Origin of the sequence: Gordonia namibiensis NBRC 108229, assembly GCF_000298235.1 — a bacterium.
Classification (GTDB): Bacteria; Actinomycetota; Actinomycetes; order Mycobacteriales; family Mycobacteriaceae; genus Gordonia; species Gordonia namibiensis.
Genome location: NZ_BAHE01000020.1, coordinates 1 through 179,348 on the forward strand (window position 1 = coordinate 1; position 179,348 = coordinate 179,348).

Genomic DNA, 179,348 nt, shown 5'->3' on the forward strand with positions numbered 1-179,348 from the left:
CCGGGGCACCAGGGATCGGTTGGGTCGACGGCCACGGCATCGTCTCCGACGAGCACGTCCGTGACCTCGCCGACCGGCCCGACGCGACCATCACACCCGTCACCCCGGTCCGCACACCACCGACGCGCGTTGTCGCAGAGCGGCCGACGACAAAGACTTCCGACGGTCCGGATAGCCCCGTCGAGCCGAGATCGGCCGATGCCCCGCCGGCAGGCATGGTGATCGTCTTCCCGGGTGCACAATCCGCCGATCCGTATCGACCCACCGCTGCGTGCTCCGACTTCGTGCGGGTTCGTGACGGCTACTGCACCGAACCCGGTTGCGGATGTTCGGCTTTCGACTCCGATCTCGACCATGTCACCGAGTACGACCGCACCAACCCTGCCCAGGGTGGGTCGACGGCGAGTGAGAATCTGAACGCGAAGTGCCGGTTCGGGCACCTGCACAAGACGTTCGGTGATTGGGTCGATGTTCAGTACCGTGACGACGAGGGTCGCCTGGTCACCGAATACCGGACTCCGGAGGGGTTCGTCATTCCTGGCGACGCCGAGAATCTCGAAGACTCGTTCCCGAACCTGCGGCGCATTCGCTACGAGCAACCACCCCAGGCCCCACCCACACCACGGGTGATCGCGGGCGACGACACCCCGCCCGCCACCAACCGGCTCGCACAAAAACACGCGCGCCGGCGAGCCGAACGTGCCCGCAACCATCGGGAACGCGAGCGACGTCAGCAGATGGACGGACCTCCGCCCTTCTGAAGTCCTACTGACCTGAGTCGGTCCAGGAATCGGAATGCAGTCACTTGACGGAGGCTATGAATCCCTCCCGCGGGCGACGCTTGAGCGGTCATCGACCAACGCCCTCACCGGCACGACCGTCAGGAATCCGCCATGCCATTCGTCACCACGACCGACGAGGTCGAGATCTTCTACAAGGACTGGGGGAGCGGTCAGCCGATCATGTTCCACCACGGTTGGCCCCTCAGCTCCGATGACTGGGACGCCCAGATGCTGTTCTTCGTTCAGCAGGGTTACCGGGTCATCGCCCATGACCGCCGCGGCCACGGACGCTCGACGCAGGTCGGCGACGGCCACGACATGGACCACTACGCTGCTGACGCCGCAGCGGTCGTCGAACATCTCGACCTGCGCGACGTCATCCATGTCGGCCACTCGACGGGCGGTGGTGAGGTGGCCCGCTACATCGCACGCCACGGTGCCGATCGCGTTGCGAAAGCCGTTCTCATAGGGGCGGTTCCGCCGATCATGGTGCAGACCGAAGCCAACCCGGGTGGCCTGCCGGTCGAGGTCTTCGATGGTTTCCGCGACGGGGTCGCCGGCGACCGCTCGCAGTTCTACCTCGACGTCGCGTCGGGACCGTTCTACGGATTCAACCGCCCGGGCGCCGAGGTTTCGCAAGGCGTCATCTGGAATTGGTGGCGCCAGGGCATGGCCGGCAGCGTGAAGGCGCACCACGACGGGATCAAGGCGTTCTCGGAGACCGACTTCACCGAGGATCTGAAGGCCATCGGCGTGCCGACGCTGATCCTCCACGGTGACGACGACCAGGTGGTCCCCATCGCCGACTCCGCCGAACTGTCGGTGGAGCTCGTCCCCGGCGCAACACTGAAGGTGTATCCCGGTCTGTCGCACGGCATGTGCACCGTCAACGCCGCGACCATCAACGCCGACCTTCTCGACTTCTTCAAGAACTGACTCACCACCCCGAACGAAAGGCATGATCGTGAACACTTCTCTCGCACTCCCCGGCGGCACCTGGACTCTCGGCGATACCACCGTGACGCGCTTCGGTTACGGCGCAATGCAACTGGCCGGGCCGTGGGTGATGGGTCCGCCAGCCGACCCCGACGCGGCACGCGCCGTGCTCCGCGAGGTCGTCGAGCAGGGCATCACCCACATCGACACCAGCGACGCCTACGGACCTCGCGTCACCAACGAACTGATCCGAGAGACGCTGCACCCGTATCCCGAGTCGTTGTTCATCGCGACGAAGGTCGGCGCCAACCGGGATGCCGAGGGTGGTTGGCCGCCGGCGCGGACACCCGAGGATCTCCGTAAACAGGTGCACGAGAACCTCCGCGCCCTGGACGTCGAGGTGCTCGACCTCGTCAACATGCGGATGGGCGACACGCTGGGGCTGCAAGAGGGTTCTATCGCCGAGGGGATGGAAACGCTCGCCGACCTGCAGCGCGAAGGGCTGATCCGACACCTCGGGGTCAGCAACGTGACCGTTGAGCAGGTCGCGGAGGCACGCTCCATCGCCCCGATCGTCTGCGTACAGAACATGTACAACCTCGCCCACCGCGGCGACGACGCCCTCATCGACGAGCTCGCTGCCGACGGCATCGCGTACGTCCCGTTCTTCCCGCTCGGTGGATTCTCGCCGCTGCAGTCCGAAGCGCTGTCCGGCGTCGCCACGCGGTTGGGCTCGACGCCGATGTCCGTTGCTCTGGCATGGCTGCTCCAGCGCTCGCCGAACCTCCTGCTCATCCCGGGGACATCGTCGAGCGCCCACCTGCGAGAGAACATCGCCGGTGCAGGACTGCAGCTGACCGACGACGACATCGCCGAACTCGACACCATCAGCGCCTGACGAGGACCGGCAAACAAGCTCGTGACTTCTCGCCGCAACGGGTGTAACACTGTAATCATGTAATACGCCCGCGCGAGGAGGCGGCCATGAGAAACGCACAACAGGGGAACCGAGGGCCGGGCGGTCGTCGAGGAGGTTGGCAGCAAGCCGAACTGCCCGACGCCGGAGACGCCGCCGCCTGGTTCGCCGGCCGCCTACCCGACGCGTGGTTCTCCGGACCGGCCGAGGTCACCGTCGACCGTGACGAGATCACCGTCATCGGAACGTTGGAACCTCCGGAGACCGGCGACGATGCTGACGCACGGGCTGCAGCGCAGGGGCGGGCGGCGAGGTTCCGCGAGGACACCCGCTCCGAACGGATGTCGATCGCCGACGAGGCGCAGGCCCGCTACGCCCGAAAGGTCTCGTGGGGTGTCGCCGTCGGGGACGAGCGAGTCCTCTTCACCCACCTCGCAGTACCGGTCATGACACGGCTCCGTCAGCCGGAACGGCGCGTTCTCGACACCCTCGTCGACGCCGGCGTCGCCCGATCGCGGGCCGACGCACTGGCCTGGTCGGTCAAGCTCGTCGGCGCCCACACCGAGGAGTGGCTGGGCAAATTGCGTGCCGCAATGGACGAGGTGGACAACTTGCGTGCCGAAGGTCCCGGTCTCTGACGGAATTTCTGGCTGAAGCGGGGATACTGATCCGATGCTGATCGGAATCCTCGCCGCCATCTTCGCGGCGCTCGCCTACGGAACGGCCTCGGTGCTGCAAGCACGGGGCGCGCAGAGCGTCGACGACACCGGTGCCGGGCCGGGTGAGGCGCCGTCGTTGCGGTCGACCATCTCGGCCATGCTGACGGTGGCGTTCATCGCGGGAATGGCGCTGGACGGCATCGGATTTCTCGGCAACATGGTGGCGGCGCGGATGATCCCGCTGTTCCTCGCGCAGCCGATCGTCAGCGCCAACCTGGTGGTGACAGTGGTCCTGGCCACGATCGTGCTGAAAGCGAAGCTGTCGCAGCGCGATTGGATCGCGATCGGCGTTGTCGTGGTGGCGCTGGTGCTGCTCGGATTCGCGGCCGGCGACGAGGGACGTAAGCACGAATGGTGGCTGCACTGGGCTGTGCTCGTCGCGGCGGTGATCATCCTCGGGCTCGGGGCGGCGATCCTGCCGCGGATGCAGAGCCGGGTCGCCGTGCTGGCCGGCCTGTCCGGTGGTGTCCTGTTCGGTGTTCTCGCCGTCGCGGTCCGAATTCTCGACGGCCTCGACCCCTTCGATCTCGGCGAACTCTTCACCGACCCGGCCCTGTACGCCATCATCCTGGCCGGGCCGGGCGGGTTCTACATGTTCACGGTCGCCCTGCAGAAGGGGGCGGTGAGCGCGGCGTCGGCGTCGCTGGTGGTCGGCGAGACCGTGGTGCCGGGCGTGATCGGGATCGTCGTCCTCGGTGACACCGTCCGGGACGGGTGGGGACCGGTCGCAGTGATCGCGTTCATCGCCGCCGTCATCGGCGCGGTGGTCGTCGCCATGTCGCCGGTCGTCGAGGAGGTCGAACGGGCGGGGGAGAGCACACCGGTCGGCTGAACTGTGCCAGGTATGCTCCGGAACCCGTCCGATATCCGGCAACAACGGCATCATTACTGCTCATGCGCCTGATGCTGCGGTTCCTGGTGACGTTGACCTCCGTGATCGGCCTGGGGGTCTCCCTGTGCCTGGTGGCCCAACCGGCAACCGCCGCGCCGGTGCCGAACCCCGTTGCGGCGCCGGGTCAACTCCCGTCGCAGGACCCGTTCTACGTCCCGCCCCGCGGTTACGAGAACCGCGCGCCGGGCGCGATACTGCGCACCCGCCAGGTCCAACTCGGTTGGCGCGGAAGGGATGTGCCGATCTTCGCGACGCAGATCCTGTACCGCAGCACCAACAACTTCGGCAACCCGACGTCGACGGTCACCACCGTCGTCTCTCCGCCGGGTGTCGGGCCGGGGGCACCGCGTCGTCTGGTGTCCTACCACTCCTTCTACGACGCGCTCGGCTCCCAGTGCGACCCGTCGTACACCCTCCGCGGCGGCAACATGTCCGAGCGGCCGATCGATATCAGCCTGATCGCCGGTCTGATGGCTGCCGGGTACACGGTGTCGGTACCCGATTACGAGGGACGTGGTCTGCGTTGGACGATCGCGCGCGAATCCGGCTACGCTGCACTCGACGGTCTCCGGGCGACGCTGCGTCAGCTCCGTGCCCCGGCACGAACGCCGATCGGATTGTTCGGCTACTCGGGCGGATCGGTACCGACCGGGTTCGGTGCGGAGCTGGCGCCGAAGTACGCGCCGGAACTCAACATCATCGGGGCAGCCGCCGGTGGAGTGGTCGTCGATCCCATCCACAACCTGGGCTACGTCAACGGCAAGCAGGACTGGACCGGAGTCATCCCGGCGCTGATGGCGGTCTACGACGAGACCTACGGCCTGAACCTGCCCGACTACCTGTCCCCGAAAGGCACCCGCATTCTGCGCCAGGTGGCGGGGCAGTGCATCGAACAGTTCGCCGACGCGTACCCGGGGCTCACCGACCGTCAGCTATTGAAGCCCGGGGTCGGTGGCATCCTCGACGTTCCCGGTGCACGCCGGGCACTATCGAAGAACGTCATGGGGACGCTCGGTACCCCGCGGTCGCCGATGATGCTGGGAGTCGGGAACTCCGACGGCGTCGGTGACGGGGTGATGATCACGGCCGACGTCGCACGTCTGGCCGGAAGTTTCTGTCGACGCGGTGTGCCCACGACTTTCACGGAATACCGCGGTCTGTCACACACGGCGGCGTTCATCCCGTGGAGCGTCGAGGCTCTTGCATTCCTGGACAACCGGTTCGCCGGACGACCGACGGGAGGCTGCTGAGGCAGCCGCCCGCCGGCCTCGGGATCACTCCGCGTCGGCAGAGGGGTGCTTGTTGGTGCCGCCGTCGGACACCTCGAAGTTCTTCCACTCGCCGTTGTCATGGACCTGCATGACGGTGCCGAGGCTGTCCTCGGGTGCGGCGACGGTCTTGAACCAGTCGTATGCACTGGTGGCGTCATCGAAATCCTTCTCCTCGATGACCTTTTCGTCGGAATCCACGACGCGGTACTGAGCCATGTTCTTCTCTCCTCACTGTCGGGTTCGACCGGGGCGCCGCTGATGTGGCGCCTCTCTCGACCGTATTCGTCTGCCTACCCAGGCCCGTCCGACGGCAACCATCGACGTCGGATCGTGCCCGGCCGACAACGCATCCATAACGATCGCCGGCGGCGGGGTTCGAGCCCGATCAGCCGATGACGTCCAACAGCGCGCGGCAGGCCTCCTCGCAGCGTCGGCAGACGTCGGCGCAGATGCGGCAGTGCTGGTGCATGTCGGCGTGTTTGGCGCACTCGTCGGCGCACGCCCGGCACGCGACCGCACACGCCTCCAGCGTCTCCCGCACCACCGCGATGCTGGCCTCGGTGCGTCGGAGCAGCACTCGTTCGGTGATGGAACACAGGTCGGCGCAGTCGAGGTCGGCGCGGATGCACTCGACCAGATGCTCGACGCCGCTCTCGCCGAGGCATGCGTCCGCGCACGAGGTACAGGCCTGCGTACATTCGGCGCACGCCTGGATGCAGGCCGCGAGCACAGCGTCATCGATGTCGTCGCGGACAGGATGTGCCTCGAGTATCTCGGTGACAGTCGTCAATGGTTTCTCCCCGTCGATGTCAGTTGGAAAACGCGTACCCGCGGTACCCCGGAATGAAACTGATAGCGATGGGTACCCGCCCGGATATGTCCGGCAGTGATGCGACAAGCAGAATCCAAGACCCCTGGGGTCGGCGCACTCCGTACGGTCCAGGTGAGGACTGGCCCACCCGCGTCGATCAGCACCTCGCCGACGGCGTCACCACGGAGACGGTCGAGCGGTGGGTCCGGACGGCGTCGGTGTTGCATTCCAACGGCGACGGGCTCGACATCGCGGTGGCCGACAATCGCATCGTGGGGGTGCGCGGGCGTGCTGACGACCGGGTGAACCACGGCCGTGTCGACGTGAAGGACCTGTACGGGTGGCAGGCCAGTTCGTCTCGCGACCGGTTGACACGCCCACGCATCCGGAAGAACGGGCAACTCGTCGAGTGCTCGTGGGACGTGGCGATGGATCGGATCGTCAAGCGCTCTCGTGAACTGCTCGACGACCAGGGACCGTCGGCGATCGGCTTCTACACCTCGGGCCAGCTGTTCCTCGAGGAGTACTACACACTGGGCGTGATCGCCCATGGTGCGATCGGCACCAATCACGTCGACGGCAACACACGGCTGTGCACCGCCACCGCCGCTGAAGCTCTCAAGGAATCGTTTGCCAGCGACGGTCAACCGGGCAGCTACACCGACATCGACCACGCCGACGTGATCGCGCTCTTCGGTCACAACATCGCCGAGACCCAGACGGTCACCTGGATGCGAACCCTCGACCGGCTTGCCGGACCGAACCCTCCGCAGATCGTCTGCGTCGACCCGCGCCCCACGCCGGTCGCACGGCACGCGACCGTCCATCTCGCTCCGCTGCCCGGCACCAACGTGGCCCTGATGAACGGGCTGTTGCACGAGATCATCGCCAACGGATGGATCGACGAGGACTACATCGATTCGCACACAGTGGGTTTCGGTGCACTGCGCGAGATGGTTGCCGAGTACCCGCCCGAACGGGCCGCCGACATCTGCGGCGTCGACGCCGACGAGATTCGCCGTGCTGCCCGCGTTCTCGGGACTGCGAAGAAGCTGGTTTCGACGGTGCTGCAGGGTTTTTACCAGTCCAACCAGGCGACCGCAGCCGCGGTGCAGGTGAACAATCTCCACCTGATCCGCGGAATGCTCGGCCGACCCGGATGTGGCGTCCTGCAGATGAACGGGCAGCCAACTGCCCAGAACACTCGGGAATGCGGTGCGGACGGCGATCTCGCCGGATTCCGGAACTGGGCCAACGAGGACCACGTCGCCGAACTGGCGCGACTGTGGAACGTCGACAAGGACAAGCTCTCGCACGATGGCCCGCCGACGCACGCGATGAAGATCTTCGAACTCGCCGAGGAGCGATCCCTACGAATGTTGTGGATCTCCGCGACCAATCCGGCTGTGTCCCTGCCGGAGCTGTCGCGCATCCGCTCGATCCTGACTCAGGAAGGTCTGTTCGTCGTCGCCCAGGACATGTTCACCAACGAGACGACTGAGCTGGCCGACGTGGTACTCCCGGCCGCGGGGTGGGGCGAGAAGACCGGGACCTTCACCAACGCCGACCGCACCGTCCATCTGTCGGAGAAGGCGGTCGCACCTCCTGGTGAGTCACGCCCTGACCTCGACATCTTCCTCGATTACGCACGGCGAATGGGCTTCCGCGACAAGGACGGTGCCCCGTTGCCCTCCTGGACCGATGCGGCGTCGGCCTTCGACGCATGGCGGGAATGCAGCGCCGGACGCCCCTGCGACTACACGGGGTTGTCCTATGACCTGCTCCGGGAGCGGGGCGGCATCCAATGGCCGTGCACCGACGAAGCCCCCGACGGCACCGAGCGGCTCTACGCGGACGGGGAGTTCTACAGTGCGCCCGACTACTGCGAGTCGTATGGCAAGGACATCGTGACCGGCGACCCGGTGAAACCGGACGAGTACCGCAAGCTCAATCCCGATGCCAAGGCGCTCATCAAGGCGGCTCCCTACCTGCCACCCGGTGAAATCCCCTCCGACGCTTACCCGTTCTCGCTGATAACAGGTCGGACGGTGTATCACTTCCACACTCGCACGAAGACCGCGCGCGCCCCGGAACTGCAGGAAGCGGCGCCGGACGTATGGGTCGAACTCTCGGCCTCCGACGCCGACGCCCGGCACATCCTGGACGGCGACCTGCTCGCGATCACCAGCCCCCGGGGCACCATCACCGCCTCGGCGCGCATCACGGGCATCCGCCCGGGCGTGCTGTTCGTCCCGTTCCACTACGGGTACTGGGATTGCGACGCCAACGGACACGAACGGGCCGCCAACGAACTGACCCCCACCGACTGGGATGTCGCGTCCAAGCAGCCGATCTTCAAGACCGGCATCGCGTCACTCGCCCTGGTGCGGCCGGGTCGCCGGTGATGCGGGGTGCACATCACCGGCGACTCCCCGCCGCGCGGGCCGGAGCCGTGCCCTAGGGCAGGCGCGGAGGATTACCGAGTTCCTGGTTGATGGCCAGGGCCAGGTTGTTGCCGACGAGGTTGACGAATGCCCGCCAGGTCTTCGGGTCGAGGGCCATCGAGCCCTGATCGGCGGTGGTGCAACCGATTCCGGCCGGTCTGCCGTCCAGCCGATCCCGCATCCACACGATCCCCGGCGCGAAACCCTCGATCGCGAGCGAGATGTGCTCACTGAAGTGGTCGCGGACGTATCGGACGCTGGCGTCCGGGTCGGCGCAGTAGGTGCGCACCAATTCGTTCACCGGGCCGACCGGGGCGATCCAGTCGGGATTCGACTGGTAGATGAACATCGGGAACCGCGGGACATGCTTTCCCATCTTCAGCTGCCCCAGCACTTTTCGCGGCGTCGGGTAGCTCAGCGGGTCAGGTAGGTTCACCAGGCCCTTGATGTCCACGAACGGTGCCAGCGCTGCCTGGTAGGTGAGACACAACGGATTCTTGCTCGCGAGCAGCGCCTTTCCGAGCGGATTCAGATTGCGCTGCAGGAACCGGTCGAGTTCGGGGTACTCGCGGCTGACGCCGATGATGCCGGCGAGGATGAGCCCCGACGCGGCGTTCTTGTCGGCCAGGTCCACCATTGCCCGGATGTCCGCGGGGACACCGCCTTCGGCCGCACCGACGATAGGCAGCTCCGGCGCGTACTGCTCGTGGAGCTCCGCGGCCCAACCGGTCGCGATCGCTCCGCCGGAATAACCCATCATCCCGACCCGCAGGTCCTTCTTCAGTCCGAGCGGCGCGAAATCGCGTGCGCCGCGGATGCCGTCGAGGGTGATCCGTCCGGCGAGAGGGCCCGCTGCGAAAGCAGATTCGGGTCCCTGGTGGTCGGGGATGACGACCGACCAACCGGCGCCGACCAGCGAGGTGATCTGCAGGACCTCGTAGGCGGAGTCCACCGACCCGGTCAGCTGACCGGGGATCGATGCCTGCTGCAGCGCATACGACGGTGAGCAGTACAGCGCGGTCGAGTCCTCGGCGGACTGCCATGACACCAGCTTCGACGGTCCGGGCTTCGCCGGACCCTTCGGTTTGAGAACGGTGGCGACCGCGGGGATGGCCTCGCCCCGGGTGTTGGTCGAGCGGTAGGAGATCTGCCAGGCGTCGACGTTGATCGGGATCACCGACAGCGCGGCGAGGTGGACGCGCCGGGCGGCGATCAGCTCGCCGGGCTTCTTGTCCGCGTATGCCGACGCAGGGGGTAGGTAGAAGTCCTTGTCGAACTCGGGGATGGCCGGCGGGACCGGAAACGGGAGGGGCGGTGCAACGGGCACGGCGGCGGCGGTCCCGGCGCCCAGTGCTGTGCTGCTGACGAGCGCGAGAGCCAGCGCTGCGATGAATGTTCGCAGGCCACACCTCGTTCTCCCGACTGATGTTCGACCCATGAAGCCCCCCTCGAGATAGTGAGACGCCTGTGTCTCACACTTCGAGCGAAGATACATCGATGTGTGCCGGCGCACAATCGTCGGGCAGTGAGACGCTAGAGCTCAGCGAACGAGAGCAGGATGTCGGAGAGGACCGAGACGATGTCGTCGAGCGGTGCCGGGTCCGGCGACACGCTCCAGCGGTGGACGAGCCCGGTGAGCGCTCCGACGTAGGCGATCGCGAGGTGGCGTTGCCGTTCGCTCGGTGCGCGCCCGGCGAAGTCGGCCATGGCCGCGACGAAGAACTCGACCCATTCCTCACGCCCGTCGAGGCGGTGCTGCTCGACGCGGGAGCTCACTCCCACGATCTGGACGAACGAGACCTCCGCACGACGCGGGTCGGTGCCGACCGAGGTCATGTAGGCGCTCATCGCCGCCGTTGCCAGCCGCCGCAGATCGCGGGAAGCCATGCCCGCCAATGCTTCTGCGACGGCGTCGCGCGCCGCGTGCTGGATCTCGTCGTACAGCGCGACGAGCAGGTCCTCGCGGTCGCTGAACTCCTCGTAGAACTGCCGGCGCGAGAGTCCGGCGGCCCGGCAGATGGAGGTCACCGAGGAGCCGGCGTATCCGGCGGCACCGGTGAACTCGACGAGGGCGGCGTCGAGGAACCGGCGCCGACGCTCGGCAGCGCGATCGCTGACCGGCCGCCCGGCGTAGGTCCGTTCGGACGCCGTCATCGCGTCAGTCGAGCTTGCTCGCGCGCAGCTCGTGGCCCTTCGACGTCAGGCAGCGGCCCGAGGTCAGATCCCACTGCCAGCCGTGGAGGTTGCATGTCAGCTTCTCGCCCTCGATGACGCCGAACTTGCCGAGGTCAGCCTTCAGATGCGGGCAGCGACGCTGGATCTCCCAGCCGTCCTTGGTGATCGACGCCGAGTCGTCGTGGGCCTCGGCGAACCAGCCGTCGGCGTAGGCGATGCGCTCGTCGGTCAGGCACTTGAAGAACGTGTAGAGGTACTCGTTGTATCCGCCGATGCGCCACGTGGTGAAGCGCGTGGACAGGAAGATGGTGTTCACCCAGTCCGGCTCGTGGTCGCGGAGAACCGTGCGCACGAGTTCGGTGGCGATACGGAAACCGTAGCGGTACTTGCCTTCTCCCTCTTTCGGCTCACGCACGATGCGGTTGGGGAAGTCGAGCACCACGGTCTCGGTGGCGTCGTTCGCCGGACCGCCACCCGGGGTCATCACCAGGCCGACGGGGTAGCCGATGCCGTCGCAGACCAGGTCCGACTGAGCCATGATCGGCTCGAAGAGTTCGCGGAGTGCGCCGATCAGCGGCTCGCCTTCGGCGGGTGCCCAGGTTGCCTTGTCCGCGGCGATGACCGGGGCGAACTTCTCCTTCATCCGCTCGAGGTAGGCGCGCTTGTTCTCGCCGAACACGTCTCCCGGGGCGTACGGGTGGCTGACCTCGTTGAGTGTCGAACCGGTGAAGTCGGCGACCGAACCGGAGACCATCATCAGGCCGCGATGCTTCTCGCCGTCGTCGGTGCCGTGGATGCGCATCTGCTCCAGGAAGGTTTCCTGGTCCGGGAAGATCGAGGTCTTGTCGGCGGTCTCCCCGGAACCGAAGTCGTTGAGGTAGAACAGTTCCTCGTCGAGGAACATCGGCGGACCCGCCGACGGCACGACCCAGGTCGCGCCGACCTGCTCGATGTACGAACGTGCACGGTCCATTCCGCGCTGACGCTTCTGAGATGCGAAGTTGGCCTTCGACTTCCGCGGGATGTCGTAGACCATCGGGTACCAGATGGCGCCCGAGTACTGCAGGAGGTGGACGTCGACGTGACCGAACGCGTCGTCGATGACGTCGAGGTCGATCGGGCGGGCGTCGTTCATGTTGAAGCAGACGGTCTCGCCGTCGGAGACGATCAGGCCGCTGTCGCCGATCGGCCCGTCGGCCGGCGCGCGCAGCGCGATGATCATGACGTCGAGCGAACCCTTGTCGTTCGTGACCGTCGTCTTCACCGAATCCGTGGTCTCGATGAACTTGGTGAAACCGAGCTTCTCGAGTTCACGACGCAGGTCCGGCACCGGGTAGTCGGGGAGCAGGACCGTCGCATCCTTGTTGACGTTCTCGCGCAGGTTCTTCTCGTCGAAGTGATCCCGGTGGAGGTGCGAGACGTAGAGGTAGTCGCAGTTGCCGAGTGTCTTCCAGTCGAGTTCGGAATTGTCCGGGAACGGCACCCACGAGGCGAAGTAGGTGGGGTTGACCCAGGGGTCGCAGAGGATCGATCCGGCGGTGGTCTGGATGTGGAAACCGGCGTGACCGATGCTGGTGATCTGCACGAAGAGGGCCTTTCCTGGTGTGCGCGGGGCTGCGCGTCAAAGCACTACAGTCCTCCAATGTATCGAGCCGCGCGGACCGCCCGCGTGGGCCATGAGTCCCACCCCGCGCAGATGCGACGATGAACACATGAGTTCGGGCAAGCTGTGGCGCGGGCAGACGCTCGAGGACCGGTCCACCGACCGGCGCGAGCAGATGCTCGCCGTCGCCGAGACCCTGCTGGGGACCGGCGGCACCGCCGCGGTCACGATGCGGGCCGTCGTGCGCGAGGCCAATCTCAGTCCCCGCTACTTCTACGAGAGCTTCTCCTCGACCGAAGAGCTGGTCACCGCGGTGTACGACCGTGTCACCGGCCGGCTCCTCACCCGGGTTGCGGGCCTTGAACGGTGTGCCGATCCGCGTGAGAACGTGCGTGCACTGCTGGAGATCTTCCGCGAGTTCTTCCAGGACGAGCCGGGGCAGGCCCGCATCCTGTTACGCGAGCCGCTTGCCGACGACGTCCTCCGCGCACACCGCGCGGCCACCGTCCCCGGATTCGTCCAGGCCGTCCTGGCCATGGTCACCGACCAGGACTCACTCGCCCCCGAACGCGTCGCCGTGATCTCCTCGGCGCTCACCGGGGCACTCGTGGCGCTGTACCTCGACCACATCGACGGTCGGCTCGCCCTCACACCCGAACAGCTCTCCGACGCCGCCGTCGACCTCGTGTTCGCCGTCACCCGCACAGGTGCCGCGGACGCCTGACCTGCCACACCCGATCACTGGTTAAGCTTTCCGGCATGGAACCCGTCTACGACACCGTGATCACCGCCGCCCGCCTGCTCTGGCTGGCCGAAGGTCTCAAGTTCAAGGTGTCGGGCGTCGAGCACGTCCCGGCCGAGGGCCCCGGCGTCGTCGCGATCAACCACACCGGCTACCTCGACTTCACCTACGCCGGCATCCCCGCACATCTGCAGGGGCGTCGCAAGGTGCGGTTCATGGCGAAGAAGGAGGTCTTCGACAACAAGATCTCCGGCCCGATCATGCGCTCGCTCAAGCACATTCCCGTCGACCGCACCGCCGGTGCCGACAGCTACCGGGCTGCTGTCGAGTATCTCAAGCGCGGTGAGCTCGTCGGTGTCTACCCAGAGGCGACGATCAGCCGCAGCTTCGAGCTGAAGGCATTCAAGTCGGGTGCGGCACGCATGGCGATCGAGTCCGGTGCACCGATCATCCCGACCGTCATCTGGGGTGCCCAGCGCGTGTGGACCAAGGGCCACCCGAAGCGGCTCGGCCGCACCGGCTACCCGATCTCGATCGGGGTCTGCGAGGCGCTCGAACCCACCGGCGATCCCGACGCCCTCACCGCCAAGCTGCACGAGGTCATGAGCGCGAAACTGCTCGAGCTGCAGGACGCCTACGGCGAGCACCCCAAGGGTGAGTTCTGGGTTCCGGCACGCCTCGGAGGGTCGGCGCCGACGCTCGAGGAGGCGAACCGTATGGACGCCGAGGAGCAGGCCGAACGCGCCGCCAAGCGCGCTCAGCGTGACAACCCCTGACCGTTAACCTGGGAGGCATGAGCAGCGGGCCGCGTCGAGGACGGGAGCCGGTCTACCGGACCCTGGAGATCATCGCGAACACGCTCGTCCGCGCCCAGGGGCTCGACCTGCACTTCACCGGGATCCAGAACATCCCGGAGACCGGCGGGGCGGTGCTGTGCATCAACCACACCGGTTACGTCGACTTCATCCCGGCCGCGCTGGGAGTGCAACGTGCCGGCCGGCGGACGCGGTTCCTCATCAAGTCCGAGGTGATGGATGTCGCGATCATGCGCTTCCTGGTCAACCACACGAAGACCGTTCCGGTGGACCGGTCCCGCGGCGCCGACGCCTACCGCGCCGCACTCGAACGCCTCCGCGACGGCCACATCGTCGCGGTCTACCCGGAGGCGACGATCAGCCGCAGCTTCGAGCTGAAGGAGTTCAAGAGCGGTGCGGTACGCATGGCCGCCGAGGCCGGGGTCCCGATCGTCCCGGCGATCGTGTGGGGAGCCCACCGGCAATGGACCAAGGGCGGCCCCCGGAACATGGGCCGACGCCGTATCCCGGTGCACGTCCGTTACGGACTGCCGTTCACCGTCGACCCCGGCGAGAAACCCGAGCGCGAGACCCTGCGGTTGCACGAGGTGATGGACTCCATGCTCCACGAGGTCCAGGACGCCTACGGCCCGCACCCGGCCGGCGAGTTCTGGGTACCTGCCCGGCTCGGCGGATCGGCCCCCACACCACAGGAGGCCGCGGTCATCGAGGCCGACGAGGCGCTCCGCAAGGCCGAAGCCCGCGCCCGCAAGGCCGCGGCGAGACAACGCGAGGCCACCCAGGCCCGAGACAGAGGAAACAGATGACATTCGGTCCACCCACCCTCATCGCCAGCGACGTGGACGGAACACTGATCGACGACGAGAACCGGGTGTCGTCGCGAACCGTGTCCGCGTTGTCGGCGGCCCGTGCGGCGGGCGTCGAGTTCGTGCTCGCGACCGGCCGCCCGCCCCGGTGGATCGCCGAGATCACCGACCAGTTCGCCGGCACCGACGCCTTCGTCCGATACGCCGTGTGCGCCAACGGCGCCATCATCTACGACGCCGAGCATGACCGGGTCCTGTGGTCGGCCAACCTCGAATCCGACGCCCTCGTGAAGCTGGGGGAGATCGCCTACCAGCAGATCCCGGGGTGCGGTATCGCCGCCGAACGTGCCGGCCGGTCGGCGCACGACGCCGCGACGCCGCCGTTCGTCGCGAGCGCCGGATACGAACACGCCTGGCTCAACCCGGATCACGTCGAGGTCGGCGACGACGAGGTGTTCAGCGAACCGGCGGTGAAGCTGCTCGTACGCAAACCGGACATGCCCAGCGGCGAGATGGCCGCGCGGTTGCAGCCCTTCGTCGGCGACCTCGCCCAGGTGACCTTCTCCACGGACAACGGCCTCGTCGAACTGTCGGTGCCGGGTACGCACAAGGCCTCTGGACTCGCGCGCCTCTGTGAGGCCACCGGTCTACCCGCCGACGGCCTGATCGCCTTCGGCGACATGCCCAACGACGTCGAGATGCTCACGTGGGCGAGCCACGGCGTCGCCATGGGACACGGCCATCAGGCCGCGCTCGACGCCGCCGACGAGATCACGGTCGGCAACAACGACGACGGCGTCGCGAAGGTGCTCGAGCGCTGGTTCGCCTGAACCGAGCGGCTCGCGCGGCTCACACTGCCGGCGGACCGGACTCCGGCGCGGGGCCGGGCGCCTGCTCGGGTGCTCCGGGCTCGCCCGGCGGTGCTCCTTCCGGAGTCGCCTCGGGCGTCGCCTCCGGGGCCGGCGCCGCGCCACCTGCCAGCGCACGGACCTGCTCCAGCGCCGCGTAACCGTGCACGCCAGGGCAACTGGTGCTGTTGTAGTCGCGGTGGCCGGAGATCATCGGCAGGTTGGACTGCGTCCCGGCCGCGAACTTGGTGCCCGCGAAACCCTCCGACATCAGGGTCGCCGTGCCCGCGGGGTTCAGACCCGCCTTGCCGAGTCGCCAGCGCAGGAAGCGTCCGGCCGCGGCGACCGCCGCCGCGGTGGGCGGCACCTCCTCCAGGTTGCCGATGAACGACAAGCCGACCGTGTCCTTGTTGAACCCGCCGGTGTGGGTGCCCTCCACGTTGCGGTCGAGTCCGCCGAACGCGCCTTCGAAGATCTGTCCGTACTTGTCGACCAGCACGTTGTAGCCGATATCGCACCAGTTCAGGCTTTGTGCGTGATAGGCGTAGATGCCGCGCACGATCTCGACCGACTGCTGCGGGGTGTAGTCGTTGCTACCCGCGGTGTGGTGCACGATCGCGCCCTTGAGCTGCGGCGAGTACACCGGCTGTGAACAGCGGATCCCCTCGTCGGCACCCCACTGCTGACGCGCGACCACCTGCGGTCCGCCGGTCAGCGGGGACAGCAACGACGAACCCAGCGACAGCAGACCCTCCGGGCTGATCAGCGTCGCCTTGAGGGTGTTGAGGGCCGTCTCGGCCAGCTTCGTCACGATCTCGCTTCCGGAGCCGACGGCCAGCTGGGCCAGGTCGCCGCCCTGGGTCTCGGCGGCCGGGATCGCCAGGCCGTCCTTCGACGCGGCGACCTGCACCTCCCGCGCATCGCCGACCCACACCGGTTCGGTGCCCGCCGGTTTCTCGGCACTCGGCGCGCCGCCTTTCGAGATCTGCTCCAGGACCGTCCACGGACTCCACTTCCCGTCGGGCTGCTTGGCGCGCAGCTTCAGGTCGACGTCCACAGGGCGGTCCCAGGTGAAGGCGACCATCTTGATGGGGTCCTCGCGCACGATGTGCGTCACCGCTGCACCCACCTCGCGCCCGTCGCGCATCGTCGTGACGGGAGGGGTCGTGGTGCTCGTCGGAGCGGGAGCCGGATCATCGGTCTCGGTCGTCGACGGCGCAGGCGCCTCGGAGGAGGTGGGCTCGGGTGCGCTCGACTCGGGTGCGCTCGACTCGGGTGCGCTTGACTCGGAAGTGCCCGGTGTGGAGGGGCTTGGCACGATGCCCTTCGGCAGCGGGACCGTCAGATCGGGGAGTGGGAACGCATCGGGATCGATCTCCGGCAGCGCGACGCCCGCGGCGGCGAGGCCCGACGACGCGACGTCGAGGATGGCGGCGGGCAGCTCACGCAGCGGCACCTGCTCGATCTCGGTGTTGGCGATCTTCTGCTTGTTGTCGACGAGCCGGGGGTCGCCGGCCTGCGGGCCGGAGGTGCTCGCGATCACCGCGAACGGACTCGCGACGACCGCCGCGGCGATGGCCGCGAGAGCGATCGAATGCTTCGGTCGGGGGTAACGCACTGGGGGTCTCCTCGCCGGAGGTTGTCCGGTCATCGATGCGATGCGCAGCCTCACACGCCGGGCGGGCGTCGAGGCGTGCTCGGTGTCGGCCGCCATCGTGATGCGGGACGGCCCTCCATCGACACGACACACGCCGACGCCGGACCACTCGTGACTCTCTTGTTACCTATGAGGCCAGTGTTACTGGTGTTATTGGTGAGGTCACAATCGGAGTCACAACTCGTGATCCGGTTGTGATCCGCTCGACTTGGTGAACGCGAATGAGGTTCACTAATGTCACGTAAGTCCCAATCGTCACATCGGCCACGATTGAGTGAAAGTTGTAGCTCTAAGACAACTTCTGAGGCTGGTGTCGTCGCGACCGAAGGATGTGTTCTGCAGTGAACGAACCCCGACCCAGACGGCTCCTGCCGGGGAGGCCGGCGACCGGCTCCCGGCCCGCACGGACTCGCGGAAAGTTGCTGACCTGGGCCGCGGCCGGGCTCGCGCCCGCACTGCTGGCCGGAGGGCTCGTCGCTGCGAGTTCAACGGAATCGACCCTCGGGGTCGAGCTTTCGGTCGGGTCGACGGTGACGCTGATCGGACACGGTCATGGCCACGGCCGCGGAATGGGGCAATGGGGTGCGTACGGCTACGCCCGTAAGGGCTGGTCGGCACAGCAGATCCTGCGTCACTTCTACGGTGGAACCACCGCGGGGAAGGTGGACAGGCCCGAGATCATCGTGGCCCTCACGGGTCAGAACTCGGTGAATGTGCATGCGGACGCCGGAATGCGCGTCGGAGGTCAGACGGTGGCTCCCGGACAGGCGGTCAGCTTGTCCGGGGGCACGGCCACCATCCGCAGCGGCTGCGGCGGCGGTGTGATCCGCTCCGTCCCGGCCACGTTCGTCGAACCGCTGAGTATGGCGCCGAACCGGCCGGCGGCCGAGTTCCTCAAGTTCTGTGGTTCCGAGAAGGCTTACCGAGGCGCACTCGGCCTCGAAGGTGGACGCGTGGTCAACCGCATCCACATCGACGACTACGTCAAGGGCGTCATCCCGCGCGAGAGCCTGCCTGCCTGGGCAGACTCCGGCGGTGCCGCGGCACTGCAGGCGCAAGCCGTCGCCGCCCGCACCTATGCACTCGCCGCGATCGCCGGCGGTAAGAAGATCGACGACACCCAGAACTCCCAGGTGTATGGCGGCGTGTCCGGCGAGGACCGTCGTACCAATGTGGCGGCCGACGCGACCGCAGGTCAGATTCTGCTGCAGAACGGCCAGCCCGCGTTCACCGAGTTCTCCGCCTCGACAGGTGGCTTCTCGGCCGGCGGTCGCTTCCCGGCCGTACCCGACGAAGGTGACACGGTCTCGCCAAACCACAACTGGACCGTGACCATCTCCGCCGGCACCATCGGCTCGGCGTTCGGTGTCGGTGCACTCCGCAGCTTCGAGGTCGTCGAGGCCAACGGCCTCGGCGCGGAGCACGGCCGCGCGATCAAGGTCCGTGCCGTGGGTTCCGGCGGAACCTCCGAGGTCTCCGGCGAGGAAGCCCGCACCAAGCTCAAGTTGAAGTCGTCGTGGTTCACCGTGCAGGGCCAGCCGGCGCCGCGCATCGTCAAGCCGCCCACCGGACCGTCCGGGCCCTCGCTGGGACTCGACTTCGGTAGCTTCGGTCAACTCGTCGACCAGATCATCCCCGGTGGGGCGAAGTTCCTGGAGATCGCCTCGTCGGCCATGGACGGCAAGTTCGCCGATCTCGGCGGCCTGTCCGGTCCGCTCGGAGAGGCGATGGGACTCCCGTCGCTGACCCCCGACGCCGCCGGCGTCACGCAGGTCTACGAGAAGGGGATGATGTTCTTCACCCCGGCCACCGGCCCGCGCGTCCTGGTCGGCAAGAGTCTCGCAGAGTTCCAGGAACGCGGCGGCATCCCGGCGCTGGGGTTCCCGAAGGAAGACGGGCTCGGTTAGGAGCTCTCCGGACCGGCCACGACGATCTGCGCAGCGACATCGACCAGCTTGGTGTTGGTGTCCTGCGACAGTCGGGCGAGCAGCGCGAATGCCTCGGTGGCGTCGAGCTTGTAGCGCTCCATGATCATGCCCTTGGCCTGACCGATGATGTCGCGTGAGCTCAGTGCGGCCCGGAGCTGCTGCTTCTCCTGGATGGCACCGAACGCGGTCGCGGCGTGCGCGGCGAACAGTTCGCCGAGCTGGCGCGCCTCGGTCGGGAACGCGTGGGGACGGGTGCTGTGCAGGTTCAGCGCGCCGAAGTCGTCTCCGTCGATGTACAAGAAGAAGCAGGCCATCGACCGGATGCCGATGTCGGCGGCGGCCGCGGCGAACCGCGGCCAGCGTTCCTCGACGTGCATGTCGTCGATCCACACCGTCACGTCGTTGACCGCGGCACGGATGCACGGCCCTTCGCCGAGTTTGCGCTGCAGCTCGTCGGCCTCGCCGCCCAGGTCGCCGATGACGACGGGGGTCTCGACCACGCCGTCAGACACGAGTGTCACCGACGCGTATTCCGCGCCCGGGATGGCGTCGACCGCGTACTTCGTCATCGAGCGCACGGCGGCCTCGGTGTCATCGCTTTGTTTACGCATCTCGCCGGCGATGCGCGTCATCTGCGCTCCGAAGTCCGACAACTGGGTCACTCCTGCCTCCTTGGGAGACCGCATTTCGCGCGTCTCAGCCGGCACGACAGCTGAGCGCAGGAAACGGAACACTCGTTTGTCGAGAATCTATTATGCCGGATCGTATAACCGCGACGAATCGATGAGTCCCTCTCGTTGCGCAACCGACCGTTCAGGTGACAAATGGAGAACATCGAGCCGGAAATCGGTGTCGGAGTACGACGTCGAGGTCACCATCGGAGTTCCGGCCAGGGCTGCGTGGACGTCGTCGCCGGACTGTGGGTACTCGTCGAAACGGTCCGGTGTTCGGTGACCATCGGCCCGGGGCCGGGCGTCGTCCGTCGAATCCGTCGGGAGTGACGATCCCCACGAAACCGTCGGCCCGGAGTCGGCGGTCGTCGACGTGGGTGAGCAGCCAGTCGGGCGGCACCGCCGAGTCGGCATCGGACGTCGGGAATCAGGTGGTGCCGGCCGTCGTCGGTGATGCAGCGGCGAAGCCCGTCCGAGGCGCGGTGCCGACGCACCTGGCCGTCACGTAGACCCTTGTCTGTGGGCAGGGACGGTGCCGGCGGAGTCGTCGTCGCAGGAGCCGAGGGCCACGATCACCTGCACCGACGGTCGGACGGCGGCGATCGCGGCGTCGAGTGCGGCCAGACACCAGGGGGCAGCGCCTGCTCGTTGTGGGCGGGCACCACGACCGCGATGTCGGTGATGGCGGAGCCACCGCGGGAAGTGGTGTGGCGGCCCTGAGTGCCGACAACTGGAGTCGAGACGTCACGGTGCCCCGAACCACCCGAGAAGCAGAGGAACCGGCCCGATGTCTGCAGACCGACGATCGAACATTGCCCGGCGACCACCGTGGCTCGGAGAATCCTCAGGATGGGTCCGTTACCCTGAGGACCCGTGGCAACCAGTAGCAGCTATGACCTGATCGTCGTCGGCTCCGGATTCTTCGGTCTCACCGTCGCCGAGCGGGCGGCCACCCAGCTGGGCAAGCGGGTCCTCGTGATCGAACGGCGCAACCATCTCGGTGGCAACGCCTACTCCGAGGCCGAGCCGACGACCGGTATCGAGGTCCACAAGTACGGCGCCCACCTGTTCCACACCTCGAACGACCGGGTGTGGGAGTACGTGAACCAGTTCACCGACTTCACCAATTACCAGCACCGCGTGTTCGCGCTGCACAACGGGCAGGCCTACCAGTTCCCGATGGGTCTCGGTCTCATCAGCCAGTTCTTCGGTCGCTACTTCTCGCCGGACGAGGCGCGCAAGCTGATCGCCGAGCAGGCCGGCGAGATCGACACCGCCGACGCCAAGAACCTCGAGGAGAAGGCGATCAGCCTCATCGGGCGGCCGCTCTACGAGGCGTTCATCAAGCACTACACCGCCAAGCAGTGGCAGACCGATCCCACCGAGCTGCCCGCCGGCAACATCACCCGCCTCCCCGTCCGGTACACCTTCGACAACCGGTACTTCAACGACAAGTACGAGGGCCTGCCGGTCGACGGTTACACCGCTTGGCTGGAGAACATGGCCGCCGACGAGCGCATCGAAGTGCGCCTGTCGACCGACTGGTTCGGCGTCCGCGACGAGCTGCGTGAGCAGAATCCCGACGCACCGGTCGTCTACACCGGCCCGCTGGACCGCTACTTCGAGTACTCGGCCGGCCGACTCGGTTGGCGCACACTCGATTTCGAGACCGAGGTGCTGGACACCGGCGACTTCCAGGGCACCCCGGTGATGAACTACAACGACGCCGACGTGCCGTACACGCGCATCCACGAGTTCCGTCACTTCCATCCGGAACGGGACTCCTACCCCGCGGACAAGACCGTCATCATGCGCGAGTTCAGCCGCTTCGCCGATGACGACGACGAGCCGTACTACCCGATCAACACCGCCGACGACCGCGCCAAGCTCTCGGCCTACCGGGAACTCGCCCGCACCGAGACCGCCAGTGCGAACGTGTTGTTCGGTGGTCGCCTCGGCACCTATCAGTACCTCGACATGCACATGGCGATCGCCAGCGCGCTCACCATGTTCGACAACACCCTGGCGCCGCATCTACGTGACGGTGCGCCGCTGGTGTCCGACCCCGCAGGAGCCGAATAGATGACGGTGACCCCCGTGAACCAGTCCGAGATCCCCGACGCGGGCATCGGGCCGTCGAAGGCGAAATCCCTTCTGCAGCGCGTGATCTTCCCGCGCGCGGGTGAGCCGCTCGACGTGCGGTCGCTGTACCTGCTCGAATCGGACTCCAACAACCGGCGGGCACACGCACCGAGCCGTACCTCGGTGCTGCTCGGCGGCGAATCCGAGGTCAGCTTCGAGACCTACTTCAACGCTTTCGCGGCCGCCTACTGGCGTCGCTGGAGCATCCTGGACTCGGTGGTGCTGCGCATCGAGGTGGTCGGCACCGCTCGCGTCGACCTGTACCGCTCCAAGATCGACGGCTCGCGCATCGGTATCGGCGGCGACCTGATCGCCACCGACGAACACGGCCGCGGCGTGGTCGAGTTCGAGCTCGATCTCGGCCCGTTCGAGGACGGCGGCTGGATCTGGTTCGACATCACCACCGACACCGACACCGAGATCGTCTCGGCCGGTTGGTATTCGCCGGTCGACGCACCGACCTCCGACGCCGACACCAAGCGCGTGACCGTCGGCATCCCGACCTTCAACCGTCCCACCGACGCGGTCAACGCACTGGCCGCCCTGACCTCCGACCCGATGGTCGACGAGGTCATCGACGCGGTCATCATGCCCGACCAGGGCACCAAGAAGGTCGTCGACGAACCCGGATACACAGAGGCCGCAACGGCTCTCGGTGATCGGTTGCACATCTTCGACCAGGGCAACCTCGGCGGCTCGGGTGGCTACGCACGCATCATGTACGAGGCGTTGCGACTCACCGATTCGCCCTACATCCTCTACATGGACGACGACATCGCCATCGAGCCGGACTCGATCCTGCGCGCGCTGGCCATGTCGCGATTCGCCAAGTCCCCCATGCTCGTCGGCGGACAGATGCTCAACCTGCAGGACCGCAGCCACCTGCACTGCATGGGTGAGGTCATCCGACGCGACACCTTCATGTGGACCGCGGCGCCATTCGTCGAATACGACCACAACTTCTCCGAGTACCCCCTGCGGGACCGGGAGAACTCGAAGAACCTGCACCGCCGGATCGACGTCGAGGGCAACGGCTGGTGGATGTGCATGATCCCCCGCGAATGTGCCGAGACCATCGGCCTGCCGATGCCACTGTTCATCAAGTGGGACGACTGGGAATTCGCGCTGCGCGCGGCGAAGGCCGGTTACCCGACGGCCACCATCCCGGGCATCGCGATCTGGCACATGGCGTGGAGCGACAAGGACGACGCCATCGACTGGCAGGCGTACTTCCATCTGCGCAACCGGCTCGTCGTCGCATCCATCCACCACGACGGACCGATCAAGGGCATCCTGCGGTCGATGACCAAGGCGACCGCGAAACATCTTCTCTGCCTTGAGTACTCGACGGTGGCCATTCAGAACGAGGCGATCCGGGACTTCCTCGCCGGCCCCGACCACATCCGCAGCCTCCTGCCGACCGCGCTGCCGAAGGTCGCGGCGATCCGCAAGGAGTACCCGGACGCGGTCGTGCTGCCGTCGGCCACCGCGCTGCCCCGGACCTCCGGAGAGGCAACGCATCTGGGCACGTCGATCCCGCTGAACCCGATCAGCAAGATCAAGGCGCTGGCCGCATCCGTGGTCAACAACGCCCGGCCCGCCGACCCCCGTCATCACGAGGTCCCGCAGGCGAACTACCCGCCGATCGAGGCGCGCTGGTTCTCGCTCGGCCGCGTCGACGGTGTCACCGTCACCACGGCCGACGGTCGGGGAGTGGTGTACCGGCAGCGGGATCGCGAGAAGATGATCGCGCTCGCGCGTGAGCATTTCGCGCTGATCAAGGAACTCCAGGACAAGTTCGGCGACATGAAGCAGCAGTACCGCGCCGCACATCGTGAGTTGACCAGTAAGGAGAGCTGGGCGGGTGTCTTCGGAATCGAGTAGTCCCGACGTGCAGGTCGAGGAGTCGGCGAAGCTCCCGGCCGACGACGCACCCAGACCCCTCGCGGGCGAGGAGAAGGTCCTCGTCGCCATCCAGACGGGCATCGGTTCCCGTCCGGGTGTGCGGTCGGCGGCGCGCGGTCTGTCGCACCTCGGCGAACACGCCCTGGGCTGGCTGGCCATCTCCGGTGCCGGCTGGACGCTGGCGCGTGCCCGCGGCGACGTGCGGTCGCAGCAGCTGTGGATCGAAGCCGGTGTGGGCGCCTTCGGTGCGCACGCGGCCTCGGTGATCATCAAGCGCATCGTGCGCCGGCCCCGGCCGGCCCACCCCGCCATCGACATCGGGGTGTCCACGCCGAGCAAGCTGAGCTTCCCGTCGTCGCACGCCACCTCGACCACCGCCGCGGCGATCCTGATCGGCCGTGCGGCCGGCTGGGACGCCAAGGTGCTGCCCGCGGCGCTGGTGCCGCCGATGCTTCTGTCGCGTCTCGTACTCGGCGTTCACTATCCGACAGACGTCACCGCGGGTGCCGCGATCGGTGCCGCGAGCGCAGCGGCCGTCATCGCGGGCGATAAGGTGCTGCTCGAACCCACCCGGAATGCTCCGGCCTCAGGACGTGCCCGCCGCGCGGCGCGCGCCCTGACCCGGCTCGGCCTCACGGCCGCGGTGCCCGGCGGGCCGCTGCGACTCGCCGCGTCCCCCGTCATCGCACGGGTGACACGACACAGGGAGAGTGCATGAGCGAGGAGCCGATCGAGCACGGGAAGGTCGCCGGGCCCCCGAAGAACCTGGCCACCGGGCTGATCAAGGCGATCCGTCCGCGGCAGTGGGTGAAGAACGTGCTGGTGCTCGCCGCGCCGCTGGCCGCCGGCAACATCACCGACGCCTCGGTGCTGGGCTCCGCGGCCATCGCCTTCGTCGCGTTCTGCCTTGCCGCGTCGAGCATCTACCTGGTCAACGACGCGATGGACGTCGAGTCCGACCGCAATCACCCGACCAAGCGGTTCCGTCCCATCGCCGCCGGCGTGGTCCCGGTACCGCTGGCCTACGGGCTCGCCGCCGTGCTGCTGGCCGCGTCCATCGGCATCTCGTTCCTGGCGAACTGGCAGACCGCGGTCGTCATCGCGATCTACCTGGTCATCCAGCTCGGCTACTGCTTCGGCCTCAAGAACCAGGCCGTCATCGACATCTGCATCGTGTCGTCGGGCTTCCTGCTGCGGGCGATCGCCGGTGGTGTCGCCGCCGAGATCGTGCTGTCGCAGTGGTTCCTGCTCGTCATGGCCTTCGGTTCGCTGTTCATGGCCGCCGGCAAGCGGTACGCCGAATTGCAGCTCGCCGAGCGCACCGGCGCCAAGATCCGCAAGGCGCTGCAGTACTACACCACCACCTACCTGCGGTTCGTCTGGACGCTGTCGGCCACGGCCGTGGTGGTCTTCTACGGACTCTGGGCGTTCGACAAGGGCGCCGAGAACCATGACACCAACGTCGCCTACGCGATCTCGATGGTGCCGTTCACGGTCGCGATCCTGCGTTATGCGGTCGATGTCGACGGTGGCGCAGCAGGGGAACCCGAGGAGATCGCCCTCGGCGACCGCATTCTGCAGCTGCTGGCCGTGGCCTGGTTAGTATGCGTGGGTGTCGCGGTCTATGCAGTCAATTGACGGTCTGCAACCCACCGACGGTGTCGGTTCCGATCCCGTCGACGACCCCGAGGTAACGGGCACCCGCACGACGGGCGCGCCCGTGGTCGACAAGGCGCGGCGTCGTCTCGCCGCGGCCAGTTTTCTGATCGGCGCCGTCGCCGTCAGCACGTTGTTCGCCGTCGGCGCCTGGCAGCGCCGGTGGATCGCCGACGACGGCCTGATCGTGCTGCGCACGCTGCGGAACCTCTTCGCAGGCAACGGGCCGGTGTTCAACGCGGGCGAACGCGTCGAGGCCAACACCTCGACCGCCTGGACCTACCTGCTGTGGTTCTGGGCGTGGGTCACCGACGGCCAGCTCGAGTACGTCGCCCTCTGGGTGGCCCTGGTGTGTTCGGTCGCAGCCATCCCGATCGCGATGTACGGCAGCGCACGTCTCTACGGCAACCGCCTCGGCGGGATCACCGGTGACGGTTGGACGCTGCTGCTCCCGTTCGGTGCCATCATCTACATCGCCATCCCGCCGGCCCGCGACTTCGCGACGAGCGGTCTGGAGAACGGGCTCTGCATCTTCTGGGCCGCCGTCCTGTGGTGTCAGCTGGTCGCCTGGGCCCGACGCGGTCCACAGACGACCCGCCGGGCGTCGGCGGCAACGCTCGCGCTCGCGTTCACCGCGGGTCTCGCTCCGCTGGTTCGGCCCGAACTCACCGTGTTCGGCGGACTGGTGCTCCTGCTCGTCTTCTTCGCGCCGCTCGGTTGGAAGATGCGACTCGGCGTGGCCGTCGTCGCCGGTGCCCTGCCGGTGGGCTACCAGATCTTCCGGATGGGCTACTACGCCCTGCTCGTCCCCAACCCGGCGGTCGCCAAGGACGCCAGCGGTGCCAAGTGGGAGCAGGGTTTCGCCTATCTGACCAATCTGTTCGGTCCGTACGTGCTCCTGCTGCCGGTCGTGATGGTCGTCGTCGCCGGCGTGATCCTCGTCGTCGGTGCACGTCTGCGCGCCGATGCCGCCACGAGCACCGCGGACCCGACCACCGTCGACCCCGACCGCTCGCGTCTGGGCGTGCTCTCGGCCCGACTCCAGTCGTCGACCGCCGTGGTGTCCGTGGTCATCGTGGCCGGCCTCATCCTGATCGTCTACTGGATGCGTCAGGGTGGCGATTTCATGCACGGCCGCGTGCTGCTCGTGCCCTTGTTCGTCACGCTGCTGCCGCTCATGGTCGTGCCGCTGACGATTCCCGCGCACCTCGGTGCCGCCCTCGGCCGACGCCGTGCCGCGCAGGAATCCGTCATCGACGACGAGCCCGAACCCGTCGAGGTGTCGCCGGCCGAACGTCGCCGGACCCGCGTCGGATTGGCCGGTGCGGTCGCCATGGCAGGCCTGTGGATCACGGTTCTTGTGTGGGGGATCAGCACCCACGCGAACGTGCTGCCCAACGCCGGGATCGACATCGGACGCAGCGGCATCGTCGACGAGCGTCGCTTCTATGTGACCAACATGGGCAACGAGAACCCAGTGACCGCCGAGGACTACCTCGCCTACCCGCGGATGAGCGCGATGGTCGAGAAGATCGACAAATACCGCGAGGACGGCGGCGTCATCCTGCCGTCGTTCAACTACGACGAGTGGTACGTCGCGCAGCTGCCCGCGGTGATGCCCAAGGGTGCCGAGCGTCAGGTGACGGTCTACTTCCTCAATCTCGGCATGACGAGCATGAACGCGCCGCTCGACGTGCGCGTCATCGACCAGATGGGTCTGGCGTATCCGCTCGCCGCACACACCGAGCGGCTCGAGGACGGCCGCATCGGACACGACAAGATCCTGCCCAGCGAATGGGTCGTCGCCGAGGCCGGGGCCTATCCGCGCAAGCCGGTTCTGCCGGGCTACCTCGACGAGGACCTCGTCCGGCAGGCGCAGGTGGCGCTGCAGTGCCCCGAGACCAAGGATCGGTTCGCGTCCTTCGAGGGCCCGTGGTCGCTCACCCGCTTCAAGCACAATCTGAAGCAGGCGTTCACGTTCAACAGTTACCGCATCCAGCGCGAGCCGGAGTACGAGATCGCCCGGTGCGGACTCGAGATGCCGCCGCCCGTGAACCCGGAGTAGGTGGTGCCCGGGCGGTATTCGGGTGCGCGCGACCCTGGCACACGAACCCAAGTAAATGCACAGAAAACGCGTACTCTGCGCTGAGGACTTGCCCCGGAACATCTCGGATCGGTAACGTCCCGACGTCAGAGGTCGATAAACCTTTCGTGACCGATGTGTCCTGGAAAGTGCCGGGGCACGCACGGTGACGGGGTTGTGATCGCGATCACAAGGTTTGTCACGGTCGGGGGCATCGAATAGGCTCGCCGACGGCGAATCGCATGCGAGATCGGCTCGGAAACCATCGTCGCGCCGCGCTCTGCGCCGGGGGACGAGAGATGTGAGACGCACAAGAACCGGTCGGGTTCCGCGGGAGGTGAGACCTCCGGTGATCCGATCGGCCGAAGAGGGAGATTCTGTACATGCGTGAAGCTGCCACTCAGGCGACCAAGCCTGCGCGCGGCCGGATGGGGAACCGGCTGATCGCCGCACTCGTCGCCGTGCTGACAGTTGTGGGACTGACCGGCGTGGTCGCCGGCCAGGCCAGCGCCCGGATCGGCGGAACGCAGGTCGGCAAGCAGGAGTTCTTTGTCAACGGCTGCGGAATGCCCGATGTGAAGGTCCGCGCCTGGAAGAAGCCCGGCAACTATAAAACCGTCATCTTGCTCGACGGCATGCGCGCCCAGTACGACTACAACGGCTGGGAGATCAACACCAACGTCCAGGAGATGGTGAAGTCCGGCGTCAACGTCGTCGAGCCCATCGGTGGACCGGCCAGCTTCTACACCGACTGGGACGCACCCAGCAACTTCAACGGCCAGAAGTACCGCTACCGCTGGAACTGCGCCATCACCAAGTCGCTGGTCGGTGCCCTCGACAAGCGTGGCTTCCGCGTCGGCGCGTCGAAGCGCTACGCCATCATGGGCCTGTCGATGGGTGGTAACGCCGCCCTCGTCATCGGCGCGCAGAACCGCCAGCACTTCGACCGTGCCGGCTCGCTGTCGGGCTACAACTTCCTGAGCGCCCCGGGTATGCGCACCGCGCTGCGTCTGGCGATGTTCGACGTCGATCCCAAGCCGTGGAACATCGACGCGATGTGGGGCCCGCCGTGGAGCATCCGCTGGTTCCAGAACGATCCCTTCTGGAACATCGGCAACATGCGCGGCATGAAGATCTTCGTGGGCTCGGGCAACGGCCTCTTCGGCAAGTACAACGCACTGCCCAACGTCTTCGACGACCTCTTCAAGGGTTCGACGCTGGAGCTGCTGGCGTTCACCCAGTCGAAGGCCTTCGAGGCCGCCGCGTTCGTCCAGGGCGTGCCGCTCATGACGTACTACGCCAACGGCACCCACGCCTGGGGTTACTGGCAGGACATGGTCTGGAACGCCAAGAACCGCGGTTTCTTCCGCTGATCGGCGAGAGACCGGCCTGACACGGCCTGCACGACGCCCCGTCCGGATTCCCGGACGGGGCGTCGTCGTGTTTCGGGAACTGCCGCCGGATGGTTGGTATCAACTGTCACATAAATCCCACGAGTCACAGCGTGGCGTTCGGACACCGGGGTCGGATTGCGTGTAAGAAACTCCTGAGGCGTTTGGTATTGATGATGCAGTTGTGACTGACGGGGAATCGGTCAGAACGTGCGGACGCCGTTGTACTGGGTCGAAGGAGTTCTGGAGAGTGATGCGGCGAATCAGTGGTACCCGACCGGTCGGTGCCCGAGTGGCCTGGCGAGCGGTGATGGCCGCCGTGGTGGCGATCGTGGCCGTGATGACACTTGTCGTGGGTCAGGGCCTCGCGGGCGCAGAGCCCGCGCCGGCACCAGCCCCGGCCTCGCCGGCGGCTCCTGCGCCGGCGTCCCCGGCTGCGCCCCCGGCTTCTCCGGCTGCGCCCCCGTCGTCGGCGGCCCCCTCGTCGGCGGCCCCGGCAGCCGCACCGGCGGCGGTTCCGCCGGGCAAGGTGACAAACACCTACTGGTACACCGATCGCCGAGTCGCCCTGTGGGTGTACTCGCCGTCGATGAACACCAACATCCAGGTGCAGATCCTCTTGGCGCGCGACTGGCATGCCAAGCCCAAGGAGAAGTTCCCGCAGCTGACGATGCTCGACGGTCTGCGTGCGCAGGACGATCAGAGCGGGTGGGTTCTCAACACCAAGATCGTCGACTTCTACAAGGACAAGAACGTCAACGTCATCCTGCCGATCGGTGGCGAGTCGAGCTTCTACACCGACTGGAAGGAACCCGACCGCGGCAAGAACTACAAGTGGGAGACGTTCCTGATGCGGGAACTGCCGCCCATCCTGGAGAACGACTGGCGCTCCACGGACGTCCGCGGCGTCGAAGGTCTGTCGATGGGTGGCTCGGCCGCGATGATGCTGGCCGCGCGCAACCCCGGCTTCTACAAGTTCGCCGCGTCGTTCTCCGGCATCCTGCAGTTCAGCTCGTTCGGTATGCCCCAGGCCATCCAGTTCGCCGTCCGTGACGGCGGCGGCTACGACTCGATGAAGATGTTCGGTCCGCCCACCGACCCGGCCTGGAAGGAACACGACCCGTACGTCCTGGCCGACAAGCTGCAGGGCACGAGTCTCTACGTCTCCTCCGGCAACGGCATGGTCGGCGAGCACGACAAGCCCTCCGACATCCCGCTGCTCGCGACCAACTACTCGGGCGTGGGCCTGGAGATGCTCAGCCGCGTCACATCCCAGCAGTTCGCGGTCCAGCTGAACCGCAAGGGGATCCCGGGTCAGGCGGTCTACCGCCCGTCCGGAACGCATACCTGGCCGTACTGGGAGTTCGAGATGATGCAGGCGTGGCCGCAGGCCGCCGCGGCCCTCGGGCTCTCACGGGACGCGGTCGCCTGCCGTGTGGACGGCGCCTTCCGCAAGCTCTGGGACGCCAACAAGGGCGACCTGGGGGGTTGCCTGACCCCGGCGTACGGCGTCCCCGGCGGCAAGGCCCAGGACTTCGCGAACGGCCGCATCTTCACCGGCCCGAAGGGTCCGAAGATCGTGACCGGTGCCATCGGCGGTGCCTACGTGGCAGCCGGAGGCCCGGGTGGGCGTCTCGGCAAGCCGGTGAGCAACGAGGAGCCGACCCGCGACGGCAAGGGCCGGGTCAACCACTTCGAGCACGGCCGGATCACCTGGACGGCCAAGGACGGCACGAAGGTCCTCAAGTGAGGCCCAACCTCGACCGCACGTGTGCGGGCGCTGAGACTTCGCTGAGGAATCGAGGTGTTCGTGCAGGTCGCGCCGGTGGGCGGGATCGTCGGGGTATGCGGGGACGGTAGCCTGACGGGGCGTGCGGTGCAGTGTCCGACTGCGCCGCGTCCGGCGGGATAGAGGTTCGACAGGAAGTGGCGATGACAACGAAGTGTGCTCGGCTGGTGCTGCCCCTGGCGGGACTCGCACTCGCGCTCGGTTCGGTCTCGGCGTGCTCCGACGATTCGACGGCCAGTGCGCCGATCACCAACAACCCGGTCACCACCACGTCGCTGTACTCGGCCGCGGGATCGTCCACGCCCGCGTCGGGTTCGGCCTCGGCCGAGCCGACCGCCAAGGTCTCGGACGCGCCGTCGGGAACCACCTCGAAGCTGCCCGAGACCGAGCCCAACCCGAGCACCAAGGTCCCGGACAACTTCCCCGGGCCCAGCGGTGCCCCGCTCGACGCCAAGGCCAAGGCCTACCTCGCGGCGCTGAAGGCCGACAACGTCACCTTCATGGGCGACAGCGACCACTCCGTCTCGCTCACCATGGCGAAGTACGTGTGCGGCGCCAAGCAGAAGGGCACCGACCCGGGCATGGTGAAGGCCTTCGTCACCGCGTCGGTCGGGCCGGGCACCAAGACCGTCGAAGAGGCGAACACCAAGGCCGACAAGGTGATTCGCGCAGCAGAACAGCACTACTGCTGACGTGATGGCCAGACGCACCGCGGGCCGCGCTCGGAAGAGCCCCGTCCGGCGGTTGGGGAAGTTCTCCCTGTTCCTCCTAGCGCTCGCGGTCATCGCGATCGTGCTCATCGTGCTGCTCATCCTGGTGTGGCTGAAGCCCGGGCCGGTCCCGCCGATCGGGCCGCAGGTCCCGTCGACGCCGTCGAAGGAGCGCCCCGAGGCGCAACCCGCGGACTGTCCCGACGTGCTGACCGTGGTGATCCCGGGCACCTGGGAGTCGAGTGCGACCGACGATCCGTACTCGCCCTCGGCGAACCCGAACTCGCTGATGTTGCGGGTCTCACGCGCGTTGTCGAAGGACTTCGACTCGTCGCGGACCGAGATCTACACGGTGCCCTACACCGCACAGTTCCGGAATCCGACGAACCTCGCCGACCGTCAGGCCGACTACAACGTCTCACGCACCCAGGGGTACAAGCGGGCCGCCGGCAAGATCATCAACACCAACAAGCGCTGCCCGCTCACCAGCTACGTGCTGATGGGCTTCAGCCAGGGGGCGGTGATCGCGGGTGATCTCGCCAGCAACATCGGCAACGGCCGGGGTGTGCTCGAAGACGGTGACCAGGATCTCGTTCTCGGGGTCGGGCTCATCGCCGACGGGCGTCGCCAGCCCGGCAAGCAGAACGACGTGGACCCGAGCCCCGACGGCGTCGGGGCGGAGATCGCACTCGGCGGCATGGGCAACATCGTCCCCGGCATCACCATGACCGGCCCGCGCAACGGGGGATTCGGCGACCTCGAGGACCGCGTGCAGTCCATCTGTGCGCCAGGCGATCTCATCTGCGATTCGCCGACGGTCCTCAACCCGCTCGCCGCCGTGTCGAAGCTGGCCAACGCCGCGAGCAACCCGATCCACGCGATGTATGCCACCACCAAGTACTGGGAGGCCGACGGTCGCACCGCGACCCAGTGGATGTACTCGTGGGCCAAGGACCTCATCGACGAGGCCCCCCGTCCCGCGCACGAGTGAGCCCTCGGCGTCCCGCGGTCGACGAACTCGGTGTAACCCTGTCGCCGACACCACCGATTCGTTTTGCGGGGCCGTCACGCTGCATTAACGTGTTGGGCTGGCCCGGGCTTCGTCCGGGCGATCGACACAGGATGCCGTACGGCGTCCCCGACGGCCGGACACGAGGAGAGGACAGCGATGACGCAACCCCCGAATGATGCGGGTGGCAGCTCCTCCGGTCTGCGCAAGTTCCGCTTCGGTGCGGGTGGCGAGGGCAACAAGGACGAGGGTGGCGCCCGCAAGTTCGTCAAGCTGGCCCAGACCGCCGAGGAATACGGCTACGACACCTTCGCGGTGCCCGATCACCTGGGCAACCAGGTCGGTCCGCTGGCCGCGCTCGGTGCGCTGACCCAGGCCACCACCACGATCCGCCTGGCGACGTCGGTACTGGCCAACGGCTGGCGCCACCCGGCGCTGCTGGCCAAGGAGGCCACCACGATCGACGTGCTGAGCAAGGGGCGACTCGAGCTCGGCATCGGCGCAGGCTGGATGAAGGAAGAGTTCGACAAGGCGGGGATCGAGTTCGAGTCCCCTGGCGTCCGCATCCGCCGGCTCGACGAGGCGCTGACCATCCTCGACGGTCTGATGCGCGGCGAGACCGTGGACTTCGACGGCGAGTTCTACAAGATCAACGGCCTCGAGGGCAGCCCGCGACCCCGTCAGGGACCGCGCCCGCCGATCGCGGTCGGCGGTGGCGGGCCCAAGATGCTGGCTCTCGCCGCCAAGCACGCCGACATCATCTCCGTCGCCCCGGGCACCACGCCCGACGGCAAGATGAAGCTGTCGGACATGACCATCGAGAAGACAGCCGAACGCGTCGACCGCATCCGCCAGGCCGCGGGTGATCGTTTCGACGAGATCGAACTGAACTGGACCATCGCCGTCATCGTCATCACCGACGATCGCGTGGCAACCGCCGAGATGGCGCTGAAGGCCCTCGAACAGGGCTACCCGCCGAACATCGCGCACGACACCGAGTTCACCGTCGACGACGTGCTGTCCTCGCCGTACATCGCGATCGGCAGCTTCGAGGAGATCGCGGATCAGATCCGCGAGGTCCGCCGCCGGACGACCATGTCCTACGTCGGGGTCTTCCCCACCCAGATGGACGCCTTTGCGCCCGTGCTGGCCCAGTTGAAGGGGGAGTAGGATGGCCGTCTGTCTCGCGAGTGAACCGCGAGGTGGTGGGTCGTTGAACCGAAGGTGTGCGCCGGATGACCGACGTACGCTCTTTCAAAGCTGACCATGACGATCACAAGCTTTTCGTTGTGTAACTGGACGTGCGCTACCGTATCCCGCGGTCGGCACAGGACGTGGATGGCAGAAGCGCCGGGTGTTGTCGCCGAAGGACGTCACCGGGGAACTGCACTCGCGTGGGGGAGTCCACGAGGGGGCCACAGGAGTAATGAATGCTGAAGACTGAACTCGAAGACTTTCTCGATGAGACCGGAAACATCTCTTTCACCGAGGAAGCGACGCTTGTCGACTATGTCGAGCAGAACGTACGTGAGCAGGCCGACACGCTGGCGTACCGTTTCATCGACTACAGCCGCGAGCGCGACGGCGAAGCCCAGGACCTGACCTGGGCGCAGTTCGGCAAGCGCCTGCGCGCTGTCGCCGCACGCCTGCAGCAGGTGACCAAGCCCGGTGATCGTGTCGCGATCCTCGCGCCGCAGTCTCTCGAGTACGTGATCGGCTTCTTCTCCGCGCTGTACGCCAGCAACGTCGCGGTGCCGCTGTTCTCGCCCGACGAGCCCGGCCACACCGATCGTCTGCACGCCGTCCTCGACGACTGCAAGCCGACCGCGATCCTCACCTCCACCAAGTCCGCCGAGGCGGTCCGCGACTTCTTCGCGCCGCTGCCGGCCAAGGAGCGCCCGCGCGTCATCGCCGTCGACGCGGTGCCCGATTCGGTGGGTTCGAGCTGGGTCGCCCCGGTCGCGGGCAAGGACCACAACAAGGACACCGTCGCGTACCTGCAGTACACGTCCGGTTCGACCCGCGTCCCCGCGGGCGTGGAGATCACCTACCAGGCGGTCGCCGCGAACGTCCTGCAGATCTCCGACACCATCCAGATCGACCGCAATGCGCGCGGCGTCACCTGGCTGCCGATGTTCCATGACATGGGCCTGCTGACCGTGATCCTGCCGGCGCTCGGCGGTCGTTACATCACGATCATGAGCCCGCAGGCGTTCGTCCGCCGGCCCGGCCGCTGGATCAAGGAACTCGCCGCGGCCGCCGACGGCGCGGAGACCTACGCCGCGGCCCCGAACTTCGCCTTCGAGCACGCCGCCGCGCGCGGCCTGCCCAAGGAGGGCGAGGAACTCGACCTGTCGAACGTCATCGGCCTGATCAACGGCTCGGAGCCGGTCACGGTCAGCTCGATGAAGAAGTTCAACGAGGCCTTCGCGCCCTACGGCCTGCCGAAGACGGCCATCAAGCCCTGCTACGGTATGGCCGAGGCCACCCTGTTCGTCTCCGCGACCCAGCGTGAGAACGAGGCCAAGGTCATCTACGTCGACCGCGATGATCTCAACGCCGGCAAGCTGACCGTCGTCGAGGAGGGCACGCCGAACTCGGTGGCCCAGGTGTCCTGCGGCCAGGTCGCGGTGAGCCAGTGGGCGGTCATCGTCGACCCGGAGACGGCCTCCGAGCGGCCCGACGGTCACGTCGGCGAGATCTGGCTGCACGGTCTCAACATCGGCGCCGGCTACTGGAACAAGCCGGCCGAGACCGAGGAGACCTTCCACAACAAGCTCGTCGCCCCGCTCCCGGAGGGCAGCCACTCCGAGGGTGCCCCGGCCGACGGCCTGTGGATGCGTACCGGCGACTACGGCGTCTGGCTCGACGGCGAGCTCTACATCACCGGTCGCGTCAAGGACCTGGTGATCGTCGACGGACGCAACCACTACCCGCAGGACCTCGAGTACAGCGCCCAGGAGGCCAGCACCGCGTTGCGTCCGGGCTTCGTCGCCGCCTTCTCGGTGCCGGCGAACCAGCTGCCCGCCGTGGTCTTCGAGTTCGCCGGCAGCGGTCTGACCCCCGATCCCGACGACGCCTCCGAGCAGCTGGTCATCGTGGCCGAGCGCGGCCCGGGTCGCAAGGCCGACCCGCAGGAGGTCGCCGACACCGTGCGTGCCGCCATCGCGCAGCGCCACGGCGTCATGGCTCGCGACGTCCTGCTGGTTCCCGCCGGTTCGATCCCGCGTACCTCGTCGGGCAAGATCGCCCGCCGGGCCACCCGTGCCGCCTACATCGACGGCAGCCTGCGCGGCGGCTACAAGCAGACGGCGTTCCCGGACGCGGCGGAATAGCGCGTCCGCACCCGTTCACGGCCGCGGTGTCGGTGATCGTCAGCAACAGTCACCCGGCACCCGGTTTCGGGTGTCGACGAGAGCAGTAGTCTGGAAGCGATGTCTGAACTGAATACCGACGAGGCCCGCGGCACCGATCTGCCCGACGCCTCGTCCCTCGAGACCCCCGGTTCGGTAGACGGAGCAACCGCCGACGCGACCGACGCCACGTCGAACGGTGAGGCCACCCCCGGCGAGACCGCCGGTGACCTCACCGTCGACGAACTGCGGGACTGGCTGCGGGAATGGGTGTCGCAGGCGACGGCCGTGCCGGTCGCCCAGATCGACGTCGACCGCCCGATGGAAGAACTCGGACTCTCCTCGCGCGATGCCGTGGCGCTCGCCGCCGACGTCGAGGACAAGACCGGGGTCATCCTGACCGCGACCGTGGTCTACAACCACCCGACGATCTCGTCGCTGGCGCAGCGCATCATCGACGGCGACCCCGACGAAGGCCTCGCCGACACCGTCGACACCTTCTGGCAGCGTGAGCGCAGCGCCGACGACGACATCGCGATCGTCGGCCTGTCGACGCGTTTCCCCAAGTCCGGCACCACCCCGGAGTCGACCTGGGAGGCGCTCGTCGGCGGCGTCGACGGCATCTCCGACCTGCCCGAGGGCCGGTGGACCGAGTTCACCTCCGACCCGCGTTTCGCCGAGATCCTCGAGTCGTCGAACATCAAGGGCGGCTACCTCGACGACGTGCGCTCGTTCGACGCCGACTTCTTCCAGATGAGCCCGCGCGAGGTCGAGATGGTCGACCCGCAGCAGCGGCTCGCGCTGGAACTCACCTGGGAGGCGCTCGAGCACGCCCACATCCCGCCGAGCGACCTCAAGGGTGCGCCGGTCGGTGTGTTCATCGGTACGTCGACCAACGACTACCAGCTGCTCGCGACCCTCGGGCTCGGTGAGGGCGCCGAGGACACCGCGGCCTACGCGCTGACCGGTACCTCGACGGCCATCGTCGCCAACCGCGTCTCCTACTTCTACGACTTCCGCGGACCGTCGATCGCCATCGACACCGCATGCTCGTCGTCGCTGGTCGCGATCCACCAGGCGGTCCGCAGCCTGCGCACCGGCGAATCCGACGTCGCCCTCGCCGGTGGCGTCAACATGCTGATCACCCCCGCCGCGACCCTCGGCTTCGACCGGATCGGCGCGCAGGCCAAGGACGGCCACATCAAGGCCTTCTCCGCCGACGCCGACGGCATGATCCGCGCCGAGGGCGGCGGTCTCGTCGTGCTCAAGCGCATGGCCGACGCCCGCCGCGACGGCGACGACGTGCTCGCGGTCATCGCCGGGTCGGCGGTCAACTCCGACGGTCGTTCCAACGGTCTGCCCGCCCCGAACCCCGAGGCCCAGGTCGAGGTGCTGCGTTCGGCGTACACCGACGCGGCGATCGACCCGCGCACCGTCGACTACGTCGAGGCACATGGCACCGGCACCATCCTCGGCGACCCGATCGAGGCCGACGCCCTCGGGCGCGTCGTCGGGCGCGGCCGCACCCCCGACAAGCCGATGCTGCTCGGTTCGGTGAAGACCAACTACGGACACATGGAATCCGCTGCGGGTGCGGGTGCGATCGCCAAGGTCGTCCTCGCGCTGAAGAACGGCGTCATCCCGGCGTCGCGCAACTACAGCGGCCCCAACCCGTACATCCAGTTCGACGCGACCAACCTGAAGGTCATCCCGGAGGCCACCGAGTGGCCCCGCTACTCGGGCCACGCCGTCGCCGGCATCTCCGGCTTCGGCTTCGGCGGCACCAACGCTCACGTGGTGGTCCGCGAGGTCCTGCCGAGCGACCTGAAGCCGGAGACGGTCGCGGTCGACGCCGGGGCGTCGGAGCTCCCCGCCACCGGATCGCTGCCCGGCGAACCGGATCTCGACGACGAGGACGAGTTCCTGACCGAGGCCGAGCGGGCCGTCCTGGCCGCGCAGGCCAAGAATGTCGAGCCGGTGGTCGCCGAGACCGCGGCCGACCCGGCCGAGGGTTTCGCGCCGTGTGCCGTCGAGGGTTCGGTCGTCCCGCTGGTGATCTCCGGCTTCCTGCCGTCGCGTCGACGCAAGACCGCCGCGGACCTGCTCGAGTGGCTCGAATCCGACGAGGGCCGGGCCACCCCGCTCGCCGACATCGGACGCGCGCTCGCACACCGCAACCACGGCCGTTCGCGTGCCGTGGTGATGGCCCGCACCCATGAGGACGCCATCACCGGCGTCCGCGCGGTCGCCGACGGCAAGGGCAACCCCCTTGTGTACTCGTCGGATTCGCCGGATGCGGCGTCGGCCGTGTGGCTGCTGTCGGGCTTCGGTTCGCAGCATCGCAAGATGGCCAAGCAGCTCTACACCGAGAACCCGATCTTCGCGAAGTACGTCGACCGCGTCGACGCGCTCATCCAGAACGAGCTGGGTTACTCGATCGCCGAGATGTTCCTCGACGACGAGCAGACCTACGGCATCGAGACCAGCCAGGTCGGCATCTACACCATCCAGGTCGCACTCGCCGACACCCTGCGCCACCACGGCGCGGAACCCGGTGTGCTGGTGCCGCATTCGATGGGTGAGGCCTCGGCGTCCTACATCAGCGGCGGCCTGTCGCTGGAGGACGCGACACGCGTCATCTGCCAGCGTTCGCGCCTGATGGGCGAGGGCGAGTCGATGCTGCAGGGCGACGACATCCGCCTGATGGCGTTGGTCGAGTACAGCGCCGAGGACATCAACGACGTCCTCGTCGACTACCCCGACCTCGAGATCTGCGTCTACGCGGCCCCGACGCACACCGTCATCGGTGGGCCGGAGGCGCAGGTCGACGCGATCGTCGCGCGAGCCGAGGCCGAGGGCAAGCTCGGCCGCAAGCTGCAGACCAAGGGCGCGAGCCACACCTCGCAGATGGACCCGATCCTCGGTGAACTCGCCTACGAGCTCACCGGCATCGAGCCGCGGCGTCTCACCACCGGGTTCTACAGCTCGGTCGACCGCGAGGTGTTCTATCGCGCGGGGCACGAGCCGGTCCACACCATCGACTACTTCCTCAAGGGTCTGCGCCACAGCGTGTGGTTCAGCCAGGCCATCTCGAAGTCGGTGGAGAACGGCCACCGCACCTTCCTGGAGCTCTCGCCCAACCCGGCGGTCCTGATCTCCGTTGCCGCCGTGACCTTCTCGGCCGGTCTGCACGACGCCGAGCTCATCGAGACGCTGCGCCGCAAGGAAGACGAGAGCTTCGGTCTGGTCAACGCCCTGATGAAGCTGTACGTGCACGGCCACCCGGTCGACGTCGCGTCGCTGTTCGGCACCGGTGGTTACGCCGCCATCCCGCGGACCCGCTTCGAGCGCAAGGAGTTCTGGCTCAAGGCACAGCTCTCCTCGGGTGGTTCGGCCGGTTCGGTCCCCGGATCGCATGTCGCGCTGCCCGACGGCAGGCACGCCTGGGAGGTCAACGCCGCCGCCGTCACCGATCCGCGCGCGCTGGTGCACGCCGCCGCCGCTCAGGTGCTGAAGAACGCCTCGGTCGGTGCCGCGGTGTCGCACGGTGAGATCCCGAAGGCGGGCACCGTCACCACCACGCTGAGCCCGCACCCGGGCGGCGCATCGGTGAGCTTGCATGTGAAGTCCGACAAGAACTTCCGCCTGCTCTTCGAGGCCGTCGTGACCGGCGACCTCGACGAGACCGCCGGCACGGTGTCCGCGCCGGCGGCGGCGCCGGAGTCCGGTGCCGCGGCGTTCGCCGACGACAAGGTCGTCGTCGAGGACGAGGTCGTCGACGACATCGGCAACAAGTGGAATCCGGAATCCGGTGAGACCGTGGGCGATCGCCTCGCGATCATCGTCGGCGAGTCGATGGGTTACGACCCCGAGGACCTGCCGCGTGAGATCCCGCTCATCGAGTTGGGTCTGGATTCGCTGATGGCCGTACGCATCAAGAACCGCGTCGAGTACGAGTTCGACATCCCGCAGCTGCAGCTGCAGGCGATGCGCCAGGCGAATCTGGCCGACGTCCAGAAGTTCGTCGAGTTCGCGGTGACCCACCGCGATCAGCTCGACGATCTCGCCGAGAACGCCGGCGGCGGAGGCGAACTCGACACCGCAGCGCTCAACGCCTACATCGACGAGCAGAACGCCAAGGACGCATCGTCGGGTGTCCCGGCCGTCGAGGAGTCGCCGGAGCCGAAGCAGGAGGTGGCCCAGGACGTCGTGGACGTCGAGGAGGCCGTCGCGACCTCGCCGGGCACCGACCCGGAACCGGTCACGGCTCCCGCGCCCGCGCCGGAGACCAAGCCGGTCACCGACATCACCTCGCAGAAGGCGGTCGCCGAGGCCGCGGGTTCGGATGTCCCGCCGCGTGACGCGGCCGAGCGCCTGACCTTCGGCACCTACGCGGTCGTGACCAAGAAATCCGCGGGCGGCATCTTCAACAAGCTGCCGGTCCTGTCGGAGGAGTTGGCCCAGCAGCTCACCGATCGCCTCAACGAGCGCACCGGCGGCGACATCGACGTCGAGGACATCCTCGACTCGGAGACCATCGAGGAGATGTCGAATTACGTTCGCGAGCACCTCGATGCCGGGGCGGCGACCGACGGGTTCCTGCGCTACCTGCGTCTGGTTCCCGAGGGCAAGAAGGTCTACGACCCCGCTGCGGGAGACCCGACACCGATCCTGCTGTTCCATCCGGCCGGCGGCAACACCTCGTCCTACGAGGCGCTGCTCAAGCGGCTGCCCGACGACCGACCGGTCATCGGTTTCGACCGCGGCAGCGAGGGAACGATCGAAGACCGTGTCCGCGAGTACATCCCGCGTCTGCGTGAACTGCAGCCGAACGGGCCGTACGTGCTGGTCGGTTGGTCGTTCGGTGGTGCTCTCGCCTACGGTGTCGCCCAGGTTCTCCGCGAAGCCGGTGAAGAGGTCGCCTTCGTCGGCCTGATCGACGTCGTGCGTCCCCGTGAGGACATGACCGAGACCCCGGACACCAAGCGGGCCCGCCTGGAACGGTGGAAAGAGTTCGCGATCCGCAACTACGACCTCGACCCGGATGTGCCGATCCCGATGGAGCGGCTCGTCGAGGCCGACGACGAGGGGCAGTTCGCGATCATCATGGAGATGATGTCGATGTCGGGCACCAAGATCCCCGGCGGCATCATCGAACACCAGCGGACCTCGTTCATCGAGAACCGGGTGCTCAGCAACATCGCGCCGGAGCCGTACGACGGCAAGGTCGTGCTGTACCGCGCCGACAAGATGCATGCCGGTGCCATCGAACTCGAACCGCAGTGGGCCGAGATCGACGAGGACGGCCGGTGGGGCGAGGTCGTCGACGACCTCGAGATCATCCACATCGGTGGCGATCACCTGTCGATCGTCGACGAGCCGTACATCGCCAAGATCGGCGCCGATCTGGCCACGCGTCTCGGCGAGCTTGATAAGAAGTAGCTTCAACGAGACATCGTGGTCGCGTAGAAAGTGAAGGACCGTGACTGACACCACCGCAGGCAAGCTCGCCGACCTCCGGCAAAAGCTGGAGGCCGCTCGCGAACCCGGAGGGGAGAAGGCAGTCGCCAAGCGTGCCGCGAAGGGGATCTGTTCCCCTCGCGAACGTCTGGCCATGCTGTTCGACCCCGGGACGTTCGTCGAGATCGGCGCGCTCGCCAAGATGCCGGGCGCCGCGGAGAGCGGTTACGGCGACGGTGTGGTCACCGGCCACGGCCTCGTCCACGGACGCCCGGTCGCCGCGTTCTCGCACGACCAGACCGTCTTCGGCGGCACCGTCGGTGAGATGTTCGGCCGCAAGGTCGCATCGCTGATGGAGTGGGCAGGCAAGATCGGCTGCCCGATGGTCGGCATCAACGACTCGGCCGGCGCCCGCATCCAGGACGCCGTCACCTCGCTCGCCTGGTACGCCGAGATGGGTCGCCGCAACGACCTGCTCTCCGGTCTCGCACCGCAGATCTCGGTCATCCTCGGCAAGTGCGCCGGCGGCGCCGTCTACACCCCGGCCAACACCGACATCCTCGTCGCCGTCGAAGACAAGTCGTACATGTTCGTCACCGGCCCGGACGTGCTCAAGCAGGTCAACGGCGAGGAGATCTCCGCCGAAGACCTGGGCAGCGCCCACAACCAGGCGCGCTGGGGCAACATCCACCACATCGCGCCCGACGAGAAGGCCGCCTTCGACTGGGTGCGTGAGTACCTGCAGTACATGCCGTCGAGCGCCTACGAGCAGCCGCCGGTGATCAACCCGGGTCTCGAACCCGAGATCACCGAGTCGGATCTGTCGCTCAACGACTTCATGCCGGACAACGACAACGCCGGGTACGACATGAAGGACATCATCATCCGGCTGTTCGACGACGGTGCCTTCCACGAGGTGGGAGAACTGTTCGCGCCCAACATCATCACCGGTTACGCGCGCGTCGACGGCCGGTCGGTGGGCGTCGTCGCCAACCAGCCGAGCGTCATGTCCGGTGTGCTGGACACCGATTCGTCGGAGAAGGCGACGCGGTTCGTCCGCATCTGCAACGCCTACAACATCCCGCTCGTGTTCCTCGTGGACACGCCCGGCATCCTCCCCGGCCTCGCCGAGGAGCAGAAGGGCACCATCCGCCGGTCGGGCCGCTTCCTCTACGCCTACGTGGAGGCCGACGTCCCGAAGGTCACCGTGGTGCTGCGCAAGGCCTACGGCGGTGCCTACGCGGTGATGGGGTCGAAGCACCTCGGTGCCGACATCAACTTCGCCTGGCCGACCGCCAAGATCGCCGTGATGGGCGCCGAATCGGCTGCCGCGGTGCTCACCCGCCGTCAGACCGAGGGACTTTCGGCCGCCGAGGCCGACAAGGTCCGTCGTGACTTCATCGACTTCTACAACACGATGATGGCCACGCCGTACCTCGCGGCCGAACGTGGCTACGTCGACGCGGTGATCGAGCCCGCCGAGACCCGCCTGCAGCTTCGGAAGGCGTTGGCGCAGTTGCGCGACAAGCAGGTCCTCAAGACCCCGCGCAAGCACTTCCTGATGCCGATCTAACCGCGCAAACCCACCCCTTTTCGCCAAACCCAGCACCCCTCGAGGTGCTGGGTTTGGCCATTTCTGGTGGGTCTACGTAATGGGTTGTGAGTCGATGTCGATGTGCAGGGTTGCGCCGGTCGCGGCGGTGATGTGCTCGACGGCCACACCGGGTGCCAGCTCGCGGAGCACCAGGCCGTAGTCCTCCACGTCGATGACGCCGAGATCGGTGATGATCCGGTTCACGACCCCCTGGCCGGTGAGGGGCAAGGTGCACGTGTCGAGGATTTTCGGGTTCCCGGCGCGATCCGTGTGCTCCATCAGGACGATCACGCGCGCCGCGCCGTGGACGAGATCCATGGCGCCGCCCATGCCTTTGACCATCTTGCCCGGGATCATCCAGTTCGCGAGGTCGCCGGTGGACGACACCTGCATGCCGCCGAGAACTGCGGTGCCGATGTGGCCGCCACGGATCATGCCGAAAGAGCGGGCCGAGTCGAAGAACGCGCCCCCGTCCCGCACGGTGACGGTCTCCTTACCCGCGTTGATCAGGTCGGGGTCGACCGCGTCCGCCGCCGGATAACCGCCGGTGCCCAGGATTCCGTTTTCCGAGTGGAGGGTCACCCGGACGTCGGACGGGAGGTAGGACGGGATGAGCGTTGGAAGGCCGATGCCGAGGTTGACGTACTCGCCGTCAGTCATCTCGGCAGCGGCGCGGGCGGCCATCTGGTCGCGGGTCCATCCGACCGGAGCCGATGCGGTGGAGACGCAGCGGCCTTGATCGGACGGGACGCTGACGGTGAGCTTCTCGATCCGCTTGTCCTGCGGTCCGGTGTGGACGATCCGCTGCACGTAGACACCGGGTAAGTGCACTGCGTCCGCGTCGATCTCACCGGGTTCGACGAGACGCTCGACCTGGGCGATGGTGACCTTGCCGGCCATCGCAGCCAGCGGGTTGAAGTTCATCGCGGACTTGTGGAACAGGAGGTTGCCGTCCGTGTCGCCGACCGCCGCGTGCACGAGCGCGAAGTCGGCGGTGATCCCTGCCTCGAAGACGTACGGTTTGCCGTCGAAGTCCCGGGTCTCTTTGGGTGGTGAGGCCAGGGCGACCGATCCGTTGGTTGCGTAGCGCCAGGGCAGTCCGCCGTCGGCGACGGGGGTGCCGACACCGGCAGGTGTGTAGAAGCCGGGGATACCCGCTCCGCCCGCCCGCAGTCGCTCGGCGAGCGTTCCCTGGGGGATGAGTTCCACTTCGAGTTCGCCAGAAAGGTACTGGCGTGCGAACTCCTTGTTCTCGCCCACATAGGACGCGGTGACCCGGCGGATACGTCCCTGGCGCAGAAGCACTCCCAAACCGTGGTCGTCAACGCCGCAGTTGTTGGAGAAGACCTCGAGACCGGTGACGGTCGACTCCGCCAGCGCGGAGATGAGCTCATCCGGAATGCCACACAGGCCGAAACCGCCCACCGCGATACTGGCTCCATCCTGGATGTCGGCAACTGCTTCGGCGACCGACTCGTACACCTTCGACGACACTGACTCTCCTTGGCTCGTTCATTCAGCAGGCACAAACTGTTTTGTGTCGACTAAACAATGACGTTGTGCCGCTACTCAACAGCTGGCCTGAACAACCGTCGAACTGCTCGCATGGTGAGAATGATGATCGAGTACGTTCATAGAATGAACGCATCTGGAGGCGTCCGCCCCCACGTCGTCGGTCGCATCGGGGCTCTCCTCCGTGCGCTCGGTGCGGCAGAACCGGCGGGGGCCTCGACGACCGACCTCGGTCTGGCGACCGGTTTGGCACGCCCGACTGCGCACCGACTGCTGATGTCCCTGGCCGCCGAAGGACTCGTCGATCGTGACCGCGGCACGGGCAGATGGACACTGGGGCCGGAACTCTATCTGCTGGGCGCGGGAGCGGCTGCCCGATATGACATCGGCGAGCAGGCACACGACGTGGTCGCTCGTCTCGCGAGAGAAACGGGGGAGAGCGCGTTCCTGTCCGCCCGCCGGGGTGACGAGACGGTCTGCGTGCTGAGTGAGGAGGGGAGCTTCCCGCTGCGGTCTCACGTGCTTCACGAGGGAGTGCGGTTCCCGCTGGGCGTGGCGTCGGCCGGTCTGGCGATTCTCAGTCATCTCCCGGCGCGCGAAATCGACGAGTACCTGTCCCGAGTCGACCTTCTCGGCAACTGGGGCAGAGCACATTCCGATGTCGACATTCGTTCGCGGATCGAGTCGACCCGCGAGACCGGCTACGCGCTCAACCCCGGGTTGCTCGTCGAGGGAAGTTGGGGTTTGGGTGCGGCGGTCTTCGATCGTGCGGGACGGCCGGCCTGGGCGCTGAGTCTCACCGGCGTCGAGACGAGGTTCCGGCCGGAGCGGGTCCGGGAGATGGGTGTACTTCTGCTCGAACGGGCGCATCTGCTCACCAGTCGATTGCGGTCGTGAGATCTGCGACGATGAGTGTATGTCTGACAACAGCTTCGACAACACCTCTCGGTCCTTTCGGGACGGGCTCGACGTCCGCCGGCAGGTGATGGGTGACGAGTTCGTCGATCGGGCGCTCGCCCGCGCCGAAGGCACGGAATCGGCTGTCCTGCAACAGTTCGTAACTGAACACGTCTGGGACGCCGTATGGAACCGATCTGGTCTCGAACGTCGCGATCGGAGCCTGCTGAACATCGGAATGCTCACTGCCCTGCGAGCGCACGAGGAACTCGCGGGACATGTTCGGGCCGCATTGAACAACGGTCTGACCCGGGACGAGGTCGTCGAGGCGATCGTGCACACCGCGGGGTACTGCGGCGCGCCCGCGGCGTTGTCGGCTATGAAGGTGGCCCAGCAGGTCTTTGACACCGAAGGTCACTCGGTAGCGTGATCGGCGAGCGCCCTCTTGCCGAGGGCGAATGCCCGGTTGCTGTTCGGCACGCCCGCGTACACCGCGGTGTGGAGAAAGACCTCGACGAGCAGATCCGGGTCGACGCCGGCGCGCAGGGCGGCCCGGATGTGCATGTCGAGTTCGTGCTCGTTGCCGACCGCGGTGAGGACCGCCAACGTGAGGAGCCGTCTGGTGTGATGGTCGAGCCCCGGACGGGACCAGATGTCGCCCCACGCCGTTCGGGTGATGAAATCCTGGAAGGGCGCGGTGAATTCGGTGCTCGCCGCGATCGACCGGTCCACGTGCGCTTCACCTAGTACAGCACGCCGGACGGTCATTCCGTTCGTGTAGGCGTCTGTGGACTCCGCGCTGAGGTGCCGGCGCAGGCACTCGGTGACCTGACCCGCCTGCTCGAGGTTGGCGAGTTCGCCGCACGTCCCGACCGCGTGGAACCTGCTGCCGGCGATCTCTCGCGCCCACTGGCGGGCGACGCTCTCCGACCCGGTGTCGTGTGCGGAGGCGCCCAACACCAGCGTGGGGGCCACGATGCGGGCGCGATCATGCGCTCCGCCGTCCCAGGCGGTAAGCGCGTCGCAGCAGGACGCGTACGCCGCCGGCGACATTCGGCACAATGTCTCACGGAGGCGGTCGACGAGTTCGGGGGAGCTCTTGGCCAGGCCTTCGGTGATCCAACCGGTGATCGCTTCGGGAACGATCGCGGCAATCCCGTGTTCGCGGGCAAGTCGGGAACGCTCGCTCCATGTCGCAGATGTTCCCATTGCGTCGACGGCGATCAGGGTGAGAGTGAGGGTGCGGGCCGGATGATGGGCGGCGACGTGCTGACCCACGACACTTCCCAGGCCGACGCCGGCGAAATGAGCACTCTCGATCTGATGGGTGCCCAGCAGGGTCAGGACGTCACCGGCGAGATCGGCGACGGAGTACGGTCCGGCGGGCGCCGACGACCATCCGTGACCCCGGAGGTTGACCGCGACTACGCGGAAATCTGCTGACAGCGCGCTGATCTGCGGTTCCCAGACCGAGAGGTCGGTGCCAAGCGCGCCCAGGAGAACGAGGACGGGAGCATCCGGGTCCCCGAACTGTTCGTGGTCGAGTTCGACTGTCATGACATCTCTCCTCGGCGTGCAGCCAGGGCCCGGTCCACCAGGTCGGTGGCGTGCCCCAGATAGTTGGTGGGGTCAGTGAGTTCGACGATTCGTGCGGTGTCGAGGTGGCGGGTGATCTCGGGCGATTCGCTGAGCCGGCTTCCTGATCGTGCTGCGCGCGTGACGATACCCCTTGCCTCCGAAGTGAGATGGGCGAGCGCCGCGGTGACCCGTTCGGCCAGTATGTGTCCCCCGGTGAGTTGGAGATTCCGGGCCATCGCGTCCGAGTCCACCTCGAGCCCTTGGAGGCTGGTCGCGAGTCGGGACGCCGCTCCGCCCGTGCAGCGGAGAAGACCGGTGAGGGTTTCCCACTCGGCGTGCCATGGTCCGCCGGCCCGGTTGAATTCGTGGTCGGAGTTCGCGAGAACGGTGGCGACCAGACCGGGTGCGCGACGTGCCGAAGCCCGGGCAGTGACGGCCGCCGTCGGATTCCGCTTGTGGGGCATCGCCGACGAGCCGCCGGGGTTCTGTTCGGCGACCTCGGCCACCTCGGTGGATGACATGGCGACGATATCGGTGGCCGGCTTGGACACCGCGGCGGCGGCGACCCCGAGCGCGGTGGCGATCTCGAGGATCGGCGTGCGGTCGGTGTGCCACGGCGCCACCGCACGGGACAGCCCGAGATCGTCGGCGAGGGCGTCGGAAACGCGGAGCCCGTGCGGGTGAGATGCTGCCAGAGTTCCTGCGGCGCCGCCGAATTGAACGGGGGCTGCCGACAGCGCCGCGCCGAGGCGGGTGGCGGCACGATCGAGGGACGTGAACCATGTCGTGGCGAGTAGACCGAAGGTCGACGGCAGGGCCTGCTGTCCGAGGGTGCGTGCCACCATGGGCGTCTCCCGGTGGATGCGTGCCAGGTCGGCGGCGGCGTCAGCCGCGGAATGCAGATCGTCGACGACGATCGAACCGCCGCGACGGAGGATGAGCAGCAGAGCGTTGTCGAGGATGTCCTGGCTGGTCGCGCCCTGATGAACCAGTTCGGGCTCCACGCCGAGGGGCGTCGCCCGCTCGCGCAGGATCTTCACGAGAGGAATGACCGGGTTGCCCCCGTTGACGGCGGCGCGCCCCAGTTCGGCGATGTCGACACCACCGGGAGCGCCGAGTTCGGCCACCGACGTCTCGATTGCGGCACACTGCTCCGCGCTGAGCAACCCGATCGTCGCCTGGGCCCGTCCGAGGGCGACCTCGACGTCGAGCATGGCGCGTACCCAGGCCTCGTCGGACAACTCGGCACCCACACGGTCCGCACCGAACAGGGGATCGAAAAGCTCGCCTCGAGTCGACATCATCGCCTTTCTCAGACCGCGAAGAAGGGTGTTTCCCGACCCAGGGGGTCGGAGTCCTGGACATGAACCGTCCATGAGTAGCCGTCGTCGACACGGGTGGCGATCAGTTTGGGACGGTCGTGCCCGGAGAGCGTGGAGAGAACCGGATCGAGCGCGTGTGCGGTGGTGTCCTCCGGGAAGTACATGCGGGTGACCAGGCGATCGAGCATTCCGCGGGCGAAGATCGAGACGTCGATGTGCGGGGCTTCGACGAGCCCGTTCTCGGCCGGCAGCACAGCGGGTTTGACGGTGTGGATTCTCGCCGTGCCCGTTCCGTCGGCCGGGCTGCGTGCGAAGCCCCGGAACGTCGTCGACCCACCGTGCGCTGACCTGGCCCGCGCCGGGAACCGACCCTCGCCGTCTGCCTGCCACGTCTCGACCATCGCGTCCGCGACGGGCCGCCCGTCTCCGTCGATCACGGTGATGGCGACGGTGATGCGGTCGGCATGGTCACCGGACACGACGTCGGGCCCGTCATCCCAGAGCAGGCCGATGTGCCAGTACGGTCCCACCGTCTGTGACGGCGTGGGGCCGAAGGTCGCTGTTGTGAAATCCCCGCGTGTGACCGCGTACACCGGTGCCACGTGGTCAGTCGTCATGATCGTCCTCGCTCTCGAACACGGAGGCTTCCTGCCCGCGCAGCACGATGTCGAACCGGAAGGCCAGCGCCCAGTTCTCGACGTCGGCGTCATGGTCGGGGATGCTCACCATCCGGTGCCTCACCTCGGCCGGAACGGCGTTGTAGATGGGGTCCTGAAAGAACATCGGGTCGTCGGGGAAGTACATCTGGGTCACCAGGCGTTGTGTGAACGCGGTGCCGAACAACGAGAAGTGGATATGCGCGGGGCGCCAGGCGTTGTCATGGTTCCGCCACGGGTACGGGCCCGGCTTGATCGTCGTGAAGCTGTAGCGGCCCTCGGCGTCGGTTATGCATCGACCCAGACCGTTGAAATGCGGATCCAGCGGCGCCGGCCAGTTGTCGCCGGTGTGCCGGTAACGTCCACCCGCGTTCGCCTGCCAGATCTCGATCAACGCGTGCGGGACGGGCTTTCGGTCTCCGTCCACTACTCGTCCGTGGACGAGGATGCGTTGACCGAGCGCCTCGCCGCCGTTGGCGATCGTGAGGTCGCTGTCACCGGGGCGGAGGCGGTCCTCGCCAAAGACCGGCCCGCTCAGTTCGGTCAGGCGGTGCGGTAGGAGTTTGAGCGGCTGCTTGGGATGACGCAACACGGTGGTGCGGTAGTCGGCGAAGGCGGCCGGAACCTTCGCGCGGTGCGCTTCGTATCCGGGAGGTAAGTGCAACATGGGATCTTGCTGTCGATTCTCTCTGGGCTTGAAACGAGCGGTGGTTCGGCGACCGGGGCCGCCGAACCACGTCAGTCGCCGGGGTTCAGGCGCGCCACCTCGTGCCGCCACGCGGTGTCGAGGTTGAGCGAGCCGCCGAGGTCGGGCAGGTCGGCCAGATCCTCCGGCGGTATGGGGCGGACCGTGCCGCCGGCCGCAGCGACCGACAAGGAGAGCGAGGCGATCGTCGCCACCGAGGCTGCTCGCAGAACCGCCTCCTCGACCGACCCGCCGGTGGCGGTGAGGCCGTGGCCGCGCATGACGACGACCGGACGGTCACCCAGTGCCGTCGCCACCTCGTCACCCAGTCCCTCGGTGTGGATGAGGGCCGACCGCGGGTACTCCGGGACTCCGCCGTATGCCAGGACCGCTCCGGGGATGTCATAGGCGCCGACGATCGGCAGGATGGGCAGCCCGGCGAGGTTGGCGGCCACCACATCCCGGGGATGTGCGTGGACCACGCAGTCGACGTCGGAACGATGGTGCAGCACACGGGTGTGCAGCGGGAGCTCGGCCGGCGGCCGGTGTTCGTCGAGTTCGCCAGGAGCGCCCGGAGAACCGTCCATCGCCACCAGGCGGATGTCGGCGGCGGTGGTGTGGGCGAGACCCCGCTCGCGGGGTCCGCGGCACCGGACGAGCACCCGCGCTTCGTCGATGCGGACACTGATGTGTCCGAGGATTCCGGGAGCGAGTTCCCGTGCGGCGAGAACCCGGCAACCGATCGCGATCTGTTCGCGGAGATCCGCGTGCGAGAGGACGCTCATGCGGTCACCGCTTCGGTCGACGACGCACGGGATGCATTGCGCGCCGCGATCGACTTGCGGAGCCGGACCGATTCACGGGGCCAGTTCACCGCCATCCCGCCGGTGACCTCTCCGCTCCCGTCCTTCCAAACCGCGACCAGCCGGAACGGATCAGCTTCCTCGGTGACCTCGGGATCGACGCCGGCGGGGCGGGTCCCGAAGAGGTGGATGCGCCAGTCGTACTGATCGCTCCACACGTACGCCACCGGGTCGTGTGGTGGTGTGTCGTCCTTGCCGGCCAGTCGCGCAGCGACGGCTGCGGCCTGCTCGATTCCGTTAGTCCAGTGCTCGATTCGGCTGTGCGTCCCGGTACTGGGACGGAGCCATGCCGAGACGTCGCCGATCGCCGAGATGTTCGCGTGGCCGAGCGCCCGACCGTATTCGTCGCACCGAACGCCTTCGGCGTCGGCAAGTCCGGCGGCGGCGAGCCATTCGGTGTTGAGGGATGCGCCGATCCCGACGAGGACGGTGTCGGTGCAGATCTCGGAGCCGTCCGAGAGCAGCGTCCGGATCGAGCCGTCTGCGCGCGTCATGTCCTGAACGGCCACGCCGAACTTCGTTGTCACACCGTGGGCGTGGTGCAGATCGACGAATCTCCTCCCGAGCTCATCGCCCACGACTCGCGCCATCGGGATCGGTGCGCTGTCCACGATCGTCACCTCGACGTCGTTGGCGCGCGCGAGCGCGGCCACCTCGGAGCCGATGAAGCCGGCACCGATGATCAAGAGCCGGCGTGACGTCGTCAGGCGTTCGCGCAGCGTCCGCGCGTCATCGATGCCGCGGAGCACGTAGACGCCGTCGATGGTCCAGGGTGACGGACGTGCCCTTGCGCCGGTGGCGATGACGAGGTGGTCGTATCCGACGACGGCACCGTCGTCGAGGTCGATCTCGTCGTCGCCGGGCCGGACCGCGGCCACGGCGCGACCGAGATGGAGCTCGACCCCGAGGTCCTGGGCCTCCGATCGGGTGATCAGCGGTACGTGGGGATCGGAGTCGACGGCGAGCTTGGACAGCGGGGGCTTGTCGTAAGGAAGCTCGTGCTCGGCTTCGAAGACTTGAACTCTCCCGGTGAAACCGAACTGCCGCAACGCCTTCGCGATGCGTATCCCGGCCACCGAACCGCCGGCGATGATCACGCGGGTGTTCATTCGTCCTCCAACCACAGCGCCGAGACCGGGCAGCTCTTGGCCGCGGCCTCGACACGCGCGCGTTCACCGTCGCCGACCTCGGCCTGCAACAGAACGACCAGGCCGTCGTCGTCGAGGTCGTAGTAATCGTCAGCGCCGACAACACAATTCGCGTACCCCTGGCACGCGCTCAGATCAACTTTCAGTACAGCCATGAGCGTCCTCCTGATATCAAACAGTCACGCGCGGGGCGCGATCTAGACCTTGATTCCCATTCCGCCGTCGGAATGCATGACGCGACCGGTCATTCCACGCGCCCGGTCCGACGCGAGAAAGACATAACTCCACGCGTGATCGGCGCCCGAGAGCGCGACGGCCAGCGGAGTGCGGCCGGCGAGCTCGCTCGCGCGATCGGGCCCGTCGAGTCGTCGTGCGGTGATTCCGAGGGACGACAGGCCCCGCAGATCGGTGTTGAGCGTGCCGCCCGGCGCGACGCCGTTGACTCGGACGTCGGGTGCCATCTCATACGCGAGGGTGGTGACCAGCCCGCGGACCGCGAACTTCGAGGCCACGTAGAGGGTCCCGCCCCGTCCCGGGTAGTAGGACGAGGTGGACTCGGTGAGGATCACGTTCCCCCTCGACCGGGCAAGCTCATCCATGGCGCTCTTCACGCTGAACAGATGGGACTTGACGTTGATGGAGAACATCTCGTCGAAGGCCGAACCCATTGTCTCGGGGTCGAGTTCGGCAAGCTTCCGGTAGAAATCGAATACCCCGACGCAGTTGACGAGGACGTCGAGACCGCCGTCGCGGTCCACCGTCGCGGCGACGGCGGCGTCGTTCGCCGCGAGGGTTGTCGCGTCACCCGCGGTGACGAGTACGTCTGGTCGCTCGGACTCGAGTGCTCGGCACTTGTCCTCGCTGATCTCGAGTACCGACACCCGGGCACCCTCCGCGCAGAACGCGTCGACAACCGCACGCCCGATACCCGAGCCGCCGCCGACGATCAGCGCGCGTTTACCGTCCAGCCAGCCACTCATGCCTGGTCCTCCTCGGTGATCAGCGGGCTGAACGGGCTCCCGACCATTGCGGAGAGCGTTGCGTCGTTCTGCCAGGTGAGAGCTTCGAGCTCGAGGGGGTCGAGCGTGATCCACTGCCCGGACCGCGGTGAGCGGATGAGGATGCGAGCGCCGTTGCGCGTCAGTACCTTCGACACCTCGATCTCGGAGAACTCGTTACCGATCGTCAGTGCGGGCCCGTCCTGGTGTTCCTGGAGTCCGGCGAGCTGCGCTCCGGCAAGCGCGTTGGCGGCGGCGTCTTCTGCTTCCCCCTCCCATGAGAGCTTCACAGGAAGATCGCCAGGTTCTGGGTGCGGAGCACCGACTCGTCAACTGCTATGTGGCGACGGGCAAGTCGCCAGACGGAGTCCTCCCGGCGCAGCAGGTCGGTGCGACCCGCAGAGATCAGCGACGCCTCGCGGACGTCACCGCGACTCCGGAACAGCAGGACCACGGATTCGACGACCAACTCGTCGGGCGTGCCGGTGGCGAAGGTCCGCACATTGCTCAGGTGGTGACGGATTCGCGACGGCGGGTCCTCGGTCCAGGCGTGCTCGGTGTGGAAACGCGCGACGCGCCTGCTCAACGAGTACTTGTCCTCGTCGAAGTGGGCCATGCGCTTAGCCGTGTCATAGCCGGAGTTCAGCGCAGTGGTGACCCGGATGGGCATGAAGTAGTGGATGTCCTCGCTCAGTGAGTCGAGCCAGGTCTCGTAATCCTGGTGGTCGAGAGTGTAGGTCTCGTCCACCAACCATTTGTGCGCCAACAGGTGTCGCGGGTCATCGAAGGACAGTGAAGGGCCGGAAGCCTCGGTACGCGAGGCGTCCTGGCCAAGGGGCGATTGATCGGATCGGATGGGGATGTGAGTGGTCATGCCGAGGTCTCCACAGTGTTCGCGTCACAGGACGTACCGACTTCGGGTGCGCCGACCTGTATCTGGGCGACTTGCGGAGGTTCCATATCTAGGTGGTCGGCCCATGCGTTGAGGAGGTGTCGCTGGTTGTACTCGCCGTAGCCGACGTGGGCGACGCCGGGGCCGGCGAACTCGTCGGCGGTCAACGGCGCCACCACCGGGCTGTCGTCGTGGAGCATGCCCATCCGGCCGTTGAGGAGTAGACGCTGAGCCATCGAACCGGCTGCGGTGTTGGTCAACGAGACCCAGTTCTCGACATCGTCCTGCTCGAACATGCCGCTGCTGCCGAAGCACATGAGATAGGCCTTGTACGAGAGCTTCTTGAACTCCTCGGGCGCCTCCTTGTCCACGACGAACCACGAGAGGACCTCCGTCTCGTCCGCGCTGATCGGTTGCCACTGGCGCAACGAGATGAACGGGAGCACGTCGTCGGACTCGCCGACCTTGGGCCAGTTGTGGACAAGGCTGAGATTGGGGAACAGCGACGCTGCCGAGATCATGAACCCGTCGCGGCCGATGACATCGATCTGCTCCTGCGTCCATTGTTCTTTCATTCGCGTGATCATCTCGTCGGGGTACCCGACGTAACCGACCCGTTCCTCGAATGTTCCGGGCGGCAACTTGTAGGTGGTTCCGCCGCCCTTGCCGGCCCAGTAGGTGTTGCCGTCCTTGCGCTTTTCGGCCTTCGGCTCACGGAACAGCCCGATCTCGACGACACTCGTATGGGTTTGCGGGGTGTGGTACATGTCGCCGGCAAAGTTCTCCGCGCCGATCTTCCAGTTCGCCTTGACCCGCCAGCGTTGCGGGCCGAGCACCTCGACGCCGCTCGCGCTCTGCTTGGTGTAGTAGTCCAGGTAGAAAGCGAAGTCGCCGAGGAATTCTCGCAGTGGAGGCGCCTCGGGATCCATCGAGACGAAGATCAGACCGTTGTAGATCGCGAGACTCGGGGCGGGGAGCAGTCGCTGGCCCTTCTTGGCAAACCCCGCCTCGCCCCCGTATGCCTCTTTGTGGAAGGGCAGTCCGACGATGCGGCCGTCGTTCTTGTATGACCAGCCGTGGTAGGGGCACCGGAAATGAGATGCGTTGCCTTGCTCGGCGCGGCACACCTGCATGCCGCGGTGCAGACACATGTTGAACATCACGTGGACCTCGCCGGATTGGTCGCGGCTCACGATGAAGGAGTTGTCCACCACCCGGCGAACAACGTAGTCGCCGACCTCGGGGATCTCCGACTCGTGCGCCACGAACATCCAGGACCTGCTGAACAGTCGCTCCTTCTCGGCGGCGAACACCTCGGCGTCGTTGTAGATGTGGGCGGGAAGCATGCCCTTTCGGACGTTCCGCAGAACGTCGTCGGCGTCGCGCATGTGACCTCGTTTCGGTGTGATCTGGAATGTCCGAAGTCTGCTGTGAAGAGGAGCGAGTGTCAATGCCTCTGCTGTATGGGCCAGAAATCCGGCGCATAGCTATCTACCTGCGGAAACACTGGAACATGGGCGTCTGTCGAATGACCGCAGCGCTCCCGGGGTGGACGGGACGAGAGAGCTGAAAGTGCAGCTAGCGCTGCGTATATCAGGTGTACCGGGGGTGCTGGCGAGGCCTGGCCGAGAAAAGTTTGAGACCTCTGCACAGCAGAAACCTGCGGTGCGCCGCTTGTGAAAGGTTCAATAAATGTGTTCACTGTGACTCAGCTCATGGTGGCCGAAGGGGAGTGTCGGATGGCACGCCGTGGCCGAGCGCAACTACCTGTAGCGGTTGAGGAGAATCAATGACCGAGCCCTTTGTCGACCTGTACACGCGCAACGGCTTCGCCGGACCGGTGGGAACCATTCTGCGGTCGCACTATGCCCCGCCATACGCGCAGGTGAAGGGAACCTACGCCCCGCGTCGGATGGACGTGCACGTCGTTGCCGATGAGCTGTTCCGCGGTGCCGGCGAGCTCCCGGTTGCCGTCCTCGAGGGCGACGACGTCAGCATCGAGCTGTCCTACCGCCCCGAGGGCTCATCCACCGCCGTGCGCAACGTGCTGGCCGACGAGATCCACTACATCCTCGAGGGCGCCGGCAGGTTAGAGACCGACTTCGGCGTACTCGACGTCGCCGCAGGCGATTTCGTACTCCTGCCGCGAGCGGTGACCTACCGCTTCGCATCGGTGAGCACGCCGATCCGCGAAATCGTCGTGGTCACCGCCTCGGAGATGGTGCTCGACCCGCAGCCGCCGGTGGCCCTCGACGTCACCCAGCATGTCGACATTCCCGAGCCGAATCCACAGGCACGCGAGGACGGCCCGTTCGAGGTCATCATCCGCCATGGCAAAGACACCACGATTTACACCTTCGATGTCGATCCCATGCCGTGCATCGGTACCGGAGAAGGTCCGGTGGTCCGCCGGTTCTCGTTCGAGAATGTGCCGCACCTGACGTTCGAGCAGACCGGGCCCTTCCCTCCGAAGCTGTTCGACGACGCCTCGGGTCGCGTGCTGATGTTCAATCTCAGCGACCGCGAGAGCCCGCGTCCGCCGATCCACCACAACGCCGACTTCGACGAACTCATCTTCTATGTGGCGGGTCCCGGCCGGTACGGCGAGGTCGACGTGCCCGGAACGGTCATGTGGACGCCCAAGGGGATCGTCCACCACGGTCCGGCCGAGGACGTCCCGAACGGGTACCGCGCATTCCTCGTCGAGACGCGCTCGGCGATGCGCCTGACGCCGGCCGGCGAAACGATCGCCACACTGATGGAGACCGGAATGTTCGGTCTCTTCGACGAGAACTGAACGCACTCAACCGAGTCAACGATCGCATCGCACGCCCCGGCTGCGATGTCGACGCTCCGTGCGCCGGTGATCCGCGCGCATGCCTCTTCCGAAAGGACCGTAGATGACCACCACCGAAGAAATCACCTCCGCCCCGTACGACGATTTCACGGGCACCGAACTCGACACCGACAAGTGGATGTTCCTGGAATACCCGATGCCCGACGGGAGTACCCATGTGTGTGCCGAGCCCAATGCGGAGGTCGTGGTGGGCGACGGTACGTTCTCCATCCGCATCGAGCAGTTCGAGAATCACGATCACGTCGTCCAGATCATCGACAATCCGAAGCACCTGGTGTTCACCACCGAGGCTTTCGACGTGCCGGAGACCGGTGAGATCCGGTTCTCGGTGACCATGGCCGCCGAGGGGCTCAATGCCACCGCCTACGACTACCGAGACGGCTTTGCGGCCTTCAACGTTCTCGACCTCCAGGGCGGATGGGTGTTCGACCTCGCGGCGACCTCGGATCGGATCTTCGCCATCCACGAACGTCTGCCGTTCCCCGGTGTCGTCACGCCCTTCACCCACTGCATCGATGCTCCGTTGAGTGGTCTCACCGTCGAACCCGGCGCGGAGCACCGCTACTCGGTGACCCTCGATCGCGAGGCGCGTTCGGTGGTGTGGGAGGTCGACGGCAAGGGCGTGTATTGGGTGGACGACGCCGAGGTGCCCGGACAGGTGCAGGTGGGTTTCGGGGTCTTCACGCTGCATCCGGTACAGGACAGCGGCAGTGTCTCATTGCGCGGCCAGGGGCTCGCCGCACGATGGCGCGACCTGACGATCGAGATGCCCAGTAGTGCATAATGGCAGCACAAATCGGGTGACGGACCGCTGCCGAGCATGGGATCGGGGGATCGTATGACCGAGTTCAGGGCGGCGCCTGCGCGGCAGACCCGTCTGTATCAGGACGTTGCCGATCAGTTGCGTGAGGCGATCCTGACCGAGCAATTCGTCGCCGGCGACCGACTACCCATCGAGTCGGAACTCGCAGCCCAGTTCGGCGTCAGTCGCGCGGTCGTGCGGCAGGCGACGCTCAACCTGGAACACGAGGGCCTGGTGACCGTGCTGGTCGGTGCCGGCGGCGGGACATTCGTCACCCAGCCGGACACCACGCCGGTTCTCCGCGCACTGGAGAACTACTTTCGTCACCGGGGCGTGCCGTTCGAGGACTACCTGCACGCCAAGCGGATCCTCGAACCGACGGTTCTCAACGACATCATGCGGTTCAGTGATCGAGCTCATCGAGATCGCCTACAGGCGAACGTCGATGCGTTCGAGAGCGCGTGTCGCGAAGGTGCCCCGGACGGAGAATTGCTGACGCTGTCGCTCGAGTTCCATGAGATCTTGATCTCCGAGGTCGGGAACCCGGTTCTAGAACTGGTGCTGGGCGCCCTGGTCCGCCTGGGTGATCGGGTGCCGGAGTTCCAGCAGACCCACAACCAGGATTGGCAGCATATTCTCGACGAGCACCGGGAGATCCTGAAGGCGTTGGCGGACAACAATGCCCGCGCCTTCCGTGAGTGCATGCTCGAACACCTCGAGTCGGTCGAGCACATCTACGGTGATGCCCACGTCATCGAGTCGTCGCGTCGTCGGTGAAATGCGAGACCCATGCGCTCGAGGAATGAAAACCTTTGTGGGACAACGATGCCAAGGTGAATTCGCCAGCGATTCCCTGGTCGATGTGTCTGCAGGTCAGGTATGATCGCTGTCATGCAGACGAACCCGCCGGGCCGCCGTTTTCAGGACCCGGCGATCCCGGCGCCGCAGTATCCGATCGAGTCCGTCGACAACGCGCTGAAACTGGTTCTTCTGCTCGGTGAGAAGCCCGAGATCCGGATGACCGATGCAGCCCGCTACCTGGGGGTTGCGACCTCCACGGCCCATCGGCTGCTCGCGATGCTGCAGTACCGGGGCTTCATGCGCCAGGACCCGGTGTCGAAGGTGTACCGGGCCGGACCGGCTCTGACCTGGGTGGCCTTCGCGATTTTCGGCCGACTCGACATTCAGGGCGTGGCCAACCCGGTCCTGCGCGATCTCAGTGAGCGGTTGCGCGAGACGGTCCACGTCGGCATCCTCGACGGCGCGAGTGTCCGGTTTGTCGCCGCGGTGGAGAGCCCGACTGCGGTGCGGGTGGCGTCTCGCCTGGGACGCACGATGCCGGCGCACTGCACCTCGACGGGTAAGGCGTTGCTGGCCCGGATGTCGACCGAGGAACTCCATCAGCTCTACCCGGTGGAAGAGCTCGAGACGATCACACCGCATTCCATCAGCAGCCGTTCGGAACTCGAGGCGGAGTTGGCGACCATCCGGGAACAGGGATTCGCGACCAACCGGGAGGAGAGTGAGGACGACGTCGCATCGGTCGCCGTGCCCATCGTCACTCGCGCTCCCGGCTTGCGGTTGGCCTTGAACGCCTCCGCTCCGCAACATCGACTTCGCCAGTCGCATTACCGATTGCTCGCCTCGATGCTCGTCGAGGCTGCTGCCGAGATCGGTGAGCAGCTGGGCTGAGCTCCCGAAAGGGCCCCATGACCGAACTGGCAAAATTTCCGGTGACGGTCGCCGTCCGGCGCCGCGCCAAACCCGATTCCGTTGACGCGCTAATGAAGTGGGGGCGGGATCTGTGCGCGACCGCGCGCGATCATCCCGGTTTCATCGGCTCGGACCTCAGTGTTCGTGGTCAGGGCGCCACCTCTGAACTCGTGATCGGACTGAGTTTCGACACCTCGGCGAGTCTCGCTTCCTGGGAACGCAGTCAGCGGCGTGTCGAACACCTCGCGAGCAGTCACATGTTGACGGAGGGGCCTGTCATCGGGATGACGGTGGCCGATTTCGACCGAGGTATCTTCGGTGGTCGGCCGGGGCAGGTCGCGGTCGCCCCGCCTCGCTGGCAGACCGCGGTTGCGGTGTGGCTGGCTCTGTTCCCCGCGGCCGTCTTGCTGAACTCGCTCGTCATGCCACGGTTGCCGAACCTACCCGTGGCTCTGAGCACCCTGGTCAGTACTGCCCTGCTGGTTCCGTTCGTGGTGTGGGCCGGGGTGCCGACCGTGCATCGGGTTTGGGAGCGAGTCGCGAGGATCTGCTCTGCAGAGTAGAGAACCGCTGTCGTACTAAGGATTTCGAATCGAAGTTTTCGAAATCCCCTGGCCTTAATGGTTCAAACAATGTAGGTTCAACGACGTGGGGCTGTCTTGCCCCTCCTGATCGAGCTTTCGCCTCCGCACAACTCGATCCTCCACTGCCGGTGCCACCGCACTCGACGCCGCGATTCACGTCACCCGTACATCCACGAGGGAGCTTTCGAATGACCCAACCCGTATCACTGTGGGAGGCCGCTGCCCACGAAATGGAGAACTACGCGTTCGTCTCCGACCCTGAGCTGCAACCGAAGTGGGATGTCCCGGCGAAGATCGCGATCAACGTCGCGGTCGCCGGACGGGCGGGTGTGGGCGATTCGTCTGCCTACCCCGTCGACATCGAGGAGTACATCGATTCCGCGTCGGAGGTCATCGAGGCCGGCGCGGCAGGCGTCCACATCGACTTCACCTGGGTGACCGATTCCAAGGGTCGTCGCCTGGACAAGGATCTCCCCCCGACCGAGGCCTACGGGCTGGTGCTCGATCCGTTGCGTAAGCGATTCGGTGATGACTTCGTGTCGAATCTCAACGTGCTGAACGGAAAGACCTTCGAGGAGTGCATGAGCCCGGCGGTCTCCGGTCTCGCCGAGGTCGCGCCGTGTGCGGCCGGACATCCCGAAGAGTTCGTGATCCCGGCCGTCAAGACGCTGACCGCGAACGGCGTGAGTCCCGAGATCGTCGTGCACAGCTCCGGTGAGATCGAGTTCGCGAAGCGTCGGCTTTTCGACACGGGCATCGTCACCGGTCAGACCAACTGGATCGTGCTGTACGGGCTCCCGGTCGACGTCGGACGAACTCTGATCTCGGGTGCGTGGGTCACCGACACCCGCTCCATGGCCACCCACCTCATGCTGATGGTCGACCAGATCCGGCAGATCGACCCGAATGCGGCGATCACGGTGTGCAATGCCGGGCGCGCGAATCTCTACATCACGACGCTGGCGACGATGATGGGACTCAACATCCGCGTCGGACTGGAGGACAGCGGGTGGAAGCACCCCAACAGTGACGAGACGACCACGAGCAATCTCGAATTATTTACGCGGGCAAAGACAATCGCTGCCGAACTGGGCCGCGTTCCGGCATCGGCCGACGACTACCGAACCCAGATCGGGCTCAGCGCCCGGCGCGCGTAGTCATCCCCGAGCCATCGAATCAACCACGAGAAGGGGTATCGGAGTATGACGAGTAGTGAGTTCGAAGGAAAGGTCGCACTGGTCACCGGTGCGGCATCCGGAATCGGAAGGGCGTCCGCCCTGGCGTTCGCGGCCGCCGGGGCCAAGGTCGTGGTCGTCGACCTCGACCAGGAACAGGGAAACAGGACGGTGGAGCTCGCCGGCGGCGAGGACGCTGCCTGTTTCGTCCGCGCCGACGTCTCCGACCAGCAGGATGCCGAACGGATGGTGGAGACCGCGTTGTCGAAGTTCGGGCGGCTCGACGCGGCGCACAACAACGCGGGGATCGAGATCGCCGGTAAGGCGATCGCCGATCTGCCGCGGGAGGACTGGGACAAGGTCATCAGCGTGAACCTGAGTGGCGTCTTCGCCGGCATGCGCGCTCAGATCCCAGCGATGCTCGAGTCCGGCGGTGGCGCCATCGTGAACACCGCATCGGCGCTGGGCACCGTCGCCCTCCCGAACCAGGCCGCGTACGTGGCGTCCAAGCATGGTGTTGTCGGCCTGACGAAGGCTGCGGCCATGGAGTACTCCGCGCAGGGTATCCGCGTAAATGCGTTGTGTCCCGGGGTGATCCGTACTCCGATGGTCGAGGAGATGGCTGCCCATGACGCCGGGTTCATTCCTCTGATGAACCAGATGCATCCGATCGGTCGTCTGGGAACCACCGAGGAGATGGGCGCGGTGACCCTGTGGCTGTGCTCCTCGGCGGCGTCCTTCGTCACGGGTCAGGCCATTCACGCCGACGGCGGTTACACGACGCACTGAGCTCGACTCGGCGCAGGGCCGACCGTCGGCCAAACGCACCCCCGGGACTCTCCGGGGGTGCGTTTCTCTGTCTGCCGGTGAGTGTTTCCGCTGAGGCGACACGAAACCCTCTCTGCAACACAGAGATACGTTGCATATCCGAGTCGACGCGGCTTAGTGTCGAGACGGGATGTGACTCAAGACACGTTGGGCATTCCCGCGGCGCCGCGCGCCGCGATCTGGCCGGACCCGGCCGAAGTGCTTCTGCGGGAACCTGTCCCGGCACAACTGAAGGAGACGATCGTGAGTACAACTCTGGAACCCGACGCGGCGGCAGCATCGGTGAAGCAACCAGGCGGCCGCCTCGCCGGCAAGCGGGTGCTCATCACCGGAACCGGTGGTGGGCAGGGTGAGGCCGCTCAAGCGATGTTCGTCCGCGAAGGCGCGCGCGTCGCCGGCTGCGACGTCCAGGAAGGCCGTGCGGAGGCGACCGCCGGCGCGCTGGCCGCCGAGGGGCTCGATGTGTCGGGTTCCACCGTCGACCTCACCGACCCCGCAGCCGCGACCGCGTGGGTCGAAGAGAGCGCGGAGCGGCTCGGCGGAATCGACGTGTTGTACAACAACGCGGCGGGCTTCGGCTTCGCGCCGTTCCCGGACATCACCTACGAGATGTGGAAACACGTCATCGACGTCGAATTGAACCTGGTGTTCACCGTGACGAGCCCCGCGTGGAAGCATCTCGTGGCATCCGGCGCTGGATCGATCATCAACGTCGGGTCGATCTCGGGCATCCGCGGTGTGGCTCCGCTGGGCCAGGCTGCCCACTCCGCGGCCAAGGGGGCGATCATCGCGCTGACGAAGTCGTTGGCGGCCGAAGGCGCCGAGCACGGACTCCGTGTGAATGCCATCTCGCCGGGCTTCGTCGCATCACCCGCCACCGACACCGCGGTGGACGCACAGGGACGCGACTACATGCTGGGACTGCACCTGATCCAGCGCGCTGGAACGGGCGCGGACACGGCGGCGCTCGCCACTTATCTCGCGTCGGACGAATCGTCTTGGGTGACCGGGCAGAACATCGTCATCGACGGTGGATGGTCGGCCGGTTTCCGCTGATCCACTCCTGAATCCCGAACGCCGATGGATGAACCCGACACCCCGAGGTGTCGGGTTCATCCATCGGCGCCGGTGCGTCGGTACTAGTTGCCGATCGCCCGCATCGGTCCCGGCGTCCAGAGGCCGTTGTGGGTCTCGGTCGTGACGATCAGCTTCGCGTCCTTCTGCGGCAGGATCGGGGTGAGGCCCTGGAGCGAGCCCCAGTCCTTCGCCCAGTCGTTGCGCAGATACGACGGGTAGACGCGACCGCGCAGTTCGTTCTCGATGATGCCGAGCGGACCACCGGCGTCGCCGGACATCCAGCGCTGCGAGTTCACCCGCTCGCCCTCACGGTCGGGGGAGATCCGCCAGACCGGGGTCTCGAGGACGCCGTTCTTGACCTGAGCGGGCCGCTGGCACGGGAACGCCAGTCCGGCCTCCCAGTCGATGAGCACCGGCTCCTCGCTGCCCACGAGGGAGTTCAGCGACTCCATCGACGACACCCGCGGCGGGGTCACCGCGAGCCACTGATCGCGCAGCGGGGAGGTGTCCTCGGCGAGTACGCGGACCACGGAGGCGCCCGGAGGGGCCTGATCGAGCGGGAAACGCAGGTTGCGCCACTCGGGTGCACCACCGATGTCGAGCGGGATCATCTGACCGGCGGGGGCGACCGTGCCGTCCGGTGCGACGCGGCCGAACTGCAGCCGCACCTTCTGGCCCGGCCGGACCACGGCGAGGTCGTCGATGTACTCGACGTAGCCGGCGACCGACATGGTGATCAGCGGCTGGGCGTCGGAACGGCCCTCGGGCAGCTGGTACCAGTCGGAGGTGAGGCTTCCCGTCCCGGTCGGGGAGTTGTAGGTGCCCAGCACCGGGGTCTTCGACGGCGACAGTCCGAAGGGCAGCTTCACCGTCGAGCCGTTGACGCCGGCCTGTGCGGTGCGTCCGCCGCTGGTGTCGGTCGTCGACGACGTGGTGTCGTCGGAGCTGCTGCCATCCTCGGTCGGATCGGTCTGCGTGCGATCGACCTCGGCGGTCGAGGTGCCCGCGGAGTCGTCGGACTCCTCGGTGTCCTCGGACAGATCCGACGCGACGCCGTTGGGATCGAAGCCCACCAGACCGGCACCCGCGAGAGCTGCGCCCGGCGACGGATTGTTCTGTCCGGCAACACGGGCCGGGGTCAGAAGTCCGGCGGTCGGATCGTTCTCCACGAGCACGGCGTCGGCGAGCGCACACGGTTCGCCCTTGAGAGCGTTCACGTTCGAGCTCAGCCACGACCACGAATTACGTTGTGTCCAGTCGGCTTTCGCGAACGAGACCAGGGTGAACAACAGCATGATCGCCGACACGATGATGATCGACGGGCTCCGCAGGCGGGAGAACAGCGTCTTCGACGACCCGGCACGGACCGCCTCGTCGACGTAGTCGTCCCGGAAGTGCTGCCAGAGGCCGAGCAGGGTCAGGGCGACGGCGACGGCGAGGATGCCGGTCCACAGCGGGATGCCCTTGACGTCGGGAACGGCGTCGCGCCACGGGATTCCGTAGCTGCCGACGTACCACCACTGGTTGCGTCCGGAGAACGCGAGGGCGAGCACGTAGGCGCAGGCGGCCGCGAACAGCGTGCGGTTTCGGCGCCGCCGCATGATCGTGCGGTCGGCACACGCGGTCGCCACCGCGGCGAGCGCACCGCCGATCCCCGCGTACACGCCCATCTGGTGGGTCCACTTGGTCGGCAGGAAGGCCATCAGCACAACCGAACCCGCGACCATGGCGAGCAGGCGCCAGGTGGGCGCGGTCGCGATCCCCGGCAGACGACGCCGGTTGAGCAGCATGATCACCACGAGGATGAAGCATGTGAACACGATCAGGACACCGAAACGTCGGGCGATCCCGCCGTCCGCGGTCGGGTTCATCAGCATGTAGTAGCGCATCGGCTCTTCCCACCACTTGTTGGTGGGACCGACCTGACCGTTCACCGACACCGCTTCCAGGATCGGGGCGAGCGGCTGGTCGGCGAAGATCTCGAACATCACCGCGAGACCCGCGGCCAGGATGGGCAGCAGCAGTGGGAGTGCTCCATCGCGCTTGCGGCGCACCATGAACCGCTTGAGTAGCGGGCGGATACCCGCGACCAGGGCGATCGCCGCGATGACACCGGTCGGGTGGATCGTCAGGGTGAACGCCGCCGAGATGATGGCGACGGCCAGCGGGAAGAACCGGCCGGAGGCGATGGCCCGTTCCACGCAGACCCACGTGAACAGGGTGCCGAGTGCGATCAGCGGTTCGACACGCAGACCGTTGTTGTACGGCATCCACACGGCGAGGAAGACCAGGGCGGCCGCCCAGATCGCGGGCGTCGACTCACGGACCGCGCGACCCAGACGCGGGATCGCGGCACGGGAGATCAGCCACCAGGACGCCATCGCGAACATGAACGGCAGCAGGCGGAGCCACGGGGTGGCCGTGCTGATGTCCATCCACACCGACAGGTACTGGTAGTGCCAGCCGAACGGATCCTGCGGCACACCGAAGTAGCGGTAGTAGTTGTCGAGATAACCGGCCTCGCGGGCGATCCGGCCCACCGTCACCTGGTATCCGTCGTCGGCGGTGTTGCCACCGACGAACAGCCAGATCCCCAGGATCAGCGCGACGAACCCGTCGACCGGGCGTACCCGCCACCAGCCGGCGGGGAAGATCTTGTGGTGTCCGCGGGCGTCACGGGCGTCGAGAACCGCCAGGGCGGCCAGCGACAGGATGGTCGACGCCACGCCCAGGACCAGCAGCCAGAACTTGAGAGTCGTGGGGGTGGAGACGAATCGGGTGTCGATGGTCGATCGGAACGACAGCCCCTCGGTGGACACGTTCGACGGCAGTCCCGAGTAGACGCCGATGATCTGCGGGCGCGCATTCGGATCCCGGAGATCGAACTCGTGGATCGCGCCGTCGGTCTCGGGGACGCCCTGGATCGAGCCGCGGCTGCCGTCGGTGTCGGCGTCGACGACGATCCGGCAGTCGGGCGAGTTCTGCGCGGCTGCTCGAGGAGTGTTGAGCAGCACCACATTTCGCTGGACGACCTGCAGGTTGTCCGCGGTGGCGCGGATGAACAGGCCGACCTTTCCGGCTTCCGCGCCGCCCTCGGGCACCGTCGACAGCAGGACGCCGCCGTTGCGCGGGAGCGATGCACCCAGCGCACACGGAACGGAGACCTCCATCGACACCGGCACGAACGAGACGTTCGGCGCGGCGACGTTGGCGACCGAACCCTGTTGCGGCCAGACGAGTTCGGACTTCGTGTAGTCGACCGGCAGGAACGGGCTCAGCAGCGCGAGCAGGATGCCGAGCGCGCCCGCCGCCATCGCGACGATGCGTGCCCTGCCCGCATTGCGTTCGGAGAAACTCTGCTCCCGTCGTGTGGGCGGCGGGTCGTCGTGCTCCGGGTCGATGGGAGCGTCAACGCGGTCAGTCATCTTCGGGCACCACCCTGATCGGGCCGGGTCGTGACCATCCCCATGTGGTGGCCGACCCGGTCATCACGTCCGCCGGCCGCGCCTGCGGCACCAGCGGGTTGAGTCGCTGCAGGTTGCCCCACTCGCGATACCAGTCGTTGTCGAGATATGTCGCCACCGTCGTCGGCCGGGTCAGTGCCTCGACCGTCGTCAGCAGGCCGCCGTCCTCGGCGGCCATCCAGGTCTTGGACTGCGAATTGGCGATCCAGGACTCCGGCAGGATCCGCCAGTCCGGGACGTCGAAGACACCCTCGTGGGCGGTCATCGGCCGCTGGCACGGGAACCAGGCGCCGGCGGCGAAGTCGATGAGAACCGGATCGGTCGAACCGACCACCTGTTGCAGGGTCTCCAGGACCGGGGCGCGCGGCGGCGTGATCGCGAGCCACTGGTCGGCGTCGAGGTTGTTGTCCTTGGCGACGAGACGCATCACGGTCGCCTCGGTTGGCACACGGTCCATCGGGATGCGGAGGTTGCGCCACGGACGGTTGGTGCGCTCGGCGTCGATCGGGACGGCCGGTGCGCCGACCTCGACGAACTGGCCGTCGACCTCGCGGCCGAACTCGACCTGCAGCTGCTGGCCGAAGATCGGGACACCGTCGCGGTCGTAGGTGAACACGGCGCCCGCGGCGGTGACGACGATCAGCGGCGAGGCGTTCCGGTCCGGGAGGCGGTACCAGCCGGTGGTCAGCGTCGCCTGTCCGTCGCTGGTCTCGTGACTGCCCATGACCGGCGTGGTGGCCGGGTCGAGGCCGTACGGGAGCGCCGCGGTGCTGCCGTTGACCCCGCGCGGGCCCTCGCCGCCGGCGGTGCCGGGGTTGGAGCCGTAGACGATGAAGGTCTTGGACAGGTCCGCGGAGGTGTTCATCGCACCGGGCTTCTGGGCGCCGGCCTGCGGTGTCAGGTCGGGCTTCACGCCGTTCGGGCTGAAGCCGTGCGAGTCACCTTCCAGGGTCTTCGACGCCGATCCGCCGTCCGCCGGGGCGAGCGTGCCCTTGTTGGGGTCTGGCTCGACGAGGACCGCGTCGGCCATCGCGCACGTATTGCCGCGCAGGGAGTCGAGGTTGGCCGAGAGCACGGTGAACGTATCGGCCCGGCTGACGGCGGCCTTGGCGAAGACCGCGAGCTCGCAGACGACGATGAGGACGGCGATGACCGCGATCGGCGCCGAGGCGACACCGATGCGCCACCCGGCCGGGGCGGCACCGCGCTCGTGGGCCAGACCGGTCTCGTCGACGTAGTCCATGCGCAGGTGCTGCCAGACGGCGAACACGAGTGCGACGACGGCCAGCGCGAGCAGCACCGTCGAGACCTGCATCCCGGCGACGACCGGTGCCTTGTCGAACCAGGCGATGCCGAAGTTGTACGGCCACGGCCACGCGTTCTTGCCGGCCGCGGCGGCGGCGCACGCCACGAGCAGTCCGGCGATCAGGATCGACAAATTGCGCAGTGTCCGGCTCGCGGCCTGGCCGATCGCGACACAGGCGACGGCGGCCAGTGCGGCGCCGAGGCCGGCGAAGATGCCGAACTGGATCGTCCACTTGGTCGGCGTGAACGACAGCAGCAGGATCGTCAGCAGTGATGCGCCCAGGACGCGCCACACCGCGCCGGGATCGACCCCGTCGATCCGCTTGCGACGCAACATGATCGCGAGCACGAGGAACATGGACACGGCGAACAGCAGCACCGGGATACGACGTGCGAGTGCACCGTCGGTGTGGTTCACGGCCAGGAAGTAGTAGCGCAGCAGCTCCTGGTACCAGGCCAGGGTGGGCCCGACCGAGTAGCGGATGCGGATCGCCTCGAAGACCGTGGCGAGGGTCTGGTCGCGGAAGACGACGATGACGACGAGCGCACCTGCACCGAGGACGGGCGCGAGGAGCGGCAGCAGACCGTTCTCGCGGCGGCGGCGGACGAGGATGCGCAGCAACGGGCGGGCGCTGGCGATCAGCAGTGCCAGTGCGACGAGACCGTGCGGGGCCAGAGCGAGCGTCAGCAGGGCGGTCAGCGCGGCGAGGGCCGCGGGCAGCATCCGGCGCGTCGAGACCGTGACCTCGACCGCCCACCAGGTGAGGAGCGTGCCGAGCACGATGATGCCCTCACTGCGCAGGCCCGAACACATGGGCAGCCAGAACGCCAGGAACACCGCTGCACCGGTCAGCATGGCCCACTGGGACCGGCGGACGGCGCCGCCCAGTCGGGGCAGCAGGACCCGGCTGAGGATGAACCAGGCCGCCAGCCCGGCGATCAGCGACGGCAGACGCATCCACAGGCCGGTGGTCGAGATCGTCGACCAGTAGGCGAGGAAGTTGTAGTACCAGTCGAACGGCGCCTCGGGGATGCCGTAGAAGCGGTAGTAGTCGGCCAGGTAGCCCGCGTCCGCGGCGTTGCGGCCCATGTTGAGGATGTAACCGTCATCGGGCGACCCGGCACCCAGGAAGTGCCACACGACGAGCGTCAGGGTGACACCGATGTCGGTGGGCGTCGGACGCAGCACCTTTCCCCAGCGGAGCTTGCCGCCCACCCGGCGGTGGTAGCCGTGGATGCGGTCCAGGCGGCCGACCGCGATCAGCGCGACGACCGCCGCGATGACGCCGACGATCATGACCAGCCACTTGATGACCGACGGCGACGAGTCGAAGCGGTCGTCGATCTCGATCTTCACGTCGATGCCCGAAGCGCGGACCTGCTCGGTGGTCAGACCCGTGAAAACACCTGCGATCTGCGGGTTCGACGAAGGCTCGGCCAGACCCACGTCGCCACCGCCGGCGCTCGCGGCACCCGGCGGCAGGCCGACGAACCGGGCGCCGGTCGTGGTGGTGTCGGAGAAGATACGCAGTTCGTCGCATCCCGACAGAGCCGAACGCGGAACCGAGGCCAGGGTCTTGTTGCGGACCGACACCGAGACGTTCGAACCATCGGCAATGACGAAGAGACCGTTCTCACGCGCCTTCGTGGCGCCCGAGGGCATCGTCGACAGCACCGTCGTGGACGCATCACCCGGCGTGGCCGCCAGCGCCCGGCACGGGATGGTGATCTGCACGTCGCGTGCGGTCTGCGCGACCAGCGGTGCGGTGACCGACGCCGACTCCGCGCCCAGCTCCTGGCCTTGCGGCCACGTGATCGTCGCCGTCGACGTGCTGACCGGCAGGAACGGGGTCAACACACCGGCGGCGAGGGCGACCAGTCCGGCGACCGCGGCCACGATCGCCACGGTGCGCGAGGAACGGTCGGAAGACCGGTCTACGGGGGTATCGCCGCCGACGGTGGGCTCGTCTGATTCGGACACTCCAGGCGACTTCGGCACAGGCGCATCGTAGTCAGCGATGCTGTGACAATCCCAAATCCTGCTGCTCCCTGAGGAGGCCCGGAGCTTGCGGAGGGCTGTCGGACTCCTGCTCCCTGAGGAGGCCCGGAGCTTGCGGAGGGCTGTCTCGAAGGGTCAGGCGAACCGGGCCAGGATCGAGTGCACGGCCTGCGTGACGGTCATCCGGTCGTAGGTCTGGACGAACTCGAAGGTGCGCTCCAGGTCGGGGCCGGCGTCGTGCTGGTCGCGCGCGGAGAGCAGAGCGGCGAAGTGCGGGCCGAGCACCGCGACGTTCCACTCGTTGATCAGGTCGTCTTCGGGGGACAGCGGTGCGCGGTGCACGTTGCCGTCCCGAACGTCGGGAAGCCCGACGCCGTAGACGCCGGCCAGGCCGGTCTTGGTCGACATCTCCCGCCACCGCTTGGCGGTGCGGGGGGTGAAGTGTTCGGCGAACTGGAACGTGCCCAGCACGATGGCGGCGCCCCCGATCGCGGCCTGATGCTCCAGGGCCTTGCTCATCTCGATGAGCAGACGCTTGTTGCCCATGCGCGGCTCGATGGAGGTGGACGCGATGCGATACGGCGTCGACTTCTCCGAGTCCGGGGTGGTCCACACCGGCATGTCGGGTAGCGGGACGATGGTCCGCGACGCGAGGGTCGAGGGGTCGGACACCGGCGGGTACAGGTCGCCGATACCGAAGGCCGCTCCCATGGTCTGCGCGGTGACGCGCGCCGACTCGTCGTCGACGCCCTCGGCGATGACCACGGCGTGACTGCGCTCGGTGTGCGCGGCGAGAGCGTGGGCGAGCTGTGCGGCATCGGCGGTCGCCTGCTTGGCGAGGAGCTCGGCGCCGGTGACGATGATGTCGGGTTCGACGAGCGACAGCAGAGTGGCGGCGTGTTCGCTGCGAACCAGGCCGTCGACGCAGATGATCTTGCCCGCGGCTCGGGCTCGCGCCACCCGGGCGAGCGTGCGTTGGGGACTGCGTTCGACGGAGTCGGGCACGATCACCATGACGTGGCGCTCGAGTGTCTGGGTGGTCTCGTCGTCGAGATTGTCGATGAGTTCCAGATCGAGGTTGACCAGGAGCGGGAGGATCTTGGCCAGCGACTGCGCGCGGGGGTGGGTGGCCATCTTCCGCTTGCGCTCGTCCAGCACCGGATGCTCTTCGACGAGCCGCGCGGCCCGTTTGAGGGCGGCGGCGGTGGCGAGGCGGGTCCCGGCGGGACCACGGAGCTGCAGTTCGACGGCGGCCAACGCTCCGTCCGACAGCCGGCAGACCGGCGCGAACTGCATGTGGAGCTCCAGATCGTTGAACAGCGTGAATGATCGTGTTTCGGCCACACGTACCTCCCCGTCAGAGCGAGGGCGCCCCGATCGATCCGGCGGACGCAATTGTCTTCACATCCTGTTCACGGCCTAAGCCTGTGCTCAGAGTAACAGTGCGTCGTCGTCCGGACGTGCGAGCGCACCCGCACCACATCGAGAGGTCAACTCTCGCAGTGTGTCCGGGTGGGAGGAGAAACCGCGGCCGCGAGTTGGTGGTGGGGGCGGTCGCGACCGCGGTTTCGGTGTGAGGCCGGGGGACGGCCCCACACCGGGTCTGACGATCAGCGTGCGGCGTCTGCAGCTTCCTTCTCGCCGCTGGCGCCGGAGTGCTTCAGTTCGCCCGTGTAGCTCTCGAGGTGGGCGCGGACGAACCACTGGAACTTCTCGAGTTCAGCGGTCTGGCCGATCAGGACGTCCTCGGTGATCGGGTCGAGCTCACCGATCTTCTCGATCGCGTTGCGGTGCGAGGTGATGAAACCGTCGTAGACGAGGTCGAGGGCGCCGAGGTGGGCTTGGGCGGTGTCGCGACCGATGGAGTAGTCACTCCACGAGCGGTCGGCCTCGATCGCCTTCGCTGTGCCGTTCGGCGACGAGCCGAGGGTCGCGATGCGCTCGGCGAGGGTGTCGGCGTAACCGCGGACGAGTTCGACCTGCGGATCGATCATCTCGTGGACGCCGATGAAGTTCGCGCCGACCACATTCCAGTGGATGTGCTTGAGGGTGAGATGCAGGTCGTTCAGCGCGCTGAGACGCTCCTGCAGGATCCCGGCCACCTCATCGGCCGATTCCGTGCTCAGTCCTGGTGCCGTGAATTTACTCATGACACGACGCTAGGCTCCCCGTCGCCGCAAGAGCGAGGGTTGCAACCGATGAGTGACGCAACCGAGATCGGACATCACGGTGCCGTAACGAACCGGGGTCGACAGGTTTCGATGGGAGTGCCACGGGTACCACCGCGACACTCCCATCAGCACAGGTCAGAACCGGTCAGTAACCGCTCGATCGCATCGGCGCGGGGTCGTAGAGCCCCGACCGTCGGGCCTCGCCGAGCTCGATCTCGGCGGGCGGCGCCGGGATGATCTCGGTGAACCGCTGCAGGCCGCCCCAGTCCCGCCCCCAGTTGTTGCGCAGGTACGTCGGAAGCAGCGTGGGACGCAGCATCGCCTCGGTGATGCCCAACGGTCCGCCCGCAGTGCCCGACATCCAGGTCTGGCTGTTCTTCCGGGTGGCCTCCGCGTCTGGCATGATCCGCCACTTCGGCACCTCGAGCACACCGTGCCGCACCTTCATCGGCTGCTGGCAGGGGAAGACCAGTCCGGGCAGCCAGTCGATGAACACCGGGTCGGTCCGGCCGACGACCTCGTCGAGCGTCGCCAGCCTGCTGACGCGCGGCGGGGTGATGGCCACCCACTCCGACGACGCCGCCGCGGTGTCCTCGACCAGGATGCGCACCACGGTCGACTGCGCCGGCGAATCGGCCAGCGGGAACCGCAGGTTGCGCCACGTGGGGACCTCACCGATGTCGATGGGGAACATCTGGCCCGTCCGCACCACGCGGCCGTCGGCCCCGACGCGACCGAACTGTGCGACCACCTTCTGGCCCGCATGGACGACACCGATGCCGTCGACGGCCTCGACCGATCCGGCGACCGCCATGGTGAGCAGCGGAGCGTCGTCGGAGCGTTCCGGCAGTTGGTACCAGTCCGTGGTGAGCGAGGCGGTGCCCGACGGCGAGCCGTAGCTGCCGAGAACAGGTGTGGCGGCGGGGTTCAGCCCGAACGGCAGTCGGACCGTCGACCCGTTGATGCCGCGTGCGCCCTGGCCGCCCTCGGTGCCACCCTGCGCCGACGACGAGTCGGCGGACTCGTCCGCACCGGCACCGGTCTGCGCGGTGTTCTGCGCGCTGGTCGTGGCGGAGTCGTTGCTCTCGGTGGCATCCACCGACAGCTTGTCGGGAACCCCGTTGGGGGTGAAGCCGGTCGAGTCCGAGCCCGAGAGTGCTTGGGCCACACCGGGTGCCGGCCGCCCGTTCACCGCTGCCGGTGGGAGCAGGCCCGCCGTCGGATCGGCCTCGACGAGGACGTCGTTGGCCAGACCGCATGAATTACCGGTCAGGGCACGGGCATTGGACTTCATCCAGGACCACGAATCCCGTTGCTCGTAGGCACCCTTCAGGAACGAGGCGACCATGAACAGCACCATCAGGCCGGAGATCACCGGCAACGGCGAGAACTTGAGCTTCGAGTACCACCGGTCACCACCACGGGTCCGGGTCTGCTCGTCGACGAAGTCGTCGCGGAAGTGGAACCACAGGCCGGCCAGAGCCGTGACCACCGCCGCGAGAAGGATGAACCACGCGACGTTGATCCCGCCGACCGCCGGCGGACGGTCCCACCACGGCACCCCGTAGCTGCCGACGAACCACCAGCCGTTGGTGCCGGCGAACGAGATCCCGGTGATCGCGAGCACGGCGGCCGCGAAGAAGGTGCGGTTGCGACGCGACCGCAGCACCGCGGGAGCCATCATCGCGCCCGCCGCGGCGGCGATACCGGCGGCGATGCCCGCGTAGACGCCGAAGTGGTGGGTCCACTTGGTCGGGGTGAACGCGATGAAGAACATGGTGCCGAGAGTGACCGCGATCAGCCGCCAGATCGGGGCCCGCGCAACACCGTTCGGATGCTCACGGCGCAGCAGGCGCAGCAGCACGACGAACAGGCAGAGGATCATCGCCAGCACGCCGAAGCGTCGCGCGAGGGTGCCGTCGGCGGTCGGCAGGATCAGGTAGTAGTACCGGATCGGTTCCTGCCACCACTCCAGTGTCGGCCCCACATCGGAGGCGACCTTGTTACCCGCGATCAGCGGGGCCAGGGGCTGATCGAAGAAGATCTGGTAGAGCACCGCGGTACCCGCGGCCAGGATCGGCGCGAGCATCGGCAGCAGCCCGTCGCGGCGACGCCGGGAAACGAGGGTCTTCACGATCGGCCGGATGCCGGCGAGCAGCGCGGCGACTGCCATCAAGCCGCCGGGGGCGAGAGCGAGGGTGAACGCCGCGGTCACCACCGCGACCGCGTACGGCAACAGGCGCCGCGTCGCGATCGCGCGTTCCACGCAGCACCAGGTGAGCAGTGCGCCCACGGCTTCCGCCGGCTCCGGGCGCAGACCGTTGTTGAAGGGCAACCAGATCGCGAGGAAGACGAACGCCGCCGACCACACCGCGGGCGTGCTGTTGCGGACGGCGCGGCCCAGACGGGGGATCACCTCGCGGCTGATGAGCCACCAGCCGAGCAGGCCCAGCAGGAAGGCGGGCAGGCGCATGAAGGGCGCGGCGACGCTGATGTGCGACATCGCCGAGATGACCTGGAAATGCCAGCCGAACGGGTCCTGCGGGACGCCGAAGTAGCGGAAGTAGTTGTCTGCGTAGCCGGCCTCGCTGGTGATGCGGCCGACGGTGAAGTTGTAACCGTCGTCGGAGGTGTTGGCACCGGCGAACCACCAGAAGGCCAGGATCGCGAACACCGCGACGTCGGGCGGGCGGATGGTCCACCAACCGGTCGGCAGAAAACGCTTGTGGGCCCGCCCGTCCCGACTGTCGAGGACACCGAGAGCGATGAGCGAGAGGATCGTCATCACGATGCCGACCACGATCGCCGCGAGTTTCACCGGCGTCGGCGAGGTGACGTAGCGGGTGTCGATGGTGGCACGCAGCGACAACCCGTCGCGGGACACGTCCGCGGGCAGGTCGCTGTAGACGCCGACGATCTGCGGCCGCATCTCGTGGTCGGGGATGGCGAACTCGTTCAGGCCACCGTCGGCGGACTCGGGTGCGGGCAGTCCCTCGAAACGGCCGTCGACGCCCTCGCCGTCGGCGTGCATCACGATCCGGCAGTTCGGGTTCGCCTGCGCCGCCGCGCGATCGGTGTTGAGGAGCACCACATTGCGGTCGATCATCGTCAGCGTGTCGGCGGTGGCGCGGACGAAGAGGCCGCGGGCGGAATCGTCCTGCCCGCCCTCCGGTGTCGTCGACAGGAGGACCCCACCCTGCGCGGGCAGGCGGGCGGCCAGCGAACACGGCACCGACATGTCCATGTCGATCGGGACGAAGGCCACCAGCGGCGCCGCCACATCCGAGACCGAATCGCCCTGCGGCCACTCGAGTTCGGCGGTGGTCTGGTTCACCGGCAGGATCGGCGTGACGATCGCGAGCAGGAAACCCAGCAGACCCGTGACGACCGCGACGATCTTCGCGGTGCGGTGGTCGCGCCCGGGTCGCTCATCGGCCTTCGGGGTCGTGCTCGTGGGGTTGGGTTCACTCATGGGATTCGGGCTCCACCCTGATCGAGCCGGCGCGTGACCAGCCCCATTGCGTCGTCTGTGCGGTGTCGATCTGTGCGTTCGGTGCGTCGGGTACCAGTGGCGTCAGCTTCTCCAGGGCGCCCCATTCACGAACCCAGTCGTCCTTGAGGTAGGTCGACACGGCCTGGGCCGAGGTCGTCGCCTCCGAGATACCGAGCAGGCCGCCGTCGACCCCGGCCTGCCAGGTCTTGGACTGCGAGTTGGTCAGCGGGTAGTCACCCAGGATCCGCCACTGCGGCACCTGGGCGACGCCGTTCGAGACACCCATCGGCTGTTGGCACGGGAAGTGCGAGGCCACCCCGAAGTCGATCAAGGTCGGCGCCGTCGTCCCGACGACCTCCTGCAGGGTCTGCAGCTGCGGCGCGCGCGGAGGCGTGATCCCGATGAACTGCTTGTCGCCGAGATTGTTGTCCTGCAACGACAGTCGCATCACGGTCGCAGCCGGCGGGGCGGCCGCCATCGGCACCCGCATGTTGCGCCACGGACGGTTGAGGATCACCGGCCCGGGGTCGAAGGGCAGGATGTCCGGGCCGACCTGCTCGAACTCACCATCCGGGCCGGGCCGGCCGAACTGGACGACCATCTTCTGCCCGAAGTTGCGCACCCCGAAGGTGTCGATGGTCGAGACGGCGCCGGCGGTGCTGAACACGAGCAGCGGCGACGCGGCCCGGTCGGCGGGCAGGTCGTACCAACCCGTCGTGAGGCGCGCCTCGCCGTTGTACCCGTAGCTGCCGAGTACGGGCGTCGTGGCGGGGTCGAGTCCGAAGGGAAGCTTGGCGTTGGACCCGTTGACGGTTTCGGGGCCGCGGCCGCCGGTGGTCCCGGAGCCGAGTCCGCCGGTGATGGCGAACGGGCGCGCCATGCTCGCCGACACGTTCATCTGGCCCGGCCGCTGGCTCCCCGGTTCGGGTTGCAGGTCGCCGGGGATGCCGTTGGGGGAGAAGCCGACCGGGTTCTCCCCGCGCAGTGCCTCGGTCGCCGACGCGCCGCCGGCGGGGGTGAGCATGCCCGCGTTCGGATCGACTTCGACGAGCACCTCGTCGGCGAGTCCACAGGGGTTGCCGCGCAGGGTGTTCAGGTTCTCGGTGAGCACCGTCGGCGCCGGATGGCGGGTGACGGCGGCCTTGACGAACAGCAGCATCTCGACGACGACGAGGAGTCCGGCGATCACCGCGATCGGCGAGGACGCGAGGAACAGGCGACGCCGGTCTGCGCGGGTCTCACCGGGGCCCGTGTCGCTGTGCGCGAGACCGCGATTGGTGACGTAATCGAGTCGGAGATGCTGCCAGACCGCCAGGGCGGCAGCCAGGACGGCGAGGATCAGGAACAGCGTGGACGCCCCGTAGCCGGCGATGACGGGCGCACGGTCGAACCAGGAGATGCCGTACTCGTAGGCGAACGGCCACGAGTTGTAACCGGCCATCGCCGCGGCCATCGCGAACAACAGACCCGAGACGAAGACGGTCAGGTTGCGGGCGGACCGTGCCGCCGATTGGGCGACGGCGAGGGTTGCGGCTGCGGAGATCGCCGCCGCGAGGCCGGCGAGGACGCCGAACTGGATCGTCCACTTCGTCGGGGTGAACACGAACAGCAGCAGGGTCACACCCACTGCGCCGACGAGACGCCACACCGGACCGGGGTCCACGCCGCGAATCCGGGTGCGCCGCAGCATCACCGCGACCACGACGAACAGTCCGGCGAGAAGAAGGAGCAGGGGTACGCGGCGGGTCAGCGAACCGTCGTCGGTGACGACCGAGATGAAGTAGTAGCGCAGGAACTCCTGGTGCCAGGAGATCACCGGGCCGACGGTGTAGCGGAGCTTGATGGCCTCGAGCACCGTCGCGAGCGTCTGATCCCGGAACACGATGACCAGCACGACCATCCCGGCGGCGGCGATCGGGGCGACGAGCGCCGCAGTCGAGGTCCATCTCGAACCGCCGAACTCGTTGCGTCGTCGGAGCAGGATGTGCAGCAGCGAACGGGCGGCGACGAGCAGGATCGCGACGCCGACGACGCCGTGCGGAGCCAGCGCGAGGGTGAACCCGGCGAGCGCGGCGGCGAGCGCCGCCGGCAGGAGGCGTCGGGTGGAGATGGCGTATTCGGCTGCCCACCAGGTCAACAGGGAGCCGAGGACGATGATGCCCTCGCTGCGCAGGCCGCTGCAGAACGGCAGCCAGAACGCGGTGAACGTCAGGGCGGCGGCCCAGGTGGCCCAGGAACTGCGACGCACCGCCGGGCCCAGACGCGGAAGCAGCACCCGGCTGAGCACGAACCACGACACGAGGCCGGCGACGAGGGCCGGGATGTGCATCCACAGGATCGACGGCGAGATCGACGACCACGTCGAGAGGAAGCTGTAATACCAGTCGAACGGCGCCTCGGGGATGCCGTAGAAGCGGTAGTAGTTCGCCAGATAGCCGAACCCGTCGGCGGTGCGGCCCATGTTGAGGATGTAGCCGTCGTCGGGCGAACCGGCCCCGAGCAACAGCCAGACCAGCAGGATCGCCGTCACGACCAGGTCGGCGGCGCGCGGCTTCAGGGAGTGCCACCAGACGCGGGTCCGGGCCCCGATCCGGCGGTGATAGCCCTGGATACGGTCGAGGAGGGCCAGGGCGACCAGTGCCACGATCACCGAGATCACGGCGAGGACCATCACGATGATCTTCAGGACCGTCGGCGAGGACTCGTACCGGTTGTCGACGACGATCGAGACCGACATACCGGCGGCGGCCGCGGCGCGGGCCTGCTCGGGACTCAGCTCGCTGAAGATGCCGGCGACCTGCGGGCGCTTCTCGGGCGGTAAGACCGTCGAGTCGCCGAGGCCGACGAACTGGGCGCCGGGTCCGCTCGGGGCGGAGAAGATGTGCAGCTCGCGGCAACGGTCTAGATCGGCGCGGGGCGCGGTGGCCGCGACGCTGTTGCGGAAGGTGACCGTGACGGCCTGATCGGACTTCGTCACCCACAGCGACGAACCCTTCGACTTCGGCGCGCTCACCGGCATCGTCGACAGGACGACGCCGTTGCGAGCACTCGCCAGCGTGGAACACGGGATGCGGGCGTCGAGCGTCTGCGGGGTCTGCGCGATGAGTGGCGCCATCACCGACGACGTCTCGGCGGCGAGCTGCTGACCTGCGGGCCAGGTGATGTCGGCGTCGGTGGCCTTCACCGGCAGCAGCGGCGTCAGAGCGCACAGCACGACGCCGAGAACACCCGCGACGATCGCGATCAGACGAGCGGTATGTGCGGAAACACGGGACGTCGGAGCTGTCACAGGCACGGTGCTTGATCGTATGCGACCGACACCCGGCCACCTAGCGCCCACCCTTCGTGGCTCGCTCCGCTCGCACCTCAGGGAGCAGACACCGGCTTCGCTCCCTGAGTAGCCCGGAGCTTGCGAAGGGCGTATCGAAGGGTCAGTGCCGGAGCGGCGCCGGGCTCCACAGACCGCTGCGGGTCTCCGTGCCGGTGTCGATGTCGGCGAGGCTGTCCACGCCGCCGTACGGCTCGTAGCGCTCCAGCGCGCCCCAGTCGCGGCCGATGTCGGCCATCAGATACGTCGGCAGGGCGGTGGGCTGCTGCGACACGTCGATCCAGCCGAGCGGGCCGCCGCCGTAGTAGTTCTGCCATGCCGAGACCGCGGCCGCCAGATCCGACCCCGGCTTGATCCGCCACTGGGGGATCTCGGCGACGCCCGCATCGTGGGTGAACGGCCGCTGGCACGGGAAGGCCAGACCCGACGTCCAGTCCACGTGCACCGGGTCGGTGCTGCCGACGACGTCCTGCAGCGTCCTCATCTGCGGGACACGCGGCGGGGTCAGGACGATGAAGCGGTCCTCGTTGAGGTTGTCGTCGGTGGCGACGATGCGGACCGCGGTGGTGTCCGCCGGCAGCTCGCTGGTGTTGTAGCGCAGGTTCCGCCAGGCCGGGCGTGGGCCGGGGTCGATGAGTTCGGTCTCGCCGGCGGCGGTGAGGTCGGCGTCCTTGGTGTCCGGTCCGATGGGGTCGGCGGTGTACTCGAGCATCACGTTCGGGTTGTCGTATTCGCCGGCCACCGACATGGTCAGCAGCGGACGGTCGCGCCAGTCCTCCGGGAGGGCGTACCAGCCGGAGGTGAGCCGGGCCGGGACCTGGTCGAGCTTGGAGTAGCTACCCATGACCGGAGTGGTGTTCGGGTCGAGGAAGAACGGCAACGCGGCGCTGCTGCCGTTGACCCCGGGTTCGGCCAGTTCACCGCCACCGGTGCCGCCGGGATTGGAGTTGACGATCTTCGGGTCGGCCCACACGTTGCCGGACAACACACCCAGCGAGCCCTCACTGGCCGTCGACGCCAGGTCCAGCGGCACACCGTCGGGGGAGAAGCCGACCGTCTTCGGCGAGGTCCCGGGTGCAGGGGCCGGTCCGCCCAGCGGGTTGCCCAGCGACCCGTCGACGGGCCGCAGCATGTCGCGGTTGGGGTCTCCTTCGACCCACACCTTGTCGGCCATGCCGCACGGCTTGCCGGCGAGCGCGGCCAGATTGGAGCGCGGCACCGAGTACGACGACGACTGGTGGATGCCGGCGAACACTGCGGTGACGATCTCGAAGACGACGACGGCCATCGCGAGATAGGCGAGCGGTGCGGCGGCCATCGACGCGGACACGCGTCGGTACCAACGCCGGTCGGAGGTGTCCGCCCGCCTGGTGGGATCCCCGTCGGGGGAGTGTGGGTCGGTGCCGGTGAACGGTTCCCGGAAGTGGAACCACAGCGCGAGGAGGAGTAGTGCCAGCGCGGCGTACAGGAACACGCTGCCGAGCATCACCCCGCCGATCTTCACCTGCTCGTAGGCCCAGGGCATGCCCCACGCGGAGTAGTAGTAATAGGAGTTCGGCGCGGTGAACGCCAACCCGCCGATGAACAGGACGAGTGCACAGAACAGAGTGCGGTTGCGTCGTGAGTGCATCGACTGCTGGCTGGCGGCGATCGCGGCGATGGCGGCCAGCGCGGCAGCGATACCGGCGAAGACGCCGAAGTGGTGGGTCCACTTGGTCGGCGTGAACATGAGGAACACCAGTGAGGCGAAGGTGATCGCGACGATGCGGCGGGTGGGTCCGATGGCGGTGCCAGGGATGCGGTTCTTGCGGATCAGAACCGCGGCGGAAACGACGAGTCCGAGGATCATCGCGAGGACGGCGAAGCGCCGGGCGATGTCGCCGTCGGCGGAGAACGCGAACAGCAGCGAGTAGCGGCCCATCTCGTTGTACCAGTTCATCGAAGGCCCGAGTGCCGTCTTCATGCTCGATGCCTCGGAGAACGAGCGCAGGGTCAGGTTCGAGAACACCACGAAGGCGACGAAACTGCCGGCGGCCAGGATCGGGGCGATGAGCGCGACGTAGGACCACCTCAGCGCGCGGCGCGACGTCGAGTCGCCGGTGATGACCCGGGCGCGCTTGATCAGCGCCATGATCATCGGTCGGGCACCGGCGATCAGTGCGGCGACCGCGAGCAGGCCGGTCGGACCGGCGGCGAGGCTGAACGCGCCGACGGTGCAGGCCACCGCGGCGGGGAGCAATCGGCCGGTGGCGATGGCGCGTTCCACCGAGCACCAGGTGAGCAGCGCGCCGAGGCAGATGATCGGCTCGGGACGCAGACCGTTGTTGAACGGGAACCAGCAGGCCAGGAAGGTGAACGCGGCTGTCCAGGCCACCATCGGGCGGGTCACAGCAGCCCGGCCCAGCCGCGGGATCACCTCGTGACTCACGATGAGCCACACCAGGATTCCGCAGGCGAGTGCCGGCAGGCGCATCCAGGGGCTGGCGACCGACACGTGGCTCAGCAGTCCGAAGACCTGGTAATACCAGCCGAACGGGGCCTCGGGCGCGCCGTACCAGCGGAAGTAATTCGCGGTGTAGTCGGTGTCCTGTGCGACCCGCGACATCGTCAGGAGGTAACCGTCGTCGGAGGTGTTGGGGCCGACGATGTGCCACAGGATCAGTGCGCCGATCACCACATAGTCGCGCGAGTTGAGGCGCCACCAGCGGGCGGGGAAGATGCGACGGTGCTTGCGGCCGTCGGTTGCGTCGAGGGTGGCCAGCGCCGCGAGTGAGAGCAGCGTCGCGGCCACTCCGACGATGATGACGAGCCACTTGGAGAGGGTCGGCGCGGTGTTGTAGCGGGAGTCGACGGTAACATGTGCGTCGAGACCGTCGATCTCGGACGCGGGCCCGGACAGGTCGGTGAAGAGGCCGGTGACCTGCGGCCGCTGGTCGGGCGAGTTCTTGAAGGCCTCTTTGTCCTCGGTGGTCCCCTCGAGCGGTTCCCCGGCATCGTCGGTCATGCCGACGAATTCGGCGGTCACCGCGTCGGAATCGGCGTGGACGACGATCTCGCGGCAGTCCTGTGCGCGCATGTCCTGGAGCCTGGCGGAGATCAGCGGGACATTACGGATGACCACCTCGACGCCTTGGCGGTCGGCGGGGGCATCGGCGGCACCCGTCTTACGGATGAAGAGGCCGCGTTCGGCGGATTTCTCCGCCTGCTTCGGCGTGGTCGACAGCACGACCGAACCGCCGGGTGGGAGGTCGTCGATGGCCGTGCACGGGATCGTGACGTCGAGGTCGACGGGCGTGTAGCCGATGAGCGGGGAGGCGACGGAACCGATCTGCCCGTTCTGGGGCCAGTTGATCTCCGCGGTCTTCTGCTCGACCGGCATCAGCGGGGTGGCGAGCGCGAGCAGGAACCCGAGCAGGCCGGTGACTATGGCGACGATCCTCGCTCGTCGAACGGTCTGCGCTGGCACAAAGAGAGATGGTAGCCCTTGCGGTGTCTCGCCCCGGTCGGTGAGGCGACACCCTGCGCGACGCCGCAGGTGCGCCGGGGTCCGGCGACTATGGTGAACCCATGTCCGACTCCACGTCCGATTCGGCCGGTCCCGAGCCGCTGCCGATCCTGCTGCTCAACGGGCCGAACCTGAACACCCTGGGTACCCGTGAGCCGGCGATCTACGGCTCCGAGACGCTCGAGGACGTCGTCGACCTCGCCGAGCGGACGGCGTCGGAACTCGGTTTCGGCCTGCGTGCGGCGCAGACCAATCACGAGGGCCAGATGATCGACTGGATTCACGAGTCGGTCGGGAAGATCAGCGGCATCGTCATCAACCCCGGTGGGTGGACCCACACGTCCGTCGCCCTCGCCGACGCCCTGGTGGTGCCCGGTGTGCCGATCTTCGAGGTCCACATCAGCAACGTGCACAAGCGTGAGGCCTTCCGCCACCACTCCTATGTCTCGCCCCTCGCGGCCGGCGTCATCGCGGGGTACGGCATCCGCGGCTACGAGTTCGCGATCCGGCGACTCGCGGAGATCGCGGCCTGAGCCCCCTTTTGCAACCCAAAGGTTGCAAGTCGCGGATATTGGTGCAACCATTGGGTTGCATCATTCGAAGCGGCCCAGGAGGCGTCATGAGTGCGACCGATCCCGAGACAACCAGTGCGGCAATCGATGAGGACCTCGACCGGATCGAGCGGGAGATCGACATCGAGGCGACCGCCGAGCGCGTCTGGCAGCTCGTCAGCGAACCGGGCTGGTACATCAACGACAACGCGATCACCGAACACCGGATCGACCGCGACGGGGACCTGTCGACGGTGCACGATCCGGTCCACGGCGCCTTCGTCTTTCGCACGGTGGAACTCGACGAGCCGCGCTACGCGGCCTTTCGATGGCTTGCCGACGCCACCGATCCCGACTCGGAGTCGACGTTGGTCGAGTTCTGGATCACCGATTCCGGTTCCGGGGTGACCCTCAGGGTCGTCGAGTCGGGTTTCGCCTCGCTGTCCGGTTCGGACGCGGAACGACGCGCCAGATTCGACGGCAACGTCGAAGGCTGGAAGATCGAGCTCGAACTCGCACGTACTCACCTGACGAGCGGCTCCGATGCCTGAGGTCGCTCCGGTCGAGATCTTCGGTGCCCTCGCCGACGAGAGCCGCTGGCAGATCCTCGTCAGACTGGGAACCGAACCGGCGTCGGCCTCGACTCTTGCCACCGAGTTGCCGATCAGCCGTCAGGCGATCGCCAAACATCTCAAGATCCTGACCGAGGCGGGTCTGGTCACCGCGTCCCGCGCCGGACGCGAAATCCGTTACGAGGCGGTCGGTTCGGAGCTCTCGCGGGTGGCCCGGCACCTGGACACCATCGCGCGCGGATGGGATCGCCGACTGGCCGGCATCAAGAAGGCTGCCGAAGGTGGCTGACCGGCGAGCGCGTAGATGTCGCGAAACGTGGCGGCTGGCGACACGTTCCGCGACATCTGCGTTCAGGGTGCCCCGTCGCCGATGATCTCGTCGAGCGCCCGCGCGGTCTCCGCGGCGTGCGGCGCCCGGATCATCGAGATGTGGTCACCGTCGATGTCGAGGAATTCCACTCTGCCCGAGGTGAAGTGACTCCACAGCGCGGGATCGTCGGTGTTGGTGCGCGCCTTCACCACCGTGATCGGGCCCGAGTAGGGACTGGGCCGGTGACGGCGGATCATCCTGGTGCCCAGGCGGAAGAAGACGACCCACTGCACCGGCGTCGACAACGGGACGAGTCCCGCGGTGAGGACGAGGGCGTTGAGGGCGATCTCTTGCACGACGCGCTGGACCGGTGAGCCGGCGGGCTTCTTCTCCTCGGTCCCGGTACGGTCCGGCAGCGTCTCTTCGGTCTTGGTCAACGAGCGCAACGAGTCCCGGACGCGCTGTGCGACGTTCGGCGCGTTCCCGGAAAGGCGTTGCGCCAGCACCGGGTCGATGACCGAGTCGAGCACCGCGACCGGATGGCAGGTCTCGCCGGCCCGGGTGAGGCGAGCGGCGACCTCGACGGCGATGAACCCGCCCAGCGAGTAGCCGCCGATCTGATACGGGCCATGGGGTTGCACCGAGCGGATGTCGGCGATGGCACGACGCGCCGCGGCGCGTACGGAATGATCTGCACGGCCGTGTTTTTCGACGCCCCTCGACTGGATGGCGTAGACCGGGCGGTCGCCGGAGAGGGCGCGGACGACCGGTGTCAGGCTCGTCGCGAGGCTGCCGGCCCCGGCGATCAGGAAGATGGGGTCGCCGTGCCCCTTCCGTAGCGGGATCAGCGTGGCGCCGGTCGCGTTCTTGGACCGCTCCTTCGCGGCCGCCTCGATCCGCTGCGCGAACTGCGCGATCGTCGGTGCCTCGGCGAGCATGGCGGTGTTCACCTCCAACTGGAGGTGATGCTGAACCTCGGAGAGCATCTTCGCAGCAGCGAGTGAGTCGCCGCCGAGCTTCACGAAGTCGTCGTGGCGACCGAAGGACTGGGGTTCGAGACCGAGAATCTCGCCCCAGAAGCGGTGCAGCGCCATCTCGGTGAGTCCGCGCGGACGCTCGGGCGTCGGACGTGGAGGGGGAGGCGGCAGGGCACCGCGGTCGACCTTGCCCCGCTCGTTGCGCGGGATCTCCGAGACCACGACGATGTCACGCGGGATCATCCACGGTGTCAGTGTCTTCCCGAGTTCGTGGCGGATCTCGGCAGGCGACGGCGACCACTTCTGCGGGTCGACGGCCACGTGCGCGGTGAGCCGGCCCTCCTCCCGGTCGGCGGTGACGACGGCGTCGGTGGTCCAGGGCAGCGAGCGCAGCGCGGACTCGACCTCGAGGGGTTCGACGAGGTAACCGCGGACCTTGATCGCATCGTCACCGCGACCGAGCAGTGCGAGTGCACCGTTCTCGTCGAGACGGCCGAGATCGCCGGTGCGATAACGCCGGCGGCCGTCGGGCAGCGAGGTGAAGCGAGCCGCGGTCAGCTCCGGATTCGCGTGATATCCGGAGGCGATGTTCGCTGATTCGACGATGACCTCGCCGGTCGACCCCGTTGGTAGATCCCGATCGTCCTCGTCGACGATGCGGACGAACTTGTCCGACGCCGGGATGCCGACCGGGATCGCGCCGTCTTCGACCTCGCGTTCCGGCGGGAAGAGATTGAAAGCGAGGTTGCCGACCTCGGATGCGCCTGCCCAGCAGCAGAACACGCCCCGAGGGAGGATCGTGTTCCGCGCGAGTTCGACGTCCGTGCGATGTGCGGGCTCACCGCAGGTCGACAACAGGCGTAGGGAATCGACGGCATCCTCGGCGTCGAGCTCGCCCAGCCACGACCGGAGCAGTGACGGCGTGCAGTGCGCGGTGGTGGCGCCTTCGGCGGACAGCCAGTCCCGTAACCCGGTGGTGGTGCGGCGCCGGACATCCCACAGCAGCATCGTCGCGCCGTTCAGGACGCTCATCGCGAGCGCGTCGAGCCCGCCGCCGAAGCTCAGCGGCAGTAGCACGGCCGCGCGGTCGTCGGGGCCGAGCTCCATGAACCGACGGCCGTCACGCGCGTGGTTGACGGGTGTTCGCTGCGCGAGCACCACGCCCTTGGGGGTGCCGGTGGACCCGGAGGTGAACAGCAGGACCGCGGGATCATCGGGGGCGGGTTCGACGACACGGGTCTCGTGAAGTTCGTGATCGACGACAGTCGCCGGGGCGAGGAGATGTGCCCCGGACAGTTCCAGGATGTTCGCGCGGCGGTCATCGGGCAGGAACGGATCGACCATGACGAGCGAACGTCCGGCGCACCAGACCGCGAGCATGGAGATCACCGAGTCGATGTCGGATTCGATCTCGACGGCGACCGGGCTGTCGGTCGGGGTGGTGTCGAGGATTGCGCGGGCGAGGTCGTCCACTCGCGTGGCCGCCTGCGCGAAGGTGATCGACTGCTCCGGAGTGCGGATCGCGGCCGCGTCGTCGCGGCTGCGGGCGATGGCTCGCCACCGGGCGGCGACGGTCGGCGCCGCGGACTCGGATGATCCGGCCGGGGTGGACAGAAGGGCATCCAGGTGTTTGTCGCCGGTCATGTCTCGAACTCCCCAGGTGGCGGGGGTGACCACGGATGCGGCTCGTGCGGGACTCGGCCCCTCCTCCGGCCCCGGGAAATGAACTCAGGTAAAGCTACCCTTTGTTCGATGCGGCGGCACCGTCGGATGGCGAGAACGTGGCGGGGGTAACAGTAGGGTGAGGACGAATCGGTAGGCCGGATCGCCCGACGAGAGGGAGCGATGCAGTTCGACGACGTGATCCTGGGGCGGCGCAGCATCCGCGGCTTCACACCGGAGCCCGTGCCCCGGGAACTCATCGAGGAGATCCTCGCGCTCGCCATGCGGGCGCCGTCCTCCATGAACACCCAGCCCTGGAACTTCTTCGTGATCACCGGTGAACCACTCGATCGTATCCGCGCGGGCAACACCGAACGCAACCTTGCGGGGGTGCCGCACTCCCGCGAGTTCCGGACCGGGGCGGAGAAGTTCACCGGCGTCCATCGTGATCGCCAGGTGGGCGTCGCGAAGCAGCTGTTCACCGCCATGGGCATCGCTCGCGAGGACATGGAGATGCGACAGGACTGGGTCCTACGGGGATTCCGCCAGTTCGATGCCCCGGTCTGTGTCATCGTGACCTACGACCGCATCCTGGACGGCAGCGACGACACCCCCTTCGACTGCGGAGCGGTCTCCACCGCGCTGGTGAACGCCGCCTGGTCCCGCGGTCTCGGTGCGGTGATCAACAGCCAGGGCATCATGCAGTCGCCCGTGGTCCGGGAACATGCCGGGATACCGGATGACCAGGTCATCATGAAGAGCATCGCGCTGGGCTGGCCGGATGAGACGTTCCCGGCCAATTCGGTGGTCTCCGAACGCAAGACGGTCGAGGAAGCCGCCACGTTCGTGGGGTTCGGCGACTAGTTCAGAGCGCCAGCGCTCGGCGACAGTTCAGAGCGCCAGCGCTCGGCGACAGTTCAGAGCGCCAGCGCTCGGCGAGCCGCGTCGGCGACGCTGCCTCGATACAGCGGCCCGTGTCCGGCAAGCAGCAGCTCGGCGTCGAGTTCGGTGAACCGTTCGACGCTCCGACGCGCGGTGGCCTCATCGTGCTGGAACGGCGACGGAATGCATTGTGGCCCGGCGATCGCCGACACCTCGTGACCGCTGACCAGCGCATCACCGGAGACTAGGGCACGCCCGTCGCCGACCAGGTATGAGCTGTGGCCGTCGGTGTGACCGTGGCTGGCCACGGCCATCGGTGACCCCGGCAGGTCCAGTTTCTCCGGGAAGGACTCTGCCGCAGACAGTCCGGCCCGACTCAACACCCCGAGAGGTGTGGTCTTCGCGAGCCAGGACCACAGGCGTCGGGTGCCGGCGAGTGGCGCGAGGTCGAGCGCGTTGGCCTGCTGAAGATGGTGCCGCCGGGCGTGGTCGACCTCGACGGGATCCATGTAGACCGGGAATCCGTACCGCGCCTGCAGTTTCGCGAGTCCGCCGAGGTGGTCGACGTGCGCATGGGTCAGCAGCGCACCGCGGATGTCCTCCGGACGACGGCCGATCCGGTTGATCGATTCGACGACCTGCCCGGCCTGTCCGGGGTAGCCGCCGTCGATGAGAGTGAGCTCGCCGCCCTGTTCCAGCAGCACCCAGTTCACGACGTCGGTGTGGACGAAATACGTTGTCGACGAGTCACCGTCGAGGCGCGTGATCTCCAGCGGCCGGGCGGTGCTGATCGGGAGACGCATCGATCACTTCCGGACGACGAGGACGAACGGGCCCACCTCGGTGACCTCGAACCGGGGGTCGTCGAAGACCGAGGGATCGAAGGTGACGGTGTAGCGCTTGACGTTCGGGTCGTTCGGGTAGACGTCCTCGGCGAGGCGGAGGGAGTACCCGTCGGAGCTGTACCGGAACAGGAAGACATCGGGTGCCTTCCACGGTGACTCGTCGAGGTGCCGGACCAACTGGTCGGCGTCCTCCGCCTTCGCCCAGCGTGCGATGGCCGCGGCGCGCTTGTCGAACTCGGCCAGCGGGTTGGCGTAGTGGGAGGTCAGTCCCTGGAAGCCCCAGTACGGGTAGATCGACAGGAATCCGAAATCGGCGGTGAGGACGACGTTCTCGGTTGCCGGCCGGCCGGTCTGCTCGCCGATGAGCTTGTCGATCTCGGCGAAATACGACTCGGCGCCGGCCGGGCGTTCGTCTGCGCGTTTTCCGTAACCGTCGGTGTCGGTGTACGCCGTGGTGATCTCCGTGCCGAGATGACCGGGGATGCTCTGTGCCGCTGCGATCGCGGCGAGCACGGCCACCGCGCCCACGACGACGCGTACGTCGCCGAACCTGCCCACAGCCCAATGGCCGATGTCGACGACGCCGAAGACGCCGGCCGCGGCGAGCGCGGCCACCAGGATCGGCTCGAGCCGGAAGGACAGCAGGGTGGTGCCCAAAGCGGTCATGAGCATCGACAGCAGGCAGAAGAGGTACACCGTGATCACGGTGGCGCCCATGGCCACTGCGACGGTGCGGGTGCGGAAACGCAGGAGAATCCACAGCAGACCGATCATCGTGATCGCGCCGACCAGGTTGACCCCGAACATGGGCAGCGGGAACGTCGCCCCGCGCTCCGGAAGGTAGTGTTCGGCGGTTCCGCCGCTGGCCGGGGCGCTGGACAGACGCTTCAGCAGATACGGCGCCCAGACCAGCAGCGCGATGAGCCCGGCGATGACGCCCACCGAGAGGAGTCGGCCCATGACGGCGACCACGATCTCGCGGCGGTGCGCCTTGACGGTCCGGGTCGGTGTCGCCTTGTTGGACGCGGCGAGCCAGCCCTGGACGAGGAAGTAGCAGGCCAAGAGGATCGCGGTCAGCGCGAACAGGCCGGTGTAGAGCGTGTAGGTCGCGGCCGAGATGCCCAGGAAGACACCGGCACCGATCACCGCGGGCCAACTGGTCGAACCCCGGAGCGGTCCGGCCGGCCCCTCGGCGGCGCGTGTGCGTCCCCGCAGTGCGTAGGTGAGGACGATCATCATCGGCACACCGATGATCACGAGGATCGCGGCGTATGGCTCGGGCGAGGCGTACAACAGCGCCAGCGTGGTCACCGCGAGGCCCAGTGCCACCCCGCGATCCGCACCGAACATCCGATTGAACAGGAGGACGGCGACCGCCGCGGCCACCGCCATCGACACGATGGCCCACGGCTTGTAGGCCTCCCACCCGGGCTGGCCGAGCAGATTCGCGAACCGGCCGCCCCACCAGAACCAACCGGCCGGGTAGTACGGCGGCAGATCCGGGTAGGTCATGTCCGCCAGGCGCGGACTCGACGTCATCCGCGTCAGGTACTCGGTGCGGAACTCCTGGTCGACGGACAGGCCGAAGAGGTAGAGACGCGTTGCGCCCAAGGGCATCCCGATGGTGACCGTCACGAACGCCGACATCGCCGCCGCCGACAGGAACGGGACGAGTACCCGCCCTTTCCCGTAGCGGTACAGCAGTGCGACGACGACGAGCACCGCGATCGCGAGGACCTGACCGGCGGTCGTCAGCGACCGGGTCACGTTCGACGAGTTGAAGGCCGGCCAGTTGACGGTCTCGATCGCCTTGAGACCGATGATCGACACCACCGCACCGACCACCACCGCCATCAGCAGGAGCAGTGCTGTCCGGCCCAGGCGTGCGGCCGTGGTCGGACCGGAGTCTGCTTCCTGAGGCGCGGTCGTGGGGTCCTGGCGGTCAGCGCTTACGGAAGTCGTCATCGCTCGCAATCGCAGTCGGCGTCGAGGGCTGCTAGACGGGCAGCTTGCGGAAGATCGGGCGCGGGATGTGGCGCAGGACCATCATGATGTAGCGGAAAGGCCCGGGGACCCAGACGATCTCCTTGCCCTTGGTGGCCGCGGCGACCGCCAGGCGCCCCACGTCTTCCTTCTCGACGGTCAGCGGCGCTTCCTTGACGTGCGCCGACAGTCGCGTGCGGACCTGACCCGGACGGATCACGAGGACGCGAGGACCGAAGGGGCGCAACGCCTCGCCGAGTCCGAGGTAGAAACCGTCGAGTCCGGCCTTGGTGGAGCCGTAGACGAAATTGCTGCGACGGACGCGCTCACCGGCGACCGAGCTCATCGCGATGATCTGGCCGTGGCCCTGGGCGCGCATCTTCTCACCGAGGAGCACGCCGACGGAAACCGCTGCGGTGTAGTTGATCTGGGCTTCGGCGACCGCGAGACCGTGGTCCTGCCAGGCCTGCTCGTCGTCGCCCTGGATGCCGAAGGCGACGATGGCCACGTCGACGTCGCCGTCGGCGAAGGCCTTCTCGATCACGTCGCGGTGGGTGTCGGTGGCGCGGGCGTCGAAGTCGATGACGCTGACCTCGGTGGCGCCGGCCTTCTTGGCCTTCTCGACCGCGGCCTCGACGGACGGGTCACCCGGCAGGGCGGCGAGGATGACCCGGGCCGGCCCCTTGCTCAGGTACTCGGCGGTGATGGCGAGCCCGATCTCCGAGCTCCCGCCCAGGACCAGGATGGACTGTGGGACGCCGACGGCGTTCATCATCGTGGGTCTTCTCGCTTTCGGTGGTCTGCGGCCGGTGGGCCGCAAAGGTGGTATGAGGGTCGGAACCGGTTGTGGGTCAGGCGAGTTCGAGTCGACGGCCCATGTCGGACATGAACACCCGGTTGGGGTCGATCCGACGCCGCGTGGCGATCCACTCGTCGATGCGCGGGTACATCGAGCGGAAGTTCGCCGCCGATGTCCGCGAGTCCTTCGCGGTGTAGAGGCGTCCGCCCATGGCCATCACCCGACGGTCGAGATCGTTGAGGAACTCGGCGAGCCCGGCCTTGACCGGGAAGTCGAGGCAGACGTTCCAGCCCTTGAACGGGAAGCTGAGCGGCGCCTTGTTGCCGTCGCCGAACAGCTTGATCACGTTGAGGAAGCTGACGTGCCCCGACGCCTGGATGTGCTCGATGAGGTTGGTGAACTCGGCCTCGTTACCGGTGGGCACGATGAACTGGTACTGGCAGAATCCGCCGCCGCGACCGTAGGCGTTGTTCCAGTCACCGAACACGTCGAGCATGTGGTAGAACTGCGCCAGATTCTTGACCTTGCCCTCGCTGGGCGGGCCGATCCGGTAGTACGCCTCGCCGACAGCGGAGAAGCTGAGCTTGTTGGCCAGCCCGCGCGGAAAGACGTCCGGGAACCGCACGAGCGGTTTGTTGTTGAACGACAGCGGGTTGTCGCGGTACTTCTCCGGCAGCTCGTCGACGCGCGCCAGATTGCCGCGCGAGAAGGTGCCGCGACCGAGCTTCGGCGGTGCGCTGATGGTGTCGAACCAGCCCGACGCGTACTCGTAGCCGTCCTCGAAACCGTCCTGCAGGTGCAGGTCGAGCGTTTCCTGCAGGGACCCGGTGCGTGCGGTGTCGGCGATGAAGTAGGCACTCTCGGTGCGCTTCATCTGGATCTTCGCGCGCAGCACGATGCCGGTGAGGCCGATGCCGCCGACCGTCGCCCAGAACAGTTCGCCGTTCGGGTCGTCGCCGGAGCCGTCCGGGGTGAGCGTCAGGATGCGACCGTCGGCCACGAGGAGCTGCATCTCGACGACGTGGTTGCCGAAGCTGCCCTGGCTGTGGTGGTTCTTGCCGTGGATGTCGTGCGCGATCGCACCACCCACGGTGACCTGACGCGTGCCTGGGAGCACCGGCACCCAGAGGCCGTACGGGAGCGCGGCCTGCATCAGGGTGTCGAGGGAGACGCCGGCGTCGAGGTCGACCGTCGCGGTCTCCTCATCGATGGCGTAGATCCTGGTCAGCGGGGTCATGTCGATCGTGAGACCGCCGCTGTTCTGGCCGGACTCGTTGTACGAACGGCCGAGCCCGCGGGCGATGACACCGCGCTTGAGGTAGTCCGGCTTGTCCGCGTTGTCGTCGGCGACGCGGGCGACCGCCTCGGCGATGACCTCGGGATACGGCGTGGACAGCACGTGCCCCTCGATCGGGGTGGTGCGAGACCAACCCACCAGCTTGCGGGTCGTGATCGGCAACAACTCTTCAGTAGACATCGGTGAAGAGAGTACTCGGCCGCCCTGCGCCGACGATGAGAGACGACCTGCGACAGGCGTCGCACTTTCGCGGCGCTGTGGTGTCGGGCTACCGCAGCACGCCGAGTTCGGCGTGTCCCAGCACCGCCGCCGCCGCGTTACGGCCCGGGATGCCGCTCACGCCCCCGCCGCGTCGTGCGCCGGCGCCGCAGAGCAGCAACCGCGGGTGGCGGGTCTCCACGCCCCAGGTGCCGACCTCCGTCGCGGTCTCGGCCCAGGGCCATCGCAGCGACTGGTGGAAGATGTTGCCGCCGGGCAGCCCGAGTACCTCTTCGAGGTCCTGCGGCGTCTTCGTCTCGATACACGGGCGGCCGTCGAGATCGCGGGCGATGACATTCTGGATCGGTTCGGCCAGGAGCATGTTGAGCGAGGCGAAGGTCGCGCCCACCGCGTGCTCGACGGCGCCCGGCTCGTCGAAGACGTCGGGCGGCATGTGCAGCCCGAACAGCGTGAGGGTGTGTTTGCCGTCGAGCTCGGGTCCGAGGATGGACCGGTCGGAGAGGGTGTGGCAGTAGATCTCGCACGGCGGTAGTTCCGGGACCTCGCCGCGTGAGGCCTGCCGCCAGGCCTCGTGGAGCTGGCTCGCGGACTCGTTGATGTGGAAGGTGCCCGCGAACGCCGCCTCCGGTGACACCGACTCGTCGCGGAGTCGGGGGAGACGGTCGAGCAGGAGGTTGATCTTCAACTGCGAGCCGCGCGGTTGCGCCTCGCAGGCGATCGGGTCGTCGAGCAGCGTGTTGAGGACCTGCGGTGCGCAGGCGGCGTAGAGCATCGAACCGCGGACCGTGCGTGTGCCGTGGATGCGGTCGGAGTACTCGGCGGTTCCGTCGGCGGGGTCGACGCCGGTCACGGTGACGCCGGTGCAGATCTCGGCGCCCGCCGACGTCGCGGCCTGGTACAGCGCGCCCGAGACCGCTCCCATGCCCCCGACCGGGACGTCCCAGTCGCCGGACCCGCCGCCGATCACGTGGTAGAGGAAGCAGATGTTCTGCCGCAGCGACGGGTCGTCGAGGTCGGCGAATGTGCCGATCAGGCCGTCGGTGGCGGCGATACCGCGCAGCAGGTCGTGGTCGAAGTACTGGCCGAGCAGCGTGCCGAGGGGGAGCGTCGTGAGCGCCTCCCACAGCTCGGCGTCGGAGGTGTCGGTGCCGACCGCGAGTTCGTGCATGTCGGCGGCGGTCCGCAGAGGCTCGGTGAGGGTCGGGAAGACGCGCTGGGCGATGGTGCCGACGCGGCGGTAGAAGGACTGCCACGCCATGAAAGCGGCGTTGGAATAGCCCACGGCGTCGGCCCCGACGCGATCGGCACGGATCACCCGGCGGAAGGATTCCGCGGTCGCGTCGTCGTCCTGGGTGTCGATGAGGATGCCGCGCGTCGGGTCCGACGGCAGCGGTGTGTACGACGAGTAGCGGCGTCGGATCAGCGAGATGTCGAGGTCGAGGTCGGTGATGATCTCGCGGGGCATCAGCGAGACCAGATACGAGAACCGCGACAGCTGGGCAGCGAGACCGGGGAAGGGCATCGCCGAGACGGTCGCCCCGCCGACGTGGTCTGCCTTCTCCAGGACGAGGACCCGTCGACCGGCGCGCGCGAGATAGGCGGCGGCGGTCAGGCCGTTGTGTCCCGCGCCGATGATGACGTCGTCATAAGAAGCAACTGCGGTGCCCATCGATCCTGTGCCCATCGCTTAAAGGGTCTCAGATCGACGGACACCGCAGAGGCGTCCTGTGATTCTCGGGTCAGCGCAGGATGCGGGCCACGAACGGGGTGGAGTCCTTCATCGAGGCGAGAACCGCGCTGGAGTGGTCGTCCTCGGGGTAGACGAACAGCTCGACGGGCTGGTTGTTGGCCTTCATCTGTGCGTAGAGCGACAGCGCCGACGGTGCCGGCACATCGACGTCACGCAGGCCCTGGCCCAGGAAGATCGGACGGTCGTAACCCTTGTACGGCGTCGCCATGTACTTGTGCAGCGCGGGGCTCAGCCCCGGGATCGACATCAGCGGTGCGCGGAACCAGGTCCGCACGTCGTCACCGGCGAGGGACTTCTTGAGGATCGGGTAGCAGGTGGTGCGACCCTCGGCCAGGCGTGCGATGCCCTTCGGCGTCATGACCTTGGTGATGTTCATGTCCGGGCGGGTGTCGTTGAACCCGGCCAGGATGTAGGCGGTGTAGGCGTTCAGTCCGCCGGGCAGGTTCACCGGCGGGACGACCGGTCCCAGGTTCTGGTACAGGTACTCGAGGTTGGCCGGGATGCCGGTGGCGACGACGCCGCGGTAGTCCAGACCCGATCCACGGCTGAACTCGGTGGCGTAACGAGCGCCGTTCAGCGCGGCTGCTGCGCCCTGCGACTGACCGATGATCGCCCAGCGCTTGGCGAAGGGCAGATCCATCTGATGCGAGGCGACGACGATGTCGACGATCGCGTGCGCCGCGGTGACGCCGTTCAGGTAGGCCATCAGGCCCGGGGTGCCCAGACCGACGTAATCGGCGGCCACGACGGCGTAACCCTGCTCGAGCCAGTGGCCCAGGTACTTCTGGTCGCGCTCGCTGCGCGGGAAGGCCGACGGCGTGCAGTCGTCGTTCATGCCGACGGTGCCGTGTGCCCAGGAGATGATCGGCCAGCCGCCGGCCGGGGCCTTGCCCTTGGGCAGGAACACCGCACCGGTGCCCGTCGCCATCTTGCCGTGCTGGTTCAGCGACGAGTACTGGATGCGGTAGGCGTCACCGGCCGCGGGGAGGTTGAGCTCGTCGGCGAGCGGAACCTTGGCGATGAGCGTGCCTGCCTTGGCCGGGATGGGGCCGGAGTACTCGGTGACATCGAGACCGGACCAGTTCGGGATGCCGACGGAGACCGCGTCATCCGCGTGTGCCGGCGCGGTCGATCCGAGTGCGAGCAGGACCATGCCGAGGCCGGTGACGACGGAGACGAGTGTTCGCGTGGTGCGCGACACCGGTGATCTGGACGTGAGGGCAGACATGTTCAGAACAGTAAAGGCACTCATGCGCCCCGTACACCTCGGGACGGCGACTATTCGTGCCGTACCCGAGCAGTTTCCGTGCCGCTGCCGGTTTCCAGTTTGGTCTCGGCGAAGCGACCGGGGGTCGCTGCCGACCTATCCTTGTCTGGTGGACATCCCCTCGGTCGAGCTCAGCAACGGTCAGTCGATTCCTCTCGTGGGACTCGGGACCTACAACATGCTCGGCCGGCCGTGCATCGGCGCGGTCAGCGCCGCACTCAAGGCGGGATACCGGCTCCTCGACACCGCCCCGCGCTACAGCAACGAGCTCAGTGTCGGCATGGGTGTGCACGGTTCAGGCGTCGCTCGAGACGAGGTCATCATCCAGACCAAGCTCAGCGGCGGTGACCAGGGGTTCGACGAGGCGATCAACGCCGCCAAGGAAAGTGCCCGCCGACTCGGCGTCGGCTACATCGACGTCTACCTGATCCATTGGCCCTGTCCGAGTCTCGGGCGCACGGTCGACTCGTGGAAGGCGTTGCTCACCCTGGCCGACGAGGGCTACGTGCGTACGCCCGGTGTGTCGAATTTCAAACAGCACCAGCTGCAGACGCTTTTCGACGAGACCGGGTGCTGGCCGGTGCTCAACCAGATCCAGTGCTCACCGGCGTTGCCGCGCACCGAGCTTCGCGAATTCATGGCGGAGAAGGGGATTCATGCGCAGGCGTGGCATCCGACCGGCCGCAAGGAAGGTGTCCTGGGAGACCCGGAAATCCTGCGGATCGCCCGTAAGTATGGCAAGTCGCCGACCCAGATCGCGTTGCGGTGGGCGGTGCAGCACGGCATCAGCGTCGTGCCGAAGTCCTCGCACGCAGGCCGCCAGGTCGAGAACGCCGACCTCTTCGACTTCGTCCTCGACGACGCGGACCTCGCCGATCTCGCCTCGCTCGACCGCGGCGAACGAGCCGCCCGCGACTCGGACGTCGACGAGGAGTTCTAGGTCCCGCTCGTTGAGTAGGCGAGGAGCTTGCGACGAGCCGTATCTCCTGTTCGTTGAGTAGACCCCGGAGCTTGCGGAGGGGTCGTATCGAAACGAGCTAGGGTGTCAGCGTGTCTCGACCCGACTCCGGCAACCACGATCCCGCAGGTGAAGTGCCTCCGCATCATCACGAGGACTTCAAGACGCGGCATGCGCCCATGCCGATCGAGTTGCCCTTCGACGACGAAGAGGCGTCGACCGATGTCGACCTGAAGACCCAGCTGATCCGCTTCATCGTCACCGGTGCCGGGTCGGCGGTCCTCGACTTCGGGCTGACGCTGTTCATGCAGTACATCGTCGGTACCCCGGACTGGGTAGCCAAGGCACTCGGCTTCATCCTCGGCACCACCGTCGCGTACCTGATCAACCGTCGCTGGACCTTCCGCGCGGAGCCGAGCGCTGCCCGCTTCATCGCGGTCGTGCTGCTCTACCTGGTCACGTTCGTGGTCAACGTGGGTCTGTACAGCTGGTTGTCGTCGTTGTGGGAGAAGACCGCCCTCTACTCGGCGATCGCCTTCGTCATCGCGCAGGGCACCGCGACCGTCATCAACTTCGTGGTCCAGCGGGCGGTCATCTTCCGCATCCGCTGACCGCTTTGCCGCCCGTTCGGGGAGGATTCCGCGCCGCGGAGGCCGCGTTTCGCAGGTAGCTCGAGCTCAAGCCCGCTGCGGCACCTCCGGCGGAATCGCGGCGAGAAGGCTGCGGGTGTATTCGGTTCCGGGATCGTGCAGGATCTGCGAGGCCGGTCCCGCCTCGACGACCCTGCCGTTCTGCATCACCGCGACGGTGTCGCTGATCTGCTCGACGACGGCGAGGTCGTGCGCGATGAACAGGAAGGTCAGCCCCTTGTCGCGCTGGAGGCCGCGCAGCAGGTCGAGGACGCCTGCCTGCACCGACACGTCGAGAGACGCCGTCGACTCGTCGAGGATGAGGATCTCCGGTTCGGAGGCCAACGCACGCGCGATGCAGACGCGCTGCCGCTGTCCGCCGGACAGCTCGTGCGGATAGCGGCCGAGGAAGGACGCGTCGAGGCTGACGTCGTCGAGCAATTGCTGCGCACGACTCCGCATCTCGTCGCGTCCGGACGTCAGTCCGTGTGCGCGGAGCGGCTCGGCGATCGACGCGGCGACCGTCATCCGCGGATCCAGTGACGCAGTCGGATCCTGGAACACCATCGCGACCCGGCGTCGGAGCAGCGCCTCGTCGGCACCGCGGACGCCCACCGCCTCGACCTCGCGCCCGTCGACGGCGACCGTGACGCTGCCCGTCACCGTCGTTCCCTGGCCGGAGGTGATCAACCCGGTGACAACGCCTGCGACCGTGGACTTCCCCGACCCCGACTCGCCGACGATGCCGAGGGTCCGGCCGCGTGCCACCTCGAGATCCACCCCGTCGATCGCATGCACCACGTGCCGACCCGTCGGTCCGCGCACCACGTACTCGACGCCGAGCCCGCGTACCTGCAGCACCGGCTTCTCGGCGACGTCCTTCGCCGGTCCCACACCGGCGTCCCGGTCCTCGACCTTGCTCAACAGCGGCCGCGAGTCGAGGAGCTTCTGGCTGTACTCGTCCTGCGGGTCGTCGAAGAGTGCTGCCACCTCTCGGCTTTCGACGATGCGACCCGAACGCATGACCATCACGCGGTCCGCGATTCGGCCGATCACCCCGAGATCGTGGCTGATCCAGATCACCGCCATCCCGCGTTTGCGCTGTAGGTCGGCGACGAGGTCGATGATCTGTGCCTGTGTGGTCACGTCGAGGGCGGTGGTCGCCTCGTCGGCGATGAGCAGCTCGGGGTCGCAGGCGAGGGCGATGGCGATCATCACGCGTTGGCGCTGGCCGCCCGACAGCTGGTGCGGGTATGCGCGCAAACGGCTTTCGGGATCGGGCAGGTTCACGTCGCGCAGCAGCTGGAGCGCGCGGTCGTGCGTCTGGGCGCGGTTGAGGCCGAGGTGTCGGCGGGGTCCCTCGGTGAGTTGCTGTTCGATGGTGAGCAACGGATTGAGGCTCGACGACGGGTCCTGGAAGACGAACCCGACCTTCGTCCCGTGGAGGGCACGCAGCGTCGACGGGGTGGCACCGACGATCTCGGTCTTGCCGAGTCGGGCAGATCCGCGGACGTAGGCGCTCGGGGCGTCGAACAGGCCGGTCGCCGACAGCACGCTCAGCGATTTCCCCGATCCGCTCTCGCCGACGATGCCGAGGGTCTCGCCGCGTGCGACCGTGAAACTGATGCCGTGCACGATCTCTCGCGGCCCCACCCCGACGATGAGGTCCTCCACGTCGAGCACCGTGTCCTCGGCGACGGCGCGTGCCGGCTTCGGCTTCGCCGTCGCAACGGTCGCGGACCCGCGGTCGTGTCCGCGGTTGCGCAGCAGTGTGCGCTGTCGCGGATCGAGCACGTCGCGCACCCCGTCGCCGATCAGGTTGAACGCGAACACGGTGAACAGGATCGCGAGGCCCGGGAAGACGCCCATCCACCAGGCGGTGGTGATGAAGCCCTGGGCGTCGAAGAGCATCCGGCCCCACGACGGGTCGGGCGGCTGCACACCTAGTCCCAGGAAGGACAGTGCCGCCTCCGACAGGATGGCGAACGCGAGAGAGATCGAGGTCTGCACGATGACCGGTCCCGAGATGTTCGGCAGCACATGGCTGAACAGGATGCGGGAGGTGCGCACGCCCATCGTGCGGGCCGACTGCACGTACTGGGTCTGGCGCACCCGCAAGGTGTCCGCGCGGGCGACGCGGGCGAAGATCGGGATGTAGACGACGCCGATGGCGATCATCGCCGACGTGACACCGGGTCCCAGGACCGCGACGATCGCGAGTGCCAGGAGGAGCACAGGGAACGAGAACACCACGTCGACGATGCGCATGAGGGCGGTGTCGAGTACCCCACCGGCGAATCCCGCGACCATGCCCAGGATCACGCCGACGGTCAGCGAGATCGCCACGGCGATCACCGCGACCCGCAGGCTCACCGACGCCGCGAGCACGACCCGGGAGAAGACGTCGCGGCCGAGGTCGTCGGTGCCGAACAGATGCGACCAGCTCGGTGCCTGCAGTGCATTCGGCACGTCGATCGCGTTGGCGCCGTAGGGCGCGATGAACGGTCCGAGGATCGCGGCGAGGACGACCACCGCGATGATGACCAGCCCCGCGACCGACGCCCGGTTGCGGAGCAGCAGTCGCCAGGCCGAGTCCGTGGCCGCGGGGGTTTCGGGTGCGGTGGGGATCATGACAACCGGATCCTCGGGTCGATGACGGCGTAGAGGATGTCCACGACGAGGTTCACGAGCAGGAAGATCACCGCGATCAGCAGGATGGCGCCCTGCAGCACCGGGTAGTCGCGGGCCGCGACCGAGTCGTAGACCAGCAGTCCCAGACCCGGCCAGGCGAACACGACCTCCACGACGATGACGCCACCGAGCAGTCCGGCGAACTGGATGCCGGAGATGGTGAGGACGGGAACCAGTGCGTTGCGGCCCACGTGGTCGAGCATGATCTTCTTCTTGCTCAGGCCCTTTGACTCGGCGGTCGTGACGAACGGCGTGTTCGCCACTTCGAGCACGGACGACCGCACGTACCGCGTCATGATCGCGCCGGTCACGACCCCGACCGTGACCGCGGGCAGGACGAGATGCTCGAACCAACCGAGCGGACCGTCGGCGAACGGTTGATACCCCGCCGACGGAAGCCAACCGAGCGCGGTCGAGAAGAGACCGATCAGCAGGATGCCCATCCAGAAGTCCGGAACCGAGATGCCGAACTGGCTGATGACGCGAATGACGTTGTCGGCCATGCGACCTTCGCGGAGAGCCGCCCACGACCCCAGCGGGATCGCGATGAGCAGTGCCACCACGATGGCGGCGAGGGCGAGCGTGATGGTGGCGGGCAGGCGGTCGAACAGCATGGTCGTGACGGGTTCGCCGTTGCGGAAGCTCACCCCGAGATCGCCGGTGAAAGCGTTGCCGACATAGGCGAACAACTGGTTCGCCAGTGGCTGGTCCAGGCCGGAAGCACTGCGCAGCGCCTCATACGATTCCGGCGTGTACCGCGTGCCGAGCGCGATGCGGACCGGGTCGCCGGGCACGATCTGGATGAGGAAGAAGACCGCGACGATCACGCCGAGCAGCACGGCGACGGTGTAGGCGAGCCGGATGAGGATGAAGCGCAGCAGCGGGGAACGGAGCGCGGTCACGTCAGCTCCTCTCCAGCCGGGCGGACCGGAACCGGACGGCTTTGTCGGACCGGACCGTGTACCCGTGGAGTTCCTTCGAAAACGCCTGCGTGGCAGACGGGTTGTAGAGGTACAGGTAACTGACGTCGTCGGCTATCCGACCGGCGGCGTCGGCATAGATGCCCTTGCGGATTTCGACGTCGAGTTCGGTGCGTCCCCGGTCGAGCAATGCATCGACCTGCGGGTTGGAGTACTTCTGCGAGTTCGATGTCCCCTTCGAATGATGCTGGGCGTAGTAGAAGTCGTCGGGATCGATGTTGCCGAGCCAACCGAGTAGGAGGGCGTCGAAGTCGCCGGCGGCCTGGCGGTCGAGCCAGGCACCGAAATCGAGTTGTTCGATCTTGACGTCGATCCCGACGTCGGCGAGATTCGACGCGATGACCTGTGCCGCGGTCACGGTCTCGGGATACTCGGTGGTGACCATGAGCCGCATGTCCATCGACGTGATACCGGCTTCGCGCAGCAGGCTTTTCGCTTTGTCGACGGCCTGGGCGCGGTCGAGGCCCGCGGTGTAACGGTCGTAGGGAGCGAACCACGGACTGGTCGAGGGGATGGCGAGCTCGTTGGGTGTGGCGGTGCCGTATCCGACGACCTGCGCGATCGACGGGCGATCGATGGCGTAGGCGACGGCCTGACGTACCCGGGTGTCCTCGAACGGTTTGGCGTCGAAGTTCATCGTGACGTACCAGTAGTCGTTCGCCGTGACGGTGCCGACCTCGAGCGTGTCGTCCCGGGACAGGATGCTCAGCTGCTGTGCGGGAATCGCGTCCGTCCAATCGATCTCACCAGAGCGCAGCGCCGACACCGCGGTCGTGCCCTGCGAGATGAAGCTGTAGTTCACGCCGTCGATGGCCGGCGGGCCGCCCCAGTAGTCGGGGTTGGACTCGAGCACGATCGAGGCGCCGGGGGAGCGGGAGACGAACGAGAACGGGCCGGTCCCCACGGGTTTCGTGGCGATCTCGCCGGATTCGACGTTGCGCCGGTTGACGATCGCCAACCCCTTGAAGCCGCCGATGTTGGTGAGCAGGTTCGGGGTGGGCTCGCGGACGGTGAACTGTACGCGCCGGTCGTCGAGCGCGGTGATCGATTCGACGGCCTCGAGTTTCCAGGCGTTGGACAGTTCCTCGTCGAGGATGCGTCGGAACGAGAACTCCACGTCGGCGGCGGTGAGGGGGTCGCCGTTGTGGAAGGTGACGTCGGGCCGCAGCAGGAACGTCCACTGCCGGGCGTCGGGGCTGACCTCCCAGCTCTCGGCGAGAGCCGGCTGCATCTGCAGGTTCTCGTCGGGTTCGACGAGGGTGTCGAAGACGTTCTCGAGGACCTCGAACGTGAAGTACGAACTGGATTTCTGGGGATCGAGCTGGTCGGGTTCGCCGGCGATGGCCACGCGCAACGTGTTCGGCGACGCCGACGACCCGCCGCATGCGGCAAGTGCCGAGGCACCGAGAAGCGCCGTACCGGTGACCCCCGCGGCCTTGAAGAAGGTACGCCTGCTCAGGCGAGATCGACCCCTCACCCGACCGGCCCCTGCCCCGACCACGAGGCCGACCCACCGGGTGAATCGGTCATCGCTGTCCTCCCACCCGGTGATCGCTCACACCTGGGGTCTGCATCGTCCGTGTTCTGCAGTCTGCCCCAGGTGTGGGACCCGTGCAACCGTGCCGGTTCACCGGTGGCGCGATCAGAGATCGGGGCGAATCCTGCTGGCAGGCAACCGGATCAGCCGTTGACCTTCGCGATCACGTTGTCCGCGTACCAGTTCAGATGATCGATCTTCGTCTGGAGTGGCTCGGTGTCGTCGCCCTTCACATAGGGCAGCCGGAAGCCGACGATCACGTCGGTGATCCCCTTGTCCTCGAGTCGCTTACATCCGTCGACGGTGTAGGCGTCCGTCGAGATCACATGGATCTCGAAGGGGTCGTTCGTCTTGCCCTCGGCCTTGCGGATCTCGTTGATCCGATCGAGGAGGGTGTCGAGCTCTTCGTGCGGGCCGCCGCCGTGCATCCAGCCGTCGCCACGGATCACCGCCCGTTTCAGCGCGGCGTCGGCGTGACCGCCGACGAGCAGCGGGATCGGCTCGGTGGGAGCGGGTGTCATCTTGATCTTCGGGATGTCGTAGAACTCGCCGTGGAACTCGAAGTATTCGCCTGTGGTGAGGCCACGGATGATGTCCATGCACTCGTCCATCCGCTTGCCGCGTCGGCGGAAGTCCACACCCATGAAGTCGTAGTCCTCCGGCCACGGGCTCGTGCCGACGCCGAGTGCGAGGCGGTTGCCGGTGAGGTACGCGACCGAGCTGGCCTGCTTGGCGACCAGGGCCGGCGGGCGAACGGGGAGTTTGAGCACGAACGGGGTGAAGCGGATCGTCGAGGTGACCGCACCCAGTGCCGCGGCCTGGATGAAGGTCTCGATGAACGCCTTGCCGTCGAGGAACTCGCGGTTGCCGTCGGGGGTGTACGGGTACTTGGCGTCCGATTCCTCGGGGTAGGCGAGCGAGTCGGGGATGGTGAAGCCGGCGTAACCCGCTTTCTCCGCGGCCTGCGCGAGCGGCGCGTAGTACGACGGGTCGGTCATGGCCTCGGCGAAAGTGAACCGCATCTTGCTCCTCAAGGACGTCCAGACGGAACTCTCCCCACAGTAGAACACGTTCTAGTTTGCGCGGGAAGGGTCCGACATCGACGCAGGTGGAAGCTAACGCGTCAATCCGGAAAGAGGGTTGTTCTCCCGTGCGCCCGGCCCCGGGCGCACGCGGAGGTCGGCCAGTTCGACGTGCTCGCCGCAGGCCGAGCAGTGAGGTTCGACGGTCATCGTGTTGCCGCAAGAGTGCGTCGACTCCACTGGGACGCCGTCGTCGGTGGTCCACTTGTCGCCCCACTGGCGTAGTGCGGTGACGACCGTCCACAGATCGCGACCCTTGTCGGTGAGGCGGTAGTCGTAGCGGACCGGGTTGTCCTGGTAGGGCTCCTTGGTCATCACTCCGTGCTCTACGAGGGTGTCCAGGCGCTGGGTCAGGACGTTGCGGGCGATGCCGAGTCGTGTCGAGAACTCGTCGAACCGCGTCACGCCGAACAGGGCGTCGCGGACGATGAGCAGGGTCCACCACTCGCCGACGATCTCCAGGCTCTGGGCGACGGAGCAGTTCATGTCGGTGAAGGAAGCGCGGCGCATGCCTCGACGATAGTGGGTTGCATGAAGCAACTCAACCTGCTTGCATGAGTTTCATGAAACAACTCAGCAGGCAGCGGGATGCTGCCAACGGTCTGGCGGAAGAATTCGGGGCATTGCCGGTCGGTTCGGGGCGATGGGCGGCCACCATCGACCAGAGCTGGTGGGGCTGGTCGGGTCCTTTCGGTGGGGCGATCGTCGCGCTCGCCGTGCACGTCGCGGCCGATGCCGTCCCAGGGGCGTCAGTCCGTGCGGTGGACCTGCGGTTCGTCGGCAAACCGGCCGGCGGCGAACTCATCCTGACGCCATCGGTCCGGAAGGTCGGCCGGCACACGCGGATCATCGACGTGGCCGTCACGCAGGGAACCGGGGAGATCGCGATCGCCTCGGTGACGGCAGGACGGGGCGGCGACGCAGCTCACGATGACATCGTCGACATCGCGGCGGCCGTGCCGGGTCCGGAGGGGCTCGCACAGTTCAACATCCCGCCGGAGATCGTCCCCATGGGCGGTCACCTCGACCTCCGCCCGGTCGACGGCCCGCTGCCGCTGACCGGTGCCGACGACCCGTGGATGCGTGCGTGGATCGCCACGCGCATCCCCATGTCGCTCGACGCGGCATACCTCGGCCTGCTGGCCGACTGTCTACCGCCCGCCGTCTTCCCCACTCTGACCGCACCCCTGGCCATCCCCACCGTCGCCTTCTCGATGCACATCACCGCACCGCTCGACGATCCCGAACCCGCGCCGATCCTCGTGCACACCCGCAACATCTCCACGTCGGGCGGTTGGTCCGTCGACGACACCACTCTGCGTGACCGCAACGGTCGGCTCCTCGCCTCCGCTCGGCAGAGCCGCCGCGTCGTGGGGTGGTCGGCCCGATGACCTCCACACGCACCGAAACCGATTCGCCCGCAGCGTCGTCGGCACTCACCCGCCCTGGACTCACGCTGCTCATCTTGTCTGGCGCCGCGTTCATGGCGAGCCTGGACGTGTTCATCGTCAATGTGGCCTTCGACGACATCAGCGCCGATTTCGGCGGCGCAAGCCTGTCCGCGATGTCGTGGATTCTCAACGCGTACGCGATTCTCTATGCGGCATTGCTCGTTCCGGCAGGTCGGATCGTCGACCGCTACGGGCGCAAGGGTGGATTCCTGCTCGGCCTCGCACTCTTCACCGTCGCCAGTGCCGCCTGTGCTGCGGCACAGGGAGTCTGGTGGCTGGTCGCGTTCCGCGGGCTGCAGGCTGTGGGTGCAGCGATCCTGACGCCGGCAAGCCTCGGGCTCGTGGTGTCGACGCTGCCGCCGGAGCGTCGTGCGCGCGGGGTGAAGATCTGGGCTGCCACGGGTGCGCTCGCCGCCGCTTTCGGTCCCGCCGTGGGAGGCCTGTTGGTCGAGGCGTCGTGGCGGTGGGTGTTCCTGGTGAACATCCCGGTGGGCATCGCCGCTCTCATCGCGGGTGCGCTCGTTCTCGTCCGCTCTCGAAACGACACCGTGACCGCATTTCCCGACGCTCTCGGCGCCGGCCTGCTCGTGGTCTCGGTGGGCGCGTTGACCCTGGGGCTGGTCCAGGGCAGTGAGTGGGGATGGGCGGACCCCCGCATCGTCGGCGCGTGGATTGTGGCGCTGGTGGCGTTCGCGGGATTCGTCGTCAGTTCCCGACGCCATGCCGAACCCGTCATCGACCCGGCGCTGCTGCGGGTCCGGACCTTCTCCTACGCCAATGTGGCGATGTTGCTCTTCTCGATCCCGTTCGCCGGTGCCCTACTAGCCAATGTTCTCTGGTTGCAACAGGTCTGGGGATTCTCGGCGATCACCACCGGGCTGGCCGTGTCCACCGGTCCTCTCATGGTCCCGATCTTCGCCGCGGTTGCCGACCGCCTGAGTACGCGGGTTCCGGTCGGAGTGCTGGTGGCGGTGGGGTGCGTCCTCTTCGCCGTCGGCATCGCGATGGTCGCGCTGTCGGTCGACGCCAGCCCGGACTTCGCGACCGAGATGCTGCCCGGCTGGCTCATCGGCGGCATCGGTGTCGGCTTCGCGATGCCGTCCATCCTGTCCTCGGCGACGGCAGACCTAACCGCCCATCAGGCGGCGACCGGCAGTGCGGTGGTCAGCATGAGCCGACAGATCGGAATGTCATTGGGAGTCAGCCTGTTCGTCGCCATCGTCGGGACCGCGGTGCTCTACGACGACGTCCACGACGCCTTCGTGTCGGCGTGGTGGGTGCTCGCCGCCATCGGGGTGGTCGGCGGCGTCGCCGCGCTCGGAATGACCCCGCGCGTCGGGCGCTGAAAAAGTTGCGGCAGTTGGTCCCGGTATTCGGAACCAACTGCCGCAGCAAATTCGCGTACCAGTTCAGGGCCGCGTGAAGCGCTCCCGACGACCCAGCCCGCGCAGCCGCACCCACTCGGCGAACGCCTTCGGATCTCGTTGCTGCACAAGGAAGAACCAGCCGAAGCGGGCGTACTCCTGGGGGAGCAGCTTGCGCATCCCGGGTTGGCTCATGAGGTAGCCGCGGTTGCGGTAGGTGAAGTAGCGCTTTGTGTCGTTGTCCGGGTACTGGGTGTGCATGCGGCCGCCCAGGATCGGGCGGAACTCCGCGGAACCGTCCGGATGCAGGTACCCGGCACGCAGGCAGGTCCCGAACTTCACGCCGGAGCGCACCAGGCGCCGGTGCACCTCGACCTCGTCGCCGCGGAAGAACAGCCGCAGGTCGGGGACGCCGACCTGCTCGAGGCACTCGGCAGAGAACAGCGCGCCGTTGAACAGCGACGCGATGCCGGGCAGCAAGTCATCAGACTGCGCTTCACCGTCGGCAAACAGCTCAGAACGCTTTCGGCGCCACACGAGTCCCCGCCGCAGTGGGAACGCAAGGGTGTCCGGGTCGTCGAGGTTGGCGACCACCGGCGACACCTCGTCGAGATCGTGACGCTTCGCGCAGTCGAGCAGCGTCGACAGCACCGACGATCCGTCGGGCCGGCCGTCGTCGTCGGCGCACCAGACCCAATCGGCACCGAGAGCGAGCGCATGCAGCATGCCCAGCGCGAAACCGCCTGCGCCGCCGAGGTTGCGCTGCGACCCCAGGTACGTGGTGGGAACAGGCTGGGCGGCAACGAGTTCGGCGACCTCGGGTTCGTCGGCGTTGTCGACGACGATGAGGTGGTCGACGGGCCGGTCCTGACCGGACACCACCTTCAACGACTCGGCAAGCAGTTCGACGCGACGGTGGGTCACCACCACCGCGATCACCTTCTCGGGCCGGGCCTGTACCACTAGGCCGTACCCTCCGAGTCGGCCTTGACCTGGGCGATCACCTTGCGGACGTGGGCTGCGGCGCCCGGGCCCTCGTAGGCCTCGACGACCTCTTCGATGCCACCGTCCATGCGGATCTGGCCGTGGTCGATCCACAGCGCGCGATCGCATAGCTGGGCGAGGAACTCGTTGGAGTGGCTGGCGAAGACCAGGATTCCGGAGCGTTCGACGAGCGCCTGCAGACGGCCGCGGGCCTTCTTCATGAAGTCGGCGTCGACGGCGCCGATGCCCTCGTCGAGGATCAGGACCTCCGGATCGATCGACGTCACCACGCCGAGTGCGATGCGCACGCGCATACCGGTGGAGTAAGTCCGCAGCGGCATCTGCAGGTAGTCGCCGAGCTCGGTGAACTCCGCGATGTCGTCGATCTTCTTCAGCATCTCCTTGCGGGTCATGCCCAGGAACATGCCGCGGATGATGATGTTCTCGTAGCCCGAGATCTCGGGGTCCATGCCGACACCGAGGTCGAAGACCGGGGCCACGCGTCCCTGCACCCGGCACGCACCACGGGTGGGCTCGTAGATACCCGACAGCAGACGCAGCAGCGTCGACTTGCCGGCGCCGTTGTGGCCGACGAGACCGATGCGGTCGCCGTGCTTGAGGTGCAGGTTGATGTCCTTGAGCGCCTCGACGACCACGACATTCGACGCGTTGGAGCCGATGACACCGCCGGCGGCGCCGAGGACGGACTTCTTCAGCGAACGCGTCTTGGCGTCGAAGATCGGGAAGTCGACGCAGGCATCCCACGTATCGACGCGGACCCGGTTGTCCCCGAGGTTGTTGTTCTTGGCCATCAGTCTCGTCCCTACACCCAGTACGCCACGCGGGCGCGGTAGTTGCGCATCACCAGCATGCCCAGAACCCAGCCGACGGCGGTGCATCCGAGGACGACGGCCCAGTGGTAGAACTCCACCGGCTCGCCGAGCAGCGGTCCGCGCGCGATCTCGAGGTAGTGGAACATCGGGTTCAGCTCGACCAGCTTCAGCCGCGACGAGGTCTCGCCGGTCGCGCTGCTCAGGCTCGACGTCGTCCAGATGATCGGCGTCATGAAGAACACCAGCTGTACCGCGGTGGTCAGGAGCTGACCGATGTCGCGGAAGCGGGTCGACAGGATGCCGAAGACGATCGTCACCCACACCGCGTTCAGCACGTACAGGCCGATCGCGGGTACGACGAGGAACACCGTCCAGTTCAGTGGCGGGGTGAAGATCGCGAAGATGATCACGATGATCACCACGTTGTGGGCGAAGATGATCAGCGACCGCCACACGACCCGGTAGACGTGCACGCTGACCGGGGCCGGGAGCTGTTTGATCAGCCCCTCGTTCTTCGCGAACACCTCCGCGCCGTCGAGGATCGAGGTCTGGATGAAGTTCCAGAAGATGAAGCCCAGCGCGACGTACGGCAGGAACACCTTGATGTCCATGCCGAACAGCTCGCCGTACAGCAGGCCCATCGCGGTGGCGGTGACGCCGGTGGCGATGGTGATCCACAGCGGACCCAGCACGGACCGGCGATACCGCTGCCTGATGTCCTGCCAACCCAGGTGGAACCACAGCTCGCGGCTGGCGAGACCGTCGCGGAGGTCCTTGATTGCACGCGCGAAGGTGCGTGACTCAGAACTCTCGGGACGCGCGGGTATCGCGTCGTCGTCTACTACCGCTGACACGAGGAGTCAGCGTACCCGCGCCGGGAGTCAGAGGTACTGGCCGGTGCTGTGCCCCGGACCACCGCCGGCTCCCGGCATGCCCGGGGGCAGCGCACCCTGACGCATCTGTTCGAGCTGTGCGCGGGCGGCCATCTGCTGGGCGAACAGCGCTGTCTGGATGCCGTGGAAGAGGCCTTCCAGCCAGCCGACGAGCTGGGCCTGGGCGATGCGGAGCTCGGCATCGGACGGCGTCTGCTCATCGGAGAACGGCAGTGCCAGTCGCTCGAGTTCTTCGCGCAACTCGGGTGCGAGCCCCTCTTCGAGTTCGCGGATCGACGACTCGTGGATCTCGCGCAACCGGTTACGCGAGGCCTCGTCGAGAGGTGCGGCCCGTACTTCTTCGAGGAGCTGCTTGATCATCGTGCCGATGCGCATGACCTTCGCGGGCTGCTCGACCATGTCGGCGACGCTCGTCGACTCCGACGACTCGTCGTCGGACTTCGAACCGTCCGCGCCGGCGCCCACCACGATCACGTTGTCGGAGTCACCCGCGCCGAAGGGGCCGCCGGGCATCGAACCGGGTCCTGGAGTGCCATCGATTGCCATGGCAACCATTGTGCCCATTCCGGCCGACCGACACTTCGGCGGGCGCGCAGATCGTTCGTGTGCCGGCACCCGACCGGAGGCGGTGAACGGTGAGAGCAGGGGCGTCTATCCTCGTGCCATGGCTTTCGACGTCGCCTATGTGCGTGGATTGATTCCATCGCTCGGCGACGGCTGGATTCACCTCGACCCGCAAGCGGGCATGCAGGTCCCCGATTCGGTCGCCACGGCGGTGACCACCAGCTTCCGTCATCTCGCGGCGGCCCCCGGTGGCGTGTACCCGTCGGCCCGTGCTTCCGCGGACGTCACCGACAGCGCTCGACGCGCGATTGCCGATCTCGTGGGCGGCGACGCCGCTGGAGTGGTCCTCGGCCCCTCGCGCTACTCGCTGCTGGCCTGCCTCGCCGAGGCGCTCTCCCCGCACGCCTTTCTGCGCGGCGACGTGGTGGTGACCCGGCAGGACGACGAGCCGAACATCGTCCCGTGGGTCCGCGCGGCCGAACGGTATGCCGGCCGCATCCGGTGGGCCGAGGTCGACGTCGAGAGCGGCGCGCTGCCGGCATGGCAGTTCGGTGACCTCGTCACCCCCGAGACCGAGGTCGTCGCGGTGACCCTCGCCTCGTCGACGACCGGCGCCATCACCGACATCAGTGAGATCACCCCGCTGGTCCGCGAGGCGGGCGCACTGTTCGTCGTCGACGCCACCAATGCCGCGCCCTACCTGTCGCTGGACATCCACGAACTCGGTGCCGACGTCCTGGTGGTCTCCGCCGAACGCTGGGGCGGCCCGCGCATGTCGGCGATGGTGTTCCGCGAACCCCAGGTCATCGACCGTCTACGGCTGATGTCGATGGACCCGGCCGCCAAGGGCCCGGCACGACTCGAACCGGAACCACACCAGGGGTCGATGCTCGCCGGACTGGTGGCCTCCGTCGAACACATCGCGGGCTTGGACGAGGACGGCATCGGCAAACGCCGTCGGCGTCTGGTCACGTCACTCGACGGTGTCTACGAGTACCTGCAGCGTCTGACCTATTACCTGGTGACGACGCTGACCCAGCTCAACCACGTCAACGTGGTCGGCACCGAGGAGAACCGGGTGCCGCTGGTGAGCTTCACCGTCGACGGTGTCAGCGCCGACAAGGTGGTCCGTAGGCTCGCCGACAACGGCGTGTGCGCGCTCGCCGACGTGCCCAACCGAGCGCTGGTCCGTATGGGCGCCCCCGACTTCGGCGGTGCCGTCACCGTAGGCCTCGCGCCCTATTCAACGCCGTACGAGGTCGACCACCTGGTACGTACCCTCGGTTCGTTCGCCTAGGGGCGTGTGCAGCGTTTCTGCACGTAATTCACTATCGCGCGCACAAAATTAACCACCGTGTATGTTGGCATCTTGTGTCGGGAAAACAGGAAGATCCAGCATCAGGTCCTCCACGGTCGCTCACCTCAGCCGAGGCGGAGAGCTGGCTCAATCTCGTCGACGGCGGGTGGGCCCTCTTCGCATGCGTCAACGACGAGTTCGTGAAGCGCGGAATGGCGTTGTCCGACCTGCGCATCCTCGAGGCCATCTCACAATCGCCGAAGCTGGGGGTCAGCGAGGTCGCCGACACCGTGCACATGCGGGTGAGCACGGTGTCGCGCATGATCGCGCGGCTCAATGACGTCGGCGATGTCGAACGCCTCGAGTCCAAAGCGGACGGTCGGCACCGACTCGTCCGCCTCACCGAACAAGGCCACCGAACCCTGGCCTCCCACGTCTCGCTCCGCGACCGCGTCATCCGCAGGTTCGTGGTCGACGCGATGAGCCCCGACGAGTTCGCCTGCCTCGGGACGGCATTCCGCAAGATCCGGGAGGCGGTCGACGCCGCCGAGCAACCTGCCGCCCCCTGAGGGCTCGTTGACCGTCAGCCCCCTTCGCCCACCCAATTACCGGTCGACGTCAACCCGACCGGCAGACTTCGATCGACGTCTGCCGGTCGAGTTGAGGTTCGGCGGTCGGGCTCCGAGGTGAGGGCAAGGCGACAAGCCGCGAAGGGCTCGCTCAGTCGATCGTCAGCAAGACCTTTCCGATGGCGTCGCCGCTGTTGAGGTGGTCGTGCGCGGCGGCGGCGTCGGCGAGCGGGAAGGTGCGGTCGACGACCGGCACGACCTTGCCGGATTCGATCAGCGGCCAGGTGCGGCCGACCGTCGCGGCGACCACCTCGGCCTTGCCGCCGGGTCCGTGAACGGGACGCGCACGCAGCGTCGTGCCCATCACCGACAGTCGCTTGGCGAGCAGCAGGCCGATGGGGAGTTCGGCCTTCGTGCCGCCCTGCATACCGATGATGACCAGACGACCGTCGGTGCTCAGTGCCTTGATGTTCGACGACAGGTACTTGGCGCCGATGATGTCGAGGATGACGTCGGCGCCGCCGTTCTCCTTCAGGACCGCGGCGAAATCGTCACGCGTGTAGTCGATCAGGATCTCGGCACCGTACTCGCGGCAGCGTTCGAGCTTGGCCTGGGTGCGGGCGGTGACCGCGACCCGGGCGCCCATTGCATGCGCGAGCTGCGTCGCGTGGGTGCCGATGCCGCTGGACCCGCCGTGGATCAGGAGGAGTTCGCCGGTGGTCAGTCCCGCGGTGTCGAAGATGTTCGAGGACACGGTGCAGGCGACCTCGGGCAGCGCCGCCGCCGACACCAGGTCGACCCCGCGCGGGACCTGCATCACCTGCTCGGCGGGGACGGCGACCTTCTCCGCATAACCCCCACCGGCCAGCAGGGCGCACACCTCGTCGCCCACCGCCCAGCCCGAGACCTGGTCACCGAGTGCGGAGATCTGCCCGGACACCTCGAGGCCGAGTGTCTCCGAAGCACCGGGCGGCGGCGGATAGTTCCCGGCGCGCTGGAGGATGTCGGCGCGGTTGACCCCGGCCGCGACCACGTCGATCACCACCTCACCGGCAGCCGGCGACGGGTCGGGCACGTCCTGCACGGACAGGTTCTCGGATTCGACGACGATGGCTTTCACCCTGTCGATGGTTCCACACCGACGGTCGGGCCGGTGCCGGGTCGGCGGCCGGGTCGAACCGGTGTCGCCTCGACGTCGGTAGGCGGACAATGGGCCCATGTCCACTGCGTTCTGGATCATCATCACCGTGGTTGCCATCTGCACGGTCGCCGGCGGGTTGCTGCGGATGCAGGCCTGGCTGCGGAAGCCGGCTCCACCCGAGGTGATCGAGGCGGCGCGGCGCGAGCGCGAGGCCGAGGACGACGACTGACCGGCCCGAGGTGCCCACGACCAGATGAGTGCCGGCGCGATGGGGTGGTGACGGCCGATGTCTGTGTTTCACGTACTCTTGCTGGTCAGGGAAGCGTGGCAGAGCGGCCGAATGCACTCGCCTTGAAAGCGAGCGTGGGTAAAACCACCGGGGGTTCAAATCCCTCCGCTTCCGCCAGGATCGTCGTGTCGGGCCCTCGCGAATGTGTACGTGAGGCACGACACGACCTGCGGCGTCCTAAGATCTTCGCCGTGCAGTTCTCGCGGTTCGTCGCCATCGGCGACAGTCAGACAGAGGGTCTGGGAGACCCGCACCCGGAGTACGAATTCCGCGGCTGGGCCGATCGGCTCGCCGAGCGTATGGCGGCGCTGAACCCGGATCTGCAGTACGCCAACCTGGCCATCCGCGGGAAGCGGACGCGGCAGGTCCTCGAGGATCAGCTGGAGCCGGCGCTCGCCCTCGAACCCGATCTCATCGCGGCACCGCTTGGTATGAACGACGTAATCGGCCGCTCCGACCTCGCCCAGGTCCGCGCCGATCTGGACACGATCTATCGCCGACTCGCGGAATCGGATGCCACGGTGATCGTCTCGACCTTCCCGAACATCGTCCGCACCATCCCGTTTGCCGCCCGCAAGGAACACCGGTTGCTGGAGCTGAACGAGATGAATCGCGAGTTCGCCGCGACTTACGGGTTCCTTCTGGTCGACCTCCACGCCGCGCCGGTGCTGACGGACCCACGGTCGTGGTCGTCGGACCGCCTGCACGCCTCGCCGTTCGGACACGAGCGGTTCGCCGACGCCGCAGCGCATGCTCTCGGTCTGCCCGACGCCACCGACGACTGGGGCAATCCGCTGCCACCTGCGCCGGTTCCGCATCCGGTGGCGGCCCTCGTCCGCGACACCCGGTGGGCGGTCGAGTTCTTCACGCCGTGGCTGATCCGCAAGCTCCGCGGGGTCTCCCTCGGCGACGGCCGCGAGCCCAAGAGGCCGTCACTGACCCCGATCGTCCTGCGCGACCACTGAGCCCTGCAACGGGCTCCGACGTGGTTGGTGCGCCACGGTCATTGCGGCAGTGCAACTCCCAGATGCCGAGCGAAGAAGCGGCCGGCATCCTCGCCCGCGTGCGGCGGAATCCCGGTGTGCCCGCCCATGTTCGCCTGCAGGGTCTTCTCCTGTGAGCCGAGGGCATCGAACAGTTCGAGGGCTCGTTGACGGTCGTTCCAGGCATCGTCCCACTGCATCAGGACGTGCACCGGGACGTCGACCTTGCGGGCCTCCTGCAGTGTGGCGCGCGGTAGGTAGCTGCCGGCGAAGAGTCCGAGGGCGGCGATACGCGGCTCGACCAGGGTGAGGCGCACGCCGATCGCGGTCACACCACCCGAGTAACCGACCGGGCCGTCGACGTCGGGGAGAGTGAGCAGCGCGTCGATGGTCGCCTGCAGCTCCGGCACCGCCCTGTCGACGATCGGGAGCACGAGCCGGTCGATGATGTCCTCGGTGACCGGTCGCCCGGACGCCAGGGCAGCGCGGAGTTCGGTGCGGGCATGATCGACGTCGGGTAGCGGGTCCCGGTCACCGCTGCCGGGGAGTTCGATCGCCGCAGTCGCGAATCCGCTGGCTGCGGCGCTACGTGCCCTGGCCACGAGTCGGGGATGCATGCTCTGCAACCCGCCCGGGTGGCCGGCGAGGATGAGTGGAGCAGGTGTCGTGGGAGGCGTCCACAGCGTTCCGGGGATGCCGTCGATGACGAAGTCGCGTTCGAGGACGCCGTCGTCGAGGCGTCGTTCGGTGGTGAAATGTGCGGGGGAGAATGGCATGGTTCCGTCCTCGGGAGTGCTCGTCTGCGGCGCTCCCGGACGACCTATCGCCCGACCGTGACCCCTGCGAGGAGCACCCACGTCGAATCCTTCACGGGTACCACCTCCTCGTTCTCGGCACAGTCTCCGGCCAGCATAACCCCGCGCACCCGTGGTTGGTGTCGGCCCGCGCGTGCCACTAACTTGAACGCGAGTGAGAGGTGTTCCATGAGTATCGACGGATTCACCGTTGCGTCGTTCAACGTCAACGGGATTCGGGCGGCGCGTCGACGCGGTTTCGACGATTGGCTGGCGCAGCGCAATCCCGATGTGGTGGGTCTGCAGGAGTTGCGGTGCGGAATCGACGACGTCGGAGAGTTCGCCGGCTACACCGCTGCCGTCGACGTCGGCACCATCCCAGGCCGGAACGGCGTCGCGATCCTGACCCGCAGCGCACCCGCCGCGGTGCGTACCTGGCTGACGCATCCACCGAAAGCGCGCGGCCTGAACGCCTTCGCGCTCGAAGGACGGTACGTCGAGGTCGACCTCGCGGACCGGCCGCTCACCGTCGCCAACATCTATCTACCCAAGGGTGGCCTGCCCGCGGAGCTGCAGCGGCCGGGGTCGATGCGCGAGAAGCCCGACGGCGGTGCCAAACACGCACGCAAACAACGGTTCCTGGCGGCGTTCGCCCGCGAGCTGCAGCGCAACCGACTGGAGGCACGACGCGCCGGGCGGGAGTTCCTGCTCCTCGGCGACCTCAACGTCGCCCACCTCGAACACGACGTCACCAACTGGCGCGCGGCTCGCAAGATGGAAGGGTTTCTGCCCGAGGAACGGGAATGGTTCGGGGAGATCACCGGACCGCGCCGCCTCGTCGACGTGGTGCGCGCACTCCACGGCGACCGCCCCGGGCCGCTGACCTGGTGGAGCTGGGCAGGGGAGTCCTTCGTCAAGGACGTCGGCTGGCGCATCGACCACCATCTCGCGACGCCCGGGCTCGCGCGTCGGGCGCGATGGGTCGAGGTCGACAAGGAACCGGCGCCCGATGTCCGGCTCTCCGACCATGCGCCCCTCGTCGTGGAATACGCCGAGGTCGACGACGTGCAGCCGGCGTCCTCGGGCGGTCTGGCCCCCGCAGGTCCTCAGCTCGGCTGATAATCTCCCGCCGGTGACGAGCTCTGCACCGACCACCCGCGACGGACTGGGCGCGCGCCTGCTGTTCACCCTGGCGCTCCTGTCGGCGACCGCACCGATCGCGACCGACCTGTACCTGCCGTCGTTCATCGAGGTCCAGAACGCGTTGCACACAGACGCCACGCATGTGCAGCTGACGCTGACCGCGTTCCTGATCGGTGTGGGCGTGGGCCAGGTCATCTGGGGACCGATCTCGGACCGGTTCGGTCGGCGACTCCCGCTCGTCATCGGCTCGGCCGGTGCGGTCATCGCCGGTGTGGTGGTGGTCGCGGCGCCGAACATCGAGGTGCTGATCGGTGCCCGATTCGTGCAGGCGCTCGCGGCGGCATCGGGAATGGTGATCGCCCGCGCGGTGATCGCCGACCTCCTCCGCGGCTTCGCCGGTGCCCGGTCGATGACGCTGATGATGAGCATCCAGAGTCTCGCGCCGGTCGTCGCACCGCTCGTGGGAGGCGTTCTGGCGGGCCATGTTCCGTGGCGCGGCATCCTCGCGGTGATCCTGGCGACCGCAGTGCTGCAGCTGATCGGCGCGGTCACCTCGGTGCCGGAGACCCTGCCGCAGGCGAGTCGCGCACCACGACTTCGGTTCGGGGACCTGCTCGGTCGGTTGAGGCGCCCGGCATTCATGGCCTACGTGCTGACGCAGGCCTTCGCGTTCGGGGCACTGATGGCGTACATCTCCAGCTCGTCGTTCGTCTACCAGAACGTCATCGGGACGTCGGAGCTGGTGTACGGCTGCGCCTTTGCGGCCAATGCCCTCGGAATGATGGGCGGCGGACTGATCTCGTCGAGGCTGGCGCGTCGGCAGATCCACCCCGCGACGACCATCAAGTGCAGCCTGCCCGTACTGATCCTCGCCGCATTCGGGGTGCTCGGCGCAGCGGTGTCGCCGGTGCCCGCCCTGCTCGTCGTCCCGTTGTTCGTGCTCGCGACGGCGATCGGCTTCATCTTCGGCAATGCGGCCGCTCTTGCGATGGAACATACCCACGACGCCGCCGGCGCCGGCAGTGCCCTGCTCGGCGGGATCATGTTCCTCGTCGGCGGAGCGCTGTCCCCGCTCGGCGGCCTCGCCGGTGACGACACCGCGGTCCCGATGGCCTGCATCATGATCGCCTCGTCGATCCTTGCGGCCGTCTGCTTCACGATCGCCCGGCGGTACGTCGTCCGCAACCCGGAATCCGAGGCAGCGTTCGCGAACGCTTGAGCCGAGCCGGAGGGTTCACACGACGGTGAGCACCGCCTGCAGATACTCCCACTCCATGTGGCCGTCGGTGATGTACCGGTCGGCGAGCTCGGCGATGGCGGTGTCGAGTGCGGCGACCCGGGTCGGGTCGTCGGCGATGTTGCGGAAGGTCACGATCGTCGGGCCGTAGTGCGCCTTGAAGAAGTCCCGGAAGGCGGCGCCGTCGGGGAACTCATCGATCCTCACGGTAGTGGTGGTGAACCGGTGATCGGTCACGCAGCCGTCGAACAGGGATCGCACGTGGTCGGTGCTGCCCCAGAGCGGGCCGGGCTGTGCACCGGGAGGCGGTGGCGGTGCGTATGGCTTCATGACACCGAACAACTCGCCGATGAAACCGGTTGGCGTCCAGTTGATCAGGCCGATCCGTCCGCCGGGTCGGACGACGCGGACGAGTTCATCGGCGCACTTCTGGTGGTTCGGCGCAAACATGACGCCGACGCAGGAGGTCGCGATGTCGAAGTCGTCCTCATCGAACGGGAGATCCTCGGCATCAGCGGTGCGCCAGGTGATGCCGAGATCCTTGTGCCGTGCCTCGCCGGTCTCCAACAGCTCGGGCGTCAGATCAGTGGCGACGACGTGACCGCCGGCCCGGGCCGCGGGAACCGCGACGTTGCCGGCACCGGCCGCGACGTCGAGGACCTTCTCGCCGGTCTGGATGTGCAAGGCGTCGACGAGGCGCCTGCCCAGAGGCGCGATCAGATCGGCGACGGCGGGGTAGTCACCCGCCGCCCACAGCTTGCGGTGCTTGGCCTTGATCTCGGCGTCGAACGGGGTGGGGTGGATCGTGGTCATGGTGAATCCTCGTGCTCGTGGTGTCTTCGGACATCTCGAGCTTCCGCCGTCCCGGCCACTTCTCTCCAGACCAACATCTGTACCGGAGCCGGTTCACATTCTGTACTGGTCAACGGGGTGCGGTGGGTGTGTACTTGGAGTCGACGACGTGAGGGAGGATTGCGATGACGTCGTACGGACAGTTCTGCCCCGTTGCGAAGGCGATGGAGTTGCTCGACGAACGCTGGACGATTCTGATAATTCGCGAAATGCTCCTGGGGAGTAGGCATTTCAACGAACTTCGACGCGGGGTGCCGAAGATGTCATCGGCGCTCCTGACCAAGCGATTACGCAGTCTGGAACGCGCCGGGGTGGTCCGCAGATCGGAGGTCGGTGGTCGTTCGGTGTACACCCTGACGGCCATGGGGCAAGGACTCATGCCGGTGGTGGATGCGCTGAGCGAGTGGGGAATTCGCTGGGTCGGTGAGCTCGGCGACGCCGACCTCGATCCTCACCTGCTGATGTGGGACATGCGACGGACCATTCCGATCGACCGCTGGCCGCGTCGAAGGACCATGGTGCAGTTCGTCTTTCGCGATGTGATCGGCAAGTCGCGATCCTGGTGGCTGGTCGTGTCGGCCGGCGACGCCCAGGTATGCGACTTCGACCCGGGGTACGAGGTGGACGCAACGGTCGAAACGGACCTGCGGACTCTCACCGAGATCTGGCGCGGAGACACCGACTGGCGCTGTGCGCTCACCGAGAGCCGTGTCGACATCCACGCGCTCGCCGACGTCGCCCGCGAGATCCCGTCATGGATCGGGCAGGGCCTCTCGGCGGCCATCCCGCGTCCCGCGTGAATCAGCGCAGTCCGACCGACCGCATCAGGATCGGCCAGGAGACAGCCAGCTCGTCCTTCCAGTAGCCCCACTTGTGGGTGCCGCTGGGTCGCAGGTTGGAGGTGTACGGGATGCCGAGGCGCTTCAGGCGATTGCTCATCTGCCCGGTGCAGGTCCAGCTGCCGAACTCGCCGATCATGCCCTGGAGGGTCTCGTCGATCGGGTCGGCGAGCAGGTTGTTGTACTTCCCGGGTAGACCGTTGCCCGACGACATGTAGATGGTCTTGCCGCGCAGCTTCTCCGCGTTGACGTAGGGATCGTGGGCGCTCCACTCGGGGTCGCCCATCGGGCCCCACATGTTGTCCGCGTTACCGCCGCCGCGGCTCACGTCCCACCGGGTGAGCAGCTGGTTCTGGGGGCTCGAGATGTTGGCGCAGTCGCTGTAACCGGCCACCCCGCTGTAGAGCGCCGGGCGGCGTGTGGCGAGTGTGAGGGCAGCGACCCCGCCCATCGACGCCCCGGCGATGGCGTTGCGACCGTTGCCGCCGTATTCCCCGTCGATCAGCGGGGGTAGCTCCTCGGTCAGGAACGTCTCGTACATGTACTTCTTGCCGACGCCGGGATCGACTGCGCGCCAGTCGGTGTAATAACTGTGCGGATCGCCGACCGGCGTCACGACGTTGAGCTTCTCGCCGGCGGCCAACTGCTGCAAATTCGTCATCGCGTACCAGCCGGACTCCTCGTCGTGCGCTTCGGCGCCGTCGAGCATGTACAGCGTCGGCCGCTTGGCGTCCCCGGCCGCATGCTGGACGTCGACGGTGATCTCGCGACCCATCGACGGCGACCAGATCTGCAGGCGCTCACGGCCGTCGAAGGCGGCCGAGGAGACGATGCGAGCGGTGTTGTCGTCGGCGACGGCGGACGGGACTCCCGGGGTGAGTACAAGCGCGACGAGCAACGTTCCGACCGCGGCAAGTACTCCGGTCACCGTGCGGTGTCGTCGCATGCGGCAGCCCCTGTCCTCGGTCGGTCGATCCGTCGAGTATGGGGCAGGTGTGACGGAAGGGGCAGGTGTTGTGATCGGATCGCAACGACGGGCATCAAATGCGCCCCGCCGCAGCCACAGCTAGGCGATGTCGCGACGCAGCGTCGTGTACCGGCCGATCAGCGCGGACACGGCGATGTAGGCGAGCATCACGAGAGCGCCGGCCCACTGCGGGAGCAGATCCCCGGCACCTTCACCCATACTGGCGTAGAAACTCGTGCCGACCAGGGCGTCGGCCGCCGAGCCGGGTAGGAACTTCGAGACCGATGCGGTGGCGTCGAACGCTGCCAGGGCGAGTCGGGCGATCGGCTCGACGAGCTGGGTGAACGCCAGCAAGATGACGATCGCGGCCACCTGGTTGGAGACCACCGCGCCGAAGGCGACGCCCAGCGCCGTCCACAGCACCATCACGAGCATCGACAGGACGATGACCTCGATGGTCGACGCGTCGCCGAGATACGCGCCGTCGCCGACCAGGGTGAGGAGCGGGGCGGCCGTCGCCACGACCGCGAGTGTGCCGAGGATGCCGTACAGCGCGCCGATCGGGATACCCGCGATCAGCTTGGCCAGCAACAGGACTCCGCGTCGTGGCTCCACCAGGAGGCTGGCGGTGATGGTCTTGTGGCGGAACTCGCCCGTCATCGCCAGACTGCCGATGACGAGCGCGAAGACGTAACCGATCGGTGAGGTCAGCGCGTAGATCGAACGGGCGAGGTCGCCGCCGGAGAGCAACACCGGCTGGTTCATCGCGCTCTCGGAGTTCAGCGAAAAGGCAAGCACCGCACCGATGAAGGCCAGATACCCGACCATCGCGACGAGCAGCACCCACCACATCCGGGTCGAGACGAACTTGCGGTATTCCGCGACCAGCGCCGCCCTCATCGCACAGCTCCCATCGACGGCGTGGCCGAACCGGTCAGCTGCAGGAAGACGGTCTCGAGATCGGCTCCGGCGTCGGCGAGTTCGTGCAGCTCGATGCCGGCACCGAAGGCCGCGGAGCCGACGGTGGCGGTGTCGACGCCGTGGACGCGGAAACCTCCGGGGGCGTCCTCGATCTGCCAGTTGCGCTCGCGCGCCAGTGCCACGAACGACGCGGGGCTCGGGGTGCGGACCCCGACCGCGTGGACGGCCAGGCCCTCGAAGTCGGTCAGCGTCGACGCGCGGATCAGCCGGCCGTTGCCGATGACCACCACATCGTCGACCGTGCTACGCACCTCTGCCAGAACATGACTGGACAACAACACCGTCCGCCCCTCGCGGGCCAGCGACCGCAGCAGCCCGCGCAGCCAGACGATGCCCTGTGGATCGAGACCGTTCGCCGGCTCGTCGAGAATGATGACGCGGGGATCGCCGAGCAGCGCCGTCGCCAGGCCCAGCCGCTGCCGCATCCCCATCGAGTAGCCGCCGACTCGGCGATCTGCAGCCGCGGTCAGTCCCACGTAGTCGAGGACCTCTTTGCACCGGGCCTTCGAGACACCCACCTGCGGTGCGAGCGCGGTGAGATGGCCGAGCCCCGTGCGGCCCGGGTGGAAGCTCGACGCCTCCAATGCTGCCCCGACCTCCTGTGCGGGACGGCGGATCTGCCGGTATGGGCGGTCGCCGATGAGCGCGCGTCCCGCTGTCGGCTCGACGAGCCCCAACAGCATCCGGAGCGTGGTCGTCTTGCCCGAACCGTTCGGACCGAGGAAACCGGTCACGCGCCCCGGCGCGACCGTGAAGGACAGATCGTCGACCGCGGTGACCGCGCCGAAGCGCTTGGTCAATCCATCGATCGTGATGGCAGGGGAGTTCAACGTCGTGTCACAACCAATCGCGGCGTCGGAAGGAGATGTAGAGACCCAGCACGACAACAACTATCAAACAGATGCTCATGATGAAACCGGCGTTGTCGAGATACCCCGGGAACAGCACGTTCTGTCCGTAGAAACCGGTGATCGCGGTCGGTACCGCGATGATCGCGGCCCAGGCGGTCAGCTTCTTCATCACGGTGTTCAGCCGCGCGTCGGCGAGTGTCAGGCTCGTCTCGAAGACGGTGGTGATCATGTCCCGCAACGACTCCGTCCACTCGGTCGCGCGCAGGGCGTGGTCGTAGAGATCGGAGAAGTGGGGGGTCGAGTTCGGGCGGCGCGTGGTTCTCGAGACGACGCCGCTGGATGCCGGCGATCACCTCACGCATCGGCAGGACCACCCGTCGCAGCACGACGAGGTCTTTGCGCAGATCGTAGGTGCGGCGCTGGAGCTCCCGGCCCGGGACGCGCTCGTCGAAGAGCAGCGCCTCGAGGTCCTCGATCTCGTCGTCGAGCCGCTGCACAGCATCGAAATGCCCATCGACGACGACATCGAGTAGGCCGTGGACGAGCGCGCCCATGCCGTATTGCATCGCGCCGCTCTCCGCCCAGCGGCGGACGACCTCGTCCATGTCGAAGTCCGGCGTCGGGCGCACGGTGATCAGGACGTTCCGTTTGATGAAGATCGAGATCCGGTGGAGGTCGAACATCCGGGCGCGGCCGTTCGCCGACGGTCCGAAGTTCGTCGTGGGCTGGTCGTCCGCGACATCGTCGGCCTCGGTCTGACCGGCGTCGCCGTCGTGCAGGGCGATCGCGTAGACCATGACGAACGTGTGGCCGGAGTACATCACCGTCTTCACGCGTTCGGCCGCCGCCACGGTGTCCTCCACCGCGAAGGGATCGAGGTCGAGTTCGGAAGCGACCCTCGACAGGGTCTCGTGGGTCGGGCACTCGAGGTCGGCCCAGATGAGGGTGTCGGGATCGTCGGCATCGAGACAGTCCGAGATCGCGTCGATGTCGAAGCCGTCCACGGCTTCGCCGCCGCGCCACAGCTGGCCGCGTACCCGCTCGTTCGCGTGCTGTCCGGTGTCGGCCTCGGCGGAATCGGTCATGCCCACATCGTGTCAGCCCGGCCACTCGCGTGAGCCCAGGTGAGGAGATCACGGTCACCCAGGGGTGTCCGGAACCGCGGGTAGCATCGGAACCGGTGTTTGCGGAAACGGGGGCGCACCGATTCTCCCAGGTAAGGCGGCAGTGGCATGGTCGAGTACGGCTCGAGAGGACAGGGGCGGATGCCTGCGCGCAGCAGCGAGCAGATCCGGGAGTGGTGCGACCGGTCGGCACTGCCGGGTGAGCGCCGCGAGCTGTCCGACACCGCCGCGCTGCTCGTCGCGGCCGGTTACCTGACTCCCGGGGGCCGCGCGATCGTGGTGCGGAGGATCTCGACGGGCCGACCGATGCCGACGGTCCCCGCCGGTTTCGGTGACCTGCGCCGCCTGCAGCGCGCGATCGTCCAGCTCGAACACCAGCTGTCCAACCCGGTCGTCCCGAGTGTCGTGGGCGCGGTCATGCGCAACCGGCTGAACGGTCTCCAGCGACGCCGCGACGACGCACGCAAGCACATCGTGACCGCCAAGGGCGTCCTCGCCTCCGGAACGCGAGCGATCCGCCGCGAGCGCCGCGAGAACATCTACCTCGAGATCGAGGAACGCGAACGGCTCTTCTCCGGCCTGCTGTGCACGCCGACCCCCAACGTGAACTCCTCGGGCTACGTCCGACGCGCGGGCACCGCGGCCATCGACCGCATCGCCGGCGTCGTCGGGCAGGTCGCCGCGAAGTCGGGCAACCCGCAGGCCGGGCAGTGGGCCGATCAGCTCCTGACCAACGGTCGCGACTCGGCGCAGGCAGGCGCCCCGCGGTCGGCGACCTTCGTCGACGGTTACGAGACCCTGCTGTTCATCGCCGGCCACTACTACGACCGCATCGTCGGCAATCCCGCGTGGCGGTCGGACCACTTCGAGGTGCAGCGCACCCAGGTCAACCTGCATGCCGAGCTGGCCGAGATCGCCGCCGACGTGATCGCCCTACGCGCGGTCCGCATCGACCTCGACCGCGCGAAGCGCAACGGCGGATTCGACCGCACCTTCGCGGCCCAGATAGACCAGCGTGAGACGACGCTCCGCCCGGTGTGGAGTGAACTCATCGATCGCGTCCAGGCCCTCGGCGAGGTCGCGCACGTCGTCGAGTCGGCGGCCGTCGAACTCCAGGTGCTCGCCGAGTACAACAAGGCGATGACCCTGGACGATCGCATCGACGCGCTGGTTGCGCGTTCGGGTGACCGGGAGATCTCGGTCGACAACGCCAAGCGTCTCAGCGAGCAGGTGCGCAGCGGTGAGGAGCAGCTTCGGATCTACCGGGATGTGTTGCAGGGCAACATCGCCCGGATCTCGCCGGCTGTACCGCGGGAGCTACCGGCCCGTTACGAGCCGTCGTGACCAGGCCTGGAGATAGTCCTTCTCGCCGGGGCTGAGGCGGCGGAGCGTGTGTTTCTCCACGTCGACGACGGCCATCTGGGTGCTCGCCACGCACGCCGGGCGGCTCGACGGGTCGGCGTGTGCACCCCGGATCTCGTAGCCGATGGTGAAGTCGACCGAGCGGAAGTTCTTAATCCACATGCCGATTCGCAGCGGCGAGTCGTCGTGTCGGAGTTGGGCCTGGTACCGGATGTCGACGTGGACGATCATCGCGCTGGTGATCAGCGGGGCGTACTCCTCACCGGCGCTGAGGAGCCATGCGATGCGCGCCTCTTCCATGAGGGTGACCATGCGCGCGTGGTTGATGTGCCCGAATGCGTCCATGTCCGACCACCGGACCCCGACCTCGGCGACGAACGCGTATCCGTCGTCGGCGAGCCCGCCGTCCTCGACATCGGTCTTCGCTGCGTTCATCGTCGACTTTCGCTCGGGGACAAAGAATGTGTGGCCCTTGGTATCGGATCGGCCACTTTCGGCACGTCTCGCCGTGCCGACCGGCAGGTAGTCTGACAGTCTAGATGTCCGCCACGTGTCCGGAATGTTCGGCGCGGAGCAGTTGTATGGCGAACGGTGACTTCCGGTGCGGTCGGGGTTCTGCCGGGTAGGGAGTTTGACGTGATATCGAGGCGTTTGATCGCGGGTCTCGCCAGTCTGGTGTTGACGGCTGCGCTGACCCCCGTGGTGGCCCAGGCGGCACCGCGCACGACCGAGCCGAAACCGGTCGCGCGTATCGCGAAGACCGTGAAGCTGAGTGCGCAGCGCACCGATGTCTGGGTGTACTCCCCGGCCATGAAGGACCGCATCCGCGTCTCCGTCCTCACCCCGCCAGGCGCAACGGGCCCGCGATCGACGGTGTACATGCTCGACGGTGCCGGCAACTACAAGGACGTCAGCGACTGGATCACCAAGGGCCGTGCCGGCCGGTTCTTCGCCGACAAGAACGTCAACGTGGTGCTCCCCGCCGGAGCGTCGGGCACCTTCTACACCGACTGGAAGCGCAAGGACGCGAAGCTCGGCAAGCCGATGTGGGAGACGTTCCTGACCAAGGAGCTGCCCCCGCTCGTCGACGAGCGGTTCAACGGCAACGGGCGCAACGCGATCATCGGTCTGTCGATGGGCGGGCAGGCGGCGTTCGCGCTCACCGTCCGGAACCCGGCGATGTACACCGGCGTCGCGTCGCTCAGCGGCTGTCCGCCGGTGTCGGGGCCGTTCAACGAGGCGTATGTGCGCTCGACGGTCGGCCGTGACGGCGGCGACGCGACCAACATGTGGGGACCGTTCGGCTCGGCCGGATGGCGCGCTCACGACCCGACTCACCATCTGGACAAACTCCGCGGGAAGAACATCTTCCTCTCCGCCGGGTCCGGGGCCATCGGTCCCCTGGACCTGCAGCGCCGGATCGACCCCGAAGAGGGCACCCGCGACGTCGTGACGGCTTCGTCGTCCGCGCTCGAACTGGGCGCCTACCGCTGCTCCCTCGAGTTCGCGGTCACCCTGCGCGCCGCACGCATCCCGTACACCGACGGCTTCCGGCTCATCGGTACCCACACCTGGGGTTACTGGGAGCGCGACCTCGCGGTCGCGTGGCCGACCATCGCGCGCGGTCTCTAGGCGCGGGGTCCGCCCCAGTTCTCGGCGAACGCCAAGAAGACGTCACCTTCGACGGCGTTGGTGACGGTCACGCGCACACCGTCACCGTCGAACGGTCGGATCACCACACCGGCGTCGACGCCGGCCTGCGCGAACTCCATCGCCGCGTCGCCCAGATCGAGCCAGACGAAGTTCGCTTGCGATTCGGGCACTCGGTAGCCGGCGGCTCGCAGCCGCTCGGTCACGCGGGCACGTTCGGCGACCACGGCGTCGGTCCGGGCGACGAGCTCGTCCGCGGCCTCGAGGCTCGCGAGCGCGGCCGCCTGGGCGACGCTGCTCACCGAGAAGGGCACGTGGACCTTGCCGAGCGCAGTGATGACCTCGGGGTCGGCGATCGCGTAACCGACGCGGAGACCGGCGAGGCCGTACGCCTTGGAGAAGGTGCGCAAGATCACGAGATTCGGGAACTCGCGACGCAGTTCGAGTGCGTCGTAGGCCTGGCTCTCCGGCAGGCGCAGGTACTCGAAGTACGCCTCGTCGAGCACGACGAGGATGTCCGACGGCACCTTCTGCAGGAACGCGCGGAGGTCGGCCGCCTCGACGACGGTGCCGGTCGGGTTGTTCGGATTGCACACGAACATCAACCGGGTCCGGTCGGTGACAGCCGCAGCCATCGCGTCGAGGTCGTAGGTGAGGTCGCCGGTCAGCGGCACCTGCACCGGCGTCGCCCCCGCCACCCGCGTGGCCAGCGGGTAGGTCTCGAACGAACGCCAACCGAAGACCACCTCGTCGCCGGGGCCGCTGGTGATGGTGATCAGGTTCTGACAGAGGATCACCGATCCGCAGCCCACCTGGACCTCGTCCTCGGTGACGCCGAGTTTCTTCGCGAGCGCTGCGGTGAGTTCGACGATGCCGTTGTCGGGGTAGCGGTTGACTCCGGCCGCGGCTGCGGCGATGGCGTCGACGACGCTCGGCAACGGACCCTCGGTGACCTCGTTGCTCGCGAGCTTCACGGCCCCGGGAAACGTCTTGCCCGGAACGTAGACGGGAAGGGTGTCGAGATCGGGGCGGATTCGCAGGCTCACCAGACCAATGTAGGCCGACCCGTCAGAGGGGCAAAAACCGGCTCTGACCAAACGGTTTGCTTGTGGACGCGGCGGGTGTGTAATCTTTCGTCCGGCAGTTCGAAAGGACTCCGCCAAGGAGGCGTGCCAGAGCGGCCGAATGGGACTCACTGCTAATGAGTTGTCTCGCTAAAACGGGACCGGAGGTTCAAATCCTCTCGCCTCCGCCACCGCAGTCGGCCGACGGCGGTACAACTGAATAACACGCGCCCGTAGCTCAACGGATAGAGCATCTGACTACGGATCAGAAGGTTTGGGGTTCGAATCCCTACGGGCGCACAGAGAGAAACCCGCCACCGGTGACCGGTGGCGGGTTTCTTCGTTCATTACCGAGGTGGTCTACGTCTCTGTGGTGAGTACCACCAATTCGTTCGTCGCCCGCGTCATCGCCACATATCGGTCCACGGCTCCTTCGATGCCCTCACCCAAGGACTCCGGATCGACCAGCACCACGAGATCGAACTCGAGTCCCTTGGCGAGGGTCGGGGTCAACGACCGGACCCGCTCGTTCCCGGCGTATCCCGGGTCGCCGATCACACAGACCGTGCCGTGGTCGTGCTCGGACAGCCAGCGGTCGACGACGGCCGCGAGCTCGGATCGTCGTCCGTACCGTACGGGCAGACCGCTACGGCGTACCGAGGTCGGGACGTTGGCGTCGGGCAGCGCGGCACGGATGACCGGTTCCGCGGCGGCCATGATCTCCTCGGGCGTCCGGTAGTTGATGGTCAGACCCGACAGGGCGACGTCGTCGAACCCGACCCGCCGCAACCGATCCGACCACGCCTCGGTGAACCCGTGGCGCGCCTGAGCACGGTCGCCGACCACCGTGAAGCTCTTCGACGGGCAGCGGCTGAGCAGCATCTGCCACTGCGCGTCGGTCAGCTCCTGTGCCTCGTCGACGACGATGTGCGCGAACGGTCCGGCCAGCGGGTCCGGCGTGCTCGTGTCGGCCACGACGCCGTCGTCGAGCGCGTTGCGCAGGTCCTCGCCGCGGAGCATCGTCATCAGGCCCTCACCGTCGTCGTGCACGCCGGCGGCGATCAGGTCGTCGACCACCTGACTCATGCGCTCGTGCTCGGTCTCCACGGCCGCGCGACTGCGGCGTCTGCGCAGGGCGGCTTCGGGGTCCCCGACCCGGCGACGTGCGGCGTCGAGCAGGGGGAGGTCGGCGTCGGTCCAGGCGTCGGGGACGTCGCGCTGCAGGGCACGCACCTCGTCCGGCGACAGCCATGGTGCACACCGGCGCAGGTAGGCGGGCACCGACCACAGGTCGCCGACGATGTCCGCCGGCTGCAGAACCGGCCACGCGCGATGGAACGTCGACGTGAGCTCCCGGTCGGTGGCCAGCGCCCGCCGCAGTGCGTGGAAGGGAACCTCGTCGTCGTGCTTGGCGGCGATGATCGCGACGAGTTCCTCCCACACCTCGTCGCGGCCGTCGTTGTGCGGCGTCCCCGGCTCGGGCACGTCGAAGGCCTCGGCCCAGTCCGCTGCCGTGAGAGTGACCTCGGCCCAGGGGGTTTCGACGACGAGCGGCGTCGTGGGTGGTTGTTCGTAGAAGGCGACCGCCGGCTCGACGGCCGTGACCATCCGCGCAGACGACTTCAGCTGTGCCACGCGTTCGTCGGATTCTGTTGTCGCCGCATCGCCTTCGACGACGAGGTCGGACAGGGTGCATGTCTGCACGCTCTCCTCACCGAGGCTCGGCAGCACATCGGCGACGTAGGCGAGGTACGGGCGGTGCGGACCGACGACGAGAAGTCCTCCACGGTTGCCGGCGAGGCGGGGGTCGGCGTAGACGAGATAGGCCGCCCGGTGCAGGGCCACCACCGTCTTGCCCGTGCCGGGGCCGCCGTCGACGACCAGCGCCCCGTGCGAACCGGCGCGGATGATCGCGTCCTGGTCGGCGGCGATCGTGCCCAGCACGTCCCGCATCCGCGGCGAACGAACTGCGCCGAGATCCGCGATGAACGCCGACTGGTCGTCGAGTGCGGCGTGACGATCGAGGACCGCTGGGTCGTCGACGAACACCTCATCCCAGTAGTCGGTGATGTGTCCGCGCGTCCACCGGTAGCGGCGTCGGCTGACCAGGCCTGCGGGATCGCGCAGCGTGGCGGCGAAAAACGGTGCCGCCGCGGGGGTGCGCCAGTCGACGAGCAGGGCCTCGCCGGTGGAGGCAGCCAGGCCGAGCCGGCCGATGTAGAGCACCTCACCGTCGGCACCGACGATGCGACCCAGACACGCTTCGAGGCTGAAACGCTGCAGCGCGCGTACGCGGGAGAGGGTTTCGTGGATCTCGAGATCACGGTCGAGGGCCCGGCGACCTCCGCCGCCCTCGGACCGGCGGAGTACATCGATCCGGTTGGTGGCGTCGGCGATGCTCTTGGCGAGACCGGCGGCGATGGTGGCGAAATGGCGCTCGTCGTCGGCGATGAGAGCGGGGTCGGCTTTGGCGGACAGTCTGGTCGGCAGGTCGAAGACGGTGCTGGGTTCGGGGGCGAGCGGGGCGGACGGCACGGACAAAGAGGCTCCGAGGGTGCGATGCGGGTGGGACTTCTGACAGGTGGGAAGGCGATTCTGCACCCCGCAGGGGGACTTGCGGCAAGGCCCCGTCCAGCGCTTATGGTGAAGAGGGAAGAACATTCGGACACCTGGTCCGTTCTGGATTCAGACGCGCCGATCGCATCTGTTGCACGGTGTTTCCAGATGTGTGAAGGTGTCATCAGTTCACTCGGTGAACGATTTCGGTGGGGCCTGTCAGGGGGCTGCCGCCCCCGGGTATGGGGGTAGGGGCGGCAGCGCGGCGTCGGTCGACGTGGATTCCGCAGGGACACCAAGCCTCAAGTGCCGCCTTCGATCTCATTCGGTCAACCGGTTTTGCTACGTACTGAGCCTCGCGTGACCTGCATTTCCAGACCGCGCGGGGTCACCGGAACAACGACCCGCCGTAAGGTCGAAGACAGACGACACTTCGACCGGAGGCCGACGATGGGACAGCCGTACAGCGGGCCGAACCGCGACGCCCGCGACCCGCGGGATCGCGGCAACGACCCGTACACGCAGACACCCGTGTCGCCGCAGCTGTACCCGCCACTCGGTTACGCCCCGGACGGCACCGCACTGTTCACCCCCGGCCAGCCGACGAACACCGAACTCCGGGCCGCCGAGCAGGCCGAGCGCGAACAGGCCCGCGCCGCCGCCGAGGCGGCAGCCGGGGCGGACGACGAGACCCGCATCCCGGAGGTGTCCACCACGTCGCTCATCGTCTGCCTCGGACTCGTCGTGCTGGTGGCGGTGGCGATCGTCGGGTTCAGCGGCATGTTCCGGAACGAGCCCACCGACCCGCCGCTCGCTGACCCGCCCACCCCGATCGACACGGTCCCGCTTCCGCGCACGTTCGAACCGCCGCGGTTGACACCCGAGGGTCCCGGCCGGTCGGCGCCCGGCGGACCCGACCAGCGCGTCAACCCGCAGGACAAGCCGGTGATTTACGAGGTCGCCATCGACGGCCAGGCGACCATCCTCTACGTCGACGCGATGGGTCTGCGGTCGGAGTTCGCGCCGTCGAATCCGTGGAGCGTCGAGTTCACCGGCAGCGACAATCCGTTGCGCCTGCTCGTGATCGCCGGGACGGGGAGCGGCGCCAAGTGTTCGATCACCGTCGACGGCAAAGTGGTCGTCGAGGACACCGTGACGGCGTCGTCGGCCCGGCGGACCGCCTCCTGTATTGCCTGACCGGCTGTGATGGGTGTCTCCGCGGTCGTCCACTTGGTGGAGTGACCAGCACGTCCGATGTGTGATCGGCCCGTCGGCTCGCTACCGTAGTCGTGTGAGTTCCCCGCAGACAGCCCCCGACAGTGGGCAGTCCTCCGCCTCCACGGACGAGTTCAAGACAGTGCTGACGTGGCGTGGTGAGGACACCGATCGACTCGAACAGGTGCGCTTGGTGGTCTCCGGCACGCGCGTGAAGGCCTACGGCCGGATCATCGCCGCCGAGACCGACGACCACGAGGCCTTCTCGGCGTCGTACGAGTTGCAGACCACGGAGTCCGGCGTCACCAAACGCCTCACCGTGCATCTCATCTGCGAAGCGGGGGAGACCCAGTTCGGCATCACCCGCGACAACGAGGGCACCTGGCTCATCCGGCGCCCCGACGGCGAGATCATCCAGTCGGACTTCGACGGTGCCGAGGACGTCGACCTCGCACTGTCGCCGATGTTCAACGCGCTCCCGCTGCGCCGCAAGGCGCTGACCGCGGCAGACGGGGCCGTCGACGTCCCGGTCGTGTACATGTACCTGCCGAGCGGCGAGGTCAAGGCGGCGACGATGTCCTACACCGCCACCGCAAACGGCATCGACCTCGTGTCGCCGCTGGCGACCACCACGATCACGCTGGACGAGAACGGCTTCGTCGCCGACTACCCGGGACTCGCCCGCCGGGTCTAACCCACCCAGACCCGGCTGTTGGTCCAACCCACCCAGACCCGGCTGTTGGTCTAACCCACCCAGACCCTCCCCTGATGGGCCTGGCGGCGGAGTTCCTCCTGCCAGCCCGGCTCGCCGACGGTCACCCCGCTGATCGGTTCCGGCTCGCCCTCGTGCAGCCGCTCGTAGGCGACGCGTGCGCGATGTCCGTCGTCGACCAGGATCTCCGCAGTTCCGTGGTCGCGCAGCTCGTCGCGCGCGGCGATCAACCGGTCGATGGTCTCGCTGAGCACGTTCAGGACGGCGACGCCGTTGGCCTCGATCATCGCCCGCTGCAGCGCGGGTGCGGTTCCGGCGACCCGGGTCCCGTCGCGGAAACTGCCGGCCGCCAGACGCAGGGCGAGGTCGCTCTCGCCGGCGCCGACCGCAGCGGTCGCGGCCGCCGTGAGATGCGGCATGTGCGAGATCGCGGCAACGGCTCGATCGTGGGCGTCGGGCGCCACCGGCACCACCTGCGAGCCCGCCAGCAGGGCGATCGATGCGACGGCCAGCCAGTCGTCGGCGTCGCTGTGGTCGGTCGTGGTGACCGCCCACATCGCTCCTCGGAACAGCGTCGGATCGGTCGCCGACCAGCCGGACCGGCTTGTCCCGGCCATCGGATGTCCGCCGACGTAGCGCGCACCGGGATGCGCGCGCGCGATCACCTTCTCGACTTCCTGCTTGACGCTGATGACGTCGGTCAGCAACGCGCCCGGCGCATGTTCGGCGATGGCCGAGACAATCGGCTCGATGGTCGTGACCGGCGTCGCGAGCACCACGACGGCGTCGGACTCGGCCGCCCGGCGCAGGGTTGCGACGAGATCCGTCGACGCCTGGTACCCGTCCGCAGTCGCTGCATCGACGGTCGCTGACGAGCGGTTGTAGCCGAACGCCTCGTGGCCGGCGTCGTGCAGGACGCGCAGCAGCGAGCCACCGATCAGACCCAGACCCAGCACGCACACCGGCGGCGTGGGCGCAGAACGCGAGGACGACGAGTCAGCAGTCACGCTGACAACGTTCCCATACCCTGATCGATGCCCGTCCCGGGACTTGGGACTGCCGGTGATAGCGGCTACGGTTTCTCCATGGCCGGTGCCGGATTTGGGAAGTCGGGGTCGAACGCGCAAGACGTGGACGACGACATCGACGGTTTCGCCGTTGCGGTGGTCCGTGACGAGAGCGGATGGAAGGTCTCCGCGCTCAAGCCGTCGGCGCTCACCGATCTCGAGGACGCCGAGAGACAACTCCGCGAGCTCCGTTCCGCCGGTGCGGTCTTCGGCCTGCTCGACGTCGACGACGAGTTCTTCATCGTCATCCGTCCCGCGCCGGCGGGCGCTCGTCTGCTGCTCTCCGATGCCACCGCGGCGATCGACTACGACGTCGCGGCCGACGTCCTCGACGCCCTGAACCTCGACGTCCCGGACATCGACCCGGACGAGCTCGACACCATCGACCCCTGGGAGGAAGGCGACCTCGCCGTCCTCGCCGACCTGGGCCTGCCCGACGCGGTCATGAGCATCATCGTCGGCGACACCGACCTCTACGCCGACGAACAGCTCGGCATGATCGCCGCCCGACTCGGCTTCGCCGACGAATTGGGCAAGGTTCTCGACTCTCTCGGACACTGACCGGCGCCCGATGAGCGCGCCCGCCTGGGAGAGCATGGTCCGCGCGGCACTCGACGCCGCGTCGTTGTCGGGAACCGACGACGTCCCGATCGGTGCCGTGGTCTTTGACCCCGAGGGCGTCGAACTCGCCCGCGCGGCCAACCGCCGGGAAGCCGACGGTGACCCGACCGCTCACGCCGAGGTTCTGGCCCTCCGTGCCGCCGCCCAGGCGTTCGGCGACGGCTGGCGACTCCCCGGGTGCACGATCGCGGTGACCGTCGAACCGTGCACGATGTGCGCCGGTGCGATCACGCTCTCCCGCGTCGATGCGCTCGTGTTCGGGGCGTGGGAGCCCAAGACCGGTGCGGTCGGGTCCCTGTGGGACGTCGTACGCGACCCGCGCCTCACGCATCGCCCCCAGGTGAAGGGCGGCGTCCTCGAGGACGAGTGCCGGGCGCTGATGGTCGACTTCTTCGCGGCCAAGCGCGAGCACTGAGGACGACGGCCGACGCGGACACAAAAAGATCGGGGAGATCTCAGGGTCGCGACCGATGGTCGGCGTCGTGCTGCTCTGGCAGATTGGACAGGTAGTCCCATCAGATCTCGAGGAGTAGCCATGTCCGACCCGGCCGACAAGGTCACCGCAGCCTTCGACACCGCCAAGTCCAAGATCAACGAACTGGCCGAGAGCGGCAAGGTGCAGGAAGCACTGGGCACCGCCCGCGACAAGATCGACGAGTTCGTCGAGAGCAAGCAGGTCCAGGATGCGCTCGGCACCGCCAAGGACAAGCTGAGCGAACTCGCCGAAAACGAGAAGGTCCAGGAGGCGGTGACCACGGCCAAGGACAAGATCACCGAGGTCGCCCAGAAGTTCGGCAACCGCTGATCTGATCGCCCTCTGACCTGCAATTTCTGCAGGTCGGTGAGCGTCTGTGGCACCGTGGAAACCAGGAGTCAGCTCCTGACGACCCCCGCGTCGAGCCACTGGCGCGACGGTCGCCGAGTTCTTCCACCTCGGCCGGCACCGGGCCGCGCCGAACCTCACCGAGGAGGCTTCATGGGAACCACTGACGACGCCAAGAACAAAGCCGAAGAGCTGAAGGGCCGTGGCAAGGAAGCTGCCGGCAGCCTCACCGACGATCAGGATCTGAAGAACGAGGGCAAGGGCGACAAGGCCCAGGCCCAGGGCAAGCAGAAGATCAGCGAGGCCGCCGACGCCGTCAAGGGCAAGGTCGACGACGTCAAGGACAAGCTCACCGGCCACTGAGGTGCCCGCTGCACCCGGTTTTATGGCTCTGACCAGCTGATTTAAGACTCACAGCCCTGCTGCGGTACAGTCTTTCGCGGTGGCGTGTCCGAGCGGCCGAAGGTGCAGCACTCGAAATGCTGTGTGCGGTAACCCCGTACCGAGGGTTCAAATCCCTCCGCCACCGCCATGAGAGTCGCCCCCTACCGAATGGGTAGGGGGCGACTTTCGTCTTACCGGGTCGACCGTCAGCCCGGGACCTGAGCTGAATCGCGGGCACATGACTTGGTGAAGCCCCGTAGCAAAGCGGCAGCGTGGTCGTCGACGTGCCAGAAGAGCTCGGGATGCCATTGGATCCCGACGACCATCCCGTCGCCGGTCTCGAATCCTTCGACGAGGCCGTCCGCGCTGTGGGCGGTTGGACGCAAGTCCGGGGCCAGGTCTCTGATGCCCTGGTGGTGCTGGCTGTTGACCTCGAGGTTTGTCTCCCCGGTCCACCGCGCGACCGCGCTGGTCTCATCGAGAGACACGCGATGCGCCGGACGGACCACCGAGTCCTCGCCGAGACGATGACGGACCGGCGTGGGGCGATCGCGAGCGAGGTCCTGCCAGAGCGTCCCTCCCATGGAGGCGTTGACGAGGTGGAATCCGCGGCAGATGGCGAGTACCGGCAGATCAGTTGCTCTGGCGCTCTGCACCGCCGCGATCTCGTTGAGATCGCGTGTCACATTGACACCCCACAGGGTGGGGTCGTCGCCGACGCCGCCGTAGATCGTCGGGTTGATGTCCCCGCCTCCCGAGATGATCAATCCGTCCACGTTGCGCATGACCGTATCCAGGTCGTCGTGGATGTGGCTGCTGGTGTCGAGGGCCAACGCCGTTGCCCCAGAGGCGTTGATGCCCTCGAACATCCGGCGCCAGTGAATAAGGATGGGCAGTTCGGCGATGCTGTAGGTCACCGCGATGACCGGGCGCTTCGACATGTCCCGTTTGCTCTCTTTCAACGAAGTTTGTGTTCAGAAGGCGTCGGCGTGCTCGGGAAGTGTTTGACCGCCGTCGACGACGAGGGTCTGACCGGTCACGAAGGCGGCCTCGTCGCTGCCGAAGTACATTACCGCCGCACCGATGTCGGTCGGCGTCCCGAGGCGTCGAGCCGGGATGGCCTCGACCATGCGCTCGATCGCCGACTCGCCCAGTCCATCGAGTCCTTCGGTGCGGACACTGCCCGGCAGGACGGCATTCACGGTCACGCCGGCGGGGGCCAGTTCCAAAGCGGCAGAACGCATGAAGCCCAGCTGGGCCGATTTGCTGGCGCTGTAGTGGCTGAGTCCCGAATAGCCGGTGAGCGGTCCGGTGATCGACGAGGTGATCACCACCCGACCGTTCGCTGACTCGGCGAGGGCCGCGGTACAGGCCTGGGTGGTGTAGATCGAACCAAAGGTGTTGACGGAGAACATCTGCTGGAGATCGTCGGCGGTGAGCTCATCGAGTTGTGCTTCCGGATAGATACCGGCGTTGGCACACACGATGTCGAGTCCACCGAGCAGGGAGACAGCCCGATTGGCCATGGATCGGCAGGAGGCTGGGTCCGCGACGTCGACCTCGATTGTGAAACAGCTCGGGCCGTAGCGCTCTTCGAGACGACGCCGGGTCGTCTCGAGTGCGGCCTGCTGACGACCGGCGATGGCGACACGGGCGCCGGCCTCGAGGAAGGTCGCGGCTATGCCTGCGCCGATCCCCCGGCTGCCTCCGGTGACGAGTACTTTCTTGGTGGACCAGTCGGTCATGAACGCAGAACTCCTTCGTGAATGCGTCGTGAAAGACACCAGCTCCGGGGCGCGAGCACTCGCAGTCCCAGAGCTGGTGTCGTAGAGAGAAGATCAGTTCGCTGTCACGGCTTGCTGATCGTGCCCGAGCGGTGGTCGGGCTCCGGATCGTCGTCGAGCACATGGCTGTCGACTGCGGGCAGGTCGTCGAAGACGGTGCTGCCGATTCGCGAATAAACGTCCGGGTGGGACTTCCGGAGATACAGGGCGGTCACCAGCGACCCGACGAAGAGGATGACGAGGATGAACGGGATCGCCTTGAACAGCAGCGTCTCCGACGCGGCGCCTGCTGCGGCCCGCATGTTGGTGCCCATCAGATAGATGACGAAGAGCATGCCGAGGGCACCGATGATCGGGCAGACCAGCGTCCGTAACCAATGTTTGGTCTCGGGGTGCTCGCCGCGGACGTGGAAGTAGACGATCGTGGAGATCGAGCACATCACCTGAACAATCAGCAGTGCCAGGGTCGCCATGATCCCGATCAGTACGAACATCACTCCGTAGGGATCGGAACCGGAGATCGCACAGACGAGGAGGAGGATTCCGGCGAACACGCTCTGGGTGAGCGAGGCGATCCACGGGGAATTGTGCGTCGGGTGCACGGCGCCGAGCTTGTGCGGCAAGATCCGGTCCCGCCCGAAGGCGAACAGGTAGCGGGCAGCGGAGTTGTGGATGGCCAGCGCACAGGCGAACGAACCGCCGATTGCCAGCCATTGGTATGCGTGCACGCTCCACGCACCGAGGTACTGCTCGCTCGGAGCATAGATCAAGGAGAACGGTTCATCGCCGGCCGAGAGTTCGACTGCCTTCTGGCCACCGTTGCCCGCGACGACGCCCCACGAGATGAACGTGTAGAACACTCCGATGCCGATCACGGCGATCAGTGTGGCGCGCGGGACGATCCGCTTGGGGTCCTTGGACTCCTCGCCGTAGATGGCGGTGGACTCGAATCCGACCCAGGACCAGAACGCCATCAGTAAGCCGAGGCCGACGACGCCACCGGGAACACCGTTGGTGCTGAGGGCTGTCGCAGGGTTCAGGGAGGTCAGCGACAATCCGTCGGGTGCGTTCATCAGCGATGCCACCGCCGTAGCCGTGAGCAGCGCGATCTCCAGGATGAGGACTAGGCCCAAGACCTTGGCGGCCAGGGAGATGTCCTTGTGCGAGAGCACCGCGATGACGACCAGGCAGGCAGCACCGTAGACGAGCCACGGCAGGTCGATGCCGAACTGAGACTCCACGGCCTGCTTCGCGAAGGCGGAGAAGATGCCGATCAGCGCCGCCTCCATGGTCATGTAGGTGAACATCGACAGCACCCCGGCAGGGAGACCGGCGATGCGGGTCCATCCTCGGGACACAAATGTGTAGAAGGCGCCCGCTGCGGTGATGTGTCGCGCCAGCGCGATGAAGCCGACGCTGAAGATGGTCAGCACGACCGTGGCGATGATGAAGCCCGCCGGCGCGCCGATCCCGTTACCGAAACCGACCGCGACCGGAAGGTTGCCAGTCATCGCGGTGACCGGCGCGGAGAACGCGACGACCATGAAAACGACACCGGCGAGGCCGAGAGCGCCCTTCTTCAGTTGCGGCGGGGTGGAAGTGGACGCAGATACGCCTGCTGGTGCAGGTCCGGTTCGGGCTGAATCGAGAGCCATCGCTCACCTTTCGAGATGCCGGGGTTGTGGGGGCCAACCGCAAGGCCTAAAGGACTAAAAGCAGGACCAGTAGACCACAGGAGAAGAGACTTGGACCACAGTTTCTGTGCCAATGTGTGTTGGCCAACTGGGACACGCCGGCAAATGTCGAGGTTAGAAAGGTCTATTGACTAGAGCTTTAAAGCAAACGTAACATCGTGCGCATTCTGAAGGTCCGGTCAGCAATGCCTCCGGAGGGGATTCGCCTTGGTTTCAGATCTCCTGATCAAACCCGCTCACGATGACGGCCTTCTGGCTGAATGGCTGGATGAGTCCATGGAAGCCGGGGCTTGCGCGGCCGAACGCGGTCGGGTGTCGACCCAGATACCGGCTTTGTCCGAAGTTGCGTCGACCCACTTCGGTATGGCGGTCGCCACGACGGACGGGCAGCTTGTGCATGCCGGAGACAGCGCCCGGCCGTTCTCGATCCAGAGTCTTTCGAAGCTCTTTGCGCTTTGTGCGCTGCTGGAGCACGATCCACGTGCCTGGACGCACGTCGGTTGGAACCCGACCAACGCGCAGTTCAACTCGGTCGCAGAGCTCGAGCGAAGCGGGGGGCGTCCGGCCAATCCGTTCGTCAATGCGGGGGCTCTGGTTGTCACCGACCTGTTGCTGGAGCGCTCGGGGGACGCGGTCGCGGCAACCCTGGACATCGTGCGAAGGGGGGCTTTCGGCCGCCCTGTAGTGGTGGATCAGGACGTCGCGATGGCAGAGATGATCACAGATCACCGGAACTCGGCCCTGGCGCATGTGCTCGCCGAGCATGGACGACTGAAGTGCGAGATCGAGCGGCTTCTGGCCCAGTACTGCCAGCAATGTGCGATCGCCGCCGATGTGCAGACCGTTGCTGCGGCGTCCCTGTTCCTCGCCGATCGTGCGACCACGTCGACGGATTTGGCGCCGGCCACCGTTCGTCGGATAAACGCTGTGCTGCTCACGTCCGGGATGTACGGGGCAGCAGGCGATATCGCATACCGCATCGGGCTGCCCGCCAAGAGTGGCATCGGCGGCGGAGTCGTCGCGGTGATGCCCGGACGTGGAACCGTCTGCGTGTGGAGTCCACCGCTCGACTCGGACGGCAACTCGGCAGGCGGCGTCGCGGCAATCGAACGATTCGCCGAACTCGCCGGGTGGTCCGTCTTCTGAGTCAGCGGCGCAGGTACGACTCCACCGTCGACCGGGTGGTGGTGATGTGTTCCTTCATCTTGTCACCAGCGGCATCGACATCCCGTTTGTCGATCGCCTCGACGATCACCTCGTGGAAGTCGTTGGCATTCGCCTCTAATCGCCCGAAAACGGCGCCCACGGGGAGCCACATCTTGCGGCGCGCATCGGCTACCGCATCGATCAACAGGTCGTTCTGGCTCGCGCGGGCGATCGTCAGATGGAAGGTGTTGTCCAGCGTCTGGAATTCGAAGACGTTGTGGGCCGTCTGATCCGCCATCGCGATCTCGAGTGCCTCGTCCATGGCGGAGAGCAGGCGCCGGAGTTCGCTGACGTCCGCGGCGCGACGTCGCTCGGCTGCGAGACGAGTGGCGGCCACCTCCACGGCGCTTCGATACTCGAAGGCATCACGAATCGCCTTCTTGTTCTTACGCATCTCGCGGCGGGTCTCGGTGGAGTCGTACTTCGGTGCCTGGACGGTGAATCCGCCTCCGCGACCGCGCCGGACCTCGATGAGGCCTTCCCGCTCGAGAACGTACAGGGCCGAGCGGACCGTCGTCCGCGACACCTGGAGCAGCTCGGTCAGTTCACGTTCGGTTGGCAGTCGGTCGCCCGGGCGGAATTGTCCCAGCTCGAGGGACCGCCTGATCTGATCGAGTACGAGTTCGTGTGCAGGAATCTGGCGGACTGGAACCAAGGATGCCTTGTCGGCGGTCATCTGCCACTCCCTTCGATTTGTCCCAGCGTAGCGCAATCACGGTGCCCGAAGCGTGGATTGTTAGACCTTTAGACCTCAAAGTCTCATCGCCCAGTTCGCGGGGCCGCCACGACATTCCGCAACCTGCTAATAGGTCTGAAAACTTGACCAATAGGCCTTTTGTGGTGACACTGATCTCATCCGAACGGAAAAGTAACCCGGAGCAGAAGGAGCCCTTCGTGGGGAACAAAGTCATAGTGACCGGCGGTGCCGGGGTCATCGGCCAGGCCATCTGCCATCGGCTGCGGGAGTCGGGGTACACCCCGGTCGCGGCGGATCTCAAGCCGGCCATCGATGCGCTCGATCCGAGCGCGGTCGAGGACGCAATGCTGACCGTGGAGATGGATGTCACCGAGCGTGACAGCGTGGACCGCGCCGTCGAGTCCGTACTCGATGAGGGCGAGACCTTGGCGGGACTCGTCAATTGCGCAGGTGTGCTGCGGGATTCGTTCCTCGGTGAGATCGACGAGGCGAAGCTGGAACTGATGTTCCAGGTGAACATCGCCGGCATGGCCCGCGTGACCGACGCGGTGGCACCGAGGCTGACCGAGGGGACCGCCATCGTCAACGTCGGTAGCCTCACCGGACACTTCGGACGTTTCCGTGGCGCTTCGGTGTACGGCGCGACGAAGGCTGGTATCGCCGCCTACACACGCTACGTGGCCGAGGAACTGGCCGAACGCGGCATCCGGGTGAACAATGTCGCGCCCGGTGTCATCCGTGCGCCCATGAGCGAGTCGATGGCCCGGGTCTCGGGAGGCGAGGAGAAGAGCGCCGCTCACGCCATGCTGAAGCGCATCGGTGAGCCGGAAGAAGTTGCGGAAGCCGTCGAGTTCCTGCTGTCTCCTCGGGCTTCGTTCATCACCGCGCAGACCCTGCTCGTCGACGGCGGTGTGGTCGCATGGTGAGTGCCGAGGCCACGGGCGGTGTTGCCGTTGCGCCGGGGTTGTCGATCGAGTCGGCGAACGCCGAAGCATTCGCGCGGTTGGATGCCGCGGACCCGTGGGTCGTCGACGTCGCGCCCGCGGGTGAGGTGCTGCCCGGTTACAAGAAGAACCTCGTCCTCACCTCCGGTGCCCCGATGGATTGGGAGGATTACACCGGCGGCCAGCGCGAGGCCTTGATCGGCGGCGCGCTGTTCGAAGGGCTGGCAACCACCCGGGAAGAGGCGATCAAGGGCTTCGCCGACGGCCGTATCGAGATCGGTGCGTGCCACGACTATGCCGCTGTCGGGTCCTTGGCCGGGATCTACACGGCCTCGATGCCGGTGTTCGTCGTCGAGAACCGCGCTCACGGCAACGTCGGCTTCTGCAACTTCTACGAAGGCAAGGAGCCGCGGCGCCTCAACTACGGCTGCTACGACGAGGGTGTTCACGAGCGCCTGTTGCACGTGAACTCAGTCTTGGCCCCGGTCGTGGGGGAAGCGATCCGTCGCAGTGGCGGGGTCGCTCTGAAGCCGCTCACTGCGCGGGCTCTCCGGATGGGGGACGAAGTGCACAGCCGTAATGCGGCAGCGTCGATCCTGTTCAGCCGGGAGATCTTGCCGGCGGTTCTGGAGATGGTGCGTGACGATTTTCCGGGTGTCCAGGAGACGATGCTGCACCTCGCGGAAAATGATTACTTCTTCCTCCGGTTGTCGATGGCCGCGGCGAAGGCATCCGCCGACGCCATGGTCGTAGAGGGCTCGACCCTCGTGTCCGCGATGGCCTTCAGTTGTCGCGGCTTCGCCATCAAGATCGCCGGTCTCGGCGACCAGTGGTTCGAGGGCCCGCCGCCCGTGCACGAGGGCAAGTTGTTCAAGGGTCACACCGAGGACGAGATCGCCTGGATGGGTGGTGAGAGCCCGATCACAGAGACCATCGGATTGGGAGGCTTCGCACAGGCCTGCGCGCTGTCGCTGCAGGACTATCAGGGAGGATCTCCCGACGTGATGATCGAACGCAATCGGGAGATGTACTCCATTGCCCACGGCGAGAACGGCACCTACCGAATTCCGCTGTTCTCGTTCCGCGGTACTCCCACCGGTGTCGACGCTCGCCTGGTGCTGGAGAAAGGCATCCTGCCGGTGATGGACGTCGGTCTGGCCGGTCGCGACGGTGGCCAGATCGGTGCCGGCGTGATCCGAGCACCGCGTGAGTGCTTCGAGCAGGCCATGACTGCCTTCGAAGCGAGGTACGGAACGCGATGAGCCCGGCGACCGCACACATCGCCCTGACCTTCTCGGGAAAGGGAGCCGTCGTGACCGGGGCGGCGTCGGGTATCGGCGCGGCCGTCACCGCACTGCTGCTCGACGCCGGGATCCGGACCTTGGCGCTGGACCTGCGCGAGCCCGAGCAGGTCAGCGGCCCACGTGCTCGCCTTCATGTGCCGTGTGCGGTCGACGTCCGCGATCGACGTGGGGTACAGGACGTCATTGACGAGCACGCCGGCGACGGGTTGAGCTACGTCGTCAACTGCGCCGGGATCATCGAGACAACCGGGTTCGGCGGGGTCGGGCAGGACCAATGGAGCCGCGCCCTGGACGTCAACCTGGCCGGCGCATACAACGTGATCGATGCCGCCACCACGCACCTTGCGGACTCCGGGGCCGGCGCGATCGTCAACATCAGCTCGATCGAGTCGCACCGGGTGGTTGCGCTGACCGATCCGGATCCGACACCGCAGTACGCGGCCTCGAAAGCCGGCCTGTCGATGCTCACGCGCACTGCGGCCCGCGCGCTGGCCGGCCGGGGTATCCGTGTGAACTCGATAGCGCCCGGATTCATCGCCACACCGATGGCGGCCGCGCACGGTGACACGACACAGCTGCCCGGGAGGCTTGCGTCCCGAGTGCCGGCAGGGCGTTTCGGCACACCGGACGAGATCGCGAGCGCGGCAGCGTTCTTGCTGAGCGACCAGTCTGCGTACACAACCGGTTCCGAGTTGCTGGTCGACGGCGGATTCGAGCTGACATGACACTGAAACAAGATGCTCCGGTGGTCGCCTACAGTGACTTCCTCGGACGCCCCGCCCGGGTCGGCTCATGGGAGGAACTGTCGCACGGGACGTTCAGGTCTGCGAAGGCGCGGATCGAAGCGGGCGACCACGAGGCGGCCGCCGACCTGCTCGAGGTGTCGCTCGAGGAGGCCGACGAGCTTCGTGACGTCTATGAACGTTGGCCCGCAGAGGTCACCGGGTGGCTCACCGGGCTGGGAGTCGATCCGGCCGCGCTGAGGCGCGAGATGGACCGGTTGCATTCGGTCATCGGTGACTCCGCCATGTCCGGTATCCAGGCAGAGTGGCCGGCCTACCGTGACGCGGCCCTCGACGCCGCCCGGAGATGCCGCGAAGGTGACAGCGACGCAGGTGAACTCGTCGACGAGGTACACGCCATCTGGCTCGGCATCCACGATCGTGCCGTCGACCGGGTCGCCGGCCACGTCGACATCGCTGTTCGGTTGTGCGGTGAGGACGTCCTCGGAGACCTCTGGGACTTCCTCATGGCCGATTGGTACGACGCTCATGAGCGGCGGTTCTCGCCGGCGAATCAGCCTTGGCGCGTGTCGGCGAATCAGTTGATGACCGCGATCGTCGACGGATTCCACGCGCACCTTGTGGGCCGGGACCGCCAGGGCGACATCGAGCTGATCGAGGAACCCGATCGGATCGGTTTCCGGTTCGCGCCGTGCGGGTCCGGTGGGCGGATGCTGGACGCCGAGATCACTGGCGGCACACCACGATCGGCCGCTCCCTACGGATTCGCGACCACGACACGCCCACACGACTGGGCGTGGAACGAGGTTGGGGTTTGTTCCTACTGCGTGCATTGCTGCCTGCTGAATGTGGTGATGCCGATCGACCGGATCGGTTTCCCCACCCGGGTCATCGACCCGCCGGTCTGGACCGGAACTGCGAGCGCGGCGACTGCCTGCACGTGGTGGGTGTATCGAGACCCGTCACTCATCCCCGACAGCGTGTACCACCGCGTCGGAAGACGCCCAGTAGACCGCGGAGGAAGGTCATGACGAAACTCAGGCCGATGACCCAGATCGAGGTCCCGGATTACGATCTCGGACTGCGGGGCAAGCTCGTTCGATCCGACAAGACGAAATCGGAGATGGCGTTCTGCACGATCGCATACGGGTTGTCCCTCGTGGACGACACCAGCGACACGCCGTTCAGCAACGCCGAGAACGGATACCCCGACGGTGTGGTCTTTGCCGACGAATCCACCCGTGTGCAATTGCCGTGGCGCCAGGGAACGGATGCGGTCGTCGCCGACTTCGTCGACGCGGACGGCCGGCGGTTCGGGCCCTCGGCGCGCGGCGTGCTGGTCGGGCTGATCGACGAATACAGCAAGCTGGGACTCGACCCCGTGCTCGGATACGAGTACGAGGTGTGGATCTTCCGCGAGACACCGGGCGCGGAGTTCCATGGGACCAACGGACTGACTCCCCTCGGCCGAACACACAACGCCTACAGCCTGACCCGCTCGGTCGAAGCCGATGAACTCGCCTCCGAGTACATCGACCGGATGACGCAGGTGGGCATCGACGTCGAGGCCTTCCACTCCGAACTGGGGCCCGGCTTCTTCGAGTTCGCGCTGGCACCCGCTCCGGCGAAGGAGGCTGCTGACGGTGCTGCCCGTGCGCGACAGTACCTACGCGACCTCTGCGCCGAACACGGGCTGCGTGCCAGTTTCATGGCCAAACCCTTCGGGGAGTTCTCCGGGGCCGGCGGGCACGTTCACTCCAGCCTCGTCCGCCACGGCGTCAACGTCATGGTCGACGAGCCGGGGAGGTTGTCCGAGATCGGATCGCGGTACCTCGCCGGTTTGCTGGAGACGATGACGGACTTCACCGTGTTGTTCAGTCCGTACGTCAACTCGTTCAAGCGCGCCGACCCGACGATGTTCGTCGGTGACCGCTCCTTCTGGGGGAGCGACGACCGGAACGCGACCTGCCGTGCGCTTCTGGGGAGCACGAAGGCGGCGCGAATCGAGCATCGGCGTCCGGGAGCCGACGCCAACCCGTACGTGGTGGCCGCTGCGCTGCTCGCCGGTGGTCTGGTTGGGCTCCAGGATCAGTTGATCCTGCCCGATGCCGGTGCTGCCGAGGCGGCTGCGCTTCCCGACAACCTCGGTGATGCGATCACCGCGCTCGAGACCTCGGGATACGCCGCTGAGGTGCTCGGCAAGCCGTTCGTCGAGGCCTTCGCATCGACCCGTCGAGCGGAGTACGAGCGTTACCAGGCGTGGATGCGCACTTTCATCACCCCGTGGGAACTACAACGACATCTGGAGCACCAGTGATGCATACCGGAATCCTTACCATCGAAGAGTTCGATGCGTACGTCGCCGATGGCGCGATCGACACGGTCATCTGCGCGGCACCCGACCCCTACGGCCGGACGGTCGGTAAGCGTCTGACGGTCAACGCTTTTCGGTCGCTGTGTCTAAAGGGCGGCGGGGTCAATGCGAGCAGTTTCGTGTTCGCGGTCGATCTGGAGATGAACCCGCTCGACCTGCCTGTGTCCAACGCCGCCAACGGATGGGCTGACATCCGCCTGGTACCGGACATCGCGACCCTGCGCCGTGTGCCGTGGGAACCCAACTGCGCCATGGTCATCTGCGACGCCTACGAGAGCGAACGGGACGAGCTGCTGTCGGTGGCACCGCGCACGATCCTCAAGAAACAGATCGCGCGAGCAACCGAGGAAGGGCTGGCGTTCCAGTTCGCGTCGGAGTTGGAGTTCTTCCTCTCCCAGACACCACCCCGCAAAGCGTGGGAACGCGGTTACCAGAATCTCGAGATGACGTCCGACTACAGGTCGGATTACCAGCTGATCCAATCCGCCCGCGACGACTGGTTCATCCGCCAGATCCGGAACATGATGCCCGCATTCGGAATCCCGATCGAGTCGTCAAAGCCGGAGTGGGGACTCGGTCAGCAGGAGGTGACGCTCGACTACTGCAGCGCCCTGGAAATGGCCGACCGGCACGTGCTCTTCAAGTATGGGGTCAAGCAACTCGCCAACCAGTCGGATCTGACCGTGACGTTCATGGCCAAACCAGACATCGACGAGGTCGGGTCTTCCTGTCATCTGCATGTGAGTATGTGGAGCACCGACGATTCGCCCGAGCCGTTGTGCTGGGCCGCGGACGGCGAGGGTGGAATGTCGAGGAAGTTCGGTTCGTTCGTCGCCGGCCAGTTGGAGCACGCGGCCGACATCGTGCTGCTGTTCGCTCCCACGATCAACTCCTACAAGCGGTTCCAACCGGATCAGTTCGCCGGCTCGGCGATTGCGCTCGGAGCTGACAACCGGTCCTGCGCCTTCCGGCTGGTGGGTGATGGACCGTCCTTCCGGGTCGAGAACCGGATTCCGGGCGCGGACGTCAATCCCTATTACGCCTACGCCGCCACCATCGCCGCGGGGCTCGACGGCATCGAGAAAGAGCTTCCGACACCCGCTGTGTTCGCCGGGAACGCCTGGGATGACACAAATCAGATCGAGACGGTTCCGACGTCCATGCATGCTGCGCTCGACAGGTTCGCCGAGTGCAAGATGCTGCGCGCTGCCTTCGGCGATGACCAGTTCGATCACCTGCTCGCCTCGTCACAGAACGAGCTGACCTCATTCGACTCCGGTGCGGTGACCGACTGGGAGAAGAAGCGCTACTACGAGCGCGTCTGATCCCGCACCCGGAAACCCTCGAGAAAGGACTGCAATGCCCCTCAATCCGATTGCACAGAAGATGATCGACGACTCGAAGGCCTCGGGGCGTCCCAACGCGCACCTGCTGCCGGTGGCGACCGCTCGTGAGAACTTCGAGGCCACGTTCGGCGCGCTCGAGAAGCCGTCGATCCATGCCACCCAGGACGTCGCGATCCCCACTCGCGATGGTGAGACGATCCGGGGTCGGTTGTACCTGCCCTCCGCTGCGAGCGATCTACCGCTCACGGTCTACTACCACGGTGGCGGATGGCTTCTCGGCAGCATCGACTCGCACGATGTCGCGACCCGACTGCTCGCGACGGCGTCGGACTCCGCGGTGCTGTCGGTGAACTACCGCCGCGGACCAGATCACCGATTCCCGACAGCTGTAAACGACGCGATCGACGCCCTCGAATGGGCGCGCGTGCCCGGGAGCCTGCCGGTCGATACCTCACGCGTGGCCGTCGCGGGTGACAGTGCCGGAGGCAATCTGGCTGCCGCGGTCGCGCTCGAGGTACGCGACCGGATGGCGCCGATCGCTCACCAGCTCCTCGTCTATCCGGTGACCACGTGCGATCTCGACAAGGGCTTCGACGACGAGTTCGAGGGCATCATGCTCGAACGCGATGAGATGCAGTGGCACCAGGACAATTATCTCCCCGGGGAGGACTGGGCCACAGATCAGCGTGTGGCGGTGCTCGATGCGAAGCTCGAGGGCCTCGTGGCCGCGACGGTGATCCTGGCGGAGTGTGACCCCATCCGGCCGCAGGGCGAGCTCTACGCGCAGGCGCTCCGCGACGCGGGTGTGCCGGTAGAAGTATTCGAGAGCGAAGGCCTCATCCACGGCTTCTTCGGCCTGGACCAGATCTTCCCGACCGCGTCCGAGGCGATGCAGTTCGCCGGCAACCGGCTTCGAGAGGCCTTCGCAGAGGGATCGGCCCGATGAGTCGTACCGCGCTGGTGACCGGCGCCGGAGGTGGCATCGGTCTCGCCACCGCGCTGCGGTTGGCAGCAGACGGCTGCCGGGTCGTGGCAACCGACATCAAGACGAGCCGGCCGGCCGAGTTGCCCGACGAGGTGCAGTACATACCGTTCGATCTGCGTTCCGGGGACCTGAACCAGTTGCTGGTCCCGTTCGACGACGGCAGTCTGGACTATCTCGTGAACGCAGCCGGAGTTGCCTTTTTCGATCGAGACGGTTCGGCGCTCGAGGCCGACGAATCGGTCTGGGACGTCACCCTCGGCGTCAATCTGCACGCAACGCGTGCCCTCATCGCGGCGGCCTTGCCCGCGATACGTAAGGGACAGGGCCGCAGCATCGTCAACGTCGCGAGCATTGCCGGGACGCGGGGCATGGATTCACCACTGGATGCCTATCAGGTGAGCAAGGCTGCGATCGTCTCGTTGTCCAGATCGCTTGCACTCCAGCTCGGGCCGGAGAACATCCGATGCAACACGGTCTGTCCGGGGTCGATCCTGACGCCGATGATCGAGCACCTCTATGTCGAGGACCCCTCCAGGCGCACCAACATGGAAGAGCGTACGCCGATGCGCAGGCTGGGATTCCCGGACGAGATCGCCGCGGCGATCGCTTTCCTCCTGTCGGACCAGGCTTCTTTCGTCACTGCCACGGATCTCGTCGTCGACGGTGGCTGGAGCGCACAGGTCAAATAGGTCGCCGGACAAGGCATTAAAGGCCCTTGACATACGTAATTAAGGCCTAAAGACTAGACCAATAGTCACGAGCCGCCGGAGATGTCGGCGTCAGACCATCAGCAGGGAGAAATCCAATGGCAACACCAGTCAGAGTGGCGATCATCGGAACCGGATTCAGCGGGATCGCTGCAGCTGTCGAGCTGCAGCGCAAGGGTATCGATGACTTCGTGATGTTCGAACAGGCGCCGGCCCTGGGCGGGACCTGGTTTTACAACCGGTACCCGGGCGCCGAGGTCGATCTGGAATCGCACATCTACTCGTTCTCGTACGAGCGCTACAACTGGTCACGTACACACGTCGACTGGAGTGAGCTCCTCGGTTACCTGAACTATGTCGCCGCCAAGCACAGGCTGATCGAGCACATGCGATTCAACGAAGCGGTCGAGGACGTCACATGGTCAGACGAAGCCCGGCAGTACACCGTGACGACGAGCTCGGGTAAGGATCATGGTGCATTCACCGCTGTGATCAGTGCCGTCGGGTTCCTCAACATCCCGTTGATCCCGCCGTTTGCGCGTGGTGACCACGACTTCCAGGGCGACATCTGCCACACCTCGCGTTGGATCGAGGGATTGCAAATGGCCGGCAAGAAGGTCGGCGTCGTCGGCACTGGATCGTCTGCGGTGCAGATCGTGACCGAAGCGGAGAAAGTCGCCTCTGAGGTGAAGATCTTCCAACTCGAGCCGAATTGGATTCTGCCCAAGGACAGTCGAAAGTTCTCTGCCACCGAGCTTCGTTTCAACCAGTTCGCTCCCGTGTACTGGTACCGGCGGCTCCGCCTGTACTTCGACTACGACAAGCGGCAGATCACCGCCGGCCACGCGCGCGCCAACGGTAAAGTGAACCGTCTCCGGTACGCGAAGTCGCTGGCGTTCTTGCATCGTGAACTCGGATCGCGTCCGGATCTGCTCGAGATGGCCACCCCGAAGTTTCCGTTTGAAGGTCGCCGGACTGTTCTCAGTGACACCTACTACAACGCGCTGAAGAGTCCGCATGTGACGCTGGTGCCGCATGGCGTCAAAGGGTTGACGAAGCAGGGGGCGATCGACGCGAACGGAGACGAACACGAGCTCGACCTCATCGTGCTGGCAACAGGTTTCGATGCATCCAACTACCTGGGCAACTTTGAGGTGCACGGCGAAGGCGGAGCGGATCTACACGAGCAGTGGGCCGGAGAACCCGAGGCGCTCTTGGGTCTGATGGTGCCGAACTTCCCGAACTTCTTCATCATGTACGGCCCGAATACCAACTCGGTGCCGCTAGTGTCGTTCTACCAGGCCCAGGCGAAGTTCGCGGCCGGCTCGATCGCGAAGCTACGCAACAAGTCCATGACTCGTATTCGAGTGCGTGAGCGGGCTTTCGACGCGTACAATAAGTGGCTTCAAGACCAACTGTCGAAGACGGTGTGGGCGGACACCGCGAACTATTTCCGGGCCAAGTCCGGGAAGGGCAAGATCGTCTCGCAGTGGCCGCTGGGTGCGACACCCTACTTGCTCGCCACCAAACTGTTCCGTCGAATCGGTACCCACGCTGACTGAACCAGTACTGGAGAGGGCCCCCGTCGTTGAGGCGGGGGTCATTTCTCTTCGGGGACCCCGTCGCGGAGAATCCTGAGCGCATTCTCGGTCTCGGCGACCCGGTCCGCGCCGAGTGCCGCCTCCCACCGCACGCGAATGCGGTCGAAGGCCGCGCTTCCGACTCTGATGGCCTCGCGTCCGCGGGCGGTGATGCGCAAACTCTTGCGCCGGGCGTCGTCGGCGTCCGCGGCGCGTTCGACGTAACCCAACCCTTCCAGCGCGGTGATCGTCTTCGCGGCGGCCTGACGCGAGACGCCCAGGCGCCGGGCGAGAGATGCCGCGTTGCCCGCTCCGTCGTCGATGGCCTCCATGGCGAGTTCGTTGGACACCGTCAGGCCCGGGTGTCCGGCGTCGGCCAGTTCGTCGACGACCTCGCGCGTCATCGCATCGAAGGTCTCGAGCAGCAAGCGGGCGAACTGGGCCCCGCGGGAAACATCCACGACCGGAGGTTACCGACCGCCTCGGCTATTGACAACCAGGTTGACAGATACCTACCGTATTGACAACCAGGTTGACAGAACGAGGGAATGGTCATGAGTGTGGAAGCGCGCAGTGCAACCAGGGCGACGATCCCCGAGGTGGAACACCACGTCGCGTACGTGAACGGGACGTCGCTGCACTATGTCTCGGCGGGGAGCGGTGGTTCGCCCATCCTGCTCGTCCACGGATTCCCGGAGTCGTGGTGGACATTCCACCGACTGATTCCATTGTTGGCGAAGGGCCACCAGGTGTTCGCCGTCGATCTGCGCGGTTTCGGTCACTCTGCGGTCGCGGGCGAAGACTTTGGTGGTGCCATGGCGGCGGATGATCTACATCAGCTCATCCGGTACCTCGCTGTTGGTCCCATGCATGTTCTGGCGCAGGATATCTCGGGCGGCTCGGTCTATCGGCTCGCCTCCGCGCATCCCGAACTCGTGCGGAGCCTGATCGGGGTGGAGACGGGGCTCGCCGGGTTCGGTCTCGAAGGGTTCGCCGATGTCGTCCACGGGGGATCGTGGCACATCGGTGCGCTGGCCGCACCGGGAATCGCCGATCTGCTGTTCGCTGGGCGGGAACGGAAGGTCCTCGGCGACTGGGCGTTTCCGACGATGACGCGTGTCGAGGGGGCGGTCGACGAAGCCGATCTCGACGAGTTCGTGCGGGTGTTCGCGCGAGAAGGTGGCTGGCGAGGAGCGGCAGGCCTGTATCGATCCATGCTCTCCGAGGGTGATGAGTTCCGGGCCAAGGCGGTGGTGTCGTTGACCATGCCGATGCTCGCGGTGGGAACCTACGGTGGCCCGTTCACCGCTCGGACACTGGCTCAGATCTCCGCAGGGCCCGTCTCGACGATCGAGTTCGACGGCGTCGGGCATCATGTCGCGCTCGAGGCGCCGGATCGCTTGGCGCAGGTGATCGACGATTTCCTGACCGACGCGGACGGCTGACACCTCGACGGGCGGTCGCGGTCGCGCAGGGATGCGTTTGTGCTCCGAGCACAAACGCCCCTCCCAAGTCTGGCCTCCCGGGCCGTTCCAGATCACTGTGCGGTTCCTTAGTGTTCTGGATCACATACCGGAGGACAAACGTCAAATGCCTGGGGAGGACCTACCCGTGACCAGTTCCTATTTCGCCTGGGACCTGACGAAACGCGGCGACGCACCGTGCGTACGCGACGACGTGACCGCACTCGATTACGCGGCCTTCGCCGAACGTGTCGACGCTGCGGCTGAGCAGTTCGCCGCTCGAGGTGTCGGACGGGGTGACGTGGTGGCGACCTTCCTGCCGAACCGCGTCGAACTACTGATCACGTTGATGGCGGCCTGGCGACTCGGGGCGGTCGCCACGCCCGTCAATCCCGCCTTCACACCCGACGAGGCCGAGTACCAGCTCGCGGACTCGGGTGCGCGCCTCGTCGTCGGAGTGACCGCCGGCGGCACCGATGCCCATCGCGACTTCCTCCCCGTCGACGACCTCGCCACCTCGCCGAACCCGCGCTGGCGGGCCCCGGCCGCGCCGAGCTTCGACGACGACGCCCTGCTCATCTACACGTCCGGCTCGACCGGCCGCCCCAAGGGGGTGCGCCTCTGCCACGGGAACCTGCACCACATGGGATCGTCGATGGCGCAGCACTTCTCGCTCACCGATCGGGACCATGCCCTTCTCGTGTTGCCGCTGTTCCACGTCAACGCCATCTGCGTGAGCTTCCTGGCGCCGATGCTCGTCGGCGGGCAATTGAGCATCACTGGCAAGTTCTCGCCCAGCCGATTCTTCGACGACGTCGCGCGACTGAAGCCGACGTACTTCTCTGCGGTTCCGACCATCTACGCACTCCTCGTCTCGCAGCCCGGCCTCACCCCGGATGCCACCGCGTCGCTGCGATTCGCGGTCTGCGGCGCTGCCCCGATCTCCAAGGAACTGCTCGACCGCGTCGAACAGGCCTTCGGCATCCCGATCGTCGAGGGTTACGGGCTCACCGAGGGCACGTGTGCGTCTGCCTGCAACCCGGTGGACGGAGTGCGCAAACTCGGCACGGTCGGGCCTGCGCTTCCGGGCCAGCACATCGTCATCGTCGACGCCACGGGATCCGAGGTGCCGGTCGGTGAGATCGGCGAGGTTGTCATCAGCGGCCCGAATGTCATGCGCGGCTATCTGAATCGTCCCGACGCCACTGCGTCGACGGTCGTCGACGGCCGGTTGCACACCGGTGACGTCGGCCGCCTCGACTCCGACGGCTACCTGACCCTCGTCGACCGGATCAAGGACATGATCATCCGCGGTGGCGAGAACATCTACCCGAAGGAGATCGAGAACGCGCTCGCCACCCACCCCGACGTCCTCGAATGCGCCGTCGTCGGCGCCCCCGACGAGCTCTACGGTGAGTTGCCGGTCGCTTTCGTGGTCGCCTACCCGGACCGGAACCCGTCGGCCGAGGAACTCGCCGCCCACATCGCCGACCGACTCGCGAAGGTCAAGCAGCCCAGCCTGATCCACGTCGTCGAAGCCCTGCCGCGCAACCCGGTCGGCAAGGTCGACAAGCCGGCCCTGCGCAACGAGTTGCGCAGCCCGGCACCCATCTGACGACCCCCACACGATCCGTCAACTCGCAGCCGTCCCCGGCTGCCGAGGCGACACCCCACGCGCCACGGACCCCCGCGACGCCCGAATCCAGTGACATCCACCGGAAAAGGAGTGCACAGCAATGGGACTCACCCAACCCGATTTCCCCCAAGTGGACCCGGACACATTCCTCCAGAGACCGTTCTTCGACCGGATCCGCACACTCGGCGCCCATTGGGCCGATTGCGGATTCGGCACACCGAAGATGGTGCACATCATCTATCTGGCAAAGGTCTTCGTCTTCTACGTCGGCGTGGGGATCACCATCGCGACCCTGACGTCCGGGCTCAACCCGCTCCACGTCACCGAGTGGTGGAACCAGCCCATCGTCTACCAGAAGGCGATCCTGTGGACGGTGCTGGTGGAGATCCTCGGCATCGGCGGCTCCTGGGGTCCGCTGGCCGGCCACTTCAAGCCGATGACCGGCGGCCTCCTCTACTGGTTGCGACCCAAGACGATCCGGCTCCCACCGTGGCCCGACAAGGTGCCCTTCACCAAGGGTGATTCCCGCACCCCCTTCGACGTCGCGATCTATGCCCTCATCCTCACGAATCTCGTTGTCGCGATCGCACTTCCGGGTGTCACCTCGAACTCCCTCGACGCCGCGATGGCCGACAACCACGGCCTGGTGAACCCGACGCTGATGTACCCGCTGATCGCCCTGATCATCGTGATGGGACTACGGGACAAGGTCATTTTCCTGGCCGGACGATCCGAGCAGTACCTGCCCGCCATGATCTTCTTCGGAATCCTGCCGTTCGTGGACATGATCCTCGCGCTCAAGCTGCTGATAGTGACCGTCTGGGTCGGTGCCGGCATCTCCAAGATGGGGCATCACTTCTCGATGGTGATCGCGCCGATGCTGTCGAACACCCCGTGGCTGCCGAGCAAGACCATCAAACGTGCGCACTACCGCAACTTCCCCGAGGACATGCGGCCGTCGAAGCTGGCCGGCGGTGTCGGACATGTGCTGGGCACCATCGTCGAGATTGTCACACCCCTGGTGCTGCTGTTCTCCACCAACAAGACCCTCACCGTGGCGGCGGTCGTGCTGATGGTGTGCTTCCACCTCTTCATCCTGTCGACGTTCCCGCTGGCCGTTCCCCTCGAATGGAACATGCTGTTCGCCTACGCGTCGGTGTTCCTGTTCCTCGGGTTCCCGGCTTGGGACGGCTACGCCCTCACCGACACCTCGACCCCGTGGGGCCTGGTGCTGATCGTCGCGGCGCTCTGTTTCTTCCCGGTTCTGGGCAACCTGCGGCCCGACCTCGTCTCCTTCCTGCCGTCGATGCGTCAGTACGCCGGCAACTGGGCGTCGGCGACCTGGGCGTTCGCGCCGGGCGCCGAGGAGAAGCTCGACAAGTACGTCGTGCGGCCGGCCAAGAACACCCGCACGCAGCTGCTCGAGTCGTACCCGCCGGAGGTCGCCGACGTCGTGATGCACCAGCTGCTCGCGTGGCGGTCGATGCACAGCCAGGGCCGCGCCCTGTACTCGCTGATGATGCGTCACCTCGGGTCGGACATCGACACCTACACCCTGCGCGAGGCGGAGTTCTCCTGTAACTCGCTGGTGGCCTTCAACTTCGGCGACGGACACCTGCACGACGAGAAGCTGATCGCCGCCCTGCAGCGACGCTGCAACTTCGCGCCGGGTGAGTTCACCGTCGCGTGGATCGAGTCGCAGCCGATCCACAAGGGCACGCAGAGCTACAAGGTGATCGACGCCGCGCTGGGTGTCATCGAGACCGGCACCTACCGGGTCGTCGACGCGATCAACGAACAGCCCTGGCTGCCGAACGGGCCGATCCCGTTCGAGGTCGAGTGGACGCTCGACGTTGACGCCCGTCGCGCGGTCACCGATCCTGAGGTGGTGCGTGAACCGCAGATGCGCCGCAACGACCGCGGCACGTCGCCCGTACCGGCGACAGACCAGGTGCAGCAGTGACCACTGCTGTCGTGGTCGGCGGCGGGCCCAACGGGCTCGCCGCCGCCCTGCACCTGGCCCGCAACGGGGTGCAGGTGACGGTGCTGGAAGCCGCAGACACGGTCGGGGGTGGCGCACGGTCCGGCGAACTGACCGTCCCGGGCGTCATCCACGACCACTGCTCGGCGTTCCATCCGCTCGGAGTGGGATCGCCGTTCTGGGCCGAGGTCGGGCTCGAGAAGTACGGGCTGGTGTGGAAGTGGCCGGAGATCGACTGCGCCCACCCGCTCGATTCCGGTGACGCCGCGCTGCTGTACCAGTCGATCACCGAGACCGCCGCCGGCCTCGGTTCCGACGGCAGCCGCTGGCGGTCGCTCTTCGGCGACCTGGCCGAACACTTCGACGACCTCGGCGAGGACCTGCTCCGGCCGATCGTCAACGTCCCCGGACACCCGATCCGCCTGGCGGCCTTCGGTCCCCGCGCGGTACTGCCGGCGACCGTGCTCGCGCGGTGGTTCCGAACCGACCGGGCGCGTGCGCTCTACGGCGGCATCGCCGCGCACCTGTTCTCTCGACTCGACCGGCCGTTGACGGCTTCACTCGGTCTGATGATCGCCGCAAGCGGGCATCGATACGGGTGGCCGGTCGCCGAGGGCGGTTCCGGCGCCATCATCGCGGCGGTGTCGGCAGCGCTGCTCGACGCCGGCGGCAAGATCGAGACCGGAGTCCGGGTCAGCTCCCGTGCGGACATACCGTCGGCCGACCTCGTCCTGCTGGATCTGTCGCCCGCACAAGTGCTCTCGATCTACGGTGACGCCATGCCTGCGCGGATTCGCCGTTCTTACCGGCGGTACCGCGTCGGGTCGTCGGCCTTCAAGGTCGACTTCGCCATCGACGGCGACATCCCGTGGACCAATCCGGATTGCGTGCGGGCCGGAACCGTCCACCTCGGCGGCGATTTCGACGAGGTCGCGTACACGGAGAAGCAGCGCGCCGCGGGGGTCATGCCGTCCCGGCCCTTCGTCCTGCTCGGTCAGCAGTACGTCGCCGATCCCAGCAGGAGTGCGGGCGGCATCAACCCGATCTACGCCTACGCGCACGTCCCACGAGGCTTCGACGGCGACGCCACCGATCAGATCGTGGCGCAGATCGAGAGATTCGCGCCGGGCTTCCGCGACCGCATCGTCGCCACGACGAGTATGGGCACCGAGGCGCTGCATCAGGGCAACGCCAACTTCGCGGCCGGCGACATCATCGGCGGCGCCAACGACGGGCTGCAGATGGTCCTGCGACCCCGCCTCGCGGTCGATCCGTACTCGACAGGCGTTCCGGGCGTGTACATCTGCTCCCAGGCGAGCCCGCCGGGCGCCGGTGTGCACGGGCTGTGCGGCTACCACGCCGCCGAGTCGGCGCTACGGCACAACCGTAAGAGCTTGGTGCGGTGACCGGTTCGGGTTCCTTCCGGTCGATGTCGACGGCCGCCGGTGACGCCGCCCGCGACCGGCTGGCCGGGGTACCCGCCGCCGCGGGTTCCGAGCTCCTCGAACATGCGGCACTGGTGGCGAAGATGTTGCGGGAGAGCGAACCCGAGATCGTCGCCGAGCTGAGCTCGATGATGACGGGCATCGATCAACTCGACACCGACCCGAAACTCGTCGAGCTCCTCGAGGCCAGCGTCCACGGCAACGTGTCGACGATCATTCACGTACTCGCCAACGACATTCCCATCGAGCATCTCCAACCCGCCACTGCAGCAGTGGAATACGCGCTCCGACTGGCGCAGCGTGACGTGCCGTCGAACTCGCTCGTCCGTGCGTATCACCTGGGTCAGAACAATGTGATGCATCGTTGCTACCGGTTGGTGGAAGAACTCGACCTCGACGCCGAGGCGTCGATGGCACTGACCCGACACATCTCCGACGTCGTCTTCGGTTACATCGACTGGATTACGCTCTACGTGTTCGAGGCCTACGAGGACGAGCGTCGCCGGTGGCTGGGCGTCGAGGGCAACGTGCAGTCGGCCGCCATCCACACGTTCCTCGACAGCCTCGACGCCGACGACCGCGACTTCGAGAGCGAGACCGGATACCGCCTGGACCGGAGGCATCTGGCGCTCATCGTGTGGTCGGCCGACGACGACCCGCGCGAGCTGGGCGTGCTCACCCGCGGGGCACGCGATCTGGCCGTGCAGATCGGTGGGGGAGGGGACCCGATCGTCACCGCCATCGACCGGTCGACCGTGTGGGCCTGGATTCCGCTGGGGATTCGCGGTGGGGACGAGAACCTCGCGCAGGCCTCGGTGCCGCCGGGAGTCAGGGTGGCGTGGGGACTCCCCGCATCGGGTGCCCGCGGCTTCCGGCGCACGCACGAACAGGCCCGTGCCGCCTATTCGGTCGCGACGACGCCGGGGAGTTCGGCGGGCCAGGTCGTCGGCTTCGGCGACCGGGGCGTCGCCGTCGTGTCACTGCTTGCCCGCGAACTGGATTCGACGCGGGCCTGGGTCCACGAGGTGCTGGGCGGGCTCGCCGAGGACACCCCGAACGCGGCGATGCTGCGCGAGACGCTGTCGGTGTACTTCGCCACGAAGGAGAGCCACCTCCACACCGCCGAACGGCTGAACCTACACCGCAACACGGTGAAGTACCGCGTCGGCAAGGCGCTGGCCGAGGTTCCGCGCGACCGCGACCGCCTCGACCTCGCCCTGGCCCTCAAGGTCTGCGAGTTCCTCGGCCCCACGGTGCTCGACCGCTAGGTCGGACGGTCAGCCGATCGCGGCCTCGTGTTCCGGTGCGGTGGTCTTCCTCGCCGCCGCGACGGGAGACAGTGCCAGGGCGATGGTGCCGGTCACGACCAGGTGAGACGGGATCTGGGCGTGGAGGGTTCGGCGGTGCCGGGACAGGTCGACGACGGTGATGTCGAGCATCGACCCCGTCGAGCCGGCGCCGGGGAACGCGACGTCGAGGATCGAGGAGTGGAGGGGTAGCGCGGCATCGATGGCCACGACCACGCGTCCATGGGCGACGACCACCGAGGTCATGCGGGTCACCAGCGTCGGATACCACTCTGACGGCTCGCACGAGGTCTGGCTGACGGGCAGTCCGTCGGCGCCGAGATAGAAGGCGACTTTGCGTCGAAGGGATTCCTCTCGCAACGAGAGATCGCCTGCGAGAATGTCGTCCCCGACGGCGTTGAGCTGGGCTCCCCAGGTGGCTGCATCGAAGGTACTGGTCACTTCTGACCCCTCTCGGCGAAGGACTGCGTTCTCACAGTGTGACCGATCGGGGGGCGTTCCGCACCTCGACGCGGCGGAAAAACGTTGACCAACAACAGAATTGAAGACCTGCCGAGGATCGTGCGCACACGCTGGCTCGGGCGCCGATCCGGCGCGAACGACGATCGGGTCCCCGACCGCGATCTCGTCGTGTGCCTCCGATCATGGCGCAACCGGCGAACCTGCGCACCTCGGACACGCCGTTGTCGATTGTTCGAGGGAACCGCGATACCGGCTAGCCGGTAGTCCCGTGCACCGGCCAGCCTCCGGTCGGGTTGGCAGTCAGCATCGACGACATCCGCCCGCCATCGGACGAGCCTTGGAGTCACCGATCCAAGGACTCTGCAGCGACACTGCGCGAGAGGGGCTCTCACCATGAACGACACATCGATCGACACCACCGTTCCGCCGAGCGGACCGGGTTGCGTCGAATGCGAAGCCGCCGGGTCCTGGTGGTTCCACCTGCGGCGATGCGCCGAGTGCGGCCACATCGGCTGCTGCGACGACTCCCTCAGCCGCCACGCCCGTCAGCACGCCGCCGAAACCGGACACCCGGTCATGCAGAGCTTCGAACCCGGGGAGAACTGGTTCTACAGCTTCCGAACCCGTCAGGTGTTCGACGGCCCGACGATGGTCGAACCCACCTCCCACCCAGCCGACCAGGGCGTGCCGGGCCCGGTCGGTCGTGTGCCCGACGACTGGGTCCGGCAGCTGAACCACGCCCACGCACGCTGACTTCCGAAACACTCTCGACCACCGCACTTCACGAATCACGGAGCCCCTCATGTCCACAACGCCGAATTCGCACGCCACCGACCTCGTCACCGTCTACGGTCGCAGCCAGTGCCGGCGAGCGTTCGAGCTACGCGACTTCCTCAGCCGGAGCGTCGTCCACTTCCAATGGGTCCCGATCGACAACGATGTCGACTGCACCCGGCGCTTCGGTCTTCCGCTCGACGAGACAGACCTTCCGATCGTCGACCTCTCTGACGGTTCACGGCTGCACTCGCCGACGGTCGCGGAGCTGGCGGACCAGCTCGGGTGGGTCCGGGAACCCAGGCTGCAGGAGTACGACGTCGCGATCTACGGCGCCGGGCCGGCGGGTCTGTCCGCCGCGGTCTACGCGGCTTCTGAGGGGTTGAGTGTCGCCGTCCTGGAGCGCGAGGCCGTCGGCGGGCAGGCCGGTTACAGCAGCCTCATCGAGAACTACCTCGGCTTCCCGAAGGGCATCCCCGGTGGCGAACTGACGGAACGTGCCCGCCAGCAGGCGGTCTCGTTCGGCGCCGAACTCCTCCTCATGCGCGACGGGATGCAGACCCGCTTCGCCGACGATCGGGTGTACACGACCCTGAACGACGGCACGACCGTCGTCTCACGGACTGCGGTGTGCACCACCGGAGTCGAGTGGCGACGCCTCGGAATCCCCGACGAAGAGCGCTATATGGGCTGCGGCCTGTTCTACGGGGCGGGGACCAGCGAGGCGTCGACGTGCTCCGACCTCGAGGTGTTCGTCGTCGGCGGCGGCAACTCGGCGGGCCAGGCGGTGATGAACCTGTCGGCGCACTCCAAGCGCGTCACCATGCTGGTTCGCGGGCCGTCCCTGTCGGCGACGCTGTCCGCCTATCTCGAGGAGCGGGTCGTCCGGCAACCCAACGTCGAGATCAGGACGAACACCCGGGTGGTCGGCCTCGACGGAGCGCAGGGGCTGACATCGATCCGTCTCGAGGACACCAAGACCGGCGCCGTCGAGGATGCCGACACGGAACGACTCTTCGTGTGCATCGGCGGCGACCCCGCCACCGAATGGGCCGCCGGGACCCCGCTGGTGCGCGACGATCACGGATTCCTCATCACCGGACCCGATCTCGTGCGCACCCATCACGAGGCGCACTGGCCGCTCGAGCGTGCCCCCTACTACATGGAGACCTCGGTTCCCGGCTTCTTCGCGGCGGGCGACGTCCGCCGGAACTCGGTGAAGCGCGTGGCATCCGCCGTGGGTGAAGGGGCGATGGCGGTCACCTTCGTCCACAGTTACCTCGCCTCGACCTAGCTGTGAACGCCGGTGTGGCTCCCGTCGGCGCGCCACGTCACCGTCGTCGGGACCTCGTCGTCCCAAGGCTGGCGGGTGACGAGGTCGGCGACCCGGACATACCCGCGTTCGAAGACGCCGGTCGCCGGATCGATCAGGCGGTACTCCTGGGTCTGGCGATGGATCGGCTGGGCGTCGAGCAGGACGATCCGGACCTCACCGGGCTCGAAATGGCAACGCCGCTGCAGTGATTCGATCAGCTGTTCGTTCGAGAGGTGACCGTCGCCGAAGTTCCAGCCCATGGCGGTACTGCAGATCCGCTCACCGTCGGTGAGCACGTACTGCTCCTCGGGAGTGCCGGCGATCGCGCGATGTGCGAGCGTGAACAGCGCCCGGCCGTGACTGTTGAAGGCGCGGAACGCATATCCCATGTAGAGCGGGATCTGGGCGGCTTCGGGGCTGCCGTAGAAGCGTTCGAGCTGGGCGGCGGGCATCGAGGCGATGGCGACGATGCCCGCCTCGATCTTTGCCGACCCCGACGGTTTGATGCACCACAACCCGGTGTCCCAGTTGCCCGCGTAGTACCGCATGCCCGGCAGGAACGACACCTTGCGCGGCATCAGGTTCCCGACGACGACGGTCGTCGCCGACACCGCGAACAGCAGGAGCGGCCAGGGTGATTCGAGATCGGTGAGGCCGATGCCCGGGTGTCCGACGAAGATCGCCAGGATGCCGAACATCATGAAGACGTTCCACTCCAGCGGGACGCCCATCGGGATCGACGACAGGATGCCGAAGTGGAAGACGAGCATGATCGCGGCGGCGATCCCACCGACCCATCCGCCGTGCGAGAAGAACAGCACGATGGGGACGAGTCCCTCGACAGCGGTGGAGAAGTGGGCGATCCAGCGGGAGCGTCGTCCGGGGCGCAGGTCGTCGGGGAAGTCCTCGAAGAACTTGCGTTTGATCTTCGGCGACCGCCAGATCGGGTTGTTCGACATCATCGTCGCGATGACGAAGGGGAAGTGCTTGTTCAGCTTCGACGTCGCCGCGCCCAGCCAGATGCACAGGAACAGGAGTTTGGCGCCGATGATCATGTCGACGCCGCTGAACAGGAACGTCACCGTGAGCGCCCCGTACACCTCGCCGCGCGCCGCGAGGAAGACCGTCTTGTCGCGGAGTCCGATCGCGGCGAGAAGCGCGAGGACCGTCCAGATCTGCCACAGCGGCAGCACGCCGACAGTCGTGTCGAGAGCGGGGACCGCGCCCGACCCGGGGCTGAACAGTGCGATCAGCACGACGACGATCAGCGCGCCGTAGAGCGCGACGTCGACCGGGGTTCGGGTGTCGCCCGCGGTCAGCGGGATGCGCGGCCACGGGGGCTGGCGGATCGTCTTCGGGCGCAACCAGTAGAGGATCGAACCGAAGGGTGGGAAGAAGCGGTTGTTCAGCGGACCGAACCCGCAGCCGAATCCCACGACCTCGAACAGCATCGTGTAGAGCACGATCTTCTGGAAGACGATCGGCTCGTCGTACCACTCGGTGACCGCGAAGAAGCCGTCGATGCCGGGCGTCGAGATGACGATCGTCCAGCCGATCAGGATGTAGGCGAGGATCTTTCCGACGTAGAACAGGTGCAAGGCGACCGGCGTCCCGAATCCGACCTCGGCCCAGTGTCGCGCCATCGGTCGGATTTTCTCCGCGCGCGTGCCCTGGCTCCAGGTCGGGAAATCGATGTCCGGCGTGGTCTGCTTCAGGAATCCCATCGATGCTGAACGTAACAAACCAAGCGATTGCTTGGGGCCTGATCGGACCTGGTTGGGCGAGTTCTTCGGCGTACGTACGCTCCGGTCACCGGTGAGCGGCGTCGTACCTCTCGCGGCTCGCGTGTACCTCGTCCATATGGGTCTCTGCCCAGGTCTTGATGGACGCCATGACGCCGTGCAGGGAGAGCCCGAGGTCGGTGAGTTCGTAGGTGACGGTGACCGGGACCGTGGGGGTCACGGTGCGCGTGAGGAGACCATCGCGTTCCATCGAGCGCAGCGTTTGCGTCAGCATCTTCTGACTGACCCCGGCCAGGCGTTGTGCCAGTTGGGAATAGCGCATGGCCCGCGGGCCGCCGGGACAGTCGTTGCCAGGGGTAGGGCCGTCGCTGCCGAGCGCGGCGAGGATGAGCGCGACCCACTTGTTGGAGATGCGGTCGAGGAGCTGGCGGCTGGGGCACTGCGCGAGGAATGCGTCGTACTGCGCGCGAGCCTCGGCTCGTTTGTCGGCCGCGGTCTGAGTCGGCATGGCGGCACCCTTTCATTCCAGTACCTAACGCACTTCGAAGTGCGTACTTCCCAATAGAGAGTTGCTCTCTCATGGTGGTTCATAGAAGCGCCACACATAAGAAGGAGCACGCCATGAACACATATCGAGACACTTTTCGTGCCGCCGTCGTGACCGCACCGTCGGGATCCGATTCGATCGAGATCGTCGACGTCCCGGTGCGGCGACCCGCGGACGGCCAGGTGCGCGTCGCGGTCGCCGCTGCGTCGATCAATCCGGTCGACCTCGCGGTCTCGTCGGGGTTCTTCCATTCGGTGGGGGTGATCAGCGGCAACGCGGCCGTCGGATTGGGGATGGACTTCGCAGGCACGGTCCTCGAGTCCGGTGCCGGCGTCGACCTCGCCCCGGGAACCCGGGTGGCCGGTGTCCTGCCCGGCTTCGACCATCCGACCGGCGCCTACGCCGAAGAGGTCGTGGTCCCGGTCGATGCGGTGGCCGTCGTACCGGAATCACTGGATCTCGTCGCGGCGTCGACCGTGGCCATCAACGCCCTTGCCGCCGAGCAGATCCTCGACCTGCTCGGCGAGCCCGGACCCGGCAGCGACCGACTGCTCGTGACCGGTGCGGCCGGAGTGGTCGGTGGATACCTGCTGGTCCTGGCCCGGCGTCGAGGATGGGACGTCACCGGGCTGGCCCGGCCGGCCGACGAGGAGTTCGTCCGCGGCCTCGGCGCCGGCTTCCTCGACAGGCCGCAGGGCGGCTGGCCCGCGGTCGCCGACGCCGCGGCGATGCAGGAGGGCGCACTCGCGCTGGTGCGTGACGGTGGCCGGTTGGTCGGGGTGATGCCCGGTCGAGCGCCGGGCGCCGAACGTGGGATCACCGTCGAGGTGGTGGACTCGCATGCCGATGGTCGGCTCGGACGACTGTTGGAACTCGCCGCAGCGGGTGAGCTGCCGATCCGGGTCGAGGGGACGCTGCCCCTCGATCAGGCTGCCGATGCTCAGAAGGCCGCGGCGAAGCCGGGCCGGCGGGGTCGGTGGGTGATCACGCCGTGACGATGTGCGGCGCGGGCGGATCGAAGCTGGGGTTGTCGGGGAGGGGTGACTCACCCTTCGCGTCGCCGATCTCCTTCACCGTCTTCAGGCCGGAGAGCCTCGAGTCTCCGCGCCGCGCGAGCGAGTCGTCGTACCACTCGAACCACGGGTAGCCGTATTGCAGATACTCCTCGATCGTGGGAGGAGCGTGGTGCGGAGCGGTGCCGGTCAGTCCCTCCCAGTCGGCGCTGTTGACGATGCGCAGGACGGCCTCGCCGATGGTGCCGGTGTCCCAGTTGGTGCGCGGTTCGATCGGCGTCGCGATCGACTGCGTGATCGATCCGCCGGCGCCCATGCCCATCGCGCCGGCCGCCCCGGGCGCTTCTGCGCACAGAACCATCATGTCGGGGTCGTCGAGGGTCGGCTCTTCGCGTCGAGTGGCGGTCCGCTCGTTCCAGACCGACCCGCGCAGCGGCGTGACCTGGATGCGGAGGCTTCCGTCGTCGGCTCCGGTGAGCTGCTCCGCGGCCGTGTAACCGCCACCGAGAGGCATCGCGACGAACTGCCGGACGGTCTTCTCGTCGACTCGGAAGCCGTCGAGCCAAGGCTGCTCGGGGACCTCGAAGTAGTCCTCGCCCTGGAAGTCGACGGCATCGGAGAAGTCGTCTCCGGTGACCGCGTTGATACCGCCGACGGAGATCCGGACCAGGAACGGGTAGTCCTCGGGCGAGGAGAAGCTGAACCACGCGGCCTCGGCCTGCCACATCGGGAGCAGGACGTCGGAACCGGCCCAGGTGCGCGACCAGTGGGCCACGGATTCCGCGTTCGTCAGCGGGAAGGAGCCGATGCTCGGTGGCAGCCCGTAGGTGGTCTCGTCGTCGGGAACGCGGAGGGTGCGATGTACGCGGATGTGCAGCCGGGCGTCGGGGTGGACGTCGGGGAAGGCGAATTCCAACTGGTTCCGGGTGACGGTGGGGGACATGTGCGGCCTCCGGCTGGTGCTGATGTGTGTCGTCGACGGTAGAGGTCGGGTCCGACAATTCCCGGTGTCCGCGGACCTGCGTTCGAACGGGCGACGGGACCGGCGGCGAGTGGTTCACTGGAAGCATGGTGTTCGTCGCGGTGGCCGTCTTCGTGGTGGTGGTCGCGGTCGCGCTCGTCCTGCTGATGTCCACGGCGATCGGTGCCTTCTCGGCGATGTTCAGCGAGATGAGAGCCGACTCCGCTCGGCGGCGCGCCCGACGCGGTGATTCACCGGTGTCGACGGCAGGCCCCGTCGCGTCGACCTCGGCAGATCCGCTCGGGGAGCTTGCCGACGACATGCGGTTGGCGCAGGCCCGACGCTGGGCGTCGTGCCGGTCCGTGCAGAGCCGTCTCCCCGACCAGACGAACGAGACATCCGGATACGTCGCCCGCGCCCTGGACATCTGGGGTGGCGGCGACCTCGACCGGCTCAGAGGCGACCGCGTCGGACAGATCGTCTGGACGACGGCGATGGTCGCCGACAGCGTGGCCCGTCACCCGGCCTGGAAGCTGGACTTCTTCGACCGCCATGCCGTCCGCGTCGATCTCGACGGCGAGGTCGCCTCGATCGCCACCGCCGCCGCCGGACTGCGCGACCAACTCGACATCCTCGGTGATTCACCCAAGGGCCACCTCGGCGTCGACGACGAGGTGATCGCCACCTTCACGGAGAAGTCGCGGGTGCTGTCCTGGCGACTCGACGGCCTCGTCGCACGCGTGGAGGCGTTCGCCGACTACGAGCAGATCGTCGCCCGCATCCAGCAACGCCAGGAGAAGCAGGCCTGGCTCGACCGGGTCAGTGCGATAGACGAATTCGAGCACGTCGTCGACGCCGAGTGGGACCGCGCCGAGAGCGACCGCGTCCGCAACATGGCCGGCGAATCCGAGGTCCTGGCCTCGATCTACCTGCATGAGATTGCCCCACTGGCGAAGTCGCTCAAGCGGAGTGACGCGGCATAGGGCTCGTCACGACGGGGCGATGACCACCTGGAACAGGACTTCCTTCCGGACCTGGAAGCCCAGCTGCTCGTAGAGGCGGATCGCGTTCACGTTGGTCGCCTCCGCATGCAGGATCGGCGTTGCACCCCGATCCCCAATCCCCTGTGCGAGCGCGAGAACCAACCGTGACGCGAGGCCCTGTCCGCGGTGATCGGGATCGGTGCACACGGCGCTGATCTCGGTGTGTCCCAGGAGAGTGAGTCGTTCGCCGCCCATCGCGATCAGGCGGCCGTTGCGTCGAATCCCGAGGTAGGTGCCCATCTCGATGGTGCGCTTACGGAACGGCCCGGGACGGGTGCGCCGAACGAGGTCGGTCATCTCCGGGACGTCGTCGGCGGTCAGTCGGATGACGGCATCGTCGGGTCTCGCGGGTACTCCGACGTCGACCATCTGCACCCCGGGCAGGTGCATCTTCGACTGCCAACCGGCAGGCGGGGTGTCGGCGACGACCGGGAGGAACAGAGCACCTCCCGGGCCGACCAATCGGGCGGCGTCGGCCCATTCCTCGGCGGTCGGGCCGTCCGGGAGGGCGGCCATCGGGCACACATCGGGGTGGTATCGCAGGGCGGTGCCGACTCTTTCGGCGAACCGCGCATGCGGGCCGGTCAGGGCAGCCCGGGCCGGGTTGTCGAGCGGTGTGTAGCCGGAACGCTCTGTCCCGCCCGCGGATTCGTCGACGCTTCCGGTCACACGGCGACGATACCCGGCGATACGGTCCGGTCCGAGTTCCCGCGGGTCTGTTTCCCTCTCGCTCAGCAGACTTGGTGAGCGGAAGGGAGACACGCGGGCGGGACGGAAACACGCACGCAGGAATCGGGCTACGCAGGACACATGGACGGTGCCGGCCTTACCATCGGGCGATCAACAGCGCTGGTCACGACGTTCCGCGGAACGTCACCAGCGGAATCAGGGCGAGAAGGAGCCGCGCGTGGCGACGAGTGAGCGTGCCCCCGACGTCGGCGTCGACCGTGAGACGACGCGCAATCTCACCTTGATGCTCGTGCTGACGTTCGCGACCGGCGTGGTCGACGCGGGCGGTTTCCTCGGCTTCGACACCGTGTTCCTCGGCAACATGACCGGCAACGTCCTGATCCTCGGAATGGGTGCGGCCGGCGCCGACGGGCTGCCGGTCCTCGCGCTGTCCCTGGCGCTGGTCGCGTTCATCGTCGGCGCCGGGATCGCGAGCCTCTTCCTACGATCAGGCCGCCGCGGATGGAGTCCGCGATTGACCGCCGTGCTGGCGGTATCGGCGTCGCTGGTCGCCGGTACCTCGGTCCTCGTCTGGCTGCAACCGACCGAGCACCTGGCGGCGATGTTCTCCATCGTGATGACGGCGGGTGCGATGGGGATGCAGGCCGCAGCCGCGCGCAACGTAGGTGTCGCGGACGTGACCACCGTCGTCGTCACGTCGACGATCGCCGCCTGGGCTATCGACATGTTCGCCCGCCCCAGCCGGGCCGCGATCCTGAACCGCCGGCTCGCGGCGATCGTCACGATTCTGGTGGGCGCCTTAGTCGGTGCGCTGCTGGTGAAGGTTGCGCTCTGGTCGGTCTTCGCGGTGGCCGCGGTCGTCAGTGCCGTCGTGGTGGTGTGCGGGCATGTACTTGCGGCGGCGGGTGGTTCGGATGCGCCCGTCTGATCACGTTGCGTCTTGTCGCGGAAACCGGCACAAATCGCAACGTGGTCCAAACCCATACAAAGAAACGGTCGGCGAATGCGCTGTTGCGCACTCGCCGACCGTCTTTCAGGTCCCGGCCGAACGGTCGCCGAGCCCGAGGTTCGGGGAAATCAGCGCAGGACGATGTCGACCGGCACTGCGCTGCCGAGGGTGTGGCCGACGGGAGAGCTGGCCTGGACCTTCGCGTGCAGTTCGTCGAGCTTCTCGCGCGGGGCGTCGGAGTCGATGGTGACGTTCGCGGTGATCGAGCTGAAGCCGGCGTGACCCTCGGCGAGTCCGAGGAAGACACGAAGATCGAGGTCGCCCTTGAGATCGATGCGGAGGTCCTTGAGTTCGATGCCGGCCACCGTGGCATTGGCTGCGTAACCGACCGCGAGGCAGTTGCCGAGCGCACCGAGGAGTTGTTCGACGGGATTGGGTGCGGTGTCGCCACCGCCGAGCGCGGCCGGCTCGTCGGACCCTATCGGCGAGAAGTTCCGGACACGGGCCTCGGACGCGAACGCACCGTTCCACTGAACATGTGCAGCCCAGGTCGTCTGCGCCTTGGAGTCGTCGGCCTGGATGGCTTCGACGAGCTGACCGACAGCTGCGATGTCGACGTCATTGAGGCGGGTGGCGGTCTCGGTCATGGTGCTCCTTCGGGCGAACGATGCAGTGGCATCGAACGTAACGAGCAACGGAGGGCGAGACAGCGTTCAGCACCACGCTGATCCGAACTGTCGGAAATCAGGACGCCGCGTGATCGATCACGGCTATGGGATACCGCGAGGCGTGATGGGCGGCGCGGGTCACCGAGGTGGTCCAGACCGGGAAGGTGGTTCCGGCGCGGGGGCGGGTGATGACCAGCAGAGACGCCTGCGGCACCGCCTCGGCGAGGGATCGATGTGGATCGCCGTTGACGAGCTGGATGTTGACGGGGAGCGCGGGATACTGCTGTCGCCACGGCGTCAGGAGGGCGTCGGCCCGCGCGTACACATCCGAGATGTGTTCTGGCGCAGCGTCGTCGGGGATGGCGCAGATGATGGTCACCGATTGACCGATCTCGTGGGCACGCGCGAACGCGGTATTGATGGCGTGTTCCGACGGCGCGTCGACGTCGACGGCGGCGACCACCGGGCCGTCGAAGCTCAAATTTCCGAAAGGCACTGTGACCACCGGGCATTTCGACCGTGCGGTGAGGGTCGCGCTGACGCTTCCGGCGGTGAGTCGTTCCAGCCAGCTCGCCCGATGATGCCCCAGCACCAGGAGGTCGACGTGTTCGGACACCTGCAGTAGCAGCGGAACCGGTAGCTCGGGCTTGACCAGGGTGTCGACGTGCAGATCCGGATGCTGGGCGCGGAGGGACTCGGCGACCGCGTCGGCTCGGGTGAGCGCGGCGTCGCGGATGTTCTCGATGTCGAACTCGGCGAGGCTCTGGGCGGCACCCGCGGGTGCGTATCCGCTGACGAGCAGCAGTCGCCCGCCGCGTCGGAGAGCGGCCGCCGCACCCCATCGTGCAGCGGCCTCCGCCTCCGGGCTGTGGTCGAGCCCGACCGCGACCGTGCTCATCGCGGCTGGGTGTCCTCGGTCGAGGCGAGTGCCGCGGCGGCGGCCTCGGCCCGACGTTCCTCATCGCTGCTCATCGTCTTCAGCGCGACCTCCTTGATGAAGCAGATGGCGACGAGGCTGAGTGCCGCCATGACGCCGGCGACCAGGAAGATCCTCGCCGTGCCATCACCGTAGGCGCCGCGGACGATGTCGGCGATCGGACCGGGCAACTCGTTGAGGTTCGCCAGCCCGGCCTGCGAGCCGCCGGTCTGCCCCGCGTCGATACCGACCGCGCTCAGGCCCTTGGCGATGAGATCGGTGACGTGGTTGGACAGGATCGCACCCAGCACCGACACACCCGAGGCGCCGCCGAGCGACCGGAAGAACGTGACCGTCGAGGTGGCCGCACCCAGATTGGCGGGGCTGACGTTGTTCTGGACCGCGAGCACCAGGTTCTGCATGGTCATACCCATGCCGACACCGAGGACGAACAGGTACACGCCCAGGATCACCATGTTGGTGTGTGCGTCGATCGTGGCGAGCAGTCCGAAGCCGACGGTCATCAGCGCCGCACCGGCGACCAGGTAGGCCTTCCAGCGTCCGAAGCGGGTGATCATCTGGCCGGAGATCGTGGCCGAGACCATCGAGCCGATGATCATCGGCAGCGTCAGCAGACCGGCCGCGGTCGGCGAGTAGCCGCGCGCGATCTGGAAGTACTGACCCAGGAACACCGCACCGCCGAAGAGCGCGACACCGACCGCGACGCTCGCCAGCGTGGCCAGCGTCGTCGTGCGGTCACGGAACAGATGCAGCGGGATGATGGGGCTGCTCACGCGCGACTCGACGAACACCGCGGCGGCCAGCAGAACAACTCCCAGCGCGACGAGGCCGTACGACGTCGCCGACGCCCAGTCGAAGCTCTTGCCGGCGAGGGTCACCCAGATCAGCAGGGTGCTGACGCCGGAGGCGATGAGGAGCGCGCCGCCGTAGTCGATGCTGACCTTCTTGCGGACCACGGGGAGGTTCAGAGTGCGCTGGATGACCATCAGGGCGACGACGGCGAGGGGCACACAGACGTAGAAGGTCCAGCGCCAGCCGAGCCAGCTGGTGTCGACGATCAGCCCGCCGATCAGCGGACCCGCGACGGTGGCGACCGACATCACCGCAGCCATCGGCCCCTGGTAGCGGCCACGTTCGCGGGGGCTGAACATGGTTGCGACCACGATGACGACCAGCGCCTGCAGGCCGCCCAAGCCGAGGCCCTGGATGACGCGGTAGCCGATCAGCATGTCGACGGACTGCGAGGTACCGGCCAGGATCGACCCGATGGTGAAGAGCGCCAGCGACATCTGCACCAGCAGTTTCTTGCTCACCAGGTCCGAGAACTTGCCCCAGATCGGTGTGGTGGCGGTCGACGCCAGCAGGGTCGCGGTGACCACCCACGTGTACTGGTCCTGTGTGCCGTGCAGATCGGTGATGATCGTGGGCAGGGCATTGGACACGATGGTCGACGACAGGAACGCGACGAACATACCCAGCAGGAGGCCGACGAGCGCCTCGATCCGCTGGCGGTGTGTCATCGGGATGTCTTCGACGTCCGCCGGCCCGGTGGCGGGTGCGCTCATACTTCGATACCTCCGCGAGACGCGTCCTCGTACTGACCGGAGGTCGCGCACGGGACGGCACATTGTTGAATGCTGCAACTAGGACAGACGTGAAAGTTGTAACACGCAACTATCGAAGATTGTTCCGGCTGTGGCCGACGCCTCAGTCGCGGACTGGTCGAAACCGTCTCGCGATGTCTCGCCGTGTGATTCCAAACGGTGTCGTCGGCGCGCGATAGCCTTCGCCAGACAGGCATCGACGACGCGAGGTTTGGCCCATGACGAACACGCTGGGTACGGCTGACAGAAGGCGGTATCCGTCATGCCTGCGGTGATCCCCGAGAACCCGCGGTTCGCGGCGGCCAGCGAAGAAGTGGTCTTCGACGTGCTGAACGAGCAACTCGTGGACGAGGATCTGATCGTGGTCGGGCAGCGGGTCACCGACCACTCGAAGGATCACGAGATCGACTTCGTCGTCGCGATCGAAGGGTCCGGGGTCGTGTGTGTCGAGGTCAAGGGCGGCGAGGTGTGGCACGACGGCGAATCGTGGTGGCAGGAGCGCGTCGGGCAGGGCCCGAAGCGGATCGACCCGGTCGCACAGGTCAGGGACGGCTGCTACGCGCTGCGCGATTTCGTCGAACACGATCCCCGATGGACGCAGGGGCGCGTGCGATGGGATCACGTGGTGGTCTTCCCGCATTCGGAGGTCGATTCGAGCTTCGCACTCCCCGAGTGCCCGCGATGGAAGGTCGTCGACCGCACCCAGCTCCACCAGCTCATGCCGCTCATCCGGAATGTACTGCTGCAGAAGGACGTCGACTGGCCGGGCATCGACGCCGACGGGATCATCCAGCTGCGGATCGCGCTCAGCGGCAGGGGGTTACCGCAGCGCGATGTGGTCGCCCGTGCTCTGGAGAACGAGAGCGTCGCCGATACGCTCACCTCCCACCAGGCGGTGATCCTCCGTGCGATCCACCAGCTCAATCGCGTCGAGGTGCGCGGCGGTGCGGGCAGCGGCAAGACCTTCCTCGCCGTCGAGCAGGCACGACGCCTCGCCAAGGACGGTCAGCGGGTTGCCTTCGTCTGCTACTCGCATGGGTTGGCGTCGTTTCTCCGACGACTCACCGCGACGTGGCCACGCAAGGAACGGCCCGCGTATGTCGGCGAGTTCCATGAACTGGGCATCGAATGGGGCGCGCCCACCGGTCCCGACGAGCAGGAACGAACCCAAGCGGCGCAGGACTTCTGGGAACACGAGCTTCCGCAGCAGATGTACGAGCTCGCGCAGGGGCTCGCGCCGGGAAAGCGCTTCGACTCGATAGTGGTCGACGAGGCACAGGACTTCGCCGACGACTGGTGGAAACCGATGCTCGCGTGCCTGCGCGACCCCGAGTCCGGCGGCATCTACGTGTTCAGCGACGAAGCGCAGCGTGTCTTCGCCCGACAGGGGTCGCCGCCGGTGGACCTGGTGCCGCTGGTCCTCGACCACAACCTCCGCAACACCAAGCAGATCGCCGAGACCTTCAAACCGCTTGTGGGACAGCGAATGCAGTTGCACGGTGGCAACGGGCCGGCTGTGACCTTCGTGCCGTGCGCGGCAGCCGACGCGCTCGACGCCGCCGACGACCAGATCGACCCGCTGCTCGACAAGGGATGGCGGCCCGAGGACATCGCGCTGCTGACCACCGGGAGCCGCCACTCCGAACAGAAAGCGCGCCAGGCCGAGGGCACCCGGGAGTACTGGGAGTCGTTCTGGGACGGTGATCAGGTCTTCTACGGTCACGTCCTCGGTTTCAAGGGACTGGAACGACGCGTCGTCGTGCTGGCGCTCAACGAGACGAAGGCGTGGGATCGGTCTCGCGAACGCCTCTACGTCGGATTGTCCCGCGCCCGTGATGATCTGGTGGTCTGTGGTGATCCCGAGTTCGTTCGGGAGGTCGGTGGACCCCAGGTTGCTCGCCAACTCGGCATCGCCGACACGGAACCGCAGTGATGACAACGGAAGTGTGGAGACCAGGCATGGCAGCGGTGGACGACGTACTCGCGGAACTGGAATCCCTCGGTTCCGAGCAGACACGCAAGACCTACCGCCGACACGGGGTCGGCGACAACCAGTTCGGTGTCAGCTACTCCGCGCTCGGGAAGCTCAAGAAGCGGATCAAGACCGACCACGAACTCGCTCTGGGATTGTGGGACAGCGGGAATCATGATGCGCGCGTTCTGGCCTCCATGATCGCCGATCCCGAGAAGTCCGACCCGACGCTCCTCGGCGCCTGGGCGCGCGACGTCGACAACTACACGCTCTCCGACGCGGTGTCCGGGTACGCGGCGTCGACCCCACTGGCGAAGGACACCGCCGAGCGTTGGATCGAATCGGACCACGAGTTCGTCGCCGCGATGGGATGGGGGATCCTCGCCACCATCGCGACAAAGGACAAGAAGCTGCCGGACTCCTACTTCCGACAACTGCTCTCGCGGATCGAACGCGACATCGCGAGCGGCCAGAACCGCGAGCGGTACTCGATGAACACGGCGCTCATCGCGATCGGGGTACGGAACGACGCTCTCGAATCGGAGGCGTTGGCTGTGGCTGCCCGGATCGGCACCGTCGTCGTCGACCACGGCGACACCAGCTGCAAGACGCCGGACGCCGCGGCCTACATCGCGAAGACGAAAGAACATCGCGCGCGGAAGCGCTGACCCACTCGGACTCTCAGGACCGAGTGGGCAGGCCTCCGACCAGGACATTTGCCCCAGTCGCGGCCCGTTGTCTCGCGTACAGGGACCTTGGCCCCGACCATAAGTGGACTTATGTCCCGCGGCTGTAGGGACCTAGTTACCCGAAGTGAGAAGATCTGAGCCCACCGCGTCTCTGACCGTTTGGTCTGGCTGAAGGCCTCCCTACGCTCCGCAGGCATGAATGCCAGACGCGCCCTCTGTGCGGGCCTCGCAGCAGTCGCTGTCTTCGTCGGTGGGGCCGGCGTACTGACCCCGGCGGCCACTGCTGCTCCCGCAAGTCGCTGTGCCCCCGCCTCGACCCCTGAGACGAAGCAGCGACTCTCGGAACTGACCGACACGTCCGAGATCAAGACCTTCGACGATGCGCGCTCCACGATCAGCGACCTGCGCAAAGAGCTCAGCAAGTCGAACAACTATCTCGGCACGTTCCCGATCGCCTTCGACAACATCCTCGACCTCGTCGGACCCAGCATCGATTCCGGAATCTATGAACATCCGGAGTGGGCGTCGGACCTCGCCGTGGAGGTCGTCCGCCTGTACGTCGGGAACCTCCACGAGTACGTCACCGGCGGTGAGCCGCAGGCGCATTGGGCGCAGGCCTTCGCTCTCACGACCGCGTGCGATCGCAGTCCCGGACGGGTTCTGCTCGGGCAGATCTTCGCCCATCTCCTCGTCGACTTCCCCTACGCGCTGGAGAACATCGACACGACGCCCGGCCACACCCGGGACTTCTACACCTTCGGCGGTGCGCTCGTCGACGCCACACCGACGATCGTCAAAGACGTCAAGCGCACCTACGGTGTCGACCTCGGCCCTCTGTTCACCGCGTGGTTCGTCGGCGACCTGATCGGCGACAGCCAGGCCACGACGCTCCTCTTCCAGTCGACCCGGACCGCTGCGCTCGTCAACAGTTTCGGCTTGCAGAACCCGGCAACCCGTGGCGTGACCGTGGCCGAGATCAATGCACTGTTCCAGACGGCGAATGTGGCGCTCGACGTGATGGAGAAGCTCGGCCAGATCTGAGAGAAGAACGCGAGCCGGTGACAACCGGTCACCGGCTCGCGTCTTGGTTCTCGAAGAGAAGAACTACCAGGAGATCTCGATCTCGATCTCGGATTCGTCCTCACCACGCTCGAACTCGACCTTCAGATTCACCTGCGCGGGGATGTCGATGCGCACGGTCTTGTCGTTCTCGACGTACGACACCTCGTTGTGCCGGGCGATCGCGTCGGCGAGGTCGTGAAGCCGTTGCGCCGCCTCTTCGCGGGTCAGCGTGGACTTGGTCTCGTGCTCGAACAGTTCGTCGCTCATACGTTCATCTGAGCGGATCGGGATGGGCCGGTCAAGCGTGCCGCATCGACAGGTCGACGGACGGACATCCGGTCGTCACCCGCAGTTCTCCTGCGCGTCGAACCGTTGAGCAAATCTGACCCGAGTGACCTCAGCGCCCTTTCTCTCCCAGCATCTCTCCCGCCGCACGGTCCTACGCACCGCCGGGGCGGGGGCCCTCCTGATCCCGGTCGGAGCCGCGGCCGCATGCGGATCGCCGGACTCGGGTTCCGGTGCAGGTCTGATCAGGTCGCGTCCGACGCTCACCCACGGCGTCGCTGCCGGCGAGGTCACCAGCAGTGGCGCACTGGTGTGGGCACGATCGGACCGGACGGCGACGATGATCGTCGAGACCGCTTCGTCTGAGTCGTTCCGGGGCGCTCGACGCATCCGCGGACCTGTGGTGACGCCGGGTACCGACGGGACCGGTCGCGTTCGTGTCGCCGGCCTCGAACCCGGGCAGACCGTTCATTACCGTGTGACCCTCGAAGGTGAGGACGGCGCAGTCGGTGAACCGGTCGCCGGGACCTTCACCACTGCCCCGGTACAGGCGCGAGACATCACCTTTCAGTGGTCGGGCGACGTCGCGGGACAGGGGTGGGGCATCAACCCCGACCTCGGCGGGATGCTGATCTTCGCCACGATGGCCGAGCGCAACCCGCTCTTCTTCATCCACTCCGGTGATGCCATCTACGCCGATGGGCCCATCAGCGCGACCCAGGAACAGAACAACGGCGAGATCTATCGGAACGTGACCAGTGCGGCGAAACAGCAAGTCGCCCAGAGCGTTGACGATTACCGGGGCAATTACGCCTACAACCTCACCGACGAGCACTTTCGACGGTTCGTCGCGTCGGTGCCCCAACTCGTGCAATGGGACGACCACGAGGTCGTCAACAACTGGTTCCCGGGCGAGACCCTCGCCGGTCAGGGGCGCGATGGTTACACCGAGACCGACGTCGATGTTCTGGCCCGCAATGCGCGACAGGCCTGGCAGGAGTGGCAACCCGTCGATGCGTCGAGGTCGAAGCGCCTGTACCGCAAGGTCTCCTATGGGCCCCTGCTCGACGTCTTCCTCCTCGACATGCGCACACACAAAGACCCCAATCCCGATGCGTGGTCGAGGGTCAATGTCGACGGTGTGCTCGGGGCGGAACAGACCCAGTGGCTCATCGACGGGCTGAAGGGGTCGACGGCGACCTGGAAGGTTGTTGCCAACGACCTCCCGCTGAGCATCGTCGTCGCCGACAAGAACACGACGCCCGAGAACGGCCCGACGGCGATGGAGGCTGTGGGCCAGGGCGATCCGGGTGCACCCCTCGGACGCGAGATCGCATTCTCACGCATCCTGTCGCAGACGAAGAACGTGCCGAACATCGTGTACCTCACCGCAGACGTGCACTACACGGCGGCGATCTCCTATGAACCCGATCGCGCTGCTTTCAAAGACTTCTCGCCGTTCTGGGAGTTCGTTGCCGGGCCGCTGCACGCGGGTGCGTTCCCGCAGAGCCCGTTGGACGAGACCTTCGGCGCGAAATACGAGTTCGTGCATGCGCCCACCGAGGAGAACGTGTCCCCGGCCGAGGGATACCAACACTTCGGCGAGGTGTCGATCGACGGAAGGACTCGCGTGCTGTCCGTCCAGCTCGCCGACGCCTCGGGAAGCGCTCTGTACACGAAGCAATTGGCGCCGGCGAGATAGGCGCGGCGTCGACGCGGGACGGACGCCGTCAGTTGGTCAGCGGCCGCAGGAATTCCCCGCTGACCTGAACCGCGGGCCCCGACGACCCGCCGCCGACGACCAGCGTCGCGAATGCGAGGTCGCCGACGATGCCGGCGAACCAGCCGTGCGGGTTCTTGTTGTCGCCGTACTCGGCGGTGCCGGTCTTGCCGCCGAGGCCGGGGACATCTTGGAGCGCGGTGGCGGTTCCGCGGGTGACGGTGTCGCGCATCATGCTTCGCAGCGCACGGACAACGTCACCGGGGATCGGCTGGGAGTCGGTGTCACCGGTGGTCGCCTGTCCCTCGACCAGCGTCGGGGTGACGGTCTCGCCCCGAGCGAGACTCGCCTCGGCCAGCGCCAGTCCGAACGGGCTGACCGTGACCGTGCCCTGGCCGATGCCGTTCTCGACACGAAGCGCGGGGGAATCGGCCTTCGGCACAGAACCGGTCACGGTCGTCAGCCCGGGCACGGTGTAGTCGGCGCCGATGCCGAACTTGCGGGCCATCGAGGTCAACGCGTCGGCGGGGAGTTTGTTGGCCAGCGCGCCCATGGAGGTGTTGCACGATCGGGCGAATGCCGTTGGCAGAGGGACGGTCCCGAGATCGAAGTCGTTCTCGTTGGGGATCGTCCGGCCCTCGATGGTCGCGCGACCCGGACACGGGACCTGCGATGTCGGCTGCACCCCGCCCGACGCCAGGGCCGCAGCGGTGGTGATGGTCTTGAAGGTTGATCCCGGCGGGTACAACCCACTGAGGGACACTGCGCCGGACTTGTCGGCGGCGGCGTTCTGGGCGACGGCGACGATCCCGCCGGTCGACGGGGTGATCGCGACGATCATCGCGGGGCGTCGTTCTCCGTCGACGGCCCGCTGTGCCTGGGCCTGGATGTCGCGGTCGAGCGAGGTACGGACCGGAGACGTCTGACCGGGCTGCGCCGAGTCCACGAGATGCGTTGGTGCGCCGTCCCGGTCGACGATCTGGATCGACCAACCGGCGGTGGCGTCGATCGCCTTGCGCCAGATGTCCTCGAGTCCTGCCATAGCCGGGGAGTGGAGTGCCTTGGTCGCGCTGAGGAGTGCGCCCTGCTCGGTGGTCGTGACACCGGGGATCTCGCCGATACTGCGTTGGACGCGTTTGAGGTCGCTTTCCCGCAACCTGATCACCGTCTGGCTCGGGGCGTTGTTGCCCTCGAACAGTTTGCGGATGGTCGCCGTCGTGATCGACGGTTCGATCGGACGCAACGCGCGGGCCAGCTGACCGGCCGACGCGAGCTGTGCCCGTTCGAGATTGATCAGCGTCACGGGCTGCCAGGTCATCAGCGGTCGGGCGTTGGTGTCGAGCACGGGAGTACGGTAGGCGCGATCGTCGCTGTAGGAGAAGGACTGTCCCTCGCGGAGTTGCCGGTGCATGACCGACGGCTGCCACCGAATGCGCCAACCCGAATCCGTCTCGGCGAGAACAACCGACGTCTGGTAGGCGGTGTTGGTGTCCCGGATCTGCCACTGATGGTCGAGAGTGCCGGTGACCTTCTTGTCATCGACGAGGTCGGGGGTGACCGACAGCTTCGGGGTGGAACCCATGCCGTCGAAGATCGACTTGATGGTCACGCGCGCCGCGACCGGATCGTCGGTGAGGTCGGCGGCAGCGTCGGCGTCGCCCCGCTGGAGCGCCTCCGCGAACGACTGCAAGGTGTCCTCCGGCGAGTCCTGGGTCAGGAAACACCCGGACAGCGTGCCGACCAGCACGGTTAGAACACTGAGGACGACCAACCACCGACGCATGTGGCCAGACAACCGACCCGGGGGCGTCCACGCAAAGTCGCGACGCGCAATGACCCGATAGCGATCCGCTATCGCGCCAGGTCGAGTGGCTACTCGGCGGGGACGCGGAGCTGAGTCACGACTGTCCGGGCCGCCTCGCCGATGGCGCGGTCGACCTGCGGCAATGATTGCTCCGACCGGGCGCTCAGGGTGAAGACGGCGACCGCGACCGGAAGTTCTCCGGGGAACTCGACGACGCCGATCTCATTGCGGATCGCGACGAGGGTCCCGGTCTTGCCCGCCACGGTGACCCGCCGGAAGGGAAAGCCCGACGCCAGGCGGGCGGTGAAGACCTGGCGGCGCATCGTGTCCCTGATGAACGCGCACATCTCCGGCGACGCAGCGCGATCGGTCCAGACCGCGGACAACAGCGCCGTGCAGTCCCGGGGCGTCGAGGAACTCGAGTAGGCGGCGTCGTAGGCACTCACCGAAGCATCGCTGTCCGGATCGGCCAGAGCGGCGAAAGCCTCTGCCACCGTGCTGGTTCCGGTCTCGCGCTGGAGTCGTTCGTGTAGTTCTGCGACACCGCCGACGATCCGCGTGCGCTCGGCGCCGAGGGAGACGAGATCCGCACGTACGCGGTCGAGGCCGAGCTCGTCGAGGAGGACGTCGGCAGCGACGTTGTCCGAGACGGTCATCATCGAGATGGCGAGGTCGCGCCGGCTCAGCGTGACCGGGTCGCCGAAGGCGGCCAGCCCCGTCGGGCCCTGCGCCCATAGCGTCGGGTCGACTGTGATCGAGGAGGCGAGGTCGATGTCACCGCGATCGGCACTGCGACATAAAGAGATCAGGACGGCGAGCTTGTAGACCGAGGCCAGGACGACTGGCGCGTCGGCGTCGAAGGAGTGCTCGATCTGCGGTGAGCCGATCGTCGTGGCGTGTACCCAGCCGGAACAGCCGGCGTCGGCGAGAATCTCGGCGACGTCGCGATCGACTCGCTCCCGCACGTGGTCGGGGAGTGTGCCCGGGGCACTCAATCGGACGCCTTGCTGATCTTCCAGAGTGCCGCCGTCGTCACGTCGGCGACCTCGGCGAGTGCTGACTCCCGGTAGACGACCCGAAGCCGGAGTGCGGTGGTGTCGCGCCCGAGAGGCAGGCATCGGACGGCGTCGAGTGACGCGAGGCGTTCTGCGTCGGCGGTCAGACCGAATGCGCCACCGCCGGCGACGGCCGCCACCAGGTGTTCGGCAGACGAGACGGGAAGGACGTGTGGGTCGAGTCCGGATTCGCGGAGACGATCGATCAGCTGGTCGTATGCGGGCGGGTTGGCTGCTCGTGGCGGGTGGCAGAGGTCGAGTCCCGCGAGCTGGCGGAGCCGCGGCCGCGTCGCGGTGGTGACCGGATGACCGGTCGGCACGACCACCTGGCGTCGGAAGACGACGACCGGACCGGCCGTGAGAGCGCCGGTGACGCAGGGGGCATCGACGATGGCGAGGTCGAGGGTGCCCGCCGACACCTGCTCGACGAGACCCACCGTCGTGCCACTCACCATCTCCTGGCCGGAGGACACGTCGCCGAGGCGTTGTGCGACAGCGGCAACGGCGCCGGCCCCGGCGAGAGGGACTGCACCCCAACGCAACACCTCGGTCCCGTCATGAAGGCGTCGTGCCTCGCCGAGGAACCGCGCGGCGTCGTCGATCAGGAGTCGCGCGCGGGGTAGGAGATCACGGCCGGCGTCGGTGAGTTCGGCGCCGCGAGAGGTACGTCGGATGAGTTGGACCCCGAGCTCTTTCTCCAGGCGGCGCAACCCCTGCGAGACCGGCGGCTGTGTCATCTCCAGTCGGGCGGCAGCGTCCCCGAAGTGGCCTTCCTCGGCGACGGCGACGAAGAATCGCAGGTGCCTGACGAGATCCACGGGTTCCAGGATGGCACGCCGGCGACAATCAGCCCCGCAAACCCACCACGGATGGACAAACCCACCAGGTCGCCGCTCCCTGTCAGGCTGTTTGTGAGACACCTGGCAGGGGTCGCGGGGAACGGAGTGCGTGGTGTCTATCAGTGTCGAGGTGGGTCGGACCCCTAGCGGGCAGCGGTCGTACCCGCTCGGTTTCAAGGTCGAGTTTCTGCAGTTGTGGGATGCGGCGATGTTGGAGCGGGGTGGCCGTGCGCGGTTGTTGCGTGAGTATGGGTTGTCTCGGGCCACGGTGCGGGGCTGGTTGCACTCGCGTGATCGGGGAGACTTTGAGGCGTCGATGGTGTCGGCAGCACTCAAGTCGAAGGGATCGCGTCGGGTGGATGCTCAGGAACGAGCCGAGTTGGCGCGGTTACGCGCGGAGAACGAACGGCTGCGGAAGAAGGTCGAACAGGCCGAAGCGATCCAGGAGATCATGGGAAAA

The 179,348-nt window shown here is 67.1% G+C and carries 154 protein-coding genes, 4 tRNA genes and 1 pseudogene; 89 read left to right on the forward strand and 70 right to left on the reverse strand.

The window, feature by feature from the left end; genetic code table 11:
* The 6 genes from GONAM_RS12080 to GONAM_RS12105 all read left to right on the forward strand — a co-directional run.
* Positions 1-761 (forward strand): HNH endonuclease signature motif containing protein (locus GONAM_RS12080; protein ID WP_006867038.1); only part of this gene is annotated, 761 nt, incomplete at its 5' end.
* Positions 762-893: 132 nt separating this feature from the next.
* On the forward strand, positions 894-1,718 hold the full coding sequence (locus GONAM_RS12085; protein WP_006867039.1) for an alpha/beta fold hydrolase: 825 nt from the start codon (positions 894-896) through the stop codon (positions 1,716-1,718).
* Positions 1,719-1,740: 22 nt separating this feature from the next.
* Positions 1,741-2,616 carry an aldo/keto reductase family oxidoreductase gene (locus GONAM_RS12090; RefSeq protein ID WP_006867040.1) on the forward strand — a complete coding sequence of 292 codons (876 nt, stop codon included), beginning with the start codon at positions 1,741-1,743 and terminating at the stop codon, positions 2,614-2,616.
* An 86-nt stretch (positions 2,617-2,702) separates the two neighbouring features.
* Positions 2,703-3,272, forward strand: a complete 570-nt coding sequence (abmR, locus tag GONAM_RS12095; protein WP_006867041.1) for an ATP-binding transcription factor AbmR — start codon at positions 2,703-2,705, stop codon at positions 3,270-3,272.
* A gap of 34 nt (positions 3,273-3,306) precedes the next feature.
* Positions 3,307-4,185 carry a DMT family transporter gene (locus tag GONAM_RS12100; protein WP_006867042.1) on the forward strand — a complete coding sequence of 293 codons (879 nt, stop codon included), beginning with the start codon at positions 3,307-3,309 and terminating at the stop codon, positions 4,183-4,185.
* 62 nt (positions 4,186-4,247) lie between these two features.
* Entirely contained in the window at positions 4,248-5,495 is a 1,248-nt protein-coding gene (locus GONAM_RS12105) for a lipase family protein (protein ID WP_006867043.1), read from the forward strand.
* Positions 5,496-5,519: 24 nt separating this feature from the next.
* Here GONAM_RS12105 and GONAM_RS12110 read toward each other — a convergent pair whose 3' ends face one another.
* Complete coding sequence (locus tag GONAM_RS12110; protein ID WP_006867044.1) at positions 5,520-5,732, reverse strand: hypothetical protein; 213 nt, start codon at positions 5,730-5,732, stop codon at positions 5,520-5,522.
* A gap of 169 nt (positions 5,733-5,901) precedes the next feature.
* Positions 5,902-6,306, reverse strand: coding sequence for a four-helix bundle copper-binding protein (locus GONAM_RS12115; protein WP_006867045.1), 405 nt, complete (start codon positions 6,304-6,306; stop codon positions 5,902-5,904).
* An 86-nt stretch (positions 6,307-6,392) separates the two neighbouring features.
* Here GONAM_RS12115 and GONAM_RS12120 point away from each other — a divergent pair, with 86 nt between their 5' ends.
* Positions 6,393-8,732, forward strand: a complete 2,340-nt coding sequence (locus GONAM_RS12120; RefSeq protein WP_051992548.1) for a molybdopterin oxidoreductase family protein — start codon at positions 6,393-6,395, stop codon at positions 8,730-8,732.
* 52 nt (positions 8,733-8,784) lie between these two features.
* Here GONAM_RS12120 and GONAM_RS12125 read toward each other — a convergent pair whose 3' ends face one another.
* The 3 genes from GONAM_RS12125 to GONAM_RS12135 all read right to left on the reverse strand — a co-directional run bounded on the left by GONAM_RS12125 (position 8,785) and on the right by GONAM_RS12135 (position 12,531).
* On the reverse strand, positions 8,785-10,209 hold the full coding sequence (locus GONAM_RS12125; RefSeq protein WP_006867047.1) for a lipase family protein: 1,425 nt from the start codon (positions 10,207-10,209) through the stop codon (positions 8,785-8,787).
* A 95-nt stretch (positions 10,210-10,304) separates the two neighbouring features.
* Complete coding sequence (locus tag GONAM_RS12130) at positions 10,305-10,925, reverse strand: TetR/AcrR family transcriptional regulator (RefSeq protein WP_006867048.1); 621 nt, start codon at positions 10,923-10,925, stop codon at positions 10,305-10,307.
* A gap of 4 nt (positions 10,926-10,929) precedes the next feature.
* Positions 10,930-12,531: a Rieske 2Fe-2S domain-containing protein gene (locus GONAM_RS12135; RefSeq protein ID WP_006867049.1), complete on the reverse strand. Its 1,602-nt coding sequence runs from the start codon at positions 12,529-12,531 to the stop codon at positions 10,930-10,932.
* 127 nt (positions 12,532-12,658) lie between these two features.
* Here GONAM_RS12135 and GONAM_RS12140 point away from each other — a divergent pair, with 127 nt between their 5' ends.
* From GONAM_RS12140 to GONAM_RS12155, 4 genes are read left to right on the forward strand one after another with little or no spacing between them, the layout of a single operon-like run.
* Positions 12,659-13,273, forward strand: a complete 615-nt coding sequence (locus GONAM_RS12140) for a TetR/AcrR family transcriptional regulator (RefSeq protein ID WP_006867050.1) — start codon at positions 12,659-12,661, stop codon at positions 13,271-13,273.
* A 35-nt stretch (positions 13,274-13,308) separates the two neighbouring features.
* Complete coding sequence (locus tag GONAM_RS12145) at positions 13,309-14,067, forward strand: lysophospholipid acyltransferase family protein (RefSeq protein WP_006867051.1); 759 nt, start codon at positions 13,309-13,311, stop codon at positions 14,065-14,067.
* A gap of 17 nt (positions 14,068-14,084) precedes the next feature.
* Complete coding sequence (locus tag GONAM_RS12150; RefSeq protein ID WP_006867052.1) at positions 14,085-14,912, forward strand: lysophospholipid acyltransferase family protein; 828 nt, start codon at positions 14,085-14,087, stop codon at positions 14,910-14,912.
* Positions 14,909-15,742 (forward strand): Cof-type HAD-IIB family hydrolase, encoded by an 834-nt coding sequence (locus GONAM_RS12155; protein ID WP_006867053.1) that lies wholly within the window; start codon positions 14,909-14,911, stop codon positions 15,740-15,742. The genes GONAM_RS12150 and GONAM_RS12155 overlap by 4 nt, the downstream gene beginning before the upstream one ends.
* A gap of 19 nt (positions 15,743-15,761) precedes the next feature.
* On the opposite strand, the gene GONAM_RS12160 is transcribed toward GONAM_RS12155, so the two are convergent.
* Complete coding sequence (locus GONAM_RS12160) at positions 15,762-17,378, reverse strand: peptidoglycan recognition protein family protein (protein ID WP_006867054.1); 1,617 nt, start codon at positions 17,376-17,378, stop codon at positions 15,762-15,764.
* A gap of 458 nt (positions 17,379-17,836) precedes the next feature.
* Here GONAM_RS12160 and GONAM_RS12165 point away from each other — a divergent pair, with 458 nt between their 5' ends.
* The gene (locus GONAM_RS12165) at positions 17,837-19,324 is read left to right on the forward strand and encodes a SpoIID/LytB domain-containing protein (protein WP_006867055.1); all 1,488 of its coding nucleotides are present in this window, start codon (positions 17,837-17,839) and stop codon (positions 19,322-19,324) included.
* On the opposite strand, the gene GONAM_RS12170 is transcribed toward GONAM_RS12165, so the two are convergent.
* Positions 19,321-20,007 (reverse strand): GAF and ANTAR domain-containing protein, encoded by a 687-nt coding sequence (locus tag GONAM_RS12170; protein ID WP_006867056.1) that lies wholly within the window; start codon positions 20,005-20,007, stop codon positions 19,321-19,323. The genes GONAM_RS12165 and GONAM_RS12170 overlap by 4 nt on opposite strands.
* A gap of 162 nt (positions 20,008-20,169) precedes the next feature.
* On the opposite strand from GONAM_RS12170, the gene GONAM_RS22675 reads away from it, so the two are divergent.
* From GONAM_RS22675 to GONAM_RS12240, 16 genes are all read left to right on the forward strand, one after another.
* The gene (locus tag GONAM_RS22675) at positions 20,170-20,346 is read left to right on the forward strand and encodes a hypothetical protein (protein ID WP_157159156.1); all 177 of its coding nucleotides are present in this window, start codon (positions 20,170-20,172) and stop codon (positions 20,344-20,346) included.
* A gap of 47 nt (positions 20,347-20,393) precedes the next feature.
* Complete coding sequence (locus GONAM_RS23035) at positions 20,394-20,525, forward strand: hypothetical protein (protein WP_280985363.1); 132 nt, start codon at positions 20,394-20,396, stop codon at positions 20,523-20,525.
* Between the two features lie 4 nt (positions 20,526-20,529).
* A complete protein-coding gene (locus GONAM_RS22680) occupies positions 20,530-20,736 on the forward strand; it encodes a hypothetical protein (protein WP_167330273.1) in 207 nt (68 codons plus the stop codon).
* A gap of 153 nt (positions 20,737-20,889) precedes the next feature.
* The gene (glf, locus tag GONAM_RS12180; protein WP_006867057.1) at positions 20,890-22,098 is read left to right on the forward strand and encodes a UDP-galactopyranose mutase; all 1,209 of its coding nucleotides are present in this window, start codon (positions 20,890-20,892) and stop codon (positions 22,096-22,098) included.
* The gene (locus GONAM_RS12185) at positions 22,099-24,042 is read left to right on the forward strand and encodes a glycosyltransferase (RefSeq protein WP_006867058.1); all 1,944 of its coding nucleotides are present in this window, start codon (positions 22,099-22,101) and stop codon (positions 24,040-24,042) included.
* Positions 24,023-24,781, forward strand: coding sequence for a phosphatase PAP2 family protein (locus GONAM_RS12190; RefSeq protein WP_006867059.1), 759 nt, complete (start codon positions 24,023-24,025; stop codon positions 24,779-24,781). The genes GONAM_RS12185 and GONAM_RS12190 overlap by 20 nt, the downstream gene beginning before the upstream one ends.
* Positions 24,778-25,701 (forward strand): decaprenyl-phosphate phosphoribosyltransferase, encoded by a 924-nt coding sequence (locus GONAM_RS12195; RefSeq protein ID WP_006867060.1) that lies wholly within the window; start codon positions 24,778-24,780, stop codon positions 25,699-25,701. The genes GONAM_RS12190 and GONAM_RS12195 overlap by 4 nt, the downstream gene beginning before the upstream one ends.
* Positions 25,688-27,784, forward strand: a complete 2,097-nt coding sequence (locus GONAM_RS12200; RefSeq protein ID WP_006867061.1) for an arabinofuranosyltransferase AftB family protein — start codon at positions 25,688-25,690, stop codon at positions 27,782-27,784. Before GONAM_RS12195 ends, GONAM_RS12200 begins: the two co-directional genes overlap by 14 nt.
* A 401-nt stretch (positions 27,785-28,185) precedes the next feature.
* The gene (locus GONAM_RS12205; protein WP_006867062.1) at positions 28,186-29,175 is read left to right on the forward strand and encodes an alpha/beta hydrolase; all 990 of its coding nucleotides are present in this window, start codon (positions 28,186-28,188) and stop codon (positions 29,173-29,175) included.
* A gap of 271 nt (positions 29,176-29,446) precedes the next feature.
* Positions 29,447-30,943, forward strand: coding sequence for an alpha/beta hydrolase-fold protein (locus GONAM_RS12210; RefSeq protein WP_006867063.1), 1,497 nt, complete (start codon positions 29,447-29,449; stop codon positions 30,941-30,943).
* Positions 30,944-31,125: 182 nt separating this feature from the next.
* The gene (locus GONAM_RS12215; RefSeq protein ID WP_006867064.1) at positions 31,126-31,674 is read left to right on the forward strand and encodes a DUF732 domain-containing protein; all 549 of its coding nucleotides are present in this window, start codon (positions 31,126-31,128) and stop codon (positions 31,672-31,674) included.
* A gap of 1 nt (position 31,675) precedes the next feature.
* A complete protein-coding gene (locus GONAM_RS12220; RefSeq protein WP_006867065.1) occupies positions 31,676-32,683 on the forward strand; it encodes a cutinase family protein in 1,008 nt (335 codons plus the stop codon).
* Positions 32,684-32,860: 177 nt separating this feature from the next.
* Entirely contained in the window at positions 32,861-33,871 is a 1,011-nt protein-coding gene (locus GONAM_RS12225) for an LLM class F420-dependent oxidoreductase (RefSeq protein WP_006867066.1), read from the forward strand.
* A gap of 260 nt (positions 33,872-34,131) precedes the next feature.
* Positions 34,132-36,036, forward strand: coding sequence for a long-chain-fatty-acid--AMP ligase FadD32 (gene fadD32, locus GONAM_RS12230; protein WP_006867067.1), 1,905 nt, complete (start codon positions 34,132-34,134; stop codon positions 36,034-36,036).
* A gap of 99 nt (positions 36,037-36,135) precedes the next feature.
* On the forward strand, positions 36,136-41,496 hold the full coding sequence (gene pks13, locus GONAM_RS12235; RefSeq protein ID WP_006867068.1) for a polyketide synthase Pks13: 5,361 nt from the start codon (positions 36,136-36,138) through the stop codon (positions 41,494-41,496).
* Between the two features lie 40 nt (positions 41,497-41,536).
* Positions 41,537-43,087 carry an acyl-CoA carboxylase subunit beta gene (locus GONAM_RS12240; protein WP_006867069.1) on the forward strand — a complete coding sequence of 517 codons (1,551 nt, stop codon included), beginning with the start codon at positions 41,537-41,539 and terminating at the stop codon, positions 43,085-43,087.
* A 72-nt stretch (positions 43,088-43,159) separates the two neighbouring features.
* Here GONAM_RS12240 and GONAM_RS12245 read toward each other — a convergent pair whose 3' ends face one another.
* Positions 43,160-44,602 (reverse strand): 3-oxoacid CoA-transferase subunit B, encoded by a 1,443-nt coding sequence (locus GONAM_RS12245; protein WP_006867070.1) that lies wholly within the window; start codon positions 44,600-44,602, stop codon positions 43,160-43,162.
* Positions 44,603-44,746: 144 nt separating this feature from the next.
* Between GONAM_RS12245 and GONAM_RS12250 the strand changes: the two genes are divergently transcribed.
* Both GONAM_RS12250 and GONAM_RS12255 read left to right on the forward strand, forming a co-directional pair.
* Positions 44,747-45,517, forward strand: coding sequence for an IclR family transcriptional regulator (locus GONAM_RS12250; RefSeq protein ID WP_006867071.1), 771 nt, complete (start codon positions 44,747-44,749; stop codon positions 45,515-45,517).
* 19 nt (positions 45,518-45,536) lie between these two features.
* A complete protein-coding gene (locus GONAM_RS12255) occupies positions 45,537-45,947 on the forward strand; it encodes a carboxymuconolactone decarboxylase family protein (protein WP_006867072.1) in 411 nt (136 codons plus the stop codon).
* Here GONAM_RS12255 and pcaDC read toward each other — a convergent pair.
* From pcaDC to GONAM_RS12310, 11 genes are all read right to left on the reverse strand, one after another.
* On the reverse strand, positions 45,932-47,074 hold the full coding sequence (pcaDC, locus tag GONAM_RS12260; RefSeq protein WP_006867073.1) for a bifunctional 3-oxoadipate enol-lactonase/4-carboxymuconolactone decarboxylase PcaDC: 1,143 nt from the start codon (positions 47,072-47,074) through the stop codon (positions 45,932-45,934). The two genes, GONAM_RS12255 and pcaDC, sit on opposite strands and share 16 nt — an antisense overlap.
* A complete protein-coding gene (locus GONAM_RS12265) occupies positions 47,071-48,396 on the reverse strand; it encodes a lyase family protein (protein WP_006867074.1) in 1,326 nt (441 codons plus the stop codon). The genes pcaDC and GONAM_RS12265 overlap by 4 nt, the downstream gene beginning before the upstream one ends.
* Positions 48,397-48,407: 11 nt before the next feature.
* Entirely contained in the window at positions 48,408-49,034 is a 627-nt protein-coding gene (pcaG, locus tag GONAM_RS12270; RefSeq protein ID WP_006867075.1) for a protocatechuate 3,4-dioxygenase subunit alpha, read from the reverse strand.
* Positions 49,024-49,740 (reverse strand): protocatechuate 3,4-dioxygenase subunit beta, encoded by a 717-nt coding sequence (gene pcaH / locus GONAM_RS12275; RefSeq protein WP_006867076.1) that lies wholly within the window; start codon positions 49,738-49,740, stop codon positions 49,024-49,026. The genes pcaG and pcaH overlap by 11 nt, the downstream gene beginning before the upstream one ends.
* A 71-nt stretch (positions 49,741-49,811) precedes the next feature.
* On the reverse strand, positions 49,812-50,543 hold the full coding sequence (gene phtC, locus GONAM_RS12280) for a 3,4-dihydroxyphthalate decarboxylase (protein WP_006867077.1): 732 nt from the start codon (positions 50,541-50,543) through the stop codon (positions 49,812-49,814).
* Positions 50,540-51,730, reverse strand: a complete 1,191-nt coding sequence (locus GONAM_RS12285) for an NAD(P)/FAD-dependent oxidoreductase (RefSeq protein ID WP_006867078.1) — start codon at positions 51,728-51,730, stop codon at positions 50,540-50,542. Before GONAM_RS12285 ends, phtC begins: the two co-directional genes overlap by 4 nt.
* A complete protein-coding gene (locus GONAM_RS12290; protein WP_006867079.1) occupies positions 51,727-51,924 on the reverse strand; it encodes a ferredoxin in 198 nt (65 codons plus the stop codon). Before GONAM_RS12290 ends, GONAM_RS12285 begins: the two co-directional genes overlap by 4 nt.
* A 42-nt stretch (positions 51,925-51,966) precedes the next feature.
* Positions 51,967-52,749, reverse strand: coding sequence for a 3-(cis-5,6-dihydroxycyclohexa-1,3-dien-1-yl)propanoate dehydrogenase (gene hcaB / locus GONAM_RS12295; RefSeq protein WP_006867080.1), 783 nt, complete (start codon positions 52,747-52,749; stop codon positions 51,967-51,969).
* Positions 52,746-53,057, reverse strand: a complete 312-nt coding sequence (locus GONAM_RS12300; RefSeq protein ID WP_006867081.1) for a hypothetical protein — start codon at positions 53,055-53,057, stop codon at positions 52,746-52,748. The genes hcaB and GONAM_RS12300 overlap by 4 nt, the downstream gene beginning before the upstream one ends.
* The gene (locus tag GONAM_RS12305) at positions 53,054-53,641 is read right to left on the reverse strand and encodes a 3-phenylpropionate/cinnamic acid dioxygenase subunit beta (protein ID WP_006867082.1); all 588 of its coding nucleotides are present in this window, start codon (positions 53,639-53,641) and stop codon (positions 53,054-53,056) included. The genes GONAM_RS12300 and GONAM_RS12305 overlap by 4 nt, the downstream gene beginning before the upstream one ends.
* Positions 53,638-55,047, reverse strand: a complete 1,410-nt coding sequence (locus GONAM_RS12310; protein WP_006867083.1) for an aromatic ring-hydroxylating oxygenase subunit alpha — start codon at positions 55,045-55,047, stop codon at positions 53,638-53,640. Before GONAM_RS12310 ends, GONAM_RS12305 begins: the two co-directional genes overlap by 4 nt.
* Positions 55,048-55,448: 401 nt before the next feature.
* Here GONAM_RS12310 and GONAM_RS12315 point away from each other — a divergent pair, with 401 nt between their 5' ends.
* The 8 genes from GONAM_RS12315 to GONAM_RS12350 all read left to right on the forward strand — a co-directional run bounded on the left by GONAM_RS12315 (position 55,449) and on the right by GONAM_RS12350 (position 62,674).
* The gene (locus tag GONAM_RS12315) at positions 55,449-56,456 is read left to right on the forward strand and encodes an AraC family ligand binding domain-containing protein (RefSeq protein ID WP_006867084.1); all 1,008 of its coding nucleotides are present in this window, start codon (positions 55,449-55,451) and stop codon (positions 56,454-56,456) included.
* Positions 56,457-56,559: 103 nt separating this feature from the next.
* Positions 56,560-57,300 carry a DUF6081 family protein gene (locus tag GONAM_RS12320; protein ID WP_006867085.1) on the forward strand — a complete coding sequence of 247 codons (741 nt, stop codon included), beginning with the start codon at positions 56,560-56,562 and terminating at the stop codon, positions 57,298-57,300.
* Positions 57,301-57,354: 54 nt separating this feature from the next.
* Complete coding sequence (locus GONAM_RS12325; protein ID WP_006867086.1) at positions 57,355-58,095, forward strand: FadR/GntR family transcriptional regulator; 741 nt, start codon at positions 57,355-57,357, stop codon at positions 58,093-58,095.
* 102 nt (positions 58,096-58,197) lie between these two features.
* Complete coding sequence (locus GONAM_RS12330) at positions 58,198-59,010, forward strand: IclR family transcriptional regulator (RefSeq protein ID WP_006867087.1); 813 nt, start codon at positions 58,198-58,200, stop codon at positions 59,008-59,010.
* 17 nt (positions 59,011-59,027) lie between these two features.
* Positions 59,028-59,594, forward strand: a complete 567-nt coding sequence (locus tag GONAM_RS12335; RefSeq protein WP_006867088.1) for a putative antibiotic biosynthesis monooxygenase — start codon at positions 59,028-59,030, stop codon at positions 59,592-59,594.
* A 209-nt stretch (positions 59,595-59,803) separates the two neighbouring features.
* Positions 59,804-60,772: a 3-keto-5-aminohexanoate cleavage protein gene (locus GONAM_RS12340; protein ID WP_006867089.1), complete on the forward strand. Its 969-nt coding sequence runs from the start codon at positions 59,804-59,806 to the stop codon at positions 60,770-60,772.
* 45 nt (positions 60,773-60,817) lie between these two features.
* A complete protein-coding gene (locus GONAM_RS12345; RefSeq protein ID WP_006867090.1) occupies positions 60,818-61,579 on the forward strand; it encodes an SDR family oxidoreductase in 762 nt (253 codons plus the stop codon).
* 282 nt (positions 61,580-61,861) lie between these two features.
* Complete coding sequence (locus GONAM_RS12350) at positions 61,862-62,674, forward strand: SDR family NAD(P)-dependent oxidoreductase (RefSeq protein WP_245548612.1); 813 nt, start codon at positions 61,862-61,864, stop codon at positions 62,672-62,674.
* Positions 62,675-62,757: 83 nt separating this feature from the next.
* Here GONAM_RS12350 and GONAM_RS12355 read toward each other — a convergent pair whose 3' ends face one another.
* The 7 genes from GONAM_RS12355 to GONAM_RS12385 form a co-directional block, all read right to left on the reverse strand.
* Positions 62,758-66,120, reverse strand: a complete 3,363-nt coding sequence (locus GONAM_RS12355; RefSeq protein ID WP_006867092.1) for an arabinosyltransferase domain-containing protein — start codon at positions 66,118-66,120, stop codon at positions 62,758-62,760.
* On the reverse strand, positions 66,113-69,370 hold the full coding sequence (locus GONAM_RS12360; RefSeq protein WP_006867093.1) for an arabinosyltransferase domain-containing protein: 3,258 nt from the start codon (positions 69,368-69,370) through the stop codon (positions 66,113-66,115). Before GONAM_RS12360 ends, GONAM_RS12355 begins: the two co-directional genes overlap by 8 nt.
* Before the next feature lie 228 nt (positions 69,371-69,598).
* Positions 69,599-70,807 (reverse strand): DICT sensory domain-containing protein, encoded by a 1,209-nt coding sequence (locus tag GONAM_RS12365; RefSeq protein ID WP_006867094.1) that lies wholly within the window; start codon positions 70,805-70,807, stop codon positions 69,599-69,601.
* A gap of 266 nt (positions 70,808-71,073) precedes the next feature.
* On the reverse strand, positions 71,074-71,613 hold the full coding sequence (locus GONAM_RS12370) for a Dps family protein (RefSeq protein ID WP_040536276.1): 540 nt from the start codon (positions 71,611-71,613) through the stop codon (positions 71,074-71,076).
* A 166-nt stretch (positions 71,614-71,779) separates the two neighbouring features.
* Entirely contained in the window at positions 71,780-75,106 is a 3,327-nt protein-coding gene (locus GONAM_RS12375; protein WP_006867096.1) for an arabinosyltransferase domain-containing protein, read from the reverse strand.
* Complete coding sequence (locus tag GONAM_RS12380; RefSeq protein ID WP_439644545.1) at positions 75,099-78,422, reverse strand: arabinosyltransferase domain-containing protein; 3,324 nt, start codon at positions 78,420-78,422, stop codon at positions 75,099-75,101. The genes GONAM_RS12375 and GONAM_RS12380 overlap by 8 nt, the downstream gene beginning before the upstream one ends.
* Before the next feature lie 136 nt (positions 78,423-78,558).
* A complete protein-coding gene (locus GONAM_RS12385) occupies positions 78,559-81,921 on the reverse strand; it encodes an arabinosyltransferase domain-containing protein (RefSeq protein ID WP_006867098.1) in 3,363 nt (1,120 codons plus the stop codon).
* 101 nt (positions 81,922-82,022) lie between these two features.
* On the opposite strand from GONAM_RS12385, the gene aroQ reads away from it, so the two are divergent.
* The 3 genes from aroQ (at position 82,023) to GONAM_RS12400 (ending at position 83,372) form a co-directional block, all read left to right on the forward strand.
* The gene (aroQ, locus tag GONAM_RS12390; RefSeq protein ID WP_006867099.1) at positions 82,023-82,493 is read left to right on the forward strand and encodes a type II 3-dehydroquinate dehydratase; all 471 of its coding nucleotides are present in this window, start codon (positions 82,023-82,025) and stop codon (positions 82,491-82,493) included.
* Positions 82,494-82,579: 86 nt separating this feature from the next.
* Positions 82,580-83,062 (forward strand): SRPBCC domain-containing protein, encoded by a 483-nt coding sequence (locus GONAM_RS12395; protein ID WP_006867100.1) that lies wholly within the window; start codon positions 82,580-82,582, stop codon positions 83,060-83,062.
* Positions 83,055-83,372 carry an ArsR/SmtB family transcription factor gene (locus tag GONAM_RS12400; protein WP_006867101.1) on the forward strand — a complete coding sequence of 106 codons (318 nt, stop codon included), beginning with the start codon at positions 83,055-83,057 and terminating at the stop codon, positions 83,370-83,372. The genes GONAM_RS12395 and GONAM_RS12400 overlap by 8 nt, the downstream gene beginning before the upstream one ends.
* 62 nt (positions 83,373-83,434) lie before the next feature.
* Here the strand turns inward: GONAM_RS12400 and GONAM_RS12405 are convergent, their stop codons facing one another.
* Positions 83,435-86,014, reverse strand: coding sequence for an AMP-binding protein (locus tag GONAM_RS12405; protein WP_006867102.1), 2,580 nt, complete (start codon positions 86,012-86,014; stop codon positions 83,435-83,437).
* A gap of 201 nt (positions 86,015-86,215) precedes the next feature.
* Between GONAM_RS12405 and GONAM_RS12410 the strand changes: the two genes are divergently transcribed.
* Entirely contained in the window at positions 86,216-86,896 is a 681-nt protein-coding gene (locus GONAM_RS12410) for a nitroreductase (protein ID WP_006867103.1), read from the forward strand.
* A gap of 53 nt (positions 86,897-86,949) precedes the next feature.
* On the opposite strand, the gene GONAM_RS12415 is transcribed toward GONAM_RS12410, so the two are convergent.
* The 6 genes from GONAM_RS12415 to GONAM_RS12440 form a co-directional block, all read right to left on the reverse strand.
* Complete coding sequence (locus tag GONAM_RS12415; protein WP_006867104.1) at positions 86,950-87,717, reverse strand: MBL fold metallo-hydrolase; 768 nt, start codon at positions 87,715-87,717, stop codon at positions 86,950-86,952.
* 3 nt (positions 87,718-87,720) lie between these two features.
* Positions 87,721-89,724 carry a galactan 5-O-arabinofuranosyltransferase gene (locus tag GONAM_RS12420; protein ID WP_040536283.1) on the reverse strand — a complete coding sequence of 668 codons (2,004 nt, stop codon included), beginning with the start codon at positions 89,722-89,724 and terminating at the stop codon, positions 87,721-87,723.
* A 31-nt stretch (positions 89,725-89,755) separates the two neighbouring features.
* Positions 89,756-90,517, reverse strand: a complete 762-nt coding sequence (gene dprE2, locus GONAM_RS12425) for a decaprenylphospho-beta-D-erythro-pentofuranosid-2-ulose 2-reductase (RefSeq protein ID WP_005199206.1) — start codon at positions 90,515-90,517, stop codon at positions 89,756-89,758.
* A 76-nt stretch (positions 90,518-90,593) separates the two neighbouring features.
* Positions 90,594-92,018, reverse strand: coding sequence for a decaprenylphosphoryl-beta-D-ribose oxidase (gene dprE1, locus GONAM_RS12430; RefSeq protein ID WP_040536286.1), 1,425 nt, complete (start codon positions 92,016-92,018; stop codon positions 90,594-90,596).
* A gap of 88 nt (positions 92,019-92,106) precedes the next feature.
* Positions 92,107-93,726, reverse strand: coding sequence for a phytoene desaturase family protein (locus GONAM_RS12435; protein WP_006867107.1), 1,620 nt, complete (start codon positions 93,724-93,726; stop codon positions 92,107-92,109).
* A 70-nt stretch (positions 93,727-93,796) separates the two neighbouring features.
* On the reverse strand, positions 93,797-95,035 hold the full coding sequence (locus GONAM_RS12440; protein WP_245548613.1) for an alpha/beta hydrolase family protein: 1,239 nt from the start codon (positions 95,033-95,035) through the stop codon (positions 93,797-93,799).
* Between the two features lie 148 nt (positions 95,036-95,183).
* Here GONAM_RS12440 and GONAM_RS12445 point away from each other — a divergent pair, with 148 nt between their 5' ends.
* Positions 95,184-96,014, forward strand: coding sequence for an aldo/keto reductase (locus GONAM_RS12445; protein WP_006867109.1), 831 nt, complete (start codon positions 95,184-95,186; stop codon positions 96,012-96,014).
* A gap of 110 nt (positions 96,015-96,124) precedes the next feature.
* Positions 96,125-96,643: a GtrA family protein gene (locus GONAM_RS12450; protein WP_006867110.1), complete on the forward strand. Its 519-nt coding sequence runs from the start codon at positions 96,125-96,127 to the stop codon at positions 96,641-96,643.
* A gap of 66 nt (positions 96,644-96,709) precedes the next feature.
* Here GONAM_RS12450 and GONAM_RS12455 read toward each other — a convergent pair whose 3' ends face one another.
* From GONAM_RS12455 to GONAM_RS12475, 5 genes are all read right to left on the reverse strand, one after another.
* Positions 96,710-99,292, reverse strand: a complete 2,583-nt coding sequence (locus tag GONAM_RS12455) for an ABC transporter ATP-binding protein/permease (protein ID WP_006867111.1) — start codon at positions 99,290-99,292, stop codon at positions 96,710-96,712.
* Entirely contained in the window at positions 99,289-100,254 is a 966-nt protein-coding gene (locus GONAM_RS12460) for an ABC transporter permease (protein ID WP_006867112.1), read from the reverse strand. The genes GONAM_RS12455 and GONAM_RS12460 overlap by 4 nt, the downstream gene beginning before the upstream one ends.
* Before the next feature lies 1 nt (position 100,255).
* Positions 100,256-101,809 carry an ABC transporter substrate-binding protein gene (locus tag GONAM_RS12465; protein WP_040536341.1) on the reverse strand — a complete coding sequence of 518 codons (1,554 nt, stop codon included), beginning with the start codon at positions 101,807-101,809 and terminating at the stop codon, positions 100,256-100,258.
* A gap of 203 nt (positions 101,810-102,012) precedes the next feature.
* Positions 102,013-102,891, reverse strand: a complete 879-nt coding sequence (locus GONAM_RS12470; RefSeq protein WP_006867114.1) for a TIGR03619 family F420-dependent LLM class oxidoreductase — start codon at positions 102,889-102,891, stop codon at positions 102,013-102,015.
* A 93-nt stretch (positions 102,892-102,984) separates the two neighbouring features.
* Entirely contained in the window at positions 102,985-103,461 is a 477-nt protein-coding gene (locus GONAM_RS12475; RefSeq protein ID WP_006867115.1) for a winged helix-turn-helix transcriptional regulator, read from the reverse strand.
* Between the two features lie 53 nt (positions 103,462-103,514).
* On the opposite strand from GONAM_RS12475, the gene GONAM_RS12480 reads away from it, so the two are divergent.
* Both GONAM_RS12480 and GONAM_RS12485 read left to right on the forward strand, forming a co-directional pair.
* Complete coding sequence (locus tag GONAM_RS12480) at positions 103,515-104,342, forward strand: acyl-CoA thioesterase (protein WP_006867116.1); 828 nt, start codon at positions 103,515-103,517, stop codon at positions 104,340-104,342.
* The gene (locus GONAM_RS12485; RefSeq protein WP_006867117.1) at positions 104,339-105,748 is read left to right on the forward strand and encodes a DHA2 family efflux MFS transporter permease subunit; all 1,410 of its coding nucleotides are present in this window, start codon (positions 104,339-104,341) and stop codon (positions 105,746-105,748) included. The genes GONAM_RS12480 and GONAM_RS12485 overlap by 4 nt, the downstream gene beginning before the upstream one ends.
* Before the next feature lie 63 nt (positions 105,749-105,811).
* Here the strand turns inward: GONAM_RS12485 and glfT1 are convergent, their stop codons facing one another.
* Genes glfT1 through GONAM_RS12505 form a run of 4 tightly spaced genes read right to left on the reverse strand, consistent with a single transcriptional unit; the run spans position 105,812 to position 109,022 of the window.
* Positions 105,812-106,729 (reverse strand): galactofuranosyltransferase GlfT1, encoded by a 918-nt coding sequence (gene glfT1, locus GONAM_RS12490; protein WP_006867118.1) that lies wholly within the window; start codon positions 106,727-106,729, stop codon positions 105,812-105,814.
* A complete protein-coding gene (wzt, locus tag GONAM_RS12495; protein WP_006867119.1) occupies positions 106,729-107,562 on the reverse strand; it encodes a galactan export ABC transporter ATP-binding subunit Wzt/RfbE in 834 nt (277 codons plus the stop codon). The genes glfT1 and wzt overlap by 1 nt, the downstream gene beginning before the upstream one ends.
* 11 nt (positions 107,563-107,573) lie before the next feature.
* Entirely contained in the window at positions 107,574-108,437 is an 864-nt protein-coding gene (gene wzm / locus GONAM_RS12500; RefSeq protein ID WP_006867120.1) for a galactan export ABC transporter permease subunit Wzm/RfbD, read from the reverse strand.
* Between the two features lie 27 nt (positions 108,438-108,464).
* Complete coding sequence (locus tag GONAM_RS12505) at positions 108,465-109,022, reverse strand: bacterial proteasome activator family protein (protein ID WP_083876419.1); 558 nt, start codon at positions 109,020-109,022, stop codon at positions 108,465-108,467.
* Positions 109,023-109,140: 118 nt separating this feature from the next.
* On the opposite strand from GONAM_RS12505, the gene GONAM_RS12510 reads away from it, so the two are divergent.
* The gene (locus tag GONAM_RS12510; RefSeq protein WP_040536298.1) at positions 109,141-110,337 is read left to right on the forward strand and encodes a cysteine desulfurase-like protein; all 1,197 of its coding nucleotides are present in this window, start codon (positions 109,141-109,143) and stop codon (positions 110,335-110,337) included.
* 74 nt (positions 110,338-110,411) lie between these two features.
* Positions 110,412-110,906, forward strand: coding sequence for a MarR family winged helix-turn-helix transcriptional regulator (locus GONAM_RS12515; RefSeq protein WP_006867123.1), 495 nt, complete (start codon positions 110,412-110,414; stop codon positions 110,904-110,906).
* A 151-nt stretch (positions 110,907-111,057) separates the two neighbouring features.
* On the opposite strand, the gene GONAM_RS12520 is transcribed toward GONAM_RS12515, so the two are convergent.
* Entirely contained in the window at positions 111,058-112,026 is a 969-nt protein-coding gene (locus tag GONAM_RS12520; RefSeq protein WP_006867124.1) for an NAD(P)H-quinone oxidoreductase, read from the reverse strand.
* Positions 112,027-112,123: 97 nt separating this feature from the next.
* Between GONAM_RS12520 and GONAM_RS22765 the strand changes: the two genes are divergently transcribed.
* From GONAM_RS22765 to GONAM_RS12530, 3 genes are all read left to right on the forward strand, one after another.
* The gene (locus GONAM_RS22765) at positions 112,124-112,276 is read left to right on the forward strand and encodes a hypothetical protein (protein WP_006867125.1); all 153 of its coding nucleotides are present in this window, start codon (positions 112,124-112,126) and stop codon (positions 112,274-112,276) included.
* 89 nt (positions 112,277-112,365) lie between these two features.
* Positions 112,366-112,453, forward strand: a tRNA-Ser gene (locus GONAM_RS12525).
* 74 nt (positions 112,454-112,527) lie between these two features.
* Positions 112,528-113,301 carry an SGNH/GDSL hydrolase family protein gene (locus GONAM_RS12530; RefSeq protein ID WP_006867126.1) on the forward strand — a complete coding sequence of 258 codons (774 nt, stop codon included), beginning with the start codon at positions 112,528-112,530 and terminating at the stop codon, positions 113,299-113,301.
* A gap of 38 nt (positions 113,302-113,339) precedes the next feature.
* Here GONAM_RS12530 and GONAM_RS12535 read toward each other — a convergent pair whose 3' ends face one another.
* Positions 113,340-114,095 carry a dienelactone hydrolase family protein gene (locus GONAM_RS12535; protein ID WP_006867127.1) on the reverse strand — a complete coding sequence of 252 codons (756 nt, stop codon included), beginning with the start codon at positions 114,093-114,095 and terminating at the stop codon, positions 113,340-113,342.
* 207 nt (positions 114,096-114,302) lie between these two features.
* Between GONAM_RS12535 and GONAM_RS12540 the strand changes: the two genes are divergently transcribed.
* Together GONAM_RS12540 and GONAM_RS12545 are read left to right on the forward strand one after the other, a co-directional pair.
* Positions 114,303-115,232: an exodeoxyribonuclease III gene (locus tag GONAM_RS12540; RefSeq protein ID WP_006867128.1), complete on the forward strand. Its 930-nt coding sequence runs from the start codon at positions 114,303-114,305 to the stop codon at positions 115,230-115,232.
* A gap of 13 nt (positions 115,233-115,245) precedes the next feature.
* Positions 115,246-116,475 carry a multidrug effflux MFS transporter gene (locus GONAM_RS12545; protein ID WP_006867129.1) on the forward strand — a complete coding sequence of 410 codons (1,230 nt, stop codon included), beginning with the start codon at positions 115,246-115,248 and terminating at the stop codon, positions 116,473-116,475.
* A gap of 15 nt (positions 116,476-116,490) precedes the next feature.
* Here the strand turns inward: GONAM_RS12545 and GONAM_RS12550 are convergent, their stop codons facing one another.
* Entirely contained in the window at positions 116,491-117,306 is an 816-nt protein-coding gene (locus tag GONAM_RS12550) for a class I SAM-dependent methyltransferase (protein WP_006867130.1), read from the reverse strand.
* Positions 117,307-117,470: 164 nt separating this feature from the next.
* Between GONAM_RS12550 and GONAM_RS12555 the strand changes: the two genes are divergently transcribed.
* The gene (locus tag GONAM_RS12555; protein WP_006867131.1) at positions 117,471-118,145 is read left to right on the forward strand and encodes a winged helix-turn-helix transcriptional regulator; all 675 of its coding nucleotides are present in this window, start codon (positions 117,471-117,473) and stop codon (positions 118,143-118,145) included.
* A 1-nt stretch (position 118,146) separates the two neighbouring features.
* Here the strand turns inward: GONAM_RS12555 and GONAM_RS12560 are convergent, their stop codons facing one another.
* The 4 genes and pseudogenes from GONAM_RS12560 to GONAM_RS12575 all read right to left on the reverse strand — a co-directional run bounded on the left by GONAM_RS12560 (position 118,147) and on the right by GONAM_RS12575 (position 122,068).
* The gene (locus GONAM_RS12560) at positions 118,147-119,130 is read right to left on the reverse strand and encodes an alpha/beta hydrolase (protein ID WP_006867132.1); all 984 of its coding nucleotides are present in this window, start codon (positions 119,128-119,130) and stop codon (positions 118,147-118,149) included.
* 120 nt (positions 119,131-119,250) lie between these two features.
* Positions 119,251-120,051, reverse strand: a complete 801-nt coding sequence (locus tag GONAM_RS12565) for an ABC transporter permease subunit (RefSeq protein ID WP_006867133.1) — start codon at positions 120,049-120,051, stop codon at positions 119,251-119,253.
* On the reverse strand, positions 120,048-120,962 hold the full coding sequence (locus GONAM_RS12570; RefSeq protein ID WP_006867134.1) for an ABC transporter ATP-binding protein: 915 nt from the start codon (positions 120,960-120,962) through the stop codon (positions 120,048-120,050). The genes GONAM_RS12565 and GONAM_RS12570 overlap by 4 nt, the downstream gene beginning before the upstream one ends.
* Before the next feature lie 7 nt (positions 120,963-120,969).
* Positions 120,970-122,068: pseudogene (locus tag GONAM_RS12575) on the reverse strand (magnesium transporter CorA family protein).
* Between the two features lie 147 nt (positions 122,069-122,215).
* On the opposite strand from GONAM_RS12575, the gene GONAM_RS12580 reads away from it, so the two are divergent.
* Positions 122,216-123,451 (forward strand): hypothetical protein, encoded by a 1,236-nt coding sequence (locus GONAM_RS12580; RefSeq protein ID WP_006867136.1) that lies wholly within the window; start codon positions 122,216-122,218, stop codon positions 123,449-123,451.
* Here GONAM_RS12580 and GONAM_RS12585 read toward each other — a convergent pair.
* Positions 123,425-123,904 carry an acyl-CoA thioesterase gene (locus tag GONAM_RS12585; protein WP_006867137.1) on the reverse strand — a complete coding sequence of 160 codons (480 nt, stop codon included), beginning with the start codon at positions 123,902-123,904 and terminating at the stop codon, positions 123,425-123,427. The two genes, GONAM_RS12580 and GONAM_RS12585, sit on opposite strands and share 27 nt — an antisense overlap.
* Positions 123,905-124,108: 204 nt before the next feature.
* On the opposite strand from GONAM_RS12585, the gene GONAM_RS12590 reads away from it, so the two are divergent.
* A complete protein-coding gene (locus GONAM_RS12590) occupies positions 124,109-125,101 on the forward strand; it encodes an alpha/beta hydrolase (RefSeq protein ID WP_174310913.1) in 993 nt (330 codons plus the stop codon).
* Here GONAM_RS12590 and hisC read toward each other — a convergent pair.
* Positions 125,098-126,165 (reverse strand): histidinol-phosphate transaminase, encoded by a 1,068-nt coding sequence (gene hisC, locus GONAM_RS12595; protein ID WP_006867139.1) that lies wholly within the window; start codon positions 126,163-126,165, stop codon positions 125,098-125,100. The two genes, GONAM_RS12590 and hisC, sit on opposite strands and share 4 nt — an antisense overlap.
* Positions 126,166-126,282: 117 nt before the next feature.
* Here hisC and GONAM_RS12600 point away from each other — a divergent pair.
* Positions 126,283-126,374 (forward strand) — tRNA-Ser (locus GONAM_RS12600).
* Positions 126,375-126,410: 36 nt separating this feature from the next.
* A tRNA-Arg gene (locus GONAM_RS12605) sits at positions 126,411-126,483 on the forward strand.
* A 60-nt stretch (positions 126,484-126,543) separates the two neighbouring features.
* Here GONAM_RS12605 and helR read toward each other — a convergent pair.
* Complete coding sequence (gene helR, locus GONAM_RS12610) at positions 126,544-128,724, reverse strand: RNA polymerase recycling motor ATPase HelR (RefSeq protein WP_083876420.1); 2,181 nt, start codon at positions 128,722-128,724, stop codon at positions 126,544-126,546.
* A gap of 465 nt (positions 128,725-129,189) precedes the next feature.
* Between helR and GONAM_RS12615 the strand changes: the two genes are divergently transcribed.
* Positions 129,190-129,936 (forward strand): hypothetical protein, encoded by a 747-nt coding sequence (locus GONAM_RS12615; protein WP_006867141.1) that lies wholly within the window; start codon positions 129,190-129,192, stop codon positions 129,934-129,936.
* Positions 129,937-129,997: 61 nt separating this feature from the next.
* The gene (locus GONAM_RS12620) at positions 129,998-130,648 is read left to right on the forward strand and encodes a putative glycolipid-binding domain-containing protein (RefSeq protein WP_040536302.1); all 651 of its coding nucleotides are present in this window, start codon (positions 129,998-130,000) and stop codon (positions 130,646-130,648) included.
* 50 nt (positions 130,649-130,698) lie between these two features.
* Here the strand turns inward: GONAM_RS12620 and GONAM_RS12625 are convergent, their stop codons facing one another.
* The gene (locus GONAM_RS12625) at positions 130,699-131,673 is read right to left on the reverse strand and encodes a prephenate dehydrogenase (protein WP_040536305.1); all 975 of its coding nucleotides are present in this window, start codon (positions 131,671-131,673) and stop codon (positions 130,699-130,701) included.
* Between the two features lie 78 nt (positions 131,674-131,751).
* Here GONAM_RS12625 and GONAM_RS12630 point away from each other — a divergent pair, with 78 nt between their 5' ends.
* From GONAM_RS12630 to GONAM_RS12650, 5 genes are all read left to right on the forward strand, one after another.
* Positions 131,752-132,294 carry a tRNA adenosine deaminase-associated protein gene (locus GONAM_RS12630; protein WP_040536308.1) on the forward strand — a complete coding sequence of 181 codons (543 nt, stop codon included), beginning with the start codon at positions 131,752-131,754 and terminating at the stop codon, positions 132,292-132,294.
* Between the two features lie 10 nt (positions 132,295-132,304).
* A complete protein-coding gene (locus GONAM_RS12635; protein WP_006867145.1) occupies positions 132,305-132,769 on the forward strand; it encodes a nucleoside deaminase in 465 nt (154 codons plus the stop codon).
* Between the two features lie 120 nt (positions 132,770-132,889).
* Positions 132,890-133,159 (forward strand): hypothetical protein, encoded by a 270-nt coding sequence (locus GONAM_RS12640; protein ID WP_006867146.1) that lies wholly within the window; start codon positions 132,890-132,892, stop codon positions 133,157-133,159.
* Positions 133,160-133,330: 171 nt separating this feature from the next.
* Entirely contained in the window at positions 133,331-133,540 is a 210-nt protein-coding gene (locus GONAM_RS12645) for a CsbD family protein (protein WP_006867147.1), read from the forward strand.
* 78 nt (positions 133,541-133,618) lie between these two features.
* Positions 133,619-133,709: transfer RNA gene (locus tag GONAM_RS12650), tRNA-Ser, on the forward strand.
* A 58-nt stretch (positions 133,710-133,767) separates the two neighbouring features.
* Here the strand turns inward: GONAM_RS12650 and GONAM_RS12655 are convergent.
* The 3 genes from GONAM_RS12655 to GONAM_RS12665 all read right to left on the reverse strand — a co-directional run bounded on the left by GONAM_RS12655 (position 133,768) and on the right by GONAM_RS12665 (position 137,000).
* A complete protein-coding gene (locus GONAM_RS12655; RefSeq protein ID WP_006867148.1) occupies positions 133,768-134,502 on the reverse strand; it encodes a gamma-glutamyl-gamma-aminobutyrate hydrolase family protein in 735 nt (244 codons plus the stop codon).
* A gap of 33 nt (positions 134,503-134,535) precedes the next feature.
* Complete coding sequence (locus tag GONAM_RS12660) at positions 134,536-135,306, reverse strand: SDR family NAD(P)-dependent oxidoreductase (RefSeq protein WP_006867149.1); 771 nt, start codon at positions 135,304-135,306, stop codon at positions 134,536-134,538.
* Positions 135,307-135,410: 104 nt separating this feature from the next.
* On the reverse strand, positions 135,411-137,000 hold the full coding sequence (locus tag GONAM_RS12665; RefSeq protein WP_006867150.1) for an APC family permease: 1,590 nt from the start codon (positions 136,998-137,000) through the stop codon (positions 135,411-135,413).
* A gap of 246 nt (positions 137,001-137,246) precedes the next feature.
* On the opposite strand from GONAM_RS12665, the gene glsA reads away from it, so the two are divergent.
* On the forward strand, positions 137,247-138,185 hold the full coding sequence (gene glsA, locus GONAM_RS12670; protein WP_006867151.1) for a glutaminase A: 939 nt from the start codon (positions 137,247-137,249) through the stop codon (positions 138,183-138,185).
* 1 nt (position 138,186) lies between these two features.
* Here the strand turns inward: glsA and GONAM_RS12675 are convergent, their stop codons facing one another.
* Positions 138,187-138,921 carry a FadR/GntR family transcriptional regulator gene (locus GONAM_RS12675; RefSeq protein WP_006867152.1) on the reverse strand — a complete coding sequence of 245 codons (735 nt, stop codon included), beginning with the start codon at positions 138,919-138,921 and terminating at the stop codon, positions 138,187-138,189.
* Positions 138,922-139,139: 218 nt separating this feature from the next.
* Here GONAM_RS12675 and GONAM_RS12680 point away from each other — a divergent pair, with 218 nt between their 5' ends.
* The 9 genes from GONAM_RS12680 to GONAM_RS12720 all read left to right on the forward strand — a co-directional run bounded on the left by GONAM_RS12680 (position 139,140) and on the right by GONAM_RS12720 (position 148,907).
* Positions 139,140-139,868 carry an SDR family NAD(P)-dependent oxidoreductase gene (locus GONAM_RS12680; protein ID WP_006867153.1) on the forward strand — a complete coding sequence of 243 codons (729 nt, stop codon included), beginning with the start codon at positions 139,140-139,142 and terminating at the stop codon, positions 139,866-139,868.
* Positions 139,862-141,148 (forward strand): YlbE family protein, encoded by a 1,287-nt coding sequence (locus GONAM_RS12685; protein WP_006867154.1) that lies wholly within the window; start codon positions 139,862-139,864, stop codon positions 141,146-141,148. Before GONAM_RS12680 ends, GONAM_RS12685 begins: the two co-directional genes overlap by 7 nt.
* Complete coding sequence (locus tag GONAM_RS12690) at positions 141,145-141,915, forward strand: SDR family NAD(P)-dependent oxidoreductase (RefSeq protein WP_006867155.1); 771 nt, start codon at positions 141,145-141,147, stop codon at positions 141,913-141,915. Before GONAM_RS12685 ends, GONAM_RS12690 begins: the two co-directional genes overlap by 4 nt.
* A complete protein-coding gene (locus GONAM_RS12695; protein WP_006867156.1) occupies positions 141,912-142,964 on the forward strand; it encodes a hypothetical protein in 1,053 nt (350 codons plus the stop codon). Before GONAM_RS12690 ends, GONAM_RS12695 begins: the two co-directional genes overlap by 4 nt.
* A gap of 14 nt (positions 142,965-142,978) precedes the next feature.
* Positions 142,979-144,250: a type I glutamate--ammonia ligase gene (locus GONAM_RS12700; RefSeq protein ID WP_157159159.1), complete on the forward strand. Its 1,272-nt coding sequence runs from the start codon at positions 142,979-142,981 to the stop codon at positions 144,248-144,250.
* The gene (locus GONAM_RS12705; protein WP_006867158.1) at positions 144,250-145,632 is read left to right on the forward strand and encodes a glutamine synthetase family protein; all 1,383 of its coding nucleotides are present in this window, start codon (positions 144,250-144,252) and stop codon (positions 145,630-145,632) included. The genes GONAM_RS12700 and GONAM_RS12705 overlap by 1 nt, the downstream gene beginning before the upstream one ends.
* Positions 145,633-145,666: 34 nt before the next feature.
* A complete protein-coding gene (locus tag GONAM_RS12710; RefSeq protein ID WP_006867159.1) occupies positions 145,667-146,599 on the forward strand; it encodes an alpha/beta hydrolase in 933 nt (310 codons plus the stop codon).
* Positions 146,596-147,327, forward strand: a complete 732-nt coding sequence (locus GONAM_RS12715; RefSeq protein ID WP_006867160.1) for an SDR family NAD(P)-dependent oxidoreductase — start codon at positions 146,596-146,598, stop codon at positions 147,325-147,327. The genes GONAM_RS12710 and GONAM_RS12715 overlap by 4 nt, the downstream gene beginning before the upstream one ends.
* Positions 147,328-147,443: 116 nt before the next feature.
* A complete protein-coding gene (locus tag GONAM_RS12720; RefSeq protein WP_006867161.1) occupies positions 147,444-148,907 on the forward strand; it encodes a flavin-containing monooxygenase in 1,464 nt (487 codons plus the stop codon).
* A gap of 38 nt (positions 148,908-148,945) precedes the next feature.
* Here the strand turns inward: GONAM_RS12720 and GONAM_RS12725 are convergent, their stop codons facing one another.
* Positions 148,946-149,386, reverse strand: a complete 441-nt coding sequence (locus GONAM_RS12725) for a MarR family winged helix-turn-helix transcriptional regulator (RefSeq protein WP_006867162.1) — start codon at positions 149,384-149,386, stop codon at positions 148,946-148,948.
* A gap of 93 nt (positions 149,387-149,479) precedes the next feature.
* On the opposite strand from GONAM_RS12725, the gene GONAM_RS12730 reads away from it, so the two are divergent.
* From GONAM_RS12730 to GONAM_RS12750, 5 genes are all read left to right on the forward strand, one after another.
* Positions 149,480-150,370: an alpha/beta fold hydrolase gene (locus GONAM_RS12730; RefSeq protein WP_040536348.1), complete on the forward strand. Its 891-nt coding sequence runs from the start codon at positions 149,480-149,482 to the stop codon at positions 150,368-150,370.
* Positions 150,371-150,536: 166 nt separating this feature from the next.
* Positions 150,537-152,003, forward strand: coding sequence for a class I adenylate-forming enzyme family protein (locus GONAM_RS12735; protein ID WP_083876421.1), 1,467 nt, complete (start codon positions 150,537-150,539; stop codon positions 152,001-152,003).
* A 121-nt stretch (positions 152,004-152,124) separates the two neighbouring features.
* Positions 152,125-153,987 carry a DUF3556 domain-containing protein gene (locus GONAM_RS12740; protein ID WP_006867165.1) on the forward strand — a complete coding sequence of 621 codons (1,863 nt, stop codon included), beginning with the start codon at positions 152,125-152,127 and terminating at the stop codon, positions 153,985-153,987.
* Positions 153,984-155,411, forward strand: coding sequence for a phytoene desaturase family protein (locus tag GONAM_RS12745; RefSeq protein WP_006867166.1), 1,428 nt, complete (start codon positions 153,984-153,986; stop codon positions 155,409-155,411). Before GONAM_RS12740 ends, GONAM_RS12745 begins: the two co-directional genes overlap by 4 nt.
* 23 nt (positions 155,412-155,434) lie before the next feature.
* Positions 155,435-156,718 carry a PucR family transcriptional regulator gene (locus tag GONAM_RS12750; protein ID WP_040536351.1) on the forward strand — a complete coding sequence of 428 codons (1,284 nt, stop codon included), beginning with the start codon at positions 155,435-155,437 and terminating at the stop codon, positions 156,716-156,718.
* 9 nt (positions 156,719-156,727) lie between these two features.
* Here GONAM_RS12750 and GONAM_RS12755 read toward each other — a convergent pair whose 3' ends face one another.
* On the reverse strand, positions 156,728-157,198 hold the full coding sequence (locus tag GONAM_RS12755; RefSeq protein WP_006867168.1) for a hypothetical protein: 471 nt from the start codon (positions 157,196-157,198) through the stop codon (positions 156,728-156,730).
* A gap of 414 nt (positions 157,199-157,612) precedes the next feature.
* On the opposite strand from GONAM_RS12755, the gene GONAM_RS12760 reads away from it, so the two are divergent.
* Together GONAM_RS12760 and GONAM_RS12765 are read left to right on the forward strand one after the other, a co-directional pair.
* Positions 157,613-157,972 carry a UBP-type zinc finger domain-containing protein gene (locus GONAM_RS12760; RefSeq protein WP_006867169.1) on the forward strand — a complete coding sequence of 120 codons (360 nt, stop codon included), beginning with the start codon at positions 157,613-157,615 and terminating at the stop codon, positions 157,970-157,972.
* 49 nt (positions 157,973-158,021) lie between these two features.
* On the forward strand, positions 158,022-159,287 hold the full coding sequence (locus GONAM_RS12765) for an NAD(P)/FAD-dependent oxidoreductase (RefSeq protein WP_006867170.1): 1,266 nt from the start codon (positions 158,022-158,024) through the stop codon (positions 159,285-159,287).
* Here the strand turns inward: GONAM_RS12765 and GONAM_RS12770 are convergent.
* Both GONAM_RS12770 and GONAM_RS12775 read right to left on the reverse strand, forming a co-directional pair.
* The gene (locus GONAM_RS12770) at positions 159,284-161,032 is read right to left on the reverse strand and encodes a DUF3556 domain-containing protein (RefSeq protein WP_006867171.1); all 1,749 of its coding nucleotides are present in this window, start codon (positions 161,030-161,032) and stop codon (positions 159,284-159,286) included. The genes GONAM_RS12765 and GONAM_RS12770 overlap by 4 nt on opposite strands.
* A gap of 85 nt (positions 161,033-161,117) precedes the next feature.
* A complete protein-coding gene (locus tag GONAM_RS12775; RefSeq protein ID WP_006867172.1) occupies positions 161,118-161,558 on the reverse strand; it encodes a winged helix-turn-helix transcriptional regulator in 441 nt (146 codons plus the stop codon).
* Between the two features lie 113 nt (positions 161,559-161,671).
* On the opposite strand from GONAM_RS12775, the gene GONAM_RS12780 reads away from it, so the two are divergent.
* Positions 161,672-162,592: an alcohol dehydrogenase catalytic domain-containing protein gene (locus tag GONAM_RS12780; protein ID WP_006867173.1), complete on the forward strand. Its 921-nt coding sequence runs from the start codon at positions 161,672-161,674 to the stop codon at positions 162,590-162,592.
* On the opposite strand, the gene GONAM_RS12785 is transcribed toward GONAM_RS12780, so the two are convergent.
* Positions 162,582-163,553 (reverse strand): hypothetical protein, encoded by a 972-nt coding sequence (locus GONAM_RS12785; protein ID WP_006867174.1) that lies wholly within the window; start codon positions 163,551-163,553, stop codon positions 162,582-162,584. The two genes, GONAM_RS12780 and GONAM_RS12785, sit on opposite strands and share 11 nt — an antisense overlap.
* Before the next feature lie 125 nt (positions 163,554-163,678).
* Here GONAM_RS12785 and GONAM_RS12790 point away from each other — a divergent pair, with 125 nt between their 5' ends.
* Positions 163,679-164,554, forward strand: a complete 876-nt coding sequence (locus GONAM_RS12790; protein WP_006867175.1) for a hypothetical protein — start codon at positions 163,679-163,681, stop codon at positions 164,552-164,554.
* A 6-nt stretch (positions 164,555-164,560) separates the two neighbouring features.
* Here the strand turns inward: GONAM_RS12790 and GONAM_RS12795 are convergent, their stop codons facing one another.
* Entirely contained in the window at positions 164,561-165,283 is a 723-nt protein-coding gene (locus tag GONAM_RS12795) for a GNAT family N-acetyltransferase (protein ID WP_040536320.1), read from the reverse strand.
* A 238-nt stretch (positions 165,284-165,521) separates the two neighbouring features.
* Between GONAM_RS12795 and GONAM_RS12800 the strand changes: the two genes are divergently transcribed.
* A complete protein-coding gene (locus GONAM_RS12800; RefSeq protein WP_006867177.1) occupies positions 165,522-166,232 on the forward strand; it encodes a DUF1275 family protein in 711 nt (236 codons plus the stop codon).
* A 149-nt stretch (positions 166,233-166,381) separates the two neighbouring features.
* Here the strand turns inward: GONAM_RS12800 and GONAM_RS12805 are convergent, their stop codons facing one another.
* From GONAM_RS12805 to GONAM_RS12815, 3 genes are all read right to left on the reverse strand, one after another.
* Positions 166,382-166,900: an OsmC family protein gene (locus tag GONAM_RS12805; protein ID WP_006867178.1), complete on the reverse strand. Its 519-nt coding sequence runs from the start codon at positions 166,898-166,900 to the stop codon at positions 166,382-166,384.
* Positions 166,901-166,997: 97 nt separating this feature from the next.
* Entirely contained in the window at positions 166,998-167,819 is an 822-nt protein-coding gene (locus GONAM_RS12810; protein ID WP_006867179.1) for a universal stress protein, read from the reverse strand.
* Entirely contained in the window at positions 167,816-169,423 is a 1,608-nt protein-coding gene (locus tag GONAM_RS12815) for an MDR family MFS transporter (protein ID WP_006867180.1), read from the reverse strand. Before GONAM_RS12815 ends, GONAM_RS12810 begins: the two co-directional genes overlap by 4 nt.
* 301 nt (positions 169,424-169,724) lie before the next feature.
* On the opposite strand from GONAM_RS12815, the gene GONAM_RS12820 reads away from it, so the two are divergent.
* The 3 genes from GONAM_RS12820 (at position 169,725) to GONAM_RS12830 (ending at position 173,164) form a co-directional block, all read left to right on the forward strand.
* A complete protein-coding gene (locus GONAM_RS12820; RefSeq protein WP_006867181.1) occupies positions 169,725-171,395 on the forward strand; it encodes an NERD domain-containing protein in 1,671 nt (556 codons plus the stop codon).
* A 26-nt stretch (positions 171,396-171,421) separates the two neighbouring features.
* Positions 171,422-172,102 carry a DNA alkylation repair protein gene (locus tag GONAM_RS12825; RefSeq protein WP_006867182.1) on the forward strand — a complete coding sequence of 227 codons (681 nt, stop codon included), beginning with the start codon at positions 171,422-171,424 and terminating at the stop codon, positions 172,100-172,102.
* Between the two features lie 216 nt (positions 172,103-172,318).
* Positions 172,319-173,164, forward strand: coding sequence for a DUF5995 family protein (locus GONAM_RS12830; protein WP_051992550.1), 846 nt, complete (start codon positions 172,319-172,321; stop codon positions 173,162-173,164).
* Positions 173,165-173,227: 63 nt separating this feature from the next.
* Here the strand turns inward: GONAM_RS12830 and GONAM_RS12835 are convergent, their stop codons facing one another.
* Positions 173,228-173,452 (reverse strand): amphi-Trp domain-containing protein, encoded by a 225-nt coding sequence (locus tag GONAM_RS12835; RefSeq protein WP_006867184.1) that lies wholly within the window; start codon positions 173,450-173,452, stop codon positions 173,228-173,230.
* Between the two features lie 124 nt (positions 173,453-173,576).
* Between GONAM_RS12835 and GONAM_RS12840 the strand changes: the two genes are divergently transcribed.
* Positions 173,577-175,172 carry an alkaline phosphatase D family protein gene (locus GONAM_RS12840; protein ID WP_006867185.1) on the forward strand — a complete coding sequence of 532 codons (1,596 nt, stop codon included), beginning with the start codon at positions 173,577-173,579 and terminating at the stop codon, positions 175,170-175,172.
* 28 nt (positions 175,173-175,200) lie between these two features.
* Here the strand turns inward: GONAM_RS12840 and GONAM_RS12845 are convergent, their stop codons facing one another.
* The 3 genes from GONAM_RS12845 to GONAM_RS12855 form a co-directional block, all read right to left on the reverse strand.
* The gene (locus GONAM_RS12845; RefSeq protein WP_040536323.1) at positions 175,201-176,973 is read right to left on the reverse strand and encodes a penicillin-binding transpeptidase domain-containing protein; all 1,773 of its coding nucleotides are present in this window, start codon (positions 176,971-176,973) and stop codon (positions 175,201-175,203) included.
* A gap of 89 nt (positions 176,974-177,062) precedes the next feature.
* Complete coding sequence (locus GONAM_RS12850) at positions 177,063-177,989, reverse strand: serine hydrolase (protein WP_006867187.1); 927 nt, start codon at positions 177,987-177,989, stop codon at positions 177,063-177,065.
* Entirely contained in the window at positions 177,986-178,867 is an 882-nt protein-coding gene (locus GONAM_RS12855; protein ID WP_040536326.1) for a LysR family transcriptional regulator, read from the reverse strand. The genes GONAM_RS12850 and GONAM_RS12855 overlap by 4 nt, the downstream gene beginning before the upstream one ends.
* Positions 178,868-179,348: the final 481 nt, after the last annotated feature.

Bases quoted from the DNA above. Each gene is read 5' to 3' on its own strand.
- GONAM_RS12845 (WP_040536323.1), bottom strand. From the start codon at position 176,973: ATGCGTCGGTGGTTGGTCGTCCTCAGTGTTCTAACCGTGCTGGTCGGC.
- GONAM_RS12535 (WP_006867127.1), bottom strand. From the start codon at position 114,095: ATGCCATTCTCCCCCGCACATTTCACCACCGAACGACGCCTCGACGAC.
- GONAM_RS12370 (WP_040536276.1), bottom strand. From the start codon at position 71,613: ATGAGTAAATTCACGGCACCAGGACTGAGCACGGAATCGGCCGATGAG.
- GONAM_RS12215 (WP_006867064.1), top strand. From the start codon at position 31,126: ATGACAACGAAGTGTGCTCGGCTGGTGCTGCCCCTGGCGGGACTCGCA.
- GONAM_RS12640 (WP_006867146.1), top strand. From the start codon at position 132,890: ATGTCCGACCCGGCCGACAAGGTCACCGCAGCCTTCGACACCGCCAAG.
- GONAM_RS12395 (WP_006867100.1), top strand. From the start codon at position 82,580: ATGAGTGCGACCGATCCCGAGACAACCAGTGCGGCAATCGATGAGGAC.
- GONAM_RS12685 (WP_006867154.1), top strand. From the start codon at position 139,862: ATGGTGAGTGCCGAGGCCACGGGCGGTGTTGCCGTTGCGCCGGGGTTG.
- GONAM_RS12785 (WP_006867174.1), bottom strand. From the start codon at position 163,553: ATGTCCCCCACCGTCACCCGGAACCAGTTGGAATTCGCCTTCCCCGAC.
- GONAM_RS12635 (WP_006867145.1), top strand. From the start codon at position 132,305: ATGAGCGCGCCCGCCTGGGAGAGCATGGTCCGCGCGGCACTCGACGCC.
- GONAM_RS12700 (WP_157159159.1), top strand. From the start codon at position 142,979: ATGACCCAGATCGAGGTCCCGGATTACGATCTCGGACTGCGGGGCAAG.
- GONAM_RS12660 (WP_006867149.1), bottom strand. From the start codon at position 135,306: ATGACCGACTGGTCCACCAAGAAAGTACTCGTCACCGGAGGCAGCCGG.
- GONAM_RS12335 (WP_006867088.1), top strand. From the start codon at position 59,028: ATGACCGAACTGGCAAAATTTCCGGTGACGGTCGCCGTCCGGCGCCGC.
- GONAM_RS12305 (WP_006867082.1), bottom strand. From the start codon at position 53,641: ATGACCACTCACATCCCCATCCGATCCGATCAATCGCCCCTTGGCCAG.
- GONAM_RS12455 (WP_006867111.1), bottom strand. From the start codon at position 99,292: ATGATCCCCACCGCACCCGAAACCCCCGCGGCCACGGACTCGGCCTGG.
- GONAM_RS12400 (WP_006867101.1), top strand. From the start codon at position 83,055: ATGCCTGAGGTCGCTCCGGTCGAGATCTTCGGTGCCCTCGCCGACGAG.
- GONAM_RS12205 (WP_006867062.1), top strand. From the start codon at position 28,186: ATGCGTGAAGCTGCCACTCAGGCGACCAAGCCTGCGCGCGGCCGGATG.
- fadD32 (WP_006867067.1), top strand. From the start codon at position 34,132: ATGCTGAAGACTGAACTCGAAGACTTTCTCGATGAGACCGGAAACATC.
- GONAM_RS12435 (WP_006867107.1), bottom strand. From the start codon at position 93,726: ATGGGCACCGCAGTTGCTTCTTATGACGACGTCATCATCGGCGCGGGA.
- GONAM_RS12485 (WP_006867117.1), top strand. From the start codon at position 104,339: ATGACCTCCACACGCACCGAAACCGATTCGCCCGCAGCGTCGTCGGCA.
- GONAM_RS12710 (WP_006867159.1), top strand. From the start codon at position 145,667: ATGCCCCTCAATCCGATTGCACAGAAGATGATCGACGACTCGAAGGCC.
- GONAM_RS12185 (WP_006867058.1), top strand. From the start codon at position 22,099: ATGACGGTGACCCCCGTGAACCAGTCCGAGATCCCCGACGCGGGCATC.
- GONAM_RS12580 (WP_006867136.1), top strand. From the start codon at position 122,216: ATGGTCGAGTACGGCTCGAGAGGACAGGGGCGGATGCCTGCGCGCAGC.
- GONAM_RS12085 (WP_006867039.1), top strand. From the start codon at position 894: ATGCCATTCGTCACCACGACCGACGAGGTCGAGATCTTCTACAAGGAC.
- GONAM_RS12630 (WP_040536308.1), top strand. From the start codon at position 131,752: ATGGCCGGTGCCGGATTTGGGAAGTCGGGGTCGAACGCGCAAGACGTG.
- GONAM_RS12555 (WP_006867131.1), top strand. From the start codon at position 117,471: ATGACGTCGTACGGACAGTTCTGCCCCGTTGCGAAGGCGATGGAGTTG.
- GONAM_RS12675 (WP_006867152.1), bottom strand. From the start codon at position 138,921: ATGACCGCCGACAAGGCATCCTTGGTTCCAGTCCGCCAGATTCCTGCA.
- GONAM_RS12765 (WP_006867170.1), top strand. From the start codon at position 158,022: ATGTCCACAACGCCGAATTCGCACGCCACCGACCTCGTCACCGTCTAC.
- GONAM_RS12690 (WP_006867155.1), top strand. From the start codon at position 141,145: ATGAGCCCGGCGACCGCACACATCGCCCTGACCTTCTCGGGAAAGGGA.
- pcaH (WP_006867076.1), bottom strand. From the start codon at position 49,740: ATGTTGCACTTACCTCCCGGATACGAAGCGCACCGCGCGAAGGTTCCG.
- GONAM_RS12125 (WP_006867047.1), bottom strand. From the start codon at position 10,209: ATGGGTCGAACATCAGTCGGGAGAACGAGGTGTGGCCTGCGAACATTC.
- GONAM_RS12730 (WP_040536348.1), top strand. From the start codon at position 149,480: ATGAGTGTGGAAGCGCGCAGTGCAACCAGGGCGACGATCCCCGAGGTG.
- GONAM_RS12225 (WP_006867066.1), top strand. From the start codon at position 32,861: ATGACGCAACCCCCGAATGATGCGGGTGGCAGCTCCTCCGGTCTGCGC.
- GONAM_RS12290 (WP_006867079.1), bottom strand. From the start codon at position 51,924: ATGGCTGTACTGAAAGTTGATCTGAGCGCGTGCCAGGGGTACGCGAAT.
- GONAM_RS12265 (WP_006867074.1), bottom strand. From the start codon at position 48,396: ATGTCGACTCGAGGCGAGCTTTTCGATCCCCTGTTCGGTGCGGACCGT.
- GONAM_RS12805 (WP_006867178.1), bottom strand. From the start codon at position 166,900: ATGACCGAGACCGCCACCCGCCTCAATGACGTCGACATCGCAGCTGTC.
- GONAM_RS12475 (WP_006867115.1), bottom strand. From the start codon at position 103,461: ATGCGCCGCGCTTCCTTCACCGACATGAACTGCTCCGTCGCCCAGAGC.
- GONAM_RS12645 (WP_006867147.1), top strand. From the start codon at position 133,331: ATGGGAACCACTGACGACGCCAAGAACAAAGCCGAAGAGCTGAAGGGC.
- GONAM_RS12140 (WP_006867050.1), top strand. From the start codon at position 12,659: ATGAGTTCGGGCAAGCTGTGGCGCGGGCAGACGCTCGAGGACCGGTCC.
- GONAM_RS12830 (WP_051992550.1), top strand. From the start codon at position 172,319: ATGAATGCCAGACGCGCCCTCTGTGCGGGCCTCGCAGCAGTCGCTGTC.
- GONAM_RS12315 (WP_006867084.1), top strand. From the start codon at position 55,449: ATGACCGAGCCCTTTGTCGACCTGTACACGCGCAACGGCTTCGCCGGA.
- GONAM_RS12375 (WP_006867096.1), bottom strand. From the start codon at position 75,106: ATGAGTGAACCCAACCCCACGAGCACGACCCCGAAGGCCGATGAGCGA.
- GONAM_RS12200 (WP_006867061.1), top strand. From the start codon at position 25,688: ATGCAGTCAATTGACGGTCTGCAACCCACCGACGGTGTCGGTTCCGAT.
- GONAM_RS12820 (WP_006867181.1), top strand. From the start codon at position 169,725: ATGCCTGCGGTGATCCCCGAGAACCCGCGGTTCGCGGCGGCCAGCGAA.
- GONAM_RS12695 (WP_006867156.1), top strand. From the start codon at position 141,912: ATGACACTGAAACAAGATGCTCCGGTGGTCGCCTACAGTGACTTCCTC.
- GONAM_RS12410 (WP_006867103.1), top strand. From the start codon at position 86,216: ATGCAGTTCGACGACGTGATCCTGGGGCGGCGCAGCATCCGCGGCTTC.
- GONAM_RS12510 (WP_040536298.1), top strand. From the start codon at position 109,141: ATGGCTTTCGACGTCGCCTATGTGCGTGGATTGATTCCATCGCTCGGC.
- GONAM_RS12505 (WP_083876419.1), bottom strand. From the start codon at position 109,022: ATGGCAATCGATGGCACTCCAGGACCCGGTTCGATGCCCGGCGGCCCC.
- GONAM_RS12825 (WP_006867182.1), top strand. From the start codon at position 171,422: ATGGCAGCGGTGGACGACGTACTCGCGGAACTGGAATCCCTCGGTTCC.
- GONAM_RS12415 (WP_006867104.1), bottom strand. From the start codon at position 87,717: ATGCGTCTCCCGATCAGCACCGCCCGGCCGCTGGAGATCACGCGCCTC.
- aroQ (WP_006867099.1), top strand. From the start codon at position 82,023: ATGTCCGACTCCACGTCCGATTCGGCCGGTCCCGAGCCGCTGCCGATC.
- GONAM_RS12250 (WP_006867071.1), top strand. From the start codon at position 44,747: ATGAACGCATCTGGAGGCGTCCGCCCCCACGTCGTCGGTCGCATCGGG.
- GONAM_RS12110 (WP_006867044.1), bottom strand. From the start codon at position 5,732: ATGGCTCAGTACCGCGTCGTGGATTCCGACGAAAAGGTCATCGAGGAG.
- pcaG (WP_006867075.1), bottom strand. From the start codon at position 49,034: ATGACGACTGACCACGTGGCACCGGTGTACGCGGTCACACGCGGGGAT.
- GONAM_RS12760 (WP_006867169.1), top strand. From the start codon at position 157,613: ATGAACGACACATCGATCGACACCACCGTTCCGCCGAGCGGACCGGGT.
- GONAM_RS12325 (WP_006867086.1), top strand. From the start codon at position 57,355: ATGACCGAGTTCAGGGCGGCGCCTGCGCGGCAGACCCGTCTGTATCAG.
- GONAM_RS12750 (WP_040536351.1), top strand. From the start codon at position 155,435: ATGTCGACGGCCGCCGGTGACGCCGCCCGCGACCGGCTGGCCGGGGTA.
- GONAM_RS12150 (WP_006867052.1), top strand. From the start codon at position 14,085: ATGAGCAGCGGGCCGCGTCGAGGACGGGAGCCGGTCTACCGGACCCTG.
- abmR (WP_006867041.1), top strand. From the start codon at position 2,703: ATGAGAAACGCACAACAGGGGAACCGAGGGCCGGGCGGTCGTCGAGGA.
- GONAM_RS12195 (WP_006867060.1), top strand. From the start codon at position 24,778: ATGAGCGAGGAGCCGATCGAGCACGGGAAGGTCGCCGGGCCCCCGAAG.
- GONAM_RS12790 (WP_006867175.1), top strand. From the start codon at position 163,679: ATGGTGTTCGTCGCGGTGGCCGTCTTCGTGGTGGTGGTCGCGGTCGCG.
- GONAM_RS12330 (WP_006867087.1), top strand. From the start codon at position 58,198: ATGATCGCTGTCATGCAGACGAACCCGCCGGGCCGCCGTTTTCAGGAC.
- GONAM_RS12550 (WP_006867130.1), bottom strand. From the start codon at position 117,306: ATGACCACGATCCACCCCACCCCGTTCGACGCCGAGATCAAGGCCAAG.
- GONAM_RS12585 (WP_006867137.1), bottom strand. From the start codon at position 123,904: ATGAACGCAGCGAAGACCGATGTCGAGGACGGCGGGCTCGCCGACGAC.
- GONAM_RS12815 (WP_006867180.1), bottom strand. From the start codon at position 169,423: ATGAGCGCACCCGCCACCGGGCCGGCGGACGTCGAAGACATCCCGATG.
- GONAM_RS12145 (WP_006867051.1), top strand. From the start codon at position 13,309: ATGGAACCCGTCTACGACACCGTGATCACCGCCGCCCGCCTGCTCTGG.
- pcaDC (WP_006867073.1), bottom strand. From the start codon at position 47,074: ATGACAGTCGAACTCGACCACGAACAGTTCGGGGACCCGGATGCTCCC.
- GONAM_RS12720 (WP_006867161.1), top strand. From the start codon at position 147,444: ATGGCAACACCAGTCAGAGTGGCGATCATCGGAACCGGATTCAGCGGG.
- GONAM_RS12130 (WP_006867048.1), bottom strand. From the start codon at position 10,925: ATGACGGCGTCCGAACGGACCTACGCCGGGCGGCCGGTCAGCGATCGC.
- GONAM_RS12285 (WP_006867078.1), bottom strand. From the start codon at position 51,730: ATGAACACCCGCGTGATCATCGCCGGCGGTTCGGTGGCCGGGATACGC.
- GONAM_RS12705 (WP_006867158.1), top strand. From the start codon at position 144,250: ATGCATACCGGAATCCTTACCATCGAAGAGTTCGATGCGTACGTCGCC.
- GONAM_RS12440 (WP_245548613.1), bottom strand. From the start codon at position 95,035: ATGTCTGCCCTCACGTCCAGATCACCGGTGTCGCGCACCACGCGAACA.
- GONAM_RS12320 (WP_006867085.1), top strand. From the start codon at position 56,560: ATGACCACCACCGAAGAAATCACCTCCGCCCCGTACGACGATTTCACG.
- GONAM_RS12090 (WP_006867040.1), top strand. From the start codon at position 1,741: ATGATCGTGAACACTTCTCTCGCACTCCCCGGCGGCACCTGGACTCTC.
- GONAM_RS12100 (WP_006867042.1), top strand. From the start codon at position 3,307: ATGCTGATCGGAATCCTCGCCGCCATCTTCGCGGCGCTCGCCTACGGA.
- GONAM_RS12770 (WP_006867171.1), bottom strand. From the start codon at position 161,032: ATGGGATTCCTGAAGCAGACCACGCCGGACATCGATTTCCCGACCTGG.
- GONAM_RS12470 (WP_006867114.1), bottom strand. From the start codon at position 102,891: ATGCGGTTCACTTTCGCCGAGGCCATGACCGACCCGTCGTACTACGCG.
- GONAM_RS12255 (WP_006867072.1), top strand. From the start codon at position 45,537: ATGTCTGACAACAGCTTCGACAACACCTCTCGGTCCTTTCGGGACGGG.
- GONAM_RS12655 (WP_006867148.1), bottom strand. From the start codon at position 134,502: ATGTCGAAGCGCCCGGTCATCGCGGTGACCTACAGCATCGCCGAACTG.
- GONAM_RS12775 (WP_006867172.1), bottom strand. From the start codon at position 161,558: ATGCCGACTCAGACCGCGGCCGACAAACGAGCCGAGGCTCGCGCGCAG.
- GONAM_RS12345 (WP_006867090.1), top strand. From the start codon at position 60,818: ATGACGAGTAGTGAGTTCGAAGGAAAGGTCGCACTGGTCACCGGTGCG.
- GONAM_RS12355 (WP_006867092.1), bottom strand. From the start codon at position 66,120: ATGACTGACCGCGTTGACGCTCCCATCGACCCGGAGCACGACGACCCG.
- phtC (WP_006867077.1), bottom strand. From the start codon at position 50,543: ATGAGCGTCCTCTCGCACGCGGATCTCCGCGAACAGATCGCGATCGGT.
- GONAM_RS12715 (WP_006867160.1), top strand. From the start codon at position 146,596: ATGAGTCGTACCGCGCTGGTGACCGGCGCCGGAGGTGGCATCGGTCTC.
- GONAM_RS12420 (WP_040536283.1), bottom strand. From the start codon at position 89,724: ATGACGACTTCCGTAAGCGCTGACCGCCAGGACCCCACGACCGCGCCT.
- GONAM_RS12540 (WP_006867128.1), top strand. From the start codon at position 114,303: ATGAGTATCGACGGATTCACCGTTGCGTCGTTCAACGTCAACGGGATT.
- pks13 (WP_006867068.1), top strand. From the start codon at position 36,136: ATGTCTGAACTGAATACCGACGAGGCCCGCGGCACCGATCTGCCCGAC.
- GONAM_RS12565 (WP_006867133.1), bottom strand. From the start codon at position 120,051: ATGAGGGCGGCGCTGGTCGCGGAATACCGCAAGTTCGTCTCGACCCGG.
- GONAM_RS12210 (WP_006867063.1), top strand. From the start codon at position 29,447: ATGCGGCGAATCAGTGGTACCCGACCGGTCGGTGCCCGAGTGGCCTGG.
- GONAM_RS12105 (WP_006867043.1), top strand. From the start codon at position 4,248: ATGCGCCTGATGCTGCGGTTCCTGGTGACGTTGACCTCCGTGATCGGC.
- GONAM_RS12405 (WP_006867102.1), bottom strand. From the start codon at position 86,014: ATGACCGGCGACAAACACCTGGATGCCCTTCTGTCCACCCCGGCCGGA.
- GONAM_RS12615 (WP_006867141.1), top strand. From the start codon at position 129,190: ATGGGACAGCCGTACAGCGGGCCGAACCGCGACGCCCGCGACCCGCGG.
- hcaB (WP_006867080.1), bottom strand. From the start codon at position 52,749: ATGAGTGGCTGGCTGGACGGTAAACGCGCGCTGATCGTCGGCGGCGGC.
- GONAM_RS12120 (WP_051992548.1), top strand. From the start codon at position 6,393: ATGTCCGGCAGTGATGCGACAAGCAGAATCCAAGACCCCTGGGGTCGG.
- GONAM_RS12155 (WP_006867053.1), top strand. From the start codon at position 14,909: ATGACATTCGGTCCACCCACCCTCATCGCCAGCGACGTGGACGGAACA.
- GONAM_RS22765 (WP_006867125.1), top strand. From the start codon at position 112,124: ATGTCCACTGCGTTCTGGATCATCATCACCGTGGTTGCCATCTGCACG.
- GONAM_RS12740 (WP_006867165.1), top strand. From the start codon at position 152,125: ATGGGACTCACCCAACCCGATTTCCCCCAAGTGGACCCGGACACATTC.
- GONAM_RS12665 (WP_006867150.1), bottom strand. From the start codon at position 137,000: ATGGCTCTCGATTCAGCCCGAACCGGACCTGCACCAGCAGGCGTATCT.
- dprE2 (WP_005199206.1), bottom strand. From the start codon at position 90,517: ATGATGAACGCCGTCGGCGTCCCACAGTCCATCCTGGTCCTGGGCGGG.
- dprE1 (WP_040536286.1), bottom strand. From the start codon at position 92,018: ATGTCTACTGAAGAGTTGTTGCCGATCACGACCCGCAAGCTGGTGGGT.
- GONAM_RS12310 (WP_006867083.1), bottom strand. From the start codon at position 55,047: ATGCGCGACGCCGACGACGTTCTGCGGAACGTCCGAAAGGGCATGCTT.
- GONAM_RS12560 (WP_006867132.1), bottom strand. From the start codon at position 119,130: ATGCGACGACACCGCACGGTGACCGGAGTACTTGCCGCGGTCGGAACG.
- GONAM_RS12780 (WP_006867173.1), top strand. From the start codon at position 161,672: ATGAACACATATCGAGACACTTTTCGTGCCGCCGTCGTGACCGCACCG.
- GONAM_RS12835 (WP_006867184.1), bottom strand. From the start codon at position 173,452: ATGAGCGACGAACTGTTCGAGCACGAGACCAAGTCCACGCTGACCCGC.
- GONAM_RS12480 (WP_006867116.1), top strand. From the start codon at position 103,515: ATGAAACAACTCAGCAGGCAGCGGGATGCTGCCAACGGTCTGGCGGAA.
- GONAM_RS22675 (WP_157159156.1), top strand. From the start codon at position 20,170: ATGGAGAACATCGAGCCGGAAATCGGTGTCGGAGTACGACGTCGAGGT.
- GONAM_RS12340 (WP_006867089.1), top strand. From the start codon at position 59,804: ATGACCCAACCCGTATCACTGTGGGAGGCCGCTGCCCACGAAATGGAG.
- wzt (WP_006867119.1), bottom strand. From the start codon at position 107,562: ATGGCCAAGAACAACAACCTCGGGGACAACCGGGTCCGCGTCGATACG.
- GONAM_RS12810 (WP_006867179.1), bottom strand. From the start codon at position 167,819: ATGAGCACGGTCGCGGTCGGGCTCGACCACAGCCCGGAGGCGGAGGCC.